138 protein-coding genes and 8 pseudogenes (1 of these 146 cut by a window edge) are annotated in these 230,686 nt (G+C 43.4%); 55 read left to right on the forward strand and 91 right to left on the reverse strand.

Going from position 1 to position 230,686, the window contains the following annotated elements; translation table 11 throughout:
• From V6D44_RS00005 to nrnB, 14 genes and pseudogenes are all read left to right on the forward strand, one after another.
• The coding region (locus V6D44_RS00005; protein ID WP_333516197.1) for an amino acid adenylation domain-containing protein at nucleotides 1–3,745 on the forward strand (3,745 nt) is incomplete at its 5' end.
• Between the two features lie 7 nt (nucleotides 3,746–3,752).
• Nucleotides 3,753–7,586 carry a non-ribosomal peptide synthetase gene (locus V6D44_RS00010; RefSeq protein WP_333516296.1) on the forward strand — a complete coding sequence of 1,278 codons (3,834 nt, stop codon included), beginning with the start codon at nucleotides 3,753–3,755 and terminating at the stop codon, nucleotides 7,584–7,586.
• Between the two features lie 106 nt (nucleotides 7,587–7,692).
• Nucleotides 7,693–8,085, forward strand: coding sequence for a DUF1360 domain-containing protein (locus V6D44_RS00015; protein WP_333516198.1), 393 nt, complete (start codon nucleotides 7,693–7,695; stop codon nucleotides 8,083–8,085).
• 152 nt (nucleotides 8,086–8,237) lie between these two features.
• A complete protein-coding gene (locus tag V6D44_RS00020; RefSeq protein WP_087991390.1) occupies nucleotides 8,238–9,770 on the forward strand; it encodes a glycoside hydrolase family 10 protein in 1,533 nt (510 codons plus the stop codon).
• Nucleotides 9,771–9,885: 115 nt separating this feature from the next.
• Nucleotides 9,886–9,990: pseudogene (locus V6D44_RS21045) on the forward strand (GNAT family N-acetyltransferase); the annotation flags it as partial.
• The gene (locus tag V6D44_RS00025) at nucleotides 9,985–10,452 is read left to right on the forward strand and encodes a GNAT family N-acetyltransferase (protein ID WP_442893318.1); all 468 of its coding nucleotides are present in this window, start codon (nucleotides 9,985–9,987) and stop codon (nucleotides 10,450–10,452) included. The pseudogene V6D44_RS21045 and the gene V6D44_RS00025, both read left to right, overlap by 6 nt.
• A gap of 359 nt (nucleotides 10,453–10,811) precedes the next feature.
• Entirely contained in the window at nucleotides 10,812–11,954 is a 1,143-nt protein-coding gene (locus tag V6D44_RS00030; protein WP_202327585.1) for an acyl-CoA dehydrogenase family protein, read from the forward strand.
• 42 nt (nucleotides 11,955–11,996) lie between these two features.
• Nucleotides 11,997–13,643, forward strand: coding sequence for an AMP-binding protein (locus tag V6D44_RS00035; protein ID WP_333516200.1), 1,647 nt, complete (start codon nucleotides 11,997–11,999; stop codon nucleotides 13,641–13,643).
• 9 nt (nucleotides 13,644–13,652) lie between these two features.
• Nucleotides 13,653–14,987 carry an acetyl-CoA carboxylase biotin carboxylase subunit gene (locus tag V6D44_RS00040; RefSeq protein WP_087991393.1) on the forward strand — a complete coding sequence of 445 codons (1,335 nt, stop codon included), beginning with the start codon at nucleotides 13,653–13,655 and terminating at the stop codon, nucleotides 14,985–14,987.
• Nucleotides 14,988–15,001: 14 nt separating this feature from the next.
• Nucleotides 15,002–15,223 carry an acetyl-CoA carboxylase biotin carboxyl carrier protein subunit gene (locus V6D44_RS00045; RefSeq protein ID WP_087991394.1) on the forward strand — a complete coding sequence of 74 codons (222 nt, stop codon included), beginning with the start codon at nucleotides 15,002–15,004 and terminating at the stop codon, nucleotides 15,221–15,223.
• A gap of 14 nt (nucleotides 15,224–15,237) precedes the next feature.
• Nucleotides 15,238–16,140: a hydroxymethylglutaryl-CoA lyase gene (gene ldeG, locus V6D44_RS00050; protein ID WP_253269133.1), complete on the forward strand. Its 903-nt coding sequence runs from the start codon at nucleotides 15,238–15,240 to the stop codon at nucleotides 16,138–16,140.
• A gap of 17 nt (nucleotides 16,141–16,157) precedes the next feature.
• Complete coding sequence (locus V6D44_RS00055) at nucleotides 16,158–16,940, forward strand: enoyl-CoA hydratase (RefSeq protein ID WP_333516201.1); 783 nt, start codon at nucleotides 16,158–16,160, stop codon at nucleotides 16,938–16,940.
• Nucleotides 16,941–16,950: 10 nt separating this feature from the next.
• Entirely contained in the window at nucleotides 16,951–18,486 is a 1,536-nt protein-coding gene (locus V6D44_RS00060) for an acyl-CoA carboxylase subunit beta (RefSeq protein WP_202327593.1), read from the forward strand.
• Nucleotides 18,487–18,655: 169 nt separating this feature from the next.
• Nucleotides 18,656–19,855, forward strand: coding sequence for an oligoribonuclease NrnB (nrnB, locus tag V6D44_RS00065; RefSeq protein WP_202327602.1), 1,200 nt, complete (start codon nucleotides 18,656–18,658; stop codon nucleotides 19,853–19,855).
• 48 nt (nucleotides 19,856–19,903) lie between these two features.
• On the opposite strand, the gene V6D44_RS00070 is transcribed toward nrnB, so the two are convergent.
• The 3 genes from V6D44_RS00070 to V6D44_RS00080 all read right to left on the reverse strand — a co-directional run bounded on the left by V6D44_RS00070 (nucleotide 19,904) and on the right by V6D44_RS00080 (nucleotide 21,932).
• Nucleotides 19,904–20,500 carry a DedA family protein gene (locus V6D44_RS00070; RefSeq protein ID WP_087991399.1) on the reverse strand — a complete coding sequence of 199 codons (597 nt, stop codon included), beginning with the start codon at nucleotides 20,498–20,500 and terminating at the stop codon, nucleotides 19,904–19,906.
• Between the two features lie 73 nt (nucleotides 20,501–20,573).
• Nucleotides 20,574–21,467: a UTP--glucose-1-phosphate uridylyltransferase GalU gene (gene galU, locus V6D44_RS00075; protein WP_202327604.1), complete on the reverse strand. Its 894-nt coding sequence runs from the start codon at nucleotides 21,465–21,467 to the stop codon at nucleotides 20,574–20,576.
• A 6-nt stretch (nucleotides 21,468–21,473) separates the two neighbouring features.
• Nucleotides 21,474–21,932, reverse strand: coding sequence for a GtrA family protein (locus tag V6D44_RS00080; RefSeq protein ID WP_202327606.1), 459 nt, complete (start codon nucleotides 21,930–21,932; stop codon nucleotides 21,474–21,476).
• A gap of 888 nt (nucleotides 21,933–22,820) precedes the next feature.
• On the opposite strand from V6D44_RS00080, the gene fabD (V6D44_RS00085) reads away from it, so the two are divergent.
• The 7 genes from fabD (V6D44_RS00085) (at nucleotide 22,821) to V6D44_RS00115 (ending at nucleotide 65,148) form a co-directional block, all read left to right on the forward strand.
• Nucleotides 22,821–24,032 (forward strand): ACP S-malonyltransferase, encoded by a 1,212-nt coding sequence (fabD, locus tag V6D44_RS00085; protein ID WP_202327608.1) that lies wholly within the window; start codon nucleotides 22,821–22,823, stop codon nucleotides 24,030–24,032.
• 19 nt (nucleotides 24,033–24,051) lie between these two features.
• Nucleotides 24,052–36,000, forward strand: a complete 11,949-nt coding sequence (locus tag V6D44_RS00090) for a non-ribosomal peptide synthetase/type I polyketide synthase (RefSeq protein ID WP_333516202.1) — start codon at nucleotides 24,052–24,054, stop codon at nucleotides 35,998–36,000.
• A gap of 45 nt (nucleotides 36,001–36,045) precedes the next feature.
• On the forward strand, nucleotides 36,046–52,131 hold the full coding sequence (locus V6D44_RS00095) for an amino acid adenylation domain-containing protein (protein ID WP_333516203.1): 16,086 nt from the start codon (nucleotides 36,046–36,048) through the stop codon (nucleotides 52,129–52,131).
• A gap of 90 nt (nucleotides 52,132–52,221) precedes the next feature.
• Complete coding sequence (locus tag V6D44_RS00100) at nucleotides 52,222–60,039, forward strand: non-ribosomal peptide synthetase (protein WP_087991405.1); 7,818 nt, start codon at nucleotides 52,222–52,224, stop codon at nucleotides 60,037–60,039.
• A 334-nt stretch (nucleotides 60,040–60,373) separates the two neighbouring features.
• Nucleotides 60,374–61,912: a glycoside hydrolase family 43 protein gene (locus V6D44_RS00105; RefSeq protein ID WP_087991406.1), complete on the forward strand. Its 1,539-nt coding sequence runs from the start codon at nucleotides 60,374–60,376 to the stop codon at nucleotides 61,910–61,912.
• Between the two features lie 89 nt (nucleotides 61,913–62,001).
• Nucleotides 62,002–63,273 carry a glycoside hydrolase family 30 beta sandwich domain-containing protein gene (locus tag V6D44_RS00110; protein WP_202327729.1) on the forward strand — a complete coding sequence of 424 codons (1,272 nt, stop codon included), beginning with the start codon at nucleotides 62,002–62,004 and terminating at the stop codon, nucleotides 63,271–63,273.
• 720 nt (nucleotides 63,274–63,993) lie between these two features.
• Nucleotides 63,994–65,148, forward strand: coding sequence for an alpha/beta hydrolase (locus V6D44_RS00115; RefSeq protein WP_087991408.1), 1,155 nt, complete (start codon nucleotides 63,994–63,996; stop codon nucleotides 65,146–65,148).
• Nucleotides 65,149–65,585: 437 nt separating this feature from the next.
• Here V6D44_RS00115 and V6D44_RS00120 read toward each other — a convergent pair whose 3' ends face one another.
• The 3 genes from V6D44_RS00120 to V6D44_RS00130 all read right to left on the reverse strand — a co-directional run bounded on the left by V6D44_RS00120 (nucleotide 65,586) and on the right by V6D44_RS00130 (nucleotide 69,147).
• Nucleotides 65,586–65,852, reverse strand: a complete 267-nt coding sequence (locus V6D44_RS00120; RefSeq protein ID WP_253269128.1) for a YnfE family protein — start codon at nucleotides 65,850–65,852, stop codon at nucleotides 65,586–65,588.
• Nucleotides 65,853–65,926: 74 nt separating this feature from the next.
• The gene (locus tag V6D44_RS00125) at nucleotides 65,927–67,426 is read right to left on the reverse strand and encodes a cellulase family glycosylhydrolase (protein ID WP_202327629.1); all 1,500 of its coding nucleotides are present in this window, start codon (nucleotides 67,424–67,426) and stop codon (nucleotides 65,927–65,929) included.
• A gap of 323 nt (nucleotides 67,427–67,749) precedes the next feature.
• The gene (locus tag V6D44_RS00130; protein ID WP_148961703.1) at nucleotides 67,750–69,147 is read right to left on the reverse strand and encodes an alanine/glycine:cation symporter family protein; all 1,398 of its coding nucleotides are present in this window, start codon (nucleotides 69,145–69,147) and stop codon (nucleotides 67,750–67,752) included.
• A 478-nt stretch (nucleotides 69,148–69,625) separates the two neighbouring features.
• Between V6D44_RS00130 and V6D44_RS00135 the strand changes: the two genes are divergently transcribed.
• Together V6D44_RS00135 and V6D44_RS00140 are read left to right on the forward strand one after the other, a co-directional pair.
• Nucleotides 69,626–69,979: a hypothetical protein gene (locus V6D44_RS00135; RefSeq protein WP_087991412.1), complete on the forward strand. Its 354-nt coding sequence runs from the start codon at nucleotides 69,626–69,628 to the stop codon at nucleotides 69,977–69,979.
• 25 nt (nucleotides 69,980–70,004) lie between these two features.
• Complete coding sequence (locus V6D44_RS00140) at nucleotides 70,005–70,130, forward strand: hypothetical protein (protein WP_277986964.1); 126 nt, start codon at nucleotides 70,005–70,007, stop codon at nucleotides 70,128–70,130.
• A 47-nt stretch (nucleotides 70,131–70,177) separates the two neighbouring features.
• On the opposite strand, the gene parC is transcribed toward V6D44_RS00140, so the two are convergent.
• The 3 genes from parC to V6D44_RS00155 all read right to left on the reverse strand — a co-directional run bounded on the left by parC (nucleotide 70,178) and on the right by V6D44_RS00155 (nucleotide 75,374).
• Entirely contained in the window at nucleotides 70,178–72,598 is a 2,421-nt protein-coding gene (gene parC / locus V6D44_RS00145; protein WP_087991413.1) for a DNA topoisomerase IV subunit A, read from the reverse strand.
• Nucleotides 72,599–72,601: 3 nt separating this feature from the next.
• Nucleotides 72,602–74,569 (reverse strand): DNA topoisomerase IV subunit B, encoded by a 1,968-nt coding sequence (gene parE, locus V6D44_RS00150; protein WP_087991414.1) that lies wholly within the window; start codon nucleotides 74,567–74,569, stop codon nucleotides 72,602–72,604.
• A gap of 397 nt (nucleotides 74,570–74,966) precedes the next feature.
• The gene (locus tag V6D44_RS00155) at nucleotides 74,967–75,374 is read right to left on the reverse strand and encodes a CoA-binding protein (protein ID WP_087991415.1); all 408 of its coding nucleotides are present in this window, start codon (nucleotides 75,372–75,374) and stop codon (nucleotides 74,967–74,969) included.
• 168 nt (nucleotides 75,375–75,542) lie between these two features.
• Between V6D44_RS00155 and plsY the strand changes: the two genes are divergently transcribed.
• Together plsY and V6D44_RS00165 are read left to right on the forward strand one after the other, a co-directional pair.
• Nucleotides 75,543–76,124: a glycerol-3-phosphate 1-O-acyltransferase PlsY gene (gene plsY / locus V6D44_RS00160; RefSeq protein WP_253269127.1), complete on the forward strand. Its 582-nt coding sequence runs from the start codon at nucleotides 75,543–75,545 to the stop codon at nucleotides 76,122–76,124.
• An 87-nt stretch (nucleotides 76,125–76,211) separates the two neighbouring features.
• Nucleotides 76,212–76,499: a HesB/YadR/YfhF family protein gene (locus tag V6D44_RS00165; protein ID WP_087991417.1), complete on the forward strand. Its 288-nt coding sequence runs from the start codon at nucleotides 76,212–76,214 to the stop codon at nucleotides 76,497–76,499.
• A 32-nt stretch (nucleotides 76,500–76,531) separates the two neighbouring features.
• Here V6D44_RS00165 and V6D44_RS00170 read toward each other — a convergent pair whose 3' ends face one another.
• The 7 genes from V6D44_RS00170 to acnA form a co-directional block, all read right to left on the reverse strand.
• Nucleotides 76,532–76,831, reverse strand: coding sequence for a hypothetical protein (locus V6D44_RS00170; RefSeq protein WP_087991418.1), 300 nt, complete (start codon nucleotides 76,829–76,831; stop codon nucleotides 76,532–76,534).
• A gap of 15 nt (nucleotides 76,832–76,846) precedes the next feature.
• Nucleotides 76,847–77,263, reverse strand: coding sequence for a YbgC/FadM family acyl-CoA thioesterase (locus V6D44_RS00175; RefSeq protein WP_087991419.1), 417 nt, complete (start codon nucleotides 77,261–77,263; stop codon nucleotides 76,847–76,849).
• A gap of 83 nt (nucleotides 77,264–77,346) precedes the next feature.
• Entirely contained in the window at nucleotides 77,347–77,598 is a 252-nt protein-coding gene (gene tlp, locus V6D44_RS00180; protein ID WP_087991420.1) for a small acid-soluble spore protein Tlp, read from the reverse strand.
• A gap of 36 nt (nucleotides 77,599–77,634) precedes the next feature.
• On the reverse strand, nucleotides 77,635–77,781 hold the full coding sequence (locus V6D44_RS00185) for an acid-soluble spore protein N (RefSeq protein ID WP_010328560.1): 147 nt from the start codon (nucleotides 77,779–77,781) through the stop codon (nucleotides 77,635–77,637).
• A 64-nt stretch (nucleotides 77,782–77,845) separates the two neighbouring features.
• The gene (locus V6D44_RS00190) at nucleotides 77,846–77,971 is read right to left on the reverse strand and encodes an FbpB family small basic protein (protein ID WP_003244964.1); all 126 of its coding nucleotides are present in this window, start codon (nucleotides 77,969–77,971) and stop codon (nucleotides 77,846–77,848) included.
• 78 nt (nucleotides 77,972–78,049) lie between these two features.
• On the reverse strand, nucleotides 78,050–78,562 hold the full coding sequence (locus V6D44_RS00195) for a redoxin domain-containing protein (protein ID WP_087991421.1): 513 nt from the start codon (nucleotides 78,560–78,562) through the stop codon (nucleotides 78,050–78,052).
• Between the two features lie 71 nt (nucleotides 78,563–78,633).
• Complete coding sequence (acnA, locus tag V6D44_RS00200; protein ID WP_202327631.1) at nucleotides 78,634–81,363, reverse strand: aconitate hydratase AcnA; 2,730 nt, start codon at nucleotides 81,361–81,363, stop codon at nucleotides 78,634–78,636.
• 226 nt (nucleotides 81,364–81,589) lie between these two features.
• Between acnA and sspO the strand changes: the two genes are divergently transcribed.
• The 4 genes from sspO (at nucleotide 81,590) to V6D44_RS00220 (ending at nucleotide 83,048) form a co-directional block, all read left to right on the forward strand.
• Nucleotides 81,590–81,736 carry an acid-soluble spore protein SspO gene (gene sspO / locus V6D44_RS00205; protein WP_003244839.1) on the forward strand — a complete coding sequence of 49 codons (147 nt, stop codon included), beginning with the start codon at nucleotides 81,590–81,592 and terminating at the stop codon, nucleotides 81,734–81,736.
• 31 nt (nucleotides 81,737–81,767) lie between these two features.
• Nucleotides 81,768–81,914 (forward strand): small acid-soluble spore protein P, encoded by a 147-nt coding sequence (locus V6D44_RS00210; RefSeq protein ID WP_003221237.1) that lies wholly within the window; start codon nucleotides 81,768–81,770, stop codon nucleotides 81,912–81,914.
• A gap of 80 nt (nucleotides 81,915–81,994) precedes the next feature.
• Nucleotides 81,995–82,387 (forward strand): outer spore coat protein CotM, encoded by a 393-nt coding sequence (cotM, locus tag V6D44_RS00215; protein ID WP_202327730.1) that lies wholly within the window; start codon nucleotides 81,995–81,997, stop codon nucleotides 82,385–82,387.
• A gap of 232 nt (nucleotides 82,388–82,619) precedes the next feature.
• A complete protein-coding gene (locus tag V6D44_RS00220) occupies nucleotides 82,620–83,048 on the forward strand; it encodes a DUF2621 domain-containing protein (protein ID WP_202327632.1) in 429 nt (142 codons plus the stop codon).
• A 30-nt stretch (nucleotides 83,049–83,078) separates the two neighbouring features.
• On the opposite strand, the gene V6D44_RS00225 is transcribed toward V6D44_RS00220, so the two are convergent.
• The 3 genes from V6D44_RS00225 to ccdA all read right to left on the reverse strand — a co-directional run bounded on the left by V6D44_RS00225 (nucleotide 83,079) and on the right by ccdA (nucleotide 84,794).
• Nucleotides 83,079–83,570, reverse strand: a complete 492-nt coding sequence (locus V6D44_RS00225; protein WP_087991424.1) for a CcdC family protein — start codon at nucleotides 83,568–83,570, stop codon at nucleotides 83,079–83,081.
• Nucleotides 83,571–83,636: 66 nt separating this feature from the next.
• Nucleotides 83,637–83,999 (reverse strand): response regulator, encoded by a 363-nt coding sequence (locus tag V6D44_RS00230; protein WP_087991425.1) that lies wholly within the window; start codon nucleotides 83,997–83,999, stop codon nucleotides 83,637–83,639.
• A gap of 87 nt (nucleotides 84,000–84,086) precedes the next feature.
• Nucleotides 84,087–84,794: a cytochrome c-type biogenesis protein CcdA gene (gene ccdA, locus V6D44_RS00235; RefSeq protein ID WP_253269126.1), complete on the reverse strand. Its 708-nt coding sequence runs from the start codon at nucleotides 84,792–84,794 to the stop codon at nucleotides 84,087–84,089.
• A gap of 220 nt (nucleotides 84,795–85,014) precedes the next feature.
• Here ccdA and ynzD point away from each other — a divergent pair, with 220 nt between their 5' ends.
• Nucleotides 85,015–85,188, forward strand: a complete 174-nt coding sequence (gene ynzD, locus V6D44_RS00240) for an aspartyl-phosphate phosphatase YnzD (RefSeq protein ID WP_087991451.1) — start codon at nucleotides 85,015–85,017, stop codon at nucleotides 85,186–85,188.
• Between the two features lie 73 nt (nucleotides 85,189–85,261).
• Here ynzD and V6D44_RS00245 read toward each other — a convergent pair whose 3' ends face one another.
• The 6 genes from V6D44_RS00245 to yneA form a co-directional block, all read right to left on the reverse strand.
• Complete coding sequence (locus V6D44_RS00245; RefSeq protein WP_003221221.1) at nucleotides 85,262–85,480, reverse strand: YneF family protein; 219 nt, start codon at nucleotides 85,478–85,480, stop codon at nucleotides 85,262–85,264.
• A gap of 85 nt (nucleotides 85,481–85,565) precedes the next feature.
• Complete coding sequence (gene sirA / locus V6D44_RS00250) at nucleotides 85,566–86,012, reverse strand: sporulation inhibitor of replication protein SirA (RefSeq protein WP_087991427.1); 447 nt, start codon at nucleotides 86,010–86,012, stop codon at nucleotides 85,566–85,568.
• 152 nt (nucleotides 86,013–86,164) lie between these two features.
• Complete coding sequence (tkt, locus tag V6D44_RS00255) at nucleotides 86,165–88,168, reverse strand: transketolase (RefSeq protein WP_253269125.1); 2,004 nt, start codon at nucleotides 88,166–88,168, stop codon at nucleotides 86,165–86,167.
• A gap of 167 nt (nucleotides 88,169–88,335) precedes the next feature.
• Nucleotides 88,336–88,569 (reverse strand): DUF896 domain-containing protein, encoded by a 234-nt coding sequence (locus V6D44_RS00260; protein ID WP_087991429.1) that lies wholly within the window; start codon nucleotides 88,567–88,569, stop codon nucleotides 88,336–88,338.
• A gap of 63 nt (nucleotides 88,570–88,632) precedes the next feature.
• Nucleotides 88,633–89,286, reverse strand: coding sequence for a YneB family resolvase-like protein (locus tag V6D44_RS00265; protein ID WP_087991430.1), 654 nt, complete (start codon nucleotides 89,284–89,286; stop codon nucleotides 88,633–88,635).
• A gap of 18 nt (nucleotides 89,287–89,304) precedes the next feature.
• Complete coding sequence (gene yneA, locus V6D44_RS00270; protein WP_087991431.1) at nucleotides 89,305–89,622, reverse strand: cell division suppressor protein YneA; 318 nt, start codon at nucleotides 89,620–89,622, stop codon at nucleotides 89,305–89,307.
• A 148-nt stretch (nucleotides 89,623–89,770) separates the two neighbouring features.
• On the opposite strand from yneA, the gene lexA reads away from it, so the two are divergent.
• Nucleotides 89,771–90,388: a transcriptional repressor LexA gene (lexA, locus tag V6D44_RS00275; protein WP_087991432.1), complete on the forward strand. Its 618-nt coding sequence runs from the start codon at nucleotides 89,771–89,773 to the stop codon at nucleotides 90,386–90,388.
• A gap of 385 nt (nucleotides 90,389–90,773) precedes the next feature.
• Here lexA and V6D44_RS00280 read toward each other — a convergent pair whose 3' ends face one another.
• Both V6D44_RS00280 and fosM read right to left on the reverse strand, forming a co-directional pair.
• The gene (locus tag V6D44_RS00280) at nucleotides 90,774–91,196 is read right to left on the reverse strand and encodes a hypothetical protein (protein ID WP_414958333.1); all 423 of its coding nucleotides are present in this window, start codon (nucleotides 91,194–91,196) and stop codon (nucleotides 90,774–90,776) included.
• A gap of 80 nt (nucleotides 91,197–91,276) precedes the next feature.
• The gene (gene fosM, locus V6D44_RS00285; protein ID WP_333516204.1) at nucleotides 91,277–91,699 is read right to left on the reverse strand and encodes a FosM family fosfomycin resistance protein; all 423 of its coding nucleotides are present in this window, start codon (nucleotides 91,697–91,699) and stop codon (nucleotides 91,277–91,279) included.
• Between the two features lie 177 nt (nucleotides 91,700–91,876).
• Between fosM and V6D44_RS00290 the strand changes: the two genes are divergently transcribed.
• Nucleotides 91,877–92,329 (forward strand): YndM family protein, encoded by a 453-nt coding sequence (locus V6D44_RS00290; protein ID WP_253269162.1) that lies wholly within the window; start codon nucleotides 91,877–91,879, stop codon nucleotides 92,327–92,329.
• 26 nt (nucleotides 92,330–92,355) lie between these two features.
• Here the strand turns inward: V6D44_RS00290 and V6D44_RS00295 are convergent, their stop codons facing one another.
• The 11 genes from V6D44_RS00295 to V6D44_RS00345 form a co-directional block, all read right to left on the reverse strand.
• Nucleotides 92,356–93,114 carry a poly-gamma-glutamate hydrolase family protein gene (locus V6D44_RS00295; protein ID WP_333516205.1) on the reverse strand — a complete coding sequence of 253 codons (759 nt, stop codon included), beginning with the start codon at nucleotides 93,112–93,114 and terminating at the stop codon, nucleotides 92,356–92,358.
• Between the two features lie 231 nt (nucleotides 93,115–93,345).
• The gene (locus V6D44_RS00300; protein ID WP_253269124.1) at nucleotides 93,346–93,657 is read right to left on the reverse strand and encodes a hypothetical protein; all 312 of its coding nucleotides are present in this window, start codon (nucleotides 93,655–93,657) and stop codon (nucleotides 93,346–93,348) included.
• 96 nt (nucleotides 93,658–93,753) lie between these two features.
• The gene (locus tag V6D44_RS00305) at nucleotides 93,754–95,394 is read right to left on the reverse strand and encodes a YndJ family protein (protein ID WP_333516206.1); all 1,641 of its coding nucleotides are present in this window, start codon (nucleotides 95,392–95,394) and stop codon (nucleotides 93,754–93,756) included.
• Entirely contained in the window at nucleotides 95,388–96,008 is a 621-nt protein-coding gene (locus V6D44_RS00310; RefSeq protein WP_333516207.1) for a DUF4166 domain-containing protein, read from the reverse strand. The genes V6D44_RS00305 and V6D44_RS00310 overlap by 7 nt, the downstream gene beginning before the upstream one ends.
• 4 nt (nucleotides 96,009–96,012) lie before the next feature.
• Nucleotides 96,013–96,819: a hypothetical protein gene (locus tag V6D44_RS00315; protein ID WP_087991439.1), complete on the reverse strand. Its 807-nt coding sequence runs from the start codon at nucleotides 96,817–96,819 to the stop codon at nucleotides 96,013–96,015.
• 156 nt (nucleotides 96,820–96,975) lie between these two features.
• Complete coding sequence (locus V6D44_RS00320) at nucleotides 96,976–98,184, reverse strand: Ger(x)C family spore germination protein (protein ID WP_333516208.1); 1,209 nt, start codon at nucleotides 98,182–98,184, stop codon at nucleotides 96,976–96,978.
• A complete protein-coding gene (locus tag V6D44_RS00325) occupies nucleotides 98,174–99,265 on the reverse strand; it encodes a spore germination protein (protein WP_087991441.1) in 1,092 nt (363 codons plus the stop codon). The genes V6D44_RS00320 and V6D44_RS00325 overlap by 11 nt, the downstream gene beginning before the upstream one ends.
• Nucleotides 99,266–99,292: 27 nt before the next feature.
• Nucleotides 99,293–100,861: a spore germination protein gene (locus V6D44_RS00330; RefSeq protein WP_202327731.1), complete on the reverse strand. Its 1,569-nt coding sequence runs from the start codon at nucleotides 100,859–100,861 to the stop codon at nucleotides 99,293–99,295.
• A 241-nt stretch (nucleotides 100,862–101,102) separates the two neighbouring features.
• Nucleotides 101,103–102,293 (reverse strand): chromate efflux transporter, encoded by a 1,191-nt coding sequence (gene chrA, locus V6D44_RS00335; protein WP_202327637.1) that lies wholly within the window; start codon nucleotides 102,291–102,293, stop codon nucleotides 101,103–101,105.
• A gap of 160 nt (nucleotides 102,294–102,453) precedes the next feature.
• Nucleotides 102,454–102,642, reverse strand: coding sequence for a hypothetical protein (locus V6D44_RS00340; RefSeq protein ID WP_087991444.1), 189 nt, complete (start codon nucleotides 102,640–102,642; stop codon nucleotides 102,454–102,456).
• A gap of 22 nt (nucleotides 102,643–102,664) precedes the next feature.
• Nucleotides 102,665–102,925, reverse strand: a complete 261-nt coding sequence (locus V6D44_RS00345; RefSeq protein ID WP_087991445.1) for a hypothetical protein — start codon at nucleotides 102,923–102,925, stop codon at nucleotides 102,665–102,667.
• 494 nt (nucleotides 102,926–103,419) lie between these two features.
• Here V6D44_RS00345 and cotC point away from each other — a divergent pair, with 494 nt between their 5' ends.
• The 3 genes and pseudogenes from cotC to V6D44_RS00365 all read left to right on the forward strand — a co-directional run bounded on the left by cotC (nucleotide 103,420) and on the right by V6D44_RS00365 (nucleotide 105,026).
• Nucleotides 103,420–103,623 carry a spore coat protein CotC gene (cotC, locus tag V6D44_RS00355; RefSeq protein ID WP_087991446.1) on the forward strand — a complete coding sequence of 68 codons (204 nt, stop codon included), beginning with the start codon at nucleotides 103,420–103,422 and terminating at the stop codon, nucleotides 103,621–103,623.
• Nucleotides 103,624–103,939: 316 nt separating this feature from the next.
• Nucleotides 103,940–104,662, forward strand: coding sequence for a YrpD family protein (locus V6D44_RS00360; protein ID WP_141113395.1), 723 nt, complete (start codon nucleotides 103,940–103,942; stop codon nucleotides 104,660–104,662).
• Between the two features lie 159 nt (nucleotides 104,663–104,821).
• Nucleotides 104,822–105,026 (forward strand): annotated as a pseudogene (locus V6D44_RS00365) (hypothetical protein).
• Nucleotides 105,027–105,148: 122 nt separating this feature from the next.
• On the opposite strand, the gene V6D44_RS00370 reads toward V6D44_RS00365, so the two are convergent.
• From V6D44_RS00370 to V6D44_RS00380, 3 genes are all read right to left on the reverse strand, one after another.
• Nucleotides 105,149–105,988: a thymidylate synthase gene (locus V6D44_RS00370; RefSeq protein ID WP_253269120.1), complete on the reverse strand. Its 840-nt coding sequence runs from the start codon at nucleotides 105,986–105,988 to the stop codon at nucleotides 105,149–105,151.
• 666 nt (nucleotides 105,989–106,654) lie between these two features.
• On the reverse strand, nucleotides 106,655–107,089 hold the full coding sequence (dutA, locus tag V6D44_RS00375; protein WP_087993902.1) for a dUTP diphosphatase DutA: 435 nt from the start codon (nucleotides 107,087–107,089) through the stop codon (nucleotides 106,655–106,657).
• Nucleotides 107,090–107,119: 30 nt separating this feature from the next.
• Nucleotides 107,120–107,581: a DUF2691 family protein gene (locus tag V6D44_RS00380; RefSeq protein WP_087993901.1), complete on the reverse strand. Its 462-nt coding sequence runs from the start codon at nucleotides 107,579–107,581 to the stop codon at nucleotides 107,120–107,122.
• 490 nt (nucleotides 107,582–108,071) lie between these two features.
• Between V6D44_RS00380 and alr the strand changes: the two genes are divergently transcribed.
• Nucleotides 108,072–109,256 carry an alanine racemase gene (gene alr / locus V6D44_RS00385; RefSeq protein WP_087993904.1) on the forward strand — a complete coding sequence of 395 codons (1,185 nt, stop codon included), beginning with the start codon at nucleotides 108,072–108,074 and terminating at the stop codon, nucleotides 109,254–109,256.
• An 83-nt stretch (nucleotides 109,257–109,339) separates the two neighbouring features.
• Here alr and V6D44_RS00390 read toward each other — a convergent pair.
• From V6D44_RS00390 to xylA, 3 genes and pseudogenes are all read right to left on the reverse strand, one after another.
• Nucleotides 109,340–109,534 (reverse strand): annotated as a pseudogene (locus tag V6D44_RS00390) (hypothetical protein); the annotation flags it as partial.
• 330 nt (nucleotides 109,535–109,864) lie between these two features.
• Nucleotides 109,865–111,367 (reverse strand): xylulokinase, encoded by a 1,503-nt coding sequence (xylB, locus tag V6D44_RS00395; RefSeq protein WP_333516209.1) that lies wholly within the window; start codon nucleotides 111,365–111,367, stop codon nucleotides 109,865–109,867.
• A 168-nt stretch (nucleotides 111,368–111,535) separates the two neighbouring features.
• Nucleotides 111,536–112,873: a xylose isomerase gene (gene xylA / locus V6D44_RS00400; protein ID WP_202327640.1), complete on the reverse strand. Its 1,338-nt coding sequence runs from the start codon at nucleotides 112,871–112,873 to the stop codon at nucleotides 111,536–111,538.
• Nucleotides 112,874–113,125: 252 nt separating this feature from the next.
• Between xylA and xylR the strand changes: the two genes are divergently transcribed.
• Nucleotides 113,126–114,277 carry a transcriptional repressor XylR gene (xylR, locus tag V6D44_RS00405; RefSeq protein ID WP_253269117.1) on the forward strand — a complete coding sequence of 384 codons (1,152 nt, stop codon included), beginning with the start codon at nucleotides 113,126–113,128 and terminating at the stop codon, nucleotides 114,275–114,277.
• Between the two features lie 151 nt (nucleotides 114,278–114,428).
• Here xylR and xynB read toward each other — a convergent pair whose 3' ends face one another.
• The 7 genes and pseudogenes from xynB to V6D44_RS00440 form a co-directional block, all read right to left on the reverse strand.
• On the reverse strand, nucleotides 114,429–116,030 hold the full coding sequence (gene xynB / locus V6D44_RS00410) for a xylan 1,4-beta-xylosidase (protein WP_087993897.1): 1,602 nt from the start codon (nucleotides 116,028–116,030) through the stop codon (nucleotides 114,429–114,431).
• A 42-nt stretch (nucleotides 116,031–116,072) separates the two neighbouring features.
• The gene (locus V6D44_RS00415) at nucleotides 116,073–117,464 is read right to left on the reverse strand and encodes an MFS transporter (protein WP_253269116.1); all 1,392 of its coding nucleotides are present in this window, start codon (nucleotides 117,462–117,464) and stop codon (nucleotides 116,073–116,075) included.
• Nucleotides 117,465–118,204: 740 nt separating this feature from the next.
• A complete protein-coding gene (locus V6D44_RS00420; RefSeq protein ID WP_087993895.1) occupies nucleotides 118,205–118,690 on the reverse strand; it encodes a hypothetical protein in 486 nt (161 codons plus the stop codon).
• 765 nt (nucleotides 118,691–119,455) lie between these two features.
• Nucleotides 119,456–119,905, reverse strand: a complete 450-nt coding sequence (locus V6D44_RS00425) for a hypothetical protein (protein ID WP_253269160.1) — start codon at nucleotides 119,903–119,905, stop codon at nucleotides 119,456–119,458.
• A 242-nt stretch (nucleotides 119,906–120,147) separates the two neighbouring features.
• Nucleotides 120,148–120,312 (reverse strand): hypothetical protein, encoded by a 165-nt coding sequence (locus tag V6D44_RS00430; RefSeq protein WP_202327644.1) that lies wholly within the window; start codon nucleotides 120,310–120,312, stop codon nucleotides 120,148–120,150.
• 124 nt (nucleotides 120,313–120,436) lie between these two features.
• Nucleotides 120,437–120,835 (reverse strand): UPF0715 family protein, encoded by a 399-nt coding sequence (locus V6D44_RS00435; protein WP_333516210.1) that lies wholly within the window; start codon nucleotides 120,833–120,835, stop codon nucleotides 120,437–120,439.
• Nucleotides 120,836–120,894: 59 nt separating this feature from the next.
• Nucleotides 120,895–121,199, reverse strand: a pseudogene (locus V6D44_RS00440) (hypothetical protein).
• Between the two features lie 72 nt (nucleotides 121,200–121,271).
• Between V6D44_RS00440 and V6D44_RS00445 the strand changes: the two are divergent.
• The gene (locus V6D44_RS00445) at nucleotides 121,272–121,505 is read left to right on the forward strand and encodes a hypothetical protein (protein WP_148961745.1); all 234 of its coding nucleotides are present in this window, start codon (nucleotides 121,272–121,274) and stop codon (nucleotides 121,503–121,505) included.
• Between the two features lie 39 nt (nucleotides 121,506–121,544).
• Here the strand turns inward: V6D44_RS00445 and V6D44_RS00450 are convergent, their stop codons facing one another.
• Nucleotides 121,545–121,697, reverse strand: coding sequence for a hypothetical protein (locus tag V6D44_RS00450; RefSeq protein ID WP_242519855.1), 153 nt, complete (start codon nucleotides 121,695–121,697; stop codon nucleotides 121,545–121,547).
• A 43-nt stretch (nucleotides 121,698–121,740) separates the two neighbouring features.
• Here V6D44_RS00450 and V6D44_RS00455 point away from each other — a divergent pair.
• The 4 genes and pseudogenes from V6D44_RS00455 to V6D44_RS00470 all read left to right on the forward strand — a co-directional run.
• Nucleotides 121,741–121,863: pseudogene (locus V6D44_RS00455) on the forward strand (SAR2788 family putative toxin); the annotation flags it as partial.
• A 20-nt stretch (nucleotides 121,864–121,883) separates the two neighbouring features.
• Entirely contained in the window at nucleotides 121,884–122,249 is a 366-nt protein-coding gene (locus V6D44_RS00460) for a hypothetical protein (protein WP_202327646.1), read from the forward strand.
• A 220-nt stretch (nucleotides 122,250–122,469) separates the two neighbouring features.
• Entirely contained in the window at nucleotides 122,470–123,144 is a 675-nt protein-coding gene (locus tag V6D44_RS00465) for an SOS response-associated peptidase (RefSeq protein WP_202327647.1), read from the forward strand.
• A 46-nt stretch (nucleotides 123,145–123,190) separates the two neighbouring features.
• A pseudogene (locus V6D44_RS00470) lies at nucleotides 123,191–123,265 on the forward strand (hypothetical protein); the annotation flags it as partial.
• A 453-nt stretch (nucleotides 123,266–123,718) separates the two neighbouring features.
• On the opposite strand, the gene V6D44_RS00475 reads toward V6D44_RS00470, so the two are convergent.
• On the reverse strand, nucleotides 123,719–124,591 hold the full coding sequence (locus V6D44_RS00475; RefSeq protein WP_202327648.1) for a PhzF family phenazine biosynthesis protein: 873 nt from the start codon (nucleotides 124,589–124,591) through the stop codon (nucleotides 123,719–123,721).
• Between the two features lie 94 nt (nucleotides 124,592–124,685).
• On the opposite strand from V6D44_RS00475, the gene V6D44_RS00480 reads away from it, so the two are divergent.
• On the forward strand, nucleotides 124,686–124,970 hold the full coding sequence (locus V6D44_RS00480) for a hypothetical protein (protein ID WP_202327649.1): 285 nt from the start codon (nucleotides 124,686–124,688) through the stop codon (nucleotides 124,968–124,970).
• 369 nt (nucleotides 124,971–125,339) lie between these two features.
• On the opposite strand, the gene V6D44_RS00485 is transcribed toward V6D44_RS00480, so the two are convergent.
• The 9 genes from V6D44_RS00485 to spoVK form a co-directional block, all read right to left on the reverse strand.
• The gene (locus tag V6D44_RS00485) at nucleotides 125,340–125,558 is read right to left on the reverse strand and encodes a YolD-like family protein (RefSeq protein ID WP_242519856.1); all 219 of its coding nucleotides are present in this window, start codon (nucleotides 125,556–125,558) and stop codon (nucleotides 125,340–125,342) included.
• A 461-nt stretch (nucleotides 125,559–126,019) separates the two neighbouring features.
• Entirely contained in the window at nucleotides 126,020–126,295 is a 276-nt protein-coding gene (locus V6D44_RS00490) for a DUF2651 family protein (RefSeq protein ID WP_253269115.1), read from the reverse strand.
• The gene (locus V6D44_RS00495; protein ID WP_333516211.1) at nucleotides 126,288–126,596 is read right to left on the reverse strand and encodes a hypothetical protein; all 309 of its coding nucleotides are present in this window, start codon (nucleotides 126,594–126,596) and stop codon (nucleotides 126,288–126,290) included. Before V6D44_RS00495 ends, V6D44_RS00490 begins: the two co-directional genes overlap by 8 nt.
• Nucleotides 126,597–126,852: 256 nt before the next feature.
• Nucleotides 126,853–127,221 (reverse strand): hypothetical protein, encoded by a 369-nt coding sequence (locus V6D44_RS00500; protein WP_242519857.1) that lies wholly within the window; start codon nucleotides 127,219–127,221, stop codon nucleotides 126,853–126,855.
• A gap of 407 nt (nucleotides 127,222–127,628) precedes the next feature.
• Nucleotides 127,629–128,963 carry a type I glutamate--ammonia ligase gene (glnA, locus tag V6D44_RS00505; protein ID WP_087991491.1) on the reverse strand — a complete coding sequence of 445 codons (1,335 nt, stop codon included), beginning with the start codon at nucleotides 128,961–128,963 and terminating at the stop codon, nucleotides 127,629–127,631.
• Nucleotides 128,964–129,021: 58 nt separating this feature from the next.
• The gene (gene glnR / locus V6D44_RS00510; protein ID WP_003238341.1) at nucleotides 129,022–129,429 is read right to left on the reverse strand and encodes a transcriptional repressor GlnR; all 408 of its coding nucleotides are present in this window, start codon (nucleotides 129,427–129,429) and stop codon (nucleotides 129,022–129,024) included.
• Nucleotides 129,430–129,538: 109 nt separating this feature from the next.
• Nucleotides 129,539–130,804 carry a methionine gamma-lyase family protein gene (locus tag V6D44_RS00515; protein WP_087991490.1) on the reverse strand — a complete coding sequence of 422 codons (1,266 nt, stop codon included), beginning with the start codon at nucleotides 130,802–130,804 and terminating at the stop codon, nucleotides 129,539–129,541.
• A gap of 17 nt (nucleotides 130,805–130,821) precedes the next feature.
• The gene (hflX, locus tag V6D44_RS00520; protein WP_087991488.1) at nucleotides 130,822–132,084 is read right to left on the reverse strand and encodes a GTPase HflX; all 1,263 of its coding nucleotides are present in this window, start codon (nucleotides 132,082–132,084) and stop codon (nucleotides 130,822–130,824) included.
• 132 nt (nucleotides 132,085–132,216) lie between these two features.
• Nucleotides 132,217–133,185, reverse strand: a complete 969-nt coding sequence (gene spoVK / locus V6D44_RS00525; protein ID WP_148961936.1) for a stage V sporulation protein K — start codon at nucleotides 133,183–133,185, stop codon at nucleotides 132,217–132,219.
• Between the two features lie 801 nt (nucleotides 133,186–133,986).
• Here spoVK and V6D44_RS00530 point away from each other — a divergent pair.
• A complete protein-coding gene (locus tag V6D44_RS00530; protein ID WP_202327651.1) occupies nucleotides 133,987–134,754 on the forward strand; it encodes an N-acetylmuramoyl-L-alanine amidase in 768 nt (255 codons plus the stop codon).
• A gap of 63 nt (nucleotides 134,755–134,817) precedes the next feature.
• On the opposite strand, the gene V6D44_RS00535 is transcribed toward V6D44_RS00530, so the two are convergent.
• From V6D44_RS00535 to V6D44_RS00575, 9 genes are all read right to left on the reverse strand, one after another.
• The gene (locus tag V6D44_RS00535; protein WP_253269114.1) at nucleotides 134,818–135,438 is read right to left on the reverse strand and encodes a hypothetical protein; all 621 of its coding nucleotides are present in this window, start codon (nucleotides 135,436–135,438) and stop codon (nucleotides 134,818–134,820) included.
• A gap of 49 nt (nucleotides 135,439–135,487) precedes the next feature.
• Nucleotides 135,488–136,477: a class 1b ribonucleoside-diphosphate reductase subunit beta gene (nrdF, locus tag V6D44_RS00540; protein WP_253269113.1), complete on the reverse strand. Its 990-nt coding sequence runs from the start codon at nucleotides 136,475–136,477 to the stop codon at nucleotides 135,488–135,490.
• A gap of 17 nt (nucleotides 136,478–136,494) precedes the next feature.
• On the reverse strand, nucleotides 136,495–138,597 hold the full coding sequence (gene nrdE / locus V6D44_RS00545) for a class 1b ribonucleoside-diphosphate reductase subunit alpha (RefSeq protein ID WP_087991482.1): 2,103 nt from the start codon (nucleotides 138,595–138,597) through the stop codon (nucleotides 136,495–136,497).
• Complete coding sequence (gene nrdI / locus V6D44_RS00550; RefSeq protein WP_087991481.1) at nucleotides 138,557–138,949, reverse strand: class Ib ribonucleoside-diphosphate reductase assembly flavoprotein NrdI; 393 nt, start codon at nucleotides 138,947–138,949, stop codon at nucleotides 138,557–138,559. Before nrdI ends, nrdE begins: the two co-directional genes overlap by 41 nt.
• Nucleotides 138,950–139,192: 243 nt before the next feature.
• A complete protein-coding gene (locus V6D44_RS00555; RefSeq protein ID WP_003238362.1) occupies nucleotides 139,193–139,423 on the reverse strand; it encodes a hypothetical protein in 231 nt (76 codons plus the stop codon).
• Nucleotides 139,424–139,504: 81 nt separating this feature from the next.
• Complete coding sequence (locus V6D44_RS00560) at nucleotides 139,505–139,780, reverse strand: YmzC family protein (RefSeq protein ID WP_087991480.1); 276 nt, start codon at nucleotides 139,778–139,780, stop codon at nucleotides 139,505–139,507.
• Nucleotides 139,781–139,974: 194 nt separating this feature from the next.
• Entirely contained in the window at nucleotides 139,975–140,196 is a 222-nt protein-coding gene (gene hfq, locus V6D44_RS00565; RefSeq protein ID WP_003221097.1) for an RNA chaperone Hfq, read from the reverse strand.
• A 39-nt stretch (nucleotides 140,197–140,235) separates the two neighbouring features.
• Nucleotides 140,236–141,180: a tRNA (adenosine(37)-N6)-dimethylallyltransferase MiaA gene (gene miaA / locus V6D44_RS00570; RefSeq protein ID WP_087991479.1), complete on the reverse strand. Its 945-nt coding sequence runs from the start codon at nucleotides 141,178–141,180 to the stop codon at nucleotides 140,236–140,238.
• 99 nt (nucleotides 141,181–141,279) lie between these two features.
• Nucleotides 141,280–141,693 carry a YmaF family protein gene (locus V6D44_RS00575; RefSeq protein ID WP_087991478.1) on the reverse strand — a complete coding sequence of 138 codons (414 nt, stop codon included), beginning with the start codon at nucleotides 141,691–141,693 and terminating at the stop codon, nucleotides 141,280–141,282.
• Between the two features lie 89 nt (nucleotides 141,694–141,782).
• Between V6D44_RS00575 and V6D44_RS00580 the strand changes: the two genes are divergently transcribed.
• The 3 genes from V6D44_RS00580 to ebrB all read left to right on the forward strand — a co-directional run bounded on the left by V6D44_RS00580 (nucleotide 141,783) and on the right by ebrB (nucleotide 142,859).
• Nucleotides 141,783–142,031, forward strand: coding sequence for a hypothetical protein (locus tag V6D44_RS00580; RefSeq protein WP_087991477.1), 249 nt, complete (start codon nucleotides 141,783–141,785; stop codon nucleotides 142,029–142,031).
• A gap of 140 nt (nucleotides 142,032–142,171) precedes the next feature.
• Nucleotides 142,172–142,489 carry a multidrug efflux SMR transporter subunit EbrA gene (gene ebrA / locus V6D44_RS00585; protein ID WP_087991476.1) on the forward strand — a complete coding sequence of 106 codons (318 nt, stop codon included), beginning with the start codon at nucleotides 142,172–142,174 and terminating at the stop codon, nucleotides 142,487–142,489.
• A gap of 16 nt (nucleotides 142,490–142,505) precedes the next feature.
• Entirely contained in the window at nucleotides 142,506–142,859 is a 354-nt protein-coding gene (ebrB, locus tag V6D44_RS00590; RefSeq protein ID WP_087991493.1) for a multidrug efflux SMR transporter subunit EbrB, read from the forward strand.
• A gap of 12 nt (nucleotides 142,860–142,871) precedes the next feature.
• Here ebrB and V6D44_RS00595 read toward each other — a convergent pair whose 3' ends face one another.
• From V6D44_RS00595 to V6D44_RS00605, 3 genes are all read right to left on the reverse strand, one after another.
• Entirely contained in the window at nucleotides 142,872–143,324 is a 453-nt protein-coding gene (locus V6D44_RS00595) for an OsmC family protein (RefSeq protein ID WP_333516212.1), read from the reverse strand.
• A 74-nt stretch (nucleotides 143,325–143,398) separates the two neighbouring features.
• Nucleotides 143,399–144,106 carry a poly-gamma-glutamate hydrolase family protein gene (locus V6D44_RS00600; RefSeq protein ID WP_087991474.1) on the reverse strand — a complete coding sequence of 236 codons (708 nt, stop codon included), beginning with the start codon at nucleotides 144,104–144,106 and terminating at the stop codon, nucleotides 143,399–143,401.
• A 278-nt stretch (nucleotides 144,107–144,384) separates the two neighbouring features.
• A complete protein-coding gene (locus tag V6D44_RS00605; RefSeq protein ID WP_087991473.1) occupies nucleotides 144,385–144,618 on the reverse strand; it encodes a hypothetical protein in 234 nt (77 codons plus the stop codon).
• 221 nt (nucleotides 144,619–144,839) lie between these two features.
• On the opposite strand from V6D44_RS00605, the gene aprX reads away from it, so the two are divergent.
• The 4 genes from aprX (at nucleotide 144,840) to V6D44_RS00625 (ending at nucleotide 148,979) form a co-directional block, all read left to right on the forward strand.
• The gene (gene aprX, locus V6D44_RS00610) at nucleotides 144,840–146,168 is read left to right on the forward strand and encodes a serine protease AprX (RefSeq protein ID WP_202327654.1); all 1,329 of its coding nucleotides are present in this window, start codon (nucleotides 144,840–144,842) and stop codon (nucleotides 146,166–146,168) included.
• Nucleotides 146,169–146,276: 108 nt separating this feature from the next.
• On the forward strand, nucleotides 146,277–147,101 hold the full coding sequence (locus tag V6D44_RS00615) for an MBL fold metallo-hydrolase (RefSeq protein WP_087991471.1): 825 nt from the start codon (nucleotides 146,277–146,279) through the stop codon (nucleotides 147,099–147,101).
• Between the two features lie 78 nt (nucleotides 147,102–147,179).
• The gene (locus V6D44_RS00620) at nucleotides 147,180–147,536 is read left to right on the forward strand and encodes a hypothetical protein (protein ID WP_202327655.1); all 357 of its coding nucleotides are present in this window, start codon (nucleotides 147,180–147,182) and stop codon (nucleotides 147,534–147,536) included.
• A 225-nt stretch (nucleotides 147,537–147,761) separates the two neighbouring features.
• A complete protein-coding gene (locus V6D44_RS00625) occupies nucleotides 147,762–148,979 on the forward strand; it encodes a cytochrome P450 family protein (protein WP_333516213.1) in 1,218 nt (405 codons plus the stop codon).
• Nucleotides 148,980–149,021: 42 nt separating this feature from the next.
• On the opposite strand, the gene V6D44_RS00630 is transcribed toward V6D44_RS00625, so the two are convergent.
• The 16 genes and pseudogenes from V6D44_RS00630 to V6D44_RS00705 all read right to left on the reverse strand — a co-directional run bounded on the left by V6D44_RS00630 (nucleotide 149,022) and on the right by V6D44_RS00705 (nucleotide 225,691).
• The gene (locus tag V6D44_RS00630) at nucleotides 149,022–156,641 is read right to left on the reverse strand and encodes a beta-ketoacyl synthase N-terminal-like domain-containing protein (protein WP_333516214.1); all 7,620 of its coding nucleotides are present in this window, start codon (nucleotides 156,639–156,641) and stop codon (nucleotides 149,022–149,024) included.
• A 14-nt stretch (nucleotides 156,642–156,655) separates the two neighbouring features.
• Nucleotides 156,656–173,119 carry a non-ribosomal peptide synthetase gene (locus tag V6D44_RS00635; protein ID WP_333516297.1) on the reverse strand — a complete coding sequence of 5,488 codons (16,464 nt, stop codon included), beginning with the start codon at nucleotides 173,117–173,119 and terminating at the stop codon, nucleotides 156,656–156,658.
• Nucleotides 173,120–173,186: 67 nt separating this feature from the next.
• Nucleotides 173,187–185,930: a type I polyketide synthase gene (locus tag V6D44_RS00640; RefSeq protein WP_333516215.1), complete on the reverse strand. Its 12,744-nt coding sequence runs from the start codon at nucleotides 185,928–185,930 to the stop codon at nucleotides 173,187–173,189.
• A 15-nt stretch (nucleotides 185,931–185,945) separates the two neighbouring features.
• Nucleotides 185,946–199,628: a type I polyketide synthase gene (locus tag V6D44_RS00645; protein WP_333516216.1), complete on the reverse strand. Its 13,683-nt coding sequence runs from the start codon at nucleotides 199,626–199,628 to the stop codon at nucleotides 185,946–185,948.
• Nucleotides 199,612–214,758, reverse strand: a complete 15,147-nt coding sequence (locus V6D44_RS00650; protein WP_333516217.1) for an amino acid adenylation domain-containing protein — start codon at nucleotides 214,756–214,758, stop codon at nucleotides 199,612–199,614. The genes V6D44_RS00645 and V6D44_RS00650 overlap by 17 nt, the downstream gene beginning before the upstream one ends.
• 45 nt (nucleotides 214,759–214,803) lie before the next feature.
• On the reverse strand, nucleotides 214,804–215,553 hold the full coding sequence (locus V6D44_RS00655) for a polyketide synthase (RefSeq protein WP_333516218.1): 750 nt from the start codon (nucleotides 215,551–215,553) through the stop codon (nucleotides 214,804–214,806).
• A gap of 41 nt (nucleotides 215,554–215,594) precedes the next feature.
• The gene (locus V6D44_RS00660) at nucleotides 215,595–216,374 is read right to left on the reverse strand and encodes an enoyl-CoA hydratase/isomerase (protein ID WP_087991464.1); all 780 of its coding nucleotides are present in this window, start codon (nucleotides 216,372–216,374) and stop codon (nucleotides 215,595–215,597) included.
• Nucleotides 216,362–217,624 (reverse strand): polyketide biosynthesis 3-hydroxy-3-methylglutaryl-ACP synthase PksG, encoded by a 1,263-nt coding sequence (gene pksG, locus V6D44_RS00665; RefSeq protein ID WP_087991463.1) that lies wholly within the window; start codon nucleotides 217,622–217,624, stop codon nucleotides 216,362–216,364. Before pksG ends, V6D44_RS00660 begins: the two co-directional genes overlap by 13 nt.
• Entirely contained in the window at nucleotides 217,625–218,872 is a 1,248-nt protein-coding gene (locus V6D44_RS00670; RefSeq protein ID WP_087991462.1) for a beta-ketoacyl synthase N-terminal-like domain-containing protein, read from the reverse strand.
• A complete protein-coding gene (locus V6D44_RS00675) occupies nucleotides 218,850–219,098 on the reverse strand; it encodes an acyl carrier protein (protein ID WP_087991461.1) in 249 nt (82 codons plus the stop codon). Before V6D44_RS00675 ends, V6D44_RS00670 begins: the two co-directional genes overlap by 23 nt.
• 87 nt (nucleotides 219,099–219,185) lie before the next feature.
• Complete coding sequence (fabD, locus tag V6D44_RS00680) at nucleotides 219,186–221,495, reverse strand: ACP S-malonyltransferase (RefSeq protein WP_087991460.1); 2,310 nt, start codon at nucleotides 221,493–221,495, stop codon at nucleotides 219,186–219,188.
• Nucleotides 221,492–222,466 (reverse strand): acyltransferase domain-containing protein, encoded by a 975-nt coding sequence (locus tag V6D44_RS00685; RefSeq protein WP_087991459.1) that lies wholly within the window; start codon nucleotides 222,464–222,466, stop codon nucleotides 221,492–221,494. Before V6D44_RS00685 ends, fabD (V6D44_RS00680) begins: the two co-directional genes overlap by 4 nt.
• 504 nt (nucleotides 222,467–222,970) lie before the next feature.
• Nucleotides 222,971–223,837 carry an ACP S-malonyltransferase gene (fabD, locus tag V6D44_RS00690; RefSeq protein ID WP_087991458.1) on the reverse strand — a complete coding sequence of 289 codons (867 nt, stop codon included), beginning with the start codon at nucleotides 223,835–223,837 and terminating at the stop codon, nucleotides 222,971–222,973.
• A pseudogene (locus V6D44_RS00695) lies at nucleotides 223,834–224,104 on the reverse strand (hypothetical protein). The gene fabD (V6D44_RS00690) and the pseudogene V6D44_RS00695 overlap by 4 nt, the downstream one beginning before the upstream one ends.
• Before the next feature lie 111 nt (nucleotides 224,105–224,215).
• The gene (locus tag V6D44_RS00700; RefSeq protein WP_087991457.1) at nucleotides 224,216–224,893 is read right to left on the reverse strand and encodes an MBL fold metallo-hydrolase; all 678 of its coding nucleotides are present in this window, start codon (nucleotides 224,891–224,893) and stop codon (nucleotides 224,216–224,218) included.
• A gap of 180 nt (nucleotides 224,894–225,073) precedes the next feature.
• Nucleotides 225,074–225,691, reverse strand: a complete 618-nt coding sequence (locus tag V6D44_RS00705; protein WP_087991456.1) for a TetR/AcrR family transcriptional regulator — start codon at nucleotides 225,689–225,691, stop codon at nucleotides 225,074–225,076.
• Nucleotides 225,692–225,810: 119 nt separating this feature from the next.
• Between V6D44_RS00705 and V6D44_RS00710 the strand changes: the two genes are divergently transcribed.
• Together V6D44_RS00710 and V6D44_RS00715 are read left to right on the forward strand one after the other, a co-directional pair.
• Entirely contained in the window at nucleotides 225,811–226,368 is a 558-nt protein-coding gene (locus tag V6D44_RS00710) for a hypothetical protein (protein ID WP_087991455.1), read from the forward strand.
• Nucleotides 226,369–226,513: 145 nt separating this feature from the next.
• A pseudogene (locus tag V6D44_RS00715) lies at nucleotides 226,514–226,970 on the forward strand (regulatory YrvL family protein).
• Nucleotides 226,971–226,986: 16 nt separating this feature from the next.
• Here the strand turns inward: V6D44_RS00715 and V6D44_RS00720 are convergent.
• On the reverse strand, nucleotides 226,987–227,739 hold the full coding sequence (locus V6D44_RS00720) for a CPBP family intramembrane glutamic endopeptidase (protein WP_087991453.1): 753 nt from the start codon (nucleotides 227,737–227,739) through the stop codon (nucleotides 226,987–226,989).
• 815 nt (nucleotides 227,740–228,554) lie between these two features.
• Here V6D44_RS00720 and V6D44_RS00725 point away from each other — a divergent pair.
• Together V6D44_RS00725 and V6D44_RS00730 are read left to right on the forward strand one after the other, a co-directional pair.
• Nucleotides 228,555–228,935: a hypothetical protein gene (locus V6D44_RS00725; protein WP_148961778.1), complete on the forward strand. Its 381-nt coding sequence runs from the start codon at nucleotides 228,555–228,557 to the stop codon at nucleotides 228,933–228,935.
• A 265-nt stretch (nucleotides 228,936–229,200) separates the two neighbouring features.
• On the forward strand, nucleotides 229,201–230,686 hold the 5' portion of the coding sequence (locus V6D44_RS00730; RefSeq protein WP_087993983.1) for a ribonuclease YeeF family protein. It continues 395 nt past the right edge of the window; the window shows 1,486 of its 1,881 coding nt (coding positions 1–1,486); the start codon lies at nucleotides 229,201–229,203; its stop codon lies beyond the right edge, outside the window.

A 230,686-nucleotide genomic window follows, 5' to 3' on the forward strand; every position in this document is an offset into this window, starting at 1 on the left:
TATGTTCGTGAATACACTGGCGCTTCGGACACGCCCGGAGGGCGGGAAGCCGTTTGGACAGTATTTGCAGGAAGTGCGTGACACAGCATTGGAAGCGTATGAACATCAGGATTATCCGTTCGAAGAGCTTGTCGATAAGCTTAGAGTGACGCGGGATATGAGCAGAAACCCGCTATTTGATGCCATGTTAGTTGTCCAAAATAATGATTACGAGCCATTGCATCTGCATGATTTGCAAATGAAGCCGGCAGACGTTTCTCATCTCGTTTCTAAATTCGATTTGACACTACAAGCATCTGAGGGTGACGGGAACATACATTTTCTTTTTGAATATTCAACCGCACTGTTTGAGAAAACCACCATGGAACGCTGGGCATCTCATTTGACAAATGTACTTCGCATCATCGGAAAAAATCCAGAGGTGACACTCAACCGTATCGACATCCTGACCCAAGAAGAGCGAAACCAGCTGCTCAATGAGTTTAACATCAGGAAAGCAAATCAATACGAAGAACAAACAATCAGTCAATTGTTTGAGCAGCAAGCTGCACGAACACCAAAAGCCTCTGCACTTGTCATCGGAGACAAAACACTCACATATCAGGAGCTTGACGAGTGGTCCAATGGAATCGCACACACATTGCGCAGCAGAGGTGTTAAACCGGACACATCAGTAGGCATCATGATGCCTCGTTCGTTCAGCATGGTAGCAGCCATACTTGGTGTGTGGAAAGCAGGCGGCTGTTACGTTCCCATTGATCCTGAATACCCATCGGAACGGAAACGCTATATTCTCAGCGATAGCGGAACGAAACTGCTGATGACAGTAAATGAAGCGGATTGGAGAGCTGATGATGATTTTGAAGGAGAGATCTTGACCGTCGAAAACGCGGAGACATACGACCAATCACCGCTGCCGCAAGTATCGTCTGCTCATCATTTAGCCTATATCATTTATACATCCGGAACGACGGGCCGCCCAAAAGGGGTAATGGTCGAGCACCGCAATGTGATCAGTCTCTTAAAGCATCAAAATCTGCCTTTTGAATTTGGCCATGAAGACGTCTGGACGTTCTTTCATTCATATTGCTTTGATTTCTCTGTATGGGAAATGTTTGGTGCGTTATTGAACGGAAGTACACTAGTTGTGGTCTCTAAGGAAACAGCCCGTGACCCTCAGGCATTCCGATTATTGTTAAAGAAAGAACGCGTCACTGTACTCAATCAGACCCCGACAGCTTTTTACGGCCTGATGCATGAAGATCAAAACCATTCGGATCGATTAAACATCCGATACGTCATTTTTGGCGGCGAAGCTTTACAGCCCGGCATGCTTCAAAGCTGGAATGATAAATATCCTCATACTGAACTAATCAATATGTACGGTATTACAGAAACAACAGTGCATGTAACAGTCAAAAAATTGTCCGCAGATGATATTGCCGCAAATAGAAGCAATATCGGACGGCCTCTTTCAACTCTGCAGGCTTATGTGATGGATGCTCATATGAATCTGCAGCCGATCGGAGTTCCAGGGGAGCTTTATATAGGCGGTGAAGGCGTAGCACGGGGATATCTCAACAGAGATGAGTTGACCGCTGACCGTTTTGTACCCAATCCGTATCTCCCGGGGGACAGATTATACCGAACAGGAGACCTTGCGAAACGCCTGTCAAATGGCGAGCTGGAATATGTAGGCCGTATTGATGATCAGGTTAAAGTCAGAGGGCATCGTATCGAGTTAGGCGAAATCCAAGCGGCTCTTCTTCAGCATCCGATTATTAAAGAGGCGGCTGTCATTACAAGAAAAGATGAGCAAGGACAAACAGCTGTTTATGCTTATTTGGTGACAAAAGATAGACAGGCGGCGAGTACATCAGACATCCGTGCTTCTCTAAAAACCATGCTGCCTGACTTTATGCTGCCCGCCCGTTTGATACAGATTGACAGCATCCCGCTGACTGTTAATGGAAAGCTCGATCAGAAAGCCCTGCCTGAACCCGAAAAACACGCTTATCCTGCTGATGATATCAGCCCAAGAAATGAGATTGAAAAGGTAATGGCTGATATTTGGGAGGAGCTTCTTGATGTGAATGAGCTGGGCATAAGCGCCAATTTCTTTGAACTTGGCGGAGATTCTATTAAAGCGCTGCAAGTTTGTTCCAGACTGAAGCAGCGCGGATTCGAAACGACAGTACGTGAGATGTTTGAACATCAGACTCTTGGTGAATTGTCCGCTCGGGTTCGAAAAGCTGTGCGCGTCATTGACCAAGGCCCGGTCGAGGGCGAGATCACTTGGTCGCCTGTTCAGAAATGGTTTCTTGCTCAAGATATAAAAGAAAAACACCATTTTAATCAGTCCGTAATGCTGCATCGAAGCACCTCTATACAAGAAGACGCACTGCGCAAAACGTTAAAAGCAATAACAAGTCATCATGATGCGCTGCGGATGGTATTTTCACAGAATGAACAAGGATATTGGAATCAATATAATCGGCCGATCAGTCATTCGGACGATGCACTGTATGGCCTTCAGATGATTGATTTATCAGCTCCAGAAGACACTAACGGAAATAGAGCGTATGAGCCTATTATCAAACATTATGTACGTGATATTCAGCAGAAAATGGATTTGAAGAATGGTCCGCTGCTGCAAGCCGGTCTTTTCCGCACAACTGACGGTGATTTCTTGTTTCTATCGGCTCATCACTTCGTCGTTGACGGCATCTCGTGGCGGGTTCTGCTTGAAGATTTGTCTTTAGGGTATCACCAAGCTACTGGCGGGGAGGATATCAAACTGCCGCCTAAAACAAGCTCGTTTAAAGCGTATGCGAAAAAGCTTTCTGGCTATGCAGAAAGCCAGCAGCTTATAAAACAGCTCAAGTATTGGCGCGAAACCGAAGAATATCAAACAGATGCACTGCCTTTTGATCAAATCGACGGGCCCATAGCAAACGAGAGAAAACGATCCACCATTTCGTTTACATTAAACGATAAAGAGACAGCTGCGCTTTTAAAAGATGCCAACAGCGCATACAACACAGATACTCAGGATTTGCTTCTCGCTTCTGTCATTCTCGCGCTGCGCCATTGGACCAATCAATCCGCCTTCAAACTATCATTAGAAAGCCACGGGCGAGAGGATGTATTAGACGGGATTGATGTGAGCCGGACGGTTGGATGGTTTACCGCCATTTATCCGTTATTGATTAAACTAAACGCAGACTTGCCAGATTCGGAAGAAGGCATGGTTCATGTGCTAAAAACAACAAAAGATACACTGAGACGTGTACCGGACAAAGGATTCGGCTACGGTGTCATCAAATATTTGACGCCGCCTGACAAAAAAGACATCAATTTCACAGGCGCGCCAGAAATCAACTTCAATTATTTGGGGCAATTTGAAAGCGGCAGCCCAGCTGAAGCACCTGAGGAGGACGCCTTCTCATTCTCTCCGCTTGGTGCCGGGGATGATATCAGCACAACATGGAACCGTGAACAGTCGCTGGATATCAGCGCAATCGCTGCAGAAGGAAAAATGACTGTCAATATGACTTATGACAATGCCCGCTTTGAGCGCAAAACCATCGAACAGCTTAGCGAAACATGCCGTCAATTTTTATTACAGCTGATCGAACACTGCCAGAACAAAAGCGAAACAGAAAAGACCATCAGTGATTTTGATGATCAAGAACTGACCGAGGACGCGCTGCAAGAGATTGCTGATATGCTCAGTTTTCACTAATGAATCCGTGAAGAAAGGTGCAAATGCTATGGATAAGATCAAAAAAATCAAGAATATTTATCCTCTGAGTCATATGCAGGAGGGAATGCTGTTTCATTCCTTCCTCCGCAAAGAGGAGGGAGCGTATGTTGAGCAGTCGCTTTTCAGCATCAAAGGAAGCCTCAGCTATGACTGGTTTCAGCGCAGCATTCAAACCATCATCGACCGCCATGATATTTTCAGAACTGTGTTTTTGCCGCACGTCCCGCATTTGTCGGGACCTCGGCAAGTCGTGATGACAGAACGCGAATTCCATTTGTACAGCGAAGACATTTCCCATCTGCCCACAAACGGGCAGAATGAGTATATTGAATGCTTTAAGGAGAAGGACAAGCAAAAAGGCTTTGATTTGCAAAAAGACATGTTGATGCGGATTTATCTATTCAAAACAGCTGAAGAGGAGCATGTTTGCATCTGGAGCCACCATCACATTTTAATGGACGGCTGGTGCCTTGGCATCGTTCTTCAGGAATTTATGCGGATATATCAATCGATTCATGCAGGAAAACCGCTTTCTTTAGACCCTGTCCGTCCGTACAGCACCTATATTTCCTGGCTGACAAATCGTGACAAAGAAATAGCGGCGGAGTACTGGGATTCCTATTTAAAAAACTACAGCACCCCATCACCGCTGCCTCGTGTGTCTGATGAAGAAACAAAAGAGGGTTATCAACGTGAAGATTTGATATTTTCATTAAATAAACCACTGACAGACAAGCTCAAAGAGACTGCCAAACAACACGGCGTCACGCTAGCCACCTTTATCCAGACCGTCTGGGGCGTCATGCTACAGCAATATAATCGCACAGACGATGTTGTATTTGGCGCAGTAGTATCAGGCAGACCGTCAGAAATTCCGGGTGTGGAACAAATGATAGGATTGTTTATCAATACCATTCCGGTTCGCATTCAAACATTTCAAGGCGAAACGTTTCAGGAGCTGGTCAGACGATGCCAGAAAGAAATGCTGGAAGCTGAGCCGTTTACCTGCCAGCCTTTATTTGATATTCAGGCAAACACCGCTTTAAAACAGGAACTGATTGATCACATTATTGTCTTTGAAAACTATCCGATACAGCAGAAAATCGCCGATTCCGCGGATTCACCACTGCAAATCGATCAAGTGAAGGTATCCGAGCAATCAGGATATCACTTTAATCTTGTCGTTGCTCCCGGCGAAGAACTGATCATCAAATTCAGCTATAATGCGTTCATTTACGATGCTGCCTGGATCAGCTGTATCAAAAGGCAATTTACACAAGCGCTAAGCACAGCGGCCCATCACCCTGATACGCCAATTGCTGATTTTTCTTTTCTTGATGCTACAGAAAAAGAGCAGATTGTCACACAGTTCAACAATACAAAAACAGAATATCCAAAGAATCATACAATTATAGATTTATTTCGTGAACAAGCAGAAAAGACGCCAGACCATATCGCACTTGTGTGTGGGAATTTGACTTTTTCGTATAAAGAACTTGATCAACGCTCTAATTCACTCGCCAGAGCGTTATATCAAAAAGGGTTTCGGCAGAACGAGACAGCCGGCATATTGGCTGCTCATTCTGGCGAATTCATGATCAGTGTGCTTGCCGTTTTAAAAGCAGGAGGAGCATACCTCCCGCTTGACGCCGAGCTCCCACCTGAACGTGTCAACTTTATGCTCGAGGAAACACAAGCGAAAATACTAATTATCCAAAAAGGGTTAGAGGCAAACGCTTCGTTCTCAGGAACGTGTATGACTTCAGATGCACATGCCTGGATGGAAGAGAATGATACCCCTATCAACGTCGGCTCTAGCCCGGACGATCTTGCATACATCATGTATACCTCAGGATCAACAGGCCGGCCGAAAGGCGTCATGATCACCAATCGCAATGTCGTGTCCCTTGTCAAAAACAGCAATTACACGTCTGCGTCCGTTGATGACCGATTTATTCTGACTGGATCTATCAGCTTTGACGCCGTCACCTTTGAAATGTTCGGTGCGCTATTAAATGGTGCAAGTCTTCATATCATTGATAAATCGACAATGCTGGCACCTGATCGGTTTGGTGCGTATTTGCTTGAAAATAACATCTCAGTACTATTTTTAACAACAGCTCTTTTTAATCAGCTGGCTCAAGTTCAAGCAGACATGTTCCGCGGGCTCCATACGTTATATGTCGGCGGAGAAGCACTCTCGCCTGCCCTTATGAATGCTGTCAGACACGCCTGTCCAGATCTGGCGCTTCATAATATTTACGGGCCTACGGAAAACACGACATTTTCAACCTTTTTTAAGATGAAAAGAGACTATGCAGGGCCGATTCCGATCGGAAAACCAATCAGCAATAGCACCGCATTCATCTTAGATGAAAAAGGCCGTCTTTTGCCAATAGGCGTTCCCGGAGAGCTTTGTGTCGGCGGTGATGGGGTCGCAAAAGGCTATTTGAACAGAGGTGACCTCACAAATGATGTTTTTTCTCCTCATCCTTTCTTGTCTGGAGAAAGAATATATCGTACAGGTGATTTAGCTCGCTGGCTGCCCGATGGAAACCTAGAATACATCAGCAGGATTGACAGGCAGATAAAAATCAGGGGAAAACGAATTGAGCCCGCCGAAATTGAAGCGCGCCTGTTAGAAATGGAAGGTGTGCAGGAAGCGGCAGTGACAATGAAAGAAAAAGACGGAGAGGCGCAGCTGCACACTCATTACGTCAGCGATGGCAAACGAACAGAAAAGGAGATCCGCGCCGATTTGGCGCGTGTGCTCCCGGACTATATGATCCCGCAGCACTGGGTGCGTGTGGACCGGATGCCGCTTACCGGAAACGGAAAAATAGACCGCAGCGCTCTTCCTATTCCAGAAAACAAGCCTGACAAACGGCAGGACATCACACTGCCCAGAAACTTGGTTGAGGAAGAGTTGGCAAACATTTGGAAACATGTTCTCGGTGTCCAGACCATCAGTATTGATGATGACTTCTTTGCTCTTGGCGGACATTCACTAAAAGCACTGCAAGTCATACACACATTGAAGCATCAGCAGCAAATAGACATACCGATTGATCTCTTGTTCGAATATCCGACAATCGCTCAGCTTGCCGAAAAACTTTATTCTAAACAGCTGACAGCGGCAGATGAACAGCATGTGATCAAACTGAACCAGCACGGCGCGCGAAACCTTTTCTGCTTCCCGCCGATATCGGGATTTGGCATTTATTTCAAAGACCTTGCTTTATTGCTGAATGACAAGGCGGCCGTATACGGATTTCACTTTATTGAAAATGATACCCGCCTTGAACAATATGTCAATTACATCACAGACATACAGCCTGAAGGCCCATACGTTTTATTAGGCTACTCCGCGGGAGGCAACCTTGCTTTTGAAGTGGTACAGGCTATGGAGCAGAGAGGATTGGAAGTCAGTGACTTTATTATCGTGGACGCTTATCTAAAAGAACAGCCTATCCCTATCGATGCTGGAAATGACGAATCGGCAGCTTACCTGCCTGAAGCAGTCAGAGAAAAGGTGATGAAGAAAAAAAGAAACTATCAGAAATATTGGTCGCAGTTACTGAATGAAGGGCATATCAAAGCAAACATTCATTTCATTGAAGCTGGAATTCAAACCGAAATTGGCGGGCATACAGGCTTAACGAAATGGAAAGGCGCCGCCTTCGGAAACTACAGCGAATACACCGGTTTTGGCGCTCATAAAGACATGCTGGAAGGCACATATGCTGAAAAAAACGCTGACATCATCCTCGACATTTTAGACAAGATCACTTCAAATAAAGCACTGCTGCACAAACGATAAGCGATTTACCGGACAGAGGCATTCTCTGTCCGTCTTTCTTTTTATATCAAGAATGGATAAAGAACACGAGGGAATGATAACATCATCCTTTTTGTTGGAGGCTGTTATGGACCATCTTTCTTGGCTTACTTTTATCATGCTGATTCTTGCCAGCTACAGGCTGACACATTTGATTGTATTCGACAAAATCACAGAATTTATCCGAAAACCTTTTATGAAAAAGAAAAGGATCATTGATCAAAACGGGCATGTAGATGTAAAAAACGTTCCGGCTTCTAACTTTGGGTATATGCTCAATTGCTACTGGTGTGCCGGCGTTTGGTGTGCGATCTTGATCGGATTGGGCTATCTCTTTTTGCCTCGTATTGCAGTTCCAGTCATCTTTATTTTAGCCATCGCAGGAGCACAAGCGATTCTTGAAACAGCTGTCGGTGTCGGCGTAAAACTCGTTGATGTGTTAAAGAGCCTGCAAACCATGCTAAATGATAAAAAGTCCTAAAGCAGCGCAAATATGCTTCAGGACTTTTTTCGTTTATCTGGTGATATAGACGTAAATCCTGATTTCTTCAAACCGATTAAGCACCCTTTTGCAGCCCGGGAATACCGTAATAGCGAAAAGTGAAAGTGATGTAATGGGGGAGAAGAAACAGAATGAAGGTTCGCCAAAAGCCGATTGTCCGTTTCCTTGTCAGCTTGATCATCGGAACGTTTGTCATCTCCGTTCCGTTTATGGCCAATGCGCATCCTGACAGGGAACTTAGAGCCGTATGGATTGCTTCCGTTTTAAACCTTGATTGGCCGTCAAAGAAAGGTTTAACAACGGAAGAACAAAAACAAGAGTATATCAAACTGCTTGACGATGTACAGACAATGGGAATGAATGCCGTTATTGTTCAGATTAAACCGACGGCAGATGCCTTTTATCCGTCCGCTTACGGACCTTGGTCTGAGTACTTAACCGGTGTCCAAGGCAAAGACCCGGGCTATGATCCGCTAGCATTTTTGATTGAAGAAACCCATAAACGAAATTTGGAATTTCACGCATGGTTTAATCCTTACCGTATTACGATGAATCATACGGATCTCGATAAATTGTCTGAGGATCATCCGGCACGAAAGCATCCAGAATGGGTTGCCGCTTATGGAAACCAGCTTTATTACCATCCGGGCATTCCTGAAGCGAGAGATTTTATCGTGAAAAGCATTGAGGAAGTCGTAAAACATTATGATATCGATGCTGTTCATATGGATGATTATTTTTACCCCTATAAAATAGCGGGACAGGAATTTCCTGATCAAAGACAATATGAACAATATGGAAAAGGCACGTTTTCCAATATTGATGACTGGCGGCGTGATAATGTGAACCAGCTAGTCAAACAAATCAACCAAACGATCAAGGCCGCGAAACCCTATGTCAAATTCGGCATCAGTCCATTTGGTGTATGGAGAAACGCGGCAGATGACCCGACCGGCTCAAATACCAAAGCAGGCGTCAGGAATTATGACGACCTATACGCCGACACAAGACATTGGATTCAAGAAGGAGACATCGATTATATTGCGCCGCAAATCTATTGGAGTATCGGCTTTAACGCAGCGGCTTACGACGTGCTGGCTGATTGGTGGAGCAATGAAGTCAACAATAGGCCTGTTCATTTATATATTGGGCAGGCAGCTTATAAAATCAACAACAACTTTGATCCGCCATGGTCCGACCCTGAGGAGTATGTAAGACAAATCACCTTAAACCGTCAGCTTGAGCTTGTAAAAGGAAGCATGCACTTCAGTCTCAAAGACCTCAACAAAAATCCGCTTGGCATTAAAGACAGGCTCATCACCGAGCTTTACAGCAAACCGGCATTGGTTCCGCAAATGCCTTGGCTTGACAGTGCCGCACCAAAAAAACCAAAGCTTACGAAGGTCACCAAAGACAAAAACGGAAACCTGCTGCTCATTCAAGACCACCCGTCAAATCAAAAAATGAAAGAAACTACCTATTATGCGATATACAGAGCCGAAGGGGAATCGACCAAAACATTGCTGGGAACCGTGAGAAAAACAAATGGGCAGCAAACCTTTTTAGATGAAACAGCAGACCCAAACAAGAAGTATACGTATTATGTCACTTCAGCAGACCGGCTCCATAACGAAAGCAAGGCTTCCAAACGAAAGACAAAATAAGAAGTGAGAAGGACGGCTTTCAAAGTCGTCTTTTTTTTAAAAGTGATGTTGGAGACAGGATTCTTTTGATAAGCCGCTGAATTTGTTAAAGAAAAAAAGCAAGGGAGAGACTCATATGAATATGGAAGCGGTTTTTGGACATTTCCCAGTATTGGAATCTGAGAATCTAGTTTTAAGTAAAATTGAAGAGGTGCACGTACAGGACGTATTTTCGATTTATGATAATGTCAGAGTATTTGAATACTGCGGCATCATCCCGAAACATAACATAAAAACAGTACATAAAATGATCGGCCATTTTGATAGGGACTACAACAAAAAAAGCAGAATTAAGTGGGGGATTTTTCCGAAGAATCAAGAGAATACACTGGTTGGGATTATTGAAGCGATGGATTTTAATCAAAAAGTAAACATGGTGACAATTGGATACTACTTAGGTGAAGAATACTGGGGGAAAGGGTTTGCTACAGAATCCGTCCGCATGCTTGCAGCATTTTTATTTAAAAACGTCAATGTAAACAGGATTCAAGCTGAAGTCATGCCTGAAAATGAAGCTTCAAAAAACGTCCTCTTAAAAAACAATTTTATAAAAGAAGGATTGCTCAGGCAGGAGTCCTATTGGTCAGGTAAAGGAGTTGTTGATGTAGAGATATACGGCCTTCTTAAAAACGAATACATATAAGTCTTTCCTTTTTCAAATACAATCCGAATATCAATGTCTGACAGAAGAGCTCACTTAATTGCGGGGCGAATCTCCAATCTAGTCTGGTCATACGCCATTTTAACTGATCCGGCTGAAGAAACCCTTTTTGCTGCACTTTCTTTATCAAAAACTTGATCGATCACAGTTCCCGACACTATCAAATAGGCACGCCATTGCGTTTGCGATATGGATGTATGCTATGTATGCTATGTATGCTCATCCCGTAGATGTTTTTACATAAAAAATGACCCCGTTTTAATTTTCAGACTTCTTTTGTCAGGGAATGATTACAGAACTCGCCTAATAGGATGTTACAAAGATGTGAAGGAGGAAACCACGTGAATTTTGAGCTGACAAAAGAACAGCAAATGGTGCGTGAAATGGTAAAGGATTTTGCGAAAAAAGAAATTGCTCCTCACGCTGAACATGTAGATCAAACAGGCGAGTTCCCGATTCAAACATTTAAAAAAATGGGTGAAATCGGGCTGATGGGCATTCCATTTCCAGAAGAATACGGCGGATCGGGAGGAGATACGATTTCATATGCCTTAGCGGTTGAAGAAATCGGCAAAGCCTGCGGCAGTACTGGATTAAGCTATGCAGCGGCGGTCTCGCTCGGCGCAAGCCCGCTTTATTACTTCGGAACAGAAGAACAAAAACAGGCGCATTTGACTCCGCTGGCGTCGGGCAAAGCACTCGGATCATTCGGCCTAACGGAACCAAATGCCGGATCAGATGCAGGAGGCACTCAAACGAAAGCGGTAACAAACGGTGACGAGTACGTGATTAACGGCGAAAAATGCTGGATCACAAATGCAAGCTACGCACGCACGGTGATTGTGACCGCAGTAACAGGCAAAAACAAAGACGGAAAAAACATCATTTCCGCATTGATTGTGCCAACCGACACACCCGGACTTACGATTACGAGCCCGTACGATAAAATGGGCGTCCGAGGTTCAAACACAGCGGAAATTTTGCTTGAAGATGTCAGAGTGCCTGCGGGCAACTTACTCGGTGATCCAACAAAAGGGTTTAAGCAGTTTCTATACACGCTGGACGGCGGACGAATCTCTATCGCCGCTCTTGCAGTCGGCATTGCCCAAGCCGCACTTGAAGCATCATTGGCATATGCGAAAGAACGGAAGCAGTTCGGACAGCCGATTTCTTCCTTTCAGGCGATACAATTTAAGCTTGCCGACATGGCGATGGAAATTGATCTGGCGCGGCAAATGGTGTTAAAAGCCGCATGGCTGAAAGACCATAAACGACCGTTCACAAAAGAAGCGGCGTATGCCAAGCTCTTTGCATCTGAAATGGCGACAAGAGCTTGCAATCAAGCTATTCAAATCCATGGAGGTTCAGGCTATATGAGGGAATATGGGGTAGAGCGGATGCTGCGGGACGCAAAATTAATGGAAATCGGTGAAGGCACATCTGAAATTCAGCGTATCGTGATCGCCAGACAGCTTTTAACGTAAAATGTAAACGCTTTCCCATATCTTAGAAAGGAGGAACAATGCATGGCTGAACTCATCCATTCCACAATCGGCAGACTGCTGGAACAAACCGCTGAAACCTATCCCGACCAAGAAGCGGTTGTTTATCCAGACAGACATATCCGCTATACGTACGCCCAATTTGACAGCCTGTGCCGTCAAACCGCTAAAGCACTCATGCGGATGGGGATTGGGAAAGGAGACCACGTAGCCATATGGGCTTCAAATATCCCCGAATGGCTGGCCGTTCAGTTCGCCACCGCAAAAATCGGAGCCGTGCTCGTGACCGTCAATACCAATTACCAAGCACACGAGCTCGATTACTTGTTAAAGCAATCGGATGCCGTGGCGCTTATTGTCATGGATTCATACCGGGGCACTTCTTACACAGACATCCTGAACAGCCTCATTCCAGAGCTGCAAACCGCCGAGCCCGGGCAGCTGACATCAGCACGCTATCCCTTTTTAAAAATGCTGATCTATATTGGCGATAAACCTTTGCCGGGCATGTATCATTGGGGGGATACAGAGAGATTTGCAAAAACAGTGACAGATGCTGAGCTGGAAGCAAGAATGAACAGCCTTGAAAAAGACGATGTGATCAACATGCAATACACATCAGGAACGACAGGGTTTCCTAAAGGTGTGATGCTGACCCATTTTAATGTCATCAATAACGCTGCCAATATCGCTGAATGTATGGCATTAACCTCTCAAGACCGCATGTGCATCCCTGTCCCGTTTTTTCACTGTTTCGGATGCGTGCTCGGGGTTTTGGCGTGTGTGTCCGTCGGGGCAGCCATGATACCTGTACAGGAATTTGATCCCGTTTCCGTTCTTAAAACGGTCGAAAAAGAGAAATGCACAGCGCTCCACGGCGTGCCGACCATGTTTATCGCCGAGCTGCATCATCCGGATTTTGAAGCATATGATTTATCGACGCTCCGAACAGGCATCATGGCCGGCTCTCCCTGTCCAAGTGAAGTGATGAAAGCTGTCATTGAAAAGATGGGCATGAAAGATATTACGATCGCCTATGGACAAACCGAAGCCTCACCGGTCATTACGCAAACGAGAGCCAATGATTCCTTCATAAGGAGAGTCGATACAACAGGCCGCGCCCTGCCTCATGCAGAAGTGAAAATTGTAGAGCCCGGAACATGTCAAGAAGTTCAAAGAGGCGTGCAGGGAGAGCTATGCACCCGCGGCTACCATGTCATGAAAGGCTATTATAAAGACGAAGAAGCGACTAGAAAAGCAATCAATTACGACGGATGGCTGTTTACCGGAGATCTTGCTGTCATGGATGAAGACGGGTACTGCCGCATCACAGGAAGATTAAAAGATATGCTCATCAGAGGCGGTGAGAACATTTACCCTCGGGAAATCGAAGAATTTTTATACCGGCATCCCGCTATTATAGATGTACAGGTCGTTGGTGTGCCTGATGCCAAATTCGGGGAAGAGGCAGCAGCGTGGATGAAACTAAAAGACGGAAAAAGCGTTTCATCTGAAGAGCTTAAATCCTATTGCAAAGGGAAAATCGCCCGCCACAAAATTCCGCGTTATGTGATTTTTACAGACGAGTACCCGATGACGGCTTCAGGTAAAATTCAAAAATATAAACTGCGTGAAAAAACGATTGAACTGTTCAACTTATCATGTCAATGAGGTGAAGCCATGTTTACAAAAGTACTAATCGCCAACCGCGGAGAAATCGCAATGAGAATTATCCGAACGTGCAGCCGCCTCGGCATCAAAACGGTCGCGGTTTATTCAGAAGCAGACAGAGACGCACCCCATACAAAGGCGGCCACAGAGGCTTATTTGATCGGGGAATCAAGAGTGAGTGAAAGTTATTTAAATATAGAGAGAATGATAGAGACGGCAAAAAAAGCAAACGCCGACGCGATCCACCCGGGATACGGGTTATTATCAGAAAACAGCCGATTCGCTGAACGCTGCAAGCAAGAAAACATCGTGTTTATCGGCCCTGCACCCGATATCATCGCAAAGATGGGCAGCAAAATTGAAGCGCGAAAAGCAATGGAGGCAGCAGGAGTCCCTGTCGTTCCCGGCATTTCTGAATCCCTCGGAGACATTCAGGCAGCCTGCCTCACCGCACGTCAAATCGGCTACCCTGTCATGCTGAAAGCTTCAGCGGGCGGAGGAGGCATCGGAATGCAGCTTGTTCAGAACGAAGAAGCATTAAGAAAGGCATACGAGGGGAACAAAAAGCGCGCCGCAGATTTTTTCGGCGACGGGTCGATGTATATAGAGAAAGTCATTGAACATGCCCGCCACATCGAAGTTCAGCTTTTGGCCGATCAGCATGGCCATACAGTACACCTGTTTGAACGCGATTGCTCAGTTCAAAGACGCCATCAAAAGGTCATTGAAGAAGCGCCGTCTCCATTTTTAGACGATGAACTGAGAATGAAGATCGGGCAAACGGCAGTAAAAGCAGCCAAAGCGATCGGCTATACGAACGCAGGAACCATTGAATTTTTAGTTGATCCGAATCAAAACTTTTATTTCCTCGAAATGAATACAAGATTGCAAGTTGAACACCCCGTGACTGAAGAAATAACAGGCCTAGACTTAGTAGAGCAGCAGTTACGTATTGCTGCGGGCCAAACTCTCACATTCTCTCAAAAAGACATCAAACGAAACGGGCATGCGATAGAGGTCAGAATATACGCGGAAGATCCGAAGACCTTCTATCCGTCACCGGGAACGATCTCTGCGTTTTCACTCCCTGGCCAAACAGGCGTCAGACACGAATGTGCGGTAGCGAAAGGCAGTACTGTCACCCCTTTTTATGACCCGATGATCGCCAAAATGATTGTCAAAGGCCAAAACAGAGAGGAGGCAATTGAAAAACTGGAGACAGCGCTCAGCGACTATCAGATAGAGGGAATCAAAACAAATCTTCCGCTTCTCATACAGGCTGCGGCATCAAAAGCATTTAAAGAAGGGGATGTTACGACTGACTTTTTGAAACAACACCTATAAAGGAGGCAGTTGTCATGACAGTTAAGATACAAATGGCGGGAAACCTGTGGAAAGTGCACGTCAAAGCCGGCGACCAAATTGAAAAAGGCCAGGAAGTTGCCATTCTGGAATCAATGAAAATGGAAATACCGATCGTTTCAGACAGAAGCGGAATCGTAAAAGAAGTCAAAAAACATGAGGGCGATTTCGCAAATGAAGGAGACGTGCTGCTCGTACTGAGCGATTCCACTCAATAATCTGGAGGAAGAACATGTCATATCCTAAAAAAGTGAAGATCAAAGAAGTCGGTCCGCGTGACGGCTTACAAAACGAGCCCGTATGGATCGCAACAGAAGATAAAATCACTTGGGTCAACCAGCTTTCCCGGACAGGGCTTTCCTACATCGAAATCACATCCTTCGTGCATCCGAAATGGATTCCGGCGCTTCGAGATGCGATAGACGTCGCAAAAGGCATCGACCGTGTAAAGGAGGTAACGTACGCGGCACTTGTTCCGAATCAAAAGGGACTGGAGAATGCGCTTGAAGGAGGCATTGACGAAGCTTGCGTCTTTATGTCCGCCAGCGAGACGCACAATAGAAAAAACATCAACAAATCGACTTCTGAAACTCTTCACATTCTCAAACAAGTAAACGATGACGCAATAAAAGCAAACCTCACAACAAGAGCCTACCTCTCAACCGTTTTCGGCTGTCCATACGAAAAAGATGTCCCCATTGAACAAGTGATTCGCCTTTCTGAAGCCCTATTTGAATTTGGAATTTCTGAACTGTCGCTTGGAGATACAATCGGAGCGGCAAATCCCGCCCAAGTTGAAACCGTGCTTGAAGCTCTTTTGCCACGATTCCCCGCCAATCAATTGGCCCTGCATTTTCATGATACGAGAGGAACGGCGCTGGCCAACATGGTCACAGCGCTCCAAATGGGCATCACTGTGTTCGACGGCTCGGCAGGCGGGCTTGGAGGCTGCCCATATGCTCCAGGTTCGTCAGGAAACGCCGCAACTGAGGACATCGTGTATATGCTTGAACACATGGGCATCAAAACAAATGTAAAGCTCGATAAACTGCTTTCTGCGGCCAAATGGATAGAAGAGAAAATGGGCAAACAACTGCCGAGCCGAAATTTACAGGTGTTTAAATCATCTTCATAAAAGAGAGGACAAATACAATGGAAGAATCTATTCTTTTTACCGTTCAAAACGATCACATTGCCGTGATCACTTTAAATAGGCCTCAGGCGGCAAATGCTCTTTCAGCGGAAATGCTCAGAAACCTGCATGTGATTCTTCAGGAAATTGAATTCAATGCAAACATCCGCTGCGTCATCCTCACAGGTACCGGCGAAAAAGCGTTTTGCGCGGGGGCAGACTTAAAAGAACGGCTAAAGCTGAAAGAAGATCAGGTTCTTGAAAGTGTATCTCTCATTCAAAGAACCGCGGCTTTGCTTGAAGCCCTGCCGCAGCCGGTTATAGCTGCGGTAAACGGAAGCGCATTGGGCGGCGGTCTTGAATTGTCATTGGCATGCGACCTTCGAATCGCAACTGAATCTGCCGTGCTGGGCCTTCCGGAAACAGGGTTAGCCATTATCCCAGGCGCTGGAGGAACCCAAAGGCTCCCGCGGCTGATCGGCAGAGGAAAAGCAAAAGAATTAATTTATACAGGCAGACGCGTAACTGCACACGAAGCAAAGGAGATAGGCCTTGTAGAGCATGTCACGGCACCCTGTAACCTCATGCCAAAAGCAGAGGAACTGGCCGCAGCCATTTCTGCCAACGGGCCGATCGCTGTCCGTCAGGCTAAATTCGCAATCAATAAAGGATTGGAGACAGATCTCGCTACAGGTCTGGCGATTGAACAAAAAGCATATGAACATACCATTCCGACAAAAGACAGAAGAGAAGGACTTCAGGCGTTTCAAGAAAAAAGACGGGCCGTATACAAGGGAATATAAAAGGGAGGCAATGCTCATGGATTATGAAAAGGAACGAACAGAACGGGCCGATCGGATACGACAAGGCGGGGCGGAAAAGTATCATCAGAGCAACCAAGAAAAAGGCAAGCTCTTTGTCAGAGAACGGCTTGCTCTTTTGTTTGACGATGACATCGAGCTTGAAGACGCTTTTTTTGCGGAATGCATGTCAGACGGGCTTCCCGCTGACGGAGTCATAACAGCCATCGGCAAAATCGGCGGCCAAACCGTTTGCGCCATGGCCAATGACTCAACGGTAAAAGCAGGCTCATGGGGAGCGAAAACCGTTGAAAAAATCATCAGAATCCAAGAAACAGCGGAAAAATTAAACTGTCCGCTCCTTTATTTAGTCGATTCGGCAGGCGCCAGAATCACCGACCAAATCAATGTATTTCCAGGGAGACGCGGCGCGGGAAGAATTTTTTACAATCAAGTCAAATTATCAGGGCGCATTCCGCAAATCTGCCTGCTATTCGGGCCGTCTGCCGCAGGAGGCGCTTATATCCCGGCCTTTTGTGACATAGTCGTCATGGTAGACGGTAACGCCTCCATGTATTTAGGCTCACCAAGGATGGCGGAAATGGTCATTGGCGAAAAAGTGTCTCTCGAAGAAATGGGCGGCGCCCGTATGCATTGCTCAATCTCAGGGTGCGGAGATATTCTTGCAGACACTGAAGAAGAAGCCATACGTCTGGCACGGGCTTATTTATCGTACTTTCCGGCTAATTATCAAGCTAAAGCGCCCATTCAGGATAAACGCCCGCCACAACACTTCGACAGCCCGCTTGCCGACGTCATTCCGCAGAACCAAAATGCGCCATTTGATATGCATGAGCTGATAGAGCGGGTCATTGATGAAGACTCATTTTTTGAAATCAAAGCTTTATTCGCACCTGAATTAATAACGGGCCTCGCACGAATTCACGGGCAGCCTGTCGGCATTGTTGCAAATCAGCCGAAGGTAAAAGGAGGCGTCTTATTCCATGATTCAGCAGACAAAGCGGCTAAATTTATTACCTTATGTGACGCGTTTCATATCCCATTGCTGTTCTTAGCAGATATTCCCGGCTTTATGATCGGCACAAAGGTAGAACAAGCCGGCATCATCAGGCACGGAGCAAAAATGATTTCAGCGATGTCAGAGGCAACTGTTCCCAAGCTCTCTGTCATTGTCCGAAAAGCGTACGGAGCGGGGTTGTACGCAATGGCAGGGCCGGCATTTGAACCGGATTGCTGCTTGGCGCTCCCAACCGCCCAAATCGCCGTCATGGGCCCAGAAGCAGCTGTAAACGCCGTCTACGCGAAAAAAATCGCCGAGCTGCCGAAAGAAGAGAGGGTGCCATTTATCAGCAGCAAACGGGAGGAATACAAAGAGGACATCAATATATACCGCCTGGCTTCAGAGATGATCATCGATGCCGTCATTCCAGCCAATTCGCTGCGTGATGAACTGGCCAAACGGCTCAAGGCATATATGACAAAGGAAATGACATTTACCAATCGAAAGCATCCGGTTTATCCGGTGTAAAAAAGCAAGGAATGAGGGAGGAGCGCAAAAGGCGCTCTTTCTTTATTAACAATAATCACATTATGTTAACTAATCAACTTTGCATAAAACGCTATGTTTTTTAGAATAGTAAATAAAGGCTGCCTCACTAGCGGCAATTATCAGTTCATCATAAAAAGGGGCCTACATGATGTATCATTTATATTCACATAACGACTTGGACGGAGTAGGGTGCGGAATCGTAGCAAAATTGGCTTTCGGGAAAGATATTGAGATCCGGTATAACTCTGTCAACGGCTTAAACGCTCAGGTGCAGCACTTTTTAGAAAAAGCGAAAGAGAACAACAGACAAGACGCGTTATTCATCACCGATCTCGCCGTTAACGAAGAAAACGAAAAGAGATTGAATGAGTATGTTCAAGCGGGCGGAAAAGTGAAGCTGATTGACCATCATAAAACAGCTCTTCATTTAAATGAGCATGAATGGGGATTTGTCCAAGTGGAATACGATGATGGACGGCTTTCATCGGCCACATCGCTGTTATATGACTATCTCGTTAAAAATGGCTTCATGAAACCGACAAATGCCTTAGATCAATTCACAGAACTCGTCCGCCAATATGATACATGGGAATGGGAGCGGTACGATCAAAAACAGGCGAAGCGGCTTAATGACCTTTTCTTTTTGCTGTCAATCGATGAATTTGAAAAAAAAATGATTCAGCGTCTTTCTGCGCATGATGAATTTTTCTTTGATGAATTTGAAGAAAAGCTGCTTGATTTAGAAGACGAAAAAATCGAGCGCTACCTTCGCAGGAAGAAAAGGGAATTGGTGCAAACCTTTGTTCACGAACACTGTGCGGGCATCGTTCACGCAGAATCGTACCATTCAGAGCTTGGAAACAGGCTTGGAAAAGAAAATCCGCATCTTGATTACATTGCGATTTTAAGCATGGGGTCAAAACGAGTCAGCCTGCGCACCATTCACGATGACATCGATGTGTCAGAGATCGCCGGCCGATACGGAGGCGGAGGACATGCAAAGGCATCCGGCTGTTCTATAACCGACGAAGTATACGAATTGTTTGTTGCTGAAGCATTCCGAATTGATCCTGTCAGGCCGGATGCTTTCCGTAACTTCTATAACCTAAAGGGGTCTGCCAACGGATCATTGTATGAAAATCGCGCACAAATGAGATTTTTTCTGTTTCCTTTAGACAACGAGTGGAATATTCAAATTAACGGGGAAACACAGGATGAAACATTCACATCTTTTGAAGAAGCAGAATGGTTTATGAAAAGAAATTATGCCGCATCGCTCGTGCGTGATGAAGTATTTGTCGCATTTTTAGCGGAACACTTGAAGCTGGCAAACCAACAGCGCAGATAAAAAAATATGCATAGGGGTGCATCAATCATCCCTATGCATATCCGCCAGCTATCGTTTAAAAATGGCTGTGCGTTTTTTAATCGCAAAATAAAGGGCAATCACGACAATAGCCAGTATCATAATCGGTGTTGTATAAGTGCCCGCAATGTTCTCAACATCATCCCACTGGCTTCCGAGCTGAATGCCTAAATAAACAAACAGGATAGACCACGGAATGATCGCGAGTACAGTCAGGACCACAAATTTGGAAAACGGCATTTTGGCAATGCCTGCGGGGATGGATATCGCATGTCTGACAACCGGTATAAAACGTGCCGAGAAGACAACCCCCGTGCCGTACTTTTGAAACCAGTTTTCTGACATATCAATATGATGCTTTTTAATCAATAAGTACTTCCCGTATTTGTCCAAAAACGGTCTGCCGCCATAGCGACCGATCCAATAAATAAAGATCTGGGCAATGGTGCCCCCGATAACCCCCGCAATAATGGCGCCAATAAATCCAATCGTGCCTTCCGATACCATATAGCCGCCATAGGCCAATACAATTTCACTCGGTATGATTTCGATCATCAAACCAATTGCAATGCCCGCATATCCCATATTCGTCAGCCAAGTTAAAATTTCGCTTATCAAACTGCCCACATTCTTCACAACCTGTCCTTATCTTTTTCACTATTATATGACTGATTGACGAGCAAGATGGTTACAAATTTTTTTATCGCAGCACTTCTTTTGTTTCCCGTTTTAGCACTTCTTCTAAATAAGCTAAAAGCTGAGATCTCATTTCAGGACGCATTAAGCCGATATCGGTGCTTGCTTTAAAACAGCCCAATTTATCGCCAATGTCATATCGTTTTCCTTCCAGAAGCCGCGCATGAATAGGCTGGGTGCGGCAAACCTCACGAAGTGCATCTGTTAATTGAATCTCATTGCCTGCGCCTCTCCGGATCGACTTCAAAACAGGGAAGATAGAAGGGTTCAGTACATATCGTCCCATCACTGCAATTTCGGAAGGGGCTTCTTCCAGAGACGGCTTTTCAACTAAATCGTTCACTTCATACACATGGCCTTGAGAGCCTGATGTCTGAATAATACCATATTTGCTGACATCCTCAGGAAGAACAGACTGTACGCCGACAACCTCTGTGCCATAAGCGGCGTATACATCCATTAATTGCCGAAGAGCCGGCTTTTCAGACACCATAATATCATCGCCTAAGAGGACGGCAAACGGTTCATCTCCAATGAAATGCTCCGCACACAGCACCGCATGACCTAATCCGAGCGGTTCTTTCTGACGAATATAATGAATATTGGCCAAATCGGCAATCTGCTGCATTTCCTTAAGCGTCTCCGTCTTGCCTTTTTCCCGCAGATTGAATTCCAATTCCGCCGATCGGTCAAAATGATCTTCAATCGAGCGTTTGTTTCTCCCTGTAATAATCAGTATATCTTCAATTCCTGACTCTACGGCTTCTTCTACAATGTATTGAATTGCTGGTTTGTCGACAATCGGGAGCATTTCTTTCGGCTGCGCCTTTGTCGCCGGCAGAAATCTCGTTCCTAAACCCGCTGCGGGAATGACCGCTTTTCTCACTTTTTTTCTCATTCATCTTCACTCCTGATCCTGTATGTTTTTCAGCGAATCTCCAAATACCCAGATTCGGTTTCCGATATAATTCATCATCATTCCGCCGATAGTGGCGGCGAGCTTACTCACCAAAAGCGAACAGCCGCCTTTTTGAAACAAATAAAGCAGCAAAAAGGTAATCCCCGACGCGGCAATATTAATCATGAGAAAGCGCACGATCTCTTTTCCCCCAGCCTTACGTTTTACACGAAACGTCCAACTCCGGTTCCACACATAGCTGTTGATGATACCTGCAGAATAGGAGCAGATCTGCGCCGGCAGATACGGAACATGACAAGTGGTGAGAAGAAAGAAGACACCAAAATCTATCAGTGTATTGCCGACGCCCACGGTGCAAAAACGGCCTAATGTTTTTATTTTTTCTTTCAGCATAACGGCACGCGGTTTTGACCTCCCTTCATAAAAGATACAGATGGCTGTCATATTTGTTGATATGGATTACTTTAGCGGACAGTGTTGAATAAACAATTACTAAAATATGAACAAAACATGAAAAAGTAATGAGGCCTTGCAGATTCATTACGTTAACATTTTGCTAGGAATTTTAATGTTCTGTATAAATGTTAACTTTTAATCATTTTTTTCAAGATGGGAGAGGACGTCATCTTCCTGGTCGTTCCCCAAAAACAGTTGCTGTCAGGGAAGGAGAAAGAAATCGCTGCTTGACCAGCGACAAAGCAAAAGGCGCCACAGGTCATGGACGGCGGGAATACTGCTCAATAGTTCTTATGCTCTTGAAAAAAACAATCGCTCTGAACGGCTGTTTTATTGTGCCTGAAAACTTTGTTCACAGAAAGATGAAAAAATATGACGGATTTCGAAAGAGGAATGCGATTTGATAAAGAAGTGTCTTACAAAGAAGAGAACAATGGAAACAGGAATCAGCAGAAGAAGTTGCCAAAATTCAATAGATTGAGAAGTTCCGAGCGCAACATCTATAATCAACCACAATCAATTTACAATCCTTCACAAATATACAAATTGACTTTTACAATAAAAAGAAAATATGTAATTTCCGACACAATTATGTCAATAGTCCTAAAACAATGAACATCAAGGGCGCTATCTAAGTGAAGAAGAGTCGGTAACAGACTTCCATCCCGGCTTTTATCATCTCTCTTTAAGACTGATTTTTCAGTATCAGCCCACGCTTATATTTCATGAATAAATGTATCCAGGTCCTTTGTAAAATCGAGCAATAACTCCTCCAAAAGTATTCTATACACATTTATTATAATCATGCTAGGATGTTAGATATAGGGATATTTTGTATAAAATTGTATCAATCTTCAATGTGAACGGAGGAAGCTCATGAACAATCTTGCCTTTTTATTTCCTGGACAAGGGTCTCAATTTGTAGGAATGGGCAAACCTTTTTGGAATGATTTTGTGCTCGCAAAGAGGTTATTTGAAGAAGCGAGCGATGCGATCTCCTTTGATATAAAAAAACTGTGTTTTAACGGTGATATGAATGAATTGACAAAGACAATGAATGCACAGCCCGCTATTTTAACGGTCAGTGTGATTGCTTTTCAAGTGTATATGCAGGAAATAGGGATTAAGCCTCACTTTCTTGCAGGTCATAGCTTAGGAGAATACTCAGCGCTTGTCTGTGCGGGCGCCCTTTCTTTTCATGATGCCGTTACACTTGTAAGACAGCGAGGAATTCTTATGCAAAATGCGGACCCTCAGCAGCAGGGGACGATGGCCGCCGTGACTCAGCTTTCTCTTCAAACATTGCAAGAAATATGTTCAAAAGTGTCGACGGAAGAATGTCCGGCAGATGTCGCCTGCATGAATTCAGACCAGCAGCATGTGGTTTCCGGACATAGAGAAGCTGTGGAACGTGTCATCAGGATGGCGGAGGAAAAGGGGGCTAAATATACTTATTTGAATGTCAGTGCGCCTTTTCACAGTTCGATGATACGATCAGCATCCGAACAATTCCAGACTGTATTACACCAGTATTCCTTCCGGGATGCCGCATGGCCGATCATTTCGAATGTCACCGCACACCCTTACAGCAGCGGAAATTCGATCAACGAACATCTCAAGCAGCACATGACGATGCCGGTTAGATGGGCGGAATCAATACATTACTTGCTTCTACAAGAAGTTACGGAAGTCATCGAAATGGGGCCGAACAATGTCTTATCCGGTCTGCTGAGAAAAATAACGAATCACATTGCACCTTATCCTTTAGGACAGACATCTGATATTCACCAGCTTTCCAATTCAGCGGAAAGAAATAAACTTGTTGTCCGTTTACGCAAAAAACAACTGAATAAATTGATGATTCAAACCGTCATTGCGCGAAATTACAACAAGGATTCATCGGCTTATTCCAACATGACGACCCCATTATTTACGCAAATCCATGAGCTGAAGGAGAGAATGGAGAGAATGGAAAGACATGGAGATGAGCTTTCAGAACAAGAATTCGAACATTCGATCCATTTATGCAAATTAATTTGCAAGGCTAAACAGCTTCCGGCTTGGGAACAATTACGGATTTTAAAATAAAGCGCCCAGGAGGGTACCTATGTATACCAGTCAATTCCAAACCTTAGTCGATGTCATTCGGGAAAGAAGCAATATTTCAGATCGCGGGATCCGTTTTATCGAATCCGATAAAAACGAGACAGTTGTCTCTTACCGCCAATTGTTTGATGAGGCGCAAGGGTTTCTTGGCTATTTACAGCATATCGGCATTCAGCCGAAGCAGGAAATTGTATTTCAAATCCAAGAAAACAAATCATTTGTCGTTGCTTTTTGGGCTTGTTTATTAGGAGGAATGATCCCGGTACCGATCAGTATCGGAGAAGATGATGACCATAAGCTGAAAGTCTGGCGCATTTGGAATATATTAAATCATCCGTATCTGATTGCCTCTGAAAAAGTATTGAACAAAATAAAGAAATACGCTGAAGAACACGATTTACATGATTTCCATCAGCAATTAAACGGGAAATCTGACATCATTCAAGATCAAACCTACGATTACCCCGCTTCGTTATATGAACCTGATGCGGATGAACTGGCTTTTATCCAATTTTCTTCAGGATCGACAGGAGATCCAAAAGGAGTCATGTTAACGCATCACAACTTAATACATAACACGTGCGCCATTCGGAATGTCCTGTCCATTGACTCGAAAGACTCTTTCTTATCCTGGATGCCTTTAACGCATGATATGGGGCTCATCGCCTACCACCTTGTTCCCTTCTTAGTCGGAATCAACCAACATCTGATGCCTACAGAATTATTTATTCGCAGACCTATTCTTTGGATGAAAAAAGCCCATGAACACAAAGCTAGCATTCTATCCTCTCCTAATTTCGGATACAACTACTTCCTTAAATTTCTGAAAAACGAACCAGACTGGGATTTATCCCACATCAGAGTCATCGCAAACGGTGCAGAACCGATATTGCCGGAGCTCTGTGACGAATTTTTGACCAGATGCGCAGCATTTAATATGAAAAGATCCGCCATTTTGAATGTTTACGGTTTAGCGGAAGCTTCGGTTGGCGCAGCGTCCTCTAAACCAGAGGAAGAATTCGTTCCCGTTTATCTGCATCGCGACTATTTAAACCTCGGTGAAAGAGCTGTAAACGTCAGCAAAGAGGATCAAAATTGCGCCTCATTCGTCGAAGTGGGACAACCCATAGACTATTGCCAGATTCGAATCTCCGACGGAGCAAATGAAAGAGTAGCAGACGGAATCATCGGTCATATCGAGATCAAAGGAAACAATGTGACGCAAGGGTATTATAACAACCCCGAAAGTACGGACAAAGCACTAACTTCTGACGGCTGGATAAAAACAGGAGACCTCGGATTCATTAGTGAGAATGGTAACTTAGTCGTAACTGGAAGAGAAAAGGACATTATATTTGTGAACGGAAAAAATGTCTACCCGCACGATATTGAACGGGTCGCGATTGAAATGGAAGAGGTTGACTTAGGAAGGGTTGCCGCCTGCGGTGTATATGATCAAAAGACGCGAAGCAGAGACATCGTGCTCTTTGTTGTTTTCAAAAAATCACCAGAAAAATTTGCGCCGCTAGTCAAAGAGATTAAAAAACATTTGTACAAGCGGGGCGGCTGGAGCATAAAAGAAGTCCTTCCGATACGAAAACTCCCTAAAACAACCAGTGGAAAGGTTAAGCGCTATGAACTTGCCAGACAGTATGAGGCAGGGGATTTTTCAATAGAGTCTGCCGCCATTAATGAATTTCTGGAGAGCAGCCCGGAGAAATCCGGACAGACTCCCATTCATGAGATAGAAACGGAATTGCTATCTATCTTTTCCCACGTGCTCGATGGAAAAAAGGTTCACCTCACTGATAGTTATTTTGATATGGGCGCAAATTCATTGCAGTTATCGCAGATTGCCGAGCGTGTAGAACAGAAATTTGGACGCGAGCTTGCCGTTTCAGATCTCTTCACGTATCCTTCTATCACTGATTTAGCGGCATATCTGTCTGAAAGCCGGGCTGAAATCAAGCATGACGTGACAGCGAAACCAAGCCATGTGACGCCGAAAGATATCGCCATTATCGGGATGTCGCTCAATGTCCCGGGAGCATCGACTAAAAGTGATTTTTGGGATCTGCTTGAAAAGGGAGAGAACGGCATTCGAGAATACCCTGCATCCCGGCTGAAAGATGCGGCGGATTATTTAAAGTCCATCCAAAGCGAATTCAATGGAAATCAGTTTGTGAAGGGCGGCTATTTAGATGACATCGACCGCTTTGATTATTCGTTCTTTGGTTTAGCTCCTAAAACGGCTCAGTTTATGGATCCCAATCAAAGACTGTTTTTGCAGTCTGCATGGCATGCGATTGAAGATGCGGGCTATGCCGGCGACAGTATGAACGGGAGTCGGGTCGGGGTATATGCAGGGTACTCGAAGGTGGGCTACGATTATGAGCGCCTCCTTTCTGCGAATTATCCGAAGGAACTTCATCAATACATTGTAGGCAACCTTCCTTCCGTGTTAGCCAGCCGAATCGCTTATTTCTTAAATTTAAAAGGGCCGGCGGTCACAGTGGATACAGCTTGTTCTTCATCGCTTGCTGCCGTTCATATGGCATGCAAATCTTTAATTTCTGGCGAGTGTGAAATGGCTCTTGCCGGAGGTATCCGGACATCGCTCTTGCCGTTGCGTATCGGGCTTGATATGGAATCTTCGGATGGGTACACCAAAACGTTCAGCAAAGATTCAGACGGCACGGGCTCAGGCGAAGGCGCGGCGGCAGTCCTGTTAAAACCTTTGCAGGATGCGGTTCGCGACGGAGATCATATTTACGGCGTGATCAAAGGAAGCGCGATGAATCAAGACGGAACAACCGCCGGGATTACCGCACCGAACCCGGCAGCTCAGACTGAGGTTATTGAGACGGCCTGGAAAGACGCGGGCATCGATCCTGAAACGCTGTCTTTCATCGAAGCGCATGGCACCGGAACCAAGCTTGGCGATCCTGTTGAATTTAACGGGCTTTGTAAAGCGTTTGAAAAGTATACGGCAAAAAAACAATTTTGCGCGATTGGTTCTGTTAAGTCGAACATTGGCCATTTGTTCGAAGCGGCAGGCATCGTTGGGCTGATCAAATCTGTCCTCATGCTGAATCACAAAAAAAACCCGCCGTTAGCGCACTTTAAGGAGCCTAATCCGCTCATTCATTTTCACTCTTCACCGTTTTATATAAATCAGGAAGTTGCGGAGTTCACACCTGGTGACGAGCCGCTGCGAGGCGGAATCAGCTCGTTCGGTTTCAGCGGAACAAATGCTCATGTGGTATTGGAAGAATACACCACTCAAAGTGAGTATGCACCCGAGAATGAAAACGAGCCGCACCTATTTGTTTTATCCGCCCATACTAAACATTCACTCTATGAACTCGCACAGCAGTATCGGCAATATGCATCGGATGACAGCCAAGCTTCATTGAAGTCCATTTGCTATACAGCCAGTACGGGAAGAGCTCATTTGGATCATGCTATTGCATTGATTGTATCCAATAAGCAAGAATTACGTGACAAGCTGGCCTCCGTGGTTCAGGGAGACGGTCATCTTCCCGGAGTACACATGGGGTATAAGAACTTGAAGGAAATGCAGCCTGCCCATAAAGAAGAGCTGAATAAACAAGCCGCTGATCTGATTGAGCAGCGAATCCGTACGCATGATGAACGAATCACATGGCTGAATCGCGCCGCTGAATTATTTGTGCAAGGAGCCGTTATAGACTGGCGCGCGCTTTATGCCGGTGAAACTGTACAAAAAACGCCATTGCCCCTGTATCCGTTTGAACGGAACCGCTGCTGGGCTGAAGCGGACCATTTGCGCTTAAACAAGAGCGAAGAGAGAGGAGAAGCGGCATTGAATATGAATCAAACGAAGGCGCATATTGAATCCTTCCTGAAAACTGTAATCGGCAATGCTTCGGGAATCAGAGCGGATGAGCTTGATCTGAATGCTCATTTTATCGGGCTCGGAATGGATTCCATCATGCTGTCACAGGTCAAAAAAGCCATTGCTGACGAATTTGGTGTAGACATCCCGATGGATCATTTTTTTGATACGATGAACAACCTTCAAAGTGTCATAGACTACTTGACTGAGACCGCACCATCATCCTCTGCATCCGCCCCGCCTCAAGAGAATGTTCCGGCGCAGGAAAAACTGGCTATTTCAGAAACACAGCCTGAATCTAGTCACAGAGAAGATCATCAAGGGCATATGCTTGAAAAAATAATCGCTTCTCAGAATCAATTAATTCAGGATACTTTGCAAGCTCAATTAAATAGCTTTAATTTGCTGAGAAACAGCGGACATTCCAATGTGAAAGAATACGCTAAAGCGCAGGAAAAATCAATTCCTTCTGTCAAGCAGGGGAATCCGACCGTCACTGCAGAAAAGAAATTGGCTCAAGATGCGAAGCCCTATGTTCCTTTTCAGCCTCAGAACTTGCATGAACAGGGACACTATACCGCACAGCAAAGACAATACTTAGCAGATTTCATCGGGAAATACGCAGACAAAACGAAAGGTTCCAAACAATATACGGACAAAACCCGATTTGCTCATGCAAATAACCGCAACTTGTCCAGTTTCCGTTCATATTGGAAGGAAATCGTGTACCCGATTATTGCCGAACGTTCTGACGGTTCCAAGATGTGGGATATTGACGGAAACGAATATATCGATATCACCATGGGATTCGGCGTTAACCTTTTCGGCCATCATCCGTCCTTTATTACACAAGTTATCGATGATTCAATCCGTTCATCATTGCCTCCGCTCGGCCCAATGTCGGATGTCGCCGGTGAAGTTGCCGATCGAATCCGCACATGTACCGGAGTAGAAAGGGTCGCTTTCTATAATTCAGGAACAGAAACCGTCATGGTTGCCCTTCGTTTGGCAAGAGCGGCAACAGGAAGAAAGAAAGTTGTGGCGTTCTCAGGCTCTTATCACGGCACGTTTGACGGCGTATTAGGATTGGCCAGTACAAAAGGCGGGGCTGCGTCTGCGAATCCGCTTGCTCCGGGCATACTGCAGAGCTTTATGGATGATTTGATTATTTTGCATTACAACAATCCCGATTCGCTCGATGTAATTCGCAGTCTTGGAGATGAATTGGCAGCCGTATTGGTGGAACCTGTACAAAGCCGCAGACCGGATTTGCAGCCGGAAGCATTTTTGAAAGAACTGCGGGCGATCACGCAGCAATCCGGTACAGCCCTGATTATGGATGAAATCATTACCGGATTTCGGATCGGTCTCGGAGGCGCCCAGGAATGGTTCGGCATTCAAGCGGATTTAGTGACCTACGGGAAAATCATCGGCGGCGGGCAGCCGTTAGGAATAGTTGCCGGAAAAGCTGAGTTCATGAATACGATCGACGGGGGAACCTGGCAGTATGGGGACGACTCCTTTCCACAAGACGAGGCGAAACGCACATTTGTGGCCGGCACCTTCAATACTCACCCGCTTACCATGAGAATGTCGTTAGCCGTGCTTCGCCATTTACAAACCGAGGGAGAACACCTGTATGAGCAGCTGAATCAAAAAACAGCCTCCCTGGTCGATCAGTTAAATCGCTACTTTGAACAATCACAAGTGCCTATCCGCATGGTTCAATTCGGTTCCTTGTTCCGGTTTGTCTCATCGCTTGATAACGACTTGTTCTTTTACCATCTCAATTATAAAGGAGTCTATGTATGGGAAGGCCGAAACTGCTTCTTGTCTACGGCACATAGCGCGGATGATATTGAACATATCATTCAAGCTGTTAAAGACACGCTGAAGGATCTTCGCCGAGGCGGATTTATCCCGGAAGGCCCGGATTCCCCTGACGACGGCGGCCATAAAGAATCCGGGACATACGAGCTTTCGCCTGAACAAAAACAATTGGTTATGGCATCCCATTATGGGAACGAGGCTTCTGCAGCTTTAAACCAGTCCATTATGCTAAAAGTGAAGGGTGAACTGCAGCATACGCCCTTAACACAAGCCGTGCAGCATATCGTCGACCGCCACGAGGCTTTACGTACGGTGATTCATGTCGATGACGAGGTACAGCAAGTACAGGAACGGATGAATATAAAAATTCCTGTCATTGACTTTACCGGTCACCCAGATGAGCAACGGGAATCGGAAATTCAGAAATGGCTTACAGAAGATGCCAAGCGGCCATTTCATTTTCATGAACAAAAGCCCTTGTTTAGAATCCATGTACTTACATCGGCTCAAGATGAACATCTGATTGTGCTCACGTTCCATCATATCATTGCCGATGGATGGTCAATCGCCGTTTTTGTTCAAGAGCTGGAGAGCAACTATACGGCAATTGTACAAGGGCAATCGTTCCCGCCAAAAGAGGCGGCTGCTTCGTTTCGACAGTATTTAGACTGGCAGCAGGCGCAGATTGATAGCGGACATTATGAAGAAGGAGTCCGTTATTGGCGGGATCATTTCTCTGAACCGATACAGCAGGCAGTCCTGCCGAGCGCCGCTTCTGCCCGTTATCCGAACGGGTATGAGGGAGACCGATGTACCGTCAGGCTTGGACGGCCTTTAAGCGAGGCTTTAAAGTCATTAAGCATTAAGATGAAAAATAGCGTATTTGTGACGATGCTGGGCGCGTTTCATCTTTTTCTGCACCAGCTTACCAAACAGACAGGCCTTGTGATCGGGATCCCTGCAGCAGGTCAATCGCATATGAAACAGCATGATCTGATTGGAAATTGCGTCAATATGATTCCCGTGAAAAACACGTCTTCTTCAGAAAGAACTTTATCCGGTTATCTTGGCAGTATGAAAGAAAGCGTGGATCACGCAATGCGCCATCAAGCCGTTCCGATGACACTGGTAGCCAGACAGCTTCCGCACGATCAAGTGCCGGATATGCGTATTATCTTTAATTTGGACAGGCCTTTTCGAAAGCTGCATTTTGGAAAGGCGGAGGCGGAGCCCATTGCATACCCGGTGAAATGCATGCTGTACGATTTATTTCTTAACATAACAGACGCAAATCAAGAATATGTTCTTGATTTTGACTTTAATACGAATGTTATCAGTCCGGAAATCATGAAAAAGTGGGGAGCGGGCTTTACGAAATTGCTGCAAAAAATAGTTGAGGAAGGTTCAGTTCCTCTTGACGCCTTGATGATGTTTTCCAATGAAGAAGAGCATGTTTTACAAGAAGTGTATGCCGATCACCAGCAGCGGGTCTCTTCAATCGTAAGCAAGACGGCTAACTTTTCTGACGCCTACGAGGCGCCGGCAAATGAAACAGAGCGGCAGCTGGCTCAGATTTGGGAGGAACTTTTCGGCCTTGAGCGGGTTGGCAGATCAGACCGCTTTCTGGATCTGGGCGGAAACTCACTCCAAGCGACGCTTATGCTTTCCAAAGTTCAGAAGACATTTCACCAAAAAATTTCTATCGGACAATTTTTCAATCACCAGACTGTTAAGGAATTAGCGCGTTTCATTGAGAATGAAAAGAAAGTCATGCACCTCCCGATGAAGGCTGCTGAGAAAAAAGCGTATTACCCGACATCATCGGCGCAGCAAAGGGTATATTTCCTGCACCAAATGGAGCCGGATCAACTGGCTCAAAATATGTTTGGGCAAATATCAATTATAGGGCAGTACGATGAGCAAGCCCTGATTTCTTCTCTTCAGCAAGTCATGCAGCGGCATGAAGCGTTTCGCACGTATTTTGACATTATAGATGGCGAAATCGTCCAGAAACTTGAAAACGAAGTTGATTTTAACGTTCATGTCCGAACGATGAGCCGGGACGAATTTGACACCTATGCAGACCGGTTTGTAAAACCGTTTCGCTTGGAACAAGCTCCTTTGGTTCGCGCGGAGCTGATCAAGATTGATAACGAACAGGCTGAGCTGCTCATCGATATGCATCATATCATTTCGGACGGTTACTCCATCAACATACTTACAAATGAATTGCTGGCTTTATATCATCGGAAACCATTACCGGACATTGAATTTGAATATAAAGATTTCACAGAATGGCAAAACCAATGGCTGAATGAGGATGCCATGAAGCAGCAGGAGACATATTGGCTGGAACAATTTGAAGACGAAATTCCGGTCCTTCAACTGCCGACAGACGGTTCAAAAGCGGCGGAACGGTCTTCCGAGGGACAGCGCGTGACGTGCTCCCTACAGCCGGATGTAATCTTTTCGCTGCAAGATCTGGCGAAAAAGACGGAAACCACTCTTTATACGGTGCTGCTGGCCGCCTACAAAGTGCTGCTTCACAAATATACAGGACAAGAAGACATGGTCGTAGGCACGCCTGCTTCAGGAAGAAATCATCCGGATATTGAAAATATCATCGGTATTTTCATTCAAACGACCGGAATCCGAACGAAGCCGCACGCCAATAGAACGTTTACGGATTATTTGGAAGAAGTAAAGCGGCAAACGCTTGATGCTTTCGAAAACCAAGATTATCCATTCGACAAGCTTGTGGAGAAATTAAAAGTGCAGCGGGAAACAACAGGAAAATCACTGTTTAACACGATGTTTGTGTTTCAAAATATTGAATTTCATGAAATCCGGCACAATGAATGTACGTTTAAGGTAAGAGAGCGAAACCCCGGAGTCTCTTTATATGATTTGATGCTGACGGTCGAAGATGCCGGACAACAGATAGAGTTGCATTTTGATTTTAAGCCGGGACAGTTTGAAAAAGACACCATTGAACAGATCACGAGACACTATACCAGCATTTTGAACAGCCTTGCAAAACAGCCGGAGATGACGTTGTCCTCCATTCCCATGCTGTCTGAAACCGAACTTCAGCAATTGCTCACGGAGTTTAATGACACAAAGACGCCGTATCCGCATAACGAAACGGTTTCCCGATGGTTTGAAATGCAGGCGGAACAGCGGCCTGATCATGATGCCGTTATTTTTGGCAATGAGCGGTATACGTACAGACAGCTCAATGAACGGGCGAACCAATTGGCGCGAACGTTACGGACAAAAGGCGTACAAGCGGACCAATTCGTTGCCATTATCTCTCCGCACTGCATCGAGCTGATTGTTGGTATTTTGGCTGTTCTGAAATCCGGCGGCGCATACGTGCCCATTGACCCTCAATATCCGGAGGATCGGATCCTATATATGCTGAGTGATTCAAGAGCGGAGATTGTGTTGACACAGCGCTGCCTGCTGGATCAATTACCATATGATGGTGACGTTGTGCTTTTGGATGCGGAAAACTCTTATCATGAGGACCGCTCAAATCTTGACTTGTTCAGCAATACGCATGATTTGGCCTACATGATCTATACGTCGGGTTCCACGGGCAATCCGAAAGGTGTGCTCATTGAGCATCAGGGACTGGCCAATTATATTTGGTGGGCGAAAGAGGTTTATGTGAAGGGCGAGAAAACCAACTTCCCATTATACTCTTCCATCTCTTTCGATCTAACGGTGACTTCGATATTTACACCGCTGGTTACGGGAAATACCATCATTATCTACGATGGAGAAGACAAAAGTGCAGTGCTTTCTGCGATTATGCGGGACTCAAGAATAGATATGATCAAATTAACACCGGCACATTTGCATGTACTGAAGGAAATGAATGTAGCCGATGGCACCGCCATACGAAAAATGATTGTGGGCGGAGAAAATTTAAGCACCCGGTTGGCCAAAAGTATCAGCGAACAGTTTAAAGGACGGCTGGACATTTTCAATGAATACGGACCGACGGAAACTGTCGTCGGCTGTATGATTTACCGTTACGACGCAAAACGGGACAAGCGGGAATTTGTGCCGATCGGCACTCCGGCTGCCAACACGGACATTTATGTGGCGGATGCAAGCAAAAATCTGGTTCCGATCGGGGTAATCGGCGAAATGTATATCAGCGGACCCGGTGTTGCCAGAGGGTATTGGAACCGCCCGGATTTAACGGCAGAGAAGTTCGTTGAAAATCCGTTTATCCCGGGAGCGAAGATGTACAAGTCAGGAGACTTGGCTAAGCGATTGAAAGATGGAAATCTCGTATATGTGGGCCGCATCGATGAACAAGTCAAAATCAGGGGACACCGAATCGAACTGGGTGAAATCGAAGCAGCGATGCATAACGTGGAAACGGTGCAAAAAGCCGCCGTTACAGTCAGAGAAGAAGAAGAAGACGGCTTAAAACAATTGTGCGCGTATTACGTAAGCGAAAAACCTATACCTGCTGCCCAGCTTAGGGAACAATTGTCATTGGAGCTTCCGGAATACATGGTTCCGTCCTATTTTGTCCGTCTGGAGCATATGCCCTTAACATCCAACGGGAAAATAAACCGTAAAGTATTGCCCGCGCCCGAAGCGAGTCTGCAGCAGACAGCTGAATATGTTCCGCCGGGCAATCAGGTGGAGTCCAAACTGACAGATTTATGGAAGGAAGTACTCGGAATAAGCCATGCGGGGATCAAACATAATTTCTTTGATCTTGGAGGAAACTCCATTCGCGCGGCAGCCTTAGCCGCCAGAATTCACAAAGAGCTGAATGTGAATCTGTCTCTCAAAGACATATTCAAGTATCCTACCATTGAACAATTGGCTGACAAGGCGTTACACATGGAAAAAAATCGATATGCACCGATCCCGACCGCAAAAGAAATGCCCTATTATCCGGTTTCTTCTGCTCAGAGGCGGATGTATTTGTTAAGTCACGCAGAAGGCGGCGAGCTGACTTACAATATGACGGGTGCCATGAGCGTGGAAGGGACGGTCGATCCCGCCCGGTTAAACGCCGCTTTCCAAAAATTAATCGAGCGCCATGAAGCTTTGCGGACCAGCTTTGAATTATATGAAGGCGAACCGGCACTGCGTATTCATCAGAGCGTTGAATTTACAATAGAACAAATTCAAGCAAGCGAAGAAGAAGCGGAAGCTCGTGTGCTTGATTTCATCCAAGCGTTTGATTTAGCCAAGCCGCCGCTGATGCGGGCCGGACTGATTGAACTAGAGCCTTCGCGGCATGTGCTTGTGGTTGATATGCACCATATCATTTCTGACGGCGTGTCCGTCAATATTCTGATGAAAGATTTAAGCCGGCTCTACGAGGGATACGAACCCGATCCGCTTCCTGTTCAATATAAAGACTATGCAGTTTGGCAGCAATCGGACATTCAGAAACGGAATATCAAGAGCCAGGAGGCGTACTGGCTCAATCAGTTTCGTGATGACATTCCTGTACTGGATATGCCTGCGGATTACGAACGGCCTGCCATACGCGATTACGAAGGCGAATCCTTTGAATTTGTTATACCGGAACACTTGAAACAGCGCTTAAGACAAATGGAAGAAAACACAGGAGCAACACTGTATATGATTTTATTGGCCGCCTATACGGTTCTTTTGTCCAAATACAGCGGACAAGAGGATATTGTCGTCGGAACGCCATCTGCCGGGCGGACTCATTTGGATGTGGAGTCGGTCGTGGGAATGTTCGTCAATACGTTAGTCATCCGCAATCACCCGGTGAGCCGTAAAACATTTGATGCCTACTTAAACGAAGTAAAGGAAAACATGCTGAATGCCTATAAAAATCAAGACTATCCGTTGGAAGAATTGATTCAGCATTTACAGCTTTCGAAAGATCCAAGCCGCAATCCTTTGTTCGATACGATGTTTGTGCTGCAAAATCTCGATCACGCTGAATTGACATTCGATTCTCTTGAACTCAAGCCGTATCAGTTTCATCATCCGGTTGCCAAATTCGATTTAACCTTGTCGATTCAGGCAGACCAAGAAAACTATCACGGCCTGTTTGAATATTCGAAAAAACTGTTTAAAAAAAGCAGAATTGAGGCTTTATCAAACGACTACTTACACATTCTATCCGTGATTCTGGAACAACCAAGCATTCTAATCGAACAAATCGAATTGAGCGGGAGCAATGAGGAAGAAGAGAACATGCTGGATTCTATTCAATTGAATTTTTAGAGAAAAGTATTTATTTCTTTAAATTATACAAAATGAGGTGCTCCAATGTCGGTTTTTAAAACTCAAGAAATGTACTGGGATAACCTATTTGATGAAGATGACGGCCTAAGCGCATTCCCTTACTTTAAAGCGGCGGACAACACGTCATTGTCCCGTACCGGCTATCAGGAAAAATGCATCTGCCGTTCCTTATCTCCGGAAGTATCTCAAAGAATAATGACAATGGCTAATCATTCTGACATGGCTGCCTATTTGATTTTATTGGCAGGTATTGAATGCTTGTTGTATAAATATACGGATCGAACGAGCCTGATTCTTGGCATTCCAACGATATCGAAGCAAAAAAGCAGCCAGTCAGCTGTTAACACCATTGTCCTCTTGAAAAACAGGCTTACAAGCCAGAGCACGTTTAAAACCGTATTCGAGCAAATAAAAGAAGCCGTTCATGATTCGCTGAAAAATCAAAACCTGCCGTTCCGAAAAATGGTTCAGCATCTAAACGTGCAATACAATGATAAGCGTCTGCCGTTGATTCATACCGTCGTTTCGCTTAACCAAATTCATTCCTTGCAATTTAAAGAAGATGTTGCGACCGATATGCTGTTTCACTTTGATTTGGAGAACGACGGAATTCAATTAAAGCTTTTTTATAACGGCAATCTGTACGACGAGGGCTATATAGATCAAATTGCAGCCCATTTAGATCAGCTGCTTTCTATAATCTTGTTTCAGCCTCAAGCTGCGATCCATACGGCAGAGGTCGTACCCGAAACAGAAAAACAGAAACTATTGTTTGATTTTAATGACACCGGCGCAGATTACTCCGGGAGCAGAACCGTCTATCAATTATTTGAAGAACAAGCACAAAGAACGCCTGAGCATGAAGCCGTCAAGTTCAAAAACAGCCATCTGACCTACAGAGAATTGAATGAAAAGGCCAGCCGTTTGGCAAGAACATTGCGTAACTGCGGCGTTCAAGCCGATACGTTGGTCGCCATTCTGGCTGATCGTTCATTAGAAATGATCGTGTCTATTCTAGCCATTTGGAAGGCGGGGGGCGCTTATGTGCCCCTGGACCCTGAATACCCAAAAGAGCGGCTTCAATATCTGCTTCATGATGCGAATGCAGACGTTCTCCTTGTTCAGCGTCATTTCAAAAACAGCCTGACCTTTGACGGACAAACGATCGATCTGAATGATGAATCATCTTACCATACGGACTGCTCATTATTATCACCCGTAGCGGAACACAACCATTTAGCCTATGTCATTTATACCTCAGGCACAACAGGATTGCCGAAAGGGGTCATGGTTGAACACGGCGGCATTGTGAACTCGCTTCAGTGGAAGAAGGCGTTTTTCAAGCATTCTGCCAAGGATCGCGTGCTTGTCTTGTATCCCTATGTTTTTGATGCATTCATTTTAAATTTCTTCAGCCCCCTTATATCAGGGGCAACCTTGCACCTTTTGCCAAATGAAGAGAATAAAGACCTTTTCGCCATTCAAAACACCATGAAACAAGAGAGAATTACACATTTTTCAACTTCTCCCCGTCTTCTGAAAACGATGATCGAACAAATGAACGCAGAGGACTTTATTCATGTCCAGCATGTTGTTGTAGGCGGCGAGCAGCTGGAAATAGATACAGTTGAGAAGCTATATTCTCTGCAGCCTCACATTCAAATCAATAATGAATACGGACCGACCGAAAATAGTGTGGTATCTACATTTCACCCTGTTCAGTCCGCAGATGAACAGATCACAATCGGCAAACCGGTGGCCAACCACCAAGCCTATATTTTAGGAGCGCACCTTCAAATCCAGCCGATCGGCGTACCGGGAGAGCTGTATGTCGGAGGAGCGGGAGTGGCCCGCGGCTACCTCAATCAGCCTGTATTGACGGAAGAAAAGTTTGTTCAGCATGTGCATCTTCCTGGTCAAAAGATGTATAAAACGGGTGACCTCGCCAGGTGGTTGCCAGATGGAAGAATCGAATATTTAGGGCGAATCGATCATCAAGTGAAAATTCGCGGCTACCGTATCGAGATCGGCGAGGTAGAGGCCGCCATATTCAATCTTGAAAAAGTTCGTGAAGCTGCTGTCGTTGCGTGGGAAGACGAAGACGGAGCCAAGCAATTGTATGCCTATTATGTCGGTGAGCCTTCTTTGACCGCTGCGCAGTTCAGAGACGATTTGTCCCGTAAACTGCCGGATTATATGATTCCCTCCTATTTTATCCATTTGGAACACATACCGCTCACTTCCAATGGAAAAATTGATTTGAAAGCTTTGCCTGCTGCCGAAGAAAAAACGCGGATGGATAACGAATACATAGCCCCGCGAAACCCAACAGAAGAACTGCTGGCGTCTATCTGGCAAGAAGTATTAGGGGCTGAGCGTATAGGGATTCTCGATAATTTCTTTGATTTTGGAGGAGATTCGATTAAATCAATTCAGGTGTCTTCGAGATTATATCAAGCCGGATACAAGGTTGATATGAAGCATTTGTTTAAATACCCTGCGATTGCTGATCTAAGTCAATTTGTAGCGCCGGTTGGCAGGAAGGCTGATCAAAAAGAAGTAAACGGCCGGACAAATCTGACCCCGATTCAGCATTGGTTTTTTGAACAAAAAATGCTGAATGCACACCATTACAATCAGGCCGTCATGTTATATTCGGCGGAAGGCTTTAAAGAGGAGCCGCTTCGCCGGACGATGGAACGTGTCGCATCTCATCACGATGCCTTGAGAATGATTTTTGAAAAAACGCCGAATGGATACGCTCCGCGAATTACAGGGACAGATGAAAGTGAATTATACCATCTGGACGTGATGAATTATAAAGGGGAAACCGATCCGGCTCAAGCGATTGCCGATAAAGCGAATGAGATTCAAAGCAGCATGGTATTAGACCAGGGTCCTTTGATGAAGCTTGGTTTGTTCCAATGTCCCGACGGAGATCATTTGCTGATTGCGATTCATCACTTGGTGATTGACGGAGTATCCTGGCGCATTTTACTTGAGGATTTTGCAAGCGGTTATGAGCAGGCAGAGCACGGGCAAACGATCCAGCTCCCGCAAAAAACAGATTCATTTCCATTCTGGGCGGATCAATTGTCCAAGTATGCAGCGGAAACCGACATAGAACAGGAGATCGCTTATTGGGCTGACCTTACAAGCATAAAGCCGCAGTCATTGCCGAAGGACAACATAAGCGAAGGTTCGTTATTAAGAGACAGCGAAGAAGTAAAGATTCAATGGACAAATGAGGAAACAGAGCAATTATTAAAACATGCGAATCGCGCCTACAACACGGAAATCAATGATCTGCTGCTGACTTCATTAGGACTCGCCGTTCACAGGTGGACTGGCATAGAAGACATTGTCGTGAATGTGGAAGGCCACGGGAGAGAGCCAATTATTCCGGATGCGGATATCTCCCGCACGATTGGATGGTTTACAAGCCAATACCCTGTCGTACTGAAGATGGAAGCCGGCAAAGACCTGTCGCAGCGGATTAAGAGCGTGAAAGAAGGGCTGCGCCGTATCCCTGATAAAGGGATGAATTACAGCATCGTCAAATATGTATCCGGGCGCCCGGAAGCCGGAAGCCTGCAGCTGAATCCGGAAATATCGTTTAATTACTTGGGACAATTTGACCAAGATTTGAAGCATCAAGCTTTCCGCATATCACCTTTTTCCACAGGGTTATCGATGAATGAAAACCAAGAGAGAACAGTCGTGCTTGATTTGAATGGGATGATTGCAGAAGGGAAATTATCGCTGACGCTGAGCTACAGCAACAAACAATACGAAAGATCGACTATGGCGAAATTTGCACGGAATTTGAAAGAAAGTCTGCAGGAAGTCATTGCGCATTGCGTAAGCCGGCAGCAGACTACCCTAACGCCAAGTGACATCCTGTTAAAGGATATCACAATAGACGAACTGGAACAGCTTTTGGAGCAGACGAGTGAATTGGGCGAAACGGAAAACATTTATCCATTAACACCGATGCAGAAAGGTATGCTGTTTCACAGCTTGTTTGACCCGAGTTCTGGTGCTTATTTTCAGCAAACGATGTTTGATCTGCATGGAGACCTGAATATTGCTTCATTTTCGAAAAGCTTGGATGGCTTATCGAAAAAATATGACATTTTCCGCACGAATTTTTACAGAGGCTGGAAGGATCAGCCTCTGCAAATCATATTCAAAACGAAAAAAATCGGTTTTGAATTCATTGACTTACGCGAAATGAAGGAATCACATAAAGAAGAGATGATTCAGGAATATGTCAGAAAAGACAAGATGAGGGGTTTCGACTTAGAGAAAGACGCGTTAATGCGGCTACTCATTCTTCGCACGGATGAAAAGGCATACCGTTTTATATGGAGTTTTCACCACATTTTGATGGACGGCTGGTGCCTGCCGCTGATTACAAAAGAAATATTCGAGCATTACTTTGCCTTACTTCAGCAAAAGCAGCCTGAGCAACCGGCAATTACTCCCTACAGTCAATACATTGAATGGCTCGGCCGTCAAGATGCGAAAGAGGCGATGGGTTATTGGGATCAGTACTTGGCGGGGTATGAGGAGCAAACCATCCTGCCTAAGGATCACCATGCGGCGGAAGAACGATATATTCCGGATAAAGTAACATGTGACATAAGCTCTGATCTCACTTTAAAAATGAAACAGACGGCCGGCAGACGCCATGTCACGCTGAACACGCTGCTGCAGACGGCATGGGCGGTTCTGCTGCAGAAATATAACCGAAGCCGGGACGTTGTTTTTGGAAGTGTTGTTTCCGGAAGACCCGCTGGAATTCCAAACGTGGAAACCATGATCGGCTTGTTCATTAACACCATTCCCGTCCGGTTCCGATGTGAAGCCGGGACAACGTTTGCCGAGCTTATGAAAGAGGCGCAGGAAAGAGCTGTAGCGTCTCAACAATTTGAGACGCACCCGTTGTACGATATTCAAGCACGCACAACGCAAAAGCAAAATTTAATTACACATTTAATGATATTCGAAAATTATCCGGTTGATCAGTATATGGAAAGCATAGGCCGGCAAAACGGATCATCCATCACGATTTCCAACGTACAGATGGAAGAACAGACCAACTACGATTTCAATTTGACCGTTATACCGGGCGACAAGATGAACATCTCTTTTGAATACAATGCAACTGTGTATGATCGGGCAAGCATAGAGCGGGTTCGGGAACATTTCATGCAAATCCTGCAGCAAGTCGTGACAGATGCGGATATCCAGGTGGACCAAGTGGAATTGTTAACGGAAGGCGAAAAAAGAACCCTTCTTCATACTCTTAACGACACGGCTGCGCCATTTCCGCAGACGCCGGTTTATCAATTATTTGAAAAACAATCGCAGCGTACGCCCGATCAAGCGGCCGTCATCGATAGAGACAGGCAGCTCACGTACGGAGAGCTCAATAAGCGGGCAAACCAACTGGCGCGAACGTTACGAGCGAAGGGCGTGCAGGCGGACCATCCTGTGGCTGTCATCAGCAGAAACAGTATCGAATCGGTTGTCGGGATTCTTGCCGTTTTAAAATCAGGCGGAGCCTACGTCCCTATAGATCCGGAATATCCGCAAGACCGTATTCGGTATATGCTGGATGCCTCTCAAGCCGGCATCGTTTTGATGCAGCGAGATGTGAGGGAGCAGCTTGCCTATGAAGGCGACACGATTTTACTGGATGATGAAAGCTCGTATCACCAAGATGATTCTGACCTTGCACCGATAAGTGATGCCAGCCATTTGGCATATGTCATTTATACGTCAGGTTCCACAGGCCGGCCAAAAGGCGTATTAATCGAGCACCGAGGCTTGACCAATTATATTTGGTGGGCAAAAGAAGTTTATGTAAAAGGCGAGAAAACCAACTTCCCGTTGTACTCGTCAATCTCTTTTGATCTGACGGTGACTTCTATTTTCACACCGCTTGTCACAGGCAATACGATCATCGTCTATGACGGAGAGGACAAAACAGCACTGCTCGCATCGATTGTACAGGACCCGAGGGTGGATATTATTAAATTGACCCCGGCCCATTTGCAGGTTTTGAAAGAAATGAACATCGCCGATAAGACGGCTGTCCGAAGACTGATTGTGGGCGGGGAGAATCTAAGCACCCGGTTAGCCAAAAGTATTCATGAACAGTTCGAAGGCAAAATTGAAATATGCAATGAGTACGGACCGACGGAAACCGTTGTCGGCTGCATGATTTACCGTTACGATGCCGTGAAGGACAGGCGGGAATCGGTACCGATCGGAACGGCTGCAGCAAACATGAGCATTTATGTGCTGGATGAGAATATGAAACCTGCGCCGATCGGTGTCCCAGGAGAAATCTATATCAGCGGCGCCGGTGTGGCAAGAGGATATTTGAACCGTCCGGAATTGACGGCAGAGAAATTTGTCGATGACCCGTTTGCATCCGAAGCCAAGATGTATAAGACCGGAGATTTGGCAAAGTGGCTGGCTGACGGAAACATTGAATATGCGGGCAGAATAGATGAACAAGTGAAAATCAGAGGCTATCGTATCGAATTAGGCGAGATCGAGGCGGCGCTGCTTCAAGAAGAAGCGATTAAAAAAGCGGTCGTTACAGCCAGAGAAGATGTCCACGGGTTTAAACAATTGTGTGCGTATTACGTGAGCGGCGGGCAAATAACGGGATCCCGGCTCCGGAAACAATTGTCTCATTGCTTGGCGAGTTATATGATTCCGGCTTATTTTATTGAGCTGGATGAAATGCCTTTAACTTCCAATGGGAAAATAAACAAAAAAGCGCTGCCTGCTCCGGATTTCGAGCTGCAGGACAGAGCAGAGTATAAGGCTCCCCGAACAAACGTGGAAGAAATATTAGTTTCCGCCTGGGAAGCTGTATTAGGCGCAGAGAACGTAAGTATTTTGGATAATTTCTTTGATCTTGGCGGAGATTCGATTAAATCAATCCAAGTGTCATCAAGATTAAATCAAAACGGATACAAAATGGAAATCAAAGACTTGTTCCAATATGCAACGATTGCCGAATTGACTCCGCACATCAAGCAGAATTTGCGTATAGCCGATCAGGGTGAAGTCAAAGGAAAAGTCAGCCTGACTCCTATTCAGCATTGGTTTTTCGAACAAATAACGACAGATCAGCATTATTATAATCAAGCCGTCATGCTGTATGCACCGGAAGGTTTTCAGGAAATGCCGCTGCGCCAAACCTTGCAAAAGCTTGCAGAACACCATGATGCGCTCCGCATGACGTTCCAGCAGACAGAGAATGGTTACGAGGCACAGAATGCAGAGATCGCGCCAAGCGGGCTTTACCACCTAGAAGTTCTGAATCTAAAAGCAGAATCCGATCCGGGGCTGACAATTGAAGCCAAGGCAAATGAGATACAAGGCAGTATTCGTTTAAGTGACGGACCGTTAATGAAAATCGGATTGTTTCAATGTGCAGATGGAGATCACTTGCTGATTGCCATCCATCATTTGATTGTAGACGGGGTTTCATGGCGGATTTTATTGGAGGATATCGTTAGTGGTTACAGGCAAGCTGAAAACGGGCAAGTGATTCAACTGACGCAAAAAACGGACTCTTTCCAATTATGGGCCAAGAGGCTTTCTGAATATACGCAAAGTGAAACCATAAAACAAGAACAGGAATATTGGACAAAGATCGAACAAACCGATGTGAAACCGCTGCCTAAGGATTTTCATGAAACACATACGACTTCAAAAGACAGTGAAACGGAAACCGTGGAATGGACTAAAGAAGAAACCGAGCTGTTATTAAAACAAGCGAATCGCGCTTATAACACTGAAATAAACGATTTGCTTTTAACCTCCCTTGGTCTTTCCATATCACACTTGTCAGGACTTGAACAGATTCCGATTCATTTAGAGGGACACGGAAGAGAACAGATGAGTCTAGATATGGATGTCTCCCGTACGGTTGGATGGTTCACAAGTCTGTATCCAGTTGTTCTACACGCGCAATCAGGCAAAGAAATCTCTTATTATATCAAGTTGACCAAAGAAGGACTGCGCCACATTCCGCATAAAGGGATCGGATATGGAATAGCAAGGTACTTAAGCGACGCAATGCCATCAAAATTAAATCCGGAGATTTGTTTTAACTACCTGGGGCAGTTTGACCAAGATTTGCAGCAGCATGCGATTCAATTATCTTCTTACTCCTGCGGTTCAGACTCGAGCGGGAATCAAGAAAGACCATATGTCTTGAATATAAACGGAATGATAACCGAGGGACAGCTGAGGTTTACGATCAGCTACAGCAGCAAACAGTACACAAAAGAAACGATCAAGCGGTTATCGGAAACGATTCAAAGCCGCCTGCGGACAATCATTACGCATTGCGTTCATAAAGAACAATCGGAACTGACGCCAAGCGATATTTTGTTAAAAGGCATGTCCATTGACGAATTGGATCAGCTCCTCATTCAACTGCCGCATGCAGGTGAGATTGAAAACGTGTATCCGCTCACTCCGATGCAGAAAGGAATGCTCTTCCACAGCTTGCTGGATGAGGACTCACATTCTTATTTCGAACAAGCATCGTTCGATTTGCAGGGAGAGTTAAAGATTGATTGCTTTAAAGCGAGCTTGGAACGATTATTTGAAACATACGCCGTGTTCAGAACCCGTTTTTACAGCGGCTGGAACGATACTCCTTTACAAATTGTCTATAAAACGCAAAAACCGCAAATTCATTTTGCAGATTTGCGTGACATAGAGGAGCATCTGCGTGAGGATGCAATCGCAGCCTATCAAAGAGAAGACAAGGCAAAAGGATTTGACTTAGCTCGGGATCCGCTGATGCGCATAGCGATTTTCCGTATGGAAGACAGCAAATATCATTTGATTTGGAGCTTTCATCATATTGTTATGGACGGCTGGTGCCTGTCTCTTATCACGAAGGAAGTGTTTGAGTATTATAACGCCTTGCAAGAAGGCAGAGAAACAGAACTGCCTTCTGCAGCTCATTACAGCGACTATATCGAGTGGCTTCATCTCCAAGATCAGGGAGCGGCCAAACGGTACTGGAGCGAGTATCTTGACGGTTATAAAGGTGAAACCAGGCTTCTTCATAAACGACCGAAGCATGAACAAAAAGCATATGCCTATGCTAATGTGACCTGCGAACTAGACCAAGAACAGACAAAGCAATTGCAGCAGATCGCAAACCAGCATCAAGTGACATTAAATTCGTTGATCCAAACGTTGTGGGGAATTTTATTACAGAAATACAGCGGGTCGCAAGACGTTGTATTTGGCAACGTCGTGTCCGGAAGGCCGGCGGAAATCCCTGGGGTGGAACAGATGATCGGCCTGTTCATCAATACCATTCCGGTTCGCATCCGCTGTGATGAGGACAGTTCTTTTGCTGATACGATGCAAATGGTTCAACAAAACGCACTGGCTTCCCAAGCATACGATACCTTTCCTTTATACGAAATTCAGGCCCAGACGGAACAGAAACAAAACCTGATTGACCATATCATGATCTTTGAAAACTATCCGATAGGGCAGCAGGTTGAAGAGGCAAGCCGTTATGATACGGAACTGAACGTCATGAATTTTCATATGCAGGAACACTCCCATTATGATTTGAATGTGGTTGTCATTCCTGGCAAACAGCTGGCCGTTCATTTCGGTTTTAATGAAAATGAATATGAAAAATCAGAAGTGGAGCAGATCTGCGGACATTTTGAACAGCTCATGCAGCAAGTATTGAAGCAGCCATCTGTCAAAATAGAAGAATTGGAGCTTTTGACTCAACGAGAAAAAGAAGACCTGCTCAGCCATTTTCAGTCTGTCGGCAAGAAATATCAGCACGAACAAACGATTCATGAGTGGTTCGAGGAACAAGCGCATCGTACGCCGGACCATACGGCGGTTGTATTCGAGGGTAACCAATTAAGCTCCGGGGAACTGAATCGGCGGGCCAATCAGCTTGCGCGAACCTTACAGGCAAAGGGAGTACAGTCCGATCAGCTTGTCGGCATTATGACTGAACGATCGCTGGAGATGATTGTAGGCATCTTGGGAGTTTTAAAAGCGGGCGGCGCATATTTGCCGATAGATCCTGATTCTCCGCCTGAACGCATTCGTTATATTTTTAGTGATTCAGGCATCAGTGTATTGCTTTATCGCGGGAAGCTGCAGGATAATATCTGCTTCTCAGGAACATGTATCGATCTCATGGAGGAAAGTGCCTATCACGAAAAAGACAGCGGCCTTGCGCTCTCTTATCAGTCGAGTCAACTGGCCTATGCCATTTATACTTCCGGCACGACAGGCAAGCCTAAAGGCACGCTAATTGAACATCGCCAGGTCATTCACTTGATTGAAGGACTGAGCCGCCAAGTTTACTCTGCCTATGATGCGGAGCTGAATGTTGCCATGCTTGCCCCATATTATTTTGATGCTTCTGTTCAGCAGATGTATGCTTCCTTGCTGTTAGGTCATACCTTGTTTATTGTTCCCAAGGATGTCGTGTCAGACGGTGCAGCATTATGCCGTTACTATCGGCAGCATTGCATTGATATAACTGACGGAACACCTGCCCACTTAAAACTTTTGATAGCTGCAGGTGATTTGCAGGGAGTCCCGCTTCAGCATCTGTTAATCGGAGGAGAGGCGCTTTCCAAAACGACGGTAAATAAGCTCATGCAAGCATTCGGCGAGCATGGTGCTGCGCCTGCGATCACCAATGTATATGGCCCTACAGAAACTTGCGTAGACGCGTCCTTCTTCAACATTGAATGTGCTTCCGATGCTTGGACACGCAGCCAAAACTATGTCCCTATAGGCAAGCCGTTAGGCAGCAACCGCATGTACATTTTGGATTCAAAAAAACGGCTACAGCCGGCTGGCGTTCAAGGCGAGCTGTATATTGCAGGGGACGGTGTCGGACGGGGTTACTTGAACCTGCCGGAACTAACGGATGAAAAATTTTCTACCGATCCGTTTGTCCCGACGGACCGAATGTATAGAACCGGTGATCTGGCCCGCCTTATGCCAGATGGAAATATTGAATTTATCGGCCGGATTGATCATCAGGTGAAAATTCACGGTTTTCGGATCGAACTCGGTGAAATCGAATCGGTAATGCTGAACATCCCCGATATTCAAGAAGCCGCCGCAATTGCCCTTAAAGATGCGGATGGAGATTATTTCCTATGCGGATACTATACTGCGGATAATCTAATACAGATCAGTGAACTTCGCGAAAGTATGGCACGGCATTTATCGGGATATATGATACCGGCTCATTTTGTGCAGCTGGATAAGATGCCGCTGACGCCAAACGGGAAGTTGAACCGTCAGTTATTACCGGCTCCGGTCAAAAATCGGGATAAAGGCATAGAATACGTGCTGCCGCAGACTCCGGCAGAAATCCAGCTGACGGCAATTTGGCAGGATGTTCTCGGGTTAGAGCAGGTCGGGATTCGAGATCACTTTTTTGATATCGGCGGCCACTCCCTGCGGGCAACCGCGCTTATTGCAAAAATACAAAAACAAATGCATGTCCAAATTCCTTTGCGGGACGTATTCCGTTTCCCAACCATTGAACAGCTTGCGCGGGAAATCACGACGATGGAGCAAACCGGGTATGCCGGGATTCCTGCAATTGAGAAAAGACCATATTATCCGGTATCTTCGGCGCAAAAACGATTGTACATTCTCAATCATCTGGAAGGCGGAGAACTCAGTTACAACATGCTGGGTCTGATGGCTGTCGAGGGCAAGCTTGATCGTGATAAGCTGCAGCAAGCCTTCCTCACACTGATTCAACGTCATGAATCTTTGCGCACCGGTTTTAAAATGGCCGGCGGAGAACCTGTTCAGTATGTCTTGGATCACGCAGAGTTTGAAGCAGAGTGGTATCAGGCAGAAGAAAATGATGCAGACCTTTATATCCGCCAATTTATTCGTCCGTTTGATCTGGAGAAGCCGCCGCTGCTTCGTGTGGGGCTGATTGAACTTCAACCTGACCGCGGAATTCTGCTGTTTGATATGCATCACATTATTTCTGACGGAACATCTATGAGCGTATTGATTAAAGAATTTATTCGGATTTATGAAGGAGAGACATTGCCGCCCCTGCGCATCCAGTACAAGGACTACGCAGTATGGCAGACCGGACAAGCGCGTTTAAAACAGATCCAAAACCAAGAAGCCTATTGGTTAGAGCTGTACAGCGGCGACGTTCCTGTCCTTCATATGCCTACCGATTATAAACGGCCGTCGGCACGGGATTTTGCGGGAGCCACGATGCATTTCACGCTTGATAAGCAAAAAAGCGAAGGGTTAAAGCAGCTCGCATCTCAAACAGAATCCACTTTATATATGGTGCTCCTTGCGTCTTATACCTTATTGCTTTCAAAATACAGCGGCCAGGAAGACATTATTGTCGGCAGCCCAATAGCGGGGAGACCGCATGCGGATTTGGAACCCATTATCGGAATGTTTGTAAATACACTGGCGATGAGAAATCACCCTGAAAAATGGAAGAATTTCACTCAGTATCTGGCCGAGGTGAAGGAGAATGCTTTGAAAGCTTACGAGCATCAAGATTACCCTTTTGAAGCGCTGGTTGATCAACTGGATATTGCTAGAGATTTGAGCCGTAATCCGCTGTTTGACACCATGTTTGTGCTTCAAAACACGGAGCAGGAACAGTTAGAGATAAATGACGTAACTTTCAAACCATTCCCAAGTGAACATACGATGGCTAAATTTGATTTAACCTTAACGGCTGTGGAAGAGGAGTCGGGTATTCATTTCACGATGGAATACTTGACGGCTCTGTTTAAACCGGAAACGATCGAACGTATGATGGGACATTTTGTGCAGCTGATTGATTCGGTTATCAAACAGCCTGAGGCCGAGCTGGCTAGTTTGGATATGATGACCCAAGAAGAGAACAGTGAAATCCAGAAACTCTTTAACGATACTGCAACTGCAGAAAAACGTAATCCGGCAGCGGTTCATCAACTTTTTGAGCAGCAGGCTGCGCTTAACCCAGATCATGAAGCCGTCATATTTGGAAATCAAACTCTGACTTATCGTCAGCTGAATGAACGTTCCAATCAGTTGGCGCTCATCCTCCAAGATAAGGGTGTTGGCACAGATCAGGTGGTTGCCGTTCTCACGGATCGCTCAGCAAATATGATCATCGGCATTTTAGCCATATTAAAGGCGGGCGGAGCATTTCTTCCTATCGATCCGGAACTTCCTGATGAACGGCGGGCTTTTTTGATAAAAGACAGCGGCGCCAGTGTGCTTTTGACTAGTGCAGGTCATGTCATTCCGCCGCTCTTTAAAGGGGAAGTGCTTCTGCTTGATGATCCGTTACTATATCAAGGCGGTACAGACAATCTTAATCTTTCCTATTCGGAAAATGATTTAATGTACATCATTTACACGTCAGGCACAACAGGGAAACCAAAAGGAGTTCAGCTAGAGCATAAAACGATGACGAATCTGCTCGCTTATGAGCAGGGGCATACGCAGCTGCGCTTTGACAGAGTGCTGCAATTTGCCGCAATGAGCTTTGATGTCTGCTATCAAGAAATGTTTTCGGCGCTTTCAAGCGGAGGAACACTCTGTATCATCAGCAATGAGGCGAAACGGGAAATACGTCAGCTCAATGAATTTGTCAAAATGCATAGGGTACAAACAGCATTTCTTCCGACCGCTTTCCTTAAGCTCCTTGCCTCGGAGAAACACCATTTCGAACCGTTTGCCGAGTGCGTGGATCACATCATCGCTGCGGGAGAACAGCTCATCGTAACAAGTATGCTGCGTGACATGCTGGCACGCCACCATGTCACATTGCATAATCATTACGGCCCGTCGGAGACACATGTCGTGACCATGTATACCGTTGATCCGGATACAGAACAGGAACTTCAGCCAATCGGCAAACCGATTTCAAATACGGAGATTTTCATTTTGAATGAAGCAGGAACGCTTCAGCCTATCGGAATTGTCGGCGAACTTTGTATTTCAGGGGTCAGCTTAGCACGTGGTTATCATAACAGAGAGCTTTTGACGCTCGAAACATTTGTTCCGCATCCATATGATCCGAATCAACGGATGTATAAAACAGGTGATCTGGCCCGTTACCTTCCTGACGGGAACATTGAATATGCTGGTAGGATGGACCATCAAGTCAAAATTCGCGGTTACCGGATTGAACTCGGTGAGCCGGAAGCCGCTCTTCTAGAGCATGTCCAAGAAGCAGTTGTTCTGGCCAGAGAAAATGAAGACGGGCAAAGCGATTTGTATGCCTACTTTACAGCGAAGCAATCACTCTCGATCAGTCAGCTAAAAGAAAACCTTGCTGAACAAATACCGGGATACATGATCCCTTCATACTTCATCCAACTGGAGAAACTGCCGTTAACCTCCAATGGAAAAGTAAATCGAAGAGCGTTACCGATGCCTGAAGCAGGTTTGCAAACCGGGATCGACTACGTTGCTCCGCGGACGAGTATGGAAAAGCAGCTGATAGGCATCTGGCGTGACATTTTGAAGATAAAAGAAATAGGAGTGAAAGATAACTTTTTCGATTTGGGCGGCCACTCGTTACGGGGGATGACTCTCATCGCCAAAATTCATCAGCAATTCAGCAAAAACATTTCATTAAGAGAAGTATTCCAATGTCCGACAGTTGAAGAAATGGCACAGTTTATCGCAGAAGCGAAAGACATCAGGCCGGATTACATTCCGGCTGCCAAAGAAAAAGATGTCTATGCTGTATCCTCCGTGCAGAAAATGGTTTACCTGTCGACACAAATTGAAGGAGGCGAACTCAGCTATAATATGCCGGGAATCCTCACATTAGAGGGAAAAATCGACATAGATCGCTTACAAACCGCATTTCAAAAACTGATTTATCGTCATGAATCACTGCGTACCGGTTTTGAAATGATCCGCGGAGAACCAGTGCAGGTGATCAAACCGCAAGTGGAGTTTTCTATGGAAAGGTACAAGGCGGCACCTGACGAAATTGAAGAACTTTTCCGCGCCTTCGTGCGGCCATTCGATCTCAGTCAGGCTCCATTACTTCGGGCCGGACTCATTAAGTTAGAACAAGACAGGAATGTTTTCATGTTTGACATGCACCACATCATTACGGACGGCGCGTCCATGAATATTTTTGTCGAAGAACTGATTCAATTGTATGGCGGCAAAGATTTAGCTCCGCTCCGTATTCAGTACAAAGACTTTACTGAATGGAAACATCAAAAAGAACAGAGAGAACGAATCAAGAGGCAGGAAGAGTATTGGCTGGGTGTATTTCATGAAGAGCTGTCGTCATTCGAGCTGCCGAAAGATTTTGCGAGACCGCCGGTTAGAAGTTTCGATGGGAAGCGGCATAATTTTGTGCTCGATAAGACTGTCATCCAAGGTGTAAAACAGCTGGAAGACTTGACCGGCTCGACCGCTTATATGATTTTGTTCTCGGCCTATTCCATACTGCTGGCTAAATACAGCGGACAGGATGATATCGTCATCGGCACACCTATTGCGGGAAGAATGCATGAAGATTTGCAACATCTCATCGGCATGTTTGTCAATACATTAGCTATCCGTACCGCTCCGATGGCGGAAAAGACATTTATGGATTATATAACGGAAACAAAAGAAACAATGCTGAAGGCTTATGAAAATCAAGAGTATCCTTTTGAAGAACTAGTAGAAAAACTGGGTGTGAAACGGGACTTAAGCCGAAATCCATTGTTCGATACGATGTTTGTCCTGCAAAATACGGAACACACGGATATTGAAGTGGACTCTCTCGCGGTCAAGTCTTATGAACAAACGAATACAACAGCTAAATTTGATTTACAGCTGAACTTTGTAATGGACCAAGATGAGATACAAGGCAGCTTTGACTACTGCACGAAGCTATTTAAAAAGAAAACCATTGCTGTAATGGCCAAGGATTACGTCATGATCCTCTCGGCGATTTTACGAAACCCATCCATTCCTTTAAAAGAAATTCAATTAAGCGAAAAAGTAAACAAAAGGAAACACCTCGCAAGCACAATCGAATTGGATTTCTAATCATGGCCGGCAGCGGCTGTCCAGGCACAAATGCCGCGGGTGCCGCCAGCCGCCTTCAAAACAGGAATGAAACCAACTGGAGGGATATGAATGTCAGAATTCAAACAACAGGAGTTGTTCTGGGGCCGCATGTTTCACACGGAAGACCGTCCCAGTGCATTCCCTTCGTTTCAAATGTCCGACTCAACATTAAAGCGTGATGTATCGAGTACATCTGACTGTATTCACAGTTCATTGAGTTCAGATGTATCCCGGCGCATCCTGACCATGACGAATCAAACGCCGATGGCCGTTTATCTGGTTCTCCTGATCGGAGTTGAATCCCTGTTGTACAAATACACGGGGGAAGAGAGCGTGATTACAGGCGTTCCAACCTTTGAAGACGAAACTGATGAAGATCTTGGTTTAGATCAGCTCATGTTAATCAAGCAGAATATCAATGCCGACAGTACGTTTAAATCGATATTCCATGAACTGAAACATACGCTGGACGAAGCGATCTTATATCAAGACGTTCCTTTTGATAAAATGGCCGGACAGCTACGGCTGAACTATAATACAAATCATTTGCCGATCATCCATACAGTTGTTTCTTTAGAGCAAATCCATTCTGATCGTTTCATAGAAACGGCTGCTTCAGATGCTTTATTTCAGTTTGTTATGGGGGAAGACACGATTGAGGTAAAGTTATTTTTTAATGAACAAGCTTATGACCGCGAGTATATGATACAGGTGATCGGACATTTAAATCGTCTGTTTACTAACATGTTATTTCAGCCCGACCTCACCCTCGGACAAGTGAATATGTTGTCTGAAAAGGAGACAAATACATTTCTCGTTGACTATCATTATACGAAAACTGAATATCCGCGAGACAAGACGATTTATCAATTATTCGAAGAACAAATGAAACGAACACCGGATCAAGCTGCCATTATTTGCGGAGAAAAGCAATTCACGTATCGCCAGCTCAATGAACGCGCCAATCAATTAGCCCGAACGTTAAGGGCCAAGGGTGTAAGGGCGGACCGGCTCACTGCCATCATCAGTGAACACAGCATCGAACTGGTTGTGGGAATACTGGCCATATTCAAAGCGGGCGGGGCCTATGTGCCAATTGATCCGGATTATCCGAAGCATCGCATACAGTATATAGTAGATGACTCCCAAGCTGATATCATCTTGACAGAGAGCCATCTCCGAAAACAATTGGATCTGGCCGGCACAAAGGTTTTCATCGATGAAGAAAGCTCTTACCAGGAAGACGGCTCTGATCTTGAACCGATCAGCAGTACGAAGGATATGGCCTATGTCATCTATACGTCAGGTTCCACAGGCAAGCCAAAAGGTGTGGCAATTGAGCATCAGGGCTTAACCAATTATATTTGGTGGGCCCGCAGGGTATATGTCAAAGGAGAAAAAACCAACTTTCCGCTATATTCATCCATCGCTTTTGATCTGACAGTAACGTCTATTTTTACTCCGCTTATTACCGGCAATGCCATTATTGTCTACAGAGGAGAAAATAAGGTGGCCTTGCTTGATTCCATTGTGCACGATTCGAGGGTGGATATTATCAAGCTGACCCCGGCTCATTTGCAGTTATTAAAAGAAATGAACATTCCTCCTGAATGCACCATTCGGAAATTCATTGTTGGCGGCGACAATTTAAGCACGCGGCTCGCCCGAAACATCAGCGGGCAATTCGGCGGCATAATCGAAATCTTTAATGAATACGGGCCGACAGAGACAGTTGTCGGTTGTATGATTCACTCCTTTGATCAGCAAAACGACAGACGGGAATCAGTTCCGATCGGAGCCGCCGCGGACAACATGAACATTTATGTGCTGGATAAGAGCATGAATCAGGTTCCAATCGGCGTCCCGGGAGAAATCTATATCAGCGGGGACGGCATCGCCAGAGAATATTTGAACCGGCCAGATTTAACCGCGGAAAGATTTTTGCGGAATCCATTTGTACAAGAGGCGAAAATGTACCGGACGGGAGACTTGGCCAGACGGCTGCCGGACGGTAACATTGAATACCTCGGAAGGATCGACCACCAGGTGAAAATCCGCGGTTACCGCATTGAAATCGGCGAAGTCGAAGCCGCATTATTTCAAATATCACCGATTCAAGAAGCTCTCGTTATCGCACAAGAAACCAACGGGGAAACGACTTTGTGCGCCTATTTTACCGCACTGCATTCTTTAACCGCAGGCGAGATCCGGGAACATCTGTCCCGTCAGCTTCCTGCCTATATGATACCTGCTTATTTCGTACAGCTGACAGCGATGCCGCTTACGTCCAACGGAAAAATAGATCGCCAGGCGCTGCCTGCTCCAACTGGAAATCTCACAGGCAATACCTATACAGCTCCGCGGACAGAACTGGAAAAAATACTGGTCGGAGTGTGGGAGTCGGTATTAGGCGCAGAACGTGTCGGAATCAACGATCATTTCTTTGAGCTTGGGGGAGATTCGATTAAATCGATTCAAGTGACTTCAAGCTTATATCAATCCGGTTATAAACTTGACATCAAACACTTGTTCAAGCACCCGACGATTGCCGGGCTAGTTCCTTTTATAGAGCCGGTCACCCAAATCGCAGAACAAGGTGAAATTAAAGGTCCGACACTTCTGACACCGATTCAGCATTGGTTTTTTGCCCAGCAATACCCTGATCCGCACCACTATAATCAATCCGTTATGCTTTATTTTAAAGAGGGTTTGGATGAATCAAAGCTTCGGGGAGTCATGAAGAAGATCGCTGAGCATCATGATGCTTTGCGCATGGTTTATGTTCCGACAGACCATGGATACGAAGCCCGAAACCGGGGGATTGATGAAGGAGATTTATTCAGCCTTGAAGTATTCTCATTACTCGAAGAAATCAATCCCGCCCAAACGATTGAAACGATATCCAATGACATTCAGCAGCAATCCATCCATTTAGCCGAAGGCCCGCTCATGAAACTGGGATTGTTTCAATGTCAGGATGGAGACCATTTGCTGATTGCGATTCATCATCTGGTCGTAGATGGCGTATCGTGGAGGATTTTACTTGAGGATATAACGTCAGCTTATGAACAGCTGCAAAACGGCGAAGCGATCACACTTCCTAAGAAGACGGATTCCTACCTGTTATGGGCTGAACGATTGAAACGTTATGCAGAAAGCGCAGATTTTGAAGCGGAAAATCAATACTGGTTCGGGCAGCTGCATATCCCGCAGCATAAATTGCCAAAGGACAATGAACAGGAGAGCGGTATAGCCGAAGACCGAGAAATCATCATCGTCCAATGGACAGAGAAAGAAACCGAATGTTTATTAAAAAAATCGAACCGTGCCTATACGACTGACATTAACGATTTATTGCTGACCGGACTCTGTACGGCGGTTCATCGCTGGACTGGACATGAAGAGATTCTTGTTCATCTGGAAGGACACGGCAGGGAATCAATCTTTCAAGACCTTGATATTTCACGTACGGTGGGCTGGTTCACAAGCCAATACCCTGTTTCTCTTCAAATTCAGGCAGACCAGGACATCTCACAGCGGATTAGGACAGTGAAAGAACAGCTGCGTCAGATTCCCCAAAAAGGAATAGGATATGGTCTGATTAAATATTTGTCCGATCATCCGAAGGCCTCTGGCTTGACCGGTCATCCGGAAATCAGCTTCAATTACCTCGGTCAATTTGATCAAGATTTCGAAAATGGAGGAATCGAAGTATCTCCATTCTCCGGTGGGAAAATTGCGAGCGACAGGCATCCTATTGCCTATACGCTTGACATCAACGGCATGATCTCTGGCGGCCGATTGTCATTGGCCATCAGTTACAGCAATAAACAATATCGAAGAGAAACAATGGAAACATGCGCCGCTTTCCTAAAGAACAGCCTAAAAGAAGTCATCGAACATTGTACAGCTCAAAAGCAAATTCAGCTGACGCCAAGCGATATTTCGCTGAAAGACATAACAATCGCGGAATTAGATCAATTTGCTCATCAAACACAGCATATTGGCGACATTGAAAATATATATCCCTTAACCCCCATGCAGAAGGGCATGCTGTTTCACAGCTTAATCGATTCGGCTTCCAGAGCTTACTTTGAACAAGCCTCTTTTAATCTTAAAGGCGATTTGGATATCGAAGCATTTACGATGAGTTTGTTGCAGCTGGCAGACAGACATGAGATTCTTCGGACTCATTTTTACACCGAATGGAAAGATCAGCCTCTGCAGTTTGTCTTTCGAGAAAAACCGATCGAAATAACCGTTGAAGATATTCGAAACATGGAAGATGAACAACGCGGCAAATTTATTGCCGACTTTGTACAAAAAGATAAGGAAAGAGGATTCGATCTTACCCGAGATGCGTTAATGCGCGTATCAATCCTTCGTACAGAGAATGATCAAGCCCGATTGATATGGAGCTTTCATCATATTTTAATGGATGGCTGGTGTCTGCCTCTTGTTACGAAAGAAGTGTTCGAAACCTATTATGAGCTCCTTGATAGAAGAAAACCCGAGCGGGAAGCCGTCACCCCGTACAGCCGATATATCGAATGGCTGGAAGACCAGGATCATAACAACGCTTCAGCCTATTGGCAAAAATATTTGGACGGTTATGAAGGACAAACCGTTTTACTGAAAGAACCTGTCTCAAACCAAGCCGAGGGATATCAAAAACAAAGTCTTGCATGCCGGCTCGGAAAGCAGCTATCAGAAGAAATCAGGCAGACTGCAAGCAAGCATCACGTCACCGTGAATACGTTTATTCAAAGCGCGTGGGGCCTATTGCTGCAAAGATACAACAACAGTCAAGATGTCGTTTTCGGGTCGGTCGTATCCGGCCGCCCGGCAGAAATTCCGGGTATTGAATCCATGGTCGGCTTATTTATCAACACCATGCCCGTACGTATTACCGCTCAGCCTGGAATGACTGTGGAACAAGTGTTGAAAATGAGCCAGGAGCAGGCATTGGCTTCTCAGGCGTATGATACATTTCCGTTGTATGAAATTCAGGCTCAGACCGAACAAAAGCAGCAGCTGATCAGTCATATCATGGTATTTGAAAATTATCCGGTAGAGAAACAAATGGAGCATATGAAACCGAAACGTGACACACTGGACATTATTAACTTCCATATGGAAGAGCACACCCATTACGATTTCAATTTTATTGTCATGCCGGCGGGGAATATCGAAATTCATTTTGTGTACAATGGCAACGTCTATGAACATACAAGCGTCAAGCGGATGGAAGAGCATTTTATGCAAATCATTAAGCAAATGGTGAACAGTCAGGCGATTCGCGTCCAGGACCTGGATATACTTACGGCGGATGAACGTTCGCTTCTTATAGAGGCATTTAATGATACGGCCGCGAATTATCCAAAGGAAAAGACGCTTTATCAATTGTTTGAGGAACAAGCTGAGCGAACGCCGGCGCAGGTGGCGATTGTTTTTGGAGATGAGAAACTAACGTATCGGCAGCTCAATGAACGGGCTAATCAATTGGCTCGAACGTTAAGGGCCAAGGGTGTAAGGGCAGACCGGCTCACAGCCATCATCAGCGAACATAGCATCGATCTGGTTGTGGGAATACTGGCTGTATTAAAAGCCGGCGGCGCCTACGTACCTATTGATCCGGATTATCCGAAGCACCGCATACAGTATATATTAGAAGATTCCAAAGCCGAGATCGTCTTGACACAGTACCATCTTCGGCAGCGATTTACACATGCGGGCACGATCGTTCTATTGGATGAGGAAAGCTCTTATCACGAAGAGCACTCCAATCTTGAACGGATCAGCGATGCGAAGGATTTAGCATATGTGATCTATACATCGGGCTCCACAGGCATGCCCAAAGGCGTATTAATCGAGCATCGCGGCTTAACCAATTATATTTGGTGGGCTGACAGCGTATATGTCAAGGGGGAAAAAACCAACTTCCCACTGTACTCCTCCATCGCTTTCGACTTAACGATAACGTCTATTTTTACACCGCTCGTAAGCGGCAATGCCATCATAGTCTTCGGAGGAGAAGACAGAGCTGCCTTGCTTTCATCTATTGTACAGGATTCCAGAGTAGATATTATTAAGCTGACTCCGGCTCATTTGCAGTTATTAAATGAAATGGACATTCCACATGAATGCAGGATCCGGAAACTGATTGTAGGCGGCGACAATTTAAGCGTGAGTTTGGCACGGAGCATCAGCGAGCGATTTCAAGATCAAATTGAAATCTTTAACGAATACGGGCCAACGGAAACGGTCGTCGGATGTATGATTTATTCCTTTGATCCGCAGAAAGACAGACGAGAATCGGTGCCAATCGGTACGGCCGCGGCCAATATGAATATTTATGTGCTGGATGCGGGGATGAAGCCAGTGCCGATCGGCGTTCCCGGAGAAATATACATTAGCGGGGCCGGCATAGCCAGAGGATATTTGAACCGCCCGGAATTAACGGCCGAGAAATTTGTTGAACACCCGTTTGCCGCAGGCGAAAAAATGTACAAAACGGGAGATGTCGCCCGATGGCTTCCCGACGGCAATATCGAGTATGTGGGAAGAATGGATCATCAGGTGAAAATCCGGGGCTACCGGATTGAAATTGGCGAGGTCGAAGCGGTTTTATTGCAACTGGAATCTGTCAAAGAAGCGGTCGTCATCGCGATTGAAGAAGAGGGATCCAAGCAGCTGTGCGCCTACTTAACCGGGGATGAATCATTACATACAGCGCAGCTGAAGCGGCATTTGCTGAACAAACTGCCCGCGTATATGATCCCAGCCTATTTTGTACAAGTAGAGAAGATGCCGATAACCGCTAATGGAAAAATTGATCGAAAAGCGTTGCCGGCTCCTGAGAGAAATAGGCTCACCGGAAACGAATACGCAGCACCCGAAACGTTAATTGAAAAGCAGCTGGCCGAGATTTGGAAGAACATTTTAGGTCTCACTGACCCGGGTATTAAAGATAATTTCTTTGACGCGGGCGGCCATTCACTTAAAGTATTGCAGCTGATTCATCAAATTAACGCCGATATGGGGCTCAACATGCATTATCAAGCCGTATACGATTTTCCTACCATCGAAACAATGGCACGCGCCATTCAAGCCACGGTCTTCGAGTCCAAGACGGATAACGTATTCGTCAAGCTGAACCAGGAAGATTCAATCCCTGTGTTCTGTTTCCCACCTTTAATTGGGTATGGACTAGTTTATAATGAAATGGCAAAAAGACTTGATGGCAGCTGCACAGTCTATGCGGCTGATTTCTTAGAAGAGCCGTCTTATGAGAAAGAGATCGTTGACCTGTATGCAGAAAGCATGATAGGCATTCAGGAACAAGGGCCTTTTGTTCTGCTTGGTTATTCTTCGGGATCGAATTTGGCTTTTGAGGTTGCCAAAGCCTTAGAGAAGCGAGAGCGCGTCGTATCAGATGTGATCATGCTTGATTCTAAAATCACTGTTTCGGTTACGCATTCATCAGAAACGGAAATTGAAGAGATCGTCCATCTGAATATGGATATTATTCCGGACTACTACCGTGACATATTAACCATTCCTTCGATTAAGGATAAAATCAGAAGCTACCTTGCGTATCACAATGAACTGATCAATTCCGGCGCCGTTAACAGCAACATACATCATTTGTTGTGTGGCGATTTGACTGATAGAGGATGGACGCAATCAACTGTACAGCATTACCTTGAGTACAAATTAAAAGGAGACCACGTGACGATCTTTGAACCTCATAATATCGAAGAAAATGTGGATGCAATTCGATCTATTATCAAAAGGATTGAAGAACGGCATCATCAAGGACTGGTTCTTGATGAACAACTGTCAATGGGATCGTTTGCGGGAGATGCAAAGTTTGACAAAATGTAAATGATCAAGTGTAAAACGCCGCTGGCCTGGCAGTCAGCGGCGTTTTTTATTAAAAAGGCGAGAGCAATACTCCTGTGTTTGTAAGGCTTACTCTAGAAATCGTCCAATTTATGCGTTCTTCATGACCAGTTGTCATCAAATGGTAAAAAATAACCTCCATTTTAAGGAAAAAGAAGGATGTCAAGTTATTAGAAAAAAGTGTAGCCTATGTTTATGGGTTCTAGCTTTATTATTGAGTTGCTTATCTGCGGAGTCTGCTTTTGCTGCCGGTCTACAATTTGTCCTCAAATGTTAAAAGACCCCCATTTTAAAGAAAAAGGAGGAGTGTTAAGTTATGAGTAAAAAGTGTAGCGTATGTTTATGGGTCCTTGCTTTATTATTAAGTTGCTTATCTGCGGAGTCTGCGTATGCTGCCAGTACTACAATTGCAAAACATACAGGGAATTCAAACCCGCTTATAGACCATCATTTGGGAGCAGATCCGTTTGCGCTGACCTATAACGGAAGAGTCTACATCTATATGTCAAGCGATGACTATGAATATAATAGCGACGGAACGATTAAGGATAATTCATTTGCCAATTTGAATAAAATATTCGTCATATCTTCAGCGGATATGGTGAACTGGACAGATCACGGAGCGATTCCCGTAGCGGGTGCCAATGGGGCGAATGGCGGCCGGGGGATTGCCAAATGGGCAGGAGCATCATGGGCCCCGTCAGCCGCGGTGAAAAAGATCAATGGTAAGGATAAATTTTTCCTTTATTTCGCAAACGGTGGCGGAGGTATCGGGGTTCTCACCGCAGACAGCCCGACCGGCCCATGGACAGATCCGATCGGAAAAGCGCTGGTAACGCCAAATACGCCAGGAATGTCCGGTGTTGTATGGCTTTTTGATCCGGCAGTATTCGTAGATGATGATGGTGCCGGTTACCTATATGCCGGCGGAGGCGTTCCGGGCGGTTCAAATCCCACGCAGGGGCAATGGGCCAATCCTAAAACAGCAAGAGTCATGAAATTAGGGCCTGATATGACCAGTGTTGTTGGAAGTGCATCTACGATTGATGCGCCTTTTATGTTTGAAGATTCGGGAATGCATAAGCATAACGGAAAATATTATTATTCCTATTGCATCAATTTCGGGGGCACGCATCCGGCCGATAAACCCCCAGGTGAGATCGGCTATATGACCAGCTCAAGTCCCATGGGTCCCTTTACGTATAGAGGGCACTTCCTGAAAAACCCGGGTGCATTTTTCGGAGGCGGCGGAAACAACCATCATGCTGTTTTCAATTTAAAAAACGAGTGGTATGTGGTGTACCATGCTCAAACTGTCAGTTCCGCTCTGTTCGGGGCCGGCAAAGGATACCGTTCTCCCCATATTAATAAGCTGGTGCATAATGCAGATGGATCCCTTCAAGAGGTTGCGGCAAATTATGCAGGCGTAACACAGCTTTCCAACTTGAATCCATATAACCGGGTAGAAGCGGAAACGTTTGCCTGGAACGGACGGATTTTGACAGAGGCATCCTCAGCACCCGGCGGGCCAGTCAATAATCAACATGTCACAAACATTCATAACGGAGACTGGATTGCTGTAGGAAATGCAGACTTCGGGTCAGGCGGTGCCAGGACGTTTAAAGCAAATGTAGCATCTGCTGGAGGCGGAAAAATAGAAGTGCGTCTCGATAGCGCAAACGGCAAGCTTGCAGGAACCCTGAATGTACCTCCCACAGGCGGAACGCAATCCTGGAGAGAAATAGAAACTGCGGTAACCGGCGCATCCGGTATTCACAACGTATTCTTTGTATTTACCGGAACTGGTACAGGAAACTTGTTTAATGTTGATTACTGGCAGTTTACGCAAAGATAACACCAGTTATGGCACCGCTTGCTTGCGATATAAAAGCAGACAGAACACATTTTTCTAATACGGTAAAAGACATTGAAGGAGAGGAAAAAATGATGTCGAGCGTCAAAAAAACAATTTGTCTACTATTGGTATGTTTCACTATGCTGTCAGTAATGTTAATGGGCCCAGGCGCTGCTGAGGTCTTTGCGGCAAATGATGTAACAGTTAATATTTCTGCAGAAAAACAAGTGATTCGCGGTTTTGGAGGAATGAACCACCCGGCTTGGGTTGGAGATTTAACTGCTGCTCAAAGAGAAACTGCTTTTGGCAATGGACAGAATCAGTTAGGCTTTTCAATCTTAAGAATTCATGTAGATGAAAATAGAAATAATTGGTACAAAGAAGTAGAGACTGCAAAGAGCGCGATCAAACACGGGGCAATCGTTTTCGCTTCTCCTTGGAATCCTCCAAGCAATATGGTTGAGACCTTCAATCATAATGGTGACACATCAGCTAAACGCCTAAGATACGATAAGTACGCCGCATACGCGCAGCACCTTAACGATTTCGTTACCTTCATGAAGAGTAATGGAGTGAATCTGTATGCGATTTCCATCCAAAACGAGCCTGATTACGCTCACGAGTGGACGTGGTGGACGCCGCAAGAAATACTTCGCTTTATGAGAGAAAACGCAGGCTCGATAAATGCCCGTGTCATTGCACCTGAGTCATTTCAATACTTGAAGAATTTGTCTGACCCAATCTTGAACGATCCTCAGGCTCTTGCCAATATGGATATTCTCGGAACCCACCTGTATGGGACTCAGGTCAGTCAATTCCCTTATCCTCTTTTTAAACAAAAAGGAGCGGGGAAGGACCTTTGGATGACGGAAGTATACTATCCGAACAGTGATAACAACTCGGCGGATCGATGGCCCGAGGCCTTGGATGTTTCACAACATATTCACAATTCGATGGTTGAAGGGGATTTTCAAGCTTATGTTTGGTGGTACATCCGAAGATCATATGGTCCTATGAAAGAAGATGGCACGATCAGCAAACGTGGCTACAATATGGCTCATTTCTCAAAGTTTGTGCGCCCTGGATATGTAAGGATTGATGCAACGAAAAATCCTAATCCGAACGTTTACGTGTCAGCCTATAAAGGTGACAACAAGGTCGTTATTGTTGCCATTAACAAAAGCAACACAGGAGTTAACCAAAACTTTGTTTTGCAGAATGGATCTGCTTCTCAGGTATCTAGATGGATCACCAGCAGCAACAGCAATCTTCAACCTGGGACGAATCTTAAAGTAACGGACAATCATTTTTGGGCCCATCTTCCAGCTCAAAGCGTGACAACATTTGTCGTAAATCGTTAAAGGCACCTAAGGCAAGCGTACCACGTTGAAATTGAGCGATTTTCCGATCGGAAAATCGCTTTTTTCGTGTCTTGCGTCTGAAGCATACAGCATTAAAGCCTTACATGCGGGAGACATCAGTTTTTCATTGTTATATTTTAGCTGTATTATACGCCAACTTTGATAAAGCATTAATAGATCCTAATTTGGAGGTGTGGTTAAATAGCTAGAAGCAGATTTTATGAAAAACCAGACATTGATCCAAAGAGTTTAGATACTTATCGATGGCAAAAAGTGTTAACTGAAACATTTTTATACATTCCTGAGAACATTTCGCTTAAAATATATCTGAATGTGCTAAAGGGCGAGTCATCCCCTTAATCAAGGAATTTTACGCCGATTGAGGGTTGATGGATATCTCCGACCTGATATTGACGACGACTTGATATCTTTTATGTTTGAGTCAATGCAGTTTCATTTAGTCATGTTTTTTAGGGAATTCGATATTAAGGACTCTAAGCTGCAACATAAGATTAAGTAAGTACTTTGCTGACTTTATGGGTCATGGGCTGCTTGAAGATCATAAATATTCTGAAATTGTTAGCGATCACAAGAAAGTCAGGGAGTAGATATGATTCACTGAAGATAGGATGTAATAGTTTCACAGTTTTGAAAAGCGCTTATAGAGCAATGTTTGTATTTCACATTCGCCACTTTTATTAATTAAGGGGGAAAACGAGAATGAAAACTTATGACGCATTTCCAGAACCAATTGGCGGCTATACTGTCGGCCGAACCCAGATGGATTTTGAGTACACGGCATCAGATCACTCAAAAAGAGAATTGACCGCGTTTATGTACTATCCATCTGATAGCAGCGAAGGGAAGACTCCATCAACGTACATGTTTCCTGAAGTCTACGAAATGGTTCATGACCAGCCACTTGTCACTGAGTATCTGAAGGAAAAGGATTTTTTCTCTATCGATATCAAAACTCATTGTTACGACGACCTTGCTCTCTCCTGGAAGGAAAAACGCTATCCGGTGTTATTCTATGTTTGCGGCGGGGGCGGTTCTCCAGAATGGGGTACAGTGATATGTACAGACTTGGCAAGCATGGGATATGTTGTGGTAAGCATCGGGCATCAGAATAGCACGATGTATAAGCGTAAAGATGGGCGCCTGTTTAATGTATCAAAGGATTTTTCGGATGTCATTATGGCGTTTTCTGAAGATCAGGAGATGCGGGCGTTGGCTGGTAAGATGGAAATGCGGCCTGACGATGAAACTGCCATTGAGATGTGCCGTAACGTGCTTCAACTGCCGATACTTGACAAGTTAACAGAGTATAGTGAATTACAGGCAGAAGATGTAAGGTATGTAGCCGATTATCTTTACAAACTGGACTCTGGAGAGCTGAATTCCATCTTTAAACGCAGATTGTTGCTTGATATCGGCATGGGCATAGTCGGACATTCTTACGGAGGGCCTACAACGGCGATTGTTTGCCGGGACGACGACCGGTTCGCCTGCGGGATTGGCTTGGATAGCGGTGCGTTCGGCCTTCTCGACAGCGACCTTAAGAAACCCTTTTTGCTGCTTTTTTGTGAACCTAACTATAACATGAATGCGATAATTGGCGCTAACAATAGCATGGAAACCTATTATTTCTCTGTTGATCGTGTTGCGCATTTAGATTACTGCGACATTGTGTTTACCAGTGCTTATGAGGAGCTCAGCAGAGGCGAACGGGATGCTATGGAGATGCGAAATCTTGTTACAGACTATACGAAGAACTTTTTTGATCATTACATACTGCAGAAGGCTGCAAGTGTTGAAAATCTGGCATATGATGGCGTGGACTTGATCAAGAAGACCAGCAACAAGGTGACATAACCGAGAGATTGCTGATAAACGCATGTCAAAGAACTAGCCGTAAAATACAGATTAGTAAATTTCCTTAGAATGATGAAGATTTCAACTATATGGAAGTGTAATTATTGAAGGCTTTATTGATTGGATAGAAAATGAATGAGACGAACAACTCCTAACTGAAAAACCTTTATGACCGATTTAATTTATTGAGAACGTAAAGGTTTTTTGATATTACAAACAAATGGGTGAAACTGTAGATAAATTAGAATGGACCCTTGTTTATGTCCCTGTACCTGTACATAAAAGGGAGCTAAAAATCAAAATGATGTCATTCGAATTTTCGTTAGTTTACATAATATATATTCTAGGAAGTAAACAAAATAAATTATTTTCTGTCTCAGAATAAAAGTATACTTGAGTTAGTGAGATAGAAAATGAAATTTTACGCTTCTTAAAACTCAATCATAAAATGGTGTTGTTAATTCATAATAAACGGCTTCTAAATCTTCCAGCGTCATATCGCCATATGCACATTTAATAGCTGAATCAGCAAATTCATCGTAGTCATAATCCGTAGAAAAACGTTGCTGCATCTGTGTCTCGTAAGGTTCGATCTGTTCTTTTTGATTTTGAATATCTTTTTCCTTACCCGGATAGTCCGGGCCATTTATCACATCATTCATATGTTTGAACAGCACCATATACTGTTTCAATATGTCATCCACAACGTAATCCTCCTTATTTTGCTGTATAAGGTGCTAAAAACGGACATCATTGCTGATGCCCGCCAAAAGCTGAACTATTTGGGCTCTGTTCCCCAAATCAGTTTTCCGTGATTATATAATGTGATTTTTTTCGTTGTTTTAAACGTATTTGATTGAAAAAAGGAATAATCCCCGCTTTGTGCATAATTGCTCCAGTCATCATTGTGAAGACGAAGCTGAATATCCCCTGTGCTTGCTCCCGATGAAAGCGCTCCGGTTTTAAATCCTAGTTCCAGATAGGTATCTGCGCCTTTCTTAGGTTTATGCAACGTCACAAACTTGTGGGTCACATTGCCGCATCCGATCTGCGCGTAGTCACAGTCAAAGTTTTGGCCTTTGTTTTTCGCGTTATACCAGTAACGGACAGTGACATCTTTTAAATCAACCGTGGAGTTGCCGTTATTTTTGATGTGAAGCTGCGGGCGGATCTGGTTTCCGTTCACACTTCCATCCCCTGCTCTGGATTGCACAGAGATGCTCTTTTCCTGTGTAGGTTGATCTTGAACCGGCGTTTCAGGGCTGTCCTTCGTCGAATCTTTGGTACCGAGAATGCTTTCTCTTACAAATATTCCTGAAGACGATAAACCTGACAACGGCCAGCCGCCTGTTTTAGATGCTCCCGGCTTTAAAGCTGAAGACGATTCCTGCTTATCAGAAAGATTCCAGTTGACCCAGCTGATGTTCTTGCTGTCGAGATAATTCAGCCATTCCCGTGACTGGTCCAGGAATACTCCGCCATTTCCGGAAGCATCGCTTGTCCCCCACTCCGTCACAAAAATAGGCGCTCCTTTGCTGAGGGCATAGTTTGCCTTATCCCGTAAAAACTGGCCATGTGTGCCGGCATAAAAATGAAGCGCGTACATGATATTGTTATCCGCAAGCTGATCATCTGCAGCATCATTCACATCCTGGCTCCATGTACCGGTACCGACAATGATGATGTTGTCGGGATCGTTTTTACGGATAACGGAACTTACTTCTTCCGCATACGGTTTAATATCACGCTTCCAGTTCACATCGCCGTTTGGTTCATTCGCAATTTCATAGATAACGTTTGGCGTGTTTCCGTAAAGGCTTGACATTTCCTTGAAGAATTCTTTTGCCTTCTCTTTATTTTGATTTGGGTTGCCGTCATTTAAGATATGCCAGTCGATGATGACATATATCCCAAGCTCTTTTGCCGCTTCAACCGCTTCTTTTACTTTGTTTTTCACAGACGGATTATCAATATAACCGCCGTCTGCCGTATACATCGCCGCTCGGAAAACCGTAATGCCCCAATCGTCTCTCAGCCATTTTAAGGTGTCTTTATTGACAAAATCGCCAAACCATTGCAATCCGTGTGAACTGATCCCCTTCAACTGCACCGTTTTGCCATCTTGATTGACTAGCTGTGTGCCTTTTATGCTAAGCTGGCCATTTATGGATACCGGCGTCTTTGTCCCTGCTGCAGATGCTTCTGGAGCCGCCAAGCCGCCGGTCGCTAGTAATGCAATGAATAAACATACGGTTAAGATAGAGACTGAACGTTTCATATATGATATTCCTCCTTCAAATCAATATGTAAAAAATATGCCTAGTAACTCACCGCTCTCCTCCCTTTCGCTTTTTTACCACGAACTCATTGTAAAAAGCTTTCTTATATTTGTCTATCAACCTAATTTCTTGTTTTTAGCCGGCTTAAAAGCCTGTCTAATTTCTCTTTTTGTGTTGTTTCAGATACAAGCTGATACATGTGGATCAAAGATAAAAGTGTATAATCAGGACTTTACACATCATTATTTTATCAAATCAAAATATTCCGCTTCTTTTCGGCAAATAAAAAGCTGCATTCATTGAAGTGAATGCAGCCGTGTTTTTATGCTTCTTGTTTCTCATCTTCCCAAGTTTCAGTGTTTTTAAGACCCGGGATGTTTTTCGATTTAAATACAGGGTCAAGTCCTTGTTTTCGCTGATTCGCGTAATCTTTATACACTTTGTAAGCTACGTTTGACAAGAGCGTTATCACAATTAAGTTAATCAACGCCATAATCCCCATAAAGAGGTCCGCCATATCCCAAACAATCTGGAACCCTGCTACACACCCAAAGACAACCATAGCAATAACCGCGATACGGTAAATGTTCAGCCATGTTTTGCTTGTTTTAATAAATTCAATGTTTGTCTCGCCATAATAGTAGTTTCCGACAACTGAACTAAAGGCGAACAAGAACATTGCGATAGCTATGAAACTAGGAGCCCAGCCTCCAATATGGTGGCTCAGAGCAGCCTGTGTAACCTGGATGCCGTCACCTTTTGGTGTTACACTGTACAGTAAAATGATAAACGCTGTAGACGTACATACGATAAATGTATCGAAAAACACGCCTAATGTCTGAATAAAGCCCTGCTTTGCCGGATGTGAAACATGAGCAGTAGCAGCAGCGTTTGGCGCGCTACCCATTCCTGCTTCGTTAGAGAAAAGTCCGCGCTGTGCACCAATGACGATGATCGCTCCCAGTCCTCCGCCGACAACTTGTTCAATTCCTAAAGCGTTTTTAACAATGATCGCAATAACGCTTGGGAATGCAGAAATATTTGTGAATACAACATAAAGAGCAATGAGAATATAAAGCCCAGCCATGACTGGAACAATCAATTGTGTCACAGCGACAACACGTTTTAAACCGCCGAAGATAATAAAGGCCGTTAAAACAGCAAGAACAATGGCCACAACTATTTTATTCACATGAAAAGCGCCTTCTAACGCTCCTGCAATTGTATTGGATTGAACAGCGTTAAAAATTAAACCGAATGATACGGTAATTAAGACAGCGAATACGATGCCGAGCCATCTGACACCAAGGCCTTTTTGAATATAGTAGGCCGGTCCGCCGCGGAAATCGTCTCCGTCCTTCACTTTATAAAGCTGGGCTAACGTGCTCTCAACAAAGCTTGAAGCCATACCTACAGCAGCTACAACCCACATCCAAAAGACAGCGCCCGGTCCGCCTGTCGCAATTGCTAAGGCAACACCCGTCAAATTCCCTGTACCGACTCGGGATGCGGCTGAAATAAAGAATGCCTGCATAGATGAAACGCCTTTATTTCCGTCAGGCTTCTCTCCCACTATTCTGAACATTTCAATAAAATAACGGAATTGGATAAAACCAAAACGAAGTGTAAAAAATAACCCAAGTCCTACTAAAATATAAAATAAATATTTCCAGATAAAAGCACTTGGAATATTGATTAAGCTGTTGAAAAAAGACTCCATATTGACCTCCCGTATTCATCAATTCATAGTAATTTCAAATTTGATGTTAGATTTTTTAACATGATAAGTCTTATTATATCACAATATGTCGAATTAGGAAGTTTTTTCGTGAAGATTATTGTCCTAGATTGATACTCCCTCCTTCGGTCCCCCTCTCTATTATTTTCCTATGAATAAAAAATTACTTCTTATAAGCTTCATTAAAAATCGTATTTCTTTTGAAAAGTAAGAATTTCTCTGATAAATAGAGGCATAAATCCTAAACAACAAACATATCATTTAAAATATGTTTTTATTCACGTCTCAGACCGGGTATACATACACTAATAAATGAAGTTGCTCTTTCAAAAATAAGCAAAAAGATATATACTTAACAAAGTAAACTTTATTTTTAAATTTAATAAATCAGGTTTACTTTCAGGATGGGTTAGGGTATTATTATAAAAATATTCAGTAATATTAAAGGGGGGGAGATCATTTGAAAAAAGTAACGATACTGAAAGCGTCCATCTTATTCTTGGCGATTGCCAGTTTTCATTTGTTCTCACTTCCCCACGCCTTTGATATCGGCCATCATTATAAAGCCGTAGCCGACCAGCAGGAATTGCATGAGATGAAAGCCGGCCAAAATGCTGATGATGAGAAGAAATCCATCACAGGAGCATTTGCGCTGACTGCTTTATGGGCAATGGCTGTTCGGCTTCTGACCGCTGAAAGCAAAGATACGGGATACTCCCGCAGGCGCCAGCGAAAAAAAAGCTTTATACTGGCCAAATTTTATCAATCGTCTTATTTTGGCAAACTTCATGTTCAACATCACCCGATTATATAACGAAAATATGAGGAGGCTGTTAAACATGTTGTTTATCTTAAGAATGGTGATTATAGGCTTATTTTCTTTCACAGCGCTGAATTTATTTGTATGGCAAGGAATCGAATTTGTTCATGCCTTTACAGATCTTTTCACCAGCCAAGAAAGCTAATTGAAAAACAAACGAAACCCGCTCACATAATGTGAGCGGGTTTTATATTATTGCTCTGTTTGAAGGCGCCAAACAGCTGTGACTTTGCCTGATTCCTCTTCATCAATAAAGAAAGAGCCATTGCTGTATCTGTCGTTTGTCCGCAAGTCTTTTGCCTGCAGTTCTTTTCTGTCGCCTTTTTCTGTTTCCGCCATAAGTCGTTGATCAAGACGACAAGCGAACACCGATACGACACGGTGAGGATTTTTCTTCAGTTCCCTTAGCATCACGACACCTCGTTTTGCACGGGACGTTTTTTCAAACTCGGCGAGACTCATGCGTTTTACCGCTCCCCGCTGTGTGAACAATACAATTGAATCAGATTCTTGAAGGATCTCTCCGGAGACCACAAAGTCATCTTCTTTTAAGTTAATCCCTTTGACACCTGCCGCACGCGCACCAACTACATTTACTTCGTCCTCTCCAAACCATAGGCCGTATCCAAGGTGAGTGGCCATAAAGATCTGGCTTTCCCCATTTGTCACATGTACATCGATCAGTTCATCTTCACCCTTCAAATTTAATGCCACGAGCGCTTTAGAATAACGCTGTGCTTTATAATGGGTGAGCTCTGTCTTTTTCACCATTCCGTTTTTCGTAAAGAACAATAGATACGCTGCTGGATCAAATTCTTTTATCGGTATGGCCTTTACAATCGTTTCATCACCATCAATGCTAATCACATTTGAAAAATGCTGGCCCATGTCCTTCCATCTGATATCAGGCAGCTGGTGAACCGGGCAATAGATATAGCTTCCTTTGTTCGTAAAGAGCAGCAGCACATCTGTCGTATTCATTTCAAACTGATGCAGTATCCTATCCGTATCTTTCATTCCGAAATCCTGACCGTTGGAAGCGGCATATGAGCGCTGGCTCGTCCGTTTTAAGTAACCATCCTTCGTAACGGTCACATATACATCTTCAGAGGCAACCATGACTTCAAGGTTAATCTTAATTTCCTCAATTTTTTCTTCAATCACAGAGCGTCTTGTGTCTGCATATTTCTTTTTCAGTGCTTTTAAGCTGTTTGTGATCACTTTTAACAGCTTTTTATCATTGCTCAGAATGGATTCGAGCTCTTCAATTTTTTCATCTAGCTCTTCAGCCTCTTCCTTCAGCGCTGTGATATCTGTATTGGTTAAACGGTATAGCTGCAATGACACGATCGCTTCAGCCTGAGGCTCTGTAAATTCATATTTCGCTATCAAATTGTTTTTAGCGTCACGTTTGTCGCTTGAAGAACGGATTGTTGCAATGACTTCATCCAAAATGGACAAAGCTTTCATGAGACCTTCTACGATGTGATGCCTGTCTTTTGCTTTTTGAAGCTCGTAAACGGAACGGTTTGTGACGACTTCTTTTTGGTGGCCGATATATGCATCTAAAATAGCCGGCAGACTCATCAGCATCGGACGGCGGTTATGAATGGCCACCATATTAAAGTTATATGTGATCTGCAAATCGGTATTTTTATATAAGAAATTCAAAATGCCTTTGGCATCCGCTTCTTTTTTCAGTTCAATAACCACTCTCAGCCCTGTACGGTCCGTTTCATCGCGAACCTCTGAGATGCCCTCAACCTTTTTATCAATGCGGAACTCGTCCATTTTTTTCACAAGGTTGGCTTTGTTTACTTCATAAGGAATTTCAGTAATGACGATTTGTTCACGTCCGCCTCTGATTCCTTCTATTTCAGCTTTTCCGCGGATAATGATTTTTCCTTTTCCGGTTTCGTAAGCTTTTCTTATGCCGTCAACACCTTGAATAACACCGCCTGTCGGAAAATCAGGCCCTTTTATGACTTCCATGAGTTCATCAACAGAACAAGATGGCATTTGGATGCGTTTAATAACAGCATCAATGACTTCTCCGAGATGATGAGGGGGAATGTCAGTCGCATATCCCGCTGATATCCCGGTAGATCCGTTGACCAATAGGTTAGGGAACATCGCCGGGAGTACGACAGGCTCCTTGCTTGTATCATCGAAGTTCGGCACAAATTCAACCGTATTTTTGTCAATATCCCGCAGAAGCTCAGATGCGATCGGAGATAATCGCGCCTCTGTATAACGCATGGCTGCCGGAGGATCTCCGTCGATGCTTCCGTTGTTCCCATGCATTTCTATTAACACATTTCGCACTTTCCAATCCTGGCTCATCCGCACCATTGCTTCATAAACCGAGCTGTCACCGTGCGGATGATAGTTACCGATAACGTTACCGACCGTTTTGGCCGCTTTTCTGAAGTTTTTATCAAACGTATTTCCATCTGTATGCATCGCATACAGAATTCTGCGCTGTACCGGCTTTAAGCCGTCTCTTGCATCAGGAAGCGCCCTGTCTTGAATAATATATTTACTATAGCGCCCAAAACGGTCCCCGATCACCTCTTCTAATGGTAAATCATGAAATAATTCTGGCTGTGACAATCATTAAACCTCCTCAGCGACCGATAAGTTTTCATTTTCTAAAATATTGCTTTCTTCATCTAAGCCGAAAGCGACGTTTTTCTCAATCCACTTTCTGCGCGGCTCCACTTTGTCTCCCATTAACGTCGTGACACGTCTCTCTACGCGTGCCGCATCGTCGATTTTGACCCTTACAAGCGTACGGGACTCCGGATTCATCGTCGTCTCCCACAGCTGGTCTGCGTTCATCTCTCCAAGTCCCTTATATCGCTGAATGGTATAGCCTTTGCCGACTTTTTTCAGGACATCATCCATCTCTTCATCAGACCATGCATATTCAATGATTTCCTTTTTCCCGCTTCCTTTGCTGACCTTATATAAAGGAGGCAGTGCAATGAACACCTTGCCATGCTCAATGAGCGGTTTCATATAGCGATAGAAAAAAGTGAGAAGCAGCACTTGAATATGAGCGCCGTCAGTATCGGCATCGGTCATAATGATGATTTTGTCGTAGTTGATATCATCGACTGAGAAATCCGCTCCGACTCCGCCGCCGATCGCATGAATGATCGTATTGATCTCTTCATTTTTAAAGATATCAGCAAGTTTCGCTTTTTCCGTATTAATGACTTTACCGCGTAAAGGCAGAACCGCTTGGAATCTGCGGTCTCTTCCCTGCTTGGCTGATCCGCCTGCAGAATCGCCCTCAACGAGATACAATTCATTTTTTGCCGGGTTTCTTGAACCGGCGGGCGTCAGCTTTCCGCTTAATGTCGCTTCAGATTTTTTGCGTTTTTTGCCGCTTCTTGCTTCTTCACGGGCTTTGCGTGCCGCTTCGCGTGCCTGACTCGCTTTGATTGCTTTTTTGACAAGGAGCGTTGCGGTATCCCGGTTTTCCTCTAAAAAATAAGCAAGCTGCTCTGAAACAATCGCATCAACTGCTGATCTCGCTTCGCTTGTACCGAGCTTTCCTTTTGTTTGTCCTTCAAACTGAAGAAGCTCTTCGGGAATGCGAACAGAGATAATGGCTGAAAGCCCTTCCCTTATATCAGTGCCTTCAAGGTTCTTATCCTTTTCTTTCAGCAAAGCCACTTTTCTCGCATATTCATTAAAAGCGCGTGTCATCGCTGTTTTTGCACCTGACTCATGAGTACCGCCGTCTTTTGTTCTGACGTTATTAACAAATGACAGAATGTTTTCAGAATAGCCGTCATTAAACTGGAACGCAAAGTCCACTTCTATTGAATGATGCTCGCCCTCAAACGAGACCACTTCAGACAAGACGTCTTTTTCCTCATTTAAGTAAGCGACAAACGCTTCTATGCCGTTCTCGTAATAAAAGACCTCCTGCTGGTCATTCCGCTCATCAATCAGCTCAATTTTTAATCCTTTTAACAAAAACGCAGATTCTCTTAATCGTTCAGAAAGCGTTTCAAAATTATAAGTTGTTGCACTGAACATCGTTGGATCTGGCTTAAAGTGCGTAAGCGTTCCTGTCTTTTTTGTTTTGCCGATCTTCTCGAGGGATGTAACCGGTTTTCCTCCATTTTCAAACCGCTGCTGATAAATGAAACCGTCCCGCTCAATGGTAACCGTCAGCCATTCAGATAAAGCATTTACGACTGATGCACCAACCCCGTGCAGCCCTCCGCTTGTCTTATAACCGCCTTGGCCGAACTTTCCTCCGGCATGAAGCACCGTTAAAATCACTTCAGGGGTTGGTTTGCCGAGCTTATGCATTCCGGTCGGCATGCCGCGGCCTCTATCCTGTACAGAAATACTGTTGTCTTTATGTATTTTGACGATAATGTGATCTCCATGGCCGGCAAGCACCTCGTCGACAGAGTTATCTACAATTTCATAAACCAAGTGGTGTAAGCCCCGCGCGTCAGTAGAACCAATATACATACCCGGCCTTTTCCTGACGGCCTCAAGGCCTTCGAGCACCTGAATGGCATCTTCGTTGTAATCAAATTGCTGTTTTCTAGCCAAACGTACAAACCCCTTTCAAAAACTAACATTGTCTTTCTCTTTTTTCAGTAATGCGCATCAATTGTAAAAAGTATTTTTTATAAACCTCGCCTTAAGCCGGTACTGCCTTGGACTCCCCATTATAACCAATATGTTTGTGATCGCAACATAAAGCTAACGAATCAGTTCACAAAACATCGGGCAAAGTGCTGTTTTTACGAAACGAGAACGTATGTTTGTTTATTATATATAAAGCAGCAGACCTTCGCAAATCGAACGGCCGAAACCCAGCTGGACAAGGTGTTCAAAAAAAGCTGTTCAAGCTTTATTGTATCTGTTTCACCGTAATACGCAAACAATATCTTAAAATTAAAAAGCAAAAATCCTTGAATTCACAAGGATTTTTGCGGTTCTGCATCTATTTTGTTACTGCGTGCGCCACTTTTATACACAGATCCATGATAACCGTTCTGTCTTTTTCCTTTAGCATCTTGTAAGCTTCTTCGTTGACCAGCCCTTGCTGTGCCCAAAATACCGGAGCATCTGTCTCCAAAAACTCTTCCGCAACGCCTGGCAGCTGTTCAGAGCGCCGGAATACATTGACAATGTCAACTGGGCCGTCAATCTCTTTTAAAGATGAAACGGCTTTGACACCCAGAGCTTCATCAATTGTAGGATTGACGGGAATGATATCATAGCCCGCATCCTGCATCGCTTTTGAAACCATATGTGACGTTCTATCCGGCCGGTCCGAAAGCCCCACTACCGCTATTCGCTTGCTTCTATCAAGAATCTCTTTCAATTCCGCTTTGGAAGGGTTTTGCATTCTGTACCACTCCTTTTTCATCTATTTTACACGATCAAAATGAAAGAAATCAAAATATGGTGCACATTTGTGTGGATGTGTAAGCAAACTTTACAAAAAACTTGTCATCAGATCATGACATCTCATGTTAAAATAGAAAGAAGGGACTTTGAAAAAGGAGAAATGTAGATGTTTATTGCTTTATTGATTATTTTGGCCTACCTGATAGGCAGCATTCCATCTGGCTTAATTGTGGGCAAGCTTGCCAAGGGAATTGATATTCGGGAACACGGAAGCGGCAACCTAGGCGCAACCAACGCGTTCCGTACGCTGGGCGTAAAAGCTGGTTCCGTCGTCATAGCCGGAGATATTTTGAAAGGGACGCTGGCAACTGCATTGCCTTATCTCATGCATGTTGATATTCATCCGCTTCTTATTGGAGTCTTTGCAGTTTTAGGCCATGTGTTTCCTATATTCGCCAAATTTAAAGGCGGTAAAGCCGTGGCAACGTCTGGAGGCGTTTTGCTATTTTACGCACCTCTGTTATTTATCACGATGATCGCGGTATTTTTCATCTTTTTATACTTGACTAAATTTGTTTCCCTGTCATCAATGTTAACAGGGATCTATACTGTTATATATAGTCTCTTTGTCCATGATAGGTATTTATTGATTGTTGTTACCCTGCTCACTATTTTTGTGATATACAGACACCGGGCGAACATTAAACGAATTATCAATAAAACAGAACCTAAAGTGAAATGGTTATAAACGTAAAAACCTTCTCTTTTGACACAGAATAGCCTAATACGTTTATAATAGAGAAAATTCAAATGAAGTACAAAGGGGTGTTCTGTTATGAATATGACAATTAACGAAGACGCACTGAACTGGTATAAAGAAGAGCTGGATTTAGAAAGCGGAGATCAGGTTCGCTTTTTCGTCCGCTACGGCGGCTGTAGCAACGTTCAAAAGGGATTTTCCCTCGGTGTTGCGAAAGATGCCCCGCAAGAGGCTGGAGCCACTGCAGAAGCCGGCGGCATTACCTTCTTTATTGAAGAAAGTGATCTATGGTACTTCGATAACCACGACCTTCTAGTCAGCTATTCAGAGGATGCTGATGAACCTGTTTTTGAATATCAATAAAAAAGGAACGCACGTTATGTGCGTTCCTTTTTTTACAAATGAAATCTTTTAAGATGATCGGTCAGGTTCTCTTGTTCCAAAATATATTTTTGTGTCTTACCCAGGAGATCAAAGTGAGGAAATTCACTTTTCTTATGTATCCATTCTTTTTTTAAACCGTACGCCGCTCCCCATTGAATCAGTTTATCAATATCTGCACAGCCGGCTTTTGTCACGGTCTTTGCTTCTGGAAACCGGTCATCCAGCCAGTAATGGGTTAAAAATGCAATGTCTCCTCTTTTCACTGCTTGTTTCCACCGGTTGAGTTCTTCCCGTTTCACTCCAAACGCCATATCTCGTTCACTTCCCTATTTTTTGGCCTTTTCATACGCTGCGTGCCAATCAGGGAAAGCTTTGCGGAACTGAATAGGCTTAAAGCTTTCTTTATCAACACAAATATGAGATGAGGTGGCTTCGATGGAAAGCTCGCCGGCCGGATTATAAATATGATAACCATAGACGGTTTTAAAGCCGTTGTAGTCCTCTATCCATGTATGCACAACCGCGGTTTCTCCATAATGAAGCGGCTTTTTATAGGATATATTGATATCAACGACTGGTGAGAGGACGCCTCTCTTTTCCATATCACTGTATAAAAAGCCTAAATCCTTTATGAGGGCCGTTCTGCCGACCTCCATCCACACAAGATAATTTGCGTGATAGACAATCCCCATTTGATCTGTCTCTGCATAACGCACTTCTATTTCTTTTTTTGATACCTGCAAAATTATTCTGCTCCCTTAACGTCAATTTAGCCCCATTTTACCATAATCAAATCAGAAAGAAAAAAACCAGGTTTCCCTGGTTTTTAAGAGCGGTATCCGTTTTGTCTCGCTTCGGATTCGTCTTGAATTTCATTGCGAAACGCTTCGATACTCTGTTCGCGTCTAGCATTTTTTTCTTTGATGTGCTGCTTATCTTCTCCTGAAGCAAACTCCATTGATGCTTCTGCTTCTTCCATGTTTTCAATTGTATTTTGAACCATATCCTGCAGCTTTTCTACGTTATCAGAACGATCATCAGGATTAGGGTGCTGGTATTGTTTATGGTTATTTGTCATTTGGATGGACCTCCTAGAAATATACTCAATTTTGCGCTACTCACCTTTTGTCTGCATGATGATCGGCTGCTGTCCGGACTTATCCTGCATTTTTTCCCCTTTATTGGCTCTATATTTTACAGGCTTCGTACCCAAGTGGCTTGGAGCAAATTGAGGCTGACCGTTTTTCTTGTTGTTTCCCATGTCTATCCCTCCTCAATAGATAGGATTCTCAAAAGGAGGGGTAAACATGAATACAAATTAAAGGTTATTTTTGCTTAAATCGCTGTTCAAGCTTTTCCTCAAGCTGATTTAAATACTCTGTATTGGTCATCAGCTCTTTTTTATTTTCCATGACGAGCTCATGAAAAGAACGTTTTCTCATCTTCTTCACTCTTCTCACCTCCGCATATTCATTTATTTTTTCCAATTCTGAAAATTTGTAAGCATTCAGAACATAAAAAAACTGAATCTAATCAAGATCCAGTTTTTGTTCCATTTCTTTTTTTGTCATGGTGCCGATATGTATATCTTGAATAACGCCTTTTTCATCTAAGATATACGTCGTTGGATATGACATCACGTTATAGTCAGCATTGATCCCTTTTTTATCAATCAGGATAGGAAACGTTAATTCATACGTATCAGCAAACGCCTGAACCTGTTTCACACTTTTCTCAGCTGAAGTGAAATTAACAGCAACAACCGCAAGTTCGTCTGCGTATTCTTTTTGCAGCTGTTCCATCGCTGGCATTTCCTGCCGGCACGGTTTACACCAAGTTGCCCAAAAATTGAGGAGGACTTTTTTGCCTTTTGTGTCTTGTAAGGAACTTTTCTCTCCCGATAGCGTTTTCAAAGTGAATTCTGGAGCTTGCTGTCCCTCTTCTATTCCCACTTCTTTTTTGGTGTATGTTTGATACAAATTCCATCCCATATAGCTGGCAAGCATAATAAGCAGGATCCTTGCGAGCCATTTTTTCATCATATGCCACCTCCGCAGCACACTTTGTCATAAAAAGAAGAGAAAGCGAAATGCCTTCTCTTCCTATTGATTCATCAGGACTGCTTCATTTTATCGCGAAGCACCATTTGCAGGATGCCGCCATGGCGATAGTAATCAATTTCAACTTCACTATCGAAGCGGACAAGTGCTTCAAATGTTTTTACATTTCCGTCTTCATCAATTGCTCTTACTGTAACGATATCACGAGGGCGTACGCTTTCATCAACATCTACCTCGATCACTTCTTTACCGGTTAAGCCGAGTGTTTCCGCATTTTCACCTTGTTTAAATTGAAGCGGCAGAACACCCATAAATACAAGGTTGCTTCTGTGAATTCTCTCAAAGCTCTCAGCAATGACCGTTCTGATGCCGAGAAGGTTTGTTCCTTTTGCAGCCCAGTCACGTGAAGATCCCATACCGTAGTCTTTTCCAGCTAATACAACAAGGCCGGTTTTATCTTCTTTATATTTCATGCACGCATCATAGATTGATGTTACTTCACCAGTCGGCCAGTACGTTGTAAATCCGCCTTCTGTACCCGGCGCGATTTGGTTTTTGATGCGGATGTTGGCAAATGTTCCTCTCATCATGACTTCATGGTTTCCGCGGCGGGAGCCGTAGGAGTTAAAGTCACGAGGAGAAACCCCTTTCTCTTGCAAGTACTTACCGGCAGGCGTGTCTTTTCCGATTGCTCCTGCAGGAGAAATATGGTCCGTTGTGACTGAATCGCCGAATTTACCGACAACACGCAAACCTTTGAGTGGTTCAACCTTGCCTGGTTCAACAGACATTTCTTCGAAGAATGGCGGATTCTGAATGTAGGTTGACTCATTATCCCATTTATATAACGCTTCATCTGTCGTTTCAATCTCGTTCCAGCGCTTGTTGTCGTCAAATACCGTTTCATACTCTTTGCGGAAGAGCTCAGGCGTAACAGTTTGCTTAACAAGTGAATTAATTTCATCCATTGACGGCCAAATATCGTTAAAGTAAACGTTTTGACCATCTTTGCCTACACCGATCGGATCGGTTTTCAGGTTAATGTTCACCGTTCCAGCCAGCGCGTATGCCACAACAAGCGGCGGTGAAGCAAGATAGTTGCCTTTAACAAGCGGGTGAATACGTCCTTCAAAGTTACGGTTTCCGGAAAGGACAGATGTAATCAGCAGATCATTTTTCGCAACCGCTTCTTCGATTTCTGGTGAAAGCGGCCCTGAGTTTCCGATACATGTTGTACATCCGTACCCAACGAGGTTAAAACCAAGCTCTTTCATGTATGGAAGAAGGCCTGAATTCACAAGATATCCTGTAACGACTTTAGAACCCGGTGCAAGTGACGTTTTCACGTAATTAGGCACCTCAAGTCCTAATTCAACCGCTTTTTTCGCTACGAGTCCGGCACCGATCAGAACGTACGGGTTCGATGTATTCGTACAGCTTGTAATCGCAGCAATGGCTATCGCACCCGTTTTCATCACTGTTTCTTCGCCATTAAGGAGTTTAAAATTAATTTCTTTATCTTCTTCTTCAGCATTTAAACCGAATCCTTGGTTACCCGCAGGGCTGACTAAATGTTTTTTGAACGTTTCCTGCATAGCAGAAAGCGGGATTAAATCCTGAGGGCGTTTTGGACCTGATAAGTTTGCTTCAATTTGGGTCAAGTCAATTTCAACCACATCAGTAAATTGAGGGTCTTCAACATCAGGAGTGTAGAACAAGCCATTGCTTCTGCAGTATGCTTCGACAACATCAATATGTTCAGGATCACGGCCTGTCAGACGCATGTAGTTGAGCGCTTCTTCATCTACTGGGAAGAATCCGCATGTAGCGCCGTACTCCGGAGCCATGTTCGCAATTGTTGCACGGTCCGCAAGCGGCAATTCAGCAATTCCCGGTCCGAAGAATTCAACAAACTTGCCCACAACGCCTTTTTCACGCAGCACCTGAGTCACTTTTAACGCCAAGTCAGTAGCGGTTGTTCCGTTCGGAAGCTTGCCGACAAGTTTCGCGCCGATTACCTCAGGAACAGGGAAATAAGAAGGCTGTCCAAGCATTCCTGCTTCAGCTTCAATTCCGCCGACACCCCATCCGAGAACACCGATTCCGTTAATCATTGTTGTATGTGAATCTGTTCCGACAAGCGTATCAGGATACGTGACAAGCTCGCCGTCTTCTTCAATGGCATGGACGACACTTGCCAGGAACTCAAGGTTTACTTGGTGCACGATACCTGTTGCAGGCGGCACTGCCTGATAGTTATTAAACGCTTTCTTTGCCCAGCTCAAAAATTTATAGCGCTCGGCATTTCTTTCGAATTCCAAGTCCATATTAATAGCTAACGCATCTTCTGTGCCTGCTTTATCAACCTGAACAGAGTGGTCGATAACGAGATCAACAGGAATTTCAGGATTAATTTTATCAGGATCTCCGCCGACAGCTGCCATAGCTTTACGCAGTGAAGCAAGGTCTACTACTGCCGGAACCCCTGTGAAGTCTTGTAAAATAACACGAGATGGTTTGAACGGAACATCGATTTCCTTTAATTCGGCAGTTCCCCATTTTGCCAAATTTTCCACATGCTCTTGTTTGATCACGAATCCGTCAACTTGACGCAATACTGATTCTAAAAGAACTTTGATGGAATAAGGAAGCTTCGAAACCTTCCCGACCCCTGCATCTTCCAATGCTTTTAAAGAGTAGTAATGATAAGTTTTCCCATTTGTAGTAAACGTTTTTCTCGCTTGGAAAACGTCTTTTGCTGCAGTTTTTTGCTCGTTTGCCATTCTCCAAAATCCCCCTTCAGATCAGATCATTCTCAGATGAACATAAATCCCATCACAATTTTCTCACAATTTCATATTAAAGCAAAATCATACATAAGTAAATATCAATGTTTTTATTAAATACAATAAGTTCGGCTTATCAGACAAACGTACCGGTAATTATTGCTGTTTATGATCTCTCATAGAACGAAACAAAAGAAGCCATATTATGATGGAGGTGATAATGATGGTCAAACGAAAAGCGAATCACGTCATTAACGGCATGAATGACGCAAAAAGCCAAGGCAAAGGCGCAGGCTATATCGAAAACGACCAGCTTGTACTGACTGAAGCGGAACGCCAAAATAATAAAAAAAGAAAAACCAATCAATAACATCGAACTCTTTTAAGGAGGTTCTCATTTTATGACCAATAAAAATACTAGTAAAGATATGCATAAAAACGCCCCTAAAGGACACAATCCGGGCCAGCCGGAGCCTCTCAGCGGAAGCAAAAAAGTGAAAAACCGGAACCACACAAGACAAAAGCACAATTCAAGCCACGATATGTAAGAAAAGCAGACCTCAGTGTCTGTTTTTTTATGCGTTCACCCATTTCTGATTCGCCGCATATGATGTCAAGCAAGGTTGATATGTGGAGGAATGCTTCCATGACCCATTCTAAACGGAATGACGCTAATGATTTCGATGGTATGGATGAATGGCTTCGGCAATTATTTGAAGATCCCTTCGCCTGGTACGACGAAACATTGCCTATTGATTTATATGAAACAAGTCAGCAGTATATTATTGAAGCGGATCTGACTTTTTTACAGCCGACACAAGTAACGGTTACCCTGTCTGGATGCGAGTTCATCTTAACGGTCAAATCGTCAGGACAGACTTTTGAAAAACAAATGATGCTTCCTTTTTATTTAAATGACAAAATCATTCAAACCGAATGCGAAAACCAACTACTCACAGTTGCCGTCAATAAAGAAACAGAAAATGATTCTTCTTTTTCTATTCAATTTCCTCTTAGCTAAAATGAAAAGTCACTTTCATCCCCTATTATGAAAGTGACTTTTTTCCGTCCATTTATCGTCAAATGCCCTCTAGTGATTCTCCCATGGCCAAATAGCAGATTCACTATACAATAGATTATGATCTACTATCTCTTTTGACTAGACGTCTATCACTTTTTTTCTATTCTTTTTTTACTGTGTTCTTCTAATCTCTCTTCGTATACAATATGGTTAGAATAAGGGGGAATGATTGATGCTGGAAGGCTGGTTTTTGTGGTTTATTCTGTTTTGGGTGATCACGATGATTGTCTTATTATCAATCGGCGGTTTTTTTATGTTTCGAAAGTTTTTAAAGCGTTTACCAAAAGAAGACGGCAGGTCAGAGCTGGATTGGCAGGATTACTATATCGAAAAGAGCAGGCATTTGTGGAGCAATGAAAACAAACAATTCCTTAATGAATTGGTATCTCCGGTTCCGGAGCTGTTCAGAGATGCAGCAAAAGCCAAAATCGCAGGTAAAATCGGTGAGCTAGCATTAAAAGAAAAGGTATCAAAGATTGATCAGAAGCTTATGATCAGAGGCTATATTCTCGCAACTCCTAAAAGAGACCATACCTTCTTAAAAAGACATCTCAGAGACAAAAAAATCGATCTCGAACCATATCAAACCCTTCTTAAATAAAAAACCTTTCCTGACAGGAGGAAAGGTTTTTTAATTCATTTGAATATTAGCAGACTGCAGCTCATTATGAAGTTTTCGGTATGACAAGTACATGGCGATTCTCCACGGCATAATCATACCGAACGCCAGAATCCAAAACATTCCGCTCAGTGCGCCGTAATCAATTGATGTACTCAAGATCGATTTCATCACGATTCTGATCACCAAAAGGCCGACTAATATAAATACAAATGCTTTAGAGCGTTTCATGTAAATTTCATTATTTTTAATTTCGAATTTAGACGTTTTGATTAGAAAAATAGAGAAAATCACGCCTAAAGTGAATGCTTCTAAAAACTCTGCACCAGTTACCCAAAATACCGGAAATAAAAACATTAACGCTCCCGTACTCATAAAAATCGGCGGAAGAATGATTTTTTTCGGTGAAACGGGCTTATCAGAAGATTTTATTCTGACCACCATCACAGCTACAGCCATTAACACAGCAATAATCGATGAAACTATAATCATCATATTTATCATTCCTTTGTTTCTAGGAGTGTTGATACTATATACTATACTCCAAAACAATAAAAAAAACCAATGACTTTAATGTCCCATCACGCGGCTGACAGCTTCTAGCACTTTTGTTTCCTCGAACGGTTTGACAATAAAGTCCTTTGCCCCCAGTTCAATCGCTTCTGTTACAATTCTTTGGTGCCGCATTGCGGTACACATGATGACCTTCGCTTTAGGATCGAAGGTTAGGATATCACGAAGCGCCTTAATGCCGTTTTTCACTGGCATTGTAATATCCATTGTTACGATGTCCGGCCGCAGTGTTTTATACAGGTCCGCTGCTTGCTCGCCGTCCGCCGCTTCGCCTGCGATTATGTAATTTGCCTCTTCCAAGATCTCTCTGAGTTTCACTCTCATGAACTTGGCGTCGTCTACAACTAAAACTCTTGTCATATTCCCCTCCAAAATCGATTTCCACAGATAATAGTCTTATTGTACCAAAAACAAAAGGATTAGTAGTAGTACGAAAGTAATTTGCCGTTAAAAACCAGTAAATCCTCCAAAAAGATCCGACAGTAAAATAATAATCAGGCTCATCCAATTAAAGAATAACAGCACACCAATCACAATCATCAAGACGCCGCCTGCTTTCATGATCAAAAGCTGGTTCTTTCTTATCCACTTTAGCTTTGTGATAAAAAAAGACAATAAAAGAAACGGAACAGCAAAACCGAGTACATATAACATCATGTACGGCACCGCTGAGCCTGGATTTGTGCTTGCGAGTGTGATAACAGCCGCTAATATCGGACCGGTACATGGCGTCCACCCCGCCGCAAATGCCATTCCGATTAAGATGGAACCTAAAAACCCGCTTGGTTTATGCTTAAAATGGATTCTCCGCTCTTTCATCATCGCCTCAGGCCGGAACACGCCAAGTGTAATAAAACCGAACAAAATAATAAGCAACGCGCCAATTTGCCGAATCGCATCGTGATAATCCCTAAAGAGGCTGCCAATAAAAGATGTTCCATAACCTAAAGCGATAAAAATGACTGAAAAGCCAAGCAAAAAACACAAAGTATGAAACAAACTTCTTTTCTGCAGCAGCAGCTTATCTGTTTTCACATCATCCATGCTGACCCCTGTAATATATGACAAGAAAGCTGGATAAAGCGGCAGGCAGCAAGGCGAAATAAAGGATAGAAATCCCGCTCCGAAGGTCAAAAAATAATTCACGTCTCCCATGTCATCATCCCTTCACGATTTGACATTCCTTCAAATGACAAAATCATTTCATTTTTTTAACACTTTCACTTGAAGGATTTCTATTTTCAGAAAAAACTTATATAATTTAATTTGACATTGAGTTATTGTACTCCTTCTCATTTGAAAATTAGTATAAATATGGATATAATATAAACAAACATTTACTTTGAAGATCTAATGTATGAAAGGATACATCCCTGTGATTAGAGAGCATCTATTAAATGAAATCGAAAAAAAAAGAGCAGAGCTGCTGCAAATTGTCATGGCGAACGGAATGACATCTCATAGTACGATAGAGCTCAGTCAGGAGCTTGACCATCTTCTCATACAATATCAAAAGCAGCGCCTTCGAGCAGTAGCGGGTGACGAATGATTGCAAAATAAAAAACCCGTATAAGGGTTTTTTATTTTATAACCATGTTTCTCTATATCATAATCTTTACGTATTATTTCGTTTGATTATTCATGGCTTTCATCATTTGATTGATTTTCTTTTGAGAAGGTTTCATTCCCATTTGCATCATCATCATGCGTAACATTTGTTCATTAATAGGCGGATTCTTTTTAAGATAGCTCATCATATATTTACGAGCAATAAAAAACCCGAGTGCAACACCTATGAGCAATGCAACAACGCCCACTAGGATGCCAACCCATAAAGTCATTTTATTTCCTCCTTCATGTTGTCTAGTTTAAAGTGTACTAAACCAAAAGCTATTATACAACATTTACATCTCTTTTTCTTCGGTTTTAGACAAAATTTCTTTCTTTCACCGGATTTAGCCAGCCGTAACGCTTCGAATTGAAATCCATAGCCAGAAAGCAAGGGCTTACTTTTCTCAACACTTCAAAGAATATCGTTTCTGCCTCGTAATTCCCCGAAGCCACAATTTCTATCATGTTCTCTTTCATCATAAACGTCGCGTGGCCTTTTGCTTTCGGTAAAGCTAATCTATAAATATAATCCACCTGCCTGTAATCCGTGTTGTGTAAATTCATTTTTAATCGCTGATGCATATGTAAAATCGGGATTGGCTGTGTAATATATTGAATCTGTTTCTCTGTCATTTCATACCGCTGCTTTGTCAGGCTTGTCCAATGATAGTCTTGAAACAGCTCAAACATAACCGATTCCCGCCCGAAATAGTGATTGGCAAATTCCTCTTTTATCAGGTACGTATAGTAGTGACGTTCCATCTTTTCATCCCCTTTTTCAGCAGCATTTCATTTGCACTCTATTATACAAAAGAAGAAAAGAAAGAATTGTCTATTACTGTTAAACAGCCAATACTATTTTTGTCGGATAAACAAGAAAAAGAGGATGATTTGACTCATCCTCTTTGAAAGACTTACTTATTGAGTAATGCTTTTACTCGGTTCACTACGTTTGGAACTGAGAAGCCGTATTCATTGATGACGGTTTCACCGGGAGCGGATGCACCGAATCGGTCTATGCCGAGCACGTCTCCTTCAAGCCCTGTGTATTTGCCCCATCCAAATGATGAGCCCATTTCAATCGCAAGACGTTTTTTCACATCTGCAGGAAGGACGGCGTTCTTGTATTCATTTGATTGTTTGTCAAAACGGTCCATTGAAGGCATGCTGACAACAGACACATCGATATTATCTTTTGCCAATTCAGCCTGCGCTTCAATCGCAAGACCCACCTCGGAGCCTGAAGCGATGAGAAGAGCGTCAGGTGTTTCGTTTTTAGATTTAGAAACGACATATGCACCTTTATCTACTCCTGCCAATGCTTCTTCAGCTGTTTGGTCGATCGTAGGAAGGTTTTGGCGTGTCAATACAAGCGCTGTTGGCTGTTCATTGCTTTGTACTGCAAGTTTCCATGCTGCCGCTGTCTCATTGCCGTCTGCAGGACGGATCAAGGAAAGATTAGGCATCGCACGGAGTGAAGCAAGCTGTTCAACTGGCTCGTGCGTCGGACCGTCTTCACCTACCGCAATACTGTCATGTGTGAAGACATATGTGACAGGAAGACCCATTAATGCTGCAAGGCGTATTGCCGGACGCAGGTAGTCAGAGAAGACAAAGAAAGTCCCGCCGAATACACGAAGTCCGCCATGAAGCGCCATACCATTTAAGGCTGCGCCCATCGCAAATTCACGAACACCGAACCAGAAGTTTTTGCCTGAGTAATCAGCCGCTGTAAAATCACCGGCATTTTTAATTGTCGTTTTGTTTGATCCCGCCAGGTCAGCAGATCCTCCCACAAAGAAAGGAATTTTTTCCGCAAGGCCGTTGAGAACTTCACCGGAAGATGCACGGGATGCCAGGCTGCTTCCTTTTTCATAAACAGGAACCTCTTGATCCCAGTCCTTTGGAAGCTCTCCTTTGATTCCCAGCTCAAGCTGTTCAGCGAGTTCAGGATAAACTTCTTTATATTTAGCGAATTGGGCATTCCATTCCTTTTCCTTTTTCTCGCCTGATTCTTTAACCGCTTTAGCGAAATGCTCATAAACTTCTGAAGGAACGTAAAAATCTTCTTCATATGTCCACGCGTAAGCTTCTTTTGTTAATTTGCTTTCCTCTTTACCAAGCGGCGCACCGTGAACACCCGATGTACCGGCACGGTTAGGAGAACCAAATCCAATTGTTGTTTTCACTTCAATTAATGTAGGTTTCTTTTCATTTTGGCGTGCTTTTTCGATAGCCGCTGTTAATTCTTCGATGTTGTTTCCATCTTCAACATAAAGAACTTCCCAATTCATTGCTTCAAAACGCTGTTTTGCGTTTTCAGAGAACGAACGGTCGAGATCTCCATCGAGAGAGATGTCATTAGAATCGTATAATACGATCAGACGGCCAAGCTGAAGATGGCCTGCTAGTGAAGCGGCTTCAGAAGAGATGCCTTCCATTAAATCACCATCACCGCAAATACTGTATGTATAATGATCGACCACGTTAAATGAGTCGCGGTTGTAAGTTTCCGCTAAATGGCGTTCAGCGATAGCCATTCCGACAGCCATGGCAATTCCTTGGCCAAGCGGTCCTGTTGTCGCATCAACACCGGCAGTATGTCCGAATTCCGGATGTCCAGGTGTTTTGCTGCCCCACTGGCGGAATCCCTTAAGATCTTCGATGCTAAGATCAAACCCGCTTAAATGAAGCATGCTGTATAAAAGTGCTGATCCGTGTCCAGCAGATAAAACAAAACGGTCACGGTTAAACCAGCCAGGGTTTGCCGGACTTACGTTCATAAATTTTGTCCACAGCGTGTATGCCATTGGAGCTGCCCCCATTGGCATCCCTGGGTGACCAGAATTTGCTTTTTCAATAGCGTCTATGGACAGTGTGCGAATGGTAGCAACTGATTTCTTTTCAATTGTATCCATAAAAATCCCCTTCCTTATGTGTTGTACCCTTACATCATAAATGTCTGACGACTTTTTCTCAACTGTTTCAGCTTAAATTTGAGAGAAACTTGTTGAAATTTGTCCCATGAAAGTGTTGCTATAGTATATGCAAAAGAGGAATACGTTATTGCCGTATTCCTCTTCTATTAGTGAAGTTTATTATTTCTTTTTTCTTTTTTTAGTTTTTCTGGTGTAACATCATTGCCTTCCGGATCAATGATTTTCACACTTTTTAATGTGTTTTTCATAGAAGAGCGAAAACCTTTCAAATACTCTTGACGGAGCTTTTGCTGTTCAGCTTTTTCTTCTTCTGTCATAACGCCAGCTTTGGCTTTGGCAGCAAGTTCATTAATTCTGGCAATTTTTTCGTTTGAAATCATGTTAAACTCCTTTATGGCATTTTGTCTATATAGTACTAGATCAAAAAGAGTTTTACAACTGATTCAATCGGCTGTCTCGTCATTCTCTATGTATTCCTGAAACCGCCGGTGGACGGTCGCTTTAGATACATCATACCCAAATCCTCTCAGCGTAGCCGCAATTTCTGCGAACGTCAGTTTATTCGCTCTTAGGCGGACGATCTCTGAGATGGGCACCTCTATTCTTTCTTTTCCGCTGTTTTCATGTTGGTTTTTCAGGTTTTTTTGCGGTTTGAAACCGTTTTTTACTGCACGTTTCATTCCCCGCTTGATTTTCATGTTGTGAATTTTCCGCTGGTACTCTTCAACAATGCTGACGATCTCCAGCACCATCGAGTCAGCCTCCGATAACTCCAGTTCACCTCTGTGAGCCGTTGTATAGACTTTCACACCTTCTCTATAGATGCAATGAAGCAGTGCGATTTTTGCATTTCCACGTCCGAGCCTAGTTTCATCCTGAACCAAAATGACATCAATTCCAGAATTCTTGATCTCATCAAGCAGCCCAAATACACCATCCCGATCCATTTCATATCCGCTAGCTTTCTCAGAAATCACTTTGACGACTTCCATGCCGTTCTCGGCCGCAATTGCCGTAAGCTCCTCCTCCTGCCGCTTTAATGACGTCTCCTGCTGTTCTTTATTTGTGCTTACGCGGGCATAAATGAGTGCTTTCATTTTTTCTATCTTTCCTCTCTATCTTACAGTTGCCAATTCATATGCATCCTGATGTTTCTTTTTCAATGGAATCACCAATTCATCTCCCGGCTGGATATCAGACGTCTGAAGATGATTTTTATCAGCCACCCATTCAATAAATTCACTTTTGTTTATTTTCTTTTTATCTGCTACCTGGCCGGCTATAGACCAAAGTGTATCGCCTTGCTGGACTTCTATTTTAACATACTGATTAAGCTCCTGGCCGCTGCTTGTATATGACAGCAAAAGGATTACCGCGCTCAAAATCACTGTGAACAGACCGACAAAAATAATAGATTCTTTACCCATGATCATAACCTCCAACAGGAATGTTTGTTCGCTTTTTATAATTTCAGTATATACGAACAAACGTTTCTGTCAATTGTTTTTTCGAACCTATGTTTGTACTGTAAGGAAAATCATGCTATAATCTTCTTAAAATCGACGTTTTGAGGTGCGAAAAATGACGAAGCTATCAAAAAGGCAACTTGATATCCTCCGTTTTATTAAAGCAGAGGTTAAATCAAAAGGATATCCGCCTTCCGTAAGAGAGATCGGAGAGGCTGTCGGGCTTGCGTCCAGTTCAACTGTCCACGGCCACTTGGCCCGCTTGGAAACAAAAGGGCTGATCAGACGAGATCCGACAAAACCAAGAGCGATAGAAATTCTTGATGAAGAAGTAGACATTCCGCAAAGCCAGGTCGTTAATGTACCGGTCATCGGGAAAGTCACGGCGGGATCTCCTATTACAGCAATAGAAAATATTGAAGAATATTTTCCGCTTCCTGACCGTATGGTTCCCCCGGACGAGCATGTGTTTATGCTTGAAATTATGGGAGACAGTATGATTGACGCTGGTATTTTCGATAAAGATTATGTCATCGTTAAACAGCAAAACATAGCAAACAACGGGGAAATTGTCGTTGCGATGACAGAAGATGATGAAGCTACGGTAAAACGTTTCTATAAAGAGGATACTCACATTCGCTTACAGCCTGAAAACCCAACGATGGAACCTATCATCTTACAGAATGTCAGCATTCTAGGGAAAGTAATTGGCGTGTTCAGAACCGTCCATTAATCTATTGAACTATCAGATGATGAAATAACCCCCTCTTCCTTTATGAAGAGGGGGTTTATTGTATCAAAAAAAGCAGGCTCGCCCTGAATTTTAGGTGCGAGCCTGAATAGGAGGAAAAGAACATCATGTTTACACCATAATTATCCACCAAACAATTGTTGAAGTCAAGAAATTTTCTTTCCTTTAGGAAACTTTTTATCGAAATGTTGTCCGTTTAAAACATTAGACGTGATCTGCTTAAAAACGTTTCATTACTAGGTCGTGGAATGATACGGAATTAGATTTATGCAGAGAGCGCGGCAATTAATTTATGTGAAAATTTAGTACATAGTTTAGTTAGTTCTATTTTATGTAAAAAAACAGCTCACCTTTATCATCGTGAGCTTCAATCAAAATGAAAATATTGAATACCATAACTCCCTTTTACTCGAACACTTGTGCAGTTTTCCGAATGTTCTTCTGCAAAGATACGGTATCGATGAAATGGATCAATTGAAACTTTATCCTGAGCACTAAAATCAAACCAACTGCCTCTGAATTGTTTCGTGCTCAGCGTGGTATATTGCCCCGTAAGCCCCATCCGTTGAAGTTTAAGCTCAACTGAACAACTATTGGCTCCCAAGATCGTAAACTGATAGCCTAAAAAATATTCGATTGCCGGAACATCACTGATATTTTCCAGAACAAACGACTTTGTGCTGTCATTTAAAATAAAGTCTGTTTTGTGATCAAAATCTAATGCTGACGCATGGGTACTGCCAATGCCAAAAAAACACGTCAAAACTGCCGTTAAGGCCAGTATCTTCATTTTCAACCAACCCCCATTTACCATATTTTAACCTTTATTCACATTTATGTATATGTTCTTTGCGATATCTCGAGGCCGTTTCAATCATAAAATTTCATATACGTTTTTTCTTGTTTATAATAACGAAGCCTGTCTTGAAGGGTTCCGGTATGAAATTCAAATTTATGGCCGTCTGGGTCGGTAAAATAAATAGACTTTTGATCGCGTTCATTTCGTTCTCTTCCAGGCAGTATATGAACATGAAGCCTTTTCAATTTTGCTGACATTTCCTCAAACTCACGATCTTCAATAGTAAAAGCAATATGAGTATATGATGCTTTAATGTCATTTCTCGGAATGTCAGGCTCTTCATTAAGTGCAAGCCAGATGCCATTCAAATCAAAATATGCTGTTGTTCTTCCTTTTACCAGCAGCTTGGCATCAAACACTTTGTGATAAAAATCGATTGATGTGTCCAAATGAGAAACAGAAAATAACAAATGATTGATTCCTTTTATCTCCACAATAAATTCCCCCTCTAAAGCTGATCAACCATATGTACGTTTTTGCGCCAAGAAGGTTTCATTCAACAAGAAAAAAATACCAGTGTAAACAAAACCGAATTGTTTAAAATAATGACTGTAACAAAGATGACGATTAAGAAAAGGATTTTCCTTAAAAATAACAACTTAGGTGATCAAATGAAACATCTCATTGCACTTTCTTCAAAGATTGCTTTCACTCTCGCCCTTTTATATGTAATATTGGACAGGGTCTACTACGCATCCTTTCTAAGTGTGATGTTTATTGCACTTTTCTTAGGTTTTGTCTCATACCTTTCCGGTGACATGCTCGTCCTTCCGAGAACAAACAATATTATAGCTTCATTGGCTGACTTTGGACTTTCATTCGTTATGATTTGGGTCTTTGCTTTAACCCAAACAAGAAATGATTTCTCACCGTTTGCAGCCGCTCTTCTTTCCGCTGTCTGTATTACTGTTTTTGAATACTTTTTTCATCGGTATTTGCTGAAGAATGTGCTGGATGAAACCTTCCGAAATGAACTGACAGCCAGGGATAACACCCTTCAATATCAAACAGAAGCCGCAGACGAATTGCTTCCTGACGTTACCAATGAGAAGCATGAGGAATAGGAGGCCGGCTTATGGCCTCCTATTTTTCAGTAGTTACTTTTCAGAAAACGGGACATCACTTCGGTAAAATCATAAAACCTCTCATTTTGAGTAACAGATCTGCTTTTTAAAGAAAATACGCCAAACAAAGATTTTCTAAAACCTGTGCTCATTTCGATCTGGATACTCAAACCTGTTTTTGATTTATTTGCAATGTTATTCGGACTAACGCCTGCATGCGGATGGTCTGTACTGAGCAAGACAGCAGGAAAACCGGCATTTTGCAGTTCTTCAACTAAATCTGCCGCTCTTACGCGATCTGTACCGCCGACTTCGATCTGCTGATCTTCTTCTGCATACCCGTGCAATGAAATGACATATTCATAACTTCCCGTCATCCTCAAGGCCCGGGGCTCATCAAAATGCGTACTCGTAATATGCATCACAGAGTTTCCTGACGATTTTAAGCCTTCAAATAAATACATCGAAGACTCTTTGTTGAGCTCTCTCGCTACTTCACTTGTCCCGCCTTCAATACCTCCTCCGTGAATGGCTAAAATAAGGACAGGACTGCCGGTTTCTTTCGTAACAATACGGTAATCTGAAGGCTTTTCATTGTTTTTTAATTCCTCAAAATTCTGATAGACATCTTCCGCGTAAATTGAAGAAATCGGAATGAACATCACAAAAACAATCAATAATTTTACAATTTTAAGAGTTGATGGGAAACGTTTGGCTATGTTACAATCAACATGCTTCAAGGAATGGAGCAAACGGCGGAGCAGGGATACTTTGGCCGGTTTCATCTACTCCGCCTCTAAGTCCAAATCAACAGGATGTCGGTTTCTTTGAGGCTTTAGCACGAATTCTCTCGTCCTCCTTGTTAAATTTTTGTTAAATTCACAATATTATATACCATTAGCCCGGGCGCTGTTCTTCTCATTTTTGAATTTATGAAAAGGTATTGGCACCGCCTGTATCCCAATTCCCATAGCAAACCAAAATAAAAACGCACCTGCTCTTTGGCCTGTGCATTTTTATTTTCTATTGATTCTTCGTTTCTTTGCTTCTTTCAGTTTCATGATGTTTTTTTCAATTTTTCTTATTTTTCGCCTTTGCGGGATTGTTTTCACTTCATGATAAACAGCGATAAACCCGCTTAATGTTACTGCTGCGATGTAAAGAACACGATGTTTGATAAACCGGTCAGCACGCTTGTGATCCCCCTTCTCTTTTTCCAGCCTTTCGATCATATCTTTACCAAACAGCTGATCGACATACACTTGTTTCATTCCCACTGCAAATCCAGCAGCCAGCCAAAGAACCAGAAATAAACTGATATAAAACATCGCTAGTCACTTCCTTTCCCGTTTAGATGCGGCGCAGAATTGGAGTGCAGCTGATCGAATCGTCAAACAGCTGTCAGACGAAGCCATTTTTTTGTGTTAGGTTCTTTCATTTGGACGACAATATGTAATAATGTAATGTACAGTTAGAAATTTTAATCCAAACAGCCACATATGATGAACAGCGGTTAATCTGTTGTCATGCGAAGCTTCTATCAGAAAGGTCTCAGATAAAGGAAGCGGACAAGTTCCCGCTCTGGTTTGCAGATAAATTCCCTCATCTCCAGCTCCGTTTTTTCTCCGCCTGCTTGTCAAAACCAGTTTCTCATGATGATGATAAGGCTTTAAAATGCCTATCATGCTGCTGAATGGAAGCGGGAGAGAGATGTTCATATACCCCTCTTCATTTGAACGATACACTGAATATAGAGCGGTAAAAATGGTTTCGTTTTTTTCATTTGTTCTGATCCAGGCACGCACTCTTTTTCTTCCGTCTTTTTTCGAATGAACACCCTTTATGGTGCTGTTCATTTTATACCAATCAGGGTTCGTCGACAGATGTATTTGGCCGATTTTTCTGCTGAACCATTCGTAAACAAATGCAAGCGGCCGAAACCACGTGCTCCACGTCACTTTTGCTTTAACGTCATAATCAACGGTTTGTTCATAAAACGATAGAATGAACGGCGCCAGTTTTTCGGGTGAAAAATCTTTTGAACGAAGGCTTTCCATATCATCCACAAGCCCTCTGTATTGAGCGTTATTTTCAGCTTGAATCTCAGCTAAAAAGGCTTTTCCAATCCTTCTTTTTCCGTAGATGCGGCTGAATATCTTTACACTGTCTGCATCAAAAGGCTTTGGATCTTCTATTCTCCATCCGATGAGAGCGGGCAGTATCACAGCAAACGCGTTGATAAAACCGTGAATCCAAATCATCTGATTGATGCTCAGTGTAACTTCCTGCCGAAACACACCAAATGAATAAATCATCGAAAAAGTGATCGTTAACATTAAAACGGCAGAAGAAAGCCGAATAAGAATTTTTCCCGTCTTGCTGCGAAAAGCTGTGGTAAACACCAAATATGCATGAAGATAAAGCGCCGCCATATAGATGCCAACCGCAATGACATCAAGTGTTTTTGAATATGTGATGCCAAGTGCGATAAGAATGGGCGAAAACAAAATCACCCATGTTATCCAACTATACAACATCCGATTATTTCTGGCGGTTCTTCCGAGCAAGCCGTTAAAGATCGGGATCAGAAAAGCTGAATAGTGAAAGTGGACTGCAGTCAGCAAAATGATAAGCGGGCCAAATTGCATGATCTGCAAATGTGCAGCATAAGCAAAAAACCAAAACCCTCCCCCCGCCAAATAGATAAGCCCGAACAAAACTGAGGTCTCTTCGATTCTATGTATCTTTGTATCCCGCAAGCGAAGGAGCGCGTACAACGCCATAAAGACAGTGTAGATCCACCAGATCAGAGCGAACCACCCGATGTCTGTCACAAGAGCCAGCACCGCAAAGAAAGCGGCTGCCGGATAGCACTGTATGAAACCAGATTCCAGATATTGAGCAGCCCGAAGCGGCGATTGATGAAAGACAAAAGGAAAAATACCCGGAACGAAAAAGAGGATGGATAACAAAACAAGCGCCTCTGCCACTGATAGATGGGGTGTTTCCGCTGCAAGAAACCCTATAAAATAAAGCGTACTGATCATGCCATTTCGTTTTAACATGATTCTCTCTCTTCTTCCTGAAACGTTCCTTTATAATAGAAAAGAGTGCCGAGAATTGTATTTTGCACATGCACTTGAATGGTGAAGCAATTCTTGCTTTCATCAAACGTTTCGCAAACAACGGACGTACCCGTCAGCCATTTTGGCAGCGGTATTCGTTTTCCGCATAGCAATAGCCATTGCTTTCCCGATGTAATCGTAAGAGAGCCATCAGGAGATGCCTCGAACGCTAAAACAGACAGCAGAAGATGAGGTCTGCCGAAGAAATCAAGTATTCTATCTTCTTTTTCGTCGTATACCATGATCGCGTCAAAGAAACGTTTATTGCCTTTAAAATAAAATGTACGATTCCATTCTATCCCGATATGATCCCGATTCATAAGACAAGTTCTATTTTGTATCGTAAAAGGGATGTCTTTGCCTCTTTCTGAAAAGAAGCACCTGAAAAAAACACCCAGCTTTAACAGCATTCTGACCAGAAAAGAGCCTCCGCTTATTTCTGACATCGTTCCTGTCCCGCAGAATGTATGAGCTTCGTCTAATTGATATCGTTTTTGCAGCTTGGGATGCAGCAAATAATAGTTCTTGATTGTTTTTTCATAAATCGTATTCACAATGTCACTTCTTTCTCTTTCGTTTAGTGTGCCGGGCACTAGGGAGCTGAAGATTAAGAACGCCGCTTGCCGCAGAAAACACACTCAACAGAATTGATAATAATATCTCGGAACCTAAAAAAACGAATCCAGCATAGATAAAAGCCTGGACTGCATGAATGATCCATTTTTTCTTTAATGGAATGAGCCACAGAATACCCCATCCTATCTTCGCTGTTCCTGCAAAGATACTTGTTTCAAAACCTGTAAAGCCTTGATAAAACCAAAACAGACTAAAAAATAAGCATATGAACACATAGACGATAGCCGATCGAATGGAGTGTTTCGGATGTTTGTTTTGCTCAATCCAAAGCCTTAGTACATCAAAGCTCCATGCAGTCGCCCAGCCAAGCAGCGGCCGAAAAAATAAACGATCGATCCATCTTCCCGGCAGTCCGTAGGCTGTTTTGTATTGGTACTGTGTTAAAAACGTTATGTTCCCGTTGTCTCGCTGTATATACTTCCAGTAGCCATTACCGCGCCTAATCAGGGATAACGGATGATCAGAGCCAAAAGCCAGTGAAGAAACTCTTTCAGATGAATATTTGTCGAAAACACCGACTGTTTCTCCTGTACCCGATACCTTTAGCCCAAAACCTATTCTTGTTTCGTAAAGAAACTTCTGCTTTTGGTATTGCTGCTTAGGCAAATATGTGATATTTGAAAACCGGAGATCCCATTCTTTATGCAGCGCTGGGGTTTGCGTATATTCCCAGAGCGTATCCAGGTCAGATCTCATTTCGATTTCTACATAAATCGGTTTCTGTCTCACAGCCCCTCCTCCCTTCTATTTTAAGCAATTTCATATTATCATATTGATTGTTTTAAAAAATGCATTTACCCCCAAAAAAGTATCTTCATCCTGAAAAATGCATAAGAAAAAGAAGAGATGTTTCTTTCTCTTCTTTTTAAAAATCTATTTGATTCATTACTGAGTTTTAACCGTTCCATAATGAGTAATTGTGGTGTTTACACTGTACGTGATGTCGGCCTTACTGAAGGTGTCATCCCAGTTCTTTTTCACCTTTTTCCATAAGTCCGGATGTTCAAGTCTTAATGATTCATCAAAACCCGCAACATCAGCTTTATAATCTTGCTGGATTTTTTTTAATACATGACCGACTATTTTTTTCACTTCGTTTTCAATATTCTTTTCAAGACGTTCTATAAACTGTGTGTCCAACGTCTCATTTGTGTTCCAGTTTTCAACCAAATCCCCTTCCGATTCAATATCGACATGGAATGATATATCCGTTCCTTTTATTATAGGCTTGATTTTACTTTTTATATAATTGATATCGTACGCGATAATCTGCTGGCTCTTTTTATCATAGCACTTTACAACTCCGCCTTTTCCTCCTCCGGCAATCCAAGCAATTCCCTCCGTTTCATATTCATCTAAAAAGCCGATCATTTTTTTAGACTTCCCGTTAATAACCGCTGATCCGGAATACTTGACCGCTCCATTTGCCGAGACTGCATTTTGCAGTAAAAAACTGCTGCCGGAATGCAGTTTACCGATTAGTTTCGCGAGTGTTACAGGGCGAAGTATTCTGGAAACTTTATGTTCATTCTCAACTAATCCAGTCAGCCGAAATGCCGGAATTTCATCACTCTCTTTCAGTTTGAGGGCATCTCTCGCCTTCCCTTTTGCAGATAAAACAAGACAGCTCAGCCTGATTTCATTATCACGAAAAAATTGATCCAGCATTTTGTCGATAGGATATGTACGCAATACATCTTCACTCATGACAACCACTTTTAAATGCGGGCTAAACACTTCACGATCCCTTCTTAACGCAACCTCGCTCCCAATCTGTTGTAACGAATCACCTGTTTCACTTATATTTTGATACGCTTTTTGCGTTCCTTGTCCGCCTCCTCCGTTTTGCCCCGCACCTACCACTTTTTCATTAACAAATTGATAGGTCAGTGTAAGGTTGTCTTGTTTTGGATAGCTCCCTCCCTCTTCTTTTAACTCTTTTTCAGTATTTGTTTCTTTTCCTTTATCAATTGCGACAGCAAATGTGAGACCAAGCTCTTCTATTTCCCTGCTGCTCCAGCACCCTGTTACACAAATCATAAACAAACATACGATGACAATAGCGGACACTGGATGTTTGATTTTACGTTTCACCTCTTTTCCTCCATTTCGATATGACTAAAAGCAAAATAGGCAGAGCGCCAAATATATACAAAGCCATATGACTGACCATATCGCCCAAAATAAACACATCATTTTCATTTTTGGGCATGCAAGAGAGAATAAAAACAACAGGAAGCAGCCAAAACATACATGAAACGGGTTTCTTTTTGAAAACTTGCGAGACTCCTAAAGAAGCTGCATAAAAAGTGATAATGAACGTGGCAAAAAGCTGCATAATCCAAATGACTAGCAGGAATGATTCAAATCGTTCAAATATTAAACCAGATATCTCAAAGCTTCTCATCAGGTCAAGTGCCGGCCATGTTCTCGTTACAACACCGTCAACGGATATTGCACCGATAACCATAATCAGCGTAAAAATATAAAAACATGTCACAACACTTGTCCCGATTACAACCGCTTTCAACGCCTTTTTCGGCTTCTTCATAAACGCTACTAGAATAAGCATAATTTCAGAACATGTAAACGAAAGGGCCGTTGTTTTCACTCCTTTGAGAACCGGCATGATTCCATCTCCTAATACAGGGCGTAAATTGTTGACCTCAAATATACCTATACTCATGACCGCTACGGTTAAAAAGATGATGACCGTAACCGGAAAGATCATTTCAAAAAGCCGGGCAATGGGATCGAGCCCTTGTGTAATTGAATAAAGCCCGATCCAAAGAACAGTCATGACTATCGCCCACGATGGCGTCCCTTCAAGGAGAAAAAACACAACAATTTCTGACATGACTCTCACTTCGAAGGCACCGAGAGCTAAAAAATAAGTAATGAAAATGAGACTGATTAAAGCGCCGAGCCATTTGCCTACAATATGACCAGCATATTCATAAAACGTCTCCTCAGGATACTGCTGGCTTAATTTCACGATGACTATTCCGGCAATGATCGCGATAACCCCGCCTAATAAAATGGAAATCCATCCATCAGGTGATTTTGTTTGTTCTGTTACTGTCCGAGGGAGCGTGAGAACTCCTGCAGCGAGCATATAATTAATAATGATCACCGTTGCTTGTGCGGTTGTAATTTTACTCTTTGGGCTGGACATGAGATTATCACCATCCTGTCGAAGTCGTCATTTCACCCGTTTTGCATTATCTGTATTCATGATTTTTGGTCTGCGTTTCATGACTAAGAGAGGCATTCTGATGATAAAATCTTTCCAATCTTTCACATAATAAGGGACCGCTGGGCTTGCGTATGGAAGACCAAAGCTTTTCAACTTTACGACATGGCTGCTTAACAGCAGATAATACATAATAACTCCAAATAACCCAAACACCGCCGCACAAAACATCGCGCCAAACCGAAGCATCCGAAGTGCGATGCCTGTACTGTAATGCGGGATGGCAAATGAAGAGATTGCTGTGAGCGCAACAACAATGACCATAATAGGACTGACAATGCCCGCTTGCACAGCTGCTTCCCCGATAATTAACCCGCCAACGATGCCTATCGCAGGTCCGATGGGTTTTGGCAGACGAAGCCCCGCTTCTCGTAAAATTTCGATCGCAATTTCCATAAATAAAGCTTCAATGATTGATGGGAATGGAACACCCTGACGCGTCCCGGAAATTGAAATTGCCAGTTTGGTTGGAATTAATCCTGGATGAAAAGAAATAAATGATATATATAAAGCCGGTGCAAATAACGTGATGATTGCTGCAATGAACCTCAGTAATCTGATAAATGAACTTGGGAACCACCGTTCATAATAATCTTCAGGCGATTGAAGCACCATGCTGAAAGTGACCGGAACAAGCAAAGCAAACGGGGTGCCGTCAAGCAGAATGGCTACTCTGCCTTCCATTAATCCGCTGATGACGCGATCAGGCCGTTCTGTACTTTGTACTTGCGGAAAGGGACTGAGATAATTATCCTCGATCAGCTGTTCAACATATCCAGATTCCGGCAGATGATCGATCTCAATTCCTTTCACTCTTTTTTTTACTTCCTCGACCACTTCTGGATCTGCTATGTCATACATATAAGCGATGATTAAATCCTTTTTTAGCCTTGTCCCTACTTCAAATCTCTGAAATGTTAATTGATCATTTTTTCCTTGCTGCCTTAAAAGAGCTGTATTCGTACTCAACTCTTCTGTAAAGCCCGTACGCGGCCCTCTGACAAGCGCTTCAGATAGCGGCTCCTCAATGCTTCGATTTTGTTTCTTTATGGTTCCAAGAAGAAAGACCTGCGGCATTCCATCGATAAGAAGCGCTGTTGAACCCATGAAAACATCCAGCACGACATCACTTATTTTTTCTGCTTCTACGACATTACAGATTGATCCGATTTGATTCTTTATATCCTGCGAATTTAAAATGCCTTTTCCAGATTGAGAAATGTCCTCTCTTACCTGATTAGGCTGATTCATGACCAGCAACGCTGATACTCCTTTATTAATCGAATCTTGATCAGACAGTCCATCAACAAAGATCAATGCTGCTTTCACATGTAAATGAGTGATCTCAAATTCCCGGATATGAACGTCTCCGTTATGCCCGATTTTTCTTTTGAATAGCTCAATGTCGCACCCAAAGTTACCGGTTAACACTTCTTGATCCGGCTTTTCAGCTTTAGATTGATCTGAGCCTTGATGCTGCTTCTGTGTTTTGTGCTGATTGTTCCGCCACCTCATGATTGCACCTTCTTATTTTTCAATCCAAGTAAATACTTTATTGATTGCATATGGAATGAGGAATACAACGAATGCTTGAAACCATACTGTCCAGTCAGTAAGTGTTGATATCATATTATCCATCTGTAAATTCCTTTCTCTCTAATAGGATTATTTTTCCCATACATCTATTTTTTATGTTCCTCTTTTTTGACAATAAAAAAAGCATGATGAATATCTTCATCACGCTTTAGAGAAATCAAGATTAAAGAAGGTTCAGAAGAAAGCCGCCAATCACACCAGTGAACACAACAACCCACGGAGGCAGTTTCCAATAAGCAAGCATACTGAACAATACGGCCGCAAACGCAAAATCAATTGGATTCAAAATCGCACTTGTCCAAATCGGAAAATAAAAAGCTGAAATTAATATTCCGACTACCGCTGCATTTACGCCTGCAAGAGCTCCCTTTAGGTTAGGGTACCTCCGCAAAACATCCCAATAGGGCAACGTACCTAAAATCAGCAAAAACGCCGGCAGGAAAATGGCAATGGCAGCTAACATTCCGCCTTGCCAGCCGCCCATGACTGCACCTAGATAAGCGGCAAATGTAAATAACGGTCCCGGCACAGCTTGTGCTGCACCATATCCTGCTAAAAATGCTTCTTTGCTGATCATTCCAGCTGGTACAAATTCCTGTTCCAATAAGGGCAATACAACATGTCCCCCGCCAAAAACCAAGGAACCCGCCCTGTAAAAGCTGTCAAACATAGAAAGCCAACGCAAATCCGCAGTTTCTCGAAGGACGGGCAGAAGAACCAGCAATCCGAAAAATAATGAAAGACACACGGTTCCGAATGTCTTAGAGATAGGAAAATGAAAAGCTGATTCTTTTTTGTCGATAGACTCTTTAAACACCAGAAAACCAATCGCTGCGGAGATGACGATAATGCCAGCTTGGGTATACGCGGTTTGCCATAAAAGTGAAACAATCAATGCAAACAATGCGATCGTTTTTCGTTTGACATCGGGCGTCAGTTTTTGAGCCATTCCCGCTATAGCGTGGGCAACAACTGCCACCGCTACGATCTTTAAACCATGAATCCATCCGGCTTGCTCTATATTGGTGTGTTTTAATAAAAGAGCAAATATGATCAGTGCCAAAACAGAGGGCAGCGTAAAGCCGAGAAATGAAACGATCCCGCCAAGTAACCCGCCACGCATAACACCAATCCCAATCCCAACTTGACTGCTCGCCGGACCAGGCAAGAATTGGCACAAAGCAACCAAATCGGCATAGCTTTTTTCATCAAGCCATTTTCTTTTGCGAATATATTCTTCATAGAAATAGCCCAGATGAGCAATGGGACCTCCGAATGATGTAAACCCAAGTCTTGTTGAAACAATTAAAATTTCTATCAGCGTTTTAAAGCTGTTGCTCTTATGTTCGCGCATCGCTTCCTCCCATGTTCTCAGCATTTTAAAAAAGCAGAAATACTCCACTTAAGTATAAAAAACTGAACCATGTTTGCAAGCGCTTGGTTGAAATGATAACGAATCTTAACTATATGATAAAAAAAGGCTCATTTTGAGCCTTTTTTCAGTTCGGAATCAATTAATATTCCAGTTTGAAGCTTTCTGCCTGATCTGACACTTCCACAGGTGTTCCCATTATCGTTTTCGGTTTAGAAACGTAAACAAAACGCATCTCTTTCTCCAGTTGCTGAAACGTTTTTTCACTGACTACAATCCTAGCCGGCTTTCCCGGACTGTTATCAATGGCTGCTTTGATTTTTCCAAGCATAAAAAACCTCCTGTTTTAGATTCTAACTCAAAGAAATGACCATCATGAAATTGAGTACAGCAAAAACTCCTGAAAAAAAGGCGATCCCCTTGCTCCGCCTCCAGAAATACAGTACGTTGGCTAATAAAACAAAACTGATGAACCCATCAAATCCTCGCAAAACAATTTGGTTGAACCGGATTTTTTCTCCACCAATAACAATTGCAGCTGCACAAACAATCATAAACAAAAAGACGAAAATATACACTTTCCACTCTCTCGCTGTATTTTCTTTCTCATACATGCAGAACTCCCCCTTTGACAGAAATGTTCATGAACTGACTGCAAATAAATAATGAAAGCGATGGCGATGGCCATGACCTTATTAGTTATTATATGATTTAATTGAAAAAACATCATCTGTCAAGAGGTAAACGAAATGGATCAAAATCATGAAAATCCATTACGAGATATTACGGAAAACATTACTCTGGGGGCGCCTATTCAGAAAGTCTGGGAGGCAGGCTCCTCTTCATAAGGCCTCGTTTTCATTTCGCCCTTCGTGCAGAATAAACCTTATCAGAATCGACCAGCAGACTGACTCAGAATGTAAGAAAAAGAGTGATTCAGAAACATAGAAGATAAACTAATATAAGATAAATGATGCGGTCGATGAAAAATCGGATTTTTCTGAGTGATTTTGGACAGCCCTTTTTTCCTTCTATGATTGTAACTGTCCAAGCCGCACAATCAATTCGCCATATGATAAAGCGTATGAACAATAAAGGAGGAGTATATATGGGTTATTACAAAAAATATAAAGAAGAGTATTATACGGTCAAAAAAACGTATTATAAGAAATATTATGAATATGATAAAAAATACTACGATCACCGTGATAAAAAAGATTACGACTGTGATTATGACAAAAAATATTATGACCACGACAAAAAAGACTATGATTATGTTGTAGAGTATAAAAAGCATAAGAAACATTACTAAATTCCATTAACATCTCCTCATTTTCACTTTTTCCCCGGTTGAATGCCGGGTTTTTTTGTTTGACCAACTTTCGCTGCTTTTTTATTTACGCCTAATGACTGATCTTAAATTTATATTGAATATTTAGTACATAGTTTAATTAGTTTATAAATGCTTATGCAATAATATATAAGTCAGATTGAAGTAACCGTTTTTCGACAAAACCACCAATATGAAATGTATGAATAAGATGAAATATTTTGTCGATTTATATCCACAAATCCAGTTCCAAAATAAGGTATAATAAATGACGAAACCATTATCAAAAGGGGGAATTGTGTTGAAAAAAGTATTAATTGCAGGTGCAGTAGGAACAGCAGTTCTTTTCGGAACACTATCATCGGGTATTCCTGGCTTACCCGCGGCAGACACTCAGGTCGCAAAAGCAGCTACCCAGCTGCCTAAAGGAATCGGCGGCCGCGCCTACCTGAACAGTACTGGCGCCGTTTTCACAGCTAAAATCAAGCTTCCTGACACCGTGAAAAATGATGATTCGGTCTCTACTCCGTATATTTATTCAGGATTTAGCGCAAAAAGCGGAACTGAGGCAGATCTCGGGCTTCAGTACAGCAAACAATACAACGTCTGGAAGCCTCTCATGAAGGTCGGATCCAAAAATGATGAAACGTACATCGAAGGAAAAGACAAATTCACATATACCAAAGGTTTTCGTCCTGGAAGCACAGTCCAAATGACAATCTATAAAAATTTGAACGGCAATACACGCATGACCCTTTGGGGAACGAACAATGACGGGTATACAGGCCGGATTATCACAGAAATCCAAGGAACCAATATCGGCACAATCTCAAAATGGAAAACTCTTGCTACCGCGGCTGTTTCGTATGAAAGTCAGCGTTCTGCCATCAAAGCAACCTTTTCGACAGCCTTTAACAACATTACAATCGACAATAAAGCCGTCACTCCTGTGGTAGATACGCAGGATTTCGCAACTGTTTCTGTTTCAGGAAATAACGTTTCAATTTCTGTTAATAAATAAACGAAACAGCAAAAGGCCGCCGGCATTGCCAGGCGGTTTTATTAGGACAATTACACAAAAAACGGCATGCAGTGCATAGCTCGGATTATATTAGAAATCATCACAGACTCTACAGCTCTTGTATTTGCTTATCATTTAAATATAGGGTGGAAAATTAGTATGAAATATGGAAAAACAGGTCCTTTTGGAATGCTTTTGGTTATAATAGCTCTTCTAATATCAATATTTTATGTTTAATACAAAAGCGTTGATACCTGCTGGATATGACCTGGATATTCATGGAATTGTGATATCAAGAACTTTAATGATCGCTTTTACTTTGTATTTAGTTTCAAAATTAGGATATTTTCTTTCTTCTAAATAAAAAAGATTAACTTTACTTTTTCATATGAGTCTATAGCATATATATCTTTTAGCTCAATTTAATTCATCTTCAAGATGTCTTAATAAAATTAAGATTGCCTATTAATCAATAAAGAGGCAGCATTAAACCGCTACCTCAAATGAAAGCTTGTCCCCATGTTTATAGTTGATTAACTTGAAATCATCTATGGTAAAGTCATAAAAATCTTTAACTTCAGGATTGATCCATAATTCAGGTGCTTCAAACTGTTCTCTTTTCATTTGAATTTTCAAATTGTCTATATGACGTGTGTACACATGGCAATCGCCAATATTAAAGATATATTCACCAAGCTCATAACCAGTCACTTGAGCAATCATGCGCTGCAAAACATTATACTGAAATACATTGAAGGGATTCCCCAAGGCCATGTCATTGCTCCTCGCTCTTACCTCTAGGTGGAGCTTCCCTTGTTTAACGTACCACTGTGTCTCGTATACACATGGTGTTAAGGCCATTGAGTCTAGTTCATCCGGATTCCATAGCATTGTAATGTGTCTCCGTGAAGATGGGTTGTTCTTCAATTGCTGAAGAAGATAATCGACCTGATCCACTTTTTCTCCATTTAGATTTCTGTTTTTCTTCCCCAGTTGAAATCCATAAGCATTTCCGATGGTGCCGTCTTCTTGTTTCCACTGATCCCAAATAGGTACGCCCATTTTGTTTAATTCAGTAACATCGTTAGATTTAAGCTGCCAAATCCAGAGCAGCTCTTTAATGGCCGTTTTCCAGGCCAGCTTTTTGGTCGTTAAAATAGGTATTTCTGAGTTGTCGAATCTCATCTGCTTACTGATTACACTAAGTGTGTGAGCCGGTGTTCCATCAGAGTCCCATTTGGTTCTTACATTAAATTCTTCGTCTGAGATTCCATTATTCATAATATCGTTAATAATTGAATTGTATTGTTTATCGAATTGAGTCATGACTATTCATATCCTTCTTTCATTTTCAGTTACTTGGCATAATTTATTACGAAAACAATATTAACGCAAATACTAAGCACGTGCAGATAAAATGAGTTCTTATTCCAATCACTGTGTATTTAAAGAGGAGTCAGCCCCTCTTTTACACTGTATTTCTCCATAACATAGTCTGTCACGCAGCTTATAGTTACCGCCAGTTTGATACATACACCGTTTAATTTGGTTTAAATCAGTGTCATTACTATTTTTTCCTTTATACTTTAATATCTTTCATAAAAGTATTCTTTTATAGAGATGCTTATCTTCATCGACATCTCTAGCCTAAATATGGTAAAATCGATAGCGATGTTAAAACTGTAAGAAAGGGAGCATTGATATGTATATGAGTACTATAATTTTAGCATCCATGCTTTTATGGGGTGCAGTTATTCAAGAACTAAGTAAACCTTCAAAAAAGCAAAGCATTCGAAAAATTGTTTCTTTGACATCTTTAGGTTCTTTATCAACTTTAGTTATTACGATTTCACTTTTTCAAAACTTCTCGTTTTAAAATTTGTTTATAATTAAATCCTTCATATTAAATTATTGATTTTTGAATACGATAAGATATACCTTGGCTAACCTCCATGATTATCCTCCTTCAAAAAATCAGCCAAGGTTATTGTTTTACTTCGTTCCAGTTGAACCATGCCCGCCTCTATCTTCATTCCCCAAATGCTCTACCTCAACCAATTCAACTGCCGGCATTTTCTTCATTATTCTAAACTGGCAGATCCGATCTCCTTTTTTAATCTCTGTATCACGCAATGCATAAGCAGGAAAGAACCAAAAATCGCTGTCACCCTTGTACGATTCATCGATAACACCCATTGAATTTGTTTGAATAACACTAAAGTTCTTATATGTACTTGAACGGGGAACGACATGTGCTTCGTAACCCTCAGGCAATTCCATAGCTACACCTAACGGGATAAGTTTAAATTCATCTTTTTTAATTGCTACATCTTCAGCAGCTCGAAGATCAATCCAATCTCCCTGCTCAATTTTACTGATTCTTGTTTGTGTTTCATCTAGATATTTGATTTTAATTTGCATTGTCATATGTATTAGCTCCTTTAAAAATATTAACTATCATACTGTAAGTCCTGTTCTTGTGTCGTTTTCATCAGTTATAAATTGAACGTCTTCAAAATTATTCTTTAATGCATTGAAGTAAAGTTTTTCAATGGCATTTTTGTTTTTACAGTAAATCGAGACATAGCTATTATCTGCTATCAAAAGGACAAGTTCGCAATCACTGCCAACAAACTCTTCGTATGTCTGGACTTGATTAACCGTTTTTCCAAGTGGGAATGCTTGCAGTTCAACGAAAATGGTATAGTACTGATTGGTTTTTAATCGATTCGCTAAGTTAGTCCCTTCAACAATCGCGTAATCATTAAAGAGCTCCTCATCATCGAGCTCTCCATCTACAACAAAATAGGATTCCCCACTCGTTTGCCACATATAATTATCTATTTCTAACGGCTGCAGTATTCTCCATAAATAATCCCCATATTCATTCGGTATTTGAAAATGAACTCCCCTTTTCATGTTTATCCCTCACTTAAACGATTTTCTGAATATGAATTTTATTATATACTCTGATGTTAGGTTAATGGAACAAGGAATTGACTGCCGTTTGACACCAATCTTCTTTTGCAAATTATCAGATCTTCTCATTTAAAGTCGCATCCAATGTTCAGTAACAATACGCGTCCTCCAAGATAAGTTAGCCCGGATAAGTACCTTCATATAAGTGTCCTGCTTGTTTTTCCAGAGTACGTCTATCTGGGGATATTTCCGTTTTATGGAATTTTTTTCGGAAACCAGAATTGTTTCACGTTTGGGTTATAGAACATTGAAAGAAAATATTCATGTACAGCTTCGGCATCGATGATCACCTTCTCGTATATCATGGATTTACTGTTGAATGATTTTAAATGAAGTTGAATAAAATAAGATTGAACGCATCCAACAATTAACATTTATTTTTGCGGCTAAATGCGGTTTTTACTATTCCATAAGAAGGAAGGAAGCGATGATGACAAAGCTTTGCCGAGAAGTTTGGATCGAAGTCGATCTTGATGCCATAAAAAAAAATTTGCGAGCGATTCGCCGTCATATTCCAAATAAGAGCAAAATTATGGCTGTCGTGAAAGCGAACGGTTATGGTCATGGGTCTGTAGAAGTGGCGCGCCATGCCCTCGAAAACGGGGCGAGTGAGCTCGCTGTTGCCAGCGTAGAGGAAGGAATCGTTTTACGAAAAGCGGGCATTACAGCACCTATCCTTGTGCTTGGTTTTACATCCCTTAGTTGTGTGAAAAAATCAGCGGCTTGGAATATTGAGTTAACAGCATTTCAGGTTGATTGGATTCAAAAAGCGAACAAGATATTGGAAAACGAAGAGAGTACTGACCGATTGGGTATTCATATTAATGTGGATACCGGTATGGGTCGATTAGGGTTACGCACAAAAGAAGAACTTTTAGCAGTAGTGAAAGCATTAACAGCAAGTAAATTCCTAAGATGGGCAGGTATCTATACCCATTTTTCAACAGCTGATGAACCAGACACCACATTAACCAAGCTGCAGCACGATAAATTTATCAGTTTTCTCAGCTTTTTAAAAAATCAAGGCATTGAATTGCCCACCGTGCATATGAACAATACGGCTGCGGCGATCGCTTTTCCTGAATATAGCGCTGATATGATTCGTTTAGGCATCGGCATGTACGGCTTATATCCTTCAGACTATATTAAACAACTAGGCCTCGTTTTACTTGAACCTGCATTAAGTTTAAAGGCGCGCATCGCTTATGTGAAAACCATGCGGACAGAACCCCGAACCGTTAGCTATGGGGCTACATACATCGCAGAACCCGATGAAGTCATCGCTACACTCCCGGTCGGATATGCTGACGGTTATTCTCGTGAACTTTCCAATCGCGGAATTGTTCTTCATCGCGGAAGACGAGTGCGAGTGGCGGGGAGAGTGACAATGGATATGATCATGGTTAGTTTAGGTGAGGACGGTGAAGGTAAACAAGGAGAGGAAGTCGTGATTTACGGTCAGCAAAAAGGAGCTGAGATCACCGTTGATGAAGTTGCTGACATGCTTAATACGATTAACTACGAAGTGGTGTCAACATTAAGCCGCCGCATCCCTCGTTTTTATATAAGAGATGGCGAGATTATCAAGGTATCAACTCCAGTAATGTACGTGTAGGATTTTACGTACGTTTTTTGCAAATACTTTATGCTGACCAAGATTCCTCTACCGGGGGATTTTACTTTTCCGAAACCAACCTCCTATAAACTGAGAGATGTAAAGCGCCAAATTAATGATTGATTATACCTTAAGAACTGATTTTTCATGGTATTTTTATCGTGTCGAGAACGAAAATGCTCTTTGCGGTCTTTACATGTACGCCCCTTTGTTTCCGGTATGAATTTGTACACAAAACCGATCACAAAGTTTAATATCCAAAGGAAAAAACACTTAACCCAGAACTAAGTTCTCTTCATCATGAGGGAATGTTTCCGCCAAGTAAACCGCTCTCCTTGTCTGATCTCTTGCCTAGTTGTGTGTTTTTTCTGCTTCTGCACGCTTATCTTCTTGAATTTATTTAAGACATACAGCGTCTCATGATCAAAAGGGATTAGTAGATGTTTTATAAAATTCTATTTTTTTATCTGTTCTAGTAACTCCTTATAGATAGAGTCAATTGTGCTTTTTAAGCTTGTTGGATGATATAGAAACAGCGAAAACACCCCTTGCGTTAACGTGAGGGGTGTTGTGTGTAAACATAATACACTATTTACGTCCCGCACTTTTCATTCGGCTTTTCGAAAGCTCTTCAAAGCCGAATTAAGATCCTTTGTGTGAGTGTAAATGTTCTTATACAAATCAAATAGTGTTTTATACTTTTGAACATTTTGTTCCTTTGGATAAAATACAGCAGCCTCACGAATGAACTGCTCTGCACCTTCTTCAAGGGATTCAAACCACCTACTCCCAAAGGCAGCTAGCATAGCGGCCCCCATGGCTGGACCTTGTTCATTTTCTAATTGAATCACCCTCGCATTGAAAATATCTGCCTGCATTTGAAGCCACGTTTCATTTTTAGCTCCCCCACCGATAGAAACAACAGTATGAACTGATTTACCCGATTCGCGAAATAGCTCAATTGATTCATGTAAAGAGAAGGTGATGCCTTCCATTACTGCCCTCAAAAAATGCTCTCTTTTGTGAGCTCCATCCATTCCGATCAAGCTTCCCCGAATAGAAGAATCCGCATGCGGCGTTCTTTCGCCAACCAAATAAGGAGTGTATAACAGTCCATTTGCCCCTATCGGAATAGATTCCACCCCCTGCAGTAATTGCTCAAACGATACGTTTGGTGCAAACGTTCTTTTAAACCAGTCCAAACTGTATCCTGCAGCAAGCGTGACCCCCATCGTATAAAAAGAATCCTTTTTTCCATGATTAAAAAAATGCACTTTCCCTTTAAAATCTCTTTCATTGCCTTCTTCGCAGGAAAGTATGACCCCTGATGTCCCAATACTGCATAGTGTTTTTTCTGAAGAGAGAATACCGGCTCCGATAGCACCACAAGCGTTATCTGCTCCCCCAGCGTACACTTTTGTTTTTTCCAATAGCCCTGTCTCCGCCGCAACATTGGGAAGCAGCGATCCTACACATTCATGAGATTCAACAAGCGGAGGACAAATAGCTGCAGAAATACCAAATTGATTGCAAATATCATCACTCCACTCCTTGTGAGTAATATGTAAAAGTAAAGTTCCTGCTGCATCGGAGTATTCGGTGTGAATCGCACCAGTCATACGGAATCTCACATAGTCCTTCGGAAGCAAAAAAACAGCAGTTTTTTTAAAAAGTTCAGGTTCATGTTCCTTCACCCATAATATTTTTGGTAATGTAAATCCTTCTAGAACACGGTTTTTTGTGATGTCAAGCAGATGATCGCCAAATACCTCGGTCATCCTGTTACATTGAGGCGTCGTTCTGGTATCATTCCAAAGAATGGCACGACGTAACACCTGTTTGTCTTGGTCAAGCAGTACTAACCCATGCATTTGTCCTGAATAGCTAATTCCATCAATATCCTTGGCTTGAACGTTAGAAATAGAAACCAATTCAGCCAATGCATCAATTGTTTGCTGCACCCAGTCTTCAGGATTTTGCTCACTATACCCCGCCTTCTCTTGGATGAGCGGATATTCTTTGGATGTTTCTGCACAAATCTTGCCGTTTTGATTAACTAAAATGGTTTTAACAGCACTCGTTCCAAGATCTATTCCAATGACATACTTCATGTTTTCACTCCTTAACCCTTTAAAAACCATTCGCTCTACATAAATCCGAATTTTAGAAATTACCCGTCATATCCATAATCAAGAGGTAAGGAATCATGACGGGTAGTTCAGGTAACTTGGCTATCCTGCTATATCTTTTACGGCAGTATGGAGCTTCTCTTTCATCTGTTATACTTCTAAAATGTATTGGTTCAAAATTGCTTTTAATTGTTCCTGTCTTCCAGATTCATTTTTAATTGATTTATTATTTAGCGCATATTGCTCAAGTGTATTAAAGTTAGCTCTTCCTTCTGTAATTTCAAGACCAATCCCTTCAGTAAAGCTGCGATAACGATGTTGAATCACATCTTCAAACACACGTTCTTTGATCAATTTGTGAGCTACTTTCAATCCTCTTGCAAATGCATCCATCCCCGCAATATGGGCATATACTAAATCATCAGGCTCAAAAGAAGATCTACTGACCTTTGCGTCAAAGTTTAATCCGCCGCTTCCAAGGCCGCCATTTTGCAGGATCTCGTACATTGCTAATGTCGTGGAATATAAATCTGTCGGAAATTCATCCGTGTCCCAGCCTAAAAGAGGATGACCTTGGTTCGCGTCAACAGAGCCAAGCAGACCGTGTACTCTTGCCATGCGTAATTCATGTTCGAATGTATGTCCGGCTAATGTGGCATGATTGGCTTCGAGATTTAATTTAAAATGATTGTCTAAGCCATATTGCTTCAAAAAGGCAATGGTTGTTGCTGCATCTGTATCATATTGATGAGTGGTCGGCTCCTTTGGTTTTGGTTCAATCAAAAACTGCCCTGTATACCCGATTTCCTTCGCATAATCCACTGCCATATGCATAAATCTGGCCAAATTATCAAGTTCAAATTTTAAATCGGTATTTAACAATGTTTCGTATCCTTCACGGCCGCCCCAAAACACATAATTCTCGGCGCCAAGTTCTTTTGCTGTTTCTAGCCCTTTTTTTACTTGTGCTGCAGCATACGCAAACACATCTGCATTGCAGGAAGTCGCGGCACCATGGACGAAACGTGGATTCGTGAACATGTTTGCAGTATTCCATAATAGCTTAACGTTGCTGGTTTTCATGTACTCTTTCATCATGCTCACGATACGATCTAAATTTTGATTCGTCTCTTTTAATGTACTTCCTTCGGGTGCAATATCTCGGTCATGAAAAGCAAAAAATGGTGCATCCAGTTTTTCAAACAACTCAAATGCCGCTTCTACTCTCGCCTTGGCCAGATCCATTCCTTTATACTGATCCCACGGCCTTTGCATCGTAGCCGCTCCAAAAACGTCTGTGCCATCAGCGGTAAATGTATGCCAATAAGCAATAGAAAAACGCAAATGCTCTTTCATCGTTTTTCCGCCGATTACTTCTTGAGCATTATAATATTTAAATGCTAAAGGATTAGTGGAATCTGTCCCTTCGTAAACCACTTTGTTTACGCTTTCAAAATAGTTAACTGAACTAGAATGAGATTGAGCCATGTGATTTCCCCCTTAAAAATAAATTCAGGCGCATTTTATGCCATATTGTAAGTAGATTGTTTATTAGTTTGTTGTTCAAACAAACTAACTTATTTTCATCTTATATAACCTCATCCGCATTTTCAATATTTTTTTCGTTTTTTATGAACACATTAGATATAATAAGGGTAAGATTCGCTATGTACCATGTTTCATACTGAACACATAAAAATTTCAACTTAATTTATAGGTTATACAAATGGAGTGGATGAAGTGGATATCGCAGATCAAACCTTTGTCAAAAAAGTAAATCAAAAATTATTATTAAAAGAAATACTTAAGAACTCACCTATTTCAAGAGCTAAATTATCTGAAAGAACTGGTTTAAATAAATCAACTGTTTCATCACAGGTAAACACATTAATGAAAGAAAATCTTGTATTTGAAATCGGCCAGGGACAATCAAGCGGCGGCAGAAGACCTGTCATGCTTGTTTTTAATCAAAAGGCTGGATACTCCGTAGGAATAGACGTTGGTGTAGATTATATTAATGGCATTTTAACAGACCTTGAAGGGACGATCGTTCTGGACCAACACCACCATTTGGAATGCAATTCTCCAGAAATAACGAAAGACATTCTAGTTAATATGATTCATCACTTTATGACACATATGCCACAATCTCCGTACGGGCTTATTGGTATAGGCATATGCGTGCCTGGGCTCATTGATGAAAATCAAAAAATTGTTTTCACTCCGAACTCCAACTGGAGAAATATTGACTTAAAACCTTTCATCCAAGAGAAGTTCAATGTTCCTGTTTTTATTGAAAATGAGGCAAATGCCGGTGCATATGGTGAAAAAGTATTCGGTGCTGCAAAAAATCACGATAACATTATTTATGCAAGCATCAGTACAGGAATAGGGATCGGTGTCATTATCAATAATCATTTATATAGAGGTGTAAGCGGATTCTCCGGAGAAATGGGACATATGACAATAGACTTTAATGGACCTAAATGCAGTTGCGGAAACCGAGGATGCTGGGAATTGTATGCATCCGAGAAGGCTTTATTAACATCTCTTCAGACTAAAGAGAAAAAAGTGTTCACTCAAGATATCATAGACCTCGCCCATCTGAATGATATTGGAACTTTAAATGCGCTACAAAATTTTGGATTCTATTTAGGCATAGGCCTTACCAATATTTTAAATACTTTCAACCCACAAGCCGTCATTTTAAGAAACAGCATAATCGAATCGCATCCAATGGTTTTACATTCAATTAGAAGTGAAGTGTCATCCAGGGTTTATTCCCAATTGGCCAATAGCTATGAGTTATTGCCATCTTCCTTAGGAAAGAATGCACCGGCATTAGGAATGTCTTCGATTGTTATTGAACATTTTCTAGATATCGTTACATGATTAAATTGTACAAAACTCTATGTTCTACGCTCATCTTCAAAGATGAGTTTTTGTTTTGTTGGTGTAATGTTGAATAAGAGCATTTTATTAAGGATACCTTCTCCTATGAAAAAGGAGTTCTTCAATAGAAGTCTCCTTTTTCACGTGTACATTATTTTTCTTTATAACGAAAATATCTAAAGTCGGCCGGAATATGATTACCGCTGGTATCTTGACATTGCATTCCTACAAAGGCACCTGTGAAGAACCCTCCTCCACGGATGTAATCATCTGATAATTTTTTCGATTCTAATGCAATGTCAATTTTTCTCCAATCTTCTTTGTTAAAAGAATAGAAATAATAATACTGTTCCTTTTCAATTTTTACTCTTAGATATATATACTTTACCTCACGAGGAATCACAATTTTATTTTTTAATGGCTGTGAAAAAGAGAAGTTATCACATATTGTTAATTCAAGAATACGGCCAAGTTCTTCATCATGCGTGACTTGAAGAGCCGTCCAGTTCTCAGTATTGTAATAGTTCACCAATCCGGCGGCTTGTTGAAAATTCTCCGGATAAAACTCAACTGCAGTTTCAGCTTCAAAATGGAGACTTTGCCAACGTCTGGCTACAAATGCCTGAGTAAATGTCGAGGTTAATGATTCATGACCGTATAATCGCAAATGATTTGGCACTTGGGTCAATGAACCTAATTCATTTGTAAACGGGATCCTTAACGTTTGAAAATGAATATTTAATGTTGGATCCTTGAATTCATCAACTTCCGGATAGGTTGCTGGAAATATCTTTTCTGATACAGCAGGGGCTTTTACCTCCAAGCTTCCTTCTTTTCCACCTACTACATAAGGCCATTCCTCTTTCCAACAGAGTTTTTGAATAGCTGTTTCTCTGCCCAATGGACAATATCCTCTCTGCTGAAAAATGGAATCATCGTCAGGATGAATAGGACGTCCCGTTAAATGAGCTAAATACCACTCACCTGTATGTGTTTGAACAATGGAGGCATGTCCACATTTTTGCAGTGGATTTCCTGGATCATGCCACGATGTTAAGAGTGGATTATCAGGATGAACTTCATATGGGCCTTCAATGCTTGAAGAACGGGCAATTGTAGCAGCGTGTTCGAACCGAGTTCCTCCTTCTGCAGTTAATAAATAATAATAGTTCCCGATATGATAAAGGTGCGGAGCTTCTGTTAGTTTTCTATCCGTTCCTTTAAATATAACTTTCGGTTTACCAATTAATTTTTGCTGCTTATCAGAATACTCCTGTATGACAATTCCTCCGAATGAGTGCCGATCAATACGCTGATCCCATAACATATTTAATAAATACTTTTTTCCATCTGTATCATGAAATAAAGATGCATCAAACCCCGAGCTATTTAATGTAATCGGTTCTCCCCAGTCACCATTAATCGTTTCACAAGTCACTAAATAATTGTGACAATCTTTCCAAGCGCCATCTACGACCTTAACATCCGTATAGATCAGCCAAAACCTTCCGTCGCTATAACTTAAACATGGCGCCCAAACCCCACCCGAATTAGGGTTTCCTTTCATGTCTAATTGTGAAACTCTCTGTAATGGATGTGCAACTAAGTGCCAATTCACTAAATCTTTTGAGTGGTGTATCTGTACTCCTGGAAACCACTCAAATGTAGATACAGCGATATAATAATCCTCTCCTACCCTACAAATACTTGGATCGGGATTGAATCCTTTAAGTACTGGATTGATAATCTTCATTTGGGACTCCTCCTCAGCTATTTTCTTTTCACTCATCAATATTTAAGCTTTGAATTCATCAATGTTATCCAAATAAACTTTATCTCTATTCTCTAATTCTCGTACCATGTTTTTATATTTTTTCTCATCTAAATTATAGAAATGAATATCAATTATGGCTAAAACCAGTAAGAACACGGGAATAATGGTAGTTGTAATTAAAATTCCCGTTAATGCCTCCGGCGTTTGTGCCTGATTTGCCACATATCCAAACTTATCTAGAACCAATCCCGGTACAACCCCTCCCAAGGCCATGCCAAATTTAAAGAAAAATCCGATGATAGCGTATATGAGCCCGCCCATTCTTTTCCCAGTCCTATACTCTCCATATTCTATTGTTTCAGGAATGAGCGCCCACATATATCCCCCGGCAGTGAGACTTCCAGCAGCAGCGATTAATCGAAAGAAGAGTATGAGGTATATATTACTTGACGGAACAAACAGTAAAGCTAGGAGGCCGATTATATTCAGTAATAATGCATAGTTTAGTAATTTCTTCTTCCCCAATCGTTGATGAAGCTTTGGAATAAACGGTAAAATGACCAATGCAGGCAAGCTCCCTATCAAACCGTACCACTTCACTAAATCCTCTCTTCCTAAGTTATACGTCACGTAATAGATGCCAACTGAATTACTTATTGAATTCACTCCGAAAATGATAATAAAGAAAATACTTAATACAACAAGCGGACGATTTACATGAAATTGCTCAAAAATATCAGAGAATTTAATTTTCGCTTCAGATTTTCGAAGAGTGACACGCTCTTTTGTGCTTTTAAAACAAAAGATTAAAAGGAACCCGCCTATCATACCCAAAATACCCATGGTTAGTTGCCAGCCAAGAGATTCGTTACCGGAAATATCGCTTAAATAGGCAGCCAGTAAGGGAACAAAAAAAGCAACGACAAGTCCTCCAAGATTTGCAAATAGCATGCGAACTGATGTTATGCTAACAACTTCTTGATTATTTCTAGTCATTGCAGAAGTTAACGCGCCATATGGAACGTTTATCATTGTATATGTAAGCGACAAGCCAACATAGGTGATATAGGCATATATTAATTTTCCCATATCCGAAAAATCTGGAGTTGTAAAACAGAGTATGGCCAGTATGACAAATGGGAGAGCCCCGAATAATAGATACGGTCTAAAGCGTCCAAATCTGCTGTTCGTTCTGTCTACCATTGTTCCAATAAAAGGATCAGCGAGAGCGTCAATGATTCTAACCACTAAAAACATCGTGCCGGCTGTTGCCGCCGATAAACCAAATACATCTGTATAGAAGAACAAAAGGTAAGTAGACACCGTTGCATAAATTAAATTACATGCGAAATCCCCAGACGCATATCCAACTTTTTCAACCATCCTAATCTTCTTTACATTTTCACTGAGCATGATTACTCCCCTTTTCGATCCTTTAATATGGAACAGTAAGAAATGGAAAAATATCTCCAGACTTATGCCCAGCGTTTTATAAAAGCGCTTTCAAAAGAGTGCAAACAATTTAGTGGTTTACTTTACTGAGCATTATCCTCATCTAAATAGTGATCAGCAAGCAGTAAATTCATCTGTTTTTTGTCGAGCCTCTTCCCCCCTTTCATCCATATTGAAAAAGAACTTATCGTATGGACAACTATAAGTTCACCACATTAGTTTGTTGTCCAAACAAACTAACTTGATTTAATATTATAAAATCCTTTCAGCTTTTTCAACGTTTTTTTCAGGTGAAATTTAAATTGACTTGAGAAAAATATTAATTTCACCTTCTTTTTCAGGCGCAGCAAAGATTAAATAACAGATAAAGAGAATAACACTTATAAAGAAGTTCCTCATAAAAAAGGCTTGTTTTCCGCTATAGGGACTGCTCTTCTATGTTTTTCGGGTATAGGCGGTTGAAAGCTTAACAATTTTTCCATTCAAAAATTTAATTTAAACTTTTGGCAAATAAAACACGAATAATGTTTACGTCATGACAACCACTATAGATGGATCAGGTTACCGAAAAACATAAAGTGATCATTCCACCTTCTCATCATGCACATAATAAGGTACATGCAATATCCAAGCTCTCTTAGGGGCTTTTCTATTCGCTAAAAACATAACCAGTTAACGGAAAGCCCTTTGTGGCTCTCTTCTTATTTCTCAGATTGTTTGTCATTGAGTAAAAAAATTAGTACCTTTTCAATTTCCTTTTCTAAGTCATTATTTAAATCGAATAATGTTCCACAACCGCTTCCTATAAATCCACCGTAGTAATACCATAAATCAATTGTAAATGCGTCTATATCTTCATCTTCATTGGCTGTTAAAATTCCATAATTAATTGTGATTTGGGAACGGTATTCTTTTTCCAAGCACCTCTCAGCTGTTAAATCACTTATCCCATCTCCATCTATATCTCTATAAATTTTGATGCTAAGGTTACGTTTGCCCTGACTTTCAAAAACATCTGTATATTTACGTTGCAGTTTTTCTGCTACTACTTCCCCTAAGCCTTCCAACACATATATTTTTTGTTTTAATTCTAGATTTATATCCTTCTCTAGAATATGCAAATAGCCATCAGCGTCTGGACTTTGATTTTTCTGTATCTTAAATAAACGTCTTAAAGCTTTCCGCACAGCGTTGTCCTCCTTATAGGGAACTCTCGGCTATTGTGGCTGATATACCAACTATGGTATATACAGGATACTTTATATTTGAGACATATTCAAAACTGCTTAGATAGCGAGCTTTCAGGAGTGCAATACATAAAATCATTTTATGAAGATTAGGCTGGCATTGCTGACCAATCAATTGATCTTGATTAAAATTGCTTCTTTAACGAGTGTATTCTTGGTAGCTTGGAGGAGGCCGACTTATCTACATAGAAGAATCTTAGACCATGGCTAATGTTATTTCAATATCAAATTCCATTATGTCTTAACAGAATAAGAGATTTCTAAATGTATACTCGACGTCACGACCTTAGATATCAAAAGAAGATTTTAAAGATGAGTTACCTTCTGCTAAGAATAAGCGCAAACTGCAGGCGAGATGATGAAAATTCAGCGTCAGAATACGGTCTAAAATTAGCAAACGAACAAATGATTTAAACTGATTATCAAACACTCATGAAGGCAAGAGCAAAAGACAAAAGAACCCGCACCTATATTTTTTGCATGCTGAATATAATTCTCAACTAAGATAGATATAGTTAGTGCTTAATCGTACTAAAATTTCACTTTACAAATAAGTTTTTTAAAACTCTTATTTTATTTAATGAGAGATTGGTATTCCACTTTAAACTTTTATTGGTAATGAAAGTGCTAGAAATTGTACTTTTGATCAAATGCTTCTTCATTGCGGCATTGCTGCAAACATAAGTTTGTTATTAAAAACAGAAATTAATTCTGTATCAGTTTATTCAATATGTTAATTTTACTTTGGTCTTTATTATTCTTCTTTGTTCTTCTATAGCCATCTAACAAAGAATTATTATAAATCTTGAGGTAATCATCAATAGTTATCAAATGATATCTCGCTCCGTAATCTTCAAAAACCTCTAGGTTATTATAGTCTACATCTGCAAATGGTTTTAAATCCTCTATGTACGCAATGCCTATATTAGTATTAGTTTTCTTAAATTCATGCTCATGTAAATCAACCATTTTATAACCTTGCAGTTCCATAATTTTTTTTAGTTTTTCCCACTTTTCCTCTAAAAAAAGTAAAGGAATAAGGATATCAATATCTTCTGGGGAAAAATCCAACCCAGTTACCTTTTCAAGACCTAAAGAGCCATATAATAATGGAATGATATCTAATTCTTTATTAAGAGTTTTAGCTATATTTATAAATTCATTATACTATTTCATTTTTTATATCCCCAATATGTAGTGATTCATTATTTAAGCATTAATTGCCCCTTGAAGTTTCAAGTCCTCAAATTCTTCCATATGGTGAATATCCCCAAACTCATTTAACCCCTTTTTTTCTAATCAGAAAGATTGAAGCATTAGTACTTAGAATTGGTTTGGCTGCACTGGGCTATTTTTTAAAAAATAGCCTGCATTTTTACAATTAACGATTCTTTTATCTAAAAAGCTTTGAATACTGAATTAAAGAATATCAGCAATATAATGATGGCTAGTACAACAACAATCTCAAAAGTATGTGAACTGCCATCTTTTTTTTCTTGTTCTGTCTTCTCTCTCATTTGTTCCCTATATTTTCTTTGTATTTCATCCTTTTTTCTATTCACCTTACTCGACCCCTTTCAAAATAAAGAAAAGCCATTCTGAATTATTCTTCATGAGGTCAAATCCAATTTTTTATATGGCACCGTTATTCCTTAAATGTATCATGAGTTTGTGGATTGTGATAACTTAGATTGCTGTCTTTGCCTTGTTTTGCAGAAAAACTGAGTCCCAGACCCAAAAGATAAAAGCAAATGAAATGCCAAATAAGTGAATTTCGTATGATAATAGAATCCCTAAGGTGTTCATTGGATCAGTGATTAAAGCGAAGAATAACCATACTAAGAAGGAAAAGAATAAGTATATGAATAAATATTTCAGGCTAAATCTTTTTGGCTTACGATTTATTAAGTATTGAACAGGTGTTGCAAAGATTAAATAAAAGATATAGAGAATAGCACTTATTAGAATGTATGGATAGTAACCATCATAATCAATGCCAAAAACATAAACAGCAGCAGCTGATAACGCAGACAAGACATGAACAATAAAGATCCTTAAAACTTGCATGTTTATAACCCCTTTCATGATGAATGCTTCTACAACATTATCTAGATCCTTCCTTAAAATCCCTTACAATATATGTTTTAACTTAAACAATTTGAAATATCACAAACATTGTATCTTCTGCCGATTGTTTTATGTACAATAGCCGGTTCTTCTCCATTAAAGAAACGCACAATGGCCTCATCAAATTCAATTGGTTGATTTACCACGTATCCTTCTTTTAAAGCCCTAATAAACAAATACGGATCATCTTTATATAACTGATAAAGAATGTTAGCATATTGTTCGTTCTTGTCTCTAAGTATAGGTCTTTGTCTGATAAATTTAATTTGTTTCTAAAGTATTAAATTGCTTCATCTTGCTCTTTAGAAATAATGTTTGGCATTTTTCTATTCTCCTTTTTATATAATGTTTTAATACACACTAAATTGGGTAAAAATTTGTAGAGGTGATTTCTTTGAATAATGATCATAAAGTTACTCATTACTCATCATTTATTTTTTCAACAATCATGGTTTTACTGGTCGCCATCTTTCCACAATACACTTCTTGGTTTGTAACAGTTTTCTTCCTAGGTTTTGCACTTATTTATACATTCCAAAGACATAAAACAAGTTCTTCAAAAGCAATTTCTTATATTTCGTATTTATTATTCATCGTTTCATTGACTTACACTTTAGTCAATATGTAGTATTAATCCTCCCTTTCTGGAAGGTTTTTTTGTTTAAACTTATTTATCAGCAGCTTTTGGGCCACCTCTTTTCTTGCGATCTTTGTCTTCATAAATTGTAACATTGTGGCGTGTCATTAGTGTCGCCCCGGCCATTTTAAACTCTTTACGATCTTTAAAATAAACAACAGGATATTCTCCTAAAATAACCATATTTGCTAAACCCGCTAAGTAAGATGACCCATCCCCCAGAAGTAATAAGAAGACAAATGAATTCTTATCTGTAGAACGACAAGGAAATAAAGATACTATAATAACTTACTTCAAGCCAAAACATCCAAATAAAAAAGCTGGTTATAATTATTATAAAAATAAATAGGAACTTAAAGAGGGATTGCTATGGCAAAATTATATACATGTTTAATTTGCGGATATAAAGGATTAATTCACAACCCCTTAAACAATGATGGTGAGTATCAAAAAACATTTGATATCTGCCCTTGTTGCGATTTTGAATACGGCTACAGTGAAGATCATGACGTAAGCTTAGGTTTTATAGTAACTCCAGATCACTTAGTTGAAGCTGCAATTCAGTTATACCGAAAACAGTGGATTGAGAATGGAATGAAAATTGCAAATCCTGAAGATATTCCAGAAGAATTAAGAAACGGTGACTGCTTAAAATTTGAAGTGTTGTTAAAGCAATTGAATAGCCTAAATCTCGATACAGAAAAATTTGAAATTAAGGGATTTAATGGTTATTAACGCAGATTCAAGCCCCAATTTTGGGGGCTTTCTTATTATAGTACAGTCTACCAGAAAACTGTTGAATGTATAAATATCAGTGAACTTTTTCTTTCTTCATATTCCCCTAATCAACACTTCAACTTCTTTAACCTCAACCGTTTGCTGCATCACATTCCTCCTTTTTGATTTTCGTGTATCAAGCCTGTACAATATTCAAAAACCCTAAAGGATGATGAACATGTGTGGCAGGTTCACTTTATTCTCTGAGTTTGATGACATCATCGAACAGTTCAACATAGATCAATTTTTGTCTGAAGATGAATATTACCCAAGCTATAATGTCGCTCCATCACAAAACATCCTGACAATCATCAATGACGGATCTAACAACCGGCTGGACAAACTTAGATGGGGTCTTATCCCTCCTTGGGCTAAAGACGAAAAGATCGGCTATAAAATGATTAATGCTCGTGCTGAAACATTGTCCGAGAAACCCAGCTTTCGAAAGCCGCTCGTAAGCAAACGTTGTATCATACCGGCTGACAGTTTTTATGAATGGAAACGCCTTGATCCAAAGACTAAGATTCCTATGCGGATTAAGCTTAAATCATCCAATCTCTTTGCTTTTGCCGGATTATATGAGAAGTGGAAAACTCCAGAAGGTAATCCTTTATATACTTGCACAATCATTACTACAAAGCCTAATGAGCTTATGGAAGGCATACATGATCGAATGCCCGTTATCCTAACTCATGACAACGAAAAGGAATGGCTCAATCCTAAAAATACTGATCCTGACTATCTACCAAGTTTACTGCAGCCTTATGATGCTGATGACATGGAAGCATACCAAGTTTCATCTTTAGTGAATTCACCTAAAAACAATTCACCTGAGCTCATTGAATCCCATTAAGTACCACTGCCATATCGCTTTATATATCTAAGTAGGAGGTGATATTTTGTTTGTATCGCCAATGCTATTGCATTCAATAAAGGAACCATTTGACGACGGTAGCTATATCACTGAGCATAAAGTATCTCAATAAATGGTAATGTACAATATTAAAAAATATATCCACGTACTTATATAACATGCGTTTTTACCTAATTCATTACGTGTACATAATTATTTCACTGTACATAAATAACCGATGTTAACGAATATATTTGTACAGAAATTTCTCAATGATAATAAATGATTAGGGGGTAGTGGTTTCATGCCGCCCGGGACCAACGCCGCTAAACTTCGAAAGTTTAAATACTGCATTTAGGTAATCTATGTTAATTTAAAAATGTAGCTTTGAAATAAGGTTTGAGCAAAAATACCTTACAAATCCTTATTTTACGATAAATAAATAGAAGCCATTTTGAAAAAAGATTGATCAAAATGGCTTCTTCTTCATTAGATTTTAGTTTGGTTTTTATAATAAAGATTAATCATTTTCTACCTATGTTGTTCAACAATCGCGCCCGTTTGTTGAAGACCATTAACAGAGTTTTTCTATTGCGTTTCCTTTTACTCGGGTTCTAATAATTTTGCTTTCTTGTATAAAAGTTTCGGATTTAATAATACTAGGTCGCCCCATAGCGACTCCTTGAATAATCTTATAGCTGTTCCAACCATCTTTTAACGGGTAGAACACCTTATTTTCGGTTAAATATGCCCCTAATGCAGATGCGGCTACACCAGTTGCCGGATCTTCGTTGTATCCAGCTCTCTTAGGAAATTGACGTGCCTGGACATATTGCTTGCTTTCCTGCTCAATGGCAAAAGGATAAAACCCAGTAGTGTTAAACTCATCACATAATTTCCAAAGGTATTCAAAATTAGGTTTAAGATTGTTAAGAGTTCTCACCCTTTTTAAAGGAATAATTAGTTTATAACGAGACGTAGAGACAGATTGAATAGGAAAATTATTTATGTCATCTATTCCAATACATAATGCTTTACATATTTCTTCTACTGTAGGATTTACATTCAAAAATTTGGGGGAGAATTGTTCAACATTAACATCTAAATTCGATCCTTTTACTTCCCATTCAACTTTAACAGGCCCTAACATTGTCTCCACTATAGTCGGTGAATGTTTTATCATACCTCGGTTAACGAGAACTGTAATGCTTCCTATAGTCGCATGGATGCACATTTCCATCTCATGTAATGGAACAAAGAAACGAATCTTTACATCACAATCAGAACGAGTTGATTTTAAAACGAAGGCTGATTCATGAGCAAAATCCTTTGTCATCTTTTGCATTTTATCTGTTGTTAAACTATCTGCATTCAAAACAACAGGACACGGGTTACCTCCACCGTTTTCCAGAGAAAACACTGTTGTATTTACAACTTCATAACACAATTTTCTAACCCCCCTTTGCTTTAAGCTTCATTTTAACATCATTTTCCTTCCTAGTTAATCTTCAACAATATGGCCCTTTAACGGAACAACTCTATTGTCACTCAACAGTTTTTTAATCCACTTTCAACTTCAGATGTTCTTTTTCTTTCAATATAAAAACACCCCTTTAGATAACCAATCCAAAGGGGTGAAACGGTACAACTTTATTTTTTATGAAATCTGGCAAGGTACAAAAGACAGTTGGTTACAGGAAGAATTGCCAAATCCTTATCGAAAAAAATATGAAGAAGTTGTTGGTGATCTGCTTGAGGATAGAATAATAAGTTGGTTAACCCCAAACGGAGAATGGGGAAGTAATTTAACGAATGTCAGTCGCTGATTTAAACTTGGCCAGTTATCTTTAGGCAGATTTAATAGGAAGAATAACTGTTTATAGTCACTGTTTTTTAAGGTGTTTTCAACTTGAAGGACGTTTTCTAATACGTCTTTCATTGATTCTATCATCATCTTCAATTCATCTTCAATTACCAAGCTAATCAACTGATAACTCCATGGCAATACCTCTGTTGGAATACCCTCTTGTCTATAAGCACTATATGAAGATCGCAACTTTGTTAAGCAAAAGGGCGCGATTGCGGAGTGAAAAAAGCCCAATTTTTCAAATTCAATACTTAGAAATTGGGCTTTTAAATATTAGCATTTTCCTGACCTTACGCTACCCCTTATTAAGTTTGCATTTCTAATTTTCTTAATATTGCTCAATTTCAATAATATCTCCTAATTTTAAAATATGTTTTTTAGTCGAGTAATCAACAATTCGCAATTCTCTTTTTAGCTGGTCGATATAATGAATATTACCGACAAGTTTCTTCATTTCCCCTTTTTGATAGAAGGTGAATTGTAGAATAATGTTCCCTTCCATAGCCCCGCAGATAATTTCATTAAATTCTTCAGATTTTTTGTTCATCCAAAACCGTTTTTTTGACTTTATCTAAACTTTCATTATATTCCCTTAGTAATTTTACATATTTAGGTAACACCATGGAAACCCACTTAATACGACCTCTGTCACGAATCACCTTAAAACGCCTACTTTTCCATTACATTTTGTGTGACATTATATAAAAAGACTTCCCGAAACTGGGTTTTAAATTAAGTTCTTGACATTGAATATAAATTTGATTGTTCCTCGATCTCTAAGCATATCGCTCACTCCTTTATTGATCTAATATTAACAGAACAAATGTTCTCTATTCACCACAAACAAGAACAAAGGTTCGATGTAAATGTTGGTAATAAATAAAACTCCCTTATAAAAGGGGGTGGTTAATTAGGAGCAAATCAAGTTGCCATATTACTTAGGGTTTCATTGAAAGAAATGTACGACAAAAATGCTGTCAAAGTTATCGCAACGCTTCGCTTCTGCTATCATCCTCTAATTAAAATTGCAATGGATTTAGTTAGAATTCCAGATATAAAACATACAACTGTCATGATAGTCACCCAGATCAAAAAAGTCGGCTCTAACCCTATTTCAATTAGCATAAAAACTAAAGAGAGTACAAATATAATCAAGGTTGTTATCCATACTCTTTTGAAGATAAAGTATCCTATTATCCCTAAGATAAATGATACAGCCGGCAGTACAAGTAGTATTAAAAATGCAGGACCACCCAAATGAGATATCCTCCTAATCTTATTCATTATGCAATAATTCAAAACGTGCAATTTCCCATTCTTTTTTTGCTTTTAATGGTGTTGTATTAACCTTTTTCCCTGATTTTAAGTCATAGGAGGTTATTTCCCCTAAGACATTCTCTTTTTGCATGTCAAACCCTTTGATAAGGACGTACATTTTACTATCATCAAATTTAATATCATTCAATAACATTTCACTATTGCCCGCATAGAATTTGAAAGATGTTTTCTTATTTAGATTTTCATCAAAAAAGCTAACTTTTCCATTGTATGAGACAGCAATGATAATATGAATATACCAAAACATGATCGGCAGAAACTAACTCAAAACGAATGTCTTAGTCTTCTGTATAGTTTTTTCATTCATTCCTTCTTTTCTTAGTATTTTAACATATTACCATTCTTGTCAAGATGATATTAAGAATAAACAAGAGAGGAAATTAAAGTTTGTTTTACATGAAGTCTTTAAGTTGATCCAATATCATCTCAGTATCTTCGTTTTTGGACTTTCCTACCTCCTGAGCAGCTTCTCAAACTATAGTTCTTAAATTGTTCGACTTTATTTAGTGTGTGTACGAAGAAACAATTGACATCAATACATCAGCCAATTCAAAACCCATATCACCTTTTGCTCCTATGGCATTTTCAGTAAGAATGTGCAGTATCCACTCTAGGTCTTCGACTTCTTCTTTCTGTATAGCATCAGGATCATTTAGATCAATAGTATGAATTTCATCAAAATCTAAGTTATCGTATTCATGAATTTCATCTTCGCATTCATATGTGTATAGCTTAGATAAAAATTCATTAAATAAGTCTGCAATCCTAAAGTCTGTATTTAATTCAAGGTCAAAATACTGTACAGGTGTATTCTCATTAGTTTGGCGATAATCTAATACAACCCATTTGTGTCCATCTCCCTGTATGAACAACAGTTTTTGTGGTAGCCCCTCAACTTCAATATGGTCGTCTGACCAAGATGTTTCCTGATTTCTTGGGAACGCATTAAAATTAAATCAATCCACCATTTTGTTATGATCAATTTTTTATATTCTTAAGGCAAAGTTAAATTCATCTTCACTGATGTCCATTAACCTTAAAAGGATCATATTCAATGTTCTCCCAAATGACTCTCATTTATTACCTCCTATAGGTTGTGTAATAAATACACCAATGCTTCTAAATTTGTAATGTTTTATGTCCTCAATCGTAGAGTTAGATTTCTAATTTCAAATATTTTTGGTCATAATTTGGTCATTGACCAAAAATGCTAATTTCTCATTCTATTAATCAAAATCAAAAAATCCCCTGACACCAATAGTGCCAAGGGATTGAAAGATTAATACTGAGACATATACTGTTCGCGTTCCCAAGGATGAACTTGTGTGCGGAACATATCCCATTCGATTTCTTTTGACTCGATGAAATGTTCGAATAGGTGCTCGCCTAGCGCTTTGACCATGACTTCGTTTGATTTGAATTCTTCTAGCGCTTCCGCAAGTGTTGCTGGAAGGTCGACGATTCCGTTTTCCATGCGCTCTTCTTTGTTCATCACGTAGATGTTGCGGTCGATTGGAGCTGGCGCTTCCAGTTTGTTTTTGATTCCGTCTAAGCCTGCAGCAAGCAATACGCTGAGTGCAAGGTACGGGTTAGCAGCTGGGTCTACGCTGCGTACTTCAACACGTGTGCTGATGCCGCGGGAAGCCGGGATACGGATAAGCGGGCTTCTGTTTTGCGCGCTCCATGCTACGTAGCAAGGTGCTTCATAGCCAGGGACAAGACGTTTGTAAGAGTTCACAGTCGGGTTTGTTACTGCTGTAAAGCTTGTTGCGTGCTTCACGATACCTGCAATGAAGTGTTTCGCTGTTTCACTTAACTGAAGATCAGCGTTTTCGTCATAGAATGAGTTAACGCCATCTTTGAAGAGTGATAGATTGCAGTGCATACCGGAACCGTTCACACCGAACAACGGTTTTGGCATAAATGTCGCATGCAGACCGTGTTTGCGGGCAATTGTTTTGACAACTAGTTTAAACGTTTGGATGTCGTCACAAGAGCGGACAGCACCAGCATATTTAAAGTCGATTTCGTGCTGGCCAGGCGCAACTTCATGGTGAGACGCTTCGATTTCAAAGCCCATCTCTTCAAGCTCAAGTACGATATCACGGCGGCAGTTTTCTCCCAAGTCAGTTGGAGCCAAGTCGAAATATCCGCCTTTGTCGTTTAGTTCAAGCGTCGGCTCGCCTTTTTCGTCTAATTTGAATAAGAAGAATTCAGGCTCAGGTCCGAGGTTGAAATCACTGAAGCCGAGGTCTTCCATTTCTTTCAGAATCCGTTTTAAATTGTTTCGCGGGTCACCTTCGAAAGGTGTACCATCCGGATTGTAGATATCACAGATGAAACGTGCTACTTTACCTTTTTCAGCTGTCCATGGGAAGATAACAAATGTATTCAGATCTGGATACAGGTACATGTCTGACTCTTCGATGCGAACGAATCCTTCAATAGAAGAACCGTCAAACATGACTTTATTATCAAGCGCTTTTTCAAGCTGGCTTACAGGAATTTCAACGTTCTTGATTGTTCCAAGAATGTCAGTAAACTGAAGACGGATATACTTCACGTTTTCTTCTTTGACTAATTTTACGATATCTTCTCTAGTGTACTTTGCCATTTCGTAAAACTCCTCCTCTTAAAAGGTAAATGTATATAGCAAAACAGTTGCTAACGGATTAATGAAAGAAGCGGGACATGTCGCCTTGGCGGAATGTATTCCCTCGTTGAAAACGGCCGGCTTGCATGAGCTCGTTTTTCAGGAGCTGTCTCAGTTCGTCATCGGACAGATCATGTTTCATTGGTTTTTTCGTCTTCTCGTTTTGTTTTTGCTCTGGTTCGGCTTCTGCTTTCGCCAGAATTTGTTTAATCCCTGCCATGTTTACACCTTGTTCTATCAGGTGCTTGATTTCTAACAGTTTATCTACATCATGGAACGAAAATAATCGTCTATTCCCTTCGCTTCTCGCTGGAAATATCAGTCCATTTTCCTCATAATATCGAATTTGTCTTGCTGATAACTCAGTTAACTGCATGACAATTCCTATTGGAAATAAAGGCATTGAGCGGCGAATATTATCACTCATCTCAATTTCCTCCTTTTCTTAACTTAGTTTCATTATAGGTGATGTTATATTTTGTGTCAATAAGATGTAAGGATTCTTAACATCAAATTCAGTGAAATTTTTAAAAAATTTAAATTAATTTCTTTTCCATGAGTGAATCCACTGCACTGCAGATGGCATTCTTCACATGAGAATAGGTTAATCCTCCCTGAACATACGCTACATACGGCGGGCGGATAGGGCCATCTGCTGATAATTCGATGCTTGCTCCTTGGATAAATGTGCCTGCTGCCATAATGACATCATCTTCATATCCCGGCATGTAGGCCGGATAAGGCGTAACGTGCGCATTGATCGGTGAGGCATATTGAATCGCCTGGCAAAAGGCAATCATTTTTTCTCTGTCAGAAAACTCAACAGATTGAATCAAATCCGTTCTTTTCGCATCCCATTTCGGGTTTGAAGTAAAGCTTAGTTTTTCTAGGAACCTTGCTGTAAACACAGCTCCCTTTAAACTTTGGGACACAACGTGAGGCGCCAAAAAGAAGCCTTGATACATTTCTTGGAGCGAATAAAGAGATGCCCCTGCTTCCCTGCCGATGCCCGGTGACGTCATACGGTATGAGCAAGCTTCAATCCATTTCGCTTTTCCGACGAGATAGCCTCCTGTTTTCGCAAGGCCTCCGCCGGGATTTTTAATGAGAGATCCCGCCATCAGATCGGCTCCGACATGGCAAGGCTCAAGCTCTTCTACAAATTCACCGTAACAATTGTCCACAAATACGACCAGGTTTTCATTGATTTCTTTTACGAAACGGATCATTTCTTTTATTTCACTGATTAAGAAAGAAGGACGATTCGCATATCCCTTTGAGCGCTGAATGCCGATTACTTTCGTCTTCGGATTGATCGCAGCGGCGACTGCATCATAGTCTATTTTACCGTCTTCCGTCAGATCAACCGCATTGTAGCCGATTTGAAAATCCTTTAATGATCCAGCGTTTTCTCCGCCTCTGACGCCCACAATTTCTTCTAGCGTATCATATGGCTTGCCCGTTATATAAAGGAGCTCGTCCCCCGGTCTGAGAACACCGAAAAGAGCAATCGAAATGGCGTGTGTGCCTGAGATAATTTGCGGTCTTACCAATCCCGCTTCTCCGCCAAACACATCCGCATAAATGCTTTCAAGCGTATCTCTTCCGATATCATCATAGCCGTATCCAGTAGACGGCGTGAAATGAGTGTCGCTTACTTTGTGTTTTCTATAGCTTTGAAGCACTCTCCATTCATTGCGCTCACTGATTTCTTCTATTTGTTTATGAACGCCGGCAATGTCCGCTTCCACTTCCATTGCCGTTTTTTTCAATAATTCTCCGTGTGTTAATGTGTCAAACATGTTTTTGTATTTCCTTCCTACATATACTTCTTTAATTCACCGATGATGCTTTGCTCTTCTTGTACATAGCCTGATATGTCGTACCGTTCATTTTCTTCATCAAAGCAGAACCGGTCAACCATCGTTTCCGATTTGATTCTAGAAAGAAGCTTCCCTTCACTTGCCGGCACACGTGCTTCAAAAGATGTTAACAGTTCTTGGCGCAAATAGCGCTGAATCGCTTCTTTAAACGTATAGGCGTCTTCCTCAAATTTCGCACTGACCATAATGTGATCTCTCCCGGCCGTCGGAATAAAATCAGGCAGCTTTTGATCACGCTTATTGTAAGCCGTCAGCATAGGGATGTCATCGGCTTCAAGTTCCTCAAGCAACCGAAGCACCGTTTTTTCGTGTCCCGGGTAATCCTCATTTGAGGAATCAATCAAATGCAGGATCAAATCCGCTTCTTTGACTTCCTCAAGCGTTGACCGAAATGCAGCAATCAGTGTCGTCGGAAGATCCTGAATAAATCCTACTGTATCTGACAGAAGTACGCTGTAGCCGCTTGGCAGGACCATTTTTCTGGTCATCGGGTCCAGTGTGGCAAACAGAAGGTCTTCTTCATAACTGTCTGCACTTGTCAAGCGATTGAACCATGTAGATTTCCCTGCGTTTGTGTATCCGACAAGCGCAATTTGAAGCACGCCATTTTTCTTTCTTCTTTCACGGTATCGGCTTCTATGGCGAGTGACAGTCGAGAGCTGTGTGTTGATTTCATGAATACGATTTCTGATATGGCGGCGGTCAGTTTCCAGTTTTGTTTCCCCGGGACCTCTCGCCCCGATTCCTCCGCCTTGCCGGGAGAGATTAATTCCTTGCCCCGTCAGACGCGGAAGTGCATATTGCAGCTGAGCCAGTTCAATCTGGAGTTTGCCTTCTCTCGTTCTCGCCCGCTTTGCGAAAATATCTAATATCAATTGCGTGCGGTCAATCATTTTCACTTCAATTGCAGTTGCCAATGACTTCAATTGACTTGGCGATAGCTCATCATTAAAAATAAGGAGATCAGCTTCAAGCTCTTCCACCAATGCCTTCAGCTCTTCTACCTTTCCTTTTCCTATATATGTAGCGGCGTCAGCCCTGTTCCTTTTTTGAGTGACGCTGGTCAATACGGTTCCGTCTGCTGTTTTTGTCAGAGATGCAAGCTCTTCCATAGAATTTTCAAAATGCTCATCCGTGATATGCGGCAGCTGACATCCGACTAAAATGGCTTTTTCCTGTCTTGTTTCCTGTTCGTTCAAATGGATGTTCCTTTCTTTTGCATATTGGGCAGTAGTATTATCATACCAAACCCTGCATGTGTATACCACAAATCGACTGCTTTGAAAAGTTAGAAATACAGCAAAAAACAGACCTCTCGAAAACTGAGAGGTCTATACAGAGCCAGACGCTTCTTCTTTAATGGAGAGATCTTGGCTTTTAATGGTCATCAAGTCGCTCTTTAAGTATTGATCGCCCATTAAAAGCCTCATGGCTTGCGCTCTGATCGATTTTTCGATCACATTTCTGACAAAACGGCCATTGCTGAATTTAATGGGACTTGTTGTGCTTTTCACTGTCATTAAGTAATCTTTCAATTTCCATTCCGCTTCTTGACTGAGCTGGTATTCTCTTTCTGCGATCATTCGTTTCGCTATCTCCATGAGCTGGGTGACAGAATAATCCGGAAAATCAATGGAGATGGGAAATCTTGATTGGAGACCGGGATTTAATGAGAGAAAATGATCCATCTCCCGAGAATATCCGGCGAGGATCAAAATAAACTCATGCTGTTTATCTTCCATATGCTTGACGAGCGTATCGATCGCTTCTTTCCCAAAGTCCTTTTCGCCGCCTCTTGCCAGCGAGTAAGCTTCGTCTATAAACAAAATGCCTCCTAATGATTTTTTGATTAAATCTCTCGTCTTTTGGGCGGTGTGGCCGATATATTCCCCGACCAGATCAGCCCGCTCTGCTTCTATCAAGTGGCCTTTTGACAAGACATTCATTTCAAAGAACAGCCTGCCGATCAGCCGAGCAACCGTCGTTTTTCCTGTTCCCGGATTTCCTTTAAACATCATGTGCAGCGCTTGCTTCCCCACCTTCAAGCCTTGCTCCGCGCGTTTTTGGTTTACAAAAATCCAAGCGTATATTTCCTTGATGTTACGCTTCATTTCCTCCATCCCAACCAACGTGCTCATCTCTTTTTCCATTTCCTTTAAAATACCGTGCTTCGCTTCGTTTTTTTGCAATGCAGCTTGATATTCCGCCTCTGCCTCAGCATTCGTCAGCACCTGCTTTTGTCCGTTAAGAATAATGTTGATCTGTCCGTTGTTTTTATATGTCACAGCGCGCTCCAACATTTTCACCTCTCTGTTCTCTCTATATGATATTCAAGCGGATGCCCTTTGTGACAAACGCCTATCATGTGTCGAAACAATTGCTTTTATCGGGAATGATAAGGAATCTTGCGCTTTCCCGAGAAATACTTTATTTCTTATTGTATTCAAGGACATGGGGTGGACAAACCAAGAGATTTTGTTTTTAACAATTTTGTAAGGAACACCGGAGATATGCCTTTGACAGATAAACCTCATTATCACTATTTACTCAATATCAGGTTTCTATCATCCCTTGAGGGACATTTCCTATATCGCTTTTAACAGCTCAAACAAATTTGTCAGCTGAAGAGCCCACCAGAGCTCCTTCGCGCACCCTGTTTAGAATAGCGCTTTCGGTTTTGAACAGGAACCAAGCCAAAACTCGGTTAATTTGACGCCCTCATTCGGCCTAAGATACCCGAGATATTTCTTTTTCTTCTATTAATAAAGAGATGTCTTCAGCGACACGTTTTCCTTCCCTTTTTCTTCTCAGCATATAGGAGCTCTGCGCATTCATTTACGTTTCAAATACCTGATGCAAAGCCGAAGACCAGATGGAATCAGCGGAAATCAAGCCGCCCCCATCATACTAATACTCACAAACAAATGATTTTTTCACATTTTTCATTCAGAGAGAATCTGCTGTCGCTTCATGTTGAATTGTGCGCTTTCCCGAGAAATAATTTCCGCATGTGAAAGGGTTATTTCCTTATTTTTCAGACGAATGATAATCGTACAAGCAGAAGTCGTGTTTTTTCATATCCTGTAATGAGGTGATAGAGAATGGTTAAAATTTTTATTGACGCTGGCCATGGCGGCTCTGATCCAGGCGCAACAGGAAATGGCCTTCAAGAAAAAACGTTAACCCTGCAAATCGCTTTAGCTTTGCGTACGATATTGACAAATGAGTATGAAGGCGTTTCTTTGCTGCTGAGCCGGACAAGCGACCAATATGTCAGCTTAAGCGATCGGACCAATGCTGCAAATAACTGGGGTGCAGATTTCTTTTTGTCCATTCACATTAATGCCGGGGGAGGCACAGGTTTTGAAAGCTATATTTACCCGGGTGTGGGGGCCCCGACGACGATTTACCAATCTGCGATTCACTCTGAAGTGATACAAGCTGTCAACTTTGCAGACCGCGGCAAAAAAACAGCAAACTTCCACGTCCTAAGGGAGTCGGCAATGCCTGCCCTATTGACTGAGAACGGGTTCATTGATACCGTAGCGGATGCGAATAAGCTGAAAACAAGCAGCTTTATTCAAAGCTTAGCGAGAGGCCATGCAAACGGATTGGAGCAAGCCTTTAAGCTTAAAAAGACCTCCAGTTCAGGCTTATATAAGGTTCAGGCCGGCGCATTTAAAGTAAAAGCGAATGCGGACTCACTCGCAAGCAGTGTCGAAGCTAAAGGCTTTGACACGATTGTCCTTTTAAAGGACGGATTATACAAAGTACAGATTGGCGCATTTTTATCCAAAGCCAATGCAGACGCCCTTGCCACTAGAGCGAAAAATGCCGGCTTTGACGCGATTGTCATTCTAGAATCATAATCGAGAGGCGGACGAGCGTCTCATAAAAAACCCCGGCTCCTCATCACGAGAAACCGGGTTCTATTATTCAAGAATATCAACAACAAATTGGGACCATGTTTCCAGACGGTTATAGATGTCGTCCCGTTTTAATTCAGAGACTTTCATCCATTTTCCCGCAATTTGCTCTTTCTCTTTGACTTCCACTTGTGAACCAGACTTTAATTGAAGCGCAGACAGAATACCGATATGCACTTTGCCGACACTGTTCTCATCATCATTGATGAGCCCCAGAGTGACAATCGCCTGTTTATCCTCTTCATTGATTTGCAGTTCTTCGTCAAGCTCACGGTCTGTGTTCAGCTTTAAGACTTCTGCAAATGAGGCTGCTCCTTCAATGGAGTTCATATGACCTCCAAAGCCGAGAGAAAGTTTATTGTGCAGGCGTGATTCTCCACCGCCGGCCAGCCGCTCGTAAAGGAAAACTTCATCTTCCCGCTTAATGACGACATAAGGAATCGGCTGCTTATAATGAGGATCTTCTTCTGCATCTCCCCTTCTCATTTCACGATAGCCCGCTTCGATCTGAGCCATGATTTCTGCTACTCTGCTATCTTCACTGTTCACACCCTGGAAGGTTAAGCTTTCTTTCTTAAACACGTCATCGCGCGGGGCGACCAATATTATTTCGTCCATTTTTCCCATGATTACTGCGTCCTCCTCATTTGTACCTTCAAGCCGAAAAGAGCAGATATTAGATCTGCTCTTTTTCATCTCCAAAATAAAAGTCATCGTCTTTGAGCGGCTCAACTGTCGCTTTTTTATAACCGTTACCCTTCATAGAGAAGAAGTCATGTGATTTTGTTTTTGTATTTAATCCATTTAAAACGATCGGGTTAATGTCTTCCTCTTCAAAGTATGGATCGAATCCAAGGTTCATCAGCGCTTTATTGGCATTATAGCGGATGAATTTCTTTACATCGTGTGAGAGTCCAACTTGATCGTACAAGTCCTCTGTATACTCAAGCTCATTTTCATATAACTCATCCAGAAGGTTGATCGCAAACTCGCGAAGCTCTGCTTTTTTCTCTTCTGTCTGCTTATTATAAATTTCCTGAGCAAGCAGACCCACATAAACGCCGTGAATCGCTTCATCACGAAGGATCAGGTTAATGATTTCACCGCTCTGCATCAGCTTTCCTTGTCCGTAGAAATATAACGGATAATAGAAACCGCTGTAGAAGAGGAAGCTTTCCAAATAGACGGAAGCAACCATCGCTTTGAATAGTGAAATCTCATCATCTTTTTGAATGGCTTTGTAAAGTCCGACGATGACGTGCGCTTTTTTCTGCAAATATTTATTTTGCTTAACCCATTCGAATACTTCATTAATCGTTTCAGTCGGTGCCAGGGTCATGAAAATATTAGAGTACGACTTCGCATGGACAGCGTTCTCCATCATCGCCATAAAGTTCAGCACCGCTTTCCGCTGGTGGCCGTCTACGTGTTCAGCCACGATCGGCATTCCCGTATTCCCCTGCTCTGTATCAAGAAGAGTCAGTCCGGCCAGTACCTTCATATAAGTGTCCTGCTCGTTTTTCCCGAGGTACTTCCATGTGAGGAGATCGCCGTTTAAAGCAATCTCTTCCGGAAGCCAGAACTGTTTCACGTTTTGGTTATAGAACATTTGGGTAAAATCGTCTTCATGCTTTGACCAGTTTGCTGCGTCATAAATTTTCGTCACTATAAACTCTCCTTTAATCAAACAACACAAGAAAGGCAGCTGTCTTGCCCAGTATCTTTCGTTCTTGCATAGTAAATGGTTTTAATTCCTCTGTGATGTGCATACAGATCGATTCGGTTTAAATCACGAGTCGTCATTGTATCTTTTAAGAACAACGTGAAGCTGATTCCCTGATCAATGTGCTGCTGGATAGTCCCGATCATATCCACAACCTTAAACATGTCCATATCATAGGCTTCTTTATAGAAGAACCAGTTATTAGATGCAAGCCCAGGCATTGGGTAGTACGTTTTTGAGTTCCCGTATGTTCTTTCTTCAATCCGTTCCATAATCGGCATGACAGACGCCGTGCTTGATTGAACGTATGAGATAGAGCCTGTTGGCGCAATGCATAATCTGTAGCTGTGGTACATGCCGTGTTCAGCCACAAATGCTTTTAGCTTTTCCCAGTCCTCTGCTGTCGGGATATGCATACCTTCAAATAGAGTAGCGATTTTTTCGTATTTCGGTGAGAAATCTGTTGAAACGTATTTTTCGAAATATTCACCTGTCGCATAGGTTGATCCTTCATATTGATCAAACGTTTCGCCCTTCTCTTTTGCGATTTCCGCTGAGCGCTGGATGGAGTAGAAGTTCACCATCATAAAAAACGTGTTTGCGAAGTCACGCGCTTCCGGACTTTCATACGCAATGCCGTTTTGCGCAAGATAGCCGTGAAGGTTCATAGCGCCGAGACCGATTGATTTCATCGCTTTATTTGCCCGTCTTACAGCAGGCGCGTTGCGGATATCAGTCGTTTCAGACACGTGTGTTAAAGAGTCTGTCGCAAGCTTAACTGTCTTTTCGATTGATTTGTGCTCCATGACATTGAGAATGTTAAGTGAACCCAGGTTGCAAGAAATATCCAAACCAATTTCATCTTCTACGTCATAGTCTGTGTATGAAGAAACCTGTGATGCCTGAAGCACTTCAGAGCAAAGGTTAGAAAATTTCACCTTGGAAATATGGTTATTCGCATGCACTTTATTCACGTTATCTTGGAACATGATGTATGGATAGCCTGATTCAGAACGAAGCATCGCCAGTTTTTCAAGCAATTTCCGCGGGTTGATTTTTTCCTTTTTCACCCGGGGATTGTCGACAAATTTGTCGTACATTTCGTTCATGTCCAGCTCATCCATATGCTGGCCGTACTCTTTATAAATCGTGTGCGGATAAAATACGTAAGCCGCTTTGTCCTCACGCGCAAGCTCAACGAATTTATCCGGAATGACAACACCGATAGAAAGCGTTTTGACACGTACATCTTCATCCGCTGAAATCTTTTTCGTATCAAGAAAATCATTGATATCGCGGTGGAATATGTTTAAGTACGCCGCTCCAGATCCTTGTCTTTGTCCCATTTGGTCAGCGTAGCGGAACGCATTATCAAGGAGCTTCATCACGCCTACAACACCTTTTGTGGCATTTTCAACATCTTTAATGGCTTCACCTTTGGCACGGAGCTTGGACAGGTTAAGAGAAACCCCGCCGCCCAGCTTAGAAAGCTGCATGGAGATATCGATCGCTCTTGAAATGTCGTTTAAAGAATCATTAACTTCGAGCAAGAAGCAGCTCACCAGTTCACCGCGGCGTTTTCTGCCGGCGTTCAAAAATGTCGGTGTGCTCGGCTGATATTCCTGATTGATCATCAGGTTCACATATTCTTTTGCTTTCTCAGTGTCGCCGTTTGCGAAGAACAGCGCAACAATTGAGATTCGGTCCTCATAACGCTCGAGGATTTTTTTCTTGTCATTTGTCTTCAAAGCATAGTCATTATAGAATTTAAACGCACTCATGAAGGAAGGAAAACGAAACTTCTTAGCGTAAGCTGTCTTAAACACGTCTTTAATGTCTTCAAAAGAATAAAGGCTTAAGAATTCCTCTTCGTAGTATTGGTTTTCAATCAAATAATCCAGCTTCTCTTTTAAGTCGTGAAAGAAAACTGTGTTTTGGTTGATATAATCTACAAAATAGCTATGTACAGCCTCTTTATCCTTATCAAACTGGAATTTTCCATCTTTTTGGATCATGATTTCGTTATTTAACTGGATCCATTTTGGCACTTGATTTTGTGACAACTCTTTCTACCTCCTGAGTAAACAATTCAACGTCTTTAGATGTGCCGCTGAGTTCAAATTTGTGCAAGATCGGCACCTGATATTGTCTTGAAATGGTATCGGCGCTTTTTGCAAAGTTATCGCCCCATACTTTATTGCCGCTCGCAGCGACTCCTAATAAAAGATGGGCGTATTTTTCGAGAAATGATTGTGTTGATGCCGGTACCTGACCGAAGTTCGTCGTGTAGGTGACCAAAACAAACGGAGTGTCCATGTGGTCAATGTCGTCCACCTTGCGTATCTGCTGAAAGTCTATTTTATTCACAAACCGCTGAACATTCCCTGTTTTCGAATCAAATATGATTTGTACCACGTTTTATCACGACCTATCAAAAAATATGAATCTCTCATCACTAACACTATATATAGTATACTATCCTCTAACAAAAACACAATATATAGATTTGTTTTCGTGAAAAATTCATATTTTGATCAAATCAGGCAAATGGGCAGGCTCATCAGGGCCCAAAAAAGAGAGCAGAACGAGAATGATCTCTCGTCCTACTCGGGGTGTCGTTTTTAAGCCGATGTATATCATAACATGAAAAAAAACTGCTTAGTAGTCTAGATTTTTTTTTCTTAAGCTATCACAGCATTTTTCGCTCTCTACTGTTTCTTCTATTTCAACATCCGCACCGATCTCTTCTAAAACCGCCTTCAAGGCGCTGATAATTGACGCTTCTCTGATTAATTCTTTTCCGTTCACAATGATGCTTGTTCCGTACTCATAGCAAGAATCATCTTCGCAAATTTCTTCCCAATGATTCACGATCACTTTATGCTTCATGTTTTCACCCTCTGTTTGATCTGTGTCTGTATTTAGTTTAGCGGGTAGCATCCGCTTTGTAAATTCGGATGCTTGTGAATTTTATTCAAGCTCATCATCATCCGAATATTCTTTTTTCAGCTTTACCTCATTGCGGGACTCATTATACTCATAAATTTTGATATAGCCGTCCTCCACAACGCCAAAATGATTATGTTCAAGAGGAAACGAGGTTGGCTGAGGCGTTTCATAGCCTGAATTGCCGCTGTCTGTTTCAATGATGGTGTCTTGATTCCCGCACGCCCCGAACAGCAAAAATACGGCTATCCACACAAGCGCAATCCTGATTCGTCTAAGTTCTGCTTCACTTTCAAACAAGGTCGCGTCACTCCCGGATCATTTTTATACATCATATACCATTTTATCTCACATATGTTGATCTCATAAAAAAAGACCGTGCCTTGGCATGGTCAGCTTACAAAAAAGCTTGGAACGAAAGTGGATCAATTTTAAAAAATGGCTGCCGGAATTCCCCCGACAGCCTCCCCATGCCTTAACATGGTATTCTTGATCTATTCGAGTTCAAGCTGGACGTTTTTTTGAGGCGCAAACGTTGAGATCGCATGTTTATATATAAGCTGCTGCTTCCCTTCCGATTCCAGCAATACGGTAAAGTTATCAAAGCCTTTCACCTGGCCCCGCAACTGAAAGCCATTCAGCAAAAAAACAGTGACATACGTATTTTCTTTCCGGATTTGATTCAAAAACTGATCCTGAATATTAATCGGTTTCATGTTTCGTCCTCCTTGATTCTCTATATCATACAGTTTCGATTAAAGTTCGAGTTTTCCTGCTATATGTGTGAAAATTTCCTTTTTTTTCAGCTCCATATCAACGGGTGGTGTCATATCGAACCAGGTCACCTGCATTTTGTTGCGAAACCATGTCAGCTGGCGTTTCGCATACCGCCTTGAGTTCTGCTTCAATTGATCGACGGCATCAGAAAGCGTCACAAAATCGTCAAAATGTGCAAATAGCTCCTTATAACCTATCGCTTGAATCGATTGACAGTCCCTCACATTCCTGTCGTAGAGGCGTTTCACTTCCGAAAGAAGACCTGCCTCCATCATCATATCGACACGCTGATTAATTCTAGCGTAAAGCGTGTCTCTATCCATTGTCAGCCCGATTAACACTGCATTGTACAGGAGTTCTCGTTTTTGCTCCTTCAAATGCTGAGACATCGTTTTTCCAGACGTATGTAAAATTTCCAGCGCGCGAATGACTCTTCTTGTGTTATTCGGATGAATCGCAGCAGCTGCCTCTGGATCTGCCGCAGCGAGTTTTGCATGAAGAAAGTCAGTGCCTTCCCGCTCAGCAGCCATTTGCAGGCTCTGCCGAAACGCAGGATCGTTCGCCTCTTCCGTAAATGTATAATCGTAAAGCACAGATTGTATGTAAAGCCCTGTACCGCCGACAATCATCGGAAGCTTTCCTCTTTTGGCAATCTCGCTGATTTTGTTTCTCACTAAGTTTTGATAATCTGCGGTGGAGAAGGAATCTCGGGGATCTAAAATGTCAATCAGATGATGGGGCACTCCCTCCATCTCCTGTTCGGTGATTTTAGCTGTTCCAATATCCATCCCTTTATAAACCTGCATCGAATCTCCGCTGATAATTTCCGCGTTCAAGGATTTAGCCAGCTGAATACTTAAATTTGTTTTCCCCACTGCCGTCGGTCCTACTAAAATGACAACGGGCTGCTTCGTATTATTCAATATGTATCACTCTCTTTTATAAATCTCCCCCCATTATAGCATTCATCATGTACAACCACCTATCCATTTTGCCCTTTTTTTGCATCGGTAAACATCCTTCTACCAGCCGAGCGGCTCATTGCCGACGATTTCTCTCGTCTTCCCTTTCAGGGCATGCCGATGCGTTTTTCTTCCGTCATCATTCGGGTCATACACAACGCCTCCGTACCTGATCTCAATCGGCTCATTATAGGCCAGATACGTCGTTTCTTCGATTTCGTGGTAATGGGTGCCGTCTGTCCGGGGAATCGCAGGGCCCGAGATTCCGTAATACCGGTGAAAATGTCCGTTTTCAAAAGACGTAATCCCTGAAAAGTAGTGTGTATGCTGATCCGTATTCGATCCGTTTGCCGGCTGAGTAAACCCTTCAATGAGATGATAATGTCCCTGTTCTATGGTCGTCTTGGCAAGATAAGCATGTACGTGAGGCGGCGCTTTTGACCAGTCAGATGGATACAGGCCCAATGAGTTCACACCCCTTCTTTTTCATCAAACGCCCAATCAAATCCGGGTAGGCTGAATACACTGCATCATCTACACTTTATGACAGGAGGAAAGAAAACATGAATGAGGTAGATCATTATTTCACTGCTGCAGATACAAGGATCATTGGAAGGCCTTACGGATTCGGAAGACCATTTGGGTTTGGAAGACCTGGATTTGGCTATGGATTTGGTTTTGGCCGGCCATTTGGTTTTTTTGGAGGGCCGTTTATCGGAGGCCTTGCAGGCGGGCTTATAGGAAGTGCTTTATTTAATCCTTATTTGTATGGCGGATATCCCTACTATCCTCCATATCCTTATTACTATTAAGCACAACAGACCTCTTAAAAAGGGGTCTTTTTTATGGGACCGGAAACGAATCTCTTGACTCATTGTTAGGCATACACTACTATTTTTCTAGCTGACGATTTTATGATCTCAAGACACATTTGAAGTGAGGAGCATTTACGATGTTAATAGGATACATATTCCTCACGATTGCCATATGCTCGGAATCAATTGGAGCGGCCATGCTGAAAGTGTCTGACGGCTTCAAAAAGTGGAAGCCCAGCGCCTTGGTCGTGATTGGCTATTTCATCGCCCTTTACATGCTGTCACTCACCTTAAACCATATCCCCCTCAGCCTCTCGTATGCAACTTGGAGCGGTGTGGGCACGGTGCTGACGGCAGTGATCGGAGTGAAATGGTTCCAGGAAGAACTGAACGTGAAAGGACTTATCGGAATCCTTTTATTAATTTCAGGAGTTGTGTTGCTTAACTGGCAGTAAGGGAGTGTTGATGATGATGAAAGGATTTCTTTATTTGGCTCTTGCCATTGTATCTGAGGTTTTCGGGAGCACGATGCTGAAGCTTTCAGAAGGATTTACACAAGCGTGGCCCATTATCGGAGTCATTGGCGGATTTCTTTCTGCTTTTGCCTTTCTAAGCTTTTCTTTAAAAACATTAGACTTATCAAGCGCGTATGCGACATGGTCGGGTGTTGGAACGGCGCTTACAGCCATTGTCGGATTTTTGCTTTTTGGCGAAACCATCAGTTTAAAGGGAGTATTCGGGCTCACGCTTGTCATTGCAGGCGTCGTCGTTTTAAATCAATCGAAAGCCCCTGCTGAAGAAAAAAAACAGACGGTCTGTGAGTGACCGTCTGTTTTTTTATTCACCACCCGGTTTTACAGAGACTTCAAGCTGCACCTCGACATTTCCTTGAATGGCGCGTGAAATCATGCAAGACGACTCCGCCTTTTCACAAAGCTTGTGCGCCAATGCGACATCCTCTTGTGAAGCATCCTGTTTGAGCACGACGGAGGGGCGGTGAATGATCTTTTTGTATGTAAAGACTCCTTTGGTGACGTCGACAATACCTTCTGACTCCATCTGCAGGTCTTCTTTTTCCAGCCCGCTTCTTTCCATCATCGCAGCAAGTGTAATAATGTAACAGGTTGCTGCCGCCCCGAGAAGCATTTCATCCGGGTTGGTCCCCTCTCCCGGTCCATCCATTTCTTTAGGAATGGAAATAGATGTGCTGAGGTTTCCGCTTTCGATCGTACCAACGTCGTTGCGTTTACCCGGCCAGTTCGCTTTTAAATAAAAATGATGATCTGCCATCGTCTGTTTTGCCTCCTTTAATGATCCTATTTCAGTCTACTGATCTTCTCTTATTTTGTCTTCTTGTCTGCTTGTTATGAATACTCTTGTTCAAGGACACTGTTGATTGCACGGACATAATCATAAAATTCACTGTTCTTTGTGTATTTCCTATTTTTATAATAAAAATCATCGAAAAATGCTTCTCTCTGCTCGCGGCTGATTTCCAGCTGGATACTCAGCCCCGTTTCCCCTTTGTTGTTAATGTTTTCGGCATTCAATCCAGCAAGGCCGCTTTTAGATGACGCTAACTCAGCTGAAAACCCCCTTCTCTCAAGGGCCCTTACGATCATTTTCGCACGCTTTCGGTCTGTGCCTCCAACAAGTGTATTCTTACTTTCCCCTTTATATCCGTGAAAAGCCACAACATATTGATGCTCCTTGATTTTCTTTCCAGCCAATGGCTCATCAAAGTTGGTGCTTGTAATATGCAATGTTTGATTATCGTGTGACTTTAAGCCTTCAAACAGGTATGTAGAGTATTCATTATTGAAATACCGCACAAGCTCGCTTACTCCGCCTTCAATTCTTCCGCCATGCGGAGACATAATTAAGACTTTGCTTCCTTTTTTTTCATTATAAGAAATATCATAATCGGCCGGGCTCTCATTTTCTGCCAAGCTGCTGAAATTTGAATATGTATCTGGCTGATTAGATGGTTCAGGTTCTAATGAGTAATGAACATATCTCAGAAATAAGACAATGGCTAAGACTAATATGACATTTAGTAAAAATCTTCTCATGTTTAACTCCTTTCATAAGAATGGCGCGGTTCATTATATGAGGTTTAGCCAATAGGTTTTATCTTACCATTGTATACACTATATCAGCAGTGAAAAAGTTCCCGGTTTCAAAAAATCAATTGATTGTCACGGTTAATAGTGGTTCGTTTCAAATATGAGTGAAAAAAGATTGAGAGGAAAGACAAAAAAGGTAGGAACAACCTCACTTGGCAAATACATGTATAGAGGTGTAAGGAGATTTTTTAGCAGCTGTCCGGCATGCTGAGACGGACAGCCTGTTATCGGCCTGAAAAATGGAAGTTTTGCTTATTTGTTCTCACAAAGTCACAAGAGAGAATAGAGTCTAACAAAAACGTTCTGATCTGTTGTTTCGAAAAACAAAAAGCTTTGATTTGCGTTTTGCTTTTCTGCCTTACAATAATTGTTCTTTTACTAATCGTTCCGTCTTTCTTCATATATATAATGCTGATTGGCATTTGGCTTTCCAAAGACCGATGTAAGAAGAAATTCATACGTTGTTCTCTCCTTGCCAGTTTGATGACAACATTATAATACGAACAAATGTTCTTTTTCAATCCCCAATGATTGCCTCCTCTCCTGAATCTTTCGTATTTGATTCAAAAGATTCATTAAAACCAACTCTTGTCCGCTTACTATGAAGGACAAACAAACTTACCAAACCTATCATCCGTTCATAGAGTATACAGAATACCTTATAATAGGAGGAAAATACATGTTTGGGTACTCTATGGTACAAATGGTGAGAGCAAATGCTCATAAGCTAGATTGGCCGTTACGGGAAAGCGTCTTGCAGCTTTACAAGCCCTTCAAATGGACTCCTTGCTTCTTGCATCAGTTTTTCGAAACCAAATTGAAAAACCGAAAAAAATTGTCGGTCATTATTGAATTTGAGGAAGGCTGTCACGAGACCGGCTTTCAAATGGCTGGAGAGGTGCTGCAAAAAGAAAAACGCAGCAAGCTAAAAAGACGCTTCAACACAATCAATTGCTGCAGCGCGGAGGTGACCCCACAAGCGCTAGATTTACTTCTTTCTGAATGCAGTGATATCCGCAAAGTGTATTTAAACCGTGAAGTCAAAGCGCTTCTAGACACGGCAACCGAAGCAAGCCACGCGAAGGAAGTTGTCAGAAACGGGCAAACCCTGACAGGAAAAGGTGTTACTGTCGCTGTTGTCGACACAGGAATCTACCCGCACCCTGATTTAGAAGGCAGGATTATCGGATTCGCCGACATGGTCAATCAAAAAACTGAGCCGTATGATGATAATGGCCATGGCACACACTGTGCAGGTGATGTCGCCAGCAGCGGCGCATCCTCTTCCGGCCAATACCGTGGACCTGCGCCTGAAGCCAATCTAATCGGCGTAAAGGTATTGAACAAGCAAGGTTCAGGAACATTAGCGGACATTATTGAAGGTGTAGAGTGGTGTATTCAATATAATGAGGATAATCCGGATGAACCGATCGATATTATCAGTATGTCGCTCGGGGGCGATGCGCTTAGATATGATAATGAACAGGAAGACCCGTTAGTCAGAGCGGTTGACGAAGCGTGGAACGCTGGGATTGTCGTCTGTGTCGCTGCCGGAAACTCTGGGCCTGATCCACAAACCATTGCAAGCCCGGGCGTGAGCGAAAAGGTGATGACAGTAGGTGCCCTTGACGATAACGATACCGCAAGCAGCGATGATGATACGGTCGCTTCCTTCTCAAGCCGCGGGCCGACAGTATACGGGAAAGTAAAGCCCGATATTTTAGCGCCGGGTGTTGATATCATTTCCCTTCGCTCTCCAAATTCTTATATCGATAAGCTTCAAAAGTCAAGCCGTGTAGGATCTCAGTACTTTACAATGTCAGGAACATCGATGGCAACACCAATATGTGCAGGAATCGCAGCTTTAATCCTGCAGCAAAACCCGGATCTTACACCTGATGAAGTGAAAGAGCTTTTGAAAAATGGCACGGACAAATGGAAAGATGAAGATCCGAATGTTTACGGCGCGGGCGCTGTCAACGCAAAAAATTCCGTTCCCGGCCAATAGACAGCTTCATAGAGCCGGCAAATCTCTCAGTAGACTTGCCGGCTTTATATTTTCAAATTTCATAATAATGGGATAAAATATAGAAAATAAATGAAGGGAGTGAAAGAAATGCCATATTATATCTGCGAGACATGCGGTGTACAACATGCGCAAACAGTAAATCCGCCGGACTCATGTCTGATTTGCGATGACGAACGGCAGTATATTCATCCGGAGGGACAAGCTTGGACAACCCTTGCAGACATGCATGAAAAAGGAAACCTTCAAAACATCCTCAAAAAAGAAGAAGAACATCTTTATAGCATCAAAACCGAACCAGAGTTTGCGATCGGACAAACAGCACATTTGATCCAGCATAAGGGCTTTAACGTGCTGTGGGACTGCATTTCATATCTTGACGAAAAGACAATTAAGCAAATCAACGAATTAGGCGGAATTCAAGCCATCGCTTTGTCTCATCCGCATTATTACTCTGCTCAAGTGGAGTGGGCTGAAGCGTTTCAGGCCCCGATCTATATTCATGAGGATGACAAAGAATGGGTGGCAAGGCCAAGCAATCACATTCAGTTCTGGTCAGGGGAAACGCTCAACATGAAGCCGGGACTGGACCTTTACCGCTTGGGCGGACACTTTAAAGGCGGTGCTGTTCTCCATTGGCGCAACGGCAATGAAGGGAAAGGCTGTCTATTGACCGGGGATATCATTGCAGTTGCGGCGGATCGAAACTGGGTCAGCTTTATGTACAGCTATCCAAATCTCATTCCTCTCCCAGCCTCCAAAGTTGAAGAAATAGCAGCCAAAGTGAAACCGCTTCAATTTAACCGGATTTATAATGCTTTTTCAAAAGTTGTCAAAGAAAATGCCGACGAAGCGGTCCAGCGTTCTGCCGTACGTTATATCAAGGCACTGAACAACAAGTTGTTTCATACATAAAGGGTGAGGCGGCTCTTTTCCGTGTAAAAGATGCAGCAATTGGGAATAGTATCGTGTAGATCAAAAGGAGGAATATTGATGGCACACCCGAATACACAGCTTTCTCAATGGCTGGAATCAAAAGTCGGCCAAACACTTGATATTAGAAAAGGTGAATTGACCCATGATGAAGAGATTTCTGACTTGGATCAGATTGTTCTCCACCTTGAAAAAGTGGGGATACGAAGCACCAATCATCCTGATGACTATGTTGCAAATGAAGAACTCGTTTTAGAAGGCGAAGGAACAACCTTCACAGAAGAAGGCGACATACCGCTTCCGCAAAACGCCTATGAGATTCCTTTATTAGGTGATATTCATATTCACCAAGAAAACGAAGGATTGAAGGTCGTAACAGATCGTGCAGTCTATACATTTGATGTCCAGCACAGCTGACGGTCACTTTCATCAAAATCATACAGCTTAGCGCCTTTGAGCTATCATTCAAAGGCGCTGCTTTACATGGAGCCACTTTTTCATTTTTTCGTTCTTCACCCTATTGAATGACGCCTAAAATAGATATATAGTTTTAGAGACAGGATTAAGTTTCAAATAATTCTGTATTTCACAAGCTGGTTCTGCAAAAACATCTATTTACCCTATTAGGCGAGGAGAATGCAAATGGAAAAATTGATGTTTCATCCGCACGGAAAAGAATTTCATCACAATCCTTTTTCAGTTTTGGGCCGATTTAGAGAGGAAGATCCCCTTCACCGATTTGAATTAAAACGGTTCGGAGGCACATATCCGGCTTGGTTAATTACCCGATACGATGATTGTATGGCCTTTTTAAAAGACAATCGGATTACAAGAGACGTTAAAAACGTGATGAGCCAAGAACAAATCAAAATGCTCAACGTCAGCGAGGATATCGATTTCGTATCCGATCATATGCTGGCAAAAGACACACCTGATCACACCCGCTTGAGATCACTTGTTCATCAAGCATTTACTCCCCGAACGATTGAAAATCTGCGCGGCAGCATCGAACACATTTCTGAACAGCTTTTAGATGAAATGGAAAAAGAAAAGAAAGCGGATATCATGAAATCCTTCGCATCCCCTTTGCCTTTTATTGTTATATCTGAATTGATGGGAATTCCTAAAAAGGATCGGGCACAGTTTCAAATCTGGACCAATGCGATGGTTGATACCTCTGAAAGTAACAGAGAGCTGACAAATCAAGCCCTTCATGAATTTAAAGACTATATCGCCAAGCTGATCCACGACAGAAGAATACAGCCAAAAGACGATTTAATCAGCAAACTTGTGCATGCTGAAGAAAACGGCAGCAAGTTAAGCGAAAAAGAGCTTTATTCGATGCTGTTTTTACTGGTTGTAGCGGGTCTTGAAACAACTGTTAACTTGCTTGGATCAGGCACTCTCGCATTGCTTCAGCACAAGGAGGAATGCGAGAAGCTCAAGCAGCATCCTGAAATGATCGTTACAGCTGTTGAAGAATTGCTGCGATACACCTCGCCTGTTGTGATGATGGCAAATCGGTGGGCCATCGAGGACTTTACATACAAGGGGGTTTCGATCAAAAGAGGAGACATGATCTTTATAGGCATCGGATCTGCCAATCGCGATCCAAGCTTTTTTGAGAACCCGGAAATACTAAATATAAATCGGTCGCCTAACAGACATATTTCTTTCGGCTTTGGCATTCATTTCTGTTTAGGAGCGCCGCTAGCCAGACTGGAAGGCCACATTGCATTTAACGCGCTTCTGAAGAGATTCCCGGATATTGAACTCGCGGCAGCGCCTGATGACATCCAATGGAGAAAAAATGTCTTTTTAAGAGGGTTAGAAAGTCTCCCTGTGTTACTTTCAAAATAACATATTCAAAACGCCCCCTTCAAAAGGGGGCGTTTGTGTTTCTCAGCGCTTCACCAATTCATCTTCTTTCGCTTCATGTTTTTTCCGGAAAGCCTTAAGGAAATTCGCGTTAACGACTCCCCTGTTTGAATAGAGTTTTTCGCAAAATTCTAACATGGCTTTGGAGGCTTTAGGTTCTGTTAATATCATGAAGTGGTTGTTTGATTCGACATCCACCAGATGGAAATGTGGCATTTGCCGCTCCCATTCCTCCCAGTAGGCAGATTGATCAAACGGTGCTTTTTCATTTGAGAAAGTGAAATAAATGTCTAAATCTCCAAAGAAAGACCCGCTTTTATTGCGGAAGTAATAACATTTTACCGCCTCAGGATCAGGCAGAGGCTGAACAGTGTACGATTCAACATCATAGGCACGCTGGGTTTTCATCATTTGCTGAGTCTGCGCACGTATTTGCTTCTCCGGTTTGTTCAATCCCCGTTTTCTTGCCAAATCAATCAGCTCAGACAGGAATTCTTCATCGTCTGAGTTTGTGTCTACCTCTTCACGGCTGATGAGAACGTCAGTAAGCTTATCCGGCTTCGCAATCGATGCCAGCATCGTATTGATCGTTTGCAGCATTGATGTTTTCATAGAAGCTTCATTCTCTTTCTTCTCAGAACTGTATGGAGAGTCAATCATTACCATGCTTTTGACAGCAAGGCCTTGGCTTTGCAGCTGGCGTGTGACTTCATATGCAATCATTCCGCCTAAGGAATATCCGCCTACATCATAAGGGCCTTCCGGCTGAATGTCTCGGATGATCTCTATATAATAGGAAGCCATTTGTTCAATTCCATGCAAAGGAGCATGTTGAGTCATAAATCCCCTTGCTTGAATACCGTAAAAAGGGCGCTGGCTTTTTTCTGCAAATGACTGATAGATTTCAACGCCCCCTACCCCGCCATGAAACCAAAATACAGGGCGCCCCCGCTTGCCGTCATTTAACGGTATCAATTCCGGGAACGTACGAGTGTGCTCGTTTCGTAAGGAGGCATCCGCCTGTTTCTTTGCGATCAAGTCCGTCATATCCTGCACAGTTTGGCATGCTTGCAGCTCCGCCAAGGTGATGAAAGGATCGACCTTTGCTTGCAGTTGCTGCAATAAATGTATGCAAGAAATCGAATCAAACCCGTAATGCTGCAATGGCTTATGAGGATGCAGTTCTTCTGGATCCATCCCTAATACATCAGCTAACATGTGATGATCGCTGCTGTTGATATGCATCTCATGTGAAACAGAAGGCGTATTCTCTAATGCTTGAAAGCCATTCCAGCAGCTTCTCTTTTCAAACGGATAGGTTGGCAACGGTATTCTGCTGGCGCCTTTTCCTTGATAAAACTGCTCCCACGGGATTCGCACCCCTTTTGTCCAGCAAAATGCGATCTTTTCAAGGTTGTTCTCAGACAACAGGGTCTCTATCACCATTTCTCTTAATGGCCCATCAAGCAAGGTTTCGATATCTGACGAGCCCTCTTCTGCATTCCCGCAAAAAACAGGCACAGAACTTTTTGGCTTTCCGCCTTTTTCCGCAGCTGTTATGCAGTCTTGCAAGCCGATAACCAGTTCTTCTTTACTTCGGACGACCAGCGCCAGCCGGTCCTCCATCTCCTCTCGTCCGGTTTGAAGTGTATAAGCATAATGTGGCAACGACAGTCCTTGTTGTTCGTTCACATAATCAAGCTGCTGTTGAATAACTGCTTTTAGCCTGTCTTGATTTTTTGCTGAAAGAACCACAATATGAGCTTCATTCTCGTTCATATTAACCGGTGCTTTTGATGAAGGAATATATTCTTCTAAAATGACGTGCGCATTTACGCCTCCAAAGCTATAGCTGTTGATACCCGCTCTGCGCGGGATGATTCTGCCTGAATCGTCCTTTACATCCTCCCATTGCTGGTTCTCCGGAATCATTCGGAAACGGGTGCCCTTTATTGACACCTGATCATTCAATGAAGAAAATCCGGAAATGCCTGGTATGGTTTGATGCTTCATCGCCATGCTGACCTTCATGAGAGCAGCCATACCGGAGACCAGTTCACCGTGTCCAATGCTCGGCTTTAAGCTGCTGATATAACACGGCGCTTCCTCCTGTACTTCCTGTGGAAGTTCCGACTCTAGCTGGCTTAAGCCTGAAGTTAACGCACCTATTTCTATCGCGTCTGCCAATGGAGAGGCGATCCCATGCGCTTCGATATAGGCCACCGTTTTGGGATCAATATGCGCTCCTTCATAAGCCTTCAGCATTGCATCCTTCATACCGGCCGGATTTGGCGCGTGCAGTGACATTCCCCGGCCGCCATGCGATACACCTGTACCTTTAATGACCGAATAAATATGATCGGAATCTTCAATGGCTTTTTGCAAAGGTTTAATGATGAGAACCCCTGCGCCTTCACTTCTGACAAAGCCATTCGCATCTGCTTGAAAGGATTTGGCCTGTCCATCCGCACTCAAATATCCCATTGAGTCGAAGCCAATGAATCCTTTTGGTGAAAGCAGCAAATTCACAGCCCCGACAATGGCTTGTTCACATTCGCCGTTTCGGATGGATTGTATAGCTCTGTGCAAAGCCACAAGAGCGGAGGAACAGGCAGCTTCGTAATATTCGCTTGGCCCTTTTACATTCAGCGCATACGATATACGGTTTGGAATTAAGGAAGGAATCACAGCTGCATCCGTATTGCCAGCTGCGACGAATACGCCTGTCGGACGGCTGGATAAGGCCTGTCCTGTTAAGCCTGCGTCTTCCATCGCCTTCCATGCATGTGTTAAGAGCAGAAACTCCTGCGGATCCATATGTGCCGCTTCTTTAGGTGATATGCCAAAAAACAGCGGGTCAAACTCACCTATTCCTTCTATAAATCCGCCCCATTGAAGGCTTGATGATCCTTCTTTATCAACTGAGGCACATTCACGCCAGTCCCAGCGTTCTTTCGGCACTTCAGAGACACAGTTTTTTCCGTGAATGATGTTGTCCCAAAATTCCGTTACGCTGTTTGCTTTCGGAAACTGTCCCGACATGCCGATAATGGCTATGCCGTCGGCTGCATGTTTGATTGCTTTATCCGTCTTCATCTCATCAGCCGGAATCTGTTTCATTTGGTTTTCGATTTGAGCTGAACGTTCCTGCTGCTGATCAACTCCACCAAACAGCTGAACAAAAGATGCTTCATGTTTGTCCGCAAAAAATTCAATAAGCTCTTGTACAGTCGGATATTCAAAAAACAACGTCGGGTTTAAGTCGATTTTTGTTTCTGATTCGATCTCCCTTGTCAGCCCAACCAATTGAGAGGAATCAATACCCAATTCCATAATATGAGCTTTTGAGAGAGCCAGTTTTGACGGATCGGCCATGTTTACTGCCAGTTTATTTGTTACATAGCTTTTGATACGGTCTTTTAGACCGCGGACTTTGATGTTCTGATTTTCATTCCTTATTTGATTTGTAACTCGCAGTTGTTTTAACGAGTAACCCGAATAACGCAGCACCGTTTCTGACGATTCATTGACCACATCTACATCGAACAGCAGCATGTCACCTGTATTCTTAACCAATGTAATCAGAAGCCAGCAATCCTCTTGTATCGTATGTTTAGTAAATTGGATATCATTGATTCCAAATGGCAGGAAACTTCCTTCAATGTCAAATTGCTCTAAGAAACTAAGGATAGCCAAGTAGGCGCTGTTTGTCATCAATGGGCTTACAGTGTAATGATGCCCGTTTGCCAGATCGCTTTGAGGCAGGCGAATTTTTGCCAGTACGGACTTATGATCTCTGTAAAGATGTGTAATCGTCTTAAATAACGATCCCCACTCAGGGCCATTTCCGGCTTTATACATCTGATCGATGTGATGAAGCTCGGTTAACGATTGCTTTAAGCTTTCGATATTGACTTCTTTTGTTTCAAACAAACTTTTTTGGCATTGCCCGATTGCGGCAGGCTTCCATGTATCAGAGGCCAGCTCACGGTACATGATTTGTAATTCTATGACTTGGTTTTTTTGAAGAGGCTTTGCCTGCAGTTCAATGGTCTCGCCTTGTTTGATGACAATTGGATTGATATAGCTTAATTTGCTGATACGGCCGCTGTTTTCCTCAGGAAACATGTTGAAAAATGCGTCAATGGCCAGACTGCTGTATGTCGCGCCGACAAGCACCCGTTCATTGTTGAAGACGTGGCCTTGCACGTAAGGCTCGTCATATGTGAATTGATCTTGTATGACCGGATGATTGTTATTGCTTTCGACAGCTGATGGTTTCCCCTGACCCGCCGGAACATCGAAATGAAATGATGTATGATGATCAAATGCATAGTGCGGCAGGCGAACCCAGCCGGATCGGTTCCCTTGAGCTGCTTCTTTAAAATCAACGGATGCCCCTGCTGCCCATTGCTCTGCTGCGCTTGTTTCTCGTTCCTTTTGGGCTGATCCCGCGCACGGCTGTAAATCGAATGATGTATAAATACCTTGCTGGCGTGAGCTTTCTTTGGATGTACGGAACATCTTTAGTTTTTCGATCAGTTCCTGAGTCGATGTTACTGTAAATGCAGCCCTATGCTCTAAATCGTGGTTTATTCTGTGTAAAGCCTGTACAATTGGTTCAATATCCAGAGCAGCTTCCTTCTCTAAAAACAATTGCATGTTTTCAAGGTAGCTGAGCAGGCTCCATTTTGTTTTTGCTGAAAAAACGGCTGTACATTCCGGCTGGTGGGAAGTGATCCGTCTCTCAGGAGCCATATCTATAAATTCTTCTATAATGAGATTGGCATAGGCTCCCCCCGCTCCGAAGGAATTGATCATGCTTCTGCGAGGCAATTGCTTTCCTGTTTCAGGATCATTCAAGCGATGCCACGGCTCCGTTTTTTCTTGAAGATAAAAAGCTGTGTTTTCCAGTTTAATATTTGGATTGATAGGTGTTGCGTTGATTGTCGGCACCAGCGTGCCCTTCTTCATCTGCAGCAGAACTTTTGTCAGCTGAGAAATGCCGGAAGCTGCCTCCAAATGTCCCAGATTGGATTTGACAGAACCTATCGCGCAAAACTGTTTCTTATTCGTGTATTGTTCAAATGCGTTTGTTAATGCAATCATTTCAATAGGATCGCCCAGCGCTGAACCATTTGCAGCTGATTCAATATAGCTGATAGTCTCCGGATCAATGCCCGACTGCTCAATCGACCTGACGATTAATTTTGCTTGCTGTTTCGGATCTGGTGCTGTATACATCTGTCTTCCGCCGCTATGATTGGCAAAACTGCTTTTGATCACAGCGTAAATATGATCCTGATCTTCCATTGCCTTCGAAAGCGGTTTTAACAGGACTGCTCCGACACCTTCCCCGGGAATAAGTCCGGTTCCTGTGCCAAAACTTTTGCTTTGGTTTCCGCCTTCCAGCAGATTGGCCCGCTCCAGAGAATCATACTTTGAGAGATCGAGTGTTAAATTGACTCCTCCCGCAATCGCCATAGAGCTGCTGTTCAATTTCAGGCTTTCACAGGCAAGATGAATGGCGTTTAATGAACTGGAGCATGCTGAGCTGACAGCGATACTCGGTCCAGTCAGGTTGAAAAAGTGGGAAATGCGGTTTGCGATATGCCAGTCTCCCCCATTTGAGCTGAGGACTGCCTGCTCTAATGATGGGATATTCCAAAAATACTGGTTATACATATTCCCAATAAAGACACCCACTCCGGCATCATCATCCCGCAGTTTATCCAGCCGGGTTCGGGTATAGCCGCCATCCTCAAATGTTTCCCAGACGGTTTCTAAACATAAGCGCAGTTCCGGTGTCATTTCCATCACCCGGCTTTGCTCCACCTCAAAAAGCTGATGGTCAAATGCTTCAATGTCTTGTAAAAATCCGCCATACCGCTTCTTATCTGCCAACTGTATTGAATCTTTTGATAATGTTTTCAATAAAGATGTGCGCCATCTGGATTCCGGCGCCTCTGTAATACAATTGTCTCCAGCGATTAAATGCGCCCAAAGCTCTTCTAAGCCAGCAGACATCGGATAGCGTCCGCTGATCCCGATTATTGCGATATCTTCTGTACCATGATCATTCGTCTGTGCCACTTGGAAATGGCTTGTCTTTTCTTTTTTCAACTCACTATTTGATGCTTGCTGAGTTTCTTTGATCTGCTGCTCTCCGGCAAAGCGGCGTGCGGTAAAAGCAAGCGGCTTACTAGCAGCTGCACGCTCCCTTTGAACAGGTGCTTCGTGTTTTGCAGGCTGCTGTGTTTCTTTTAACAGTGCTGTCCGGAGCTTATTTTCGTACTCCTTTACTAAATAGTCGACGAGTTCTTTTGTGTTGTTATGTTCGAATAAAATGGTTTTTGGAAGATCCCCCGTCACTTTTTCTAATTCACGAATAAAATTGACCTGCAAAATCGAATCGATTCCATACTTCTCGAAAGTCGTATCTTCGTGAATACGCTCTGGTGATAGTTTGATCGATTTTGCCAGCGTATGTTTCACAAATTGAATCGTTTGTTCAATGAGAGAATCGTTATCCTGTGAATGAACTTTTTCCGCATCGATTTGTAAATGTGCTGTATCTTCTATCTCAGTTTTCTTTTTTTGACGGACGACTCCGTTACTTTCAGCAGCAATGATCTGCTGGCCGAGCTGATGTGATTGTTCAGCCATAAAGGAAACATGGCGATATCCCTCACTCTCAAGCACCATTTCCCAAGTGTCCGGATACAGACCCGGGCAGCCCGGTATACGGAGAGCAGGATCCTCATACAGCCACCAGCCCTCTAAAAGGCCGAACGTCAAATGCGAATATATATTATGATCACTTATTTCATTTAAGAGGAGCAGTCCGTTCTTTTTCAAAACTGCTTTTGCGTTTCGCAATGTCTGCCGGATATTTTTCGTGGCATGCAGCACATTCGCTGCAATCACCACGTCATAGCTCCCCGCATCAATATGCTGTTCAGATGCCGGCTCCTCCACATTAAATCGTTTATATGTCAAATACGGATTGTCCGGGCCGTACTTATTTTCTGCGTGCATTAAAAATGCTTTAGACAGATCTGTATAGCAGTATTCTTTTATATGTGTCTGCCAGGCTTTCAACTTTTGAAAAACAGCCGCGCTTGTACCGCCGGTTCCGGCTCCGATTTCTAATATGCGAATCTTTGCCTCAGGCTCTTGCTTCAGACGTTCTTGCAGATAGGCCGTTAGTGTGTTCGCCAGCACATCATTAAAATAGTCTGCGACTTGGTTGTTTTTATAGACGCCTTCTACTAGATCCATTGATGAATTCGGAAACAGGATATCGGTGGCAGACACCTTGCCGGTCAGAATATCCGGCAAGGCTTTAAGTGCTGTCTCCACCAATGTCACCATGGCTTTCATATTATTGTCTTGAAGCAGGTCCGATTTTTGTTCATTCCATTCCATCCACAGTTCACTCACGGTTCCTATTGAGCGCGTTGGAACATGTCCATTCGCCGTCCGCTTGAGAAATTGATGGCGTTCTAAAAACAAGTGGCTTTCTTCTAACCATCTGCCATAGAAATTCTCCAATACTGGCTGGGATTTACTTTCTGTGAAAAAACCTATGGACTGCAATTGTGCGAAAAGCATTTTACAGAGAATGTCTTCTGTGTTCAGCATTGGCGCTCCCCCTCCTATAACAGTTGTTGAATCTTTGTGCTGTCACCCGGGTGATAGCTTCGCAGCTTTTGAATGGCTGAGCTGTGAGTTTCCGGGTAAACTTCAATTGTTTCTTCCATCTGTTCCGCTTCATCATTCATATCGTTTGCCATTTTCATCATCACCAGCTGCTGCAGCGGTCCTCCGAGCAGCAATTCCAATGCCTCCATCGCTTCAGGGGCTTCAATAGAGCCAATGCCTGCCTGAGCCATTCTCTTCTGATAATCCGGTGAGGAAACCACACCGACGCTTCCCCAATAACTCCAATTCATCACGGCTGCTGCACAAGGCCATACTTGAGAAAGCCGCTGTGCAAAAGCATCCTTAAAACTGCAGCCGGCAGCGTAATTGCTTTGTCCCGAAGCTCTCGCAAACGATTGCACGGAAGAGAAAAACAAAACAAAGTCCAGTGGTTCATGTCGGAAAACTTGAGCCATTCGCACACTGACATCTACTTTTGCAGAAAGAACGTTTCTGAAGCATTCCTCGTTCATGTTCATCAGGCTTTGGTCTTGCAAGACAATAGCAGAATGAATGATGCCGTTGATTTCTCGATACATTTGTTTCATTGTTTCATAAGCGCGCTCCAATTCCTCTCGGTTAGCCGCATCAGCTTGAATGTAAAGCGGGGCAGGCCCCAGGTGCGAAAGTCTGTCGAGTTTACTTTGAATAGCTGGATCCATTTTTCTTCTGCCAATCCAAACGATCTGCGCTTGGTATGTTCTGATCATATATTCGCTCCAGACTTCGCCAATTCCGCCTGCGCCGCCTATGATGACATAAACGCCTCCGCGCTTATACTTCTTTTGCACCGGTTGATTGTTGTGCACTGGAATCAAGCGTAATTTATGCCAGCTCTTATTCCGATAAGCCCAAGTATTCCCTTCTTCATCAGCAGGCAAGGAAAAGATTTCAGGCACAGGCAAGTTCTCATGTTTCGTGACATCAATCAGCTTTGTCTGCCAATTTGGATATTCTTTTGCCATCGAACCGATCAGGCCGTGCACACCAGCATCGACCGGATCAACAATATCATGCTGATCAACATATTGCGTGTTCGCCGTCACGACCGTCCAGCGTATCTCCCGCTCTCCATAGCCTAAAGACTGGATCGCCTTAATGATTCTGTATATTTGAATCACGCCTTGACCTTGAGCTTCAATCATTTCGTCACCGACTTCACATTCTGTCACACGAGAAGGAGACAGCCACACAATATGGTCAAACGATCCGAGTGCTTCAAGCTGGTCAGCAATCTCATGAATCGATGTATTCGGCTCAATGTGCACCCCTTTGGCAAACGGATACTGCCTTTGAACAGCTTTTCTGCTGTTGTCTTCCCCTCCGAGGATGACAACACGCTCATCAGCAGGCGGCATGACGCTCTTCACCAATTGAACTTGATCCCATACTGGCGCCATAAGAAGCGCTCCATCAAGAGATGTCTTGACATCCGGTGACTTCGGCTCATCTTGCGGTTGTATGTCTTCTTCCAGCACCCTTGAGGAAATACCCTTGATTCGCACACACACTCGGCCTTGTTCATCACAGAGATCAATATCCAGTCTCTGTATTCTGTCCTCATTTGGACGAGATGTCACAGAAACCCACATTTTATCTGTACACGGGCTGAATATTTCGAGCTCTTGCAGCGCAAAAGGCAGGGAAAGCTGCTCGTCACCGGAATTCAGTTTCAGCCCGATTGATGCTTGTAAAGCAGAGTCTGCCATACTTGGATGAAGAACAAATTTGTCCAGCGTGTGAGACACACCAAGAGGCAGGGAAAGCTCTGCCAAGGCTTGATTACGGCCAATATAAAGCCGATCTATTCCTTGAAAACCAGGTCCGTAGTCAATGCCGATTGCCTTAAATAATTCATAACATTGCTCGTGGGAAAGGGTGCTTAGACTGCATTGATCTTGAAGCATGCTGATATCCTGAACTGGAATACCTCCTGCTCGGCTGATTGCAGCACTGCCTTGACAGTGTATTTTCCGCCCATTGTGCCCATCCGCAGTATAGATGTTAAAGGCCATCTCACCGTCCTGCTGGGGATCTAGACTGATATCGGCTTGAATAGGCTTCCCGCCCGCCACAATCGGCTGCACCCACACAACATTTTTGATATGGATAACAGCTTGCTCATCTTTGAGTTCTCTCACTGCTCTCGAAACGGCGGCATGAACCATCTCAAGATATGCTACACCCGGCATGACTGGGCTTCCCTTCACCTTATGATCGGTGAAAAAGAACTCAGCACCTGTAAAGGTCGAGCTGAAACGCTGCTCTGACAAATCGGATGTGTTGGACTGTACTAGCGGGTGCAATGCTGCTGTTTCGAAACTATTTGGTTCATGATGCGTGACTGCTTCTTCTTTCATATCCGTTATCCAGTAGCGTTCTTTTGCAAATGGATAGGTTGGGAGGCTGATGCGTTTCGGCTGTTTGCCGCCATACAGTTTACTCCAATCTATTTCCATGCCTTTTATCCATAATTCAAGCAGCCTTTCATATGTTCCGGGCTCCCAGCTGCTTTTGAGCGTTTTCTGTATTTCATCATCTGATCTCAATGTCTGTACAATCCCTTTGTCCGCTCTGCCTGACATGTACTGCGTACTCGCATGTCCGGCTATAAAGAGGTTCAGTTTTTCCAGCAAGTCCTCCGCCGAGACAGCGATGATCCCTAATCTTTCCTCCATTGGATCACGCCCTTCTTGGAGTGTATAAGCAATATCAGTGAGATCACGAGATGTGACAGGTTGGCCGCTGATAAAGTCTGCTAATTGCTGGGCTTGGTCTTTCAGACGATTTTCATCCTTTGCTGACAAGATAAAGATGCCCGGGTGTTGTGCTGTCACAGCTGGCGCTTGTGCAGATCGAGTGGTTTCTTTTGGAATATATTCCTCAATGACCACGTGGGCATTGACGCCGCCTATGCCAAATGAACTAATGCCGGCGCGCCGTGGCAGCTCTCGGCCAGCTTCATCCTGCAGCACTTCCCACTCTTTGGATTCCTGCACAATATAAAACGGGCTGCCTTCCAGTCTGATATACGGATTGATGGTTTCACTGTACAGGCTTTTTACAAGCGTCTTATGTTTTAGCTGCAATAACACTTTAATGACACCCGCCACACCGGCCGCCAGTGATAAATGACCGATGTTTGTTTTCGCTGACCCAAGTCCGCAATGGCTGCCTTGAACAGCCGGGTCACCCGTTTTTTCATACAGCTCTTGAAATGCCGCTTTCAGGCCGTTGATTTCTACTGGATCACCAAGCTCTGTTCCGGTTCCATGCGCTTCAATGTAAGTAACAGTTCTTGGATCGATTCCCGCTTTTTCATATGCTGTTTTTACGACATCCGCCTGAGCCTTCGGATTAGGAGTCGTCAGAGAGTTTGCGCGGCCTCCGTGGTTTACCGCACTTCCTTTGATGACACCGTAAATATGATCACCGTCTCGTTCAGCCGCTGTCAGTTTTTTCAGGAAGAGAATGCCGGCGCCTTCACTGACTGCGAACCCATCGGCTCTATCAGAAAATGTTTTGCACCTTCCTTCTTTACTCAGCGCCCCGGCCTTATCATAAGCGATATGGCCTTGCGGCGTTACGACTGTGTTGACACCTCCTGCAATCGCCATTTCACAGTTTCCGTTTTCAATTGCGCATACCGCATGATGAATGGCGACCAAAGAGCTTGAGCATGCAGTATCTATCGGTTCGCTCGGTCCATGAATGTTCAGGAAATAACTGACCCTATTCGGTCCGGCAGAAGGACTCATATTCGCAGCTGCTGAGCCTTCTATGTCTAGATTTGACAGCAGTGAACTATACCCCGTGTTTCCAGTCCCAATGAAGATGCCCGTTTTGGTTCCTGACAGGCTTCTCGCTGAGTACCCCGCTTCTTCTATCGCCTGCCACGCATAGGTCATTAACAGGCGTTGCTGAGGCTCCATCTGCTCAGCCTCAAGCGGCGATATGCCGAAGAACAATGGATCAAAGTCAGCGACTTCATCAATAAAACCGCCCCATTTGACGTTTGTTTTATTCGATTCTTTTAGAGGGTCTCCGTAATACTCCTGCCAATCCCAGCGGTCTTTTGGAACCTCTGTAATACAATCCGCGCCCGCTTTCAGGTTCTTCCAGTATTCCTCGATGTCCTTTGCCTTCGGGAAAACACCGCTCATCCCGACAATCGCGATAGGCTCAGGCCTATGATCAGCTGTCTTTTCTACTGGCGTTACCGAAGGGTTTACAAAGCGGTTTTCAGTCGAAAACGTCATATTTTTTATATTTTGTTTGACAGGCTGTATCGGCATTTCAGATTCGTTAGACAATTGGGCTGCTGTAAAAGCATTCGGATATTCTTCTGACAGATACGCTCCAAATGCATGAACAGTTGCGTGCTCAAAGAAGATCGTAGGCGTGAGATCCAGCTTGTACTGCTCATTCAGTGTATTTGCGAATTCAGTTAACGTAATCGAATCAAAACCATATTGATTAAACTCCATATCCGTGTCAATCTCTTCAGGTTTGATTTTGAGCAATTGAGAGATTGTTTGCTTCAAAGCTTCTTGAATGTGGTCAAACAAATGGTCTTGACCCATCCTGGCTTCAGGTGTCACCGGTACTTGCGCTGTTTGCATTGGCACATCATCAGAAGACGGCTTTTGAGTCAGCTTTTCCCTCATCATGTCTCTGATCCCTTCCATGACGATGACGTGATCTTTGCCGAATGCCAAACCTTTATACAGCGCCTGAATGCCGGTCTCAGTTCGCATTGGAGTCACACCTGTGTTTTTCAAAGTCATGTTTTCAATTTCTTTATTCGCGCGCATACCGCCTTCTTTCCAGAGCGGCCAATTGATCGACAGCGTTTGCCCATGCCTGTACATGGCGGTCACCAGCTCATTTCGATAAGCGGCATAACTGTCCATAAACGCATTAGCCATCGCATAATCCGCCTGCCCCGCGCTGCCGGCGACACCGGATATTGAAGAAAAGAGGATAAAGAAATCTAACGCGAGATGCTCGGTTGCCTCATCCACATTCACAAGCCCTTTTACCTTAGGAGCAAAAACTTGTGTCAGTTCTTCGTTGGTTTTGTTCATGAGATAGTTATCTTTAATCAGGCCTGCGCTGTGAATGACACCATTCAAGTCTCCGTAATCAGACGTAATGCTTGTGATGAGCCCGGAGGCTTCTTCCGCTTGCGTCACATCAACCCGCCTATATTCTGCTCGGGCCCCTAATCGCTGAAGTTCGTTAAGCTGCGTCTCTTGATCTGCATTCAATGCAGATCTGCCTGTCAGAATGAGCACAGGCTGTTCAGCTTGACGAGCAACCTCTTTTGCAAAAATAAACCCAAGTCCTCCTGCGCCGCCTGTGATGAGGTATACTCCCTTATCTCTCCACGGCAGGCTTATTTCCCGATCAGCCATTTGCATTTCACGCAAATCATTGATGTACCGTTTGCCCTTTTCGTATTTGATGCGCTGATCTCCTGCGTGTCTTTTATTCTCTCTCAGTTTTTCTGCTATACTTTCAATGTTTTCGTTTGAATCGATTTCAATCGTCTGGCCTATCCATTTTTTATTCTCCAGGCTGGCGGTTTTAAGGAGCGCCGATAGCCCTGAAAATGAGTACTGCTTTCTTTCTGCAGAAGTAAGCAGCTGAATCAGGACATTGCCTTGCGGCTTGCTTTTGAGAAGATCCTGTACCGTCTTAAGCGCTTGTTCGGCATAATCTTGGAACCTTTCTGCCAGTCCTTCGCGGAAAGAATCCAAAACGATGCATTCCGCTCCTTTAACTCTTGATTCAATGCTGTCTTTTGTGAGGCCATTCATGTCACAAAGCATGACAATGTGCCGTTCGTAATGAGGCTCAGAATGTTCTTTTTCACAATCCTTAGGCACCCACTTTTCTTCAAACATCAAGGTTTCCAGCATTTGATCAGGTTCCGTCGATCCATTTCCGCCTTCCGCTGCTCTGAAAGATAATCCTTTCAGCCGTACGCAAACTTTGCCGTTCTCATCTAACATATCAATATCCCGTTTTTGCACCTTATCAGTTGCCTTGCTGCCTTGACTGTATCTTGCGTATACCCACATTTCTGACGAGCATGCTCCGAAGACTTCAAGCTCCTGAACCGCAAAAGGCAGGGTCAGTTGGTTATCTCCGGCGCCTGTCAAAATGCTTGACGCCTGCAAAGCAGAGTCCATCAGCCCCGGATGCATGTTGTATTGGCTGAGCGTATTTAAAGCAGACGGATGCAATGACAATCTTGCTAAAACAAAATGTTCGGCTGTATAGATTTTTTCCATGCAGCGATAAGCAGGACCATATTCAAAACCGATCATTTGATAGGTGTCATATACTTCGTCAACGCTGAAATGGCTTTGCTGACACTGCTCCCGCAAGGACTGCAAATCAACCGCCGGCTGATTTGCAGCAGGACTCAATACAGCGCTGCCTTGACTGTAGACGATTGACTGTTCGCCCGCAATGTCTGGATTACCGTAGATTTCATAGGAAATCTCACCATTTTCCTCCGGTAAAAGCTTAATGTGTACGTGCTGAGGCTGGCCCTCTACAACAATGGGGCGCACCCACACCGCGTTCTTTAGCTTCATGGTGCACGGAACACCTTGTACCTCTGCCGCCTGCTCAACGGCAGCCCGCGCCAATTCAAGATGCGCCACTCCCGGCAAGATCCGTTGGCCTTTGACTACATGATCGGCAAGGAAAAACTCTTCTCCCGTATAGATTGAGCTAAACCTTTGTTCCGAGAGGTTCGATGTGTTTTGATGCATTAATGGATGCAGCACGGCTGCGCCAAGGCGGGAAGTGTCTTTGTTTGCTACAGGGCTGCCGCTTTTTTCTATATGATCAGAGATCCAATAACGGTCTTTTGCGAAAGGATATGTCGGCAAGCTGACACGCTTAGGCACATTCTCGCCATACAGTTTCGTCCAGTCTGCATCAAACCCTTTTACCCATAATTCAAGCAGTTTTGCGTACTTTCCCCGTTCCATCCATTTTTCGACGGCTTCTTGAATCTCTTCGTCCTCTGTCAGCATTTGCAGTGTGCCTTTATCAATCCTGCCTCTAAATAAATCTTCCACATCGCTTTTGCCTGCTGCAAAGTCTTTTAACTTTTGCTGCAAATCCTCAACGGAACCGGAAATAATCCCAAGACGTTCTTCCATCGCGTCCCGTCCTGCTTGCAGGGTATAAGCGATGCGTGTAAGATTTGCGTCTCTATATGTTTCCTTATCAAGCGCATCAGCCAGCTGCTGTGCCTGTTCTTTTAGCCGCGCTTCATTTTTAGCCGATAAAACGAAGATACCCGGATGTTCAGGTGTGATGGACGGTATCATCTCATCGGCTGCTTCTGGAATATATTCCTCAATGATCACGTGGGCGTTTACGCCGCCGATCCCAAATGAACTGACACCTGCTCGGCGAGGCAGCTCTTCTCCCTGTTCATTTTTCAGCGCTTTCCATTCTTCCGTTTCCCGTACGATATAGAACGGACTGTTTTTCAGCTGAATGTACGGATTCACGGTTTCGCAGTGAAGACTTTTCGCTAAGGTTTTATGCTTAAGCTGCAATAATATTTTAATGACCCCTGCTGCACCTGCTGCCAGCGATAAGTGGCCGATGTTTGTCTTCACAGACCCCAGTCCGCAATAAGGATTGGCTGATGCATCGCCTTCATTCATGCCCAATGCTTGAAAAGCTGATTTCAATCCGTTAATTTCAACCGGGTCTCCAAGCTCCGTCCCGGTTCCGTGCGCTTCAATGTAGGTCACGGTTTTCGGATCGATACCCGCTTTTTGATATGCCGACTGAATGACATCCGCCTGCGCCTTCGGATTAGGCGTCGTTAAAGATGCTGCACGGCCGCCGTGATTAATTGCGCTGCCTTTTATGACTCCGTAAATGTGGTCTCCCGCTTCTTCAGCCGCTTTTAACTTTTTCAGAAACAGGATGCCGGCCCCTTCCCCATGAGCGAAACCATCGGCTTGATTTGAAAATGTCTTGCATTTCCCTTCTTTACTGAGCGCACCGGCTTTATCAAAGCTGATATACACCTCAGGAAGGATAATCGTATTCACGCCGCCTGCTAATGCCATCTCACAAGTGCCTTCCTCAATTGAAGAGATGGCGTGGTGGATCGCCACCAATGAGCTGGAGCATGCTGTATCAATCGGTTCGCTCGGCCCATGAAGATTCAGGAAATAACTGACCCGGTTCGGCCCGACTGAAGGGCTCGTATTGGCTGCCGCTGAGCCTTCTATTGCCGAGTTGGCTTTTGACAAAAGGGAGCTGTACCCTGTATTTCCGGTTCCAATGAAGACGCCTGTTTTTGTGCCTGACAGACGTTTCGCCGAATATCCTGCATCTTCGATCGCTTTCCAGGCGTAAGTCAACAGTAAGCGCTGCTGAGGTTCCATTTGTTCAGCTTCACGCGGGGAGATGCCGAAGAATAATGGATCAAAATCGGCAATTCCGTCGATAAAACCGCCCCATTTTACATTCGTTTTATTGCCTTCCTTCGCCGGATCCCCTTCATATTCCCGCCAATCCCAGCGGTCTTTCGGAATTTCCGTCATGCAGTCTTGGCCCTCTTTTAAAGCCTCCCAGAACGCATCAACATCTTTCGCCATAGGGAAAATCCCGCTTATGCCTACAATCGCAATTGGCTCATGGCCAGCTTCACTTTGTGCGGCGTTTGGCAGTATGACTTGCTGCTTTCGGCGTCTTTTAGCTTTGACATGTAAGGGTTGCTCCTGTTTGGCAGCAGGCTGAACCTGAGCCGATACAGCGCGCACAGCAAATGTGTTCGCAAATACCGCTTGATATTCTTCGGCCAAATGCTTGCCAAACGCATGAATCGTCGGGTAGTCAAAAAAGACGGTTGGCGTCAGCTCTAACTTATAGGCGCGGTTCATATGGTTTGTGAATTCCGTCATTGAGATAGAATCAAATCCATACACCGTCATCTCGGCATGATCATCAATCGTTTCAAGCTTGACCTTTAACAGCTTGGCGACCTCCCGTTTTAACATCGCCTTTACTTTATCCAGCAAACTGTCTGTATCAATGCTTTTTACTTGGTCAGTCAAGTTCTCTGTTTCCTTCTTTTCCATAGGTGCTGAGACGGTTTTTGCGAACATGTTTTGTTTTATCTTATGCCCATCGCCTTCAATCACCATGACTTGGTTTGCTTCGGAATGAAACGCTTGATATAATGCCTGAATTCCTTTTTCTGCTCTCATCGGAACAATCCCGGCCAGTTGCACAAGCCTTTTCTCTGTTTCTTGGTCGACCTTCATGCCGCCCTCTCTCCATAACGGCCAGTTTATGGAAAGTGTCTTTCCGTGCCGCTGGCTGATTTCGGCAAGCCCATTTCGATAGCCTGCATACATATCCATAAATACATTGGCTGCCGCATAGTCAGATTGACCAATGCTTCCTAAACTTCCTGAAAGAGAGGAAAAGAGAATAAAGAAGTCCAATGGCAAGTCCTTGCTCGCTTCGTCTAGGTAAACAAGCCCTTTTACTTTAGGCGCCAGCACGTCGTGCAGGTCTTCTGCCGGTTTATTGACCATGTAGCTGTCTTTGATGATTCCCGCGCTATGAAGAATGCCGTCTAGACGGCCGTACGTTTTCTGAATTTCGTCGATGAGCTGGCAGACTCCAATCTTATCGGACACATCTGTTTGCCGATAGGTGACCTCAGCCCCCTTGTCGCGAAGCTCTTTAAGCTTTTTCCTTTTGCTTTCGCTAAGAGGTGAGCGGCCTGTCAAAATGACTGTCGCATTCTTCGTTTGTTCCGTGATTTCGTTTGCAAAAATAAGGCCTAATCCTCCGGCACCTCCTGTAATGAGATAAACGCCATCGTCTTTCCACGGCTTGCTGATGTCACGGCTGGCCGTTTTGATGTCACGCCAATCAGCAATGTACCGAGTGCCGTTTTGATATTTGATATATGAATCGCTGCTCATTTGATTTTCTTTCAGTTTGCCAGCAATGCTTTCTCCGCTTTCTTCACTGCTGACTTCAATCATTTGGCCGGTTAGTTTGGCATTTTCCTGCCCTGCTGTTTTCAGCAGTCCTGTCAGCCCTGAAAACACCTGCTGTTCTCCTTCGGAAGAGGTTACGACCTGAATAAGCGTGTCGCCTTTCGATTTCGTGCGAATGAGCTCTTGTACCTTTTTAAACACTTGTTCCGTATATGAATGGAAACGCGCCTCCATTGAAGAAGGCCTTGCTTCCAGGCTGAAAACATGGACACCCTTGAGTACTGCTTCAATCTGTTTTCTCGTCTCTTGATCATATTCACATAGGAACACGAGGTGCTCTGCATATTTTTTTGGACCTGCTCCGTCAGCTGCCTTTTGTTCTTGCCAAACGGGCTGAAGCAATAAAGTTTCAGCGTTCATTTTTGATGGTTCGGTTTGTATATCAGCCTCCATTACTCTCGTCGAAAAACCTTTCATCCGCACGTAAATCGTGCCATGCTCATCGCATAGATCGATATCGACTTTCTGTATCAGATCCCCCGGTTTGTTTTTCGAATTGAATTGAACATAAACCCACATGTCAGAAACGCATTGCTGAAAGATCTCAAGTTCCTCCAAGGCAAATGGGAGTGCCGCCTTAAAGTCTTCACTGCGTGAAAGCTCCGCCCTAACGACGTTTTGCAAATATTCAGCCGCCTGTAACGCCCCATCCATTACACTTGGATGAAGAACATAATCGTCTGACGTATGCATGACAGATTCCGGCAGTGATAATTTGGCAAGCAGCTGGCCATCGCCTTTATATACGGCTTCTACACTCTTGTAGCCAGGACCGTAATCGGCACCGATCATTCCTTCATAAAACAGGGCAGCGTCCAACCTGTTTTGATCACATCGGTTTTTGATCTCAGCAAGATCCAGCGCTTTTTCTTGCTTTATCTGAATCAATTCCGCTATCCCCTGGTTATATACAACCGGTTCTGCATCAGCAGATTCCGGCTCACCATACATCCGATAAAGAATATGTCCGCCGTCTTCATCATAAAGTCCGATGTTTACTTGAACTGGCTCATTTCCTGCTACAACTGGACGCATCCAAACAACATTTTTCAGGCGGATTCCGGTTTCTTGACCTTCTAAACCGCCAATTCCTTGTTCTATCGCGGCTCTTGCCATTTCAAGCGTGACCGCTGCCGGCAAAATTGCCATGCCTTTAATGATATGCTCGGCAATAAAATACTCTTGTCCTGTAAAGATGGAGCTGAACCGCTGCTCTGACAGAACCGATGTATTATGGTGCACCAAAGGATGCAAACACGATGGTTCAATTGTTGTTACATTGCTGGTGCTGCTTTCAGGCCAGTACCGTTCTTCAGCAAAAGGGTACGTCGGCAAACTGATACGGCGCGGCTTCGTATTTGGATAAAGTCTGCGCCATTCAACATGAAAGCCTTTTGCCCACATCTCAGCAAGCTTTTTCAATTTTTCTTTTGATATTCGTGATGAAGCCAGTTCTTCTGCTTCAGCGTTTCCAAGCAGCTGTTCAGCGGATGTCATTCTCGTTTTTTCTCCTTGGATACTGCCTTCTGCTAGGGTCTTTCCATTCACAAAAGCTTCCAGCTGTTGTTTCCATTCTTCCAGATCGTTCACCATAAAAATGATCCTGCTGTCCATTGCTTCCCGTCCGACCTGGAAGGTGTATGCAATATTTCTTAGAGACATATGCGCTTGCTCGTTTTGACTGATATAGATCAGCAGTTCCTTCACGTATGCTAGGAGCCGCTCGCTATTTTTTGCCGATACAGGAATGAGATAGGGCGGATTGCCTTCGTTCTCCGCTCTCATATCAGAGATGTTTTCATATTGCTCAAAAATAGCATGGGCGTTAGTGCCGCCAAGACCGAATGAGCTCAGAGCCGCCCGATGGACACCTTCTCGTTTCTCTAATGGCTTTCGTTCACGGACTACATAAAAAGGCGAGCTTTCAAACTTTATATTCGGATTCGGCTCAGTGCAGTTGATGGTCGGTGCAAGTTCATTATGGTATAAGCTCATCGCAACTTTAATGCATCCGGCTAGCCCGGCAGCTGTATCCAAATGGCCGATATTCGTTTTCACTGAACCAATTCCGCAAAATTGTTTTTTGTCCGTGTATTGCTTGTACACTTTATTTAATGCGGACATTTCAATAGGATCGCCTAATTTCGTTCCCGTTCCGTGCGCTTCAATATAGCTGACCGTTTCGGGATGAATGTTGGTTTGCTCCAATACATGCTGTATCACTTCTGTTTGGCCTTTTACACTTGGCGCATAGAAGCCGGCCTTATCTGCCCCATCATTATTGATGCCTATTCCGCGCATAATGGCATAAATATGGTCTCCGTCTTTTACGGCATCCACAGCTTTCTTCAGCAGGATAACCGCTACGCCTTCGCCCCCCGCCATTCCGTCTGCTGAAGCATCGAAGGCCTTAACATGTCCGTCGCTTGAAAAATTCAACCCGTTTTGGTGCACGTAGCCGATCGCTGATTGTGCGTGCAATGTTGCGCCTCCGACAAGCGCATATTGAGATTCACCTGATGTCAGGCTTTTGTATGCCTGATACAAGCCGACTAGTGATGAAGAGCAGTTAGAATGAACAAAGTAGCTTGGCCCTTTTAATCCGAGCTTATTTGAGATCATCGTCGGGATGGTTCCGCTTTGGGCTAAAACCCATGAGACATAGCCATCAGGTGATTCATGCCCTTCTATTGCCTCCTTCGGCAATAACGTTCTGTATGAATTGCTGCTTGCAGACATATATACACTTGTAGCCGGAATCTCATTTGCCACATATCCTGCGTCCTCAATCGCTTTCCAGGAATGCAGCAATAAAAGGCGGAGCTGAGGGTCCATATACTCAGCATCTCTCGGAGAAATTTGAAAGAAACCAGGGTCGAATAAATCTTTCCCCTCAATCGCAGATTGCACAGGCACATAGTCAGGATGTTGAATCAGTTCTTCCGGAACTCCGTTTTCGCGAAGCTCTTCTTCAGAGAAGAACTGAATGCTTTCTTTGCCTTCTTTGATACGATTCCAAAAGTCATGATGATGCTTCGCCTCAGGAAACTGGCAGGATATCCCCACAATCGCAACACTATCGTCAAAATAGGAAGGAATCGTCTGCTGCGAGTATTTTCCATCTTCTTTGAGATCATGATTGTCTTCAATTTGAGTTATGGCTTGATCTGCGTTTTTCATTTCCAAAATGTATTGGCTTATGGCACGGATCGTGGAATGCTCGAATAGCTCAGTGACACTAAACTCACAATCCAATTCTTTTTTGATTCGTTCAGCCACGGCTACAGCCAGAAGCGAATCGCCGCCCGCATCGAAAAATCCGTCTTCCAGCCCAAAGCCGCTGACCTTGAGCGTTTCCTCCCAAATATGAAGCACCTGATCCTCTATTTCCGTTAACTGCAATTGATTTGATTTCTTTCTTTTGAAAACGATCTCGCGTTTTTCCAGTTCTTTACGGTCCACTTTCCCGCTAGGCGATAACGGCATCTTATCTAAGCGGATAAAGTGTGAAGGTATCATATATTCCGGCAGACTGGATTTTAGATGCCGGCGCAATTTTTTTGGATCTGCAGGGGAATGTCCGCTTTTCTCTGTATAATAAGCAGCGAGCTGTTGATGGCCTTCCAGCTGCTTCACCACAACCGCCTGATCTAAAATGCCCGGAAATTCACCCAGCTTTATTTCAATTGCGCCAAGCTCGACGCGAAAACCGCGTATTTTGACTTGGCTGTCAATCCGTCCTAAATACTCTATGTTGCCGTCAGGAAGCCATCTTGCTGAATCACCTGATTTATAAAGCTTGGTCCCCGGTTCAAACGGATTATCAATAAATTTTTCAGCCGTAAGGCCAGGCTTATGATAGTAGCCTCTTGCCAAACCGGCTCCCGCAATACAAAGCTCACCTGGTTTTCCGATCGGGACAGGCTTCAAATGCCGGTCCACAATATGAATTTTCACATTGGAGACAGGCTTTCCAATCGGTGTATAGTGACTTGCGATGTCTCCTTTTCCGCATCCGAAATACGCAGCGTAAATGGCGGCTTCCGTAGGTCCGTAAATATTTTCAACACGGCAGTTTTTAAAGATCGATACCGCCTTTTTCACTAATTCTTTAGGGAAAGCTTCGCCTGCAACCATCATATACTTGAGCGGTCCATCCTCTGTGAGCTGCTTGTTGTCTTTCGCCGTTTCTAAAAAGACATGCAGCATAGCCGGCACAAAATTAATGTGGCTCACTCGGTATTTTTCTATATAATCCATACACAGCTGCGGTGATTTTTCTCCATTAGGCGGAAGAATCACAAGGTGGCCGTTTCCGATAAACCATCCGAATAATTCCGAAATCGATACATCGAACACATAGTTCGTTTTCAGTAAATATGCATCCTCAGCAGTCACGGGATAGTGAGATTCTAGAAAATTCAGGGTATTCATAATGCTTCGATGCTCTACCATTACCCCTTTAGGCTGTCCTGTGCTTCCCGATGTGTAAATGATATAGGCGAGATGCTCCGGTTTTACTTCCCGCTTTAAATCGCTGCTTTGCTGATCTGTATAACCGTTTCGGCAAGCCAACTCGATATCGATTGCTTTTACATCGCTGCCAGTTAATCGGCTGATCGAATGACGAACGTTAGGTTGGGTCAGGACAATGGATGCCTGACTGTCTTCGAGCATGTACTTTAACCGTTCTTGCGGGAAGCTTGGATCTAACGGCACATACGTTCCGCCGGCTTTCAGTATTCCTAAAATCCCGATAATCATATCAAACGAACGCTCTGTACAAATTCCAACAGGGTGTTCAGGTCCAACCCCCTGATGTTGAAGATAGACTGCCACAGATGTGCTTTTTTCATCTAGTTCTTTATATGTAAGAGACCTGTCTTCGAAAATCACAGCAACCGCATCCGGGTTTTGTTTCGCTTTTTCCTCGAATACTTCATGTATACACTTGTCATTTGGCGTGTTTGTCCCTGTCGCATTCCATTGTTCCAGCAAACTATTTTGTTCTTGATTTAACTGAAAAGAGTAAGTTTCAAGCGGCAAAGACGGATCCTCCATCATGTGCTGCGCGAGCTTCATATAGTTCTCCATCATACCTTCAATGGAGGACAATTCATATAGATCAGGATTGTACAAAAGATGAAGCACTGTATCATTTTCTTGCTCATATATTTCGAGTGCCAGCTCAAATTCTCCCTCTTGCCGAATATCCTCCATATATTCAATGCCAAGCGTTTGATATGATTCGAGCACTTTTTGTAAGCCTGTTGTCTGAAAGAAGTTTTGGTACAGAAAGGCTGTTTGAAAAACCGGCGAATCCGCTGCCGAGCGGTCTACATTCAGCTCTCTTACCAATGCAGGGAACGGATACGCCGCATGGTCCAGACCGTCAGCCATTGTCAGCTGCAGCTCCCGAATGAATGCTGTAAATGGCTGAGATCCGAGATTCCTGCTCCGAACAGCCATCATGTTGATAAAGTATCCGATAGTAGATTCAAAACCATCTTCTGGCCGCCCCATTGTTGGGACGCCGACAATGATATCCTTTTGTTTTGTATAATGATGCAGCAATACTTTGTAAATGGACAGCAACACAACCGATTCATTCACTTGATACGTGCGGGCAAACGATTTGATTTGTTTTCTCAGGTAATGGGGGAGCAAGCTTTTATAAGCTTGCCCCTTGAATTTTCGCGCGGAAGACCGCGGACGGTCAGCCGGAAGATCAAGAACTGGCAGATTCCCAGACAACTGTTCTTTCCAGTAAGCGAGATGCTCTTCCCCTTCTCTGCCATTCAGCATCCGGGTTTCCCATTTGACAAAATCATAATAATCAGCCGTTAGCGTCTGCTGCACCGGTTCAACCCCATTCAGCAAATGTTGATACGCCTCGAAAAGCGACGATATCAAAGTCAGCATCGACACACCGTCAAATATGGTATGGTGAATCGTGATGAGCAAAATGCATTCTTCGTTTGACCGCTGAAAAAGATGTGTGCGCCATAACGGACCAGCTTCCAAACGAAAAGGTACTTTTGCTTTTTCTTTTAGAAAAGGCAGTATCTCTGCTGATTTCATATTCGATATATCCTCTTCCTCAAAAGAAAGAGCCTCTGAAGACTGAACCGTTTGAAATGGTATGCCATTCTCCTCTTGAATCACACTGGTTAAAACAGGATATTGTCTCTGTACAAACAGAAGGGCTTTCTTGAACGTCTCTGCATGTATTGGTTTAGTGATGCGAAAGCATAAAGGAATATGATAAGCACTCATTTCAGGAGACATTTTTTGAAGCATCCACAGCCCTTTTTGCCCTTCTGAAAGCGGGCTTTTGAACTGCCGCTTCATGCCTTGAAGATGTTGTTCCACCTCAGAAATGGTTAATTCTCCTGATCTGAAGGCATCGAGAATTTCTTTATGATTCATACGATTTACTCCCTTCTATGATGTTTTGCACACTCTTAAAATCCAGTTTTCCTTGCGCCACCTCTTGCATCAATCCGATGATTTGCTCGTCTGTATACGTTTTTGTTTGATGTGCTGCCGCGCTTTGATTGCGTTTTTCAGCTTTTAACGCCAAATGAGCGGATAAATCTTGGACTGTCTGATATTCAAGGATTTCCCGGCCAGTCACCTTCATCTGCGTGATTTTTTCGATATGACGCATCAATTTTCGGCCAAGAATTGAATCCATTCCATAATCCAAAAAGTTTCTTTTGAAGCTTATTCGCTCCTCAGATATGCCCAACTCTCGTGCTAAAAATTGAACAATGATCTTTTGAATGTGTGTTTCGCCATTAGGCTCGTCAATCTCTGTTTTCATGTCTTGTATATGCGGTTTAGCGGCCTTTGTTTGATGATTCCCTGACGAAACCCAATACCGCTCCCTTGCAAACGGATAGCCAGGTAAAGGAACCATCCGAACGTCATCGCCTTCATGAAGGAGTTCCCACGGGATCTGATATCCTTTCACCCAACATTCCGCAATGTTTTCCAAATTTCTTTCTTTTGCGAGTGCTTGCAGGAATGCTTCATCCTGTTTTACTAACACCCCTTCCGTATGTCCTATATAAAGGGATGCCTGTTGGCCTGATACCTCACCATTCTTCATTGCTTCCGCATATTCCTTCAATTTTCGCACCAATTGCTCCTGATTGTTTACAACAATCGCGAGCCTCGCTTCCATGGCTTTTCTTCCAGCCTGAAGTGTATATGCAACATCAGGTAAAGATAGGTTCTGATTCTGCTCAAGATACACTATCATGCGGCTGACAGCATCCTGAAGCCGATCGTCATTTTGGGCCGATAGCACGATAACCTGCGGGCATTCAGCTGACTCTTTATGCCGCTGTGTGAACGGCTGCTCATCCGGGATGTATTCTTCAATGACTGCATGGGCATTGGTGCCGCTGATACCTGTCGTGCTGATGGTTCCCATCCTCGGATTCTGATTTTTCCTGATCCATGGAAGGTTCTCTTTGCAAAGCACAAACGGGCTTTCTTTAAACTGAATATACGGATTGTCCGCTTTACAATGATGAGTAGCCGGAATCGTCTGGTTTTTTATTGCCATCAGCATACTGATTAAAGCAACCACCCCTGACGCTGCAAATGTGTGTCCGATTAAAGGTTTAATCGAGCTCATCATGCAGAATTGCTTCTGCTTCGTATATTTGCTGAACACGCTCGTTAACGCTTGGACCTCAAGCGGATCACCAAGATTCGAGCCGGTACTGTGCGCCATCACATATTGAATGTTGAGCGGGTTGATTTCATTTTTTTCATAAATGTTCTCGATCAATTCTGTCTGGCTAAAAGGATTTGGTGCCGTAATGCCATTGGTTTTGCCATCGTAATTCACACCGCTGGCCTTTATGCAGCCATAAATGTGATCATTATCTTCAATGGCCTTTGATAATGGTTTCAGGAGAACAGCAGCCACCGCTTCACCTGGCACCAGACCATTGGCATCTTGGTCAAATACTTTACATTGTCCGTTCGGAGACAGCATTTCGGCTCTTGTCAGCGCCTCAAATGACATTTGAGAAATATTCAGGCTGACGCCGCCGGCTAAAGCCATTTCACAATCTCCCTGACGGAGGGCTGAACATGCCTGATGAATCGCCACAAGTCCAGATGAACATGCTGCTGTCAATGCCATATTAGGTCCTTTTAGATCTAATGCGTATGCGATTCGCGCAGATAATGTGGCGTTTTGTGTTCCGTTAATGTAATCTGTATCTCCGGTTAAATGCGCATATTCTCCTTCTTCCACACCTACGTAAACACCGCAGGATTTTCCTTTTATTCGATGTCCCATATAGCCAGCATCTTCAAATGTGTGCCAAGCTTCCTCTAGAAAGATGCGCTGGCGCGGGTCCATGCTTTCAGCTTCTTTAGGCGATATTTGAAAAAACAGCGGATCAAATCGGTCTATGTCCTTCAAAAATGCGCCCCATCTCGGCACTGCTTTTTCTGGACCTCCGTTAGCTCCACCCCAGTCCAAGCGTTCTTTCGGGATGGCAGTGATACAATCTTTCCCGTTTTTCAGATTGTCCCACAGCTCCATGACCGAATCAGCTTGAGGAAATCTGCCGCTCATTCCAATAATGGCGATAGGCTCAGCGTGAACCTGCCGGACGCTTTTTTTGCTGGTATCCAGTTCTGCAGGAACCGGAGCATCATCTTCAGGATTCTTTTGTGCCTCAGGTGCATCATCCCGGTAAAATGCTTCGATCAGCTCTTTGTGATCCGTTAAGAAGAAACGGATTAATTCCTGTAAAGTCGAGTACCCAAAAAATAAAGCCGGTGTCACTTCGATGTTGAAATGCTTTGATAATACAGTCGAGAATTTAGCCAAATAGATCGAATCAAATCCGAAGTCGGCCCAATTTTTGTTCAAATCCAGCTTGTCCTTTGAGATTTTAAGCAATGTGTGAATACGCTCTTTCAGATCGTGTTCTAAACGTTTTTCAACGCTTAGCGTTTTTACCTCGTCTCTTTTTTCTAGTACAGCTGGGGCTTGAATGGCGGGTTCCGGAATAGCTGATTCGGTCATTCCTAAAAAGCGGCTGACCCGGCTGGCCTGACCGGCTATCACAAGATGCTGAGCATCCTGCTGAGACAGGATGTGTTCGAATAGGCGAATGCCTTCATCGGCTTCTAAGAAGCGCTGGCCGCTTGATTTCAGGTACAATTCGGTTGTTTCTTCATCACCGATCTTCATTCCGCCATCTTTCCATACAGGCCAGTTGATGACATACGTTTTGCCGCTATGAAGCCCATTTCTGTACTGTGCATAGGCCATTTGGAATCGATTCCCGATCGCATAATCACAACAGCCAAAATCTCCTAAAACCGCAGAAGACGAAGAAAAATAACAAACAAAATCAAGGATTTCATTTTTAAGCCATTCATCAAGCGCTATCGTACCGCTGATTTTCGGTTCAATGATGCGCTGGAAGCTATCGATCTCTTTATCAAAAATAGCAGAATCGCTCTCGATACCAGCTGCATGAATAACGCCGTTGATGGCGCCAAATCGGTCTTTCCCTCGTTTCACGCAGTCTCCCATCGCGATAGGATCAGAAACATCTGCCTCTGCATACATGGCTTCGCCGCCTAGATCCTTTAATTCTTTTATTTGCTTTTGCTTCTCGTCATTGAAAGGCGACCGCCCTGTCAAAATAAGGTTTGCGGCATAGTTTTTAGCCAAATGCTTGGCGAATAAATAACCGAGCCCTCCTAAACCGCCTGTCATCAGGTAAGTGCCGCCAGACTTCAATTTGCTGTCGTTCGGTTGTATGGTGGTCTGTTTAATGTGACATACACATCGTTTCCCATTTTGATACAAAACGGTTTGTCCAGTTAAGGCCTGTAATTCCGTCCATATTTTACGTGCCCAATCATCCATCGATTCTTGATCTGCCGGCTGAAAGATTCCAGTCACTTTCGTATGTGGAAAAACAAGCCCGAGTGAGCGTTCGAAGCCAATCCATGATTCCAGATAGCTCCGGTCAAGACCATTTTCAAAACGTCCCGCCAGCAGCAGCCGTGAAGGATGGAGCTTTGCTGCGGACATCCCTTGTAATAAATAGACAATGCATGAATGGTCCTTTATATAGCTCTCATCTTCCGCGGGCCACATATAGAGAATTGCATCTGGCTCTCCATGTTCCTCCTGAATGCTCTGGAAGGCTTTTTCAAAAGTGACAGGTTCTTGCCTCACAATCTGATAGCTGTATTGAGACTGTTTGCTGTACACCTCACCCTGCGAAATAAAAATGACCTTGGTGTCTAGATCAACGTTATTTACAGATGAAGCGAAGGCGTTTTGCTTTTCTCTATCCGTCAGAAAACAGATGAGCGTTTTGAAGCGTTTCGATGTGATAGTTGCCGGTTCTTCTTTCCACACCTCTTGAAAAGTCATAACCTCAAAATGCTCTTCTGTTTGCTGTTCTTTAGACGCTGGGGCCTTTGCCTGATCTGGTGCCCAATAACGTTCTCTTGCAAATGGATATGCGGGAAGACTGATCCGGACAGGCGTATTTGTTCCATACAGCTTATCCCAGTCAAAATACAAGCCTTTCACCCAAAGATCCAGCAGTTTCGTGTATTTCCCTTTGCTCATCCATGCCTCTATGATTTTTTCTGTATCTTCATCTGCCGATAAGACCGCTAATGCTTTTTTGTTCTCATCGATGCGATCCAGGTACAGGCTGTCTGCTTTATTTTCGATAAAATCGCTCAGCTTTCTCTCAAGATCCTCTAATGATTCCGCTATAAAGCCCAGCCGTTCCTCCATTGCTTCACGACCCGTTTGCAAAGTATAGGCGATCCTGATCAGATCTGTTTTACAGTACCTTTTTTCTTGAATGGCTGTGAGCAGCTGTTCCGCTCTCTCTTGCAGCCTTTCCCTGTTTTTCGCTGACAGCACAATCAGCGCAGGAGGAAAAGCTTCAGGCGTTTGCGCTTCTGTTTGCGAAATATACTCTTCAAGGATCATATGAGCATTGGACCCTCCAGCGCCAAAACTGCTCAATCCGGCGCGTCTCGGCACCTCCTGTCCGTCAATCACCGGGCGCTTCCATTCACCAAGATGCTGCTGAACGACAAATGGAGTATGGCTGAATTCAATATTTGGATTCAATCGCTGAGAATGCAATGACGGCGCAATTTGACCGTATTTAAACTGAAAAAGTATTTTTGTCAGTCCTGCAATTCCAGCTGCACTTTCACAATGACCGATATTTGATTTACTGGAGCCGATCGCGCAAAACTGTTTCTCCAGCGTATCTTCCTCAAATGCTTTTGTTAATCCCGCTATCTCAATCGGATCACCTAATGCGGTGCCTGTTCCATGCGCCTCCAGATAACTGATAGTTCGGGCAGGAATATTGGCGCGCTCAATCGCTTCTTTAATCAGCTGTGCCTGTGCATGAGGATTTGGAACCGTATATCCATTTGTTTTTCCTCCGCTGTTAATCGCACTTGCCTTTATCACACCGTAAATATGGTCTCCGTCTGCTATTGCATGTTGCAACGGCTTTAACACAATGGCGCCTACGCCTTCACCGTCGACAAATCCATCTGCGTCATCCCCGAAAGATTTACATGTATCACTTGCAGAGAGCATATTCATGACAGATAGGTTCTGATAATGAACCGGGTCAACAACTAGATTGACACCGCCGGCAATGGCGCAATCACTCGATCCGCTATAAATGCTTTCCAGCGCTAGATGAATCGCTGTCAGAGAGGATGAGCAGGCTGTATCGACTGCAAGGCTTGGCCCTTGGAAATTCAGCAAATACGATATTCTGTTTGCGATAGACCAATAGCCGTAGCCGGTCGGATAATTTTTGTTCATGACTCCGGCAAAGACGCCGATTTTTCTGCTTGTAGAGAGCGTGTCAGGCGTGTATCCCGCATCTTCTATACTTGCATAAGCGGTTTGCAGAAATAATCGCTCCTGAGGGTCCATTCTTTCTGCTTCAAGCGGAGAAATCTGAAAAAATAATGGATCAAATTTGTCCATATCTTTGATAAAGCCGCCCCATTTCGTATAAATCGACCCTTCTTTTCCTTTTTCTTTATCGTAATAGGCTTTCCAATCCCAGCGTTCTTTCGGAATTTCCTCAATACAATTTCTACCTTCTTTTAGGTTATTCCAAAAGTCTTCAGCTGTCTCCGCCTGAGGAAAACGGCCGGAAATGCCGATAATGGCAACGTCACGGCTGGCAGGAGCGTGTGTTGGCGTTTCTTTCTCCCTGCTGAAGCCAAGCTTGCGATAGCGCCGCATTCCTTTAGCGGCCTGCCCAGATTTTTTTGAAGACTTATTCATGCTTGCGGCCGGTGTCTGTGGGTGAACTTGACGGTCAAGACCTGTCAGTTTCATCAGCGCTTCTGTTTTTGTTTGGATGAAATGCTCAACTAACGCGTCAATCGTTTGGTACTCGAAAAATAAAGTGCTGCTTACATGGTCAAATTCTTTACGCAAGGTATTCGTCAGCTGGACAACGACGATAGAATCAATCCCGTACTTTTCAAGCGGTTCAGATGACTCAATCTTGCTAGCAGGAATTTTCAATGTTTCCCCGATTAGTTTTTTCATATATTCTGTGCTTTTTTCTCTGAGGTGAGCATGATTTGATTGTCCTGTTTTCTCCGAATCTATGTTTTGTGTATTAGCTGGCTCCTTATTAGACGCTAATGAAACATCCTTCTCTGGCGAGATCACAGTTTCCATCAAACGGCGTACCAGCCCGTTGCTAGAGCCAGCGACGATCTGGTGACTGAGATCATGGGCCGCTTCGGCCGGGAAGAAGACAGATTCAAAGCCTTCGCTTTCAAGTGCCGCTTTCCAGCTGCTAGGATATAAGCCTGGGCAGCCGGGAATCCGTACTGCAGGATCTTCATACAGCCACCAGCCTTCCAAGAGACCAAAGGTGATGTGAGGGAACAGGCTGTTTCCCGCCATTTCATTCAGCAGCAGCATTCCGTTGTTTTTCATCACTGCTTTTGTATGCCGCAGCGTTTGACGGATATTCTTTGTCGCGTGAAGGACATTGGCTGCAATGACGACATCATAGCCGCCAGCCTCGATTTCCTGCTGGTCAATCGGTTTTTCTACATCAAAAAGCTGATACGTCAGGTACGGATTTTCCGCCCCATATTCCTTTTCAGCATGCAACAAAAATGCTTTGGACAGGTCTGTATAACAGTATTCTTTGATATGGTTTTGATAGGCTTTCAGTTTTTGAAAGATTCCGGCGCTCGTGCCGCCTGTGCCTGCCCCTATTTCCATAATGCGGATGGATGCCTGCGGATCGTGCTTCAGCCGTTCATCCAGATAAGCTATTAACGTATCGGCAAGCAATTTATTAAAATAGTCTGCCACTTTGTTATGCTTATAGATGCCTTCTACTAATTCCATTGAGGACTGAGGAAACATCATATCTGTGGCAGGCACTTTCCCTGTCAAAATATCCGGTAATCCTTTCAGCATGGTTTCTGCTAAAACAACCATTGCTTTTGTATTGCTGTCTTTGAGCCATTTTTCTTTTTTCGCATTCCATTCTTGCCAAATCAGCGCGATATCCTCTGCTGGATCCTTCCTTACCAATGAATCTCCATCTTTCTTAAGATAACCATGCTGCAGAAGGAATTCACTGCTTTGCCGAAGCCACTTTTCATAAAATTCACGAGTCTTGTATTGTTGAAGGCGTTCAATCGATAATCTATGACCATCAAACAGCCCAGCCGTTTGCAGCTGGCCTAACAAAAGTCTGTAAAGAAGATCGTCCAGCTCTTCGTGTGTCACTCTTTGAAATCGTCCTGTTTTCGGCAGGCGCCCCTTCAGGCTTTCAACGTCTGCCGAAGGGTGCTCAGGATAAAGGGTGATGAATTCTTTCTGATTCACGCCTTCGACTGCTACAGGTTTTGTCGTATGAATAAATGCCGTTTGGCTGACTGGTCCAGAAAGCAGTGCTTCTAAAGCCTTCATACCTTCCGCAGGCTCAATTAAGCCTAAGCCAATTTGATTCATGAGCTGTACATACTGTTCATCCTCGGCCGCTTCACTGTTCCCCCAATATCCCCAGTTCATGACTTTTACAGGGCAAGCCCATGTATGAGAAAGTTGGTGAGCAAAAGCATCTGCAAATGCGCAGCCAGAGGCATAATGGCTTTGCTTTACGTTTTTGATATGTGCCACAAGCGAAGAGAAAAACAGAACAAAATCTAAATGCTCCTGTTGGAACACTTGGGCAGTACGAACACTGGCATCCACCTTCGCCGCCAGTCCGGCAGTAAATTCTTCCATCGTCATATTATCCAGACTTTGTTCAGATAAAACCATTGCAGAGTGAACGATCCCGTGAATTTCAGGATGACGCTTTTTCACTTGATCATAAGCCTGCTGCAATGAATGCATATCCGCAGCATCGGCTGTAATATAGTAAGGCTCAGGGCCAAGCGCTGAGAGACGGTCTATTTTCGCCTGGATGGCATCATTGATTTGACTGCGTCCAATCCAAACGATTTGCGCCTGATAGCGGCGGATCATGTACTCACTCCATGCCTCCCCGATGTACCCAGCGCCTCCGATGACCACATATACTCCGCCTGTTCGGTATAGCGTGTCATTTGACGGTGAGTACCGATATGGGATCAATTGCTGCTGATGCCATTGCTGATTCCGATAGGCCCAAGTGTGTCCGAGACGGTCAGCAGGAAGCGTAAACATTTGATGTACCGGCCACATGCAGCCTTCTTCAAGATCAAGAAGACGGATTTTCCAATGCGGATATTCCTTAGCGATTGTGCCCGCGAGTCCATGAATGCTTGCATGAGCGGGGTGAACTTTCTCAGATGGAGTAACTGACTGCGCTTGGACGGTCACAAAAGACCACTCCAGCTTCTTCTCACCATAGCCTAATTGAAGACATGCCTTCACAAGCTTAAATGCCTGAAGAACGGCCTCTTCTTGCCCTTCACTAACGATATTGTCCGGGTGTGACGGGGCCATCCACAATACATGGTCAATGCCTCCGCATGCTTGCAGCTTGTCCGCTATTGCAGAAATGTCATCTGCTGACGGGATATCGATAAAGGAAACCTGCGGATGATGCTGCTTTATTAACATCCGTTCATCTTCAGTACCACCGCATAAAACAGCACGCGTAGCAACAAACAAAGCATTGTCCTCACCATTTGGAGAAACCGGTTCCCAGACAGGGATCATCATCTTATGCCCTGTCAGCGGAGAATCGGCTGCTTGAGGCATGGTCTGCTCTCCATCAAGTGCCCGCATCGAGGCACCCTTCATTCGTACACAAACGTTCCCGTTCTTATCGCATAAATCAATATCATACTTTCTGACTTTGTCGCCCGCTTTACTGTCTGAACTATAACGAATATAAGACCATATCTCCTCAGGACACGGGCTGAAAACATCCATCCCCTGCAAAGCAAACGGGAGAGACAGCTGGCGGGCCTGTGCGTCAGCATTGACTGAGCTGACGATAAAACCGACTGTGGCATGGAAGGCGGAATCCATCAAACTCGGGTGGAGCGTAAAATGCTGCTTGCCGTCTTTTAGAAAAGCGGGTAACGAGATTTTTGCAAGCAATTGATCATGTCCGACAAGTACTTTTTCAATCCCTTGATAGCCCTCGCCGTAGTCAAGCCCAATCTTTCGAAACGCCGTATAGCATTGTTCTGACGTCACTGTATCCAGACTGCATTCTGTCTGTATGGATGCAAGATCTAAAACAGGAGTGTCCGCTTCAGCTGAAATGACTGCACGGCCTTGACTGTGTATCATCGGGGTTTCTTCTTTCATTTCAGAGCTGCTGTAAATGTCAAAGGAAATGTCCCCGTTATCCTCAGGATAAAGGCCAATATGTATTTCTTTTGGTTCACTTCCTATCGTGATCGGGCGGATCCAGACGATGTCTTTAAGCGACACAACTCTTTGTTCACCTTCCAGATCACCCGCAGCTTTTTCCGCTGCTTCCCTTGCCATTTCTAGGCAGGCAACGCCCGGCAGGATTTTCTGTCCCTGCACAACATGATCAGATAGGAAAAATTCTTGACCTGTAAAAACAGAGCTGAAGCGCTGCTCCGTAAAGTCTGACGTATTGCGGTGCACCAGCGGATGTAAGGTATGATCTACTATGCTGGTTTTTGTTTCAGGAGCTGGTATCCAGTAGCGCTCCTTTGCAAACGGATAGGTCGGAACACTGATTTTAAGCGGTTTGCGATCGCCATATAGCTCGTTCCAGATCACCCGTTTTCCTTGAACCCATGATTCAGCTATTTTCTTCAATTCGCTGTTTGTTGATGTTGGTCCGGCGGCCTCCTGATCCTCCTTGGTTTGCCCAGACCAGCAGCCGTCGATCTCTATTTCACCATTTGCAAACGCCTGAAGTTTAGCAGATAAATCCTTTATGTCCTTCACGATAAAGGCTGCCCGCTCCTCCATTTCCACCCGGCCTGTCTGTAATGTATAAGCTAACGCTACAAGATTGACGTCTTCGCTCAGAAAATCAAGGAGTTTAAGAGCGTAAGCGTGCAGACGGTCTTTGTTTCTCGCGGACAGAGGAATAATCATTTCTTCATTTTTCGTTAAAATCGGCTCTGAACGGCTCTCTGTCGGAATATATTCCTCCAAAATAAGATGAGCATTTGATCCTGAAGCGCCAAACGAACTTAAACCGGCGCGGCGGGGATATGTGACGTCCAATCCGTTTTCTGTAAAAGAAGGCTGCTGCCATTCCTTTGTATCATGCTGGACAAAAAACGGGGTTTCATCCAGCTGCAAATAAGGATTCAGCTCTTCTGAGTGTAGTGACGGCACCAGTGTTTTATGGTGAAGCTGCAGGACAGTCTTCGTTAAACCGCTGATGCCGGCTGCAGACTCAGCATGGCCAATATTTGATTTCACAGAACCAATTGAACAGAATTGCTTCTCCTGCGTATTTCGGCGGAAAGCCTTCACCAATCCTTGTATTTCAATCGGATCTCCTAATGAGGTGCCAGTGCCATGGGCTTCAATATAGCTAATGGTGCGCGGATCAATTCCTGTTTTCTCTAAGCACGCTTCGATAACATCAGCCTGAGCTACCGGGCTCGGTACTGTAATTCCGCTTACTTTTCCCACATGATTAATGGTACTGCCTTTGATGACAGCATAGATCCGGTCACCGTCCTGTTCAGCTTTTTGGAGCGGCTTTAACAATACTGTTCCGACACCTTCTCCCGATACGTAGCCGTCCCCGCCTTTTCCGAATGTATGGCAATAGCCGTCACTTGAGTGCATTCCGACACTGCCGTAGCTGATATATTTAGCCGGATGCAGTGACAAATTGACGCCTCCGGCAAGCGCGGCCTCACATTCTCCATTCCGGATGCTCTCAATTGCCAGATGAACAGCAGTTAATGAAGAAGAGCAGACCGTATCGACCGCCATGCTTGGACCGTGGAAATTACAATAGTAAGAGACCCTATTGGCAATTTGCGCATAATTCAACGATAAAGGAAATGGATGATGTTCTGATAGAGCCTCCGCTCCTATAAGGGAGTAGTCCTTATGCATAACACCTGCAAACACGCCGACATGCTGTCTTTTATTTTCTCCCTGAGGTGAAGCAATGGTTTCTGGTGTATACCCCGCATCTTCAATGGCTTCCCAGCACGTCTCTAAAAATAAGCGTTCCTGAGGGTCCATCGTTTCCGCTTCACGGGGTGAAATCCTGAAAAATTGAGGATCAAAACAATCAGCATCCTCGATAAACCCGCCCCATTTTGACAATGGCTTGCCCGAAGGTGAATCCAGACCATTGTTATCCTTCCATTCCCAGCGCGAGTTTGGGATCTCCGTGATGCAGTCGGTACCCGCCTTAAGATTTTCCCAAAATTCCTGTATGTTTTTTGCCTTAGGGTAACGGCCTGCCATTCCGATAATGGCAATATCCCCGCCGATCTCTGGTAAAGAGGGAGCGGCGTCTGAAGAATCCTGCATTGGTTTAGGAGACTGGCGAACTGTATCGTCCGCCTCTCCCATTGAATAATGATCAGCAAGATACACAGCTAGTTCTGCAATCGTCGTATATTCAAACAGCAGCGTTGGCGAAAGATCCGCTCCGATCTCATCCCCTATCTCCTGAACCACTTTTAGCAAGGATGGTGAATCCAGCCCAAGCTCATAGTATCCGGCGTGGATATCCATTTGTTCTGCCGGCCTTTCAAGCTGTTGAGCAAGCAATTGACGCAAATACGTTTCAATTGCCGTATAGTCTCGATCAGGATTCTGAGAGACAGCATGAATTTCTTTTCCAGAATGAAGGACTGCCGCATCACGTACAGACTTGCCTGCAAACTGTTTCAGCTCGGCCACTTTTTGTCCGGAGGAATTAAAATATTCAATCGTCATATAAGTGAGTTCGTTCTTCTGGCGCACAGACGAAGAGAGGATCCGTGCTGTACACCCTTTTTGCAATCGTTCTGAAGCTGAAAAAGATTCATAACACAGTGGCAGATACATCGTTTGATCTGAGAGAAGGCAGCTTGAACCTATACCGCTGCCATCAATGAGAGTCGGATGAAACAGAAAAGCTTCAGAATGGCCCAGCGCTTCCTGTCCGACAGACAGATCAATCAAAGCACCCTCTTTGGTTTTATAAATCTTCCCTTCCGCCTTCATCATGCCGGTATGCACTAATTCTTGAGAGCGGCATTGTTCATACAGTTCATCTAAATTCAAAATCCTTTCAGCTGTACGTTTCCACTGATTATGGTCTATTGAATCTTCAAAAGAAGTCCGCTCTTTACGATGCATGTCAGCCGTCACATATTGTCTTTTGTCCGAAAGCGACTCACCACGCTGTTTTTGTCCGTCGATGATGATGGACCATGTCCCTTTCTTGCTTTCAGACACGTGAATTGTGAGAGCAATGTCATACAATTCGTCTGCGATCAAAGGGTAAAAAATAGTCAGGTTTTTTAATTCAAGCTCTTGATATGCGTAACCATGTTCTTGGAATACTTGGTAGATCAAATCTATATAAGCAAGGCCGGGTAATAATGCTTGTCCGTATACCTTGTGGTTGGACATGATAGGATTATTTAATGAAATGTGCAGTTGTTCAGTTATCATTTTCCCACTCCTCTCTTATTTGAAAGTTTTCCAAAACATTTCTTTCGGAGCCCCTGTGTCTGAAAGCACTTTTTTCTGCGCGGTTTGAGCTGATGGTTCTGTTAAAACGGGCTGCCGGCTTAATTCCGGCAGAGGCAAAGGTTTTCTTCTGATTAAACGCTCACCCGATTCTTTCCAGGCTTCCACAATCAAATGGGCATTCGTGCCGCCATCGGCAAAACAATTGATTGCCGCAGCCGGTGTTGTCTCCTTCCACTCGGCTTGCGATTTACAAAAATACAAATCGGTCTCTTTTATATCAAAATGCGCCATGCTTTCGTCACCTGACAGGAAGGGAACCAATTGTCTATGGTTCAGCATTAAAGCCACTTTAATCAGGCTCGCTATTCCTTCTGCACATAAAGGGTGGCCGATGTTAGGTTTCACTGATCCCAGCCCTAATGGCGCCTTTGAACCGGAACGGTAAATGGCTTGAATGGCCTTCAGTTCAAGTAAATCTGTCACCGCTGATCCCGAGCCATTCGCTTCGAGATAACTGATCTCTTCAGGCTTTTTGCCGCTTTTTCCAAGCGCTGTCTGCATGACATCCTTTTGCGCCTCGAGATTCGGTGAAGATGGGCCTGCTGTTCTTCCGTCATTGTTAATAGCTGCGGCTTTAATGACTGCATATATGGAATCTCCGTCTTCGAGTGCTTGGCTGACGGTTTTAACGAGAACCATACCCACGCCTTCTCCTAAAATGACACCGTCTGCCCGCTTATCAAACATATGGAATGACGGTTTGTCAGATAAAAGTCCGCGTTCCTGAAACATATGATGCGCATCAGCATCAAGCAAACTGACGCCGCCTACAACCGCTGCCTCAATATCTCCGCTCCGCAGAGCTTGAAGGGCCATATTCAGTCCGACCAGTGCAGAGGAACAAGCAGTATCCAGCACAATACTCGGTCCCCTTAAGTCAAAAAATTGCGAGATGTTAGCTGCTAAATAGTTTTGTCCGCCAGCCACAATCGGATTTCTTGCTTTTGAAAGACTGGACGGATCAGGCTTGTGCTGGCTGCGGCCTCCTATATAAACACCAGCCTTCATGCCTTTCACTTCTTTTTCCGTATAGCCGGCGTGATACCACAGCTTCAGGCTTTCCTCCAATACGGCCAAAGCTTGAGGGTCCATCGCTCTGACATCGTTCTCGGACATCATGAAGAAATCATGATCGAATTGGTTCATATTATCAATGAGGCCCGCGTAATTCGAGCTGGAGTGCCCGAATCGTTCAGGCGGTACAGGTTTAATCGCAGCCCGTCCATCCCGAATTAAATCCCAGTATGCCTCAAGTGTTTCCGCTTCAGGGAATCTGCAAGTAAGTCCGATGATGGCGATATCTTCTGCAAGACCCGCCGTTTTCTCATGACTGGTCTGTTGCGGCTGCTGTTCTGGCATGGGTGCCTGTTTCATTGACGATCGCGCCTTGACAGGTGTCTGTTTCTCAGAAACGTTTCGGTGTAAAACAGCTGATACGTCATGTTTTGATATGAGCCAGTTTGCAAAGGATTCTATTGTCGGATATTCAAACAAAATCGATGGATCAATATCTCCATTTAATGTTTGATTCATCTGCTGTACTAGTTGAGCCAATATAATCGAGTCGATTCCGTATTCTTGGAAAGGCTCATCCGTTTCAAAGTCTTCAGCTGCTATCTTCAGTTCATCTGAAAAAAGAGTTACGAGCCATTCGACTGTTTCACCGAACAGGTTGTGAGTGCTGTCTTGCTCTTTTGTCTCAGGGAGTGAGAGAGCTTCAACAGGCATTGACGGCTGTATAAGTTTGTCCGGCTGCCATACGTTTGTATCCGGGATCGCCGGCAGTACGACAGCATGCCGTGTATCTGATAGAATCTGATCCAGCAGCTGTAATCCCTCACCGTTTGTCAAGCTCACCAATCCAGTCTGTTCTAAAGCTTTGCTTCGAACCTCACCTAAACCGGTCTCCTTCCAGTTAGGCCACTGAATGCTGAAAATTGGACATTTATCTTTATGGGCCTCTGCAAAATAATCCATAAAAGCATTCGCCATCGCGTAATCTGCTTGTCCAGCTGCAAGAATAGGGATGGCCGCTGAAACAGATGAAAACAAGGCAAAAAACGCCAATGATTCGTCTTTCAGCAGATCAAACAACGTTTGCAGGCCTTCGACTTTCGGTTCAAGCACCTGTTCGATTTCTTCTAGTGATTTTCTGATAAATGCCGGATTATGATTGTTCACCTTCCCGGCACAATGGATAACGCCGCCAACCGGTCCCATTGTTTCGTGTATGGTCTTCAGGCTCTGTTCAACGGCAAACGAATCGGTCAGGTCCAGAGACAGCACTTGAACTTCCGCACCCATGGCTTCTAGCTCTTGAATGGCGTTTATTTTCTCCGCGAGCGAGACATTTTTTACTGAATTCCACTGATCACGCGGAGGCAGCTCTTCTCGGCCGATGAGGACCAGGCGCTTAACGCCGTATATTTTCACAAAATGCCGGGCACACAACGAACCGAGACCTCTTGTCCCGCCTGTAATAAGCAGGACTTTGTCTGCTGAAAACGATACTTGTTTATGATAAAGACCTGCTGTATCTGCTGATTGCTCTGCCAAATATGCGCGGTACCGCTGGCCGTTTCGATAACAGACTTCAGATTCTGTGCTATTAGCATAAAACTCGTCTGCAACCAGTCTGGCCAACTCCCCATGGGAAGTTGCAGACTCCATATCTGCATGTCTTGATGTAAGATGGCTGTACTCGCTTTGAAGCATGCGGTATAAACCGGCTCGTGAAGCACCGGATAAACGAACAGCTTTATTTTCGAAAGACTCCAGCCCCTTCGTTACACCCAAGATCGTCAAATGATGCTTGCTTGTGCGTCCTTGTTCGATTAGCTTTTGAAGCCAGTTTATCCAGCTTAAAGATTGCTCATGTCTCGTTCCGCAACCGATCAGATCGACTGCTCCAGAGATATGTTCAAAGTCAGCAGAAGATACATGATCGAGCTCTTGACTGTCAAATATACGGTAATTCGAGAAATACTTCGAAAGCTCTTCCGCTAATGCCATTGTCTCCTCGTTTGCTAATATGGCAACGGTTTGATTCGTACGTTCTGCCGGTTCAATCTGACAGTGCTGCCACTGCTTGTGCAGAAAGCAATGCTTAGTATTTGGCTCGGAGTAAGGCACTGCCAAACCGCTGTTTTCAGGCTTGTCTTCTTCATTTGGCAGCCAGTAATACTCTTCTGCAAACGGATAAGCAGGCAGACTGATTCGGCGAGGCTTGTGATCTCCATAAAACCCATTCCAATCGACCTGTAATCCTTTCACCCATAATTCCGCTACTTTATCAAGCCTTTTCTTCTCTATCCATGTTTGCAGCAATGCTTTGGCATCATGATCTGTTTCAAACAGCTTGATTTCGCTTTTCTTCGTTTTCACGTGAGCGGAAAATATGCTGCTGTTTGGCACATCCGCTACATAATCACCTAAAGCTTTGATAACCGCTTCTTTGGAATCCGCCAAAAACGCCAGCCGATAATCCATCGCTTCCCGGCCCGTCTGAAGTGTATATGCCATATCCTCCAGATTGATTTCTTCATTTGAATTCGCGAAATCTTTCATTTCTTTTGCATAGGCCTTCAATTGCTGCTCTTTTTTCGCTGAGAGTACAAATAATGTTGAATGATGCTGCTTTGTCAGTCGATCATTCCTCTTTTCAGCCTGGTATTCTTCTAACACGATGTGGGCATTCGTCCCGCTATATCCGAAAGAGCTGACACAGGCTCTTCTCGGTTTTCCATCGGCCGATTCCCAAGGCTTCAGCTCTGTATTTACATATAAAGGCGAATGTTCAAATTGAAAATGCTCATTCGGTGTCGTGAAGTTCAATGTCGGCACCAGCGTTTTCTGGTTCATACACAACAACACCTTTTGAACACCGGCTACTCCTGCCGCCGCAGATGTATGTCCAATATTGCTTTTGACGGAACCGATTGCGCAAAACTGCTTTTTGTCTGTTTTTTCTTTAAATACGGTGGACAGAGCCTCTAATTCAATTGGATCACCTTGTTTTGTTCCGGTGCCGTGCATTTCTACATAACTGATACTCTCAGGATGTATGCCGTATGTTTCATATATGTCTCTTTCCAGATCCATTTGGCTTTTCGCACTCGGTGCCGTGATTCCGTTTGTTTTCCCGTCTTGATTAATACCTGAGCCAATGATGATGCCGTAAATATGGTCACGGTCCGCTTCTGCATCTTTCAGCCTTTTTAGTACCAGCGCACCCGCACCCTCGCCGGGCACGAAACCATTCGCACCATTATCAAATGCTTTACATTGCCCATCAGGTGAAAGCATGCCGGCCTCACACATACTGATGTAAGATTCCGGCGTCAGGTATAAGCTGACACCGCCAACCAGCGCCATATCAATTTCTTTGTTTATGAGTGCCTGTCGCGCTAAATGTGTGCCGACCAATGAAGATGAACATGCGGTGTCAATAGGAATAGCAGGCCCTTTTAAATTAAGAAAATACGGAATACGCGCCGCGGCGATCGCAAAGCTGTTACCGGTGGCATTTGCCCTTGCCTGCTGATTCAGCATGACCCCATATTCATTGCTCATAATGCCGAGATAAACGCCGCATTTTTTCTCATTTAATGTTCGGGCGTTATATCCAGCGTCCTCAAAGGCTTTATAGCCTTCCTGCAAAAATATTCGATGCTGTGGGTCCATCAGTTCAGCTTCTGATGGCGGAATATTAAAAAACAACGGATCAAAATGTTCAATATCATCAAGCATCCCCATTGATTTACAATAGACTCTCCCTTTTTTGTTCAGGGCAGGATCATAGAATTTGTCAATATCCCACCGTGATGTTGGAATATCCCGAATCGCATTTCTCGCATGAACCAGGTTATCCCAATACTCTCTTACATTCCTGGCGCCCGGGTACCTTCCCGACATCCCGACAATCGCTATTGCATCCTCCCGGTGATCTTGATGAATAGGAGCCGGTTTCTTCTCAGGTTCTTTCTTTATTGGGTATTGAACGGACTGAAGCGGACGCTCTGCCGGCTGTTTAACAGCTTCAGAGACCTTATGTTGATCTTTCATTTCTTGTTTTCTATTAAGATGCGTTCCAAGCTCAGACTTTAGCATCTCGGCAAAATCACGTATCGTTGGATAATCATACACTTTAGTGACTGAAAAAGACGTGCCATATTGCTTATTCACCGCTTTTATCCATTCGAGCCCGGTAATCGAGTCCATTCCGATATCAATGAATGCTTCATCAATATCCACCTCGTGCGGCTCCATAAATAACACGTCTGCGATGCTTTCTCTAAATTCTTCATGCAGCGTTTCAATTGCCCCATTATATTGGCTTGATGCGGATATTTCAGCTGCTGCATATCGAATGGTTGCTGCAGGTTCCTCCTGCAACGGCTGATGGTGCTCAAACCGCTGCAGGGTGATATTATCCGGTTTAGCAACAGGTGCTGCTGTTTTCTGTTTCATCGGCACATACGTCTCCGGTTGCTTCGGAGCATCGCTTTCTGCTGTTTTCTTTCCAGCTTGTGTGCTTAACTCATGCGTTAAGTAAACAGCGAAATCACGTGTTGTCGGATAATCATAAACCTTGGTGACATTTAGTGATGTGCCATACTGTTTATTTATGGCTTTTATCCATTCGAGCCCGGTAATCGAATCCATTCCGATATCTATGAATGCTTCGTCTGGATCAACCTCGCTTTGATCCATGTACAGCACTTCCGCTAAGCTCGCCGTCAGTTCATTGCACAATTCTTCCGCCGAGATCATCTCTGTTTCTGTATCTAATGGAAGCGGAGATGCTGCTCGCTGCAAACGATCCTGATTGGCTGTTAAAGGCTGTAACGTGATATTGGCAGGCTTGCCGCTGGCTTCCCTGTCTATAGACGGCTTTTGAATGACGGACTGTACCGGAACGGGTGGTTCCACCGTTCTTTTTTCCTCAGCCTTTGTTGCATTAACTTCTACCCAATAGCGATCTCTTGCAAAAGGATAGGCGGGTAAACTGATGCGCCGAGGTTTTTGATCCTGGTAGAGCGTGTTCCAGTCGATACGTAAGCCTCTTACCCAAAGGTCTAACACCTTCGTGTACTTTCCTTTTTGCATCCATGCCTCAATTGTTTTTGACATATCTTCATCAGCGGCAAAAGCGGCAATGGTTTCTTTGTTGCGTTTCACTTGTCCTCGAAAGATATATTCACGATCTTCTGTACCGGAAATACATTCAGTCAGCTTTTCTTCAAGCTCCTGCATCGTTTCAGCAACGAACGCCAGACGATCATTCATCGCTTCACGTCCGACTTGCAGGGTATAGGCGATTCGGTGCAAATCTGCTTCAGCATATCTTTGTTCACGAATGGCATGCAGCAATCGTTCCGCCCGTTTCTGAAGTTTTTCTTCATTTTTTGCGGAGAGCACAATGACAGCCGGCTGTTTCTCCGCTGGCGAACGTTCCTGCTCAGACTTCGGAACATACTCTTCTATTAAAATATGGGCATTTACTCCCCCGGCGCCAAATGAAGAGATGCCTGCGATTCTCGGATATTCAATGTCTTTTCCATTGACAGAAACGATCGGCCTCTTCCATTCTTCTAGCTCTTGCTGTACTTTAAACGGTGAGTTAAGGAAATCAATATTCGGATTCAGCACGTTTGAATGCAGGGAAGGCGCAAGCTGCCTGTATTTCATTTGGAGTAATACCTTGGTTAAGCCTGCGATACCTGCCGCACTCTCGCAGTGCCCAATATTTGATTTGGCTGAGCCTATTGCACAATATTGTTTGTCATTCGTTCGTTGCGTAAACACTTTGGACAGCCCTGTCATTTCAATCGGATCTCCGAGTGAGGTTCCCGTGCCGTGCGCTTCGATATAACTGACAGTCCGCGGGTCAACCTTCGCTTCCACAAACGCCTTGTTGATCACATCTGCTTGGGCATTCGGGTTTGGAACTGAGTAACCGTTTGTTTTGCCTCCGTGGTTAATGGCAGTTCCCTTAATGATTCCATATATGTGATCGCCATCTTCAACAGCTTTAGACAATGGCTTAAGAAGCACTGCTCCTACGCCTTCTCCCGGCACATAGCCGTCTCCGCCCTCTCCAAAGCTTTCACATCGGCCTTTGCTGGACATAAATTTGTTCTGCCCAAGCATCAAGTATTTATTTGGGTGGATTGAAACATTCACGCCGCCCGCAAATGCCGCCTCACACTCTCCGCGCTGCAAGCTTTGGCAAGCCAAATGAATAGCGGTTAAAGAAGAAGAACACATAGTGTCCAAAGCAATACTCGGCCCATGAAAATCAAAATAATACGATACTCGATTCGCGATGGATGATGGATTTCCTGTTAAAGCCAGAGACCTGCCCCGCGCCTGCTCTTGCGCCCCATACAGCTGGTATTCTTCGTACATGGCTCCGACATATACCCCGACACTTCCGCCAAGCTCCGAATCACGCTTACGGCCGAGATGCTCTCTTGTATATCCTGCGTCTTCCATCGTTTCATACACGCACTGCAAAAATAGCCGCTCCTGAGGGTCCATTAATTTTGCCTCACGCGGTGAAATATGGAAAAACTGCGGGTCAAACTTGTCTACATCCTTCATAAAGCCGCCCCACTTGCTGTAGGTTTTTCCAGGCTTATCCTTATCTTCGTCATAATAGAGACTATGATCCCAGCGGTCTTCAGGAATTTCCGTAATACAGTCTCGCCCGTCCCTCAGGTTTTCCCACAATTCATTGATGTTGTCTGCCTGAGGATAGCGCCCAGAGATACCAATGATTGCAATTTCCTCTGTTTCCTTTTCTTTTGACTGCTTCTGCCCTTTTTCTTGCAAAGGAAAGAATCCGGACTTTCTTGGGGCAACTGAAATTTCTCTCTTTTCTGGCTCTGAAACTGTTTTTCTATTTCCCGCAACGGAAGGTTTGTCTGTTTCAATTTCCAAGATGTCCAGAAGCTTTTCTCGGTGGGAATCAATAAAATACCGGGTTAATGACCGAATATCCTGATATTCAAAGAACAATGTCTTAGACAAAGACCCAAATACTTTTTCTAATTGACCTGTTACATGCATGATCATTATAGAATCGATTCCATAATCCTCGAGAGGAGCTTCAGCATCAATCTGGCCGGCCGGCAGCTTGATAACCGAAGAAAGCACTTGTTTCACATAATTCTCCGCTTTTTCTCTCAATGTCTCTTCATCGACTCCTAGGACAATGTCTGCTCTTCCCGTATCCTGACTGCCATTTCTTTTTTTCGTATTTTGGGATTCACCTTGACCATGTCCCGTTTCATACAAAAATGCACGAATCCGATTAGCAACACCGGAAGCCACTAATACTTGCGGCTTTTCTGACGCCCAGCCATGGTATAATGCCTGAATCCCATGCCCTGTTTCCATGGCCACCATGCCTGTTTCTTTTGTCAGCATCCTCGCAGTTTCAGCATCAATATGCATGCCCCCGTCTTTCCACAGCGGCCAGCACACCGAAAGAGTTTTTCCATAACGTTTGTGCAGCGCTGCTTGGCCATTTCGATATTCGCTGAATGCATTCATAAATGCATTCGCCATTGCGTAATCAGCCTGCCCCGCGCTTCCCACTGCTCCGGCACCTGAGGAAAAAAAGATAAAGAAGTCAAGCGGAATATCTTTCGTTGCTTCATCAAGATGAATCAGACCGGCTACCTTTGGAGCGAGCACGGTTTGAACTTCTTCTTTCTTTTTCTTAATAATAAAATTATCTTTTATCATACCGGCGCTATGAATGATCCCGTTCAAGCCTCCGTAAACGTTTTGGATCTCTTCTAATAAGTCATTAACAGCTCGTTTCTCTGTCAGATCCGCTTGTCTGTAAACCGCTTGAATACCCACTTTCTGTAAGGCTTGAAGCTGCGACTGCTTCCTTTCATTGAGCGGAGAGCGTCCTGTCAGGATCACAACAGCATCATTCGTTTGGTTTGCGATTTCATTTGCAAAGATGGAGCCAAGGCCGCCTGCACCGCCTGTAATCAGATAAACACCTTTATCTTTCCATGGCATGTCACTTAAGTGCTCGCCAGCAGCCTCTTTCCATTTGCTTACAAACCGTTTCCCTCGCCAATAGCGAATATGCGTGTCACGCGGACAGCGTCTGTTTTCCTCCAATTTTTCGAATAGGTCACTACTAGACATCTCGGTATCTAATTCAATCAGCTGTCCAGTCAGTTTGGGGTTTTCCAGTTCAGCCGTTTTGAGCAGTCCGGTTAAGCCGCTTAATAGCTGCGGCTCGTTCAACACAGGCACCGCCACTTGAATGAATGTATGTCCCCCGGTTTTCGAGTGCAGCAGCTGCTTGATTTCTTCAAATAACTGTACGGCATACACTTCAAACCGTTCATCAATTGCCTCTGTATAATGCTGCAATACTGTACAGTCAAGATCATTTCGGATGCTTTCCAGTTGTTCTCCAAAATCACAGATAACGACTTTATGTGTCTCGGATACTATTAATCCCTGCTCCTCGGCAGGAGCATTTTCTTCCCAAACGTGTTCAAACAGCAGCGTGTCAATTGTCTCAGAAGGATCTTCTGCATCTGCTTCTAACACTCTTGCAGAATAGCCCTTCATTCGCACGCAAACCTGTCCCTCTTCATTGCACAAATCGATATCAAGCTTCTGCATGCGATCCCCAGCTGCACTGCCCTCGCTGTATGTGATCCGCGCCCACATAGATATCTCGCAGCCTTTGAAGATTTGGACATCCTGTATGGCAAAAGGCAGCATTGCCTTTCTGCCTGCTAAACTCGTAATGTGTCCCAGCCTCAAACCGATAGATGCTTGAAATGCCGAATCTATCATGCTCGGATGTAGGACATAATGGTCTTGCGTACCGGAGATCACAAGCGGCATCGTCAATTTCGCAAGAACTCCGTTTTTGCCGGCATATACGCTATCAATCGCTCTGTGGCTGTCACCATAATGAATGCCCATTTCTGCATAAGCCTCGTAGCAATCAGAAGGTGACAGAATCTGCTCATTATCGTTTGCCTTCAGTTCTTCAATGTTTATTACAGGAGGTTCATCAACCTCACAAAGCACTGCATTCCCTTGTCCGTATACAACCGGCGCCTTCTCTGCGCTTTCAGGCTCCTGGCAGATTTCGAATGCAACCTCACCATTTTTCTCAGGATATAAACGTATGTGTATGTCCTTCTGCTGTTCTGTGAAGGCAAACGGCCGAACCCAGACAATATTCCGAAGTCGGAATCCTGTCGGGAACTGATCTCCAGCTGCCTTTTCGACAGCCGCCCGAACCATTTCCAATAAAGCTGCACCGGGTAAAACCCGCTCGCCCTTAATGACATGATCCTTAAAGAAAAATTCACGTCCTGTGAACGTTGAACGGAAGCGTACTCCCGACATGTCAGACACATTTTGATGCAGAAGAGGATGAAGGACATGCCCTTCCCCTTTTGATAGACGAGTCACTGTCTCTGCTTTAGGCACCCAATAACGCACCTTTTCAAAAGGGTATGTCGGCAAGCTGATCCGCTTTGGTTTCTTTCCTTCGTAAAGAAGGGTCCAGTCAATCGCAGCTCCGTTGGCCCACTGCTCCGCAATCAGATCGAGATTTCTTTGTTCCAGCGATTTATGTACCGTTTCGGCGGAAAGCGATAAATCACTTCCTCTTGACATTCGCCCCATCCAGCAATGCTGAATCGTTTCGCGCCCTTCTGCAAAAGCCTTCAATTGTCCGGTCAATTCTTGAATGTCGGCTGCTGCAAAAGCAACCCGCTCTTCCATCGGTTCACGTCCAACCTGCAATGTATAAGCCAAATCTCTAATCTGAATCCCATCATGAAGAAAATCCAAGAGACGTTTTGCATATACACGAAGACGTTCTTGATTACGGGCAGAAAGCGGGATAACAACGGGCATGCCAGAAACTGACGGCAATGAAACGCCATGCTCCGCTGTTTGAGGAATATATTCCTCAAGGATAATATGTGCGTTTGAACCGGTCGCCCCAAAGGAACTGATACCCGCCCGGCGCGGATAAGGGGGGTTTTTCTCATTTTCCCTAATAACAGGTAGCTTCCACTTTGCTGTTTCATGCTGCACATAAAATGGAGACTTTTCAAAATCCACGTACGGATTTAGTTCTTCTGAATGCAAAGAAGGTACGAGAGTCTGATGGTGAAGCTGAAGGGCAACCTTGCTTAAACCGCTGATCCCTGCGGCGGATTCAGCATGCCCGATGTTTGACTTAACAGAACCGATCGAACAGAACTGCCGATCCTCTGTATATTGGCGGAATGCTTTCACCAACCCCTGCACTTCGATCGGATCTCCTAAGGACGTACCGGTTCCATGCGCTTCAACATAACTAATCGTCCTCGGATCAATTCCCGTTTTCTCCAAGCATGCCTCAATAAGGTCAGCTTGAGAAACTGGACTCGGCACTGAAATGCCGCTTACAGTGCCCACATGATTCACTGCACTTCCTTTAATGACGGCATAAATGCGATCTCCGTCTTCCTCCGCCTGGTGCAAAGGCTTTAATAAAACTGCACCGATTCCTTCAGCCGGTACATAACCGTCTCCATCTTTGCCGAATGTACGGCAGTGCCCGTCAGTGGAAAACATATCCCAGACCCCGTATGTCATATATTTATTAGGATGCAGGGACAGGTTTACTCCGCCTGCTAACGCGACATCGCATTCACCGTGACGAATGCTTTCCAGCGCCAGATGTACAGCGGTCAGAGATGAGGAGCATACCGTATCAACCGCCATACTCGGACCGTGGAAATTACAAAAGTAAGACACTCTGTTGGCAATTTGCGCATAGTTAAGAGAGAGGGGAAACACATTTTCCGCTGATGCTTCTTCAGCGCCGACTAATGTATAATCCTTGTGCATGACGCCCGCAAAAACACCTACATGCTGCCTTTTGTTTCGTCCTCTAGGTTTGGCCAAAGTCTTGGGCGTGTAGCCTGCATCCTCAATCGTTTCCCAGCAGGTTTCTAAAAACAGCCGCTCCTGAGGGTCCATTGTCTCTGCCTCTCTCGGCGTGATTCTGAAAAATTGAGGATCGAAGCAGTCTGGGTCGTCAATAAATCCGCCCCATTTGGAAATGTCCTTACCTGAAGGAGATGTGATTCCTTCAAATCGCCGCCAATCCCAGCGCGACTCAGGAATTTCGCTAATGCAATCCTTACCCTCTTTCAGATTGTTCCAAAATTCATGAATATTGTTTGCCTTCGGATACCTGCCCGCCATGCCGATAATCGCAATGTCGCCCGATTGCTCAAAAGATGCAACACGAGAAGAGTCTGTTCGTCCGCTTGTCCTCCGTCCTTCGGCAATTGTATCGCCGATTATGCTATTGGAGACGTGTTCTCTTTCAATTTGATCAAGGGAACCAGCGGCACTAAAATGCTCACCATAATCCTCGGTAAGAAACGCTGACAACTCCGCAATGGTGGTATGCTCAAACAGGAGAGTCGGCGAAAGGCTCTCACCGATCTTGTCACTGATCGTTTCTACCACTTCAAGCAAGCCTGATGAATTCAATCCCATTTGGTAATAGCCGACATGCTTTTCAATTTGTTCGATCGGTTTATTTATTTTGTCTGCGATTAATTGGCTTACAAACTGTTCAGCCCCGCCATAGGAATCCATACTGCCGGATGAAGATACCGTATCTGCAGCTTGAGTATGCTCGGCTGCGTCCTTTCCTGTCTCTTGTTTCTCCTGTGCATCCTGATGCTTTCCGCTAATCAGCTCTGCTTCACGCACTAGTTTGCTTGTGAAGTTTTTCAGTTCAGCTACTTTTTCACCGGAAGCATTGAAAAATTCAAGTGTTACATAAATCAGCTCTTTTTCCTGACGGACAGAGGAACGCTTAATTCTGGTCATGCAATGTGTCTGCAAAAGTGCTGAAGCGGAAAAGGATTCATAGAACAGAGGCAAATACAGCCTCTGTTCCCCTTTAAGCAAAGATGTGAGCAGATTGTTGGCACCCACCCCGCTCCCGTCTATGAGAGTCGGATGAAACATAAAGCCTTCTGCATGCTGCATGGCTTCCGAGCCGAGAGAAAGATCGAGAAGGACGCCGTCTTCCTCTTCATGGATGCAGCCTTTCGCTTTCATATATTCACTGTGCACCAATTCCTGACGTCTGCATTGTTCATATACATCATTAAGCTGAACAACGTTCTGCGCAGCTGCTTGGATCTGGTTGAAATCCAGAGTTTCTTCAAAAACAGCAGGAGAGTGGGTATGCATATCAGCCTTCATATAGAGCTTTTCTTCTGAAGCTTCATTCCCTTCGCTTTTTTCAATGCCTTTGGCTGTGATTTGCCACTTTCCTTCTTTTGTCTCCGCACATTGGATATCGAGAGCGATTACCGCACCCTGTCCCACCGTCAGCGGCTGATAGATGGATAAATTCCGCAGCTGAAGCTCTGAGCAGGTGTAGCCGTGTTCTCTGAATATCTGGTAGATCATATCGATATAGGCCAATCCCGGAAGGACATGTTGTCCGTAAACCACATGGTGATATATAAACGGATTTTTTAACGATAATGTGAGTTGTTTCGTTATTTTTTTCACGTTAGACCTCCACCTCATAAGTATCCCATATGTTTGCCGTATCCATTTTTAAGGTCTCCGCTTCCGGCTTTGACTCGCCATGCGAAAACGCGCGTTTCTTTAATTGGGGAGGCGATATCGGACTGCGCTTGATGGCGCGTTTTTCATCTCTTTCCCACGCCTCTACGATGACATGAGCATTCGTCCCCCCATCGGCAAAGCAGTTAATGGCTGCAGCAGGCCGCAAATCTGTCCAGTTTTCCAACGTTCGGGTGAACGTGATATTCGCTTTCTGTTGATCGAAATGCGCCATCTCTTTTTCACCTGATAAAAATGGGACGAAGCGTCGCTCTTTCAGCATCAGTACAACCTTAATAAAGCTGGCGATCCCTTCTGCACATAGCGGATGCCCGATGTTCGGCTTTATTGAGCCAAGAGAAAGAGGCAATGAGTGACCGGAACGGTACACCGATTGGATCGCTTTCAGTTCAAGCAGATCGGTTACCATTGAACCTGACCCGTTTGCTTCAAGATAGCTGATGTCCTCTGGTTTTTTCCCGCTTTTGGCAAGCGCGTCTTTCATGACTTCCTTTTGCGCCTCCAGATTAGGTGTTGCCGGCCCTGCCGTTCTTCCATCATTATTGACCGAGGCCGCTTTCACGACAGCATATATGGTATCTCCGTCTTCCAGAGCCTGTTTTACTGTTTTTAACATGACCATTCCGACGCCTTCACCTAATACAACTCCGTCAGCACGCTCATCAAACACATGGAAGGATGATTGCTTGCTTAAAATGCCGCGCCGATCAAACAGCCTGTGAGAGGCATCTGAGCTTAACAAGCTGACACCACCGACTAAAGCAGATTGAATATCACCGCTGCGCAGAGCTTGAATGGACATATTCATGCCGACCAAAGCTGATGAACAGGCTGTATCTACTACAACGCTCGGGCCGCGGACATCGAAAAATTGTGAAATATTAGCCGCTAAATAATTTTGGCCGACTGTCACGATCGGATTCTTCGCATGGTGAAGAATCTCTTCATCAGGTTTGTGCTGGCTTCTTCCTCCAATATAAACGCCGACTGGCTTCCCCTTTATTTCCTCTGGAGTATATCCGGCGTGATACAAGAGCTTCAGACACTCTTCCAATACGAGTAATGCTTGCGGGTCCATCGCCCTTACGTCTTCTTCATGAAGCAGAAAGAAATCAGGGTCAAAATGGCTGACGCCATCAATCACGCCAGCATAATATGGCGTTTTACAGCCCCAGCGTTCTGCCGGAACCGGACCGATTGACGAACGTCCCTCAGATAATAATGACCAATAGGTTTCCAGCGTATCTGCAGACGGAAAGCGACAAGACAGCCCGACAACGGCAATATCTTCAGCGTGAGAGTCCGGTGAAAGAGTCGCCGGCGCCTGTATCTGGGCGGCAGGAGCACGCTCCTTCGCAGTGGCAGATACGCCTGCCTCCGTTTTGTTCTCCAAAGGTGCTGATGTATCCGATATCCCGCCTCCGAATAGAGCGGACAGCATTTCGGAATAAGAGCCAATCAGCCAATCTGCGAACCTTTGAATTGTCGGGTATTCATATAGAATAGATGGATCGAGCGCTGCTTCTAGTTTGCGGTTTATACGCTGAAGCACCTGTGCCAAAATGATTGAGTCCACCCCATAATCTTGAAATAAGACATCAATCTCGAAATCTTCACGTTCAATTCTCAGCTCTTCGGTAAACAAATCAACCAGCCAGGACTGTGTTTCAGATAATAGTCCATCATTTTTGAAAATTTCAGCGGTCCCATCGATGTCTTTGACCAGCGGGCTCTGTAAAGTCAATTCGCGTAAACCGTCCTCATGCTGTTTTCTCCGCTTCATCAGCAGCTCCGGCTCCCAATTGATTTGATTCGCCACCGCAGGGAGAACAACTGGTTCGAGCGTTTTAGATAAGATTTGATCCAAAAAACGCAATCCTTCTGAATTCGTAATGCTCAACAAACCGCTTTCTCGATATGCATGATTTGTTACTTCACCCATACCGGTTTCTCTCCAATTTGGCCACTGAACACTGATGATCGGCGTATTTTTCTGATGTGCTTCTGCAAAATAATCCATATAGCTATTTGCCATAGCATAGTCTGCTTGTCCCGCCGAAAGCTGCGGAATAATGGCTGAAACAGAAGAAAATAGTACAAAAAACTGTAATGGCTCGTTACACACGTGGCGATATAGTGTTGTCAGCCCAGCCACTTTAGGCTCCAGCACCCGCTGAATATCATCGGCCGTTTTACGGATGAAGGCCAAAGTATCCATATCTGTCAGACCTGCGCAATGAATAACACCGCCAATCGGCCCTAAGGTTTTCCTGATATGTTGCAGCGTTTGCTCAACAAGAGCCTCATCAGATAAAGGAAGCGACAGCATTTGCACTTGCACACCCTGTGCTTCCAGTTCCCGGACTGCATTGATTTTTTGTGCCGAGGATGTGTTTGCTGTCTCCAAACGAGCCCACTCCTCTCGCGGAGGAAGCTGCTCTCGTCCAGTCAGCACCAGCTTTTTCACTCCATAGTGCTTCACAAAATGCCGTGCGCATAATAGCCCGATGCCTCGCGTCCCGCCTGTAATGAAAAGTACATGCTCTTTCGGGAAGGCCATGCTTTGATCGGCTCCCTTACCTGTTTCAGGATGCGCTTTAAGAAAGGCCTGGTACCGCAAACCGTCTCTGTAACAAACCTCCGCATCATGGGAGTCCGTATAAAACTCATCTGCGATCTGCTTCGCAAGGCGATGATGGTCAATAACCTCCTCTGCATCCATATGTCTTGATGTAAGGTGGCTGTACTCGCTTTGAAGCATCCGATACAAACCAGCCCGCGAGGCGCCTGCCATCCGGACGGAAGTGTTTTGGAACGATTCCAGTCCCTTCGTCACACAAAGCAGCCTGAGCCCCTCTTTGTGCCCGAATTCAATCAGCCTTTGCACCCATTCAATCCAATCCAGCCGGCCTTCATCTTCTTCACCGCAGCCGATGACATCTACTAGACCGCCAAACTGTTTCCAATCGATGTCTGACTGATTACCGTCTAACCGGCTCACATCTAATAAGAGATGATTCGGAAAATACGCAGACACTTCAGCAGCCAAATCTGCTGTCTCTGGATTGCTCAGGATGGCAACCGTCCGAGTCCCCGGTACCTTTGAGCCAACCGGGCTCAACCTCCATTGTTTTGTCAAAAAACATGCAATGCGCTTTTCACTAGCATTAACTAGTTCTTTCTTGTCCGGTTCTGAATGTTCCTTTGCCGGTACCCAATAGTGATCCTTCGCAAATGGATATGAAGGGAGACTGATCAGGCGCGGTTTGGTCTCGCCGTATAATGTATTCCACTGGATCGCCACGCCTTTGACCCATAGATCCGCAAGTTTGGCGTATTTTCTTTTTCTGATCCAAGCATCCAGTGCCATTGCCATATCCTCATCTGCTGTAAAAATGGTCTGGGTTTCTTTATAGCGATTAGACTGCCCCAGGAAGAATTCACCAGTTTCTTCCTTACCGTCAACAAACGCTTGCAGTTTTTCTTCAAGTTCCTGCATCGTCCCCGCAATACATGCCAGACGCTCATCCATTTCTTCTCGCCCGACTTGCAGGGTATAAGCGATGCCGTGCAAATCTTGATCTGTATATTTTTTCTTGCGAATCGCCTCCAGCAATTGCGAAGCACGATCCCTTAGCCTATTTTTATTTTTAGCCGACAGCACAATCATGTTTGGCTGTTCTGATGCCATTTGTTTTGAATTGGCTTCTGGAATATATTCTTCAATCACAATATGTGCGTTTACTCCGCCAATCCCAAATGAACTGATTCCGGCACGGCGCGGAAGCTCGTTTCCATCACGATCTGTGACAGCCTTCCATTCCTGTTTTTCCTGAACAATGTAAAACGGACTGTCAGCCAGCTGAAGATAAGGATTAAGAGTCTCGCAATGCAGGCTTTTCACTAACGTTTTATGCTTCATTTGCAGCAGCACTTTGATCAGACCTGAAATACCTGCGGCAAGCTCTAAATGTCCGATATTGCTTTTAACTGAGCCGATGCCGCAACGGTGATCCGGAATGTCCGGCTGGCTGCCGCCTCTCTTATTGGATAATTCCTTAAACGCGGCTTTCAGCCCGTTTATTTCAATCGGATCCCCCAATTCAGTCCCCGTTCCATGGGCTTCGATATATGTGACCGTGCTTGGATCTATGCCTGCTTGGCGATACGCACGCACTAACAGATCAGTTTGTGCTTTCGGATTAGGTGATGTCAGGGTATTGGCTCTTCCACCGTGATTTTCCGCCGTCCCCCGAATAACGCCGTAAATGTGATTCCCGTCGCGCTCCGCGTCTGCAAGCTTTTTCAGCATGACCATTCCGACACCTTCGCCTCTGACATAACCATTGGCATCGGCGGAGAAGGTTTTACACCTGCCGTCTTTGCTGAGCATGCCAGCCTTGCTGTAGCTAATGTGCGCCTCCTCGGTTAGGATCGTGTTCACGCCTCCTGCGATCGCCATCTCACAATCGCCGATTTGCATCGCCGTCACAGCACGGTGAATGGCTACAAGAGAACTGGAACAAGCGGTTTCAATAGGTTCACTCGGACCATGGATATTCAGAAAATAACTCATTCTATTCGGGCCAACCGAAGGAATCATATGACCTGTAGCCGCATGGCCTTCAATTGGAAGATTCGCTCTATGGAATAGGTCTTTGTAACCTGTGTTTCCAGTACCGATAAAGATACCCGTCCCTGTACCCGAAAGGCTTTGCGGCGAGCACCCTACATCTTCCAGTGTCTTCCATACATACGTCATTAACAGACGTTGCTGAGGGTCTACATAATTGGCTTCCCGCGGCGAAATACCAAAAAACAACGGATCAAACTCTGCTACACCATCAATAAATCCGCCCCATTTGATGTCGGTTTTATTGGCTTCAGTGTCAGGGTTTCCATAATGCTCCCGCCAGTCCCATCGATCTTTTGGCACTTCTGTGATGCTGTTTTTGCCTTCCTCAAGGTTTCTCCAAAATTCATCTATATCCATAGCGCCAGGAAATCGGCCGCTGATGCCGACAATTGCAATCGGTTCAAAATCGGCAGTCTGCTTTTTGCTTGTTTCTTCTTTTGCAATAACAGGCTGTTTGAAGCGGTGCTTTCTGCGCGTTGTACTTTTTGGAACTTCAGAGGTTATTGTCTGTAACTCTTCTTGCCCCTCTGATTCTGCGCTCTCCTGAACAAAAGTCTCCTCAAATTCATCTATCAAATATTCAGCCAGGCTTTGGATGCTTCCATATTCAAAGAAAACGGTCGGCGTTACTTCCAAGTGATAGGTTTCGTTGATCTTGTTTGTAAAGACCGTAAATGTAACCGAATCAAATCCGTATTCACTCAGCTCTGTCCTGACATCAATATCTTCACTATCTACTTTTAAGATCGCACTGACCATGTTGCCTAATGATGCTCTCAGGCTGTTTAAACTGTGCAATGAGCTTGACGTTTCATCTGTGTCATTAACAGCAGCATCTTGATTCAATTCTCCCGGATACGCCGCAATTACATATTCAGTCAAGCTTTGGATGCTTCCATATTCAAAGAAAATGGTCGGCGTTAGTTCCAATTGGTATGCTTCGTTAATCTGATTTGTAAAGACCGTAAATGTAACCGAATCGAATCCGTACTCACTCAGCTCTGTATTGACATCGATATCGTCGTTGTTTACTTTTAAAATCGCTCCAACCATTTGAATCAAAGACGCTTCTAATTTTTGAATTTGACCGTGAGCCTGATCTGCGTTTTTCTGCTCTTTCCGTTTGGCTGTCGTTCCTGTAGAAAGCAGTTTTTGCTTCATTTTCTGAAGCTGTCCTTCCATCACAAAAACTTGCGGCTTATCAGATGCTATTCCTTGATAAAATGCTTCCAAGGCGCTATCTGTTGGCATCGGGACCATTCCCATGGTTTTCAGCATTCTCTGTTCAACTTCAGCGCCGACTTGCATACCGCCTTCTTCCCATAACGGCCAGTTAAAGGAAATGGTTGAGCCGAATCGCTCCTTTGATACCGCAAGGGAACGCCGGTATGCAGCAAATGCATCCATAAACGTATTGGCTGCCGCATAATCAGCTTGTCCAGCGTTTCCTAAACTTCCGGAAACAGATGAGAATAAAATGAAAAAGTCCAATGGAAAGTCCTTGCTGCATTCGTCTACATGGAACAAACCGCTTACTTTTGGCTGCAACACTTCTTGAAACTCTTCATTCGATTTATGAACGATGAAGTGATCTTTAATGCTGCCTGCACCGTGAATGATTCCGTTGAGTGTGCCATACTTTTCTTTGATTTCCTTCATGAGACGCCGAACCGCTCTCTGATCACTGACATCAGTCTCTCGATAGACAACCTCCGCCCCCATGCTTCGCAGAGTCTCCAGTTCATTTTTCTTACGCTCACTTAAAACAGAGCGTCCCGTCAGCACAATGGTGCATCGAACGGCTCGATCGGCAATTTCCTTTGCAAACAGAAGGCCTAAGCTTCCTGCTCCGCCTGTGATGAGATAAACGCCCTCGTCTCTCCACGGCATATGATGCTCATCAGCGGAAGGCAGAGCCATTTCCCGCCAGCCTTTCACAAAACGGTTTCCAGCCTCATATCGAATCTGTTTATCAGCAGGCCTCCGGCAGTCGTCTTTCAGCTTGAAATGAAGATCATTCATCTCTTCAGGCTTCTCGATCTCGATGACCTGAGCTGTAAGTTTGCTGAATTCTAATTCAGCTGTTTTAAGCAGACCGGAAACACCAGCAAACAATTGTTTCTCTTTATTCAGCGGAACGATGGCTTGAATGATGACACGGCCTGCAGAATGCTCACGGATCTTTCTTTGCACGAGCTCAAACACGTTCTGCGCGTATAACTGATAACGTTCTGCAATATGCCCTTCAGCTTCATTCAGAGTTATGACACGGGCATCCTTCATGTTTGATGTAAGGCTGTCTATGACACTTCGTTCAGTTTCAAAGAGAACAACGATATGCTCTGCGAATGAAAGGTCCTCGTCCACAAATCCGCCATTCTGTTCTCTCCATACCGGCTCGAGCATTAAGCGTTCATGCCGCGGTGAAGACTTTGATGAGTGAACCTCCCCTTCCAATACTCTCGTGGAGAACCCTTTGATCCTGACACATACGTCTCCGCTTTCGTCAATGACATCGATATCCGCTTTCTGAACAATATCCCCGGAGTGATGGCTGTCACTTAAACGAGCATAAGCCCACATAGAAGACGAACATCCATTGATCACCTCAAGCTCTTCAAGCGCAAATGGCAAAATCAGCTTCTGATCCGTCAATTCCTGCATGATGCATATTGTTGCCGTCTGCAAGACGGAGTCCATGATACTTGGATGCAACACAAACTGTTCCTTCGTTCCAGAAACGATTTCTGGAAGCTGCAGCTGCGCCAAAACCTCTTTGTTTCCTATATTCACATTCTTAATCCCTTGGAAGGCCGGACCATGGAACATCCCCCTGCTTCTGCCTTCTGCGTAAAATTGATCAGCTGACATCTTTCCTTTGCCGCAGCGGCGTGATATTTCAGTGAGATCTGCGACCGGCGTTTTGGCGGCAGATACCAGCTCCGCACTGCCTTGACTATGAATAACCGGGTCGGCCCCGTCTTCCTGTGTACTGTAAATGTCAAAAGTGATTTTTCCATCTTCTTCAGGAAAGAGACCGATATCCACTTGAGCCGAATGTTTGTCAACCACAACAGGCTGAACCCAGACTGTATGATTCAATCTGATTCTGACCCCTTGGCCATTATCGCTTCCTGCCGCCTGCTTGATAGCCGCGCGGGCCATTTCTAGGTACGCAACACCAGGGAGCACCGGCTTTCCTCTTACCACATGGTCTCTCAGAAAGAATTCCTCACCAGTGAAAACCGAACTGAATTTCTGTTCAGAAAAATCAGATGTATTCTGATGGAGCATCGGATGAATGGAACCGGTCTCTGTCTGATTTCCGGATATATGACTCGGCGGCTTGCAGTCAGCCTGAGACGGCCAGTATCGTTCCTTTGCAAATGGATATGTCGGCAGACTCATTCTGTATGGACGCTCATCTTTGTAAAGCTGCATCCAATCTATATATGCTCCCTTGCTCCAAATTTCCGCAAGCTTGTTCACTTTTCCTTTGGCTATCCACTTACGGATCAGTTCGGCGCTGTCCTCGTCCTCCGTCAGCCATGAAACTTCCCTAGAATTCTGCTGACTTCCTTGAAAACAGCCTTCAATCACTGTTTTTCCACTGATAAAATCTGTGAGCTTCTGTTTTAACTCATTCACATGATCGGCAGTAAAGGCAACGCGATACTCCATCGCTTCCCGCCCGACCTGAAGGGTATACGCAAAATCAGGCAGCTGTTCGTTCTCAAGCCCTTTTCTATCCAAATAGGCCATAATATCTCGTACATACTCCTGCAGTCTCTCGTTATTTTTTGCCGAGATCGGTATGATACAGGTCCCGTCTATCTTTCTCTTATCAGAATCCTTTTTGTATTGTTCAAAAATGGCGTGAGTGTTTGTCCCGCCTAGCCCGAACGAGCTAAGTGCAGCCCTGTGCGTTTTGATATCACGGCTTAACGTTTTCTTTTGATCGACGACGTAAAAAGGAGAGTTGGCTAAATCTATATTTGGATTCGGCTCCCTATAATTGATACTCGGTGCCAGCTCCTGATGATAAAGACTCATCACGACCTTAATGCAGCCCGCCAGACCGGCAGCTGTATCTAAATGTCCGATATTGGTTTTGACCGACCCAATGCCGCAAAATTGCGTTTTATTTGTATATTGCTTGTAAACGTTCGTTAAAGCCGCCAGCTCGATTGGATCTCCAAGCTTCGTTCCGGTTCCGTGCGCTTCCACATAGCGGATGGTTTCAGGCTGTATCTTCGTTTGATTCATGACCTTTTGCACCACATCAGCCTGGCCTTTGACGCTTGGAGCATAAAAACCGACTTTGTCAGCGCCGTCGTTATTTACACCTATGCCTCTCAGCAAAGCATAGATATGATCTCCGTCTTTTACAGCATCAGCCGCTTTTTTCAGCAATACTACGGCAACACCCTCACCGCCTATCATTCCGTCAGCTGATGCGTCAAAAGCTTTAATATGTCCGTCGCTCGAAAAGTTCAGTCCCGGCTGATGCATATATCCGATATTTGACTCGGTATGGAGCGTAGCACCGCCAACTAAAGCATAAGCAGATTCACCCGACAGCAGGCTTTTATAGGCAGAATGCAATCCAATCAGGGACGATGAGCAGTTAGCATGGACAAAATAGCTTGGCCCTTTCAGCCCGAGCTTATGAGAAATCATTGTCGGAATCGTCCCGCTCTGCGCAAGCACCCACGAGACATAACCATCCGGCGTTTCCAGACTCTCTGTTGTATCTGACGGCAGCAGCGCGCGATAAGAATTGTTGCTTGCCGACATAAAAACACTGGTTTGCGGAATCTGTTTCGCAGCATAACCGGCATCTTCTATTGCTTTCCATGAGTGAGTCAGCAGCATTCGAAACTGTGGATCCATAAATTCAGCGTCTTTAGGAGAGATTTGAAAGAAGCTTGGGTCAAACTTGTCTTTGCCATCAATAGAAGATTTAGCTGGGACATAGTCGGCATTTTCCGCCATCTCCACTGAAATGCCAAAGCGCTGAAGCTCTTCTTTACTGAAAAACGTAATGCTTTCCTTGCCGTCTCTGAGGTTCTCCCAAAACTCATCATGATTTTTCGCCCCTGGAAATTCACACGATATGCCAATAACCGCTACACTATCCTCATAATAATCTGGCAGATCGTTCCCCTCGAAGGACTGATCTATATAAGCTGCCGGTTCTGTCGGCACAGAGATACTTGTATCCGCCATTCGCTGTTCAGTGATGTATTGGCTGATATTTTTGATCGTTGAGTACTCAAACAGGTCTGTGACAGAAAGTTCACAGGATAATTCATGTTTGATGCGGTCAGCCACAGTAACCGCGAGAAGCGAATCACCGCCCACATCGAAAAATCCGTCTTCCCGTTCAATGTCAGTCATTTTCAATACATCCTGCCAAATGGCCAATACAGCATCCTGAATGTTCTTAGGAGAGATCTCTCTTTCTTTTGAATGCTTCGCAGTTAGTCCCCTATTCTTAAGTCTATTTCTGTCTATCTTTCCGTTCGGTGTTAACGGCATATGGTCAAGCTGAATAAAATAAGAAGGCACCATATAGGCAGGCAAAGCGTCTTTCACATAATGACGCAGCTCTCTTCCTGCAAGAGAAGTATTTGCATGTTTAGCTTTAGCTGTATAATAGGCAGCAAGCTTATCCATTCCATTCTCTTCAGCCGCGACCACGACGCATTCCTGAATGCCGGGATGCTCACTGAGCCTGCTTTCAATATCGCCAAGTTCAATACGGAATCCGCGTATTTTCACCTGATTATCAATACGGCCTATATATTCAATTTGTCCTCCCGGAAGCCAGCGCGCCATGTCTCCCGTTCTATAAAGCTTCGATCCAGACTCAAAAGGGCTGTCAATGAATCTCGTATTCGTTAATTCTGGCTTTTTGTAATAGCCTTTCGCCACGCCGTCCCCCGCAATGCAAAGCTCTCCGGGAACGCCAGCCGGTACTGGTGCAAGCTGAGAATCCGTAATATAGATTTGTGTATTGGCGATTGGCCTTCCTATCGTGGCATGAGAGCATTCTTCATTAATACGCTGAACCGCTGACCAGATGGTTGTTTCGGTTGGCCCGAACATATTCCAAGCTTCGCTGCCCGTATGTAAGAAATATCGTTTTAATGTCTCGGGCAAAGCTTCGCCTCCGCATAGAATTTTCACCCTCTCTTCATTTTCCCAGCCTGAATAAAAGAGCATCTTCCATGTAGCCGGCGTTGCCTGCATCACTGTCGGTTTGATTGTTTGGATGTCCTGTTTCAGTTTTTCAACGTCTTTCGTATGCTCCGTTTGGCAAATATGGCAGTGTGCGCCCTTTATCAAAGGTAAATATAACTCCAGAGCCGCGATATCAAAACAGTAGGTTGTGACAGCGAGCATGTTATCCTCTGGTGAAAGACCTGGTGTTTCTCCCATCGAAACGAGAAAATTGGTTAAAGCTTTATGCGGTATCATGACACCTTTTGGCTTTCCTGTGCTGCCGGATGTATAAATAACATATGCCAAGTTTTCGGGCGTGACAGTGCGTGTAAGCACTTTTCGATCAGAGGCTGTTTGAGCGATCTCATCCCAGTCTTGATCTAACAGAGCAGTCTTGACACCGCTCCAACTCAACGTGTTTACTAATTCTGATGTCGTCAGCGTGATGGAGACTTCACTGTCCTCCAGCATGTACTCCAGTCGCTCAGCCGGATAGGAAGGGTCAAGCGGCACATATGCTCCTCCAGCCTTGAGAATCGCCAATAATCCCACCAACATGTCCAGCGACCGATCCACATAGATTCCTGTCAAGCGGTCCGGACCCACTCCATGCGCCTGCAAATAAATGGCCAGCTGTGTGCTTCTTTCATCAAGCTCCCGATACGTCAATGTTTGATTTTCATAGCTGACAGCCGCTCGATCAGGCGTCTTTTTCGCCTGCTGCTCAAATAATTCATGAAAACATGTATATGGATACGTTTTGCCAGTGTCGTTCCATGTTTTAAGAATTATCTGCTCCTCTGCTTCAGGCAATAAAGAATACTCTTTTAAAGGCTGAGAAGGATTCAACACTGCCTGTTCTGTTACATAAACAAATTGATCGAACATCGCGGATACAGATGCCGCATCAAATAGCCCGGTATTGTATTTAATGTTCAGCTCCATTATTTCTTCAGTTTCCCAAAGTTCAAATACTAATTCGTATTCACCCTCTTGATGAATACGCTCAACGAAATCGACAGAAAAGAAGTCAGCATAGCGGCTCAACAAGTTTTGATAGCTGCCGGATTGAAGAAAATTCTGATAGAAAAAAGCAGTTTGAAACACCGGTGAGCCCGCTTCGCTGCGAGGAATTTTCAAATCCCTCACCATTTTCGGAAACGGATAAGCTGCATGATCAAGCCCATCCAACATGGTAAATTGCAATTTAGCCACAAATTCAGAAAAAATATCTGCCGGGTTCAGCTCACTGCGAATCGGGAGCATATTAAGAAAATGCCCAATGGAAGCATCAAATCTTTCTTCCGGTCTCACCATCGCCGGCATGCCGACAATCTGTTCCTTTTGTCCGGTATAGCGGCCCAACAGCATCATATAGCAGCTTAAGAATACCGTCGAAACATTCACAGAATGCTCTTTCGCAAACGTCCTGACCCGATTCATGAAACCGCTGGACAGCTGCCGGGTATATGTATCCTCTTCAAACTCAGAATCGGCTGAACTTGTGCTGACCTTAGGCAGCTGAAGGCTCGGCAAAGTTCCCGATAGCTGTTTCTGCCAGTATGAACGATGCTTCGCGCCGTCTTTTCCGGCAAGCATGTTCTGCTCCCAGGCCGCAAAATCGTGATAAATGGCAGGAGAAACAGTTATTTCCGGCTGCTGTCCTTCTAAAAGAAGCTTATAGCTGTCAAACAGACTGCGTATAAATGTTACAGACGAAACCCCGTCAAAAATCAAATGGTGAATGACAACTAGTAAAAACTGCTCTTGTTCAGATCTGGAAAAACTCATGACACGCACTAACGGGCTGTTTTCCTTTACATATGGTTCCTTTCCTTTTTTTCTAAGAAAAGAAGGAATGTCAGACTCTTTCATTCCTGAGATGTCTTCTGTCTTGATTTCAAGTGAAAGCGCTGGATCATGTGTAAGAAATGGCACTCCGTCTTTCTCTCGGATGACATGCTTTAAGATCGGATGCTGTTGGAATACAAAGCCGAAAGCCTCTTGTAATGTTTCAAGGTGAAGCCCTGACGAAAATCGAAAACAGAGAGGTACATGATAGGCACTTTTTTCAGGTGACATTTTTTGCAATGTCCACAATCCTTTTTGCACCTCAGACAGAGGCTGAAAAGCTGCCTGACTCTTTTCCGGTTCCGTTTTAGATGTGTCAGTACCCGCTGTGTCATCAGAGATGCTGCTGATACCTTCTTGTTTAGATAGATAGCCAGCCAAGCGTTCAATCGTAGGATACTGATGTATCTCTCTGGCTGTGAGTTTGATACGGTATTTTTTCTCGACCGACCGAATGAGCTTCATCAACTTGATAGAATTCACTCCAAGGCTCTGGATATTAGCATTTGGCTCCGCCCAATCGCGGGAAATGTGCAGCTCCTCAGTCAAACAGCTGAGCAGATGCTCCTGTATCTCTTCCCTTATTCTTCTCACATGATCTGCTTGCTGCATGTCCTCGTCTTGGACCGCCCCGTTCATCCGGTTGGGGTTATGAAGCAAGTAATCGAAATCTCCATTTTCAAATGACGTTTTCAGCTGGGTGCGCTGGATCTTTCCGATAGCCGTTTTCGGAATCTCTTCTTTTTGTACCGGCAGCAAATATTCCGGGGTGACGCCGATCGCCTGTGAAACATGGGATTGTATGTTTCTACGAAGCTGAGACATCTGCTCATCACTCATTTTTGCGGAAGTAACAAAGAAGATAGCCAGCTGGTCCGTTGAATTCTGATTCACGCGGACTGCGCAGGCAGCAGTATAAGAAGTTTCGATTTCCGCTAATTCTTCAACAGCAGACTCAATCGCATGACTGTAATAATTAATACCATTAATGATAATTGCATCTTTCGTGCGCCCTGTAATAGTTAAGCGCCCGTTTCGCAAATAGCCTAGGTCTCCGGTTTCAAACCATCCATCTTCCGTAAACACACTCTCATTTAAATCCGGGCGCCGGTAATAACCGCTTGTAACGGAAAGACCCGAAACTTGAAAACGGCCAATCTCGCCTTCCTCAACCAAATCATTATGGTCATTCACTATTCTCATAGAGAATCCAGGGATTGGAGAACCGATTTCGACAAAATGATCATCGTCACTTGTTGCAGCCCGGGTAAATTCATGAGAGAAAATAACGCCGGATGACGTTTCGGACATTCCCCATGCAGGCCGGATCGCATCAGCAGGCAGTCCATGAGGTTCTAAAAGCTCAAGCATTCTGCGCCCTACCTTGGCGACCATTGCTTCACCGCCATTGAGCATGTAACGCATTGAGGACAGATCCCATTTCCTGTTTTTCATTTCTTCTGCAAAATCAGTGACAAGACCGAACGCAAAATTCGGTGCCCACGTAACTGAAGCACGGTAATGATCAATCCAATCCAGCCATTTCAGCGGCTCCATTAAGATCGTTTCACTTGAGACGTTAATTTCTTGGCAGCCTAGATAGACATCCCGCAAATGCAGCATTCCGATGCCTCCGACATGATCAAACGGCATCCAGTTAAACGTGACATCTTCTCTGGTGAAGCCTTGCATTTGAATAATCCCTTTTACCATGCTCATAATATTTCGATGATTAAGCATAACCGCTTTTGGCGTTCCCGTACTGCCTGAAGTCAGCAATAAAAGCGCTAAGTCTTCAGGACTGGATTGATGCCAGTCCGTCTCTGCCTCGGCACTGAGCAGATCTTCCGCAGCAATTGCACGGAATCCTTCAAGGCCTTGTTCACTTGCCCAATCGATCATTTCCTGGTGCATGTCCCGGTCTGTAATCACCGCCGGCTTGTCAAGAAGCGTCCATGCGTCTTTCAGCTTTTGAGTCCCGCTGCTCGATTCAGCGTACGTTGGCGGAACGGCTAACGGAGCCGGAACAATTCCTGCTAAAACACACCCCCAGAACGCAGGGAGAAGCTGAGAATTGTCGCCAAGCTGCAAAATCACGTTTTGTTTTGCTTTCAGGCCTGATTGCCGGAGCCCCTTTACGATACGCAGTGCATCATTCCACAATCGTCCATATGATTGATACACTTCTTTTCCATCCGGCTGCAAATAAATGATTCCCTTTGTATCCCCGAGCTCAGCAGCAGTTCTGTATAAAACTTCAGGTATTGTTGCCGGCTGCTCTTCAGATAGATGTAAAGGCTCACCGTAGCTGACAGAAGGATTAGCTAAAATGCGTGTATTATCATTATTTCTCATCGCGCTGCCTCCATTTAATCTGCAAATTTTCATGTGGATTTCTGGTTAATTTCCATACAAACCTTTGATTCTCATTTTGACTTCCTCATGATGAAATGTTTTCTCGTGCATCATCAATTCCTGTTCTATGACGTGAGGCAGCTGCTGACGAAGCGGGGCAACCAAATGGTCTTTTAATGTAATCAATGAGTTTCTCGGCTTTTCCGCGAATTCATGCGCCAGTTCCACCGCATAATCTAATACTTCCGCACGAGGCAGGACTTTAAAGGGAACCCCTCTTTTTTCGAGATCAGCTCCGCGGTAGCTGCCCGCATTCATTAGTATTTCCTGAGCCAGGCTGAACCCCAGTTTTTTAGGAACGATAAAGGTAGCGCCCATTCCAGGCGTAAATCCGTATTTCATAAAATTAGCCGTATACACACACTCTCTGGCCAGAATGACAATGTCAGCAAAAAGCCCCATGACAAAGCCGCCTCCAATTCCGTGTCCCTGCATTGCTGCGATGACTGGAATCTCGCAATCCAGCGCCAGCGAATAAAGATTGTCATCCGTGAACTTGGTCAATCCCTGCTGAATTCGAAGCAGCCCTTCTTGCGTTCCTCCTGAAGCAAAATAGTTATCATACCCTGTCAAAATGACTGCTTTATAATTGGGTTTCTTCCGAATGAATTCAAACGCTTGAATTAAACCGTCTGTAAGTTCTTGTGAAAATGCGTTTTTATGAGTGCGGTCATGCATTTTTACCTGAATAATAGCAGGCTCAACTTCGATGAGCTCTACAACAGAATGCGTCATGATGTCCTCCTAACGGTTCTGATTGTCATCTTTTCAAATGATTACTGTTCCTCCCATGGGAATTGCCCTGTTTCAACATACCTGATGATTCCCATCTGGTTTTGAAGATCAGAAAACATGTCTTGATTTGCAGTTAAAGCGATGGATTTCGAACGGCTGACTTGATGATCAAGTGAGCTGATAAACTGTTTATAACGGGTGATCCCCTTTTTATTCAGCCTCCGCAAACGCAATAAGTGCTTTCTCAGCAGCACCTCACTTTGAACATCAAAGGCATCTATTAACCCCCATTCACTGGCTTTCTGTACGGAAATCGGCTTTGTCATTAGCGTCATATAATGTGCTTTCTGCCAGCCGATCCGGCGGATCAGAAACGGTAAAACACAAGCCGGGTACAGACCGAATAACAGCTCAGAGAGACTGAATGACGCCGTTTCATCAGCTATGGCAATATCTGTGGCAGATACGAAACCAAGGCCGCCGGCATTCACTTTTCCCCTGACATGCGAAATCGTGACATAAGGGCCTGTCTGCAATTTCAGCCACAAATCATAGAGAGGCTCTTGGGAGCTTGCCTGTTTCCTGCCGCTTTTCATTTCCTGATACATTTCTTGAAAATCCGCCCCGAAGCAAAATACTTCGGGAAGCCCTTCTAACACAACAACCGTAACCGATGATGTTTCACATTGGTGTAACACTTGCAAACATTCTTCTATGAGTGTGTCATTAATCGTATTATTCGCTTCAGGACGGTGAAAGGTGATATAGCAAACCGACTCTTGAATGCGGACCTTTATCGTTTGATAGGTCACGAGATCCACCTGTACTTCCGATGAAACTCAGAAATTTCTTCTAAAAATAAGCGCGGCTTCTCTTGAGTAAACTGCATGATGCCCGGTATCATCTCAACATCCAGCTTTACATTGCGCGTTCCGAACCGCACCATCCCGTTCCCCTTAAACAGCAGCTCATACTCTTCCATTGAGAGCTGATATCGGCGATCTAAATGCTTCTCAATGCCAAATGAGCGCTGGCGTTCCTGGCCTTGCGGAGTTGTAATACCGCTGTAAAATTCAGAACAGCAGCCTGATCCGTAGGAAAAACAGCCGATTCGTTTAGGCGAATCAAACCGCCCTTGGTCTATCGTGCTGGCCAACGCCAGAAACAAGGCAGCTCCCATAATATTTCCAACCCGTTGGCAATAGTTTAAACCTGGCTTAACCCGATTTAAAAAATCCGGTTCAATCTCAGCTGTTTTCGCCTTCGCGACCTTACGCATCATTGTTCGGTGCGCACCTTTCACCATCCCGCCAAAGGGTGTATGGTAAGCAAGGTATTGAAACGTGTCCTGATAACTTGCACCGGGCACACGTTTTTGGTATTCCAGAAATGTTTGTTCGCAGCAATCCAGATATGACATTAAAGACAGGTCAGAATCTCCCGCTTCACTATCGGGAATAGGACGGCACGTATCCATCACTTCATAGCCGTAATAGCCATTTGCTCCGGGATCTATTTGAAACACCTCGGGATTTTCGCCTACTAAAATGGCCACCGCTCCCGCTCCGGCGCTCGGTTCAGCATAAGACCAGTCTTCACTTAAAGCGTCTCCGCCCTCGGCGATTAAGAAACGTGAAATATCACTGGCGATAACTAGTGCTTTGGCACCCGGAGACGTCTGGGATAATATAAAATTGACCGCCATCTGAAATCCTGCAGTTCCTGAATAACATGCCTGTTTAATCTCAAACAAACGGCAATTGCGGTTCAGGCCTAAATATTCATGGATATATGTACTTAACGATTTCCCAAAGTCGATCCCGGATTCAGAACAAGTGATCAGCAATTCAATCCGGTCCTTCTCGGCTTCGGATAAAGCATCAATAATCGGCTTAGCTGCATTGACTCCAAAGGTCACAGGATCTTCATAAGGCAGCGCTACCGCTTTTTCTTTCATTAATAAGTTTTCAAATCTGGCAGTATCTAAGTGTCTATATTTGGCAAGTTCCATGACATCAAGGTATGCCGTCCCGCCAAAGACATTCATCGCTTCTATTCCGGCTGAAACCATTTATGATTCGCCTCCACATTTCTCAATGTTTTGTATACAAACCGCGGTGTTCATTCCGCCAAACCCCATGCTTAAGCTCAGCGCATTTTTGATGCGGTATGAAATCGATTTCTCATTTACCCAATGAAAAGAATCATCAATTGGATGATCCAAATTCCGGCTCGGATGCAGGGCAGATTTTCTCATTTGCAGCAAAACAGAAATCACCTCTACAATGCCTGCGGCGCTGAGGCCGTGCCCGATTATCGATTTTGTTGCGTTAATATAAGCGTGGGAAAGCCCGCACGCATGCAACGCCTTTAATTCAATTTCATCTCCAATAAAAGAACCTGTGCCATGGGGATTAATATAATCAATGTCTTCTGGTGAAAGGCCGGCACGCTCCAGCGCCTCCTGGATGACATGAATCTCCCCTTCTAAAGAAGGATCGGGATTCCGGTTCCCGTCTAGTTTGATTGACCATCCAGACAACGCTGCATAAGGCTTGACACCTCGGCGGACAGCGGTCTCCTTTCGTTCTATCACCAATGCGCCGCACGATTCTCCATAAATAAACCCGTCTCTGTTCTGATCGAAGGGCCGGCACGCTTTTTCAGGCACCTCCGCAAATTTGTCCGTTCCCATAGCGCCTAAAGCCCTAAGCGCCTCGCATTCCATATAAGAAAGGTCCATTAATGCACCAAGCGCTATGCAAATATCTACTTCGCCTGACAAGACTTGCTGAATCGCATGAATCACTGCTAACTGGCCGCTGGCCGAGGCTCCTCCCGTGGTATAAGCTAAGCCCGTAATGCCAAACTGATCTGTGCATAATCCGCAAAGGTCGCTATCCATGAAAGACAGGCCATACGCAGGCGAAATAAAACCAGAGCGATTTTGATAACTTTCATAAAGCTGTAAGGTTTCTCTCTGCTGAAAATTTGACCCACCGACTACCAGTCCGATACGTGCGGAATCGACTTCGTTTAATGCAGCTTCCTCCCAAGCCTCTGAGAGAGTCACCAATGCAGCACGGCTGGAAAATGACGCTTTTCTTAATAATTTTTTAGAAAGCCGGTCGGGATAAGACAATGTCGCAATTTCAGCTCCAATAAACCGGCTGTCTTTTTGTCTGCCCGAACGCTTCATAACATCAAAGGCATGCCTGCCGGACAGCAGCGAAGAAGCAAAGGCCTCTTTCCCTTGACCGATAGCAGCCGTTACGCCTACACCGGTCACCACCACCTCAGACAGTTTGCACTTTGTCATAAAGCACCTCAGCCAACTCGCCGATGTTTTTCACCCCAGACAGCTCAATGCGGGGAATTTTTAATGATAAATCCTCTAGCACCATTGTGATAATTTCAGCTCTGTCTACAGAATCAGCTCCTAACTCAACTAACTGATCTTCAGGCTCGAATCTGTGTCCGTCTAATTCAGGAAGCACCTCGCAAATATTGGTGACTAACACTTCAAAGATTCTCTGTTTATCCATAACGCGCTCTCTCCTTCAAGGGTTCATTTGAGTACTTTTTATAGGTGTATTTTCGTAATATTCAAACTATCAATCTTATTCTGTCTTTTAAAACGAAGGTTGATACATTGATTGCATCCTTTCATGAAGCAATGCTGCCGTTTCTGTCATTAATGTTTTTCCGATCTCATCCACATGGCGATTGCGCCAGTTTTCTAATTCAGAACCTTTGGCCCATTGATTAAAGGCTCCCAACGCCGGACCGCAGTGAATTTGATAATCGACCTTCGAATGTTCGCTTCCGCTGATTGCCAAGTTGGAGCTGTATCTGAAGTACCATCGGAAAATCAAAGCCATTTTATGCTTCGGATTTTGTTCAGCCTTCTCAATTTCTGCCTCGGGATAATGCAATGTCATATCTTTATAGATGTCTTCTATACTGCGTTTGAAGTATTTCTCCTCCAGCTGAGTCAACGTCTTTGCATCCAGCTCACGTATTGACCCGTATCGCTGGTACAGTTCATATAACTTGCTTGCCCGCGCCGGAAAGAACACGCCTTTTTTCAGCACTTGCACTTTGCTGCCCGATTCAAACATATCACCCGCAGGCGCGTAAGCTGTATCTTGTACATTCATCTGTTGAAGCAAATCCTTTACTTTATCACTTGTCGCCGCCTCAACCGTACATTGATTGATTGAGCCTGTTACAATAAAATCAGCACCAAGCATAAAAGCTGCCACCGCTGCATCAGGCGTTCCAATTCCTCCAGCTGCACCAACTCTAATTTTTTTCGGATATTGATATTTTTTCATCATTTCATCTCTTAATGACGTCATCGCCGGCATCAGGCTGTATGCCACACCTCCATCTGTATGGCCGCCTGAATCAGCTTCCACACAAATATCATCAGCCATCGGAATGTTACGCAACAACTCAGCTTCATTCACTGTGATTTTATTTTCTCCTAAAAGCTTTTGCAGCATATTCTCAGGCGCAGGACTCAGAAATGATTCTGCAACTTCCGGCCGTGATATTTTCGCAATGAGACGATTTGAGCAAATGACATCGCCATTAGAGTTTCGTTTTACTCCTTTTGCGCGATACCTTACTAATGCGGGAGTGACACTTAAAAATGCTGAAGCTTCCACATTTCTCACTTGATGCTTCAATAAAAGGTTAATCATTTTTTCTTCTGATTCAGTATGTTTCATATTATGGACGAGATTGATGCCGTAGGCTTGTCCTTCCCCTAATTCTTCTTGAATAGTGAGGATCGCCTCTTCAACCTCATTCAGACTCAGGCCGCCTGTACCAAAGAACCCCATCATTCCTGCTTTTGACAGCTTTACTACCATTTCTTTCGAAGCAATGCCGCGGTACATTCCTCCTGCAAGATAAGCATATGTAAGTTGATAATCCTGTTTAAACTCAGCACTTCCTAAAGATTCTGCCGTAATTCCAGCTTGAACTTGAGGTCGATGTCCAGCCGCTTCTGCTTGTTCCTTTGAATGCGCACTGAACGTATGACGGGAAGCAAGGTTCTTTTCGGGTGCATGTGTTAACGGTTCTGCTTCATTTTTAATCCGCTGGATGAGGCCGGTTAAAACAGTTCCAGGCCCGATCTCTTCAAACTCCATTTCTCCTCTTCCCATCAGAAAACGTATGCTGTCCGTCCATTTCACTGTGCTGACCATTTGTTCAGATAATGTCTCTTTTATCCTGTCCTGTTGATAGGGCTCTGCATAGACATTGGAGATAACAGGGACAGATAAAGGCGCAAAAAGGAATGAGTCAATAAATTGCTTAAATTCCTGTTTTGCTTCATTCATATATCTGGAATGAAAAGCTCCGCTTACGTTTAAAGGGTGAAATAGCTTTACATCCTTGGTGTTTTCAAAAACCGTTCCGGCTTTTTCAATCTCTTTTTTTTGGCCGGAGATCACAATCTGCCGAGGCGTATTTTCATTTGCCACATCAATGTCATAGAGACGGTGCTCTTCTAAAACGGCTGTAACTTGTACCTTATTCAGCCCGATCACAGCAGCCATTCCGCCTCCTGTAATTCGTCCCATCAGTTCGCCTCTTTTTTTGACAAGTTTTAATCCGGTTCCAAAATCGAATGCCCCCGCTGCAAACAACGCATTGTATTCTCCTAAGCTATGTCCTGTCGCAAAATCAGGTTTTCTGCCGGTTTCCTCCAGTCTCTTCAAATAACTGAGTGCATTGACGACGTACAAAGCCGGCTGCGTGTATTCAGTATGGTTTACATCCAAATAGGATTTTTCGGTACAGAGCTTTTCTATTGAATAGCCCAAAATTTCATCTGCTTGATCAGTCAAATGCCGATATTGTTCAAATAGTCCTTGTCCCATTCCCTTTTGCTGGGATCCTTGTCCTGGAAAAACATATGTAATCATCTTGTAAACTTCCTTTCTGGTGTACGGAAACACTCAACCGTATTCAGATTTTTCAGCTCCTGATGAAATGGTGTGATGATCGAGTAGCAGCGGTCAGCTGAATCACCCGGAATCAGCTGTTTCACAAAAGCAGCTAAGGTGCCGGATGGCCCTAAATCGATAAACCGGCATGTATGCTGGCTTTCTAAATATCCAATCGCTTCGCGAAATCTCATTGGCTTTCTAACCGCATCCCAAAAGAAATGCTTGTCTATTTCGCGAAGACAGCCCCCCGTTAGACTCGACACCATTGGTATTGACGGGTTTTTAAAAGAGATTGAACTTAAAAATTCTGCATAGACACTTTCTGCCGGATCAATAAGCGAAGAATGAAAGGCATAGGACACAGGCAGCTGCTGGCAAAGAATTTGCTTCTCTTTTAAAACCTCCATGATCTGCTTTATGTTTTCTTCTTCACCAGAAATGACGAAATGCGAATCATAATTAATAGAGATGAGTTCACTATCTCTAAACAGCTGCGGATGGTCTTTCAGTAATTGCGGATGATCAAGAATGGCCAGCATTTTTCCTTTATCGCAGGATTTCTGGATTAAAATGGCCTGTTCAAGTATGCAATTCAGTATATTCTCTGCGTCTGACACACCAGAAACAGCTGCTGCTGCGAATTCTCCCAGACTTGATCCCAATACGTAATCAGGATAGATTCCCCTATCTGCCAAAACCTTGTATAAGGAGTATTCAATTATAAAGATTGCGGGGTGGGACAAAAGAATGCTGTCAAACGGATCTGACACACGTTTAGCGGGATGATAGATTTCTTCAACAATGGATGTGCCGATTCGCCGTGCTGCAATGGCATCCATTTCAAGCATCGACTGGCGAAACACGGTATTTTCCTTAAATAATTCCTTCCCCATATGATAGTACTGGGAACCTTGTCCGGAAAACATAAAAACGAGCGGTTCATTCATATGCATAACCTACTTTTTTTATATTTATGACGGCTATTTTGATTTCTCATCTCCATGTATGCTGTAAAAGATACACAGCAGCGAGTGAAATCCGATTATTTAATGAAAAGACATAATGGAACTTTAGGAAGATTGTTTTGGTGCTCTGGATGCGGATCTATTATGTAGTGGTCGTAGATGTATGTTGATATCTCTAATTTGGCATAACATGCTAACAGGATCAGCAAAAAACATCGGCTCTATGAATGATTGGGTGCGGTGAAAAAGAGACCATCAGATGTGAGAGCGATGGTTTGGCATCCATGCCGGCTGACTGACATAGTTCAAATGTCTAATATGGTGCGGACATGTTTTATCAGCCTCATTATGTAACAGTATATAAAGTTATTCATTTAGAAACAGTGTCGAACGAACGATTGCACCTCTAAAACTTTATACCTTGACTAAAAGGAAATCTATCTCTAGCCTGCCTTTAGCGGTGCATGATCTTAGGGATCATCATTTTCAGCGGGACATTGCTTCCGCATCTTTCTTTATACGGTGAATTAACCCTGTTAAAATATTTCCAGGCCCTATTTCCTCAAACTCTAGTTGGCCTTTTTTCATTAAGTAGTTTATGCTCTCCGTCCATTTCACTGAATGGTTGATTTGATCGGCCAGCGTCTGCTTCATTAATTCATATGTATACGGTTTGGCATACACATTAGAAATAACCGGGATAGACGGAGGCGAAAAATGAAAGGTATGAAGAAATTGCTCGAATTCTTCTTTCGCTTTATTCATGTATTTGGAATGAAACGCGCCGCTTACGTTTAAGGGGAGTACCATTGTAACTTCAGTCATCGTTTCAAAAAGAGATGCGGCTTTTTCAATATCATCTTTTCTGCCTGAAATCACAATTTGATATGGGGCGTTCACATTAGCGATATCAACATTGTGTAAATCATATTGATTCAGAGCACTTGCAACCTGCTCTTCATTTAATCCCATAACAGCTGCCATGCCGCCGTTGCTCACCATGCTCATCAGCTCGCCTCTTTTTCTGACAAGCTTTAAACCTGTCTCAAAATCAAAGGCTTCCGCTGCAAATAACGCATTGTACTCACCCAAGCTGTGCCCGGCGACAAAGTCGGGCTTAGCTTCCGCTTCACGGATTTTTTTCAGGTAGCTTAATGCGTTTACCACATATAAAGCCGGCTGTGTAAATTGCGTTTTGTTTAAATTAGAATAAGGATTTTCTATGCAAAGACGTTTAATTGAATATCCTAGGATCTCATCTGCCTGAGCCATCAGTTCTTTAAATTCATCGAATAGTTCGCTGCCCATTCCCTGTTTCTGCGAACCCTGACCCGGAAAAACATATGTGATCATTCTCTCAAAGCCACCCTTCCGATTAGTAAATATGATGCACTTCTGTATGATTTTATAAAAAATAGTGATGACCGGATAAATAGTAGCATGTTCATGTTGATGGTAACCTCTGTAAATATTAACGTCAAGTTAATTTTTCCTACAGTTCACTCGATTGTTTTCCTATTTTTTTCAATTGGGGCATAAAGGATCAGAGGCTATAGCAGAACATAAGAAAAATGACCCGTATCACTTATAGGGCATGGATATGAGGAGAATGCGCTTCATCTTTTCTCCAGAGCCTTATTCAAAACAAATCAAATCCTTCTATATAATCATTTTAAACATTACTGATCATTTAGATATTCGAAGGAAAATAGGACAATAGATTCAAAAGCCTTATTTAAAATCAAAAATACCTTTTTGGTTTTTACGGGTGCGAAATTTCACAAAATGTTCTTTATTATCAATTTGAAAGTAAATATTATACTGGTAAAGATCCTCTATCGTATGGCCGGGCGTTTTGCCAAATGAGTGGCCAGGAAACACTCGTACATAGGTCGAAACCTCCGACTTAATCCTTTGAATGCTTCTGAACATCTCTTCCGCAGAACTGCCATCACCCTCGCATATGCCGCACCCTTCTGTAAATACCGTATCTCCGGTAAAAATACTCTCGGAAAACAAATAACACATTCCTCCGGCTGTGTGCCCCGGAGTGAGAAGGCATTGCACTCTCATGTTTCCTATGCTGATCGTCTGTTGATCATGCAAGCCAATTAAATTGCTGCACCGGAATTGATAATAATCAATTTCTTTTTTTGACATATAAACTTGAGCGTTAAACATCTTCGTCAGCGGCTCGACCAGGTTTACATGATCATAATGAGAATGTGTCAATATGATTGCTGTTAATTCAGTCTCAAGCTCGGAAAGTTTAGTTGTTATTTTACTCAGTTCCCATGAGGGGTCAACAACAATTGCAGATCTGCTTACAATATCTTCAATGATATAGCAATAATTCGTCCAGCCTTGATATCTTGTTTTAATCGGATGTACTTTATAAGTAAGATTCATTTACATCATTCCCTATCAAGTAAAGTTCTTAAATGAAAGATCGGTAAACTGTTCAGCCCGAGTCCGTCTTTCATTCCACTTTACCAAACGGCATGCTTATTTTCCATTTTTTTCAGAGATTCTTGTTCTTTCCGCATATAAAAAAGCTATTCTTTTGAAAATAGCTTTTTCGCACGCGTCTTAGGGATTTCTTTCTTCTGTCTCATAAGTTTCTTCCACGCAAATTGATTCGATATGCTGCATAATGACACGTTCGATCCTATCTTTATTTATTCGCACCGGGTCAAGCATCGCATGTAAAGCCAAGCCGTCAATCAGCGCGTAAAGTCTCTCAGCTTCAATGTCTTTATCAGCAGCCTGCTTCAGTAAATCGAATTCAGCTAAATAGGCAATCAGATTCCGCATGCCACTATAAATCCCGTCATGATTCGCATCAAACCTATCCTTTTTATGTCTGGCGTAAACCGTAAAAGCAAACCACACCTCCATCTCTCTAATCGTTTCTTCATTCGTTGGGACAATTTCAAGCAGAATATGTAACACTTTTTCCTTAGGGGGCACATCCTTCAATGCAATGTGCTCAATACGGGCCATCACCTTTTCTTGAACAAGTTTCATTGCGAAAACAAGCAGGTCATCCTGTGTAGAGAAATAATGGCGCAGCGCACCTAATGACAATCCTGCTTCCTTTGCAATGTTTCTGGCTGAGGCTCCCTCCATCCCCCGTTCTAAAATGACCCGCCACGTCGCTTCTGCAATTTGTTTTCTTCTTTTCTCATGGTCAATTTGTTTTGGCATAGCTTTATTGTAACAAGAAAAAAAGAAGAGAGCAATTTTATAATACAGTTGTATTATAAAAATAAAGATGATAACATATTATTTAAATAATACAACTGTATTGAAAAGAGGGGAATGAATTGAACGGTATCGCATGGATGATTGTCTTCTGTGAAATTGCGTTTTGGGTTGTGATTGTTTTAGGGCTTGCTGTACGTTACCTATTCAAACAACATAGATTAGGACTGCTGTTCCTTGCCTTAACTCCAGTTATCGATTTGATCTTATTAGCGGCAACTGGTGTGGACCTTTACCGCGGAGCCACAGCGACTGCTGCCCACGGGATCGCAGCAGTTTACATCGGTATATCGATCGCTTTTGGAAAACAAATGATTCAATGGGCGGATGAAAGATTTCAATATTATGTGGCAAAACAAGGATCCAAACCGCTGAAACGCTATGGAATGGATCACGCCAAGCACTATGCGAAAGGCTGGATCAAACATGTGCTAGCCTACCTTATTGGTGCAGGACTATTAGCAGGGATGATCTATTTTATCAATGATTCTGCTCGAACCGAGGCATTGAGCGGCATTCTTAAACTGTGGACTGTCATCATAGGCATTGATTTTCTCATTACAGCCAGCTATTTTATTTGGCCAAAAAAAGAGAAAGCTTCGGCGAATCTCAGGAGTTAACATGATAAAAAAGGTCCTTCCCCAGCGGAAAGGATCTTTTTTGGTTTTGTAAAAATATGTTATACTATTTTCATTAGAAAACAGACTTATAGATATTTTGGGCTCATTCAAGGGTATGAGTAAGCAGGTGAAGGGAGTGTCTTACATGAGCCAAAAAGAACAGAACGAGCACTCTAAAGATTTTAACCTGAGATCAAAATTAATCGGAATTGTATCTATCGCTTTCATCGTTGCCATTGCACTTGTAGTGATCTTCGGCGGCTATTTCTTTGGGATAAAAGGATTATTCTCCATACTGGGCGTCACATATGACTCAAATCAAACATTAGTTTTATTTATTTTAGTCTGTTTTGCTGTCGGCTTGATCATAGACCCACTCACAAAGGTTGTTTCTATGATTTTGGCAAGATCACTCTCATTGAAAAAGACTGCACTTTTTGCTTTTATACTGTACTATGTGAGCAATTTCATAACGATCTGTTTTGACAGATTACTTTATGCAGTCTATATATATTCCAGATGTCTTTCTTGTTGTGATATCAGCATTGATGGCTTTCATTGAACTTGCCTTTGATGACCGGTCAAATGGGAAAACTGCTTAAAACCGCCTGTGATGATTCAAGCGGTTTTTGCTTTTATATCATTCTCATCGTCTAATTTTGCTAAATAATCCACAAGAAAATGTAATATAATTAGTAGAATAATAGAATCAATGATGATATATAAAGCAGAAAACAAAGCCCCAACCAGTGAAGTTCTGATCACTCCCTGCCACAGCCCCTGATATGTATGAGCTACTCCAAAAAGGAGTGATGCAAGCAGGATGATGACCCAGATTGAAACTTGCGGGAACAAAAACAAGAGAACAAATATTAAAAACCCTCTATAAATGATTTCCTCCGTTACACCGGCTGTTAAGGATACATAATTCCAAACCTTTTTCTCATTCAATGAAACAGGCAGGATGGGCGCGGCAGCTGAAGTCTTTAACTCTTCCGCTTTTTTATTTATTATATCTTTCCTGATCTTCGGACTAAACTTGAAACCGATGATACAATACATCACAAGGATTACATATAAAGCACCTACCCCCAGCAAAAGATAGGATGCAAGCGGACCGAGAGGATCTGTATGTATTGTCGGCATAGTGAATCCGATTTGTTTGAATGAGAGATCGGTAAAAGCCACTAAAGCTAAAATAAACAAAGCTGGAACCCATAATCCGATCATTATACGAACATAATACTTCACTCTCTCATTTCCATTTTCACCAGTCTTATTGTTTCTTTTAAACTTTTGAAAATCAATGTATCCATATATCGGTTCGTAGATCAATAAAAATAGAATGAACGCCCAAAAATACATTTCCATCACTAAACACCCTCCTTTTACTTTGAGATTATTCATTTATAAAATCGGACAACAGCCCCAAACTCTCTCAACGAAAAACAAAACTCCCTGTTCATAAAAAACAGGAAGCAAAACAATGAGGTGTGATTTAAATTCTGCATTCAAAAATAATTCCTTCAATCTCATGCTCAAGCTCATCCAAAAGGATGATTCTATTCGGATCGAATGTCATGTTCCCACCTCCTTAACCTAAAATATACATTTGTTTGAATTTTTTGTAAACATTTTATTGTAGTAATTCATAAACCCATTACAAAGTATAACGCTTAACACTGTTTTACACGTTTCCAACTGATTCTTAATGTATTACACCAAATGAGTACAAAAAAGCACTGGTCCATTTAATGTCTCAATGCCTATAAATTTTCCCCTTCGCCAACCCCCGCTACATTACGCGTTTGAACATCTTTTCGATCTCATAAATAAATACCCAGCTCTAATGAAAGTCTTGATGAGTTTTCTTAGACTAACATTTACGATAATTGTATTGAATTAACATGATTATGTATAAAACATGGGTAAAGTCTTATATCTGATCTTCCGCATTTCGTCATTAAAAAGCCTGCTTATTATTTTGATCAAGTTATTATATGAATTTAATTCTTATCTCTTTAAAAAGTTACTTTTGTTATCTTTTTAGTTTATTAAAGAAAATTTAAAGTGCTTATCAGCAACATTATGGTATCGTTGTTTCTGTTCATGTGATTTACACAGAGTGTTCACTACTAAGTACCTCTATTCATTAGTACATTAATATTAAATAGGAGTTTTATAAAATGGTAAAAAAAATCTTACTTTCTCTTATCGCTTTAGCTATTAGTATTGCTGGAGTTTCTTTACTTGTACATTTTAACAGCAGAAAAGTGGCCGGAGATCAAATTGATCATTATATTTCTGATTACGGTATTTCTCAAAAAGAGATTGAATCTGAAGAATACCCTATGTTTAATTCTTTAAGTGCACCTAAAGGTTTTATTAAAACAATTTATGTAAAAAATGAGAATAATAAAGACAACTATTACATTTTTCATTATGATCCTTCCAATAAAAAAATAACTTTCTCGGGTGTTGTAGACGGAAATGAAGTATCAATCAATGATAAGTTAATAAAAAAATTAAAGTACCAACCATCCGATAAAGTTTTGAACCAAGAGTAAGGCCCTATCTTTTGAGGGCTTTTTTTAATTCAGTACTAATCGAGATTAGCTTTTGCTTTTGGTCCATAAATTCAATCATGAAAAAGCCCTTTCATTAGCTAGAACCGTCTGACGACATCGCCAGTCTCCCAAACAAGAGATTGAGATAGGTAAAATGACACAGATCAAATTGATCATTTCACACTTTTGTATCACATTTAGTCTGTTTCTTCATTTTCCCATGGTAAAATCTTGTTGGAGTATATTCAAACGAAAGGATATGAACATGAAGGTATTTGAAGCGAAAACACTGCTCTCTGAAGCAGATAAACGTGCAAAAGAATACAAAGAATTAAGAAGTCAGATGGCCAATCTAAAAAAGGCTTTTAAAGCTGTAGCTGATTTAGATGACAGTGAGTTTTCCGGAAAAGGCGCCGACAACATCAAAGCATTTTATCAAGATCATGCAGGTGTGGCTGACAATTGGATCGATCTAATTGATATGAAAATTGCTTATTTGACAAGCATTTCAGGCACTCTAGAGGACGCCAGCTTATCTGATACTTATATAGAAGAATCCTTCTTAGAACACGAGCTGGCTAACGCCTACACAAAGTCAAAATCTATTATGTCTGAACAAAAGAAAGCGATGAAAGATATCTTACATGATATCGACGACATCCTTCCACTCGATTTGTTCTCGACTGAAGACTTTAAAGACGAACTCGCTGATGCGGAAGACAAACGCAAAAAAACAGTCGATAAATTAGGCAGCGTGGACGAAGCACTTGTTACTGAATATGCCCAGTCAGAGCCAAACGAGCAATTCATCAAGAAGGACTTCCAAAAGCTTGAGGAATCAACAGGCAAAGGCAAGAATGCTACACCGATCCACTACAATGCTAAAGCTTATCGAGAAAGTGATATACATAAGAAAAAAGGCGATATCTCGAAACAGACTGAAGCTTATTTGAAGATCAAGAAAGATGAAGCGAAAGAACGAGAAATCAAAGATTTAAAGAAGAAGCTAGCTGACGGAGTGACGGACCCGGATGAATACTTAGACATTGCCAAGAAAGTCGGCTATGATAATCTCACACCAGAACAGCTCCATTACGCAGTGCAGCTGGAACAAGCAAAACAGCTGAAGGACGTCGGTGAAAGTGTAATCAATGCCGGTAAGACAGTAATTGATTTCGTTGACGGGGTTAATGATGGAATTAACGATGCGATTGACGATACGATATATGGCATCAAAGACTTGGTTGTGGGCGCATGGGACTATTCGCAGCTCCCTACCGAACTAAAACTCACAAAAACAATTACAACAGTTTTAAGCGTACCTTCTTATTCTAAAATCATCTGGACAAACCTTGTCGACTCATGGAATGATAAAATGATAAATGGCGATGCATATGAAAAAGGGCATTATATCAGTTATGTGGCAGGAAATATCGTTGGTACAAAAGGTGCGGGTGCCGCAGCGCAAACCACGACCAAACTTTCTAAAGTAGGTAAAGTGGTTGAAGGTGGAACAGCCGCTGCTCATATCAATAAAGGGATAAACAAAGGAAAAGCCTATATCAATTCTTTCGTTAAAAATAAGAATGATCTTGCACTTGTCGGGATCGCTCAAGACATCGACAACACGTATAACGCAAAAAATACTCCTCTACTAAAAAGTATGATTGAAGATAAAAAAGAGAGTGTTCTCAGAAAATCTGAAAATTCTAACAATAGAGGTATAGGTAATGTCAAACAAGGTGATAGTA

The organism is Bacillus sp. 0209A (assembly GCF_036765095.1).
Lineage (GTDB): Bacteria > Bacillota > Bacilli > Bacillales > Bacillaceae > Bacillus > Bacillus subtilis_G.

Coding starts and splice junctions, on each gene's coding strand:
- V6D44_RS00015 (WP_333516198.1), top strand. CDS start 7,693: ATGGACCATCTTTCTTGGCTTACTTTTATCATGCTGATTCTTGCCAGC.
- V6D44_RS00020 (WP_087991390.1), top strand. CDS start 8,238: ATGAAGGTTCGCCAAAAGCCGATTGTCCGTTTCCTTGTCAGCTTGATC.
- V6D44_RS00035 (WP_333516200.1), top strand. CDS start 11,997: ATGGCTGAACTCATCCATTCCACAATCGGCAGACTGCTGGAACAAACC.
- V6D44_RS00040 (WP_087991393.1), top strand. CDS start 13,653: ATGTTTACAAAAGTACTAATCGCCAACCGCGGAGAAATCGCAATGAGA.
- V6D44_RS00045 (WP_087991394.1), top strand. CDS start 15,002: ATGACAGTTAAGATACAAATGGCGGGAAACCTGTGGAAAGTGCACGTC.
- ldeG (WP_253269133.1), top strand. CDS start 15,238: ATGTCATATCCTAAAAAAGTGAAGATCAAAGAAGTCGGTCCGCGTGAC.
- V6D44_RS00055 (WP_333516201.1), top strand. CDS start 16,158: ATGGAAGAATCTATTCTTTTTACCGTTCAAAACGATCACATTGCCGTG.
- V6D44_RS00060 (WP_202327593.1), top strand. CDS start 16,951: ATGCTCATGGATTATGAAAAGGAACGAACAGAACGGGCCGATCGGATA.
- nrnB (WP_202327602.1), top strand. CDS start 18,656: ATGTATCATTTATATTCACATAACGACTTGGACGGAGTAGGGTGCGGA.
- galU (WP_202327604.1), bottom strand. CDS start 21,467: ATGAGAAAAAAAGTGAGAAAAGCGGTCATTCCCGCAGCGGGTTTAGGA.
- V6D44_RS00080 (WP_202327606.1), bottom strand. CDS start 21,932: ATGACAGCCATCTGTATCTTTTATGAAGGGAGGTCAAAACCGCGTGCC.
- fabD (WP_202327608.1), top strand. CDS start 22,821: ATGAACAATCTTGCCTTTTTATTTCCTGGACAAGGGTCTCAATTTGTA.
- V6D44_RS00090 (WP_333516202.1), top strand. CDS start 24,052: ATGTATACCAGTCAATTCCAAACCTTAGTCGATGTCATTCGGGAAAGA.
- V6D44_RS00095 (WP_333516203.1), top strand. CDS start 36,046: ATGTCGGTTTTTAAAACTCAAGAAATGTACTGGGATAACCTATTTGAT.
- V6D44_RS00100 (WP_087991405.1), top strand. CDS start 52,222: ATGTCAGAATTCAAACAACAGGAGTTGTTCTGGGGCCGCATGTTTCAC.
- V6D44_RS00105 (WP_087991406.1), top strand. CDS start 60,374: ATGAGTAAAAAGTGTAGCGTATGTTTATGGGTCCTTGCTTTATTATTA.
- V6D44_RS00110 (WP_202327729.1), top strand. CDS start 62,002: ATGATGTCGAGCGTCAAAAAAACAATTTGTCTACTATTGGTATGTTTC.
- V6D44_RS00115 (WP_087991408.1), top strand. CDS start 63,994: ATGAAAACTTATGACGCATTTCCAGAACCAATTGGCGGCTATACTGTC.
- V6D44_RS00125 (WP_202327629.1), bottom strand. CDS start 67,426: ATGAAACGTTCAGTCTCTATCTTAACCGTATGTTTATTCATTGCATTA.
- V6D44_RS00130 (WP_148961703.1), bottom strand. CDS start 69,147: ATGGAGTCTTTTTTCAACAGCTTAATCAATATTCCAAGTGCTTTTATC.
- V6D44_RS00140 (WP_277986964.1), top strand. CDS start 70,005: ATGTTGTTTATCTTAAGAATGGTGATTATAGGCTTATTTTCTTTCACA.
- V6D44_RS00155 (WP_087991415.1), bottom strand. CDS start 75,374: ATGCAAAACCCTTCCAAAGCGGAATTGAAAGAGATTCTTGATAGAAGC.
- plsY (WP_253269127.1), top strand. CDS start 75,543: ATGTTTATTGCTTTATTGATTATTTTGGCCTACCTGATAGGCAGCATT.
- V6D44_RS00165 (WP_087991417.1), top strand. CDS start 76,212: ATGAATATGACAATTAACGAAGACGCACTGAACTGGTATAAAGAAGAG.
- V6D44_RS00170 (WP_087991418.1), bottom strand. CDS start 76,831: ATGGCGTTTGGAGTGAAACGGGAAGAACTCAACCGGTGGAAACAAGCA.
- tlp (WP_087991420.1), bottom strand. CDS start 77,598: ATGACAAATAACCATAAACAATACCAGCACCCTAATCCTGATGATCGT.
- V6D44_RS00185 (WP_010328560.1), bottom strand. CDS start 77,781: ATGGGAAACAACAAGAAAAACGGTCAGCCTCAATTTGCTCCAAGCCAC.
- V6D44_RS00195 (WP_087991421.1), bottom strand. CDS start 78,562: ATGATGAAAAAATGGCTCGCAAGGATCCTGCTTATTATGCTTGCCAGC.
- acnA (WP_202327631.1), bottom strand. CDS start 81,363: ATGGCAAACGAGCAAAAAACTGCAGCAAAAGACGTTTTCCAAGCGAGA.
- sspO (WP_003244839.1), top strand. CDS start 81,590: ATGGTCAAACGAAAAGCGAATCACGTCATTAACGGCATGAATGACGCA.
- V6D44_RS00210 (WP_003221237.1), top strand. CDS start 81,768: ATGACCAATAAAAATACTAGTAAAGATATGCATAAAAACGCCCCTAAA.
- cotM (WP_202327730.1), top strand. CDS start 81,995: ATGTGGAGGAATGCTTCCATGACCCATTCTAAACGGAATGACGCTAAT.
- V6D44_RS00220 (WP_202327632.1), top strand. CDS start 82,620: ATGCTGGAAGGCTGGTTTTTGTGGTTTATTCTGTTTTGGGTGATCACG.
- V6D44_RS00225 (WP_087991424.1), bottom strand. CDS start 83,570: ATGATAAATATGATGATTATAGTTTCATCGATTATTGCTGTGTTAATG.
- V6D44_RS00230 (WP_087991425.1), bottom strand. CDS start 83,999: ATGACAAGAGTTTTAGTTGTAGACGACGCCAAGTTCATGAGAGTGAAA.
- ccdA (WP_253269126.1), bottom strand. CDS start 84,794: ATGGGAGACGTGAATTATTTTTTGACCTTCGGAGCGGGATTTCTATCC.
- V6D44_RS00245 (WP_003221221.1), bottom strand. CDS start 85,480: ATGACTTTATGGGTTGGCATCCTAGTGGGCGTTGTTGCATTGCTCATA.
- sirA (WP_087991427.1), bottom strand. CDS start 86,012: ATGGAACGTCACTACTATACGTACCTGATAAAAGAGGAATTTGCCAAT.
- tkt (WP_253269125.1), bottom strand. CDS start 88,168: ATGGATACAATTGAAAAGAAATCAGTTGCTACCATTCGCACACTGTCC.
- V6D44_RS00260 (WP_087991429.1), bottom strand. CDS start 88,569: ATGATTTCAAACGAAAAAATTGCCAGAATTAATGAACTTGCTGCCAAA.
- V6D44_RS00265 (WP_087991430.1), bottom strand. CDS start 89,286: ATGAAAGCACTCATTTATGCCCGCGTAAGCACAAATAAAGAACAGCAG.
- yneA (WP_087991431.1), bottom strand. CDS start 89,622: ATGATCATGGGTAAAGAATCTATTATTTTTGTCGGTCTGTTCACAGTG.
- lexA (WP_087991432.1), top strand. CDS start 89,771: ATGACGAAGCTATCAAAAAGGCAACTTGATATCCTCCGTTTTATTAAA.
- V6D44_RS00280 (WP_414958333.1), bottom strand. CDS start 91,196: ATGAAGATACTGGCCTTAACGGCAGTTTTGACGTGTTTTTTTGGCATT.
- V6D44_RS00290 (WP_253269162.1), top strand. CDS start 91,877: ATGAAACATCTCATTGCACTTTCTTCAAAGATTGCTTTCACTCTCGCC.
- V6D44_RS00295 (WP_333516205.1), bottom strand. CDS start 93,114: ATGAAACCGGCCAAAGTATCCCTGCTCCGCCGTTTGCTCCATTCCTTG.
- V6D44_RS00300 (WP_253269124.1), bottom strand. CDS start 93,657: ATGTTTTATATCAGTTTATTTCTGGTTCTTTGGCTGGCTGCTGGATTT.
- V6D44_RS00305 (WP_333516206.1), bottom strand. CDS start 95,394: ATGTTAAAACGAAATGGCATGATCAGTACGCTTTATTTTATAGGGTTT.
- V6D44_RS00325 (WP_087991441.1), bottom strand. CDS start 99,265: ATGTCCAGCCCAAAGAGTAAAATTACAACCGCACAAGCAACGGTGATC.
- chrA (WP_202327637.1), bottom strand. CDS start 102,293: ATGCGCGAACATAAGAGCAACAGCTTTAAAACGCTGATAGAAATTTTA.
- V6D44_RS00340 (WP_087991444.1), bottom strand. CDS start 102,642: ATGCTTGGAAAAATCAAAGCAGCCATTGATAACAGTCCGGGAAAGCCG.
- V6D44_RS00345 (WP_087991445.1), bottom strand. CDS start 102,925: ATGTATGAGAAAGAAAATACAGCGAGAGAGTGGAAAGTGTATATTTTC.
- cotC (WP_087991446.1), top strand. CDS start 103,420: ATGGGTTATTACAAAAAATATAAAGAAGAGTATTATACGGTCAAAAAA.
- V6D44_RS00370 (WP_253269120.1), bottom strand. CDS start 105,988: ATGACTCAATTCGATAAACAATACAATTCAATTATTAACGATATTATG.
- dutA (WP_087993902.1), bottom strand. CDS start 107,089: ATGACAATGCAAATTAAAATCAAATATCTAGATGAAACACAAACAAGA.
- V6D44_RS00380 (WP_087993901.1), bottom strand. CDS start 107,581: ATGAAAAGGGGAGTTCATTTTCAAATACCGAATGAATATGGGGATTAT.
- alr (WP_087993904.1), top strand. CDS start 108,072: ATGACAAAGCTTTGCCGAGAAGTTTGGATCGAAGTCGATCTTGATGCC.
- xylB (WP_333516209.1), bottom strand. CDS start 111,367: ATGAAGTATGTCATTGGAATAGATCTTGGAACGAGTGCTGTTAAAACC.
- xylA (WP_202327640.1), bottom strand. CDS start 112,873: ATGGCTCAATCTCATTCTAGTTCAGTTAACTATTTTGAAAGCGTAAAC.
- xynB (WP_087993897.1), bottom strand. CDS start 116,030: ATGAAGATTATCAATCCAGTACTTAAAGGATTCAATCCCGATCCAAGT.
- V6D44_RS00415 (WP_253269116.1), bottom strand. CDS start 117,464: ATGCTCAGTGAAAATGTAAAGAAGATTAGGATGGTTGAAAAAGTTGGA.
- V6D44_RS00435 (WP_333516210.1), bottom strand. CDS start 120,835: ATGAAAGGGGTTATAAACATGCAAGTTTTAAGGATCTTTATTGTTCAT.
- V6D44_RS00450 (WP_242519855.1), bottom strand. CDS start 121,697: ATGGTTATTTTAGGAGAATATCCTGTTGTTTATTTTAAAGATCGTAAA.
- V6D44_RS00460 (WP_202327646.1), top strand. CDS start 121,884: ATGGCAAAATTATATACATGTTTAATTTGCGGATATAAAGGATTAATT.
- V6D44_RS00465 (WP_202327647.1), top strand. CDS start 122,470: ATGTGTGGCAGGTTCACTTTATTCTCTGAGTTTGATGACATCATCGAA.
- V6D44_RS00485 (WP_242519856.1), bottom strand. CDS start 125,558: ATGAACAAAAAATCTGAAGAATTTAATGAAATTATCTGCGGGGCTATG.
- V6D44_RS00490 (WP_253269115.1), bottom strand. CDS start 126,295: ATGAATAAGATTAGGAGGATATCTCATTTGGGTGGTCCTGCATTTTTA.
- V6D44_RS00495 (WP_333516211.1), bottom strand. CDS start 126,596: ATGTTTTGGTATATTCATATTATCATTGCTGTCTCATACAATGGAAAA.
- glnA (WP_087991491.1), bottom strand. CDS start 128,963: ATGGCAAAGTACACTAGAGAAGATATCGTAAAATTAGTCAAAGAAGAA.
- glnR (WP_003238341.1), bottom strand. CDS start 129,429: ATGAGTGATAATATTCGCCGCTCAATGCCTTTATTTCCAATAGGAATT.
- V6D44_RS00515 (WP_087991490.1), bottom strand. CDS start 130,804: ATGTTTGACACATTAACACACGGAGAATTATTGAAAAAAACGGCAATG.
- spoVK (WP_148961936.1), bottom strand. CDS start 133,185: ATGTTGGAGCGCGCTGTGACATATAAAAACAACGGACAGATCAACATT.
- V6D44_RS00530 (WP_202327651.1), top strand. CDS start 133,987: ATGGTTAAAATTTTTATTGACGCTGGCCATGGCGGCTCTGATCCAGGC.
- V6D44_RS00535 (WP_253269114.1), bottom strand. CDS start 135,438: ATGGGAAAAATGGACGAAATAATATTGGTCGCCCCGCGCGATGACGTG.
- V6D44_RS00555 (WP_003238362.1), bottom strand. CDS start 139,423: ATGAAGCATAAAGTGATCGTGAATCATTGGGAAGAAATTTGCGAAGAT.
- hfq (WP_003221097.1), bottom strand. CDS start 140,196: ATGAAACCGATTAATATTCAGGATCAGTTTTTGAATCAAATCCGGAAA.
- V6D44_RS00580 (WP_087991477.1), top strand. CDS start 141,783: ATGAATGAGGTAGATCATTATTTCACTGCTGCAGATACAAGGATCATT.
- ebrA (WP_087991476.1), top strand. CDS start 142,172: ATGTTAATAGGATACATATTCCTCACGATTGCCATATGCTCGGAATCA.
- ebrB (WP_087991493.1), top strand. CDS start 142,506: ATGAAAGGATTTCTTTATTTGGCTCTTGCCATTGTATCTGAGGTTTTC.
- V6D44_RS00595 (WP_333516212.1), bottom strand. CDS start 143,324: ATGGCAGATCATCATTTTTATTTAAAAGCGAACTGGCCGGGTAAACGC.
- V6D44_RS00600 (WP_087991474.1), bottom strand. CDS start 144,106: ATGAGAAGATTTTTACTAAATGTCATATTAGTCTTAGCCATTGTCTTA.
- V6D44_RS00605 (WP_087991473.1), bottom strand. CDS start 144,618: ATGAATTTCTTCTTACATCGGTCTTTGGAAAGCCAAATGCCAATCAGC.
- aprX (WP_202327654.1), top strand. CDS start 144,840: ATGTTTGGGTACTCTATGGTACAAATGGTGAGAGCAAATGCTCATAAG.
- V6D44_RS00615 (WP_087991471.1), top strand. CDS start 146,277: ATGCCATATTATATCTGCGAGACATGCGGTGTACAACATGCGCAAACA.
- V6D44_RS00620 (WP_202327655.1), top strand. CDS start 147,180: ATGGCACACCCGAATACACAGCTTTCTCAATGGCTGGAATCAAAAGTC.
- V6D44_RS00625 (WP_333516213.1), top strand. CDS start 147,762: ATGGAAAAATTGATGTTTCATCCGCACGGAAAAGAATTTCATCACAAT.
- V6D44_RS00630 (WP_333516214.1), bottom strand. CDS start 156,641: ATGCTGAACACAGAAGACATTCTCTGTAAAATGCTTTTCGCACAATTG.
- V6D44_RS00635 (WP_333516297.1), bottom strand. CDS start 173,119: ATGAAGCGGCAGTTCAAAAGCCCGCTTTCAGAAGGGCAAAAAGGGCTG.
- V6D44_RS00640 (WP_333516215.1), bottom strand. CDS start 185,930: ATGATAACTGAACAACTGCACATTTCATTAAATAATCCTATCATGTCC.
- V6D44_RS00645 (WP_333516216.1), bottom strand. CDS start 199,628: ATGAGGTGGAGGTCTAACGTGAAAAAAATAACGAAACAACTCACATTA.
- V6D44_RS00650 (WP_333516217.1), bottom strand. CDS start 214,758: ATGAGAAATAATGATAATACACGCATTTTAGCTAATCCTTCTGTCAGC.
- V6D44_RS00655 (WP_333516218.1), bottom strand. CDS start 215,553: ATGACGCATTCTGTTGTAGAGCTCATCGAAGTTGAGCCTGCTATTATT.
- pksG (WP_087991463.1), bottom strand. CDS start 217,624: ATGGTTTCAGCCGGAATAGAAGCGATGAATGTCTTTGGCGGGACGGCA.
- V6D44_RS00670 (WP_087991462.1), bottom strand. CDS start 218,872: ATGACAAAGTGCAAACTGTCTGAGGTGGTGGTGACCGGTGTAGGCGTA.
- V6D44_RS00675 (WP_087991461.1), bottom strand. CDS start 219,098: ATGGATAAACAGAGAATCTTTGAAGTGTTAGTCACCAATATTTGCGAG.
- fabD (WP_087991460.1), bottom strand. CDS start 221,495: ATGATTACATATGTTTTTCCAGGACAAGGATCCCAGCAAAAGGGAATG.
- V6D44_RS00685 (WP_087991459.1), bottom strand. CDS start 222,466: ATGAATGAACCGCTCGTTTTTATGTTTTCCGGACAAGGTTCCCAGTAC.
- fabD (WP_087991458.1), bottom strand. CDS start 223,837: ATGATCACATATGTTTTTCCGGGTCAGGGTTCGCAGAAACAGGGAATG.
- V6D44_RS00700 (WP_087991457.1), bottom strand. CDS start 224,893: ATGAATCTTACTTATAAAGTACATCCGATTAAAACAAGATATCAAGGC.
- V6D44_RS00705 (WP_087991456.1), bottom strand. CDS start 225,691: ATGCCAAAACAAATTGACCATGAGAAAAGAAGAAAACAAATTGCAGAA.
- V6D44_RS00720 (WP_087991453.1), bottom strand. CDS start 227,739: ATGGAAATGTATTTTTGGGCGTTCATTCTATTTTTATTGATCTACGAA.
- V6D44_RS00725 (WP_148961778.1), top strand. CDS start 228,555: ATGGTAAAAAAAATCTTACTTTCTCTTATCGCTTTAGCTATTAGTATT.